At 68.6% G+C, this 224,971-nt stretch carries 206 protein-coding genes, 1 tRNA gene, 1 pseudogene and 1 riboswitch (2 of these 209 only partly in view); of the genes and pseudogenes, 104 read left to right on the plus strand and 104 right to left on the minus strand.

From position 1 onward, the window contains the following. The 5 genes from MEU52_RS03830 to MEU52_RS03850 form a co-directional block, all read right to left on the minus strand. On the minus strand, positions 1-50 hold the start of the coding sequence (locus MEU52_RS03830; protein ID WP_238119934.1) for an efflux RND transporter periplasmic adaptor subunit. The gene continues 1,189 nt to the left of window position 1, outside the view; only the first 50 of its 1,239 coding nucleotides appear in the window; the start codon lies at positions 48-50; its stop codon lies off the left edge, out of view. Positions 51-197: 147 nt separating this feature from the next. Beyond that, positions 198-1,769, minus strand: a complete 1,572-nt coding sequence (gene murJ / locus MEU52_RS03835) for a murein biosynthesis integral membrane protein MurJ (protein WP_238119932.1) — start codon at positions 1,767-1,769, stop codon at positions 198-200. A gap of 34 nt (positions 1,770-1,803) precedes the next feature. Next, entirely contained in the window at positions 1,804-2,424 is a 621-nt protein-coding gene (locus tag MEU52_RS03840) for a Uma2 family endonuclease (RefSeq protein ID WP_238119930.1), read from the minus strand. A gap of 125 nt (positions 2,425-2,549) precedes the next feature. Next, positions 2,550-3,698 (minus strand): DegT/DnrJ/EryC1/StrS family aminotransferase, encoded by a 1,149-nt coding sequence (locus tag MEU52_RS03845; protein WP_238119928.1) that lies wholly within the window; start codon positions 3,696-3,698, stop codon positions 2,550-2,552. Between the two features lie 30 nt (positions 3,699-3,728). Then, a complete protein-coding gene (locus MEU52_RS03850; protein ID WP_238119926.1) occupies positions 3,729-4,712 on the minus strand; it encodes a Gfo/Idh/MocA family protein in 984 nt (327 codons plus the stop codon). 292 nt (positions 4,713-5,004) lie between these two features. On the opposite strand from MEU52_RS03850, the gene panD reads away from it, so the two are divergent. After that, positions 5,005-5,460, plus strand: coding sequence for an aspartate 1-decarboxylase (panD, locus tag MEU52_RS03855; RefSeq protein ID WP_238119925.1), 456 nt, complete (start codon positions 5,005-5,007; stop codon positions 5,458-5,460). A 63-nt stretch (positions 5,461-5,523) separates the two neighbouring features. On the opposite strand, the gene MEU52_RS03860 is transcribed toward panD, so the two are convergent. Both MEU52_RS03860 and MEU52_RS03865 read right to left on the minus strand, forming a co-directional pair. Beyond that, positions 5,524-6,174: an outer membrane protein gene (locus tag MEU52_RS03860; RefSeq protein WP_238119924.1), complete on the minus strand. Its 651-nt coding sequence runs from the start codon at positions 6,172-6,174 to the stop codon at positions 5,524-5,526. Between the two features lie 199 nt (positions 6,175-6,373). After that, positions 6,374-7,066, minus strand: coding sequence for an outer membrane protein (locus MEU52_RS03865; RefSeq protein ID WP_238119923.1), 693 nt, complete (start codon positions 7,064-7,066; stop codon positions 6,374-6,376). A 709-nt stretch (positions 7,067-7,775) separates the two neighbouring features. Here MEU52_RS03865 and uvrC point away from each other — a divergent pair. The 6 genes and pseudogenes from uvrC to MEU52_RS03895 all read left to right on the plus strand — a co-directional run bounded on the left by uvrC (position 7,776) and on the right by MEU52_RS03895 (position 14,029). Next, the gene (uvrC, locus tag MEU52_RS03870) at positions 7,776-9,950 is read left to right on the plus strand and encodes an excinuclease ABC subunit UvrC (RefSeq protein ID WP_337927084.1); all 2,175 of its coding nucleotides are present in this window, start codon (positions 7,776-7,778) and stop codon (positions 9,948-9,950) included. 94 nt (positions 9,951-10,044) lie between these two features. Then, on the plus strand, positions 10,045-10,671 hold the full coding sequence (gene pgsA / locus MEU52_RS03875; protein WP_238119922.1) for a CDP-diacylglycerol--glycerol-3-phosphate 3-phosphatidyltransferase: 627 nt from the start codon (positions 10,045-10,047) through the stop codon (positions 10,669-10,671). Continuing rightward, positions 10,668-10,919, plus strand: coding sequence for a molybdopterin converting factor subunit 1 (gene moaD, locus MEU52_RS03880; RefSeq protein WP_238119921.1), 252 nt, complete (start codon positions 10,668-10,670; stop codon positions 10,917-10,919). The genes pgsA and moaD overlap by 4 nt, the downstream gene beginning before the upstream one ends. A 3-nt stretch (positions 10,920-10,922) precedes the next feature. Then, a pseudogene (locus tag MEU52_RS03885) lies at positions 10,923-11,402 on the plus strand (molybdenum cofactor biosynthesis protein MoaE); the annotation flags it as partial. Positions 11,403-11,848: 446 nt separating this feature from the next. After that, positions 11,849-12,394: a hypothetical protein gene (locus MEU52_RS03890; protein WP_238119920.1), complete on the plus strand. Its 546-nt coding sequence runs from the start codon at positions 11,849-11,851 to the stop codon at positions 12,392-12,394. 198 nt (positions 12,395-12,592) lie between these two features. Beyond that, positions 12,593-14,029 (plus strand): MFS transporter, encoded by a 1,437-nt coding sequence (locus MEU52_RS03895; protein WP_238119919.1) that lies wholly within the window; start codon positions 12,593-12,595, stop codon positions 14,027-14,029. Positions 14,030-14,036: 7 nt separating this feature from the next. On the opposite strand, the gene MEU52_RS03900 is transcribed toward MEU52_RS03895, so the two are convergent. The 3 genes from MEU52_RS03900 to MEU52_RS03910 form a co-directional block, all read right to left on the minus strand. Further along, a complete protein-coding gene (locus MEU52_RS03900; RefSeq protein WP_238119918.1) occupies positions 14,037-14,759 on the minus strand; it encodes an RlmE family RNA methyltransferase in 723 nt (240 codons plus the stop codon). Further along, a complete protein-coding gene (locus MEU52_RS03905; RefSeq protein ID WP_238119917.1) occupies positions 14,756-16,096 on the minus strand; it encodes a Ppx/GppA phosphatase family protein in 1,341 nt (446 codons plus the stop codon). The genes MEU52_RS03900 and MEU52_RS03905 overlap by 4 nt, the downstream gene beginning before the upstream one ends. 155 nt (positions 16,097-16,251) lie before the next feature. After that, on the minus strand, positions 16,252-17,001 hold the full coding sequence (locus MEU52_RS03910; RefSeq protein ID WP_238119916.1) for a transaldolase: 750 nt from the start codon (positions 16,999-17,001) through the stop codon (positions 16,252-16,254). Between the two features lie 141 nt (positions 17,002-17,142). On the opposite strand from MEU52_RS03910, the gene MEU52_RS03915 reads away from it, so the two are divergent. Then, entirely contained in the window at positions 17,143-17,502 is a 360-nt protein-coding gene (locus tag MEU52_RS03915) for a hypothetical protein (protein WP_238119915.1), read from the plus strand. Between the two features lie 33 nt (positions 17,503-17,535). On the opposite strand, the gene MEU52_RS03920 is transcribed toward MEU52_RS03915, so the two are convergent. The 5 genes from MEU52_RS03920 to MEU52_RS03940 all read right to left on the minus strand — a co-directional run bounded on the left by MEU52_RS03920 (position 17,536) and on the right by MEU52_RS03940 (position 22,437). Continuing rightward, complete coding sequence (locus MEU52_RS03920; protein ID WP_238119914.1) at positions 17,536-17,925, minus strand: DUF2023 family protein; 390 nt, start codon at positions 17,923-17,925, stop codon at positions 17,536-17,538. Positions 17,926-17,957: 32 nt separating this feature from the next. Beyond that, positions 17,958-18,440: a flavodoxin FldA gene (gene fldA, locus MEU52_RS03925; RefSeq protein WP_238119913.1), complete on the minus strand. Its 483-nt coding sequence runs from the start codon at positions 18,438-18,440 to the stop codon at positions 17,958-17,960. Between the two features lie 434 nt (positions 18,441-18,874). Then, positions 18,875-19,894 carry a ketol-acid reductoisomerase gene (gene ilvC, locus MEU52_RS03930; RefSeq protein WP_238119912.1) on the minus strand — a complete coding sequence of 340 codons (1,020 nt, stop codon included), beginning with the start codon at positions 19,892-19,894 and terminating at the stop codon, positions 18,875-18,877. Positions 19,895-20,039: 145 nt separating this feature from the next. Continuing rightward, complete coding sequence (ilvN, locus tag MEU52_RS03935; RefSeq protein ID WP_238119911.1) at positions 20,040-20,555, minus strand: acetolactate synthase small subunit; 516 nt, start codon at positions 20,553-20,555, stop codon at positions 20,040-20,042. Between the two features lie 94 nt (positions 20,556-20,649). Next, the gene (locus tag MEU52_RS03940) at positions 20,650-22,437 is read right to left on the minus strand and encodes an acetolactate synthase 3 large subunit (protein ID WP_238119910.1); all 1,788 of its coding nucleotides are present in this window, start codon (positions 22,435-22,437) and stop codon (positions 20,650-20,652) included. 543 nt (positions 22,438-22,980) lie between these two features. Here MEU52_RS03940 and MEU52_RS03945 point away from each other — a divergent pair. The 7 genes from MEU52_RS03945 (at position 22,981) to lpxK (ending at position 28,964) form a co-directional block, all read left to right on the plus strand. Continuing rightward, positions 22,981-23,457 (plus strand): hypothetical protein, encoded by a 477-nt coding sequence (locus MEU52_RS03945; protein WP_238119909.1) that lies wholly within the window; start codon positions 22,981-22,983, stop codon positions 23,455-23,457. 8 nt (positions 23,458-23,465) lie between these two features. Continuing rightward, complete coding sequence (gene ubiA, locus MEU52_RS03950; protein ID WP_238119908.1) at positions 23,466-24,431, plus strand: 4-hydroxybenzoate octaprenyltransferase; 966 nt, start codon at positions 23,466-23,468, stop codon at positions 24,429-24,431. Between the two features lie 180 nt (positions 24,432-24,611). Continuing rightward, positions 24,612-25,505 carry a 3'(2'),5'-bisphosphate nucleotidase CysQ gene (locus tag MEU52_RS03955; protein ID WP_238119907.1) on the plus strand — a complete coding sequence of 298 codons (894 nt, stop codon included), beginning with the start codon at positions 24,612-24,614 and terminating at the stop codon, positions 25,503-25,505. Beyond that, positions 25,502-25,753 carry a DUF4170 domain-containing protein gene (locus tag MEU52_RS03960; protein ID WP_238119906.1) on the plus strand — a complete coding sequence of 84 codons (252 nt, stop codon included), beginning with the start codon at positions 25,502-25,504 and terminating at the stop codon, positions 25,751-25,753. Before MEU52_RS03955 ends, MEU52_RS03960 begins: the two co-directional genes overlap by 4 nt. Positions 25,754-26,017: 264 nt before the next feature. Beyond that, positions 26,018-26,638, plus strand: a complete 621-nt coding sequence (locus MEU52_RS03965; RefSeq protein WP_238119905.1) for a lysophospholipid acyltransferase family protein — start codon at positions 26,018-26,020, stop codon at positions 26,636-26,638. Continuing rightward, on the plus strand, positions 26,635-27,933 hold the full coding sequence (locus tag MEU52_RS03970; RefSeq protein ID WP_238119904.1) for a 3-deoxy-D-manno-octulosonic acid transferase: 1,299 nt from the start codon (positions 26,635-26,637) through the stop codon (positions 27,931-27,933). The genes MEU52_RS03965 and MEU52_RS03970 overlap by 4 nt, the downstream gene beginning before the upstream one ends. Beyond that, entirely contained in the window at positions 27,930-28,964 is a 1,035-nt protein-coding gene (gene lpxK / locus MEU52_RS03975; protein WP_238119903.1) for a tetraacyldisaccharide 4'-kinase, read from the plus strand. The genes MEU52_RS03970 and lpxK overlap by 4 nt, the downstream gene beginning before the upstream one ends. Positions 28,965-29,039: 75 nt before the next feature. On the opposite strand, the gene MEU52_RS03980 is transcribed toward lpxK, so the two are convergent. After that, positions 29,040-29,267, minus strand: a complete 228-nt coding sequence (locus MEU52_RS03980) for a DUF2093 domain-containing protein (RefSeq protein WP_238119902.1) — start codon at positions 29,265-29,267, stop codon at positions 29,040-29,042. A gap of 95 nt (positions 29,268-29,362) precedes the next feature. Next, on the minus strand, positions 29,363-30,958 hold the full coding sequence (gene xseA, locus MEU52_RS03985; protein ID WP_238119901.1) for an exodeoxyribonuclease VII large subunit: 1,596 nt from the start codon (positions 30,956-30,958) through the stop codon (positions 29,363-29,365). A 181-nt stretch (positions 30,959-31,139) separates the two neighbouring features. On the opposite strand from xseA, the gene purD reads away from it, so the two are divergent. The 4 genes from purD to MEU52_RS04005 all read left to right on the plus strand — a co-directional run bounded on the left by purD (position 31,140) and on the right by MEU52_RS04005 (position 34,153). Then, positions 31,140-32,402 (plus strand): phosphoribosylamine--glycine ligase, encoded by a 1,263-nt coding sequence (purD, locus tag MEU52_RS03990; RefSeq protein WP_238119900.1) that lies wholly within the window; start codon positions 31,140-31,142, stop codon positions 32,400-32,402. Positions 32,403-32,411: 9 nt separating this feature from the next. After that, positions 32,412-32,840, plus strand: a complete 429-nt coding sequence (locus MEU52_RS03995) for an acyl-CoA thioesterase (RefSeq protein ID WP_238119899.1) — start codon at positions 32,412-32,414, stop codon at positions 32,838-32,840. 87 nt (positions 32,841-32,927) lie between these two features. After that, complete coding sequence (locus MEU52_RS04000) at positions 32,928-33,506, plus strand: DUF1214 domain-containing protein (RefSeq protein WP_238119898.1); 579 nt, start codon at positions 32,928-32,930, stop codon at positions 33,504-33,506. After that, positions 33,503-34,153, plus strand: coding sequence for a DUF1254 domain-containing protein (locus tag MEU52_RS04005; protein ID WP_238119897.1), 651 nt, complete (start codon positions 33,503-33,505; stop codon positions 34,151-34,153). Before MEU52_RS04000 ends, MEU52_RS04005 begins: the two co-directional genes overlap by 4 nt. A 35-nt stretch (positions 34,154-34,188) precedes the next feature. Here MEU52_RS04005 and MEU52_RS04010 read toward each other — a convergent pair whose 3' ends face one another. The 4 genes from MEU52_RS04010 to MEU52_RS04025 form a co-directional block, all read right to left on the minus strand. Then, a complete protein-coding gene (locus MEU52_RS04010) occupies positions 34,189-34,404 on the minus strand; it encodes a hypothetical protein (protein ID WP_238119896.1) in 216 nt (71 codons plus the stop codon). 113 nt (positions 34,405-34,517) lie between these two features. Next, entirely contained in the window at positions 34,518-34,865 is a 348-nt protein-coding gene (locus MEU52_RS04015; protein WP_238119895.1) for a DUF1491 family protein, read from the minus strand. A 12-nt stretch (positions 34,866-34,877) separates the two neighbouring features. Then, positions 34,878-35,615 (minus strand): peptidoglycan-binding domain-containing protein, encoded by a 738-nt coding sequence (locus tag MEU52_RS04020; RefSeq protein ID WP_238119894.1) that lies wholly within the window; start codon positions 35,613-35,615, stop codon positions 34,878-34,880. Continuing rightward, positions 35,612-37,093 (minus strand): sensor histidine kinase, encoded by a 1,482-nt coding sequence (locus MEU52_RS04025; RefSeq protein ID WP_238119893.1) that lies wholly within the window; start codon positions 37,091-37,093, stop codon positions 35,612-35,614. Before MEU52_RS04025 ends, MEU52_RS04020 begins: the two co-directional genes overlap by 4 nt. A 227-nt stretch (positions 37,094-37,320) precedes the next feature. On the opposite strand from MEU52_RS04025, the gene MEU52_RS04030 reads away from it, so the two are divergent. The 4 genes from MEU52_RS04030 (at position 37,321) to MEU52_RS04045 (ending at position 40,253) form a co-directional block, all read left to right on the plus strand. Continuing rightward, positions 37,321-37,752 (plus strand): DUF5330 domain-containing protein, encoded by a 432-nt coding sequence (locus MEU52_RS04030; protein ID WP_238119892.1) that lies wholly within the window; start codon positions 37,321-37,323, stop codon positions 37,750-37,752. Between the two features lie 192 nt (positions 37,753-37,944). Continuing rightward, a complete protein-coding gene (locus tag MEU52_RS04035) occupies positions 37,945-38,367 on the plus strand; it encodes a SufE family protein (RefSeq protein WP_238119891.1) in 423 nt (140 codons plus the stop codon). Between the two features lie 93 nt (positions 38,368-38,460). After that, the gene (locus tag MEU52_RS04040; protein ID WP_238119890.1) at positions 38,461-39,645 is read left to right on the plus strand and encodes a pyridoxal phosphate-dependent aminotransferase; all 1,185 of its coding nucleotides are present in this window, start codon (positions 38,461-38,463) and stop codon (positions 39,643-39,645) included. After that, on the plus strand, positions 39,642-40,253 hold the full coding sequence (locus MEU52_RS04045) for a lysozyme inhibitor LprI family protein (protein ID WP_238119889.1): 612 nt from the start codon (positions 39,642-39,644) through the stop codon (positions 40,251-40,253). The genes MEU52_RS04040 and MEU52_RS04045 overlap by 4 nt, the downstream gene beginning before the upstream one ends. Before the next feature lie 102 nt (positions 40,254-40,355). On the opposite strand, the gene MEU52_RS04050 is transcribed toward MEU52_RS04045, so the two are convergent. From MEU52_RS04050 to MEU52_RS04075, 6 genes are all read right to left on the minus strand, one after another. Continuing rightward, on the minus strand, positions 40,356-40,979 hold the full coding sequence (locus MEU52_RS04050; RefSeq protein ID WP_238119888.1) for a 2,3-bisphosphoglycerate-dependent phosphoglycerate mutase: 624 nt from the start codon (positions 40,977-40,979) through the stop codon (positions 40,356-40,358). A 19-nt stretch (positions 40,980-40,998) separates the two neighbouring features. Beyond that, complete coding sequence (dapB, locus tag MEU52_RS04055) at positions 40,999-41,814, minus strand: 4-hydroxy-tetrahydrodipicolinate reductase (protein ID WP_238119887.1); 816 nt, start codon at positions 41,812-41,814, stop codon at positions 40,999-41,001. Between the two features lie 52 nt (positions 41,815-41,866). Continuing rightward, positions 41,867-42,508, minus strand: coding sequence for a DUF1330 domain-containing protein (locus tag MEU52_RS04060; protein WP_238119886.1), 642 nt, complete (start codon positions 42,506-42,508; stop codon positions 41,867-41,869). 20 nt (positions 42,509-42,528) lie between these two features. Next, positions 42,529-43,254: an orotidine-5'-phosphate decarboxylase gene (gene pyrF / locus MEU52_RS04065; RefSeq protein WP_238119885.1), complete on the minus strand. Its 726-nt coding sequence runs from the start codon at positions 43,252-43,254 to the stop codon at positions 42,529-42,531. 136 nt (positions 43,255-43,390) lie between these two features. After that, positions 43,391-43,993, minus strand: a complete 603-nt coding sequence (locus tag MEU52_RS04070) for a class I SAM-dependent methyltransferase (protein WP_238119884.1) — start codon at positions 43,991-43,993, stop codon at positions 43,391-43,393. Between the two features lie 66 nt (positions 43,994-44,059). Further along, a complete protein-coding gene (locus tag MEU52_RS04075; protein ID WP_238119883.1) occupies positions 44,060-44,677 on the minus strand; it encodes a TetR/AcrR family transcriptional regulator in 618 nt (205 codons plus the stop codon). A gap of 79 nt (positions 44,678-44,756) precedes the next feature. On the opposite strand from MEU52_RS04075, the gene MEU52_RS04080 reads away from it, so the two are divergent. Next, a complete protein-coding gene (locus tag MEU52_RS04080) occupies positions 44,757-45,740 on the plus strand; it encodes an NAD-dependent epimerase/dehydratase family protein (protein WP_238119882.1) in 984 nt (327 codons plus the stop codon). A gap of 62 nt (positions 45,741-45,802) precedes the next feature. Here MEU52_RS04080 and dnaJ read toward each other — a convergent pair whose 3' ends face one another. Then, positions 45,803-46,945 (minus strand): molecular chaperone DnaJ, encoded by a 1,143-nt coding sequence (gene dnaJ / locus MEU52_RS04085; RefSeq protein ID WP_238119881.1) that lies wholly within the window; start codon positions 46,943-46,945, stop codon positions 45,803-45,805. 244 nt (positions 46,946-47,189) lie between these two features. Then, complete coding sequence (gene dnaK, locus MEU52_RS04090) at positions 47,190-49,085, minus strand: molecular chaperone DnaK (RefSeq protein ID WP_238119880.1); 1,896 nt, start codon at positions 49,083-49,085, stop codon at positions 47,190-47,192. 215 nt (positions 49,086-49,300) lie between these two features. Here dnaK and pncA point away from each other — a divergent pair, with 215 nt between their 5' ends. Then, positions 49,301-49,972 carry a bifunctional nicotinamidase/pyrazinamidase gene (pncA, locus tag MEU52_RS04095; RefSeq protein WP_238119879.1) on the plus strand — a complete coding sequence of 224 codons (672 nt, stop codon included), beginning with the start codon at positions 49,301-49,303 and terminating at the stop codon, positions 49,970-49,972. A gap of 18 nt (positions 49,973-49,990) precedes the next feature. On the opposite strand, the gene MEU52_RS04100 is transcribed toward pncA, so the two are convergent. Next, positions 49,991-50,371, minus strand: a complete 381-nt coding sequence (locus tag MEU52_RS04100; RefSeq protein WP_238119878.1) for a VOC family protein — start codon at positions 50,369-50,371, stop codon at positions 49,991-49,993. Positions 50,372-50,505: 134 nt separating this feature from the next. On the opposite strand from MEU52_RS04100, the gene MEU52_RS04105 reads away from it, so the two are divergent. Both MEU52_RS04105 and MEU52_RS04110 read left to right on the plus strand, forming a co-directional pair. After that, positions 50,506-51,126, plus strand: coding sequence for an alpha-ketoglutarate-dependent dioxygenase AlkB (locus MEU52_RS04105; RefSeq protein ID WP_238119877.1), 621 nt, complete (start codon positions 50,506-50,508; stop codon positions 51,124-51,126). A 130-nt stretch (positions 51,127-51,256) separates the two neighbouring features. Then, positions 51,257-52,363, plus strand: coding sequence for a hypothetical protein (locus tag MEU52_RS04110; protein ID WP_238119876.1), 1,107 nt, complete (start codon positions 51,257-51,259; stop codon positions 52,361-52,363). A 36-nt stretch (positions 52,364-52,399) separates the two neighbouring features. Here the strand turns inward: MEU52_RS04110 and hypF are convergent, their stop codons facing one another. The 4 genes from hypF to MEU52_RS04130 are packed head-to-tail and all read right to left on the minus strand — an operon-like array spanning position 52,400 to position 58,810. Beyond that, positions 52,400-54,964: a carbamoyltransferase HypF gene (gene hypF, locus MEU52_RS04115; RefSeq protein ID WP_238119875.1), complete on the minus strand. Its 2,565-nt coding sequence runs from the start codon at positions 54,962-54,964 to the stop codon at positions 52,400-52,402. Beyond that, positions 54,964-56,412: a nickel-dependent hydrogenase large subunit gene (locus MEU52_RS04120; RefSeq protein WP_238119874.1), complete on the minus strand. Its 1,449-nt coding sequence runs from the start codon at positions 56,410-56,412 to the stop codon at positions 54,964-54,966. The genes hypF and MEU52_RS04120 overlap by 1 nt, the downstream gene beginning before the upstream one ends. Further along, positions 56,409-57,428 (minus strand): HupU protein, encoded by a 1,020-nt coding sequence (locus MEU52_RS04125; protein WP_238119873.1) that lies wholly within the window; start codon positions 57,426-57,428, stop codon positions 56,409-56,411. Before MEU52_RS04125 ends, MEU52_RS04120 begins: the two co-directional genes overlap by 4 nt. Further along, positions 57,425-58,810, minus strand: a complete 1,386-nt coding sequence (locus MEU52_RS04130) for a sensor histidine kinase (RefSeq protein WP_238125000.1) — start codon at positions 58,808-58,810, stop codon at positions 57,425-57,427. Before MEU52_RS04130 ends, MEU52_RS04125 begins: the two co-directional genes overlap by 4 nt. 139 nt (positions 58,811-58,949) lie before the next feature. Between MEU52_RS04130 and rsmI the strand changes: the two genes are divergently transcribed. From rsmI to MEU52_RS04155, 5 genes are all read left to right on the plus strand, one after another. Further along, positions 58,950-59,918, plus strand: a complete 969-nt coding sequence (gene rsmI, locus MEU52_RS04135) for a 16S rRNA (cytidine(1402)-2'-O)-methyltransferase (protein WP_238119871.1) — start codon at positions 58,950-58,952, stop codon at positions 59,916-59,918. Further along, on the plus strand, positions 59,896-60,312 hold the full coding sequence (locus MEU52_RS04140) for a YraN family protein (protein WP_238119870.1): 417 nt from the start codon (positions 59,896-59,898) through the stop codon (positions 60,310-60,312). The genes rsmI and MEU52_RS04140 overlap by 23 nt, the downstream gene beginning before the upstream one ends. A gap of 104 nt (positions 60,313-60,416) precedes the next feature. After that, the gene (gene gshB / locus MEU52_RS04145; protein WP_238119869.1) at positions 60,417-61,361 is read left to right on the plus strand and encodes a glutathione synthase; all 945 of its coding nucleotides are present in this window, start codon (positions 60,417-60,419) and stop codon (positions 61,359-61,361) included. A gap of 11 nt (positions 61,362-61,372) precedes the next feature. Continuing rightward, positions 61,373-61,858: a PepSY domain-containing protein gene (locus MEU52_RS04150; protein ID WP_238119868.1), complete on the plus strand. Its 486-nt coding sequence runs from the start codon at positions 61,373-61,375 to the stop codon at positions 61,856-61,858. A 24-nt stretch (positions 61,859-61,882) separates the two neighbouring features. Beyond that, positions 61,883-62,194 carry a polyhydroxyalkanoic acid system family protein gene (locus tag MEU52_RS04155; protein ID WP_238119867.1) on the plus strand — a complete coding sequence of 104 codons (312 nt, stop codon included), beginning with the start codon at positions 61,883-61,885 and terminating at the stop codon, positions 62,192-62,194. 3 nt (positions 62,195-62,197) lie between these two features. On the opposite strand, the gene MEU52_RS04160 is transcribed toward MEU52_RS04155, so the two are convergent. Both MEU52_RS04160 and MEU52_RS04165 read right to left on the minus strand, forming a co-directional pair. Continuing rightward, complete coding sequence (locus MEU52_RS04160; protein ID WP_238119866.1) at positions 62,198-62,980, minus strand: class I SAM-dependent methyltransferase; 783 nt, start codon at positions 62,978-62,980, stop codon at positions 62,198-62,200. 67 nt (positions 62,981-63,047) lie between these two features. Continuing rightward, on the minus strand, positions 63,048-64,313 hold the full coding sequence (locus MEU52_RS04165) for an MFS transporter (protein WP_238119865.1): 1,266 nt from the start codon (positions 64,311-64,313) through the stop codon (positions 63,048-63,050). Between the two features lie 204 nt (positions 64,314-64,517). On the opposite strand from MEU52_RS04165, the gene MEU52_RS04170 reads away from it, so the two are divergent. Continuing rightward, positions 64,518-66,050 (plus strand): YifB family Mg chelatase-like AAA ATPase, encoded by a 1,533-nt coding sequence (locus MEU52_RS04170; RefSeq protein WP_238119864.1) that lies wholly within the window; start codon positions 64,518-64,520, stop codon positions 66,048-66,050. 106 nt (positions 66,051-66,156) lie between these two features. Here the strand turns inward: MEU52_RS04170 and MEU52_RS04175 are convergent, their stop codons facing one another. Further along, the gene (locus MEU52_RS04175) at positions 66,157-66,747 is read right to left on the minus strand and encodes a hypothetical protein (RefSeq protein WP_238119863.1); all 591 of its coding nucleotides are present in this window, start codon (positions 66,745-66,747) and stop codon (positions 66,157-66,159) included. 348 nt (positions 66,748-67,095) lie between these two features. Here MEU52_RS04175 and MEU52_RS04180 point away from each other — a divergent pair, with 348 nt between their 5' ends. Beyond that, complete coding sequence (locus MEU52_RS04180) at positions 67,096-68,214, plus strand: GNAT family N-acetyltransferase (RefSeq protein WP_238119862.1); 1,119 nt, start codon at positions 67,096-67,098, stop codon at positions 68,212-68,214. Between the two features lie 79 nt (positions 68,215-68,293). Beyond that, complete coding sequence (gene arfB / locus MEU52_RS04185) at positions 68,294-68,716, plus strand: alternative ribosome rescue aminoacyl-tRNA hydrolase ArfB (protein ID WP_238119861.1); 423 nt, start codon at positions 68,294-68,296, stop codon at positions 68,714-68,716. A gap of 20 nt (positions 68,717-68,736) precedes the next feature. On the opposite strand, the gene recN is transcribed toward arfB, so the two are convergent. The 5 genes from recN to def all read right to left on the minus strand — a co-directional run bounded on the left by recN (position 68,737) and on the right by def (position 73,938). Then, the gene (gene recN / locus MEU52_RS04190) at positions 68,737-70,431 is read right to left on the minus strand and encodes a DNA repair protein RecN (protein WP_238119860.1); all 1,695 of its coding nucleotides are present in this window, start codon (positions 70,429-70,431) and stop codon (positions 68,737-68,739) included. Positions 70,432-70,437: 6 nt separating this feature from the next. After that, on the minus strand, positions 70,438-71,304 hold the full coding sequence (locus MEU52_RS04195) for an outer membrane protein assembly factor BamD (protein WP_443265941.1): 867 nt from the start codon (positions 71,302-71,304) through the stop codon (positions 70,438-70,440). A 408-nt stretch (positions 71,305-71,712) separates the two neighbouring features. Further along, on the minus strand, positions 71,713-72,450 hold the full coding sequence (gene truA / locus MEU52_RS04200; RefSeq protein WP_238119859.1) for a tRNA pseudouridine(38-40) synthase TruA: 738 nt from the start codon (positions 72,448-72,450) through the stop codon (positions 71,713-71,715). Positions 72,451-72,471: 21 nt separating this feature from the next. Beyond that, positions 72,472-73,395: a methionyl-tRNA formyltransferase gene (fmt, locus tag MEU52_RS04205; RefSeq protein WP_238119858.1), complete on the minus strand. Its 924-nt coding sequence runs from the start codon at positions 73,393-73,395 to the stop codon at positions 72,472-72,474. A gap of 24 nt (positions 73,396-73,419) precedes the next feature. After that, entirely contained in the window at positions 73,420-73,938 is a 519-nt protein-coding gene (gene def / locus MEU52_RS04210; protein WP_238119857.1) for a peptide deformylase, read from the minus strand. Positions 73,939-74,018: 80 nt separating this feature from the next. Here def and MEU52_RS04215 point away from each other — a divergent pair, with 80 nt between their 5' ends. The 4 genes from MEU52_RS04215 (at position 74,019) to MEU52_RS04230 (ending at position 77,271) form a co-directional block, all read left to right on the plus strand. Beyond that, a complete protein-coding gene (locus MEU52_RS04215; RefSeq protein WP_238119856.1) occupies positions 74,019-75,158 on the plus strand; it encodes a DNA recombination protein RmuC in 1,140 nt (379 codons plus the stop codon). 128 nt (positions 75,159-75,286) lie between these two features. Continuing rightward, complete coding sequence (mutM, locus tag MEU52_RS04220; RefSeq protein WP_238119855.1) at positions 75,287-76,168, plus strand: bifunctional DNA-formamidopyrimidine glycosylase/DNA-(apurinic or apyrimidinic site) lyase; 882 nt, start codon at positions 75,287-75,289, stop codon at positions 76,166-76,168. Between the two features lie 108 nt (positions 76,169-76,276). Then, positions 76,277-77,047, plus strand: coding sequence for an enoyl-CoA hydratase (locus MEU52_RS04225; protein WP_238119854.1), 771 nt, complete (start codon positions 76,277-76,279; stop codon positions 77,045-77,047). Positions 77,048-77,184: 137 nt separating this feature from the next. Then, positions 77,185-77,271, plus strand: a tRNA-Leu gene (locus MEU52_RS04230). A 106-nt stretch (positions 77,272-77,377) separates the two neighbouring features. On the opposite strand, the gene MEU52_RS04235 is transcribed toward MEU52_RS04230, so the two are convergent. Then, positions 77,378-77,962 carry a TetR/AcrR family transcriptional regulator gene (locus MEU52_RS04235; protein ID WP_238119853.1) on the minus strand — a complete coding sequence of 195 codons (585 nt, stop codon included), beginning with the start codon at positions 77,960-77,962 and terminating at the stop codon, positions 77,378-77,380. A 316-nt stretch (positions 77,963-78,278) separates the two neighbouring features. On the opposite strand from MEU52_RS04235, the gene MEU52_RS04240 reads away from it, so the two are divergent. The 3 genes from MEU52_RS04240 to MEU52_RS04250 all read left to right on the plus strand — a co-directional run bounded on the left by MEU52_RS04240 (position 78,279) and on the right by MEU52_RS04250 (position 80,163). Continuing rightward, on the plus strand, positions 78,279-79,034 hold the full coding sequence (locus MEU52_RS04240) for an SDR family oxidoreductase (RefSeq protein ID WP_238119852.1): 756 nt from the start codon (positions 78,279-78,281) through the stop codon (positions 79,032-79,034). 257 nt (positions 79,035-79,291) lie between these two features. Continuing rightward, positions 79,292-79,768 carry a hypothetical protein gene (locus MEU52_RS04245; RefSeq protein WP_238119851.1) on the plus strand — a complete coding sequence of 159 codons (477 nt, stop codon included), beginning with the start codon at positions 79,292-79,294 and terminating at the stop codon, positions 79,766-79,768. 218 nt (positions 79,769-79,986) lie between these two features. Continuing rightward, the gene (locus tag MEU52_RS04250) at positions 79,987-80,163 is read left to right on the plus strand and encodes a hypothetical protein (protein ID WP_238119850.1); all 177 of its coding nucleotides are present in this window, start codon (positions 79,987-79,989) and stop codon (positions 80,161-80,163) included. 129 nt (positions 80,164-80,292) lie between these two features. Here MEU52_RS04250 and MEU52_RS04255 read toward each other — a convergent pair whose 3' ends face one another. Beyond that, positions 80,293-80,568 carry a metal-sensitive transcriptional regulator gene (locus tag MEU52_RS04255; RefSeq protein WP_238119849.1) on the minus strand — a complete coding sequence of 92 codons (276 nt, stop codon included), beginning with the start codon at positions 80,566-80,568 and terminating at the stop codon, positions 80,293-80,295. A 146-nt stretch (positions 80,569-80,714) separates the two neighbouring features. On the opposite strand from MEU52_RS04255, the gene MEU52_RS04260 reads away from it, so the two are divergent. The 5 genes from MEU52_RS04260 to MEU52_RS04280 all read left to right on the plus strand — a co-directional run bounded on the left by MEU52_RS04260 (position 80,715) and on the right by MEU52_RS04280 (position 86,357). Next, positions 80,715-83,531: a heavy metal translocating P-type ATPase gene (locus MEU52_RS04260; protein WP_238119848.1), complete on the plus strand. Its 2,817-nt coding sequence runs from the start codon at positions 80,715-80,717 to the stop codon at positions 83,529-83,531. Positions 83,532-83,691: 160 nt separating this feature from the next. Continuing rightward, positions 83,692-84,489, plus strand: coding sequence for a ComF family protein (locus MEU52_RS04265; RefSeq protein ID WP_238119847.1), 798 nt, complete (start codon positions 83,692-83,694; stop codon positions 84,487-84,489). Positions 84,490-84,557: 68 nt separating this feature from the next. Beyond that, a complete protein-coding gene (gene grxC, locus MEU52_RS04270; RefSeq protein WP_238119846.1) occupies positions 84,558-84,812 on the plus strand; it encodes a glutaredoxin 3 in 255 nt (84 codons plus the stop codon). 181 nt (positions 84,813-84,993) lie between these two features. Beyond that, complete coding sequence (locus tag MEU52_RS04275) at positions 84,994-85,875, plus strand: carbon-nitrogen hydrolase family protein (protein ID WP_238119845.1); 882 nt, start codon at positions 84,994-84,996, stop codon at positions 85,873-85,875. Then, positions 85,875-86,357: a DUF1178 family protein gene (locus MEU52_RS04280; protein WP_238119844.1), complete on the plus strand. Its 483-nt coding sequence runs from the start codon at positions 85,875-85,877 to the stop codon at positions 86,355-86,357. Before MEU52_RS04275 ends, MEU52_RS04280 begins: the two co-directional genes overlap by 1 nt. Before the next feature lie 69 nt (positions 86,358-86,426). Here MEU52_RS04280 and rpoH read toward each other — a convergent pair whose 3' ends face one another. Beyond that, complete coding sequence (gene rpoH, locus MEU52_RS04285) at positions 86,427-87,380, minus strand: RNA polymerase sigma factor RpoH (RefSeq protein WP_238119843.1); 954 nt, start codon at positions 87,378-87,380, stop codon at positions 86,427-86,429. Positions 87,381-87,489: 109 nt separating this feature from the next. Further along, positions 87,490-88,551, minus strand: a complete 1,062-nt coding sequence (locus tag MEU52_RS04290; RefSeq protein ID WP_443265946.1) for an RluA family pseudouridine synthase — start codon at positions 88,549-88,551, stop codon at positions 87,490-87,492. 41 nt (positions 88,552-88,592) lie between these two features. Between MEU52_RS04290 and MEU52_RS04295 the strand changes: the two genes are divergently transcribed. Beyond that, complete coding sequence (locus MEU52_RS04295) at positions 88,593-88,940, plus strand: DUF6476 family protein (RefSeq protein ID WP_238119842.1); 348 nt, start codon at positions 88,593-88,595, stop codon at positions 88,938-88,940. Between the two features lie 28 nt (positions 88,941-88,968). Here MEU52_RS04295 and MEU52_RS04300 read toward each other — a convergent pair whose 3' ends face one another. Both MEU52_RS04300 and MEU52_RS04305 read right to left on the minus strand, forming a co-directional pair. Then, positions 88,969-89,637: an LON peptidase substrate-binding domain-containing protein gene (locus tag MEU52_RS04300; protein ID WP_238119841.1), complete on the minus strand. Its 669-nt coding sequence runs from the start codon at positions 89,635-89,637 to the stop codon at positions 88,969-88,971. A gap of 10 nt (positions 89,638-89,647) precedes the next feature. After that, complete coding sequence (locus MEU52_RS04305; protein ID WP_238119840.1) at positions 89,648-90,604, minus strand: thioredoxin family protein; 957 nt, start codon at positions 90,602-90,604, stop codon at positions 89,648-89,650. 256 nt (positions 90,605-90,860) lie between these two features. Between MEU52_RS04305 and smc the strand changes: the two genes are divergently transcribed. The 10 genes from smc to MEU52_RS04355 all read left to right on the plus strand — a co-directional run bounded on the left by smc (position 90,861) and on the right by MEU52_RS04355 (position 101,315). Further along, positions 90,861-94,313 (plus strand): chromosome segregation protein SMC, encoded by a 3,453-nt coding sequence (smc, locus tag MEU52_RS04310; RefSeq protein ID WP_238119839.1) that lies wholly within the window; start codon positions 90,861-90,863, stop codon positions 94,311-94,313. Between the two features lie 158 nt (positions 94,314-94,471). Beyond that, complete coding sequence (locus MEU52_RS04315) at positions 94,472-94,909, plus strand: AtpZ/AtpI family protein (RefSeq protein ID WP_238119838.1); 438 nt, start codon at positions 94,472-94,474, stop codon at positions 94,907-94,909. 200 nt (positions 94,910-95,109) lie between these two features. Then, a complete protein-coding gene (locus MEU52_RS04320; protein WP_238119837.1) occupies positions 95,110-95,862 on the plus strand; it encodes a F0F1 ATP synthase subunit A in 753 nt (250 codons plus the stop codon). An 81-nt stretch (positions 95,863-95,943) separates the two neighbouring features. Then, positions 95,944-96,171, plus strand: a complete 228-nt coding sequence (locus MEU52_RS04325; protein ID WP_238119836.1) for a F0F1 ATP synthase subunit C — start codon at positions 95,944-95,946, stop codon at positions 96,169-96,171. 127 nt (positions 96,172-96,298) lie between these two features. Beyond that, the gene (locus tag MEU52_RS04330; RefSeq protein WP_238120290.1) at positions 96,299-96,940 is read left to right on the plus strand and encodes a F0F1 ATP synthase subunit B; all 642 of its coding nucleotides are present in this window, start codon (positions 96,299-96,301) and stop codon (positions 96,938-96,940) included. A gap of 145 nt (positions 96,941-97,085) precedes the next feature. Continuing rightward, a complete protein-coding gene (locus tag MEU52_RS04335; protein ID WP_238119835.1) occupies positions 97,086-97,577 on the plus strand; it encodes a F0F1 ATP synthase subunit B family protein in 492 nt (163 codons plus the stop codon). A 502-nt stretch (positions 97,578-98,079) separates the two neighbouring features. Continuing rightward, positions 98,080-99,282 carry an SGNH/GDSL hydrolase family protein gene (locus MEU52_RS04340; RefSeq protein WP_238119834.1) on the plus strand — a complete coding sequence of 401 codons (1,203 nt, stop codon included), beginning with the start codon at positions 98,080-98,082 and terminating at the stop codon, positions 99,280-99,282. Between the two features lie 126 nt (positions 99,283-99,408). Next, positions 99,409-100,287 (plus strand): HpcH/HpaI aldolase/citrate lyase family protein, encoded by an 879-nt coding sequence (locus tag MEU52_RS04345; RefSeq protein WP_238119833.1) that lies wholly within the window; start codon positions 99,409-99,411, stop codon positions 100,285-100,287. Between the two features lie 4 nt (positions 100,288-100,291). Then, the gene (locus MEU52_RS04350; RefSeq protein WP_238119832.1) at positions 100,292-101,002 is read left to right on the plus strand and encodes a DJ-1/PfpI family protein; all 711 of its coding nucleotides are present in this window, start codon (positions 100,292-100,294) and stop codon (positions 101,000-101,002) included. Positions 101,003-101,111: 109 nt separating this feature from the next. Beyond that, complete coding sequence (locus tag MEU52_RS04355) at positions 101,112-101,315, plus strand: DUF1737 domain-containing protein (RefSeq protein WP_238119831.1); 204 nt, start codon at positions 101,112-101,114, stop codon at positions 101,313-101,315. Between the two features lie 9 nt (positions 101,316-101,324). On the opposite strand, the gene MEU52_RS04360 is transcribed toward MEU52_RS04355, so the two are convergent. After that, positions 101,325-102,224 (minus strand): cation diffusion facilitator family transporter, encoded by a 900-nt coding sequence (locus tag MEU52_RS04360; RefSeq protein WP_238119830.1) that lies wholly within the window; start codon positions 102,222-102,224, stop codon positions 101,325-101,327. A gap of 180 nt (positions 102,225-102,404) precedes the next feature. Here MEU52_RS04360 and MEU52_RS04365 point away from each other — a divergent pair, with 180 nt between their 5' ends. Continuing rightward, on the plus strand, positions 102,405-103,454 hold the full coding sequence (locus MEU52_RS04365) for a MaoC family dehydratase (protein WP_238119829.1): 1,050 nt from the start codon (positions 102,405-102,407) through the stop codon (positions 103,452-103,454). Here the strand turns inward: MEU52_RS04365 and MEU52_RS04370 are convergent. Next, positions 103,430-104,551 (minus strand): alpha/beta hydrolase family esterase, encoded by a 1,122-nt coding sequence (locus tag MEU52_RS04370; protein WP_238119828.1) that lies wholly within the window; start codon positions 104,549-104,551, stop codon positions 103,430-103,432. The two genes, MEU52_RS04365 and MEU52_RS04370, sit on opposite strands and share 25 nt — an antisense overlap. 321 nt (positions 104,552-104,872) lie before the next feature. Between MEU52_RS04370 and MEU52_RS04375 the strand changes: the two genes are divergently transcribed. From MEU52_RS04375 to MEU52_RS04400, 6 genes are all read left to right on the plus strand, one after another. Further along, positions 104,873-105,562, plus strand: coding sequence for an OmpW/AlkL family protein (locus tag MEU52_RS04375; protein ID WP_238119827.1), 690 nt, complete (start codon positions 104,873-104,875; stop codon positions 105,560-105,562). Between the two features lie 310 nt (positions 105,563-105,872). Next, a complete protein-coding gene (sdhC, locus tag MEU52_RS04380) occupies positions 105,873-106,274 on the plus strand; it encodes a succinate dehydrogenase, cytochrome b556 subunit (RefSeq protein ID WP_238119826.1) in 402 nt (133 codons plus the stop codon). 10 nt (positions 106,275-106,284) lie between these two features. Then, positions 106,285-106,683: a succinate dehydrogenase, hydrophobic membrane anchor protein gene (gene sdhD, locus MEU52_RS04385; protein WP_238119825.1), complete on the plus strand. Its 399-nt coding sequence runs from the start codon at positions 106,285-106,287 to the stop codon at positions 106,681-106,683. Between the two features lie 3 nt (positions 106,684-106,686). Further along, positions 106,687-108,522, plus strand: a complete 1,836-nt coding sequence (gene sdhA / locus MEU52_RS04390; protein WP_238119824.1) for a succinate dehydrogenase flavoprotein subunit — start codon at positions 106,687-106,689, stop codon at positions 108,520-108,522. Between the two features lie 93 nt (positions 108,523-108,615). Further along, the gene (locus MEU52_RS04395; protein WP_238119823.1) at positions 108,616-109,401 is read left to right on the plus strand and encodes a succinate dehydrogenase iron-sulfur subunit; all 786 of its coding nucleotides are present in this window, start codon (positions 108,616-108,618) and stop codon (positions 109,399-109,401) included. Between the two features lie 207 nt (positions 109,402-109,608). Then, positions 109,609-109,854 (plus strand): hypothetical protein, encoded by a 246-nt coding sequence (locus tag MEU52_RS04400; protein WP_238119822.1) that lies wholly within the window; start codon positions 109,609-109,611, stop codon positions 109,852-109,854. A 942-nt stretch (positions 109,855-110,796) separates the two neighbouring features. Here the strand turns inward: MEU52_RS04400 and MEU52_RS04405 are convergent. Further along, a complete protein-coding gene (locus tag MEU52_RS04405) occupies positions 110,797-111,153 on the minus strand; it encodes a hypothetical protein (RefSeq protein ID WP_238125001.1) in 357 nt (118 codons plus the stop codon). 295 nt (positions 111,154-111,448) lie between these two features. On the opposite strand from MEU52_RS04405, the gene MEU52_RS04410 reads away from it, so the two are divergent. The 6 genes from MEU52_RS04410 to MEU52_RS04435 all read left to right on the plus strand — a co-directional run bounded on the left by MEU52_RS04410 (position 111,449) and on the right by MEU52_RS04435 (position 119,540). Next, positions 111,449-112,750, plus strand: coding sequence for an oligosaccharide flippase family protein (locus MEU52_RS04410; RefSeq protein ID WP_238119820.1), 1,302 nt, complete (start codon positions 111,449-111,451; stop codon positions 112,748-112,750). A 187-nt stretch (positions 112,751-112,937) separates the two neighbouring features. Then, positions 112,938-115,061, plus strand: coding sequence for an exopolysaccharide transport family protein (locus MEU52_RS04415; RefSeq protein WP_238119819.1), 2,124 nt, complete (start codon positions 112,938-112,940; stop codon positions 115,059-115,061). Between the two features lie 423 nt (positions 115,062-115,484). Further along, a complete protein-coding gene (locus tag MEU52_RS04420; protein ID WP_238119818.1) occupies positions 115,485-116,321 on the plus strand; it encodes a polysaccharide biosynthesis/export family protein in 837 nt (278 codons plus the stop codon). Positions 116,322-116,416: 95 nt separating this feature from the next. Next, on the plus strand, positions 116,417-117,253 hold the full coding sequence (locus MEU52_RS04425; RefSeq protein WP_238119817.1) for a WecB/TagA/CpsF family glycosyltransferase: 837 nt from the start codon (positions 116,417-116,419) through the stop codon (positions 117,251-117,253). Positions 117,254-117,362: 109 nt separating this feature from the next. After that, complete coding sequence (locus MEU52_RS04430; RefSeq protein WP_238125005.1) at positions 117,363-118,661, plus strand: hypothetical protein; 1,299 nt, start codon at positions 117,363-117,365, stop codon at positions 118,659-118,661. Positions 118,662-118,697: 36 nt separating this feature from the next. Continuing rightward, on the plus strand, positions 118,698-119,540 hold the full coding sequence (locus MEU52_RS04435) for an FkbM family methyltransferase (protein WP_238119815.1): 843 nt from the start codon (positions 118,698-118,700) through the stop codon (positions 119,538-119,540). Positions 119,541-119,666: 126 nt separating this feature from the next. Here the strand turns inward: MEU52_RS04435 and MEU52_RS04440 are convergent, their stop codons facing one another. After that, positions 119,667-121,340, minus strand: coding sequence for an electron transfer flavoprotein-ubiquinone oxidoreductase (locus tag MEU52_RS04440; protein WP_238119814.1), 1,674 nt, complete (start codon positions 121,338-121,340; stop codon positions 119,667-119,669). A gap of 247 nt (positions 121,341-121,587) precedes the next feature. Between MEU52_RS04440 and MEU52_RS04445 the strand changes: the two genes are divergently transcribed. Beyond that, complete coding sequence (locus MEU52_RS04445; protein WP_238119813.1) at positions 121,588-122,487, plus strand: uracil-DNA glycosylase; 900 nt, start codon at positions 121,588-121,590, stop codon at positions 122,485-122,487. 61 nt (positions 122,488-122,548) lie between these two features. Here the strand turns inward: MEU52_RS04445 and MEU52_RS04450 are convergent, their stop codons facing one another. The 3 genes from MEU52_RS04450 to hyi form a co-directional block, all read right to left on the minus strand. Continuing rightward, positions 122,549-123,022 carry a CYTH domain-containing protein gene (locus MEU52_RS04450; RefSeq protein WP_238119812.1) on the minus strand — a complete coding sequence of 158 codons (474 nt, stop codon included), beginning with the start codon at positions 123,020-123,022 and terminating at the stop codon, positions 122,549-122,551. A 333-nt stretch (positions 123,023-123,355) separates the two neighbouring features. Continuing rightward, positions 123,356-124,870, minus strand: coding sequence for a pyruvate kinase (gene pyk / locus MEU52_RS04455; RefSeq protein ID WP_238119811.1), 1,515 nt, complete (start codon positions 124,868-124,870; stop codon positions 123,356-123,358). Between the two features lie 141 nt (positions 124,871-125,011). Next, the gene (gene hyi, locus MEU52_RS04460; protein WP_238119810.1) at positions 125,012-125,791 is read right to left on the minus strand and encodes a hydroxypyruvate isomerase; all 780 of its coding nucleotides are present in this window, start codon (positions 125,789-125,791) and stop codon (positions 125,012-125,014) included. A gap of 248 nt (positions 125,792-126,039) precedes the next feature. Here hyi and MEU52_RS04465 point away from each other — a divergent pair, with 248 nt between their 5' ends. The 7 genes from MEU52_RS04465 (at position 126,040) to MEU52_RS04495 (ending at position 133,831) form a co-directional block, all read left to right on the plus strand. Next, positions 126,040-126,261 (plus strand): YARHG domain-containing protein, encoded by a 222-nt coding sequence (locus MEU52_RS04465; protein ID WP_238119809.1) that lies wholly within the window; start codon positions 126,040-126,042, stop codon positions 126,259-126,261. Positions 126,262-126,628: 367 nt separating this feature from the next. Then, complete coding sequence (locus MEU52_RS04470; RefSeq protein ID WP_238120288.1) at positions 126,629-128,206, plus strand: cytochrome ubiquinol oxidase subunit I; 1,578 nt, start codon at positions 126,629-126,631, stop codon at positions 128,204-128,206. Between the two features lie 27 nt (positions 128,207-128,233). Then, entirely contained in the window at positions 128,234-129,385 is a 1,152-nt protein-coding gene (gene cydB, locus MEU52_RS04475; RefSeq protein ID WP_238119808.1) for a cytochrome d ubiquinol oxidase subunit II, read from the plus strand. A gap of 99 nt (positions 129,386-129,484) precedes the next feature. After that, positions 129,485-129,607, plus strand: a complete 123-nt coding sequence (cydX, locus tag MEU52_RS04480; protein WP_238119807.1) for a cytochrome bd-I oxidase subunit CydX — start codon at positions 129,485-129,487, stop codon at positions 129,605-129,607. 83 nt (positions 129,608-129,690) lie between these two features. Beyond that, a complete protein-coding gene (gene cydD / locus MEU52_RS04485; RefSeq protein ID WP_273546494.1) occupies positions 129,691-131,412 on the plus strand; it encodes a thiol reductant ABC exporter subunit CydD in 1,722 nt (573 codons plus the stop codon). Further along, positions 131,409-133,130, plus strand: coding sequence for a thiol reductant ABC exporter subunit CydC (cydC, locus tag MEU52_RS04490; RefSeq protein ID WP_238119805.1), 1,722 nt, complete (start codon positions 131,409-131,411; stop codon positions 133,128-133,130). The genes cydD and cydC overlap by 4 nt, the downstream gene beginning before the upstream one ends. Continuing rightward, positions 133,127-133,831, plus strand: a complete 705-nt coding sequence (locus tag MEU52_RS04495; RefSeq protein WP_238119804.1) for a Crp/Fnr family transcriptional regulator — start codon at positions 133,127-133,129, stop codon at positions 133,829-133,831. Before cydC ends, MEU52_RS04495 begins: the two co-directional genes overlap by 4 nt. Positions 133,832-133,834: 3 nt before the next feature. Here the strand turns inward: MEU52_RS04495 and MEU52_RS04500 are convergent, their stop codons facing one another. The 3 genes from MEU52_RS04500 to MEU52_RS04510 all read right to left on the minus strand — a co-directional run bounded on the left by MEU52_RS04500 (position 133,835) and on the right by MEU52_RS04510 (position 137,113). Further along, on the minus strand, positions 133,835-134,623 hold the full coding sequence (locus MEU52_RS04500; protein ID WP_238119803.1) for a sulfite exporter TauE/SafE family protein: 789 nt from the start codon (positions 134,621-134,623) through the stop codon (positions 133,835-133,837). 57 nt (positions 134,624-134,680) lie between these two features. Next, on the minus strand, positions 134,681-135,559 hold the full coding sequence (locus MEU52_RS04505; RefSeq protein WP_238119802.1) for an MBL fold metallo-hydrolase: 879 nt from the start codon (positions 135,557-135,559) through the stop codon (positions 134,681-134,683). A gap of 330 nt (positions 135,560-135,889) precedes the next feature. Further along, positions 135,890-137,113, minus strand: a complete 1,224-nt coding sequence (locus MEU52_RS04510; RefSeq protein ID WP_238119801.1) for a CobW family GTP-binding protein — start codon at positions 137,111-137,113, stop codon at positions 135,890-135,892. Between the two features lie 479 nt (positions 137,114-137,592). Here MEU52_RS04510 and MEU52_RS04515 point away from each other — a divergent pair, with 479 nt between their 5' ends. The 7 genes from MEU52_RS04515 to MEU52_RS04545 all read left to right on the plus strand — a co-directional run bounded on the left by MEU52_RS04515 (position 137,593) and on the right by MEU52_RS04545 (position 148,939). Beyond that, positions 137,593-139,623, plus strand: a complete 2,031-nt coding sequence (locus MEU52_RS04515; protein ID WP_238119800.1) for a sigma-54-dependent Fis family transcriptional regulator — start codon at positions 137,593-137,595, stop codon at positions 139,621-139,623. A gap of 495 nt (positions 139,624-140,118) precedes the next feature. After that, the gene (locus tag MEU52_RS04520; RefSeq protein ID WP_238119799.1) at positions 140,119-142,050 is read left to right on the plus strand and encodes a hydantoinase/oxoprolinase family protein; all 1,932 of its coding nucleotides are present in this window, start codon (positions 140,119-140,121) and stop codon (positions 142,048-142,050) included. 5 nt (positions 142,051-142,055) lie between these two features. After that, positions 142,056-142,454 (plus strand): acetone carboxylase subunit gamma, encoded by a 399-nt coding sequence (locus tag MEU52_RS04525; protein WP_238119798.1) that lies wholly within the window; start codon positions 142,056-142,058, stop codon positions 142,452-142,454. Positions 142,455-142,567: 113 nt separating this feature from the next. Further along, the gene (locus MEU52_RS04530; protein ID WP_238119797.1) at positions 142,568-144,724 is read left to right on the plus strand and encodes a hydantoinase/oxoprolinase family protein; all 2,157 of its coding nucleotides are present in this window, start codon (positions 142,568-142,570) and stop codon (positions 144,722-144,724) included. Between the two features lie 78 nt (positions 144,725-144,802). Further along, positions 144,803-147,079 carry a hydantoinase B/oxoprolinase family protein gene (locus MEU52_RS04535; protein WP_238119796.1) on the plus strand — a complete coding sequence of 759 codons (2,277 nt, stop codon included), beginning with the start codon at positions 144,803-144,805 and terminating at the stop codon, positions 147,077-147,079. Continuing rightward, entirely contained in the window at positions 147,076-147,927 is an 852-nt protein-coding gene (locus tag MEU52_RS04540) for a hypothetical protein (protein ID WP_238119795.1), read from the plus strand. Before MEU52_RS04535 ends, MEU52_RS04540 begins: the two co-directional genes overlap by 4 nt. 124 nt (positions 147,928-148,051) lie before the next feature. Next, entirely contained in the window at positions 148,052-148,939 is an 888-nt protein-coding gene (locus MEU52_RS04545) for a transporter (RefSeq protein WP_238119794.1), read from the plus strand. Positions 148,940-148,948: 9 nt separating this feature from the next. Here the strand turns inward: MEU52_RS04545 and MEU52_RS04550 are convergent, their stop codons facing one another. After that, the gene (locus MEU52_RS04550; RefSeq protein ID WP_238119793.1) at positions 148,949-150,154 is read right to left on the minus strand and encodes a GGDEF domain-containing protein; all 1,206 of its coding nucleotides are present in this window, start codon (positions 150,152-150,154) and stop codon (positions 148,949-148,951) included. Positions 150,155-150,309: 155 nt separating this feature from the next. Then, complete coding sequence (locus MEU52_RS04555; RefSeq protein WP_238119792.1) at positions 150,310-150,711, minus strand: hypothetical protein; 402 nt, start codon at positions 150,709-150,711, stop codon at positions 150,310-150,312. Between the two features lie 77 nt (positions 150,712-150,788). Between MEU52_RS04555 and MEU52_RS04560 the strand changes: the two genes are divergently transcribed. The 5 genes from MEU52_RS04560 (at position 150,789) to radC (ending at position 154,762) form a co-directional block, all read left to right on the plus strand. After that, positions 150,789-151,703 carry a diacylglycerol/lipid kinase family protein gene (locus MEU52_RS04560; protein ID WP_238119791.1) on the plus strand — a complete coding sequence of 305 codons (915 nt, stop codon included), beginning with the start codon at positions 150,789-150,791 and terminating at the stop codon, positions 151,701-151,703. Between the two features lie 82 nt (positions 151,704-151,785). Next, positions 151,786-152,253, plus strand: coding sequence for a PaaI family thioesterase (locus MEU52_RS04565; protein WP_238119790.1), 468 nt, complete (start codon positions 151,786-151,788; stop codon positions 152,251-152,253). After that, positions 152,253-152,966 carry a DNA/RNA nuclease SfsA gene (sfsA, locus tag MEU52_RS04570; protein ID WP_238119789.1) on the plus strand — a complete coding sequence of 238 codons (714 nt, stop codon included), beginning with the start codon at positions 152,253-152,255 and terminating at the stop codon, positions 152,964-152,966. Before MEU52_RS04565 ends, sfsA begins: the two co-directional genes overlap by 1 nt. A gap of 106 nt (positions 152,967-153,072) precedes the next feature. Next, positions 153,073-153,900 (plus strand): type I methionyl aminopeptidase, encoded by an 828-nt coding sequence (map, locus tag MEU52_RS04575; RefSeq protein WP_238119788.1) that lies wholly within the window; start codon positions 153,073-153,075, stop codon positions 153,898-153,900. Positions 153,901-154,057: 157 nt separating this feature from the next. Continuing rightward, on the plus strand, positions 154,058-154,762 hold the full coding sequence (gene radC / locus MEU52_RS04580) for a RadC family protein (protein ID WP_238120286.1): 705 nt from the start codon (positions 154,058-154,060) through the stop codon (positions 154,760-154,762). Between the two features lie 389 nt (positions 154,763-155,151). Here radC and MEU52_RS04585 read toward each other — a convergent pair whose 3' ends face one another. The 3 genes from MEU52_RS04585 to MEU52_RS04595 form a co-directional block, all read right to left on the minus strand. Beyond that, positions 155,152-155,979, minus strand: coding sequence for a TorF family putative porin (locus MEU52_RS04585; protein WP_238119787.1), 828 nt, complete (start codon positions 155,977-155,979; stop codon positions 155,152-155,154). A 199-nt stretch (positions 155,980-156,178) separates the two neighbouring features. Further along, a complete protein-coding gene (locus tag MEU52_RS04590) occupies positions 156,179-156,844 on the minus strand; it encodes a protease inhibitor Inh/omp19 family protein (protein WP_238119786.1) in 666 nt (221 codons plus the stop codon). 233 nt (positions 156,845-157,077) lie between these two features. Then, complete coding sequence (locus MEU52_RS04595) at positions 157,078-158,070, minus strand: 2-hydroxyacid dehydrogenase (protein ID WP_238119785.1); 993 nt, start codon at positions 158,068-158,070, stop codon at positions 157,078-157,080. Positions 158,071-158,334: 264 nt separating this feature from the next. Between MEU52_RS04595 and MEU52_RS04600 the strand changes: the two genes are divergently transcribed. Both MEU52_RS04600 and MEU52_RS04605 read left to right on the plus strand, forming a co-directional pair. After that, positions 158,335-158,835, plus strand: a complete 501-nt coding sequence (locus MEU52_RS04600; RefSeq protein ID WP_238119784.1) for a TIGR00645 family protein — start codon at positions 158,335-158,337, stop codon at positions 158,833-158,835. Between the two features lie 114 nt (positions 158,836-158,949). Continuing rightward, positions 158,950-160,728, plus strand: coding sequence for a mechanosensitive ion channel family protein (locus MEU52_RS04605; RefSeq protein WP_238119783.1), 1,779 nt, complete (start codon positions 158,950-158,952; stop codon positions 160,726-160,728). Here MEU52_RS04605 and MEU52_RS04610 read toward each other — a convergent pair. Beyond that, positions 160,725-161,612 carry an MBL fold metallo-hydrolase gene (locus MEU52_RS04610; protein ID WP_238119782.1) on the minus strand — a complete coding sequence of 296 codons (888 nt, stop codon included), beginning with the start codon at positions 161,610-161,612 and terminating at the stop codon, positions 160,725-160,727. The two genes, MEU52_RS04605 and MEU52_RS04610, sit on opposite strands and share 4 nt — an antisense overlap. A 213-nt stretch (positions 161,613-161,825) precedes the next feature. On the opposite strand from MEU52_RS04610, the gene MEU52_RS04615 reads away from it, so the two are divergent. From MEU52_RS04615 to MEU52_RS04625, 3 genes are all read left to right on the plus strand, one after another. Beyond that, the gene (locus MEU52_RS04615) at positions 161,826-161,966 is read left to right on the plus strand and encodes a DUF3096 domain-containing protein (protein ID WP_238119781.1); all 141 of its coding nucleotides are present in this window, start codon (positions 161,826-161,828) and stop codon (positions 161,964-161,966) included. 129 nt (positions 161,967-162,095) lie between these two features. Then, a complete protein-coding gene (gene ppdK, locus MEU52_RS04620) occupies positions 162,096-164,765 on the plus strand; it encodes a pyruvate, phosphate dikinase (protein ID WP_238119780.1) in 2,670 nt (889 codons plus the stop codon). Between the two features lie 70 nt (positions 164,766-164,835). Then, the gene (locus tag MEU52_RS04625; protein WP_238119779.1) at positions 164,836-165,426 is read left to right on the plus strand and encodes a hypothetical protein; all 591 of its coding nucleotides are present in this window, start codon (positions 164,836-164,838) and stop codon (positions 165,424-165,426) included. 233 nt (positions 165,427-165,659) lie between these two features. Here MEU52_RS04625 and MEU52_RS21755 read toward each other — a convergent pair whose 3' ends face one another. The 8 genes from MEU52_RS21755 to leuS form a co-directional block, all read right to left on the minus strand. Further along, positions 165,660-165,785, minus strand: coding sequence for a hypothetical protein (locus tag MEU52_RS21755; protein WP_273546037.1), 126 nt, complete (start codon positions 165,783-165,785; stop codon positions 165,660-165,662). Positions 165,786-165,933: 148 nt separating this feature from the next. Next, on the minus strand, positions 165,934-166,515 hold the full coding sequence (gene rplI, locus MEU52_RS04630) for a 50S ribosomal protein L9 (protein ID WP_238119778.1): 582 nt from the start codon (positions 166,513-166,515) through the stop codon (positions 165,934-165,936). Positions 166,516-166,561: 46 nt separating this feature from the next. Further along, on the minus strand, positions 166,562-167,509 hold the full coding sequence (locus tag MEU52_RS04635) for a DUF2232 domain-containing protein (protein WP_238119777.1): 948 nt from the start codon (positions 167,507-167,509) through the stop codon (positions 166,562-166,564). Positions 167,510-167,648: 139 nt separating this feature from the next. After that, positions 167,649-167,900 (minus strand): 30S ribosomal protein S18, encoded by a 252-nt coding sequence (gene rpsR / locus MEU52_RS04640; protein ID WP_238119776.1) that lies wholly within the window; start codon positions 167,898-167,900, stop codon positions 167,649-167,651. Further along, positions 167,900-168,343, minus strand: coding sequence for a 30S ribosomal protein S6 (gene rpsF / locus MEU52_RS04645; RefSeq protein ID WP_238119775.1), 444 nt, complete (start codon positions 168,341-168,343; stop codon positions 167,900-167,902). Before rpsF ends, rpsR begins: the two co-directional genes overlap by 1 nt. A gap of 250 nt (positions 168,344-168,593) precedes the next feature. Next, the gene (gene holA / locus MEU52_RS04650) at positions 168,594-169,619 is read right to left on the minus strand and encodes a DNA polymerase III subunit delta (protein WP_238119774.1); all 1,026 of its coding nucleotides are present in this window, start codon (positions 169,617-169,619) and stop codon (positions 168,594-168,596) included. A 4-nt stretch (positions 169,620-169,623) separates the two neighbouring features. Beyond that, entirely contained in the window at positions 169,624-170,259 is a 636-nt protein-coding gene (gene lptE, locus MEU52_RS04655) for an LPS assembly lipoprotein LptE (protein WP_238119773.1), read from the minus strand. Beyond that, on the minus strand, positions 170,246-172,894 hold the full coding sequence (gene leuS / locus MEU52_RS04660; RefSeq protein WP_238119772.1) for a leucine--tRNA ligase: 2,649 nt from the start codon (positions 172,892-172,894) through the stop codon (positions 170,246-170,248). The genes lptE and leuS overlap by 14 nt, the downstream gene beginning before the upstream one ends. Positions 172,895-173,081: 187 nt before the next feature. Between leuS and MEU52_RS04665 the strand changes: the two genes are divergently transcribed. Continuing rightward, positions 173,082-174,551, plus strand: coding sequence for a sodium:proton antiporter (locus tag MEU52_RS04665; RefSeq protein ID WP_238119771.1), 1,470 nt, complete (start codon positions 173,082-173,084; stop codon positions 174,549-174,551). 111 nt (positions 174,552-174,662) lie between these two features. Here the strand turns inward: MEU52_RS04665 and MEU52_RS04670 are convergent, their stop codons facing one another. Then, positions 174,663-175,928, minus strand: a complete 1,266-nt coding sequence (locus MEU52_RS04670; protein ID WP_238119770.1) for an SAM-dependent methyltransferase — start codon at positions 175,926-175,928, stop codon at positions 174,663-174,665. Positions 175,929-176,443: 515 nt separating this feature from the next. Between MEU52_RS04670 and MEU52_RS04675 the strand changes: the two genes are divergently transcribed. Beyond that, positions 176,444-177,025 carry a YqaA family protein gene (locus MEU52_RS04675; protein ID WP_238119769.1) on the plus strand — a complete coding sequence of 194 codons (582 nt, stop codon included), beginning with the start codon at positions 176,444-176,446 and terminating at the stop codon, positions 177,023-177,025. A gap of 12 nt (positions 177,026-177,037) precedes the next feature. Here MEU52_RS04675 and MEU52_RS04680 read toward each other — a convergent pair whose 3' ends face one another. Continuing rightward, positions 177,038-177,904: a hypothetical protein gene (locus MEU52_RS04680; RefSeq protein ID WP_238119768.1), complete on the minus strand. Its 867-nt coding sequence runs from the start codon at positions 177,902-177,904 to the stop codon at positions 177,038-177,040. A gap of 598 nt (positions 177,905-178,502) precedes the next feature. On the opposite strand from MEU52_RS04680, the gene gltB reads away from it, so the two are divergent. Next, positions 178,503-183,206, plus strand: coding sequence for a glutamate synthase large subunit (gene gltB, locus MEU52_RS04685; RefSeq protein ID WP_238119767.1), 4,704 nt, complete (start codon positions 178,503-178,505; stop codon positions 183,204-183,206). 277 nt (positions 183,207-183,483) lie between these two features. Beyond that, positions 183,484-184,905: a glutamate synthase subunit beta gene (locus MEU52_RS04690; RefSeq protein WP_238119766.1), complete on the plus strand. Its 1,422-nt coding sequence runs from the start codon at positions 183,484-183,486 to the stop codon at positions 184,903-184,905. 36 nt (positions 184,906-184,941) lie between these two features. Here MEU52_RS04690 and MEU52_RS04695 read toward each other — a convergent pair whose 3' ends face one another. From MEU52_RS04695 to MEU52_RS04705, 3 genes are all read right to left on the minus strand, one after another. Beyond that, the gene (locus MEU52_RS04695; RefSeq protein WP_443265970.1) at positions 184,942-185,565 is read right to left on the minus strand and encodes a superoxide dismutase family protein; all 624 of its coding nucleotides are present in this window, start codon (positions 185,563-185,565) and stop codon (positions 184,942-184,944) included. A gap of 146 nt (positions 185,566-185,711) precedes the next feature. Continuing rightward, entirely contained in the window at positions 185,712-186,899 is a 1,188-nt protein-coding gene (gene zapE / locus MEU52_RS04700) for a cell division protein ZapE (protein WP_238119764.1), read from the minus strand. Between the two features lie 131 nt (positions 186,900-187,030). Continuing rightward, a complete protein-coding gene (locus tag MEU52_RS04705; RefSeq protein ID WP_238119763.1) occupies positions 187,031-187,672 on the minus strand; it encodes a glutathione S-transferase family protein in 642 nt (213 codons plus the stop codon). 149 nt (positions 187,673-187,821) lie between these two features. Here MEU52_RS04705 and MEU52_RS04710 point away from each other — a divergent pair, with 149 nt between their 5' ends. After that, complete coding sequence (locus tag MEU52_RS04710) at positions 187,822-190,050, plus strand: FUSC family protein (RefSeq protein ID WP_238119762.1); 2,229 nt, start codon at positions 187,822-187,824, stop codon at positions 190,048-190,050. An 11-nt stretch (positions 190,051-190,061) separates the two neighbouring features. Here the strand turns inward: MEU52_RS04710 and MEU52_RS04715 are convergent, their stop codons facing one another. Next, positions 190,062-191,180, minus strand: a complete 1,119-nt coding sequence (locus tag MEU52_RS04715) for a 2'-deoxycytidine 5'-triphosphate deaminase (protein WP_238119761.1) — start codon at positions 191,178-191,180, stop codon at positions 190,062-190,064. Positions 191,181-191,265: 85 nt separating this feature from the next. Beyond that, positions 191,266-191,347: riboswitch (SAM riboswitch) on the plus strand. A gap of 79 nt (positions 191,348-191,426) precedes the next feature. On the opposite strand from MEU52_RS04715, the gene MEU52_RS04720 reads away from it, so the two are divergent. From MEU52_RS04720 to MEU52_RS04730, 3 genes are all read left to right on the plus strand, one after another. Continuing rightward, a complete protein-coding gene (locus MEU52_RS04720; RefSeq protein ID WP_238119760.1) occupies positions 191,427-192,653 on the plus strand; it encodes an O-succinylhomoserine sulfhydrylase in 1,227 nt (408 codons plus the stop codon). Positions 192,654-192,784: 131 nt separating this feature from the next. Further along, positions 192,785-193,177: a Co2+/Mg2+ efflux protein ApaG gene (apaG, locus tag MEU52_RS04725; RefSeq protein ID WP_238119759.1), complete on the plus strand. Its 393-nt coding sequence runs from the start codon at positions 192,785-192,787 to the stop codon at positions 193,175-193,177. 201 nt (positions 193,178-193,378) lie between these two features. Next, entirely contained in the window at positions 193,379-194,875 is a 1,497-nt protein-coding gene (locus MEU52_RS04730; protein ID WP_238119758.1) for a TrkH family potassium uptake protein, read from the plus strand. A 6-nt stretch (positions 194,876-194,881) separates the two neighbouring features. On the opposite strand, the gene MEU52_RS04735 is transcribed toward MEU52_RS04730, so the two are convergent. The 26 genes from MEU52_RS04735 to MEU52_RS04860 form a co-directional block, all read right to left on the minus strand. Further along, positions 194,882-195,637, minus strand: a complete 756-nt coding sequence (locus MEU52_RS04735) for an SDR family oxidoreductase (RefSeq protein WP_238119757.1) — start codon at positions 195,635-195,637, stop codon at positions 194,882-194,884. A gap of 113 nt (positions 195,638-195,750) precedes the next feature. Next, complete coding sequence (locus tag MEU52_RS04740; RefSeq protein WP_238119756.1) at positions 195,751-196,875, minus strand: MFS transporter; 1,125 nt, start codon at positions 196,873-196,875, stop codon at positions 195,751-195,753. Next, a complete protein-coding gene (ccoS, locus tag MEU52_RS04745; RefSeq protein ID WP_238119755.1) occupies positions 196,872-197,021 on the minus strand; it encodes a cbb3-type cytochrome oxidase assembly protein CcoS in 150 nt (49 codons plus the stop codon). The genes MEU52_RS04740 and ccoS overlap by 4 nt, the downstream gene beginning before the upstream one ends. Then, the gene (locus MEU52_RS04750) at positions 197,018-199,225 is read right to left on the minus strand and encodes a heavy metal translocating P-type ATPase (protein ID WP_238119754.1); all 2,208 of its coding nucleotides are present in this window, start codon (positions 199,223-199,225) and stop codon (positions 197,018-197,020) included. Before MEU52_RS04750 ends, ccoS begins: the two co-directional genes overlap by 4 nt. 394 nt (positions 199,226-199,619) lie before the next feature. Beyond that, complete coding sequence (locus MEU52_RS04755; RefSeq protein ID WP_238119753.1) at positions 199,620-200,126, minus strand: FixH family protein; 507 nt, start codon at positions 200,124-200,126, stop codon at positions 199,620-199,622. Between the two features lie 59 nt (positions 200,127-200,185). Next, positions 200,186-201,664, minus strand: coding sequence for a cytochrome c oxidase accessory protein CcoG (ccoG, locus tag MEU52_RS04760; RefSeq protein ID WP_238119752.1), 1,479 nt, complete (start codon positions 201,662-201,664; stop codon positions 200,186-200,188). A 1,108-nt stretch (positions 201,665-202,772) separates the two neighbouring features. Then, on the minus strand, positions 202,773-203,657 hold the full coding sequence (gene ccoP, locus MEU52_RS04765; protein WP_238119751.1) for a cytochrome-c oxidase, cbb3-type subunit III: 885 nt from the start codon (positions 203,655-203,657) through the stop codon (positions 202,773-202,775). 4 nt (positions 203,658-203,661) lie between these two features. Next, positions 203,662-203,826, minus strand: a complete 165-nt coding sequence (locus MEU52_RS04770) for a cbb3-type cytochrome c oxidase subunit 3 (protein ID WP_238119750.1) — start codon at positions 203,824-203,826, stop codon at positions 203,662-203,664. Positions 203,827-203,829: 3 nt separating this feature from the next. Further along, a complete protein-coding gene (gene ccoO, locus MEU52_RS04775; protein ID WP_238119749.1) occupies positions 203,830-204,576 on the minus strand; it encodes a cytochrome-c oxidase, cbb3-type subunit II in 747 nt (248 codons plus the stop codon). A 12-nt stretch (positions 204,577-204,588) separates the two neighbouring features. Continuing rightward, positions 204,589-206,253, minus strand: coding sequence for a cytochrome-c oxidase, cbb3-type subunit I (gene ccoN, locus MEU52_RS04780; protein WP_443265978.1), 1,665 nt, complete (start codon positions 206,251-206,253; stop codon positions 204,589-204,591). 398 nt (positions 206,254-206,651) lie between these two features. Further along, positions 206,652-207,689: a tryptophan--tRNA ligase gene (gene trpS, locus MEU52_RS04785; protein ID WP_238119747.1), complete on the minus strand. Its 1,038-nt coding sequence runs from the start codon at positions 207,687-207,689 to the stop codon at positions 206,652-206,654. A gap of 423 nt (positions 207,690-208,112) precedes the next feature. After that, positions 208,113-209,822 carry a murein biosynthesis integral membrane protein MurJ gene (gene murJ, locus MEU52_RS04790; RefSeq protein WP_238119746.1) on the minus strand — a complete coding sequence of 570 codons (1,710 nt, stop codon included), beginning with the start codon at positions 209,820-209,822 and terminating at the stop codon, positions 208,113-208,115. Positions 209,823-210,669: 847 nt separating this feature from the next. After that, positions 210,670-212,592, minus strand: coding sequence for an ATP-dependent zinc metalloprotease FtsH (ftsH, locus tag MEU52_RS04795; protein WP_238119745.1), 1,923 nt, complete (start codon positions 212,590-212,592; stop codon positions 210,670-210,672). 188 nt (positions 212,593-212,780) lie between these two features. Then, a complete protein-coding gene (gene tilS / locus MEU52_RS04800) occupies positions 212,781-213,797 on the minus strand; it encodes a tRNA lysidine(34) synthetase TilS (RefSeq protein WP_238119744.1) in 1,017 nt (338 codons plus the stop codon). Beyond that, positions 213,784-214,707 (minus strand): tol-pal system protein YbgF, encoded by a 924-nt coding sequence (gene ybgF, locus MEU52_RS04805; RefSeq protein WP_238119743.1) that lies wholly within the window; start codon positions 214,705-214,707, stop codon positions 213,784-213,786. Before ybgF ends, tilS begins: the two co-directional genes overlap by 14 nt. 374 nt (positions 214,708-215,081) lie before the next feature. Then, positions 215,082-215,579: a peptidoglycan-associated lipoprotein Pal gene (gene pal, locus MEU52_RS04810; RefSeq protein WP_238119742.1), complete on the minus strand. Its 498-nt coding sequence runs from the start codon at positions 215,577-215,579 to the stop codon at positions 215,082-215,084. A gap of 377 nt (positions 215,580-215,956) precedes the next feature. Continuing rightward, a complete protein-coding gene (gene tolB, locus MEU52_RS04815; protein ID WP_238120285.1) occupies positions 215,957-217,294 on the minus strand; it encodes a Tol-Pal system beta propeller repeat protein TolB in 1,338 nt (445 codons plus the stop codon). A 137-nt stretch (positions 217,295-217,431) separates the two neighbouring features. Next, positions 217,432-218,418, minus strand: a complete 987-nt coding sequence (locus MEU52_RS04820; RefSeq protein WP_238119741.1) for a cell envelope biogenesis protein TolA — start codon at positions 218,416-218,418, stop codon at positions 217,432-217,434. 8 nt (positions 218,419-218,426) lie between these two features. Beyond that, positions 218,427-218,885, minus strand: coding sequence for a protein TolR (tolR, locus tag MEU52_RS04825; protein WP_238119740.1), 459 nt, complete (start codon positions 218,883-218,885; stop codon positions 218,427-218,429). A 4-nt stretch (positions 218,886-218,889) separates the two neighbouring features. Next, positions 218,890-219,708 (minus strand): protein TolQ, encoded by an 819-nt coding sequence (gene tolQ / locus MEU52_RS04830; protein ID WP_238119739.1) that lies wholly within the window; start codon positions 219,706-219,708, stop codon positions 218,890-218,892. A 273-nt stretch (positions 219,709-219,981) separates the two neighbouring features. Then, on the minus strand, positions 219,982-220,503 hold the full coding sequence (gene ybgC / locus MEU52_RS04835; RefSeq protein WP_238119738.1) for a tol-pal system-associated acyl-CoA thioesterase: 522 nt from the start codon (positions 220,501-220,503) through the stop codon (positions 219,982-219,984). Positions 220,504-220,544: 41 nt separating this feature from the next. Beyond that, a complete protein-coding gene (gene ruvB / locus MEU52_RS04840; RefSeq protein ID WP_238119737.1) occupies positions 220,545-221,588 on the minus strand; it encodes a Holliday junction branch migration DNA helicase RuvB in 1,044 nt (347 codons plus the stop codon). A 107-nt stretch (positions 221,589-221,695) separates the two neighbouring features. Further along, the gene (gene ruvA, locus MEU52_RS04845; RefSeq protein ID WP_238119736.1) at positions 221,696-222,313 is read right to left on the minus strand and encodes a Holliday junction branch migration protein RuvA; all 618 of its coding nucleotides are present in this window, start codon (positions 222,311-222,313) and stop codon (positions 221,696-221,698) included. A gap of 28 nt (positions 222,314-222,341) precedes the next feature. Beyond that, positions 222,342-222,767 (minus strand): DUF1772 domain-containing protein, encoded by a 426-nt coding sequence (locus MEU52_RS04850; RefSeq protein ID WP_238119735.1) that lies wholly within the window; start codon positions 222,765-222,767, stop codon positions 222,342-222,344. 62 nt (positions 222,768-222,829) lie between these two features. Further along, positions 222,830-223,357 (minus strand): crossover junction endodeoxyribonuclease RuvC, encoded by a 528-nt coding sequence (gene ruvC / locus MEU52_RS04855; RefSeq protein WP_238119734.1) that lies wholly within the window; start codon positions 223,355-223,357, stop codon positions 222,830-222,832. A gap of 221 nt (positions 223,358-223,578) precedes the next feature. Beyond that, positions 223,579-224,971 carry the final stretch of a tetratricopeptide repeat protein gene (locus tag MEU52_RS04860; protein ID WP_238119733.1) on the minus strand. 1,460 nt of this gene lie beyond the right edge of the window, so the window shows 1,393 of its 2,853 coding nt (coding positions 1,461-2,853); the start codon falls outside the window, past its right edge; its stop codon occupies positions 223,579-223,581.

The raw sequence follows: 224,971 nt of genomic DNA on the forward strand, positions 1-224,971 counted from the left end.
GCAAGCGAGGACAGAACGAGCGGGCGATAGCCCGTGGTGACGAGGGTCATCAAATCCGGCTCCTGGCGGATGGCTGGCATCCGCGAAATAACCTGGGGCGAAGGTTCGGCGCCTCCCGCAACCGACGAGCCGAAACCGGAAATAGCGCGTTCGGATAGCACAGGACGCTGCAATGCAAAACGCCTGAATCGAGAAAATCACGGATTTCCCTGCGGCACGCCCCCCGCAGGCGGCCCCAAGCGGCGCCCCATCACCCCAGCCAGGAAGGCGCGGCCCAACAGCCCGAACACTGCCAGGGCATAGACCAGCGCCCCGCCCGCCGCGACCAAGGCCAGCATCACTTCCTCGCGACCCGTGAAGCCGGCGGGCAGCAGCAGCGCCGCTGCCCGCTCGGCCCCGAACAGGGCGGCGCTCACCACCACCAGCACCGCCGCCAGACGCACCAGATGCCCGCCCAGCGCCGCATCTCCCAAGGGATAGCCGCGCTGGCGGGCAAACAGGATCAGCAGGCCCACATTGATCCAGCCGCCCACCGCCGTGGCGAAGGCAAGCCCCACCTGGGCGAACGTGCCCATCAGCGCGAACTTGAGCGCCACGTTCAGCGCCACCGCCGACAGCGAGGCGATCATTGGCGTGCGGGTGTCGCCGCGCGCATGGAACGGGGCGATGAAGGCCCGCACCACCAGGAAGGCGATGAGGCCGAAGCTGTAGGCCCGCAGGGTCGCCGCCGCATCGGCCGCATCGGCCACCGTGAACGCCCCGCGCGCGAACAGCGCCCGCATGGTGAGATCCGGCACCATGAGCGCCGCCGCCATGAAGGGAATGCCGAGCAGGGCGGCGAGCTCCACGCAGCGGGCCTGGGCATGGGCGGCGCCGGCGTCGTCGCCGGCCGCCAGCCGGCGGGCCATCTCCGGCAGCAGCACCGTGCCCACCGCGATGCCCACCACGCCGATGGGCAGCTGATTGATGCGGTCGGCATAATAAAGGGCGGACAGCGCGCCGATGGGCAGGAAGGTGGCGATGATGGTGTCGGCGAACAGGGCGATCTGCACCCCCGCCGAGCCGATGATGGCCGGCCCCAGCGCCCGCAGGAATTGGCGGGTGCCGGGATCCAGCCGGGGCCGCGCGAACCGAAGGCCGATGCCGTGGCGCTCCGCATCGAGCCCCACCACGAACAATTGCAGCACGCCGGAAATCAGCACGCCCCAGGCCGCCGCATCCCCGGCGGTGGGAAACAGCGCTGCCCCAAGCAGGGTGCTGACCATGCAGATGTTGAGCAGAATGGGCGCCGCCGCCGCCACCGCGAACCGCTCGGAGGCATTGAGCGCGCCGGAGACCAGCGTCGCCAGCGAGATCAGGGCGAGATAGGGGAAGGTGATGCGGGTCAGCGTCACGGCGAGGTCGAAGCGCGTCCCATCGGCGGCGAGGCCCGGCGCCAGCAGCGAGACGAATTCCCGCGTGAAGCCCAGCGCCAGCACCAGCAGCACCGCATGCACCACCACCATGCCGGCCAGAATCTCATCGGCGAAATGGCGCGCCGCCGGCACGCCATCCTGCTCCCGCAGCCGGGCATAGGTGGGCACGAAGGCGGCATTGAACGCCCCTTCCGCAAAGATGGCGCGGAAATGATTGGGCAGGCGGAACGCCACCAGGAAGGCATCGGCCACCGGCCCGGCGCCGAGCACGGCCGCCATCACCACATCGCGGATGAAGCCGGCAAGGCGCGAGAGCAGCGTGAAGCCGCCAACGGAAAGAATGGAACGGAACATCAGGGGTCGCGCCGTGAGGAATGCGGCGCGGAAGCTAGCCTGTCGCCGCCTCCGGCGCCATCCCCGCGCCGCCGGCTTGCGGCTCGAAGGTGACCCGCTCGTAAAGCTCGGCCAGGGTGAGGCGCGCCGCGATGGCCGGCAGATCGAAGGCGCCATCGAGACCGGCGGCCTCCTCCAGCACCCAGGGCCCCGCCGCTCCGCCCTCGCGCCGCCACAGCAGCGCCCGCGGCGCCTCCGGTTCGACGATAAGGATGTAAGCGAGCCCGGGCACCGACTTGTATTCCTCGAGCTTGCGCACGAGATCGAGGCCGCGGGTGGAGGGGGAGAGCACCTCCATGACGAGGCGGGGATCCACCGCGGTCATGTCACGATCATCGGCAGCGGCGCAATCGATCATGAGATCAGGACGGCGCACGTTGCCATTGGGGACGACGATGGCGATGTCGGAGGTGGATGGCTCACAGGGCCGGCCCTTGAGCGCCTGGCGCAGGCTGGCGATGGCGTTCACTACGATCCGATCATGCCGCCGGCTGGCACCGGTCATGGCACGCACGGGCACGCCGTCGATCAGCTCGTAGCGCACGCCTTCCTCGCCCTTGAGGGCGAAGAAGGCGGCGATGGTCATGCGGGGCAGACTGCGCGCGGTGTTGCCCATCGGTCCGTCCTCTCCCTCGGCGGCGGTCTCCTGGAGACGCCTAGAACGGAAGCATAGCACGGGTGCCGATCACGCAGCGAAGAACCGCGGTCGGAGCGCCGCCACCGGCGACGCCCCGAAAACGTTCAGTGGCCGAGGCCGCGGCGCACGGCGGCGACGATGCGATCCTGCGTCGCCTCGTCGAGATAGGCGTGCATGGGCAGGGAGATGACCTCTTCCGCCAGGGTCTCGCACACCGGCAGAATGGCCCCCGCCGCGGGGTACTGCTGATAGGCCGGCTGCAGGTGCATGGGCAGACGGTAATAAACGGCGGTGGGCACGCCCTCCGCCTTCAGCTTCTCCGCCAGTTCGTCGCGCACGCCGGGCTGCAGGCGCAGGGTGTACTGGGCCCACACCGAGGTGGCGCGGGGGTCCACGCTCGGCACAATGGCCACGTCCTTCAGCAGCTCATTATAACGGCGGGCCACCCTCTCGCGGGCGGCGATCTCGTCCTCGAAAATGGCGAGCTTTTCCAGCAGCACCGCCGCCTGCACCGTGTCGAGGCGCGCGGTCATGCCGATGCGCACGTTCTGGTACTTGTCCACCCCCTGGCCATGCTCGCGCAGGCTCTTGAGGATGGTCACCAATTCCTCGCTGTCGGTGAAGATGGCGCCGCCGTCGCCATAGGCGCCGAGGGGCTTGGCGGGGAAGAAGGAGGTGGCGGTGGCGTCACCGATGGAACCGGTGCGCCGGTTGTTCCAGGTGCCGCCGAAGCCCTGGGCGGTGTCGCACAGCACCTTCAGGCCATGCTTCTCAGCGATGGGCAGGATGGCGTCGTAATCGGCCGGCTGGCCGAACAGATCCACCGGAATCACCGCCTTGGGGGTCAGCCCCTGCTCGATGGCCACCGCAATGGCGGCCTCCAGGCTCTCGGGATCCATGTTGAAGGTGTCGGCCTTCACATCCACGAACACCGGGGTCGCGCCCACCCACGGCACCACCTCGGCGGTGGCGCAGAAGGTGAAGGCCGGGCAGAACACCGCATCGCCCGCCTTCAGGCCCCAGGCCATGAGGATGAGCGCCAGGGCATCGGTGCCCGAGGAGCAGGTGACCGCATATTTGCTGCCGGCGAAGGCGGCGAGCTTCTGTTCCAGCTCGGTCACCTGCGGTCCATTCACGAAGCGGCAGGAGGCGAGCACGGAAAGCACCGCATCATCGATCTTCTGGCCGATCCGCGCCCGCTGGGCGGCGAGATCGATGAAGGCGATGGGGGCGGCCGTCACGGGAGACGTCATGAAAAGGTCCTGCGAAAGAACAAAGAAGGGTCAGCCGACGGCGCGCCGCTTGGTGGCGGTGGCCGGACCATGCTCGGCAAGGCACGAGATGGCGATATCGAGGCTCGCCACCCCCTGCTCGCCGGTCACCTCCGGCGGGCGGCCGGTGCGCACGGCGGTGAGGAAGTTCTCAAGCTCGCTGCGCAGCGGCTCCGCATAGGCCACCGGCAGGTGGCGGGTGGAATAGGACCCGTCCGGCCGATAGTCGAAATGCTCAGTCACCTGGCGGGTGAGCAGATCGCCGATCACGTATTTCTTGGCGGTGGCCACATGCACCGTGCGCGCCTTGAAGGGCGTGAGCCAGTTGGTGTTGATGTGGGCGAGCACACCGGAAGCGGTGCGGAACTGCAGCAGCGCGATATCCTCGCGCGCCGCCAGCGCCGCCGCAGTCTGCGGCTGCACCTCGATGATCTCGGAATCGGTCAGCCAGCGGATCAGGTCGATGTCGTGCACCGCAAGGTCGATCACCACGCCCACATTGGACATGCGCGGCGGGAACGGCCCCACCCGGGTGAACGCCACCGAGAGGATGTGCTCACCGCGGATCGCTTCCTTCACCGCGCGGACCGCGGGATTGAAGCGCTCCACATGGCCGACCATGAGGGTCACGCCCTTGTCGCGGGCGGCGGCGACGATCTCGCGGCCTTCCTCGGCGGTGGAGGCGATGGGCTTTTCCACCAGCACCGAGCAGCCGGCGCCGATGACGTCGAGGGCGACCTGGTGATGCAGATGGGTGGGCGCGGCCACCACCACCGCGTCGAGCCCGAGATCCAGCAGCGCGCGATGATCACCGACCGCCTTGCAGCCGAGGAAATTGGCGACCCGCTCCGCCTGGGCCTGGTCGGGATCCGCCACCGCCACCAGCTCGGCGCCGGGCAGTTCCGACAGCACGCGGGCGTGGTTGGATCCCATGATGCCGATGCCCGTGACACCGACGCGAAGGGCGCGCGCGTCCGGCGCTGCCACATGAGCCATGAGAGCCCTCACTCCTTGTTCACGAGTGCGGCTCCTAGCACGACAATGAAGGAAGAAGCGAGGCGGCGGGCCGAACAGACCCGGCGGCGACGTTCAAGAATTGCGTCCCCATGTTACCGATGCACGCCCCCGCGACGGGCCTAACGCAGCGACATCGGCGTCCTGAAATCGTTCTCCGGGGTCGGCGCCGGAACAGGGAAAGTCTTCCCTCCGGCGGTCGAGGCGATTAAGGGACCACCCCAACCAAACCCGGGCTACCCTCAAGCCACCACCACGATTGGGCCAGAGCCTCATGCGCAAGATCGTCGCCGGCAAGCTGCACGGCATCACCGTGACAGGAGCCGATCTCAACTATCACGGCTCCATCACCCTCGACCCCGACCACTGCGAGGAGGCGGGCATTCTGCCGCTGGAGTTCGTGGAGATCTGGAACCGCAATTCCGGTGCCCGCATCTCCACTTACGTGATCCTGGGCGAGCGCGGCTCGCGCTGCTGCATCCTGAATGGCGCCGCCGCCCGCACCTGCCAGCCGGGCGACGAAGTCATCATCTGCAACTCGGTCTATGTGGACGAGGCGGAGATCCCGGCGCTGCGCCCGCGCGTTCTCACCTTCGACAAGGACAACAAGGTCACCGGCAAGCTGGTCTATGAGGTGGAGCGGGACGCGGAAGGCGGCTACCGCTTCTCCATCCGCGACGAGACCGGCGCCGCCCAGCCCATTCCGCTGAAGGCCAAACCCCGCGGATGAGACCCCGCGCGGCCGGACAGCCGCGCGGTTGGCGCAGGGCAGACGTGCGCCGGCGGGGCGCGATCAGAACTTGTAGTTCACACCGACCCGCACGGTCTGGTTGTTACCCCCCGAATCGGCGCCGGCGATATCGTAATATTTGGAGCTGAGATCGGTATAGAGATACTCGGTCTTGGCGGTCCAATGATCGGTGAGGGCATATTCGAGCCCGGCGCCAGCGGTCCAGCCGGTGTGAGTCTGGGATTGGCTCAGCGCGCCGTAATCCAGGGTATTGTTACCCCAGGCGAAGCCGCCGGTGACATAGGGCAGCACCCGGCCGAAGGCATAGCCGAGCCGGGCCCGCACCGTGCCGAAGGCGTTGAGCTTGCTGGACATGCCGAGGCCGCTGTCGGAGATGTCGCCACCATCCACATCGGCTTCGAGGCCGGCGACGACATTGTTCTGGAACTGGTAGTTCACGCCCAGCTGGCCGCCGCCGAACCAGCCCTTGGGAGAGAGCCCATAGGCATCGGCGAGGCCGGTGCCGCTGCTCCAACCGTAGCCGGCGTTGGCGCCGATATAAAAACCGGTCCAGGAAAAGGCCGGCGCCGGCATCGCCACCGGGGCCTTGGCCACCGTTGCCGGTCGGGACAGGTCGGCGGCAAGCGCCGGCGCTGCCGCGCCTCCCAGCGCCGCCATTGCGACAATCGCCCCCGCGAAAGATCCGCGCGTCATGGAAGCTCCTTCCGCTCACTGTGAGCGGGAAAAGCCTCGGCGCCGGCGGCGGCCGCCTCGTGGCGCCGCGACAGCGCCGGCGTGACCATAATTGGGCCCGGCGCACGAGCGCGTGAGCTGCCGGAAAGTCATGTGCTGCAACGAAAAAGAGCTCCCCGGCCATGGCCGGGGAGCCCCAAGACGCATCCGATGCGGTCGATCAGAACTTGTAGTTCACGCCGGCCTTGACGGTGTTCATGCTGAAGCCCGAAGAGGCCACGTCGCCGCCGGGATACACGATCTTCTGGCCGTCGAAGTCGGCGTACAGATACTCGGCCTTGACGGTCCAGTTGTTGGTGACGGCGTATTCGAGGCCACCACCGATGGTCCAGCCCCAGCTGGTGCTGTCGGCGGAGGCGCCGAGCGGGCCGGTGAAGTTGGTGTTGGCCCAGGCCGCGCCGCCGGTGAAGTACGGCAGGAAGCGGTCCATGGCATAGCCGAGACGGCCGCGGATGGTGCCGAAGTAGTCAAGGCTCTGCGAGGTGAAGCGGCCAGCCATGGGCCCGCCGATCAGCACGTTGTCCTTGCCCATGTCGGCGAACTCGAGGTCGGCCTCAAGGCCCACCACGACGTTGTTGGCGAACTGGAAGTTATAGCCGCCCTGCAGACCGCCGAACATGCCGTTGGCATCGCCGACGTTGTAGCTGTAGTTGATGCCGCCGGTGGCATAGTCGAACGAGTTCGACCCCCAGCCATAACCGACGTTGCCGCCGATGTAGAAGCCGGTCCAGGAGAACATCTGCACGGGCACCACCGCAGCCTTCACAGGATAGCGGGTCGACAGATCGGCGGCGGAGGCCGAACCAGCCAGGAGAGCGAGGGCAGAGACGCCCAGGAGGGCACGCTTCAACATGATGGATACCTTCTTCGTAACTCTCGGTCCGCCCTAGGGGCCGCGACCGACGATGGATGACTTCATACCGACTGGCGCCGCGAACGTCTGTAGCGAACTCGCCACACCAGAAAAATCAAAAGCGGCAGGGATGTGGCAAATCGTTTCCAACTTCCTAACACATCCAGGCCGACTCAACGTCAAACAAGGCGAGATCGGGATTGACCACAGTTGCGCCTTATTTTCCAAGAGCCAACATGGCTCCGAAAACTGCATCGATAGTTGAACCGCAGAAAGTGAATATTTCTTCTCCGATTCAACAATCACATTCCATATCAACACGAGCGTTCGGACGAAGAAGCTTTACGTACGGACACTCGATTTTTGCGATGCGTCTTCGCGCGCCACAACCTCCTCAACACCTGGACCCAGAAGGCATGGTGGCGTCGGCATCCTCGGCCCCACGCGCCGCGGCGGGGCACCCGGTCACCGCGCTTCGAGCCTGTGCCGCACTATCACAGCCGAAGCTTGCCCGGCTCTGACCTCACCGCATCTCCTAGCGACGTGCTGAACGCCAGGTAAATCAGACAACACATTGAAAAGTATTTGTGATTTTGACACCGACGCGGATGAGGCCGCCGCCACATCCCCCACCGCGCGCGATCGTGGTTGAGGAAAGGTTGCCAAGCGCCCTCTGGCTCTTCCCGGTCCCACTGCCTAAGTTGCCGGCATGAACGGCAAACGCCCCAATGAGTCCCACCGCGCACCACCGGAAGCGCCGCTGGCGGCCCCCTTCGCCGCAGCCGAAGCCACGGCCCCGGAGACCGGCGCCGCCCTGCCCGAGGCGGGCGCCTCCCCGCTCTTGCGCGAAACGCCGGAGGACGTGCCGGAAGCCTCCGAACTCGCCATCGGCCGCGCCGCCATCATCCATGCGGTGAAGCACGCGCCCACCGGCCCCGGCGTCTACCGCATGCTGTCGGTGGATGGCACGGTGCTCTATGTGGGCAAGGCCAAGAGCATCAAGAAGCGGGTGCTGAGCTATACCCGCCCGGTGGGCCACACCAACCGCATCGCCCGCATGATCGCGGCCACCGCGCGCATGGAGTTCGTCTCCACCCGCACCGAGCCGGAAGCGCTGCTGCTGGAAGCCAACCTCATCAAGCAGCTGAAGCCGCGCTTCAACGTGCTGCTGCGCGACGACAAGTCCTTTCCCTACATCCTCATCACCGCCGACCACGCGGCGCCGCAGATCCTCAAGCATCGCGGTGCCCGCAACCGGCCGGGGGATTATTACGGGCCGTTCGCCAGCGTCTGGGCGGTGGATCGCACCATCAACGCCCTGGAGCGGGCGTTCCTGCTGCGCTCCTGCTCGGACAGCTATTTCGAGAACCGCTCCCGGCCCTGCCTGCTCTACCAGATCAAGCGCTGCGCCGGCCCCTGCACGGGCGAGATCGAGGAGCGGGATTACGCTCAGCTGGTGCGCGAGGCGAAAGCCTTCCTCTCCGGCCGCTCCCGCGCCATCAAGGAAGAGCTGGCCCAGGAGATGGAGCAGGCCGCCGAGGCGCTGGAGTTCGAGCGCGCGGCGCGGCTGCGCGATCGTCTGGCGGCCCTCTCCGCCGTGCAGGGCACCCAGGGCATCAATCCCCATTCGGTGGAGGAGGCGGATGTGTTCGCCTGCCACCAGGAGGGCGGGGCCACCTGCATCGAGGTGTTCTTCTTCCGCACCGGCCAGAACTGGGGCAACCGCGCCTATTACCCGCGCGCCGACCGCTCGCTGGATGAAGCGGAGGTGCTGGGCGCCTTCCTCTCGCAATTCTACGAGGACAAACCGGCGCCCCACCTCATCCTCCTGTCCCACAAGGTGGAGGAGCAGGCGCTGCTGGCCGAGGCCCTCTCGGAGAAGGCGGGCTTCAAGGTGGAGATCGCCGCGCCCCAGCGGGGCGAGAAGCGCGATCTCGTCAACCACGCCCTGCAGAACGCCCGCGAGGCGCTCGGCCGCACCCTGGCGGAAACCGCCACCCAGGCGCGGCTGCTGGAGGGCGTCGCCCAGGCCTTCCACCTGCCGCACCCGCCCCAGCGCATCGAGGTCTATGACAATTCCCACATCATGGGCACCAATGCGGTGGGCGGCATGATCGTGGCCGGGCCGGAAGGCTTCCGCAAATCGCAATATCGCAAGTTCAACATCAAGTCGGCTGACCTCGTGCCCGGCGACGACTTCGGCATGATGCGCGAGGTGCTGCGCCGCAGATTCTCCCGACTGCTGAAGGAAGCCCCGCTGGGGGAAGAGGAGGCGGAAGCCCCACCGCCGGAGGAACAGGCGGACGCACCCACCCTGGAGAATGCTCCGCAGGCGCCACGGGACACCGATCTGCCCGAGGCCACCGACGGCGAGACGGAGGCCGACGAGCAGGATGGCCCGCTGCCCGATGCGGATGCCGCCTCGCCCTGGCCTGATCTGGTGCTCATCGACGGCGGCCTCGGCCAGCTCAATGTGGCGCGGGAGGTGCTGTCCGAGCTCGGCATCACCACTGTGCCCCTGGTGGGCATCGCCAAGGGGCTCGACCGCGAGGCCGGGCGCGAGCAATTCTTCATTCCCGGCCAGAAGCCGTTCCGCATGGAGCCGCGCGACCCGGTGCTCTATTTCATCCAGCGCCTGCGCGATGAAGCCCACCGCTTCGCCATCGGCTCCCACCGGGCGCGGCGCAAGAAGGACATCACCGAGGCGGGGCTGCAGGCCATTCCCGGCGTCGGCCCCACCCGGAAGCGGGCGCTGCTGCGTCACTTCGGCACCCTCAAGGCCATCGAACGCGCAGCGCTCGCCGATCTTGAACAAGTATCTGGAATCAATGCCACAACCGCGAAAGCGGTCTATGATTATTTCCACGAGCGCCCGGCTTCGTGAGGCGCCCTCCCCCCGGCGCGGGTTTCCCCGGTCCGCGTCGCGCATTAAACAGGGGATCGCAAGCTACCTGATCTGCATCCGCGAAGTGACGAGCATGGCTGAGGCCGCAACGCGCACCACTCCTTCACCCGGCCGGGGCCACGCCCTCTCCGTGCCCAATCTCCTGACCTATGCGCGCTGCATCGCGGTGCCGCTGGTGGCCGCCTGCCTGTTCTGGTCGGACATCCTGCACGGCGGCCTGTGGCTGCGCTGGGTGGCGCTGGCCATCTACATCGCCGCTGCGGTGACCGACTTCTTCGACGGCTACCTCGCCCGCGCCTGGCAGCAGCAATCGGCCATCGGCCGCATGCTCGACCCCATCGCCGACAAGCTGCTGGTCTCCACCTCGCTGCTGATGCTGGCCTCCGACGGCACCATTCGCGGCTGGTCCCTGTGGGCGGCCATCGTCATCCTGTGCCGCGAGATCCTGGTCTCGGGCCTGCGGGAGTTCCTGGCGGAGCTGCGGGTCTCGGTGCCGGTGTCCCGTCTCGCCAAGTGGAAAACCACCGTGCAACTGGTGGCAGTCGGCGTGCTCATCACCGGCCAGGCCGGCGAGCGGGTGCTGCCGGGGGTGACCCTCGCCGGCCTGAGCCTGCTGTGGATCGCCGCCGTGCTGACCCTCTATACCGGCTACGACTACTTCCGCGCCGGCGCCCGCCACCTGGTGGAGGACGAGGCATGAGGGTGCTCTATTTCGCCTGGCTGCGCGAACGGGTGGGCCTGGGCGAGGAAGAGGTGAGCCCGCCGGCCACGGTGGTCACCGTGGCGGATCTGGCCCGCTGGCTGGCGGCGCGCGACGACGCCCACGCCCACGCCTTCACCGACCCCGCCGTGGTGCGTGCCGCCCTCGACCGGCGCCATGTGAAGCCCGACACCCCCTTGGGCGCGGCCCGCGAGGTGGCCTTCTTCCCGCCCATGACCGGGGGCTGAGGGATGACGCCCGCGGCCGCCCCGGAAGCGATCTTTCATGTCGCCGTTCAGGCGGCTCCGTTCGACACGGCGACGCAGATCGCGCGCCTCGCCCGGGGTCGCACCAACATGGGCGCGGTGGTGACCTTCACCGGCCTGTGCCGGGCCGACGCCGGCGACGCGCCACTCACCGCCCTGGTGCTGGAGCATTATCCGGGCATGGCGGAGGAAGAGATCACCCGTCACCTGGACACCGCCCGCGCCCGCTGGCCACTGCAGGGCGCGATCATCATCCATCGCCACGGGCGGATCGTGCCGGGCGAGCCCATCGTCCTGGTGGTCACCGCCTCCGCCCATCGGGCGGCAGCCTTCGCGGCGGCGGAATTCCTGATGGATTGGCTGAAGACCAGCGCCCCCTTCTGGAAGAAAGAGGAGCGGGCCGCCCATCACGGAGGCTGGGTCGCGGCCAAGGCCGCCGATGATCAGGCCGCCGCCCGCTGGAGCCCGCCCGCCCAACAAGGGCAGAAGGATGGGCCCGAAGATGGGCCGAAGGCGGCGCCCGAAAGCGAATCGAAGGACGGTAGCCGTTAACCATACACGGAATCACCCCTCCCCCCGCAAGCCCCCCGGGGCGGGCCTCGCGGCGGTCGTATCGCCTGTGATTTTTCTACCGTGGGACGCAGCGCCGCCGGCCGTAATGCGAGCCACAGCGCGACTGATTCCCTCTGCGTGCGTCAGATCCGCTTTTCTCACAAGCACTTGTGGACAGGCCGCCAAGCCCTGCGGCGACAGGATCGGGCACCCCCCGCCGGTGGGCCGCCGGGAGGTTCTCTTTGAAAACCGGCGAGAACTGGCTAAAAGAAATGTGATGAGACCCAGTCGTTTCCCGTGCCCCCGGGATCAAGCGGACACGCTCGGGTTGATAATGTCCTGATGGGTGGAGCTGAGCGATGGAGAGCCCCCGCGTTTATGTGTACCAGTTCGCCACCGGCGCCCAATGGGCCGCGGGTGACAGCGTGGAGACCTATCTCCGTCGCCTGCTGGATGTGGACTTCATTCAGAACCTGCGTGCTGACCGGCTCGCCGCTCTGACCAGCTTCCTGGACGAGGCGTTCCAGCTGGCCCATTCGCTGGGCTGGACCGGCACCGCCCGCGAGGCGCCGCAGATGTTCTCCCTGCCGGGCATGCCGGTGGACGAGGAGGTCTATATGGTGGCCTGGGAGCAGGAGGACGGCATCGCCTTCATCGCCTCTCCCTTCCCGCTGCCCTGGCTTGATGCCAAGGCCTCGCGCACCACGGATTCGAGCCGCGCCGTTCCGGTGTCGGACGCCCGTCCCGCCCCGGCCACCAGCCGGCCGCAACCCCTGGAAGTGGCTCCGGCCAGCGCCCGGGAGGACGCCCGCGACCCTTTTTCGGATTTCGTGCGCCGCGATGAGGCGGCGCGCCTGACCCGCGAGCCGGGTCAGGAAGAAGAAGCGGGACGTCGCTTCTTCTGAGCCGGGGGCGGCCCTGCCGCCTTCCGCAAGAGATGGCCGGTGAGCCCTGCTCGCCGGCCTTTTTGTTTGCTGGCACGGCCTGCCGGGATCTCCCCGCCCAAGGGAAGAGCACCCGACGCTCACGACGATGTGGCGCCCGCCCCCTTCATCCTGCGGCGAAACTGACCTAAAGAGGCGATCCGCCGTCAGGATTGCCCCGTGTCCCGCCTTGCTCTGCCTCCGCAGGTCCTCATTCCCCTCATCGTCGCGTGCGCCCTGTTCATGGAGCAGGTGGACGCCACGGTCATCGCCACCTCCCTGCCCGCCATCGCCGCCGACCTCCACGAGGATCCGGTGGCGCTCAAGCTGGCGTTGACCTCCTATCTGCTGTCCCTGGCGGTGTTCATTCCCGCCAGCGGCTGGGCGGCCGATCGCTATGGCGCGCGCACGGTCTTCCGCTCCGCCATCGTCATCTTCACCATTGGCTCGGTGCTCTGCGGTCTGTCCACGTCGCTTGGCGACTTCGTGCTCTATCGCATCATCCAGGGGCTGGGCGGGGCCATGATGGTGCCGGTGGGCCGGCTGGTCATCCTGCGCTCAGTGCCCAAGACCGAGCTGGTCTCGGCGCTCGCCTGGCTGACCATTCCGGCCCTGCTGGGGCCGGTGTTCGGGCCGCCCCTGGGTGGCTTCATCACCACCTATTTCAACTGGCGGCTCATCTTCTTCATCAACGTGCCCATGGGCATCCTGGGCGTGTTCCTCGCCACCCGCTTCATCGAGAATGTGCGGGAAGAGGACGTGCCGCCGCTTGATCTCAAGGGGCTCGTGCTCTCGGGCGTCGGCCTGGCCGGCGTGGTGTTCGGCTTCGCGGTGCTGGGCCAGGAGCTGGTGCCGCTGTGGGTGGCGCTGCTGGTGGGCGGCATCGGCCTCATCGCGCTCGCCGCCTATGTGCACCACGCCCACCACACGCCGCACGCGGTCATCGACCTCCGGCTCCTGCGCTATCCCACCTTCCGTGCCGGCGTGGTGGGCGGCTCGCTGTTCCGGGTGGGCATCGGCGCCCTGCCCTTCCTGCTGCCGCTGATGCTGCAGCTCTCCTTCGGCCTGTCGGCCTTCGCCTCGGGCCTGCTCACCTTCGCCGCCTCCGCCGGCGCCATGATCATGAAGTTCACCGCAGCGCCACTGCTGCGCCGGCTCGGCTACAAGCGAGTGCTGGTGATCAACGCTCTGGTGTCGGCCGGCTTCGTGGCCATCAACGCCCTGTTCACGCCCTTCACCCCGCACTGGATCATCACCATGCTGCTGCTGGCGGGCGGCTTCCTGCGCTCGCTGCAGTTCACCGCCCTCAATGCGCTGAGCTATGCCGAGGTGGAGGCGGAGGAAATGAGCCGCGCCACCTCCTTCGCCAGCGTCGCGCAGCAGGTGTCCCTGTCCATGGGGGTGGCGCTGGCAGGATTCGTGCTGGAGTTCATGCGGGGCGAGCGGGGCGAAACCCACGTCACCCAGAACGACTTCACGGTGGCCTTCGTGGCGGTGGCGCTGGTGAGCGCCCTCTCCTTCTTCTACTTCATCCGCCTGCCGAAGAATGCCGGCGCCCAGCTCTCCGGCTCCAAGCCCGAGCTGGCCGACCCGCGCGGCGAGGTGGAGCACCCCTGAGGGCGGCTCACTCGGCCTCGGCGTCGTCCATCTGATCGCGCGACTGGCCGCGAAAACCGGTGGCCAGAACGTAGAGCTCGGCGGAATCGGCGCGGCTCGCCGCCGGCTTCACATGCTTCACCTGGGCGAAATCGCGCTTCAGGTCCGCCAGCAGCGTGCCTTCCGTGCCGCCCTGCAGCACCTTGGCGAGGAAGGCACCACCCGGCGCCAGCACCTGGCGGGCGAAATCCACCGCCAGCTCCACCAGCGCCACGATCTTGAGATGATCGGTCTTCTTGTGGCCGGTGGCGTTGGCCGCCATGTCCGACATCACCAGATCCGCCGGGCCATCCAGCAACGCGAGCAGCTTTTCCGGCGCGTCGGGGGCCAGGAAGTCCATCTGCGCGAAGATGACGCCAGGAATGGGCTCCATCTCCAGAAGGTCGATGCCCACGATCTTGCCGTGGCCGCCCTCGAGCCCGATCTTCTGCGCCGCCACCTGGCTCCAGCCGCCGGGGGCGGCGCCGAGATCGACGATGCGCATGCCCTTGCGCAGCAGCTTCGCCTTCTCGTCCATCTCGATCAGCTTGAAGGCGGCGCGGGAGCGCCAGCCCTCGCGCCTGGCGCGGGCCACATAGGGATCGTTGAGCTGGCGCTGCAGCCAGCGCTGGGACGAGGTGGTGCGATTGCGGGAGGTCTTCACCCGCACCTTCAGCGGCCGACCGTCGGGACCGTGAGTCGGCGCGGTCATGGGCGCCCGCCCTTCTTCGACTTGCGCCGCCCGCCCGCCTTGAAACCCTTCATGTCACCACTCTTCATGCCCGCTGAATATCCAAGCCGGGGCGCGAACTCGCCCCGGGGTGCCTCCGGCGGCCGCGGCCCGCCGTCGACGCTGCACGTCTTGACCACGCCGCACGTTTTGACCATGCCGTTGGCCGCGCCACCACCCACCGGCGGCTCCAGGCCTGGAGCAGGCTCCTGCGGCCGCGCCCGGCGCCAGACGCCGTCCGAGCGCATGAGCTGCACCAGCATCCCCTCCCTCAGGCCACGATCCGCCACCCGCAGGCGGTCGGCCGGGAACACCTCGCGCACCGCTTCCATGATGGCGCAGCCGGCCAGCACCAGATCGGCCCGCTGGGCGCCGATGCAGGGATTGGCCACGCGCTCCTCGAACGACATGGTGGCGAGACGGTCCACCACGCCGGAAATGCTCTGGGCATGGAGCCAGGTGCCGTCGACCCGCGTGCGGTCATAGCGCTTCAGGCCGAGATGAATGCCGGCGACGGTGGTGACCGTGCCGGAAGTGCCGAGCAGGTGCATGCGCAGCGGCGGCTTGAGGCCCCAGCTCTCCCGCACGCCTTCCAGCATGGCGCGGACCTCGGCCACCATCTCGCGGAACACCTGCGGCGAGACCCGCACGCCGCCATGGCGCTCGGACAGGGAAACCACGCCGACCGGCAGCGAGATCCAGGAGCGGATGCGGGCCCGCGGCGGGCCGTCATCGCCGGCCGAGCGGCGGCCCAGCCACACCACCTCGGTGGAGCCGCCGCCGATGTCGAACAGAATGGCGCCATCGCAATTGGGATCCACCAGCGGCGCACAGCCGGCGGCGGCCAAGCCGGCCTCGGTGCGGCGGTCCACCACCTCGAGCTGCAGGCCGGTGCGCGCCCGCACATCGGCGCAGAAATCACTGCCGTTGGCGGCGGCGCGGCAGGCCTCGGTGGCGATCACCCGGGCGCGGGACACCCCGCGGGCGGCCATCTTGGCGGCGCAGACCTCGAGCGCCGCGGCGGCGCGCTCCATGGCCGGCTCACCCAGGCGCCCGGAGGCGGTGAGCCCTTCGCCCAGGCGGACGATTCGCGAGAACGCGTCGACGACGCGAAAGCCACGGGAGGTGGGGCGCGCCACCAGCAGGCGGCAATTGTTGGTACCGAGATCGATGGCGGCATAGACCGGATCGGCGGGCGCGGCGCCCTGCTCCCGCTCCGGCGTCGCCAGCGCCGCGTGGTCCCTGTCGCGGGATTTCTCGCCCCTGGAAGGGGAAGACAGCCCCGAGCCCGACGCGGACCCGTGCGTCTCGTCCCTCATATCGATTCCCTCGCCGCAAGGCGGAACATGCGCTCGAACCGGGGGTGCGCGTCACACCCCGGTTGCGCCTTGGAATCAATGTAACAGCGCATCCGGGCGGCGCAATGGCATCCGCCGCCCTTCTCTTGATCTTGCCCGAGTTTTGGGCGCCGCCCCTACTCCGCGGCGGTGCGACCGTCGAGATCCAGGGTGAGGCCCGCCGCCAGAGCGTCCACGCGGAACGCCTTCACCGCCTCCAGCGCCAGCTCGGCGGCGGTGCGGCTGCCAAGCGCCGGCAGCTTCTTCAGCACATCCGCCGGCGCGGTGATGATGTGGCAGCCCATGCGATCGGCCTCCACCACGTTCCACACCTCGCGGGTGGACGCCCAGATGACTTCCACATTGGCGGTGGCGCGGGCCAGCTCCACCGCCCGCGACACCGCCGGCACATAATCAATGCCGGTGTCGGCGAGGCGGCCGGCGAACACCGAGATGCAGGCGGGTGCGCCACCGGCCAGCGCCGCCACGCCGGCTTCCACCTGCGGTAGGTCGAACACGGCGGTGAAATTCACCTTCACCCCATCATGGGCGAGATCGCGCGCCAGATCGTAGAGCGGCTCGTCGCGCGTGGTGGAGACGGGGATCTTCACATAGACATTGGGGCCCCAGCCGGCGATCAGCCGCGCCTGCGCCCGCATCTCGGCGATCTCGTCGGAGAACACCTCGAAGGAAATGTGCCGGTCGGGCACCGCCGCCACCAGATCCCGGGCGAACGCCTCGTAATGGGTCACGCCGGCCTTGCGCAGCAGCGACGGATTAGTGGTGAAGCCGGCGATGTGGCCATGGCGGGCCATCTCGACGATCTGAGCCTTGTCCGCGCCATCGGTGAACAGCTTCACCTTGAGATCGGCGAGGGTGACGGACATGGGAATTCCTCCTGCAGCGGCAGCCATGGGTTGCTTAATGTTTCATACACCATGGAACAAGGATGTCCCGTGCGGCAACCATCGCGAAACCGCTTCCCGCCACATTGGGCGAACGAGTAGTGAAGGCGTAGCGAGGCTCGGATGATCGCGGCGGACATGGTGGAGCGTATGGCGCGCGCGATGCACGCCTTTTCCCGCAATCGATACCCGCTGCTGGAGGCATGGGAAGACCTGTCGCCGGAGCGCCGCGCCTATCAGCGCCAATTGGCCGCCCACGCCCTGCAGGCGCTCACCGCCCACGACATCATCGAGATCACCTCCCACAACGCGCCGGAAATCGTCGCGCTGCCGGTGGAGCCCGGCCCTTGGGCGCTGGCGGAACTCCAGGAAGCCGCCATTTCCGACAACGGCACCGCCATGGATGCCCGGCGGCGCTATCGCTCCTTCCTCGCCACCGCCTCGCTGCCGCTGGCGACGCGCTATTCCGACGCCGCCACCTGAGCGGCGGCACATGAGGCTGGCCGGCGCGGCGCCCTATTCCGCCGCCAGCGGGCAGCAGCCGACGGCGACCTTGCCGAGAAAGCGCCGGCACTGCTGCTCTTTGTCGTAGCCGAGCAGGGTGCCGAGCATGAAATCCTCCTCCGGCGAGAGGAGGTTGAGCGGCTTGGTGACGAAGCTGCGCACCACCGCCACGAACGCCTCGCGCCCGAAGAAGACGTTCACCTTGTTGGCGCTGACCTGCTGCACGAAATGATCGATCCCATCGCCGCGAAGTTTCGCGACGACGGGGAACGACTGCTGCAGGCTGACGGTCATCAGGAACAGGCCGCGCACGCCCCGCCCATATTCATAGAGGTGGTGATGGAACAGCTTCAGCACCGCCGCATCGGCGGCGCGATCGGCAAGAGCTTGCGCGCGATCCATGCGAACCAACCCCCAGCTGGCGGAAGCGGGCCTCAAAGCAGCTTGCTGAGCCATGCCGTCACCCGCTTCTCGGTCATGCCCGACTGGCCGTCCTGATCGAGGGCAAGGCCCACGAACTGGCCATCCCGTTCGGCGGTGGAGTTGAGATAGTCGTAGCCTTCGGTGGCGGTGAAGCCGACCACCACGGCGCCCAGCTCCGTCACTTCGTCATAAAGGATGCCCATGGCATCCACGAAGCTGTCGGGATAGGTGGCCTGGTCGCCGGTGCCGAACAGGGCCACCTTCTTGCCCTGCAGCTTGGCCGCGCGCAGCTTGTCGATATGCTCTTCCCAATCGGTCTGCAGGGTGCCGTCCCCATAGGTGGGCGAGCCGAGGATCAAAAGATCGCAGTTCTCGAAATCCGCCGGGCTCGCACTCTTGATGTCGACGCTGCGGCCCTGGCACTTCTTGGAAATCTTGGAGGCGACACCCTTGGTCGCGCCGCCGTCCGATCCGAAGATCACGGTCACATTCATAGCTCGATCTCTTTATTGAATTCTTCAAAATCAAATAAACGGCCTCGCAGAGAAGCGAGGCCTGAACACTCAGCACGCTCAGGCTAAAAAACACCTGAGGAACTGACAATATAGCGCAACACCGAATTGCAAGAAAGAAGAAGTTGATATAACAGATGAAGCATCCGGAAACAGACGTTTCTCGGAACGATTTTCGAGCTTTAGGTTCTTTGTTGTTTTTCTAATTTTAGTATGGAGACCGCAAGCCCCGCGCATACAGCAAAGCGATTCTTGAGAGCGGGTCGTGAGACGCGCGAAAGCCCATGAGCCGGAGCTAGAAAGCAAGAAAGGCAGGTCGCGGGATCGCGGCCTGCCTTTCTTTTTCATCCATCCGGTGCGGCTCCCGAGCAAAGATGCAGGAGCCGCACCGAAGAGAGCCCGGCGCGATAGACGCCTCAGTTCTTGCTCTTGTCCACCAGGGCCTTGGCCTTGATCCAGGGCATCATGCCGCGCAGCTTCTCGCCCACTTCCTCGATGGGATGGGCGTTCACGCGGGCGCGGGTGGCCTTGAACGAGGTCTGGTTCACCTTGTTCTCCAGCATCCAGTCGCGGGTGAACTTGCCGGACTGGATGTCGGTGAGCACCCGCTTCATCTCCGCCTTGGTCTCGGGGGTGATGATGCGCGGGCCGGTGACGTATTCGCCGTATTCCGCGGTGTTGGAGATGGAGTAGTTCATGTTGGCGATGCCGCCCTCATAGATGAGGTCGACGATCAGCTTCATCTCGTGCAGACATTCGAAATACGCCATCTCGGGGGCGTAGCCGGCCTCCACCAGGGTCTCGAAGCCGGCGCGGATCAGCTCCACCGTGCCGCCGCACAGCACCGCCTGCTCGCCAAACAGGTCGGTCTCGCACTCTTCCTTGAAGGTGGTCTCGATGATGCCGGCGCGGCCGCCGCCGATGGCGGAAGCATAGGACAGCGCCAGGTCATGGGCGTTGCCGGTGGCGTCCTGGGCGATGGCAATGAGGGTCGGCACACCGCCGCCCTTGAGATACTCGCCGCGCACGGTGTGGCCCGGGCCCTTGGGGGCGGCCATCAGCACATCGAGATCCTTGCGGGCCTCGATCAGGTTGAAGTGGATGTTGAGGCCGTGGGCGAAGAACAGCGCCGCGCCTTCCTTCATGTTGTCGGCGAGGCTCTCGCGATAGATGTCGCCCTGCAGCTCGTCGGGGGTGAGCATCATCACCACGTCGGCCCACTTGGCGGCCTCGGCGGGGGAGAGCACCTTGAAGCCCTCGGCCTCGGCCTTCTTGGCGGTGGCGGAGCCGGGACGCAGGGCGATCACGACATCCTTCACGCCGCTGTCGCGCATGTTGAGCGCGTGGGCATGGCCCTGGCTGCCATAGCCGATGACAGCGACCTTCTTGCCCTTGATCAGGTTCAGGTCGGCGTCGCGATCGTAATAAACGCGCATCAGTGTCTCCTTGTGGGCGTCTTGAATTGGCGGTGCCTCGATGAGGCGGGGTCTTGAACCGCCACCGCTCCCGCGGGCGCTGTTTGCACCGGAACGGGAGCGATGGAAACAGGGACTTTTCAGCTGGCGGCGCGGAACGGCCGGATCACAGGGCCTGGGGCCCGCGCGAAATGGCCACCACGCCGGTGCGCGCCACCTCGACGAGACCGAGGGGCTCCATCAGATAGGCGAACTGGTCGATCTTGTCGGTCTTGCCGGTGATCTCGAACACGAAGCTCTCACGGGTGGCGTCGATGACCCGGGCGCGGAACGCCTCGGCCAGGCGCAGCGCCTCCGAGCGCGCTTCGCCGGTGCCGCGCACCTTCACCATGGCCAGCTCGCGCTCCAGCCCGATGCCCTCGGTGGTGAGATCCTCCACCCGGTGCACCGGCACCAGCCGGTCGAGCTGGTTGCGGATCTGCACAATCACCATGGGGGTGCCGGTGGTGACGATGGTGATGCGGGAGAGATGGCTCTCCTGGCTCACCTCGGACACGGTGAGGCTGTCGATATTGTAGCCGCGGCCGGAGAACAGGCCGATGACGCGGGCGAGAACGCCGGGCTCATTGTCCACCAGGACAGAGAGGGTGTGGCGCTCGATGGGCTCAGGGGAAGAAGTCATGGAAAAGCTCTGGGCATGACGATCGACGGGGCCCTCCCCCGGCTGGGGGAGGGAGCTGGACGGCAAAGGGGTGCACAAGGCGGCGCGGGCCGCCTCACACCAGCATCTTGCCCTCGTCGGTGATGGCGGCATCGAGATCCACGGCCATATCGCCCAGGATCATCTCGTTGTGGGCGCGGCCCGAGGGGATCATGGGGAAGCAGTTTTCCTGCTGGTCGACGACGCAGTCGAAGATCACCGGCCGCTTGATGGAGATCATCTCGGCAATGGCCGCATCGAGATCCGCCGGCTTGTCGCAGCGGATGCCGACGCCGCCATAGGCTTCCGCCAGCTTCACGAAATCGGGCAGCGCCTCCGAATAGGAGTGAGAGTAACGCCCGCCGTGCAGCAGCTCCTGCCACTGGCGCACCATGCCCATGTATTTGTTGTTCAGGATGAACACCTTGACCGGCAGGTTGAACTGCATGGCGGTGGACATTTCCTGCATGTTCATCTGGATCGAGGCTTCGCCGGCGATGTCCACCACCAGCGCATCCGGGTGCGCCTTCTGGGCGCCGATGGCGGCCGGCAGGCCATAGCCCATGGTGCCGAGACCGCCGGAGGTGAGCCAGCGGTTCGGCTCATCGAAATGGCAGAACTGGGCCGCCCACATCTGGTGCTGGCCGACCTCGGTGGTGATGTAGACATCCTTGCCCTTCACCGCCGCCATCAGCCGCTCGATGGCGTACTGCGGCTTGATGATCTCGTCGGAGGCGCGATAGGCGAGGCACTGGCGGGCCCGCCAGCGGTCGATCTGCGTCCACCAGGCGGCCAGGGCCTCCTTGTCGAGCTTCAGGCCCTTGCCGGCCCAGGCGATGGCCATGGCGCCCAGCACCTTGGCCACGTCGCCGACGATGGGCAGGTCCACCTTGACGTTCTTGTTGATGGACGAGGGGTCGATGTCGATGTGGATCTTCTTGGAGCCGGGCGAAAAGGCGTCCAGCCGGCCGGTGATGCGGTCGTCGAAGCGCGCGCCGATGCACACCATGACGTCGCAATCGTGCATGGCGAGATTGGCTTCATAGGTGCCGTGCATGCCCAGCATGCCCAGCCACTGCGGGTCGCTTGCCGGGAAGGCGCCCAGCCCCATCAGGGTGGAGGTGACCGGAACGCCGGTGGTGTGGGCGAACTCGCGCAGCAGCCGGCTCGCCTCCGGGCCGGAATTGATGACGCCGCCGCCGGTGTAGAAGATCGGCTTCTTGGCGGAAGCAAGCAGCTCCACCGCGGCATTGATCTGCGCATCCTCGGCGACGAGCTTCGGGCGGTAGGTCTTATGCTGGATGTTGTCGCGGCCGATATAGGTGCCGGTGGCGAACTGGACATCCTTGGGAATGTCCACCACCACCGGGCCGGGACGGCCGTTCTGCGCCACGTAGAAGGCCTCGTGCAGCACGCGGGCGAGATCGTTCACGTCGCGCACCAGGTAATTGTGCTTGGTGCACGGGCGGGTGATGCCCACCGTGTCGCATTCCTGGAAGGCGTCGTTGCCGATGAGGTGGCTCGCCACCTGGCCGGAGATGCAGACGACCGGGATCGAATCCATCATGGCGTCGGCGAGGCCGGTGACCGCGTTGGTGGCGCCGGGGCCGGAGGTGACGAGCACCACGCCCACCTTGCCGGAAGAGCGGGCATAGCCCTCGGCGGCATGCACCGCCGCCTGCTCGTGCCGCACCAGGATGTGCTCGATGGCGTTGGTGTGGAACAGGGCATCATAGATGGGCAGGACCGCGCCACCCGGATAGCCGAAGATGTGCTCGACCCCCTGGTCGGCGAAGGCCTGGATCACCATCTCGGCGCCGGTCATCCGGGCGCCGGTCGTGTTGCCGCTCGTTGCATTCGTCATGGCCTGGAACTCCCGCGGCGCCGCGGCGCCGAACCTTCAACTGATCGCTTCAAGCCGCGAACAGGATCGGACGCGGCGGTTCAGAAACGACGAAGGGGCCCCAAGGGCCCCATCGTCACGCGCCACGTCTCTTCGCACAGCCGCTCAGGCTGAGCCGATCGTGGCGCCCCCGCATACGAGAAGAATAACGAAATTGCGCATGGTCACGCAGTCCCTTCCAAAAGTTGCGCGAAAGTACCGACCGCGCGGGAGCCCGTCAAGCACCGATCGCAGCGCCCTCGCCCGCCGGCCGGGCCGGCGCGGCGCGCACCCGCCGCGCGCCTTGAAAAGGCCTTTCACACCAGATACCTGCCGTGGCCATGCCGGGTGACCGAGGCGCCGGCCCGGCCGCCGGTAATCAGCGGCGGTGCCGATCGCAGGGCACCCATGCGACCCCTTGGCAACAGTTCCGCAAGGTTCGCCGCGATATTGCCCCATGTGGATGCTGTGTATATCAAGAAGCCCGCTGGGGGCGGATAAGAGAAGGGCAGCCAGATGCGGACAATGACGCTCAAGATTGCGGCGGCCGTCGTCGTGAGCGCCGTTTCGGCTTCCGCCGCGTGGGCGGACTGCCAGAGCGATGTGACCTCCCTGCGCTCGGAGCTGGAAGCCAAGGGCGCGGCCTTGCAGGCGGCGGGCAAGAAGAAGGCGGACCCGCAGACCCTGTGCCCGCTGTTCCGCTCGTTCGCGACGGCCGAGGCCAATTGGGTGAAGTTCCTGCAATCCAACAAGGATTGGTGCCAGATCCCGGACGAGGCCATCAAGCAGGCCATCGCCAGCAACAAGAAGACCAATCAGGTGCGTGACCAGGTCTGCAAGGTGGCCGCCACCGGCATGGCGCCGGGCGGTCCGGCCACGCCGCCGCCGCAGGGCTCCATGTCCAGCGCCCTGGGCATCACCACCGGCTACAGCATCAGCAAGACGCCCAACGGCCGCAGCGGGGTGTTCGACACACTCAGCGGCAACGCGCTTCAGAAATAGGCGCTGCATTGACATCTCAGGAAGGCTCCCTCGGCCCGACCGTCGCCGACGCCCCGCCGAACAATTGGGTTGATCGGTACGCCCCGGTGGGGGTGAGGCCCTATCTGCACCTGGCGCGACTCGACCGCCCCATCGGCTCCTGGCTGCTGCTGCTGCCGTGCTGGTGGTCGACGGCGCTGGCCGCGGTGGCCGCCGATGCGCCCTACCCCGACCCGGTGCTGCTGATCCTGTTCGCCATCGGCGCGGTGGCCATGCGCGGCGCCGGCTGCACCTGGAACGACATCCTCGACCGCAAGATCGACCGCGCGGTGGCGCGCACCCGCAGCCGGCCCATCGCCAGTGGCGCGGTGAGCGTGCCCGCCGCCTTCGCGTTCCTGCTGTTTCAGGCGCTGGTGGGCCTCGCCGTGCTGCTCAGCCTGCCGCGCTTCGCGGTCATCACCGGCATCGCCTCCCTCGGCGTGGTGGCGGTCTATCCGCTCATGAAGCGCATCACCTCCGTGCCCCAGCTCACCCTCGGCATCGCCTTTTCCTGGGGCGCGCTGATGGGCTGGGCGGCGGTGTTCAGCACCATTGCCGACCCGGCGCTGCTGCTGTTCGCCGGCGCTGTGGTGTGGGTGTTCGCCTACGACACCATCTATGCGCACCAGGATCGCGAGGACGACGCCATCGTCGGCGTGCGCTCCACCGCCCTGCTGTTCGGCCGCGGCACCGGCCTTGCGGTGGCCCTGTGCTACACGCTGGTGGTGATCCTGTTCGCGCTCGCCTTCCTGTCCGTGCCCACCGGCCTGTTCTCCATGCTGGGGCTGGTCGGCTTCGCGCTGCATCTGCGTTGGCAGGTGGCCAAGCTCGACATCGACAATCCGGCCCTGTGCCTGCGCATTTTCAAGTCGAACCGCGACGCCGGGCTGATCCTGTTCGCCGGCCTCTGCCTCGACACGCTGGCGCCGACCGTGCTCCGCCTGCTGCTCCCCTAGGCATTGCACTATAGTTAGGCAAGCCACCCAGCGCCCCGCGACAAAAAAATTTCGCGCTTTAAAATCAGCGCATTATGCGATTTCGCGAGCGATTTGCATCGCATTTTGGAGACATTTCATCGGCCGGCGCGACGCAAGGCGCATTGCCATCGCGGCCGCCTCCTCCTATGTGGCGAAGCCATGAGCGCAGACCCCAACAAAGCCGCGCCTGGCCACGGCTCGCCCGGACCGGCCGACGACCACCGCGACGATGCCCTTTTGGCCCGCCAGCTGAGCGATGCGGTGGCCGAGGCTGGCGCGCTGGCGCTCTCCATGTTCCGCTCGGGCGTGAAGGCCTGGAGCAAGGACGATCGCTCGCCGGTGACCGAGGCGGATCTCGCGGTCGACCGTTATCTGCATCAGCGCCTCACCGCCCTCGCCCCCGATTACGGCTGGCTGTCCGAGGAGACCGCCGACGCCGCGGCCCGGCTGACGCGCCGCCGGGTCTGGGTGGTGGATCCCATCGACGGCACCCGCGGCTTCATGAACGGCGCGCCCGATTGGGCGGTGTCGGTGGCGCTGGTGGAGGATGGCCGGCCGCTGCTGGCGGCGCTGTTCGCCCCCATGCTCGAAGAAATGTTCACCGCCCGTCGCGGCGCCGGCGCTCATCGCAACGGCTCGGCGCTCACCGCCGGCCAGCGCGCCGATCTGGCGGGCGCGCGGGCCGCTGGCCCCAGCGAGGCCCTCGACCGGCTGGCCGCCGCGGCCGCCATCACCCGCATGCCGCGCGGCCATTCCCTGGCCCTGCGCCTCGCCCGGGTGGCCACCGACGAGGTGGACGTGGCGGTCTCGCGCGCCGACAGCCACGACTGGGACCTGGCGGCCGCCGATCTGGTGGTGGAGGAGGCCCGCGGCCGCCTCACCACCCTGGACGATGCGCCCCTCATCTATAACCGGGCCACTCCGCGTCACGCCGCCTTGGTATGCGCGGGTATCCGGCTTCACGGCCCTGCCATGGCCGCGGCCCGCAGCGGCACGGCGCCCGACGCCGCGCCACCCCTCTCTCCCGTGACCACCCATTCGGACACGCCATGACCACCTCAACACCCTCGAAACAGCTGCCTCACCTCGTGTTCGGCGGCGAGCTGACGGACATTCACGGCACCGACTTCAAGGACCTGTCGAAGATCGACATCGTCGGCATCTTCCCGGACTACGCCAGCGCCGCGGCGGCCTGGAAGGCGAAGTCGCAGCAGACCGTGGACAATGCCATGATGCGGTATTTCGTCGTCCACCTGCATCGCCTGCTCGATCCCGAGACCGGCAAGGCGCACGGCGAGTGATCGGGCGCCGCGACGCGCCCCTCCGGCCCGCGTGATCTCCACAGCACGGGTGGTGAAAGCCCCGCCCGTGCTGTTGTGCTTTGACTGCCGCGCACAAGCGGCTATGGATGGCGCGGTGCATCGCCCTCCCTGGCGGTGTGCGTCTCACGACAGCGAGCAAAAAGAACAATGTGGCGGCGATTGAGGACCAACCGCGCGTTCCAGGTCGCGGCTGGGACTACCTTTGCGCAATATTTCAAGTTTGTGGCGCACACGACGCGGTTCGTGATCGAGCCGCCCGACATCTTCGAGACCATCGACGAGCGCATGCCGGTCATCATGACCTTCTGGCATGGACAGCACTTCCTCACGCCCTTCGCCATGAAGCCGCATCACCAGGCGAAGGTGCTCATCTCCCGCCATGCCGATGCGCAGATCAATGCCATCGCCGCCGAAAAGCTGGGCGTAGGCACCATCCGCGGCTCCGGCGCCACCTCCAGGCGCGACTTCCACCGCAAGGGTGGCGTGTCCGCCACCTATGAGATCCTGGCGACGCTGGAAGCCGGCATCAATGTGGCGATGACCGCCGATGTCCCCAAGATTGCCCGCAAGGTGGGGATGGGTGTCGTTACTATTGCACGGTATTCAGGACGGCCTATCATCCCGCTCGCCATGGCCACCGGAAACCGTATCACCTTGAAAAGCTGGGATCGGGCCAGCCTCAACCTGCCGTTCAGCCGGGGTGCGGCGGTGGTGGGCGAGCCTGTGTTCGTCGCCCGCGATGCGGATGATGCGGCGCTCGCCGCGGCGCGCGATCTGCTGCAGTCGCGGCTCGAGGCCATCACCGCGCGGGCCGAGGCGCTGGCCCGGGGCACCGCGAAGCCGGAGGGGGCTCCGCGCGTATGAAGCGATCCCGCGCGCTGCCTGTCCCCCTCCGCCTCTACCGCGGCGCCAGCTCGGCCGCCGCGCTGCTGACCCCGGCCTGGCTGAGCTACCGCGTGCGCAAGGGCAAGGAAGATCCCGAGCGGCTCTCCGAGCGCCGGGGCTATCCCAGCGCCGAACGACCCGAAGGCCCGCTGATCTGGGTGCACGGCGCCAGCGTCGGCGAAGTCAATTGCGTGCTGCCGCTGATCGAGCGCCTGCGGCAGCGGGGATTCGAGGTGCTGCTGACCTCGGGCACCCTCACCTCCAGCCGGGTGGCCGCCCATCGGGCGCCGGACGGCGTCATCCACCAGTTCGTGCCACTGGATGCGGCCGGCTTCGTGCGCCGCTTTCTCGACCACTGGCAGCCCGACCTGGTGCTGCTGGCGGAATCCGAATTGTGGCCGAACCTGTTGTCGGAACTCAGCCGCCGCGACACCCCCACGGTGCTCGTCAACGGCCGGCTGTCGCCGCGCTCGGCCCGCCGCTGGAGCCGCCTGAAGGGCAGCGCCCGCGCCCTGCTCCGCCGGGTCGACCTGTGCCTCGCCCAGAGCGAGGAGGACGGCGGGCGCTTCCGCGCGCTCGGCGCCGAGCGGGTGGAAGTGTGCGGCAACCTCAAGTTCGATGTCCCACCGCCGGCGGTGGACGGCGCCGATTTCGACGAATTCGCCCGCGCCCTCGGCCCCCGGCCCCTGCTGCTGGCGGCCTCCACCCATCCGGGCGAGGATGAGGTGGTGATGGCCGCGCACGGCCTGCTGCGCCAGCAGATGCCGGATCTGCTCACGGTGATCGTACCGCGCCATCCCGAGCGGGGCGATTCCATCGTCGGCCTGGCCGACGCCGCCGGCTGGGCCGCCGCGCAGCGCAGCCGTGACGAACTGCCCGCCCCCGACGCCGACCTTTATGTGGCCGATACCCTCGGCGAGCTCGGTCTGTTCTACCGTCTGGCACCGGTGTCGTTCGTCGGTGGTTCGCTGGTGCCGCGCGGCGGCCAGAACCCCATCGAGGCCATCAAGCTCGGCAGCGTGGTGTTGCACGGCCCCCACGTGGGCAATTTCGCCGACACCTATGGCCAGCTGGATGCCCAATACGGCGCCCTGCCGGTCAGCGACGCGGATTCCCTGGCACGCACGGCCTTTGCCCTGATGCATGATCCCGAACTGCGTGCCCAGGCGGCGAGCCAGGGTCAGAAGACGCTCGAAGCCCTCGGCGGCGCGCTGGAGCACACGCTGCACGCCATCGAGCCCTATCTCATCCAGATCCGCCTGCAGCACCGATGACCGCGCGGGCGCCAGCCTTCTGGTGGCGCGCGCCGGGCTGGGCGGCGCACCTGCTGGCGCCCATCGGCGCGGTGATCGGCGCCTTCACCCTGCGCCGCATGGCCCGACCGGGCGGCGCGGCGCCGCTGCCGGTCATCTGCATCGGCAACCCCACCGTCGGCGGCGCCGGCAAGACGCCCACCGCTCTGTGGTGCCTCGAGCGCCTCACCACCGCGGGCGCCCGGCCGTTCGCCCTGCTGCGCGGCCATGGCGGCGCCATCACCACGCCCACCGAGGTGGATCCCGCCCACCACGATGCCAACGCAGTGGGCGACGAGGCGCTGCTGCTGGCCGCCCATGCGCCGACCATCGTCGCCGGCGGCGATCGGCTCGGCGGCGCCCAACTGGCCGCCGCCCGCGGCGCCACCCATGTGGTGATGGACGACGGCTTTCAGAATCCCAGCCTCGCCAAGGACGTGAGCGTGCTGGTGGTGGATGGGGAAGTGGGCGTCGGCAACGGTTACGTGCTGCCCGCCGGCCCCCTCAGGGCGCCCCTCGCCCCGCAGATCGCGCGGGCTGACGCGGTGCTGCTGATCGGCGGCGGCGCGGCGGGAGAGGCGGTCGCGGACTGTGCCCTCGGCCTCGGCAAGACGGTGCTGCGCGGGCGGTTGGCGCCGGCGCCGGACAGCATCGACGCGTTGCGGGGCATGCCGCTCCATGCGGTCGCCGGCATCGGCCGGCCGGACAAATTCTTTGCCACCCTGGAGCGGGCCGGATTGAACGTGGTGGCGCGCACCGCCTTCGCCGATCACCACCGCTTCACGCGGGCGGAGATCGAAGCGCTGATCGCTGGCGCCCAAGGCGCCCGGCTCGTAACCACAACCAAGGATATGGCCCGGCTGGCGACACCGGAACTGCGGGATATGCGGGCGCACTTCACCGCCGTGCCGGTGACCCTGGAACTGGGCCAGCCCGCCGCCTTCGATGCGCTGTTGCGCCTCGCCGCCCGCCGCTTCGAGGCCCGGATCGCGTCACCTGCCACCGAAGACTGACCCGCCGCCGACAGCCCCGCGCTTTTGCGCTCCGGGTCGGCCGAAGACCTCAAGCCTCGGGCCGGCCGCTGGATTTCAGGCCTCGGGCCGGCCGGCCTCGCGCATGCGGGCGAGCACCGCCTCGGGGCCGGAATAGGCCTCCTGCAGATCGACGCTCCAATAGCGCAGGTCGTCGAGGGGGATGATCTGCCCGGTCACCGCGCAGCGCACGAAGCTGCCGGGACGCACGATGCGGAATTCACCATCGAGATAGCGCAGCTCCGCCTCGCCGTTGGGATCGGGGAAGCGTTCAAATCGGTTCATCACGTCACGCAAGATCCTGAAGAGGATATTTAACATAGTGCTTTGCCCACGCGGGCGAAAGAGGCCCGGCAAATGTCTCGCCCGCCAGAGTTGTCTCAGCGGTCGAACAAGGTCGGCCCGGGATCGGGCTTGCGGGCCCGTCGCGCCGGCGCCTTGCGGGCCGGCACCGGGGCCACCGCCGGCGTGCCGTCGGCGGTGAGGGTGTCCGCCGCCACATGACCATCGGCGAACTGAAGGTCGATGCGGGCGCCCGGCGCCAGCGCCGCCGCTCGGCGCACCGGCCGGCCCTCCCCATCGCGCACCAGCGCGAAGCCGCGATCCAGCACCCCGTGGTAGGACAGCGCCGACAAGAGCTGGGCGAGGCTGCCCAGGTGGCGACGCCGCTCGCGCACCCCCGCCGAAACCAGAAAGCGCGCCCGGCCGATCAATTCGTCGAGCCGCCGATCATGCCGGGACAGGGCATCGCGCTGCACCGCGCCCACGGCCTGCAGACGGCCCATGGCGCTGTCGAGCCGGTCGCGCGCGCGACGCAGGCCGATCGCCGAGGCCCGCGCCAGCCGCCCCTCCAGATCGCGCAGCCCCATTCCCGCCTGGCGGCAGCGCTGGCGCAGGGTCGCTGGCGACAGGCGGGCGGACGCCGCGGTCAATCGCAGCCGGTGGGCGTCGGCATTGGCCTTGAGCGCCCGCGGCAGGCGATCGCCCACCCCGTCCAGCCGCTGACGGGGAATGGCGAACAGATCCTCCGCCGTCGGCAGCAGCCGCGCCAGGGCCCGCAGATCCGCGCGCCGGCGCTCCAGAAGGCGGATCGGGCTTGCCGCCAGGCGTGCGCCCAGTCCTTCCACCGCCGCGATCAGATCGGACCGCACCGGCACCACCATCTCCGCCGCGGCGGTGGGGGTGGGCGCGCGCACGTCGGCGGCGAAATCGATGAGGGTGACATCGGTCTCATGGCCGACGGCCGAAACCAGGGGAATGCGACTGTCGGCCGCCGCGCGCACCACCGCTTCCTCGGAGAAGCCCAGAAGGTCCTCCAGCGAGCCGCCGCCGCGCGCCACCACGATCACATCGGGGCGCGGCACCGGGCCGTGCTCCGGCAGCGCGTTGAAGCCGCGGATGGCGGCGGCCACCTCGGCGCCGGAGGTGTCGCCCTGTACCCGCACCGGCCACACCAGGACCCGGCGCGGAAAGCGATCGGCCAGACGGTGGAGAATGTCGCGGATCACCGCCCCGGTGGGCGAGGTGACGACGCCGATCACCCGCGGCAGATAGGGCAGCTCCTGCTTGCGGGCGGCATCGAACAGGCCTTCGGCGGCGAGCCGGCGCTTGCGCTCCTCCAGCATGGCCATGATGGCGCCGGCGCCGGCGAACTCCATCTGCTCGATGACGATCTGGTAGCCCGACTTGCCCGGATAGGTGGTGAGGCGGCCGATGGCCACCACCTCCAGCCCCTCCTCCGGCCGCACCCGAAGGCGGGAGAAGCTGCCCTTCCACACCACCGCGTCGAGCCGGGCGCCGACGTCCTTGAGGCTGAAATAAGCGTGGCCCGAGGAATGGGGCCCGCGATAGCCGGAGATTTCGCCGCGCACCCGCACATAGCCGAACGCCTCCTCCACCGTCCGCTTGAGGGCGGCGGAGAGCTCGGAAACACTCCATTCGGGCGCATTGGCGCGCGGCTCGGCAGTCTCGACCATCGAATCAGTCTACAGGATCACGAAAGGTCTTGAGCATAACGCGGTGCTCCCCTATGCGGCGAGCGCAGAGCCGAAGCTCTTGTTTGCTCCGGCGTGAGCCGATAGCGAAGAGCCGACAACCTGACATCAGACCGGCCGCACCGCACGGCCGATCCAACAACAAGCATGGAGTGGAGGGCGGATGAACATTCTGCTGCTCGGTTCGGGGGGCCGCGAGCATGCCCTCGCCTGGAAGCTGGCGCAGAGCCCTGAGCTCGGCCAATTCTACGCGCTGCCTGGGAATCCCGGCATCGCCGAGCATGCGGATCTCGTGGAAGGCATCCCCCTCTCGGCCCACGACACGCTGGTGACCTGGTGCCAGGATCACGGCATCGAGTTCGTGGTGGTCGGCCCGGAGGCGCCGCTGGTGGCCGGGCTGGTGGACCGGCTGGAAGCCGCCGGCATTCCGGCGTTCGGCCCCACCGCCGCCGCCGCGCGGCTGGAAGGCTCCAAGCTCTTCACCAAGGAATTGTGCCGGGCCAACGGCATTCCCACCGCCGCCTTCGCCCGCTTCGACACCGCCGCCGAGGCCGCCGCCTATGTGAAGGCGGAAGGCGCCCCCATCGTCATCAAGGCCGATGGCCTGATGGCCGGCAAGGGCGTGGTCGTCGCCCTCACCGTGGATGACGCGGTGGAGGCGGTGGAGCAGGTGTTCGCCAGCGGCGGGACCGAAGTGCTCATCGAAGAATTCATGGAGGGCGAGGAAGCGAGCCTGTTCGCTTTGGTGGACGGCGAGACCGTGGTGCCGTTCGGCAGCGCCCAGGACCATAAGCGCGCCTTCGACGGTGATCTCGGCCCCAACACCGGCGGCATGGGCGCCTATTCGCCGGCCCCGGTGCTCACCGCCGAGCTGGAGCGCCGCGCCCTCGACGAGATCATCCGCCCCACCGCCCGCGCCATGGTGGCCGCCGGCACGCCCTATCGCGGCGTGCTCTATGCCGGACTCATGCTCACCAAGGACGGCCCCAAGCTGGTGGAATACAACTGCCGCTTCGGCGATCCCGAATGCCAGGTGCTGATGCCGCGCTTCACCGGTGACCTGGTGAAGACCCTTCATGCCACCGCCACCGGCCACCTGGCCGAGATCGAGCCCATTTGGTCCGCCGACAGCGCCATGACCGTGGTCTATGCCAGCCGCGGCTATCCCGGTCCGCACCAGACCGGCACCGTCATCACCGGCCTCGATGCCGCCGCCCAGGCCGGCGCCCTGGTGTTCCAGGCCGGCACCCGGCGCAAGGGCGGCGACCTCGTCTCCAACGGCGGGCGCGTGCTGAACGTCACCGCCACCGGCCCCAGCCTCGCCGAGGCGCGGGACCGGGCCTATGCCGCCATCGGCGCGATCGACTGGCCGGATGGCTTCTACCGCACCGACATCGGCTGGCGGGCCCTCGGCCCGAACGGCTGAGGCCCTGTCATGAGCACCGAGAAGCCGCCGCTGCCGCGCCTCGATGCGTTCCCGGTGCGCACCCGCGACACGGTGCGCTTCGCCGACACGGACAAGCTCGGGCACGTCAACAACGCGGTCTTCTCCACCTTCCTGGAGACCGGCCGCGCCTCCATGCTGCTCGGCCCGGGGGTGGAGGTGGCGCCGGCCGGCACCTCGTTCGTGATCGTGCGGCTGGAGCTGGATTTTCGCGCCGAGCTCATGTGGCCCGGCGAGGTGGAGATCGGCACGCGGATCGCCACCGTGGGCCGCAGCTCCATCGGCCTGTCGCAGGCGCTGTTCCAGAACGGCGTGTGCGCGGCCACCGCGCAGACCGTGCTGGTGCTGTTCGACACCCGCGCCCGCGCCGCCACGCCGCTGCCGCCCGAGAGCCGCGCCCTGCTGGAACGCTACATGTAGCCACCCGGCGGCAGGCTTGGCCTCGCCCCCCTTGTGTTCTACTTAAGGACGTCGCCGCCCGCTGGGGGGCCGAGCCCGGATCGACCCGTGCGCCTGCTCACTCTCGCCTTCTCCTTCCTGGTCGCCATCGCCCTGGGGCTCGGGGTGACGCTTTATGCGGTGACCCATTCGCGCGGGCTCGACACCGTGCGGGCCGGCGCCTGGGAAGGCTGGCCCCGCTCCGGCACCATTAAGGCCGATCCCTATGCGCGAGCGGCGGTGGCGCGTTCCGGCGAGCTGCCGCTGGAGCTGGCGGACGGGCTGCTGTTCCTCGCCACCACCGACGATGCCGGCCGCCCCATCGACGGACGCTGCGAAACCCGCATCACCGGAACCCTGCCCCAGGCCCGGCTCTGGACTCTCGCGGTGATGGATGAAGATGGCCGCTTCATTCCCAATGACGCGGAACGCTATGGTCTCACCAGCGCCGAGGCGGTCTATGCGGCCACCGGCGGCATCGATGTGCGCCTGGCGCCGCGGGCACGGCCGGGCAACTGGATCCCCACCGGGGCCCGCAGCCGCCTCAAGGTGGCGCTCCGGCTCTATGATGCCCCCTTCTCCTTCGCCTCCGGGGCCGGCGACGCCTCCACCGTGCTGCCGCACATCACCCAGGAGGCTTGCCCGTGAGCCTCTTCGACACCTTCACCCTGCGTCCGTCCCACCCAAACGCGCCGCGCGCCGGGCTGGGCCACCGCTTCGGCGCGCTGCTGGGCCGCGTTCCCTGGCTGTGGCCGCTGCGGCTCATGGTGCCACTGGCCATGGTGCTGGTGCTGGCGGCCATCGCCCATATCGTGTCGATCCTCGCCATGCCGGCGCTGGCGGAGCGCAATGCCTTCGCCCGCCTGTCCGAGATCACCGATGCCAATGTGATGACGCTGCTGCCGGAACCGACGCCGCAGCAGGCGGCGTTGCCGATGATGGACCCGGCCTTCGTCTCGGCGGTGTGCCTGTTCGACCTCACCGAGCATCCGCTCAAGGTGCGCGTGCCCGCCACCGCCGACTACACGTCGGTGTCCTTTTATACGGACGAGATCCTGCCCTTCTACGCGCTGTCCGATCAGGCCGCGGGCAAGGTGATCGAGCTCGATCTCATGAATGCCGACCAGAAGGCGGCGTTGCCGGAGGATGAAGAGATCACCGCTGCCGACCGGCTGGTGATCGAGGCGCCCTCGCAGGAAGGCATCGTGCTGGTGCGCGCCTTCGTGCGCGACCGCAGCCTCAGGGCCAAGGTGCGTCGCGAGCTGGCGGCGGCCACCTGCGCCCGCGCCGAATAGCGACCGGACGAACACTCAATCCCGACGATTGCGCCTCAGTGCCGGCAACCCGTGCCCCGCTGGGCGGTGAGCTGTTCCTGCGCCAGGGTGGAGACCGGATCCGCGTGACGCTCGATGCGCACCACCGGCAGGATCACGATCCTGGGCCCCGCGAGATCAGGCCGGGGCCCATCCGCCCTGGGCCGGCGCGCGGCCGAGGTCGCCCGGGCGGCGCGCTCGTGTTTGGTCGGAAATGCAATGACCGTGTTCATGCCTCTGGTCCTCCAGTGCGACCATGACCACAACGTCCATTGCCTTCTTATGGTTTCGCGGGGCTTAACACGTCGTTAACGATGCCGGTGGGGCAGCCCTCCCGACCCGTGCCTCATGGCTCCACCAGATCGAGGAAGCAGCGCCCCTGGCGGTCTTCGATCTCCACCACGTAAAGATCGGGATCGAAACGGATTTCCTTGGCGAGGCGCTGGTCGCTCTCGGCCTCGGGACGGCCGGGGGGCACCAGCACGCTGAAGCGCCGGGCGCCGGTGTCGTCGGCTTCGAACACGCTCTGCGGCGCCGGCCCATAGAGGGCGGCGGTGCCATCGAGCGCCGCCACCTTCACGAATACCGCGCCGGCCTCCTCGGAGCCGCGCCGCGCCACCACCGCGAACGCGCCCTCCACCTGGGCCTGGCGAATCACCGCCGACACGAAGATATCGCTTCTCAGACGGACCACCGCGCGCTCCGCTCAGTTGACCGCGAGGCCGGAAACCACACCAAGCTCACGCACCAGCCGATCGGAGATCTCGCCATCCACCGGCAGCTTGCGATCGCGCTCGAAGCGCTGGATGGCGAGCCGGGTCTCGGTGCCGAAGGTGCCGTCCACCTTCAGCGGCCCATAGCCCAGCTTGGCCAGGGCCCGCTGCACCGAAAGCACCCGGGGCGAGGCGGGAATGTTGGCGGGCGGGCGCATGCCGCCCAGATCTCCCGTCACGGCCCCCATGGCCAGCGGCGGGCGCTGGCCGGCCACCGGGCGCGGCGCGGCGATGGCGCCGGCCGCCGCCTCTTCCGCGCTCACCGGCTTGAGCGGCGTGGAGAGGCCCGTGACCGAGGTCTTGGAGGCGAGATAGCCGAGGGTCCCGTTGGGCTCGCCCAGTTGCACGCTGGTTCCGCCCTGATGGTTCGGATTGACCGGCGGCAGCGGAATGGAGGTGCTCCGCACCGTGGCCTTGCCCTTGTCGCCCAGCCCGTCGGCCGCGCCGGCCACCGCCGGCGCCGGCAGTTGGGCCACCGGATGACGGCCCTGCAGAGCCAGGGCATTGGCCAGAATGCCGAGCCCCGCCGCCGCCACCACCGCGGTCATCAGAAAATCCAGCACCTTCAACCGGCGCCCGCCGCGCGGGCCGGGACCCGGCGCGCCGTCCAGGCCCAGATCCGGGGCCACCAGCTCCGGTGCGTGGTCGAGTGCCGCCTGATCGAGACTCATGCCATCCTCCGTGCCGGCGCTGCGGCCCCGCGCCGCTGGGGAAAGGCCGCCACCACCTCGGCCCCACCCTCGCGCGCGGCACTGGCCGCGGCCTTCAGGGGCAGGCTCACGGTTACGGTGGTGCCGCGACCAATGGCGCTTTCCACGCTAAAATTACCCTCGTGCAGGGTCACGAGCCCCTTCACCACCGCCAGCCCGAGGCCGCTGCCCCGCGCCTTCTGCGTGCGGTCACCCGCCTGGAAGAAGGGTTCGCCCATCCGCGCCACATCCTCCGGCCGCATGCCGGGGCCGGTATCACGCACCCGCAGCACCAGCCGGTCGGCCTGCCGGCGCACGGTGATCTGCACCCGCCCGCCGGCGGGCGTGAACTTCACGGCGTTGGACAGGAGATTGAGCACGATCTGCCGCAGGGCGCGCTTGTCGGCATCGAGGCGCGGCAGGCCGGAGGCGATGACCTTGCGCACCTCCACACCGCTGCGCGCCGCCTCCAGCGCCACCATCTCGGCGCAGCCCGCCACCAGCTCGGCGGTGTCCACGGTCTCCGGCTCCAGCGCATAGGCGCCGGCCTCCACCCGCGACAGGTCCAGGATATCGTTGACGAGGCCGAGCAGATGCTGGCCGCTTTCGTGGATGATGCGGGCGTAGTCCGCCTTGCGGGCATCGTCCATCTGGGCACCGGTCTCGGTGGCCAGCAGCTCGGAAAAGCCCAGAATGGCATTGAGCGGGGTCCGCAGCTCGTGGCTCATGGCGGCCAGGAAGCGGCTCTTGGCGGCGTTGGCCTGCTCGGCATCAGCGCGGGCGCGGGCCTCCTCGTCCGCCTGCTGCTTGGGCACCGAGGGTTCGCGCCACACCAGCCGGGCGCCGCCCTGGCGGGCCGGCAGGCCCCGCACCTCGAAGGCCTGAAACGAACTGTCGTCGGCGCCGCCGCGCAGCCGCAGGTCGCAGCTCACCGAATTGCGGCCATGCGCCGCCACCCGAACCGCCGCCAGGAACGCCGGCCGGTCGGCCACCTGCACGCGGTTGAACAGAGCCTGGCCCAGCAGGGCCTCGCGCGCGGCGCCGGTGAACGCACCATCCGCATGTTCCACGGCGCGCACCTCGCCCATGGGACCGTGCACGGTCACCAATACGGCGCCGGCGCACAGCCCGGCATCGGACACCCCACGGGCGGCGCGGCTGAGGCGGGCGGCGATGGCGGCCAGCGCGCCGCACAGCAGGCCGGCGGCGAACAGGAACAGCGCATCCAGCGGCTCGCCCACCAGCAGGCCCGAGGCCTGCCCCACCAGCACCGATCCGGCGCTGACCAGAGCGACGACGCCCAATGCTCCCAGCACCGCGGCGACGATGCGCCCCAGCACCGCGAGGCGCGGCAGCCCGTCATCGGCGGCGCCCGCCACGCGGGACATGGAGGCCCGCGCCAGGCCACCGAAGCCGTCACGGCCGCTGGGCGGCGCCATGTTGCGTTGTGTCACCGGCATTGAAGGTCTTGTCGTGGTTCCGTTCCGTGCAGTGGCGCCACTGTGCCATGAAGGCTTTAAACGAACGCTAAGCCGGCCACGGGGCCGCTCCAGCGTTAACGATGCCTTGAAAAGTCCTGCGCCCCCGCCCCCCGCTCACACCCCCCGGGGCCACCGCTCTGGTATGATGGCCCTGTTCGACGTGTCGCACACCCAGCGACCGGTGCGAGATGGGGTGAGAGGGAGCGATGTTCTTCCTGCTGCGCGTGATGTTCTGGATCGGACTGGTGCTGCTGCTGCTGCCGCTTGGCCTGAAGGGCAACGACGGCACGAACGTCAGCGTGTTCGACGCCTTCGGCGCGGCGCAGGCGGTGGTGGCCGATGTGCGGGGCTTCTGCAGCCGCCAACCGGAGGCCTGCGCCGTGGGCGGCCAGATGGTCACGCACCTCACCCAGAAGGCCCAGGCCGGCGCCAAGTGGGTGGCCGACGCCATCGGCACGCAGAACGCGCCGACGCCGGCCGCGCCCACAGCCCCCGCCGACGCCACCGTGGCGAGCGGCGGCGCGCCCGAAGCCACCGGCGCCCTCGGCCTCACGCCGCAGGACCTCGCCCCCGCCTGGGGCAAGGGCGACAAGGTGCAGCCCGCCGCCCCCGCCACCAGCGGCAAGCATTCCGGCTGACCCACGCCGTTCGCGCGCCGGATCCACCCCTTGCCGCCAAGCGGTCGGGGACAGGTGGCGCGGCAAGGTTCCTTTTGCCGCCGCAGCGCTCTCGCGGTATGCTCATGGTGCATTGCACAGCCTGCCGCCACATTGCGGCACCCTATTGCGCATCATGGATAGCAAGCGGCTTTCCGCGAAGGGACCGGTTTCATGAACAAGGACACGCTGATCGAGGATTTCGAGTTCCTGGACAATTGGGAAGACCGCTACCGGCACGTCATCGAGCTCGGCAAGGCGCTTCCCCCGTTCCCGGAAGCCGAGCGCAACGAGCACAACAAGGTGCAGGGCTGCGCGAGCCAGGTGTGGCTCATCTGCGAGCAGAAGAGCACGCCGAAGGGCACCGTTCTCGAATTCCAGGGCGATTCTGACGCCCATATCGTCAAGGGCTTGGTGGCGGTGCTGCTGACGCTGGTGTCCGGCCACAGCCCCAAGGAGATCCTGGAGACCGATATTCTCGGCATCTTCCGGCAGATCGGCCTGGAGGGGCACCTGACGCCGCAGCGCTCCAACGGCCTGCGGTCCATGGTGGAGCGCATCCGCACCCACGCCCGCGCGGCCCTGGCCGCCGCCTGATCCCGCCCGCGGGGGTCGCCGCGGCTGGTGGGATGATGCTATCTCATCATCCCACAGCCGCGATCCCAGGCGGCCCCGCGCGGGAGACGCCTTATGCTCACCACCGTCGCCGCCTTCGACCGGATCGGCGAAGAAAATGCCTTTGCGGTGCTGGCCCGGGCCACCGCCTTGGCCGCCAGCGGACGTGACATCATCAATCTCGGTATCGGCCAGCCGGATTTCCGCACCCCCGAGCACATCGTCGACGCGGCGGTGAAGGCGCTGCGGGACGGCGCTCATGGCTACACCCCCTCCACCGGCATCCTGCCCCTGCGCGAGGCGGTGGCGCGCGACCTGCTTCACCGCTACCAGGTGGAGGTCGACCCCGACCTGGTGATGATCATGCCCGGCGGAAAGATGACCATGTATGCGGCCATCCGCCTGTTTGGCGAGCCGGGGGCGGAGATCCTCTATCCGGACCCGGGCTTCCCCATCTACCGTTCCATGATCGAGCACACCGGTGCCACGGCGGTGCCGGTCCCCATCCGCGAAGCGGACGGGTTCGCCTTCTCGGCGGCGGAAACCCTGGCGCGCATCACCCCGCGCACCCGGCTGCTGATCATCAATTCCCCGGCCAATCCCACCGGCGGCGTCACCCCGCCCCAGGAGATCGACGCCCTGGTGGCCGGCCTTGCCGCGCATCCGCAGGTGGCGCTGCTCTCCGACGAGATCTATGACCACTTCCTGTTCGATGGCGCCACCCACCGCACCCTGCTGGCCTATCCGGACATCCGCGACCGGCTGATCCTGCTCAACGGCTGGTCCAAGACCTATGCCATGACCGGCTGGCGGCTCGGCTATTCAGTGTGGCCCCGGCCGCTGTTCGACCAAGTGCGCAAGCTGGCGGTGAATGCGTGGTCCTGCGTCAATGCCCCCACCCAATATGCCGGCATCGCCGCGCTGGAGGGTCCACAGGATGCCGTCGCGGCCATGGTGGCCGAATTCGACGCCCGCCGCCGGCTGGTGGTGGAGGCGCTGAATGCCCTGCCCGGCGTCTCCTGCACCACCCCCAAGGGGGCGTTCTACGCCTTCCCGAACATCACCGGCACCGGCTGGACCTCGGCCAAGGCGCTGGCATCGGCGCTGCTGGAGGAGGCGGGCGTCGCCCTGATCGGCGGCCCGGATTTCGGCGTCCACGGGGAAGGCTATCTGCGCCTCTCCTATGCCGCCTCGCGGGACAGCATCGCCACCGCCATGGAGCGGATCGGCGCCTTTCTGGCCCGGCGGGCAGCGGCTTGAGGTCTGCTCCCGGAACCGGCCTGCGCCGGGTGGCGCTGGGCTTGATAGCGCCAGGCTTGGCGGCGCTGGCGCTCGCCGGCGGGGCCCAAGCCGCGCCCGTCGACCCGGACGGCGGCTTCTGGCAGCCGGTGGAGATCTGCCCGCGGGGCACCGGAGCCCCGCGGGACTATGCCCAGTGCCTCGCGGCCACCATCCGCACCAGCGAGCAGGCGCTGGAAGCGGAACTGGCCAATGCCGTGCTGGTGATCGCCACGCGCGCCGATCTCTCGCCGGCCCAGCGGGGCCGCTGGAAGACCCTGCTGGAGGAGGCGCAGAGCCGTTTCCTTCTGTATCGCAATTTCGACTGCCAGAGCGTGGCGCCGTTTGAAGGCCCCCGCGGCATCGGCAATTTCGAGCAGCGTGCCCTATGTCTCATCGGCGCCAACAGTCGCCGCGCCGCGGAATTGCACGCCCGCTACACGGATGCGCCGCTTGCGGTCGCCTCCGGGCCGCAGAGCCCGCCAAGGCGCGGCGCCGCCGCCTCTGCCGATAGTGCGGCGACGGTCCCCCAGGGTCCGCAGCCCCGCCGCAGCGTCTGGATCTACGCAGTGCCGCCGACGCTCGACTAGAGCCCTTCATCGTTTCAATGAAAGGCTCTGATCCACTGACGTCACGCACCGTCCTGACGCGAGCCGGGACCCGTTTCGCCCGAAGATGCGCGCGGCGCGGCCTCAACCGATGAGTTCGCGCTTCTCCGCCACCGTGGAATCGGCGGCCAGGCGATAGATGATGGGCGCGCCGGTGGCGAGCTCGCGCTTCACGATGGTTTCCGGCGTGTGCTTCTCCAGCACCATGATGAGCGCCCGCAGGGAATTGCCGTGGGCGGCCACCAGCGTGCGCTGGCCGCGCAGCACGCAGGGCAGGATCTCCTGCACATAATAGGGCAGCGTGCGGGCCACCGTATCCTTCAGGCTCTCGCCGGCGGGCGGCGGCACGTCATAGGAGCGGCGCCACACCAGGACCTGCTCCTCGCCCCACTTGGCGCGGGCGTCGTCCTTGTTCAGGCCGGAGAGGTCACCGTAATCGCGCTCGTTGAGGGCGAGGTTGGTCACCGGCTTGAGATCGGCCTGGCCCATCTCCGAAAGGATCAGCGCGCACGTGTTCTGGGCGCGGGTGAGGCCGGAGGTGAAGGCGGTGTCGAAGGTGAGCCCTTCCGCCTTCAGCCGCGCACCGGCCCGCTTGGCCTCGGCCACACCCTGCTCGGTGAGGGCGGGATCGCGCCAGCCGGTGAACAGGTTCTTGAGATTCCACTCGCTCTGGCCGTGGCGCACGAGCACGAGGATACGATCGGACATCAGAGGCTCCGCAACATCTTTAGAAATTGGACAGGCCCAGCACGTCGGTCATGGAGTAGAGGCCCGGCTCGCGCCCCTTGACCCAGCGTGCCGCCACCAGGGCGCCATGGGCGAAGATCATGCGATCCTCCGCCTTGTGCACCAGTTCGATCCGCTCGGCGGGACCGGCGAAGATCACCGCGTGCTCGCCCACCACCGAGCCGCCGCGCAGGGAGGCGAAACCGATGGCGCCCGGCTTGCGCGGACCGGTCAGGCCATCGCGGCCGCGCTCGGACCATTCATCGAGCGGGCGGCCCCGGCCATCGGCCGCCGCCTCGCCCAGCAGCAAAGCGGTGCCCGAGGGGGCATCCACCTTGCGGTTGTGATGCATCTCGAGAATTTCGATGTCGAAGCTCTCGTCCAGGGTGGCTGCCACCCGCCGGGTCAGCGCGGCCAGCAGGTTGACGCCGAGGCTCATGTTGCCGGACTTCACCACCGCCGTGCGCCGCGCGGCGGCGGCGACGGCGGCATTGTCCTGGGGCGAGAAACCGGTGGTGCCGATCACATGGGCGATGCCCGCCTCGGCCAGCCGCTCGGCCAGCCGCACGCTGGCGGCGGGCGAGGAGAAATCGATCACCACATCGGCGCCCGAGACGCTGGCCGCCGCGTCGCTCTCCACCGTGATGCCGCAGGCCGGCAGCCCCGCCATCACCCCCGCATCCTCGCCCAGATGGCTGCTGCCGGCGTGCTCCAGGGCGCCGGCCAGCACCAGCCCCGGCTGCTCAGCGACGGCCTTGATGAGGGCACGGCCCATGCGGCCGCCGGCTCCGGCAATGACGATACGCAGCTCCGACACAGGGTCTCTCCTTGAGATTGCCGGCCCGCGCGTGCGCCGGCCGGAGGCCGGCTCAGCTGGCGGCCGGCTTGCCGGCATAGCCGGAAATGATGATGAGGTCGCCCTCTGCGGCCAGCTTGCGATGGGCGAGCGCCTGCTGATACTCGAACGACTGGTAGCAGGCCCGCGCCGTGGCGAGGTCGGCGAAGGCCACCACCACGTAACGGGAGCGCCCCTTGCCCTCCATCACCTGGGCGCGGCCGCCGCGCACCAGGAACCAGCCCTTGTAGGCGCTGAGCGCCTGGGCGTTGGCCGCCTTGTAGGCCTCGTAGCGCTGCGGATCGGTCACATCCATCCGCACCATCCAGTAGGCCAGGGGGAATTCCGGGCCGACCGCCTGCGGCGGCGCGGCGCTGGCCTGCGGGCCGTCATAGCCTTCCACTACCGCGAGATCAGTGATGGCGCTGTCCCGGCGCAGCCGCACCACCTTCTGATATTCCGGCAGCTGATAGGCGGCGAGGGCCGCCTCATAGGAAGGCCATTCGACCAGCACGTTGCGATGGCGCTTGATGCCTTCGTGATGGTCGAAATCGCCCCCGGCCACCAGGAAATGGGCCCCCTGCTCGCGCAGGAAGCGGATATTGGCCTCCGCATAGGTGATGAACTCAACCGGGTCGACCACGTCGACATTGACGAACCAATAGCCCTTCGCCATGACCACCCCCCTCTCGCGCCTCAGGCGCCGGCAAGCTCCGACAGGATCTGAAGGGCCGCCGCATGCGGGTCGGCCGCGGCCGTGATGGGCCGGCCCACCACCACCATGTTGGCGCCGGCGGCGATGGCTTCCGCGGGCGTCGCCACCCGCTTCTGATCACCCACGGCGGCCCCGGCGGGCCGCACGCCCGGCGTCACCACCAGGCCATCCGGCCCGAGCACGCCGCGCACCATGGCGGCATCGGTCGGCGCGCAGATCACCCCGGCAACACCGGCGGCGCGCGCGTCGCCGGCCCGGCGGCGCACGGTCTGCGTCACGCCGGCGGCATAGCCGGCGGCCGCGAGGTCGGCATCGTCATAGGAGGTGAGCACGGTGACACCGAGCACCTTCAGCCCGCTGCCCGCGGCGCCACGGGCGGCGGCGGCAAGCGTCTGGGGATAGGCGTGGACCGTCAGCAGGCTGACGCCGCGCGCGGCGGCCGCGGCGGTGGCCCGCTCCACGGTGTTGCCGATGTCGTGCAGCTTGAGATCGAGAAACACCCGCTTGCCGGCGCTGATGAGGTCGGCCGCCAGATCAAGGCCGCCGGCGATGGTGAGCTCGAGGCCGATCTTATAGAATGTGACGTCGTCGCCGAGCTGCCATACCAGCGCTTCGGCGGCGGCCACCGTGGGGTAATCCAGAGCGACGATGAGGCGATCGCGCGCCGCCTCCAACCCATGCTCCCCGCCCAGATACTCCCCGGACATAACCCCTCCTGTCTCACGCCACCGCGCCCGAAACGCGGCCTGGCGCGTCTTCAACCACCGGATGGCCTAGCCCGCCGAGGTGGACCGAGGCAAGGTGAAGAACGCGAAAAGCCTGTCGCGCTCCCGTTCGGCCCCCTCACGGCCGGTGATAGACCCACACCCGGGCCGGCGGCAGGTTCATCCATACCCGCGGCGACACCTTGCCCTCGATCTTGCCCGGCAACAGCGGCACCGGCGAGACCACCGCATAGGTGAACTGAACGAACGGCGCGCCGGGGATCGACATGTCGAACGCCTCGTTGACCATGCGATGGCGCTCGGGCTGGGGCATGGTGAACAGCGGCAGCGACGAGATGGTGCCCACCGCCTTGCCCGGCAGCTTGTCGCCCAGGGTCTTGCGCATGGCGTAGGCGTCGCCGTGAATCACCGTCACGCCCGGATAGCGGCGGCGCAGCAGCGCGCAGAATTCCGGATTGTACTCGATGAGGAACAGCCGCTCGGGCGCGAAGCCGCGGGCGAGCAGCGCCTTGGTCACCGGGCCGGTGCCCGGCCCGAGCTCGATCACCGGGCCGTCCTGGCGCGGATCGAGATAGCTCGCCATCATCTTGGCGAGGCCCGGACTGGAGGGAGAGACTGCGCCGGTCTTGAGCGGATTGCGGAACCACGACTGCAGGAAGCGCACTTCGTCGTTGAGGCCCGGCTTGTGGCTGGATCTGCGCGGCTCTCGGGAATGTAGCATCAGCGGCACCTCTGGCGCCCGGTCATCGGAAGGATGCGAGGCGATTAGACGGGAAACGAGGGATGGTCAAGATTCGGCGCCGGCCTCCAGCATGCCGTGGACCAGCGGATCCAGGGCGGCGGAGAACAGGTCTTCGGCAGGTGCCGAAAGGAAAGCCGAGCACGTCATCTTGAGGCTGACGATGCCGTGCAGGCAGACCCAAAGGGTGGTGGCGAGGGTCGCCGGATCGCTGCCGGCGCGCAGCTTTCCGGCCGCGTCGAGCGCGGCGAAAGGCGCGGTGAGAAGGGCAAAGGCGGTGGCGCCCATCTCGTCCTTGCCACCCAGCGCGCTCTGGGCGAAGCCGGCTTCCATGAAAATGAGCCGGTAGCTTTCGGGCTCCGCCCGGGCGAAGGCGATATAGGCCTGCCCCAGGGCGCGGATGCGGGCCAGCGGCGCGACCACCTGCGCGGCCTCGGCCAACCTGTCATGAAGGGCGCGCATGCCTGCGCCACCCAGCTCGCGGGCAATGGCCTCGCGATTCTCGAAATGCAGATAGAGCGCCGCCGGGGAATAGGCCACCTCCTGGGCGATGCGCCGCATGGTCAGGGCATCATAGCCCTCATCCAGCACAATGCGCCGCGCCGCCGCCAGGATGCGCTGCCGGGCATCCTCCTTGCGTCTGGCGCGCAGGGTCGCACCCTCCACGGAGGTCTCCTTCGGCAATTGACATGAACATTGTTTAGTTTATGAACATCGTTCAGTGAACGCTGTTCAGGGTTCTTCTATGACTGATGTGCCCGCATCACAAGCCGCAATTCCCGCGCGCCTCGCCCTGGTGGGCGGCACCGGGGCCATCGGCGCCAGCGTCGGTGCGGCTTTGGCCGCGACCGGCGAACCCTTTGCGGTGATCGGCCGCAGCGCTGGCGCCATCCACAGCCATTTTCCGGCTTCGGTCGAGGCCCGGCCCTGGGACCCGGCCGATGCCGCCTCCATGCGCGCCGCCATGCGCGGGCTCGACACCCTCATCTACACGGTCGGCGTGCCCTATGACGCCTTTCACCTGCACCCCGAGCTGATGGCCCGCACCCTGGCGGCGGCGGAAGCGGAAGGGGTGCGGCGCCTGCTCCTGATCGGCACCGCCTACGGGTTCGGCCGGCCAAAGGCCGCGCGGGTGGACGAGAGCCATCCGCGCGCGCCGCACACCTTCAAGGGCCGCATGCGCAAGGACCAGGAGGACCTGGTGCTGGAGGCCCACGCCCGGGGCCGCATCGCCACGAACATCCTGCGCCTGCCCGATTTCTATGGTCCGGGCGTGGAGCGCAGCTATCTCGCCGACATCTTCACTGCCGCAGCCACCGGGCGCCGGGCCAAGGTCATCGGTCCCATCGACCGGCCCCATGAGTTCGTGTTCGTGCCCGATGTGGGCCCGGTGGTGCTGCGGCTGCTGCAGCTGGACGCCGCCTTCGGCACCACCTTCAACCTGGCGGGAGCCGGCACCATCACCGTGCGGGAGGTGGCCGAGCAGGCGTTCGCGCTGGCCCGCCGGCAGCCCCGCCTGCTGGTGGCGAACCGGCTCATGCTCCGCCTCGCCGGCCTGTTCGATCCGATGATGCGGGAGCTGGTGGAGATGCACTATCTGATGACCGATCCGGTGATCTTCGACGACAGCGCCCTCGCCCGCCTCATCGGCCCCATCCCCAAGACGCCCTATGCCCAGGGCATCGCCCTGAGCCTGGACGCGGCGCGCAAGGCTGCCCGCGACCGCTGACCCAAACGAAAACGGCCCGGCGACATCCCTGTCGCCGGGCCGTTTCACGACATCATCCCGCCTCAGGCGCTCTCGCCAGCGGCGCCCTGGAAGAATTCCTTCACCTTGGCGAAGAAGCCGGTGGATTCAGGATGGGTCTCGCCGGAGCATTCCTTGTCGAACTCGGCCAGCAATTCCTTCTGCCGCTTGGTGAGCTTCTGCGGGGTTTCCACCACCACCTGCACATACATGTCGCCGAAATTGCGGGTGCGCAGAATGGGCATGCCCTTGCCGGCCAGCCGGAAGCGCTTCTGCGACTGGGTGCCCTCGGGCACCTTCACCTTGGACTGGTCGCCGTCGATGGTCGGCACCTCCACCTGGCCGCCCAGGGCCGCCGTCACCATGGAGATGGGCACGCGGCAATAGAGGTCCGCCCCTTCCCGCTGGAAGAAGGGGTGCGGCTCGATGGACAGGAAGATGTAGAGATCGCCAGCCGCGCCACCGCGCACGCCGGCTTCACCCTCGCCACCGAGACGGATGCGGGTGCCATCCTCCACCCCCGCCGGGATCTGCACCGACAAGGTGCGCTCGCGGGTCACCCGGCCGGCGCCGCCACAGGCGCCGCACGGATCCTCGATCACCGAGCCGCGGCCCTGGCAGCTCGGGCAGGTGCGTTCCAGGGTGAAGAAGCCCTGGGCGTGGCGGATCTTGCCGGCGCCGCCGCAGGTGCGGCAGGGCTTCGGGCTGGTGCCCGCCTTGGCGCCGGTGCCGTTGCAGGCTTCGCAGCTGACCGAGGTAGGAATCTTGATCTGCGCGGTCTTGCCGGAGAACGCCTCTTCCAGCGTGATTTCCATGTTGTAGCGCAGGTCCGCGCCCCGGCCGCGGCCACCACCGCCGCCACCGCCACGGCCGCGGCCCATGGCGCCGCCGAACAGATCGTCGAAAATATCAGCGAAAGAGGAGGCGAAGTCATTGCCGAAGCCGGCTCCGCCGCCGCCATTCTCGAAGGCGGAATGGCCGAAGCGGTCGTAGGCGGCGCGCTTCTGCGGGTCCTTCAGGACCTCATAGGCTTCGTTGACTTCCTTGAACTTGATCTCGGCTTCCCCGTCGCCCTGGTTGCGATCGGGATGCCATTTCATGGCGAGCTTGCGGTAGGAGGCCTTCAGCACCGTTTCGTCGGCGCCCCGGTCCACGCCGAGAACTTCATAAAAATCGCGCTTGGCCATGCTCGTCCATCACCCGCCGCAACGGGCCTCTGCCCCGCCGTCCGGGCCTGAGGCACGCCGGACAGTGTCCCCGGTTCCTATGAAACGCCGCCCTGTCCGGAGCCTGCCGCCGGCATCGCAGGGGGCCGATGCCCCCACCTCCCGCCACGGCACGCCCGGCGGATCCAGACGCGACGATTGAAACAACATGCGTCCCGCCGGAAGCGGGACGCCGGCGGGCCCTGGGGCCCACCGGCGCTTTTGATCAGGCCGACTTCTTCTTGTCGTCGTCCACTTCGGTGAACTCGGCGTCCACCACGTCTTCCTGAGGCTTGGAGGCCCCTTCCTCGCCGCCCTGCTGGGCCGCATACATGGCTTCGCCGAGCTTGAGCGACACCTGCGCCAGGGTCTGGGTCTTGGCCTCGATGGCCTCCACATCCTCGCCCGAGAGCACGCCCTTGAGGTCGGCGATGGCGCTCTCGATGGCGCCCTTGTCGGCATCGCCGATCTTCGAGCCATGCTCGGAGAGGGCCTTCTCCGTGGAGTGGACCAGAGCCTCGCCGTGGTTCTTGGCTTCCGCCAGAGCCTTGCGCTTCTTGTCGTCGGCCGCGTGGGCCTCGGCGTCCTTCACCATCTTCTCGATATCGGACTCATTGAGACCGCCGGACGCCTGGATCCGGATCTGCTGCTCCTTGCCGGTGCCCTTGTCCTTGGCGGAAACCTGCACGATGCCGTTGGCGTCGATGTCGAAGGTCACTTCCACCTGCGGCACGCCGCGGGGCGCCGGCGGGATGCCGACGAGGTCGAACTGGCCGAGGATCTTGTTGTCCGCCGCCATTTCGCGCTCACCCTGGAACACGCGGATGGTCACCGCGGTCTGCCCGTCCTCGGCCGTGGAGAACACCTGGCTCTTCTTGGTCGGGATGGTGGTGTTGCGATCGATCAGGCGGGTGAACACGCCACCCAGGGTCTCGATGCCCAGCGACAGCGGGGTCACGTCGAGCAGCAGCACGTCCTTCACGTCGCCCTGGAGCACGCCGGCCTGGATGGCGGCGCCGATGGCGACCACTTCATCCGGGTTGACGCCCTTGTGGGGCTCCTTGCCGAAGAACTGCTTCACCACTTCCTGGACCTTGGGCATGCGGGTCATGCCGCCCACCAGCACCACCTCGTCGATCTGCCCGGCGGAGAGCCCGGCATCCTTGAGAGCGAGCCGGCAGGGCTCGATGGTGCGCTGGATCAGGTCTTCCACCAGCGCCTCGAACTTGGCGCGGGTGAGCTTCATGGTGAGATGCTTCGGGCCGGAGGCATCGGCGGTGATGAACGGCAGGTTGATCTCGGTCTGCGTGGCGGACGAGAGCTCGATCTTGGCCTTCTCGGCAGCTTCCTTCAGCCGCTGGAGGGCGAGCTTGTCGTTGCGCAGGTCGATGCCCTGCTCCTTCTTGAACTCGTCAGCCAGATAGTTGACGAGCCGCATGTCGAAGTCTTCGCCACCCAGGAAGGTGTCGCCATTGGTGGACTTCACCTCGAACACGCCGTCGCCGATCTCCAGCACCGACACGTCGAAGGTGCCGCCGCCGAGGTCATAGACCACGATGGTGCCCGCCGACTTCTTGTCGAGGCCATAGGCGAGCGCGGCCGCGGTCGGCTCGTTGATGATGCGCAGCACCTCGAGACCGGCGATCTTGCCGGCGTCCTTGGTGGCCTGGCGCTGGGCGTCGTTAAAGTAAGCGGGAACGGTGATGACCGCCTTCTCGACCTTCTCACCGAGATAGGACTCGGCGGTCTCCTTCATCTTCTGCAGAATGAAGGCGGAGATCTGCGAGGGCGAATATTTCTTGCCGTCGGCCTCCACCCACGCGTCGCCATTGTCGGCGCGCACGATCTGGTAGGGCACCAGGCTCTTGTCCTTGGTGACGGTGGGATCATCGAACCGGCGGCCGATGAGGCGCTTGACCGCGAAGAACGTGCGCTCCGGATTGGTCACGCCCTGCCGCTTGGCGGGCTGGCCGACCAGACGTTCGCCATCCTCGCTGAAGGCGACGATGGACGGCGTGGTGCGCGCGCCCTCGGCGTTTTCAATGACTTTCGGGCTGGAACCCTCCATCACCGCAACGCACGAATTGGTGGTGCCGAGGTCGATACCGATGATCTTGGCCATATAGTTTCTCCTTGTCGGCAGACCGACCGGGCCCTTTCGGCACCCGCAGGGAACGATCGCGGGCCCCTCCCCCGACCAGTCCGCCGGCCCCCTTCACTTGAAATTGGGGTTCGTCGCGAAACGACGATCGAGGCGGATATAGGGGGGGTGATTTGGCGCCGCAAGGCATGCTAACTGGCCGACGCGCCCTTTTTCACGCGCCGTGAGGATGCCCAATGCCCGCCCAGCAGGTTGCGCCCGTAACTGCGAGGTCGGGGCGCGCCCCGAATGCCCGCTCTGCCCTGGTTGTGATCGACGTGCAGGTGGACTTTCTGCCGGGCGGTGCCCTGGCGGTGCCCCACGGCGACGAAGTCGTGCCAATCGCCAATTATCTGGCCCAGAGCTTTGACAATGTGGTGTTGACCCAGGATTGGCATCCCGCGGGCCACATCTCGTTCGCCTCCAGCCACCCCGGCCGGGTCGCCCACGAGACCATATCGCTGCCCTATGGCGAGCAGATTTTGTGGCCAGACCACTGCATCCAGGACAGCGTCGGGGCGCGGCTGGCCTCCCGGCTCGACATTCCCCACGCGCAGCTGATCGTGCGCAAGGGCCACCACAGCAACATCGACAGCTATTCCGCCTTCTACGAGGCCGATCGCGCCACGCCCACCGGCCTCGCCGGCTACCTGCGCGACCGCAGCATCGACACGGTTTATGTGATGGGGCTCGCCACCGATTTCTGCGTGTCCTGGTCGGCGGTCGATGCGGCGCGGCATGGCTTCGCCACCCATGTGATCGAGGACGGATGCCGCGGCCTCGACCTCAATGGTTCCCTCGCCCGGGCCTGGGCCGACATGACTGCGGCGGGTGTCCACCGGGTCACGCTCGACGAGTTCGCGGCCTGAGCCCAGCCGCCCGCGTCGTCAGGCGTCGTTGGCGGTCATCCAGCCCATGGGCGCGCCGGTGGCGTCGGCGACGATGGCGATGCGGCCGATGCCGGGCACCTCGAACGCCGACCGCAGCACCTGGCCGCCATTGGCCTCCAGCAGCTTCAGCCGGGCGTCGATGTCGTCCACATTGATGTAGGGGAACCAATGGGGCGGCACCTCCGGCGGCAGGATGTCGGTCTTATCCATCATCCCGGCCACCGGCTCGCCGCCCAGATGCGCCACGTAATACGCGTGGCCGTCGCCGGAAGGCATGGCGTCGAAGGTCCAGCCCAGCGTCGCGCCGTAAAACGCCCTGGCCTTTTCCACGTCGTCGGTCAGAAGCTCGTTCCAGTAGAATTTGCCGTGCTGGGCCATGGGCCTGCTTCCTTCCGGGCGGTGACGGGGCGCACCGCCTCATTGCATGTTGGGGCATGTGCCTGCCCACAGGCTTGGACTAAGTTCGACGTGACCGCAAGGCCGTCCCGGCCCGGTCCCACCGGAGGCTGCCCGTGACCTCGTCTCTCGCGCTCGCCCCCGGGGCACGATGGTATCCTGAAGCCTTCGATCCGCAGGCGCAGGCCGCGCTCCTGGCCGAGGTGCGCGCCGTGCTGGCGCAGGCACCCCTGTTCACCCCCACCATGCCGCGTTCCGGCAAGCCGTTCACCGTGCGCATGAGTGATTGCGGGCCACTCGGCTGGGTCTCCGATGCCGCCGGTTACCGTTACCAGGCCTTCCACCCGGACACGCGCGCGCCCTGGCCGCCCCTGCCGCCCCGGATCGCCGATGCCTGGAGCCGGTTCGGCCGCGCCGACGTGCCGGCGGAGGCCTGCCTGATCAATTATTACGGCCCCGACGCCCGCATGAGCCTGCACCAGGACCGGGATGAAGCGGACCTGACGGCGCCGGTGGTCTCCATCTCGCTGGGGGATACGGCGGTGTTCCGCCTCGGCACCGAGGTCCGCTCCGGCCCCACCCGCTCCATCCGCCTCGGCTCCGGCGACGTGTTCGTGCTCTCGGGGGCGAGCCGGCTCGCCTTCCACGGGGTCGATCGCATCATTCCCGGTTCATCGCGCCTGTTGGCGGAAGGCGGGCGGTTCAACCTGACCTTGCGGCGGGTCACCGCTGCGTGAAGCCGGTGACGCCGGCGCGGCATTCGTGCCACGGTGCGGGCCGGATCCATTCGGGCGATTCGTCCGGCACCCCCCGGCCCGGCGGGTTTGCCAAGCGGCCGGGCGCGCTGGAGGCTGAGGAGCGACGTTCATGATCCACGCAATTGCGCGCCTTCGGGTGAACGCCCGCTCCACCCTCGCCCCCCTTGCCGTGGCCGCCGTGACGCTGGCCCCCCTGGCCGCCCCGCAGGCCCAGGCTCAGACGGCCCAAGCCGAACCGGCCCAGACTGCGCCGGCCCAGACTGCGCCAGCCTCCGCGCCGGCCCCGTCCACCCAATCCGCCCCTGCCCAATCCGCCCCGGCGCCGCAGGCCCAGCAGGCCGCGCCGAGCCGCGAGGTGGTGTTTCCACCGGGCGCGGTGATCGGCCTTGTGCCACCCCCGGGCATGGTGCCGAGCGACAAGTTCGCCGGCTTCGAGGACCGGGGCCGCAATGCCTCCATCCTGATGGTGGACATGCCGCCGGAGGCCTATGGCCAGCTGGTGGAGGGCTTCACCGATGCCGCCCTCGCCTCCAAGGGCATCACCGTGGAGTCCCGCGCGCCCTTCCCCATTCCCGGCGCCAAGGCGGAGCTGGTGACCGGCACCCAGACCGCCGGGCCGTTCCGGGTGCGCAAGTGGATCCTCCTGGCCGGCACCGACATGACCACTGCGCTCATCACCGCCCAGGTTTCGGAGAGCGACGCCGCCGCGTTTCCCGATGCCGACATGAAGGCGGCGCTGGCCACCCTCGCCTTCCGCTCCGTGCAGGACCAGGTGGCGGCGCTGCCCTTCACCGTCACCGAACTGTCCGATTTCCACGTGGTGCGCACCTTCGGCGGCAACACCGTGATCCTCACCCGGGGCCCCAAGAACAGCATTGAGGGGCCGGAGCAGCCCTATATGGTGGTGACGGTGGCCAACGGCTCCCCCCGCGAGGACGAGCGGCGGCAGTTCGCCCTGCGCGCCCTCAGCACCCTCAACGGCCTGCGCGACATGAAGGTGGAGCGCGCCGAGCCCCTGCGCATCAACCAGACGCCGGGCTTCGAGGTGATGGCCCAGGCGGTGGACGCCAAGACCGGCGAGCCGGTGAAAATCGTGCAATGGCTGCGCTTCGGCCCCACCGGCCACATGCGCATGGTGGCGGTTTCCAAGCTCGATGCCTTCCCCGATGTCTACGCCCGCCTGCGCGCCATTCGCGACGGCATCGACGCCCGCTGAGGCGCCGACCGTGGCACCCATCGTGGCGCCGGGCGCTCAAATGTGGCGGGCCGCCGCCACCACCGCCTGGCCCAGGGCGAGGCCGCCGTCATTGGCCGGCACGTTCGCGGGCACCAGCGGCCGCAGGCCGGCATCGGCCAGCCGGGCGACCACCACCTCCAGAAGCATCCGGTTCTGAAACACCCCGCCGGCCAGGGCCACGGCGCCGATGCCTTCGCTCCGGGCGATGAGGATCGCCGTCTCGGCGAAGGCGGCCGCGAGCCCGGCATGGAAGGCCCCGGCCATGGCGGAGAGCGGCCGGCCGGCCGCCTGGTCGGCCCGGAGCGCGCGCCACAGGGGGGCCGGGTCGAGCGCCCAGAGCCCGTCCCGTTCGGTCACGGCGAGCGGATAGGGCGCGGCGCTGGCTGCCACCGCTTCCAGCGCCATGGCCGCTTCGCCCTCATGGCTCAGCCGGTCGGGCGCCAGACCCAGCAGCGCCGCCACCGCATCGAACAGCCGCCCGGCGGAGCTGGCGTGGGGGGCATTGAGGCCCTTGTCCGCCATGGCCCGCAGGGTCGCCAGCGGCTTGCCCGCGAACAGCGCCGCCAGCTGCGGGTCACCATCCACCGCCGTGCGGCCCAGCGCCTGGTCGAGATGGGCCAGCAGCACCCGCCAGGGCTCCCGGCTCGCCTGATCGCCACCCATCAGCGCAATGGGCGCCAGCCGCGCCGTCCGGCGGGCGGACCGGTAATCACCCATGAAGATCTCCGCGCCCCAGAGGGTGCCGTCCTCCCCCAGGCCTAAGCCATCCAGCAGGATCGCCACCACCGGCCCGTCGGCCCGTCGCCAGCCGGCCTCCGCCATGGCCGCGGCCATATGGGCGTGATGGTGCTGCACCACCTCCAGTGGTACCCCCCGCTGCGCCGCCCAGGCGGTGCCGAAGCGGGTGGCGTGGTAGCCGGGGTGGGCATCCACCGCCACCCGGGCGGGAACATGGGCGAACATGGCGGCATAATCGGCGAGCGCTGCCTCGAAAGCATCGATCGTGCCGGGCTCGTCCAGATCGCCCAGATGGTGGGACAGCAGCGCCTTGGCGCCATGGGTGAGGCAGATGGCGCTTTTCAGCTCGGCGCCCAGCGCCAGCACCGGCGGCGCTCCGGCGAAATCCTCCGGCAGGGTGAGCGGCAGGGGCGCGAGGCCCCGGCCCCGCCGCATCACCCGCGGCGCACCGGCGGCGAGGCGCACCACGCTATCGTCGAGGCGGCGGGCGATGGGCCGGTCATGCATGAGAAACCCATCGACGATGTGGGCGAGCGCCGCGCGCGCCTCCTCATTGGCGATCACCTGCGGCACGCCGGAGCTGTTGCCCGAGGTCATCACCAGGGGCCGCCCCACCGCCTCCATCAGCAGATGGTGCAGCGGCGTATAGGGCAGCATGACGCCCACCTGCCGCTGGCCGGGGGCGATCTCCGGCGCCAGCCCGTGGCCTTCCTTGAGGGGCAGCAGCACGATGGGTGCCGACGGCGCCTCCAGCGCCGCCGCCTCTGCCGGGCCGATCTCGCACAGCCGCTCAGCCTGCGCCCGATCGGCCATCACCGCCAACGGCTTGCTGGGTCGCCGCTTGCGCTGCCGCAAAGTGGCGACGGCGGCGGCATCGGTGGCATCGCAGGCGATGTGAAACCCGCCGATCCCCTTCACCGCCACGATCCGCCCCGCCCGCAACAGCGCGGCGGCCGCACCGATGGCATCCGCCATCCCGACGCGAACGCCTTCTCCCGCCGGCAGCGCCACAGCGCTTTCGGAGTGCTCGCCCTCATCTCCGGCGAGCCCCCTCCCCGGCCCTCCCCCGCAAGCGGGAGAGGGAGAAGCGCCACCCGGGGAGGCCGGAGCGGACACCACCGCCCCACTGCCCCGCCCGGAGCCAGCACCCGCGCCGCCGCAAAAGCCCTCTCCCGCTTGCGGGGGAGGGTTGGGAGGGGGAACACCGCCATCGACGATCGCCCCCGCGCCACCACGATCATCCACCCGCTCCAGCCACACCCGAGGACCGCAGGTGGGGCAGGCGATGGGCTGGGCGTGGAAGCGGCGATCGGCGGGGTCGGCATATTCGGCGGCGCAGGCGGGGCACAAGGGAAAGCCGGCCATGGTGGTGGCGGGCCGGTCGTAGGGCAGCCCGGTGACAATGGAGAAGCGCGGCCCGCAATCGGTGCAATTGGTGAAGGCGTAGCGGAACCGTCGCGCCCGGGGATCGGCGATCTCCGCGCGGCAGGCGGGACAGGTGGCCACATCGGGCACCACCCCGACGGAAACCGCGCCGGCGCCGCTCTCGGCGATGCAAAAGCCGGCCTCGCCCTGCCACAGGGACAGTTCCTGCGCCGTCAGCGACCGCCGGGAAAACGCCTCGATCCGCGCCAATGGCGGCGCCTCGTCCCGCACCCCCTGCACGAAGGCATCGAGGGCCGCCGCTGGCCCCACCGCGACGACCACCACCGCATCGCCGGCATTGCGCACCGTGCCGCGCAGGCCCAGGCGCAGGGCGAGGCGATAGACGAAGGGGCGAAAGCCCACCCCCTGGACGATGCCGCCGAGGCGGATCTCGGCGCCGGCCTCCGCGCCCGCCATCAATGCACCGTGCAGACCATGCAGGGATCGAACGAGCGCACGATATGCTGCACGCTCAGCGGCGTCGTTTCCCCCGGCCGCACCGGGGCGCCCACCAGCGCCGCTTCCAGCGGCCCAGCCACCCCGGCGCCGTCGCGGGGCGAGAAATTCCAGGTGGTCGGGGCGATGATCTGGTAGCGGGCGATGCGCCCCTTTTCCACCTGAACCCAATGGCCGAGCGCCCCGCGGGCGGCTTCCGTCAGGCCAAAGGCGCGGCCGGTGGCGGGCAGGCGCCCCTGGGCGCACCAGGGAGCCGTGGGGGAGAGGTCGCGCACCCACTGGCTCATGGCGGTCAGGGTCAGCGCCAGTTCCAGGAGGCGGCCCACCACCCGGGCCCGCACGCTCGCCCCCTCCCGCGCCACCAGGTCGCGGGCCAGCGGGTGGCCCGCCACCACCTGGCGGGCCAGGGCCCCGGTCTCGAACGGCTGGCCGGCAAGGCGCGGCGCCTTGCACCAGGTGTAGCCGGTCTCGTCATCCGCATCGGGAAAGGTGGAGCCCTCGAACGGAGGATGGGGCGCCTCCCGCCCCTCCATACGGGCGAAGGTGTGATCCTCGGCGATGGCGGCCACATCCACCGCGCCGGCCTGCCCACCGGCAAAGGTGCCCGCCCCGTAAAGGCGCCCCTCCGCCTGCGGATAGGCGCCATAGGACAGGAAGCGGTCATAGGCCCGGCCCAGGCGATCGAGCCCGAGGTCCTCGGCGATCTCCAGGAACAAAGCGAGGTCGCCGCGCCGCCCGCGCACGAACGCCTCGAGCTCGGCAACGCTGGTGAGCGCCGCCACCTCGTCGAGCGCGCCGCCAAACAGATGCTCCTCCAGCGCCGCACGCACGGCGGCCAGCGTCGCCACAAGGCGCATCTGGTCGCGGGCATCGGCGCTGCGGCTCACCCCGCCCGGCTGCAGTGCCAGGGTATGGGGCCAGCGGCCGGCCAGAAGGCCCATCACATGCAGCAGGGTGGCGCGGGTGGCGAGGGCGCGGGTGACGCTCTCCCCCTTGGCCGCCTTGAACCGCCGTTCCGCCATGCCGAACCAGGGCCGGTCCGCATAAGCGGCGCGGGCGAAATCCGGCATGAAGAAAACGTGGAAATGGGTGAGGTGGTCGGCGAGATTCTCAGTGGCCACCAGGAGGTTGGTGGCGATGCGCCCGTTCGGCGTCGGCGCCACCCCTTCGAGCGCCGCCAGGGCCAGCGCCGCCGCGTGGGATTGGGAGACCGAGCAGATGCCACAGATGCGCGGGGCGATCACCAGGGCGTCGCGCGGGTCGCGCCCCTCCAGGATGCGCTCGAAGCCACGGAACAGGGGCGAGGAGACATAGGCCGCCCGCACCGCCCCGTCGGCGATGTCGAGGCGCACCTCAAGGTCCCCCTCCACCCGGTTGAAGGGACCGACGATCAGGCGGGTCTCGCTCATCTTTTCCGAATATCCCGCACCTGGGGCGGCGTCAGCACGTGGTCGGCGGTGGCATTGCGGCGCAGCCGCTCCGGGGTGGCCGCCTTGGCGAGGGACGACAGCGCGATGAACCACGCCTTGGGCATGTCGGTGGGCAGGCCCACGGGAATGCCGCCGATCTTCGGCGTTTCCAGGAAGGCGTGGCCCGGCTCCTCGAACTCCGGCGCGGTGCAGTTGATGCAGGCATAGCCGCCGCGGGTGCACGAGCCCTCGCCATTCCACAGGCGGGTGTTGCAATCCGCATGGGCCTGGGTGCCCAGGCACCCCAGATGCTCCATCATGCAGCCGAGATCGCTCATCTTCTCGGCGCTGGCCTTGTATTCATAATATTCGTTGCGCGGGCAGCCGTGGTGCACCAGGTGGTCGGCGTAAAAGCGCGGCCGGCCATAGAGGTCGAGATCATCCGGCCCCATCAGGCCCGCCGCCAGCAGCATCAGGGTTTCCGTCACCCAATTGGGATGGGTGGGGCAGCCGGCGACATTGACCACCGGCAGGCCACCGGCGGCGCGGAAATCGGCGCCCAGCGCCCCGCCCTTCTGCCGCCCGTCATATTGCAGGCCGCAGGCATCGGCGGGATTGACCCCGGCGGCGGTGACGCCGCCATAGGCCGCGCAGGTGCCCACCGCCACCACATGCCGCGCCCTGGCCGCCAGCCGTCGCACCCAGTCCAGGGTCGCAATGCCGGTGCCGGCGAGAATGTGGAAGCGCCCGGTGCCGTTGGGCCCGCGCAGCAGCGCCCCCTCCATGCACAGGGCATCGAGCACGATCTCGCCCGCCAGCACCGCCTCGAACAGCGCCACCGCCTCCGCCCCGGTCTCCTCCGACAAGGTGGGATGCCACAGCATGTGGATGCCGGCGCTGCCGAGGGTGGTGGCGAGATCCGGCGCCTCGGCGCACAGCAGCGACATGGTGCAGCCGCCGCAGCCGCCCGATTGCAGCCAGAGCACGTTGAAGGCGGGAGAAGCGGCGCGGCTCATGGGCGTCCTCCAGCGGCGGGCAGGGCGAGGGTGGCGACGGCGCCGCCGCCGGCGGCATTTTCCACCGTCAGCCGGCCTTCATGCTCGGCAACGATGCGATAGCAGATGGAGAGGCCGAGCCCGGTGCCCTTGCCCACCGGCTTGGTGGTGAAGAAGGGGTCGAACACCCGGTCCACCACCTCCGTCGGAATGCCCGTGCCGCTGTCGCGCACCTCCAGCACCAGCCTATCGGCGGTGCGCGAGCCGGAAATGTCGAGCCGTGGCGCGCTCTGGCCCTCCATGGCGTCCACCGCGTTCTGCACCAGATTCATCACCACCTGATGGATGTGGCCGGGATGGCCGATGGTCTCGAAATCGTCGGGCAGCGCCACCTGAACCTCAAGGTCCGGCATCTGGGATTTTGCCACCCAGTCCACCGCCGAGCGCACCACAGCGGCGAGGTCGAACGGCTCGCGGGCGCCGCGCTGGTCGGAGGAGAAGCGCCGCAGGTCGGCAACGATGTCGCGCACCCGCTCCGCCCCTTCCAGCATGCCGGCCAGCGCCGAGGGAATGTCCGCCAGCGCCCGGTCCACCCGCAATTCCGCCCGCGCGGCGGTGGCCGCCGCCCCCTCCGCCGGGACCGCATCGAGATAGCGCATGAGGCGATCCACATAGCGCTTCAAGGCGTGGGCGTTGCCATAGACGAAGGAGATGGGGTTGTTGAGCTCATGGGCCACCCCGGCCACCAGCCGGCCGAGGGAGGCCATCTTTTCCGCATGCACCAATGGCTGCTGGGTGCGCTTCAGATGCTCATGGGCGCTGGCGAGGTCCGAATAGGCCTGCTTCAGTTCGCCGATGGGGCGGCCCACCAGCACGATGCCCACCGCCCGCCCGCGCGGATCGAACCGCAGCGCGCCGTTCACCGCCACCGGCAGGGGGCCTTCCGGGGTGGCGAGGCTGAATTCCCGATCGGCGATGCGGGCGCGGCTCGCCATGGTGTCGAGCACGTCGGCGGCGCTGGTGGGGGAGGCGCCATGGATGAGCTCCGCCAGCGGCCGGCCCACCAGGGCCTCGGCCCGCTGGCCGAAGGCGCGCTCGGCGGCCAGGTTTACCTGCTCCACCCGGCCGGAGAGGTCGCAGGCCACCAGCACATCGGTCATGGCGCCGAGCAGGCCGGCGATGAAGCCCTGGGCCTCTTCCAGCGCGGCGTTCTTGGCCTCCAGCTCCACCTGCTGGCTCACCAGCTCCGCATAGGCCTCGTCCATCTTCTGGATCACCGCGATCCAGGCCTGGTCGGTCTCCGCGCTTCCCATTTCAGAGGGCGCGAGATCAGGCGCAGCAAGACCACCCCGCGCGGTGCCGGCGCGCGGGGGCGTCAGATGAATGTCCTCCCCCATGGGCATGGCATGATCCTGCCGCTCAATCCCGGCGCCGTCTTTGGCCCGGCGCAAAGAGAGGCATGCTAATCCCGCCCCTCCCCCAGGCGCAACGGCGCCGCCGGAAGCCGTTCCGTCGGCGCCCGCGCGGCGCTATGGTCCGCCCATGAGCAGCTCCATCAGTCCTCACGCCCACGCGCCGGCCGCCGGCCGCGGCGATCATCCGCGCACCTTCCTCCTCGGCGGCACAACCGTGACCGCCCCGAGCCTCGCCGGCGGGCTGCACGTGGTGGCCACCCCCATCGGCAATCTCGGCGACATCACCATTCGCGCCCTGGAAACCCTGGCGGCGGCGGACGTGATCGCCTGCGAGGACACGCGGGTCTCGCGCCGGCTCACGGAGCGCTACGGCATCTCCACGCCACTGGTCGCCTATCACGACCACAATGGCGCCAGCGCCCGTCCCAAGCTGCTGGCCCGGCTCGCCGCCGGTGATCGGGTGGCGCTGATCTCCGATGCCGGCACGCCGCTGGTGTCCGATCCCGGCTTCAAGCTGGTGGTGGAAGCGGCGCAGGAGGGGCATCGCGTGCATCCCCTGCCCGGTGCCTCCGCGCTGCTGGCGGCGCTGGTGGCGGCCGGCCTGCCCACCGACTGCTTCCTGTTCGACGGCTTCCTGCCGCCCAAGGCCGGGCAGCGCAAGAACCGCATCACCGCCCTCGCCCAGGTGCCCGCCACCCTGGTGTTCTACGAGAGCGGGCCGCGGCTTGCGGAAAGCCTCGCGGATCTGGCCGCGACCCTCGGCCCGCGCCCGGCGGCGGTGTGCCGCGAGCTGACCAAGACCTTCGAAGAGGTGCGGCGCGGCGATCTGGCGGCCCTTGCCGCCCATTATGCCCCGCTGGATCCGCCCAAGGGCGAGATCGTGCTGGTGGTGGGCCCGCCCCTGGAGGAAGCCGCCGGCGACGATGCGGTGGATTCCGCTCTCGCCCGCGCCCTAGACGAAGCCTCCCTCAAGGATGCGGTGGCGGCGGTGGCCAGCATGACCGGCCGGCCGAAGCGCGAGGTCTATGCCCGCGCCCTCGCTCTGGTGGAAGCCCGCAACGCCGGCAGCCGCGATGACCCGGAAGACGACGCCTGAGGGCGCCGGCAGCCAGCCCGCGCGCACCAAGGCGGCCCACGCCAAGGCCACCTATGAGCGCGGGCTGGCTGCCGAGGCACGGGCGGCGCGGCTCCTGGAGGCGCAGGGCTTCACCATCCTCGCCCGCCGGGTGCGCACGCCCGCCGGCGAGATCGACCTCATCGCCCGGCGCGACACGCTGCTGGTGTTCTGCGAGGTGAAGGCGCGGGCGCGGCTGGAGCAGGCGGCCGAATCCCTGCTGCGCCGCCAGCAGCGGCGCATCGCCGCCGCCGCGGAGGCCTATCTCGCCGACCATCCCGAGTGTGCCGGCCTCGACATGCGCTTCGACGCCATCCTGGTCACCCCCTCCGGCGCGCCCACGCATCTGGAAGGCGCGTTCGAGATGGAGGGATGATCGAAACTGCTCCGTCACTTGCCCTTGATCCTGCGTGAACTGGCGGGGGCGGCCGCCACGCTATAGATAAGGCCACAAGCCCGAGCCGGGCGCTGGAGATCCCCATGACCCTTCAGGTCGCGGTCCAGATGGACCACATCGCCACCATCAACATCGCCGGCGATTCCACCTTCGCCCTTCTGCTGGAAGCCCAGCGGCGCGGCCACACCCTCTACCACTACACGCCGGACCGCATGGCGCTGGCGGGCAGCACGCTCTATGCCACGGTGGAGCCGCTGACGGTAAAGGACGAGGCCGGCGCCCATTTCACCTTGGGCGAAAAGCGGCGCGTGCCCCTCGGCGAGATGGATGTGGTGCTGATGCGCCAGGATCCCCCGTTCGACCTTGCTTATGTCACCGCCACCCATTTCCTGGAGCGCATCCACCCCAAGACCCTGGTGGTGAACGATCCGGCCCATGTGCGCAACGCGCCGGAGAAGATCTTCGTCACCCACTTCCCCGAATTGATGCCGCCCACGCTCATCACCCGCGACCTCGATGAGATCAAGGCGTTCCGCGCCGAGCATGGCGACGTGGTGATGAAGCCGCTCTATGGCAATGGCGGCGCCGCCGTGTTCCGCCTCACCGCCGACGACCTCAATTTCGGCTCTCTTTACGACCTGTTCTCGGTCACCTTCCGCGAGCCCTGGGTGGTGCAGCGCTTCCTGCCGGCGGTGAAGCATGGCGACAAGCGCATCATCCTGGTGGATGGCGAGGCCGCCGGCGCCGTGAACCGGGTGCCCAATGAGGGCGACCTGCGCTCCAACATGGTGCGCGGCGGCGCCGCCCGTCCCACCGATCTCACCGACCGCGAGCTGGAGATCTGCGCCCGCATCGGTCCCTCGCTGAAGGCCATGGGCCTCATCTTCGTGGGCATCGACGTGATCGACGGCAACCTCACCGAGATCAACGTGACCTCGCCCACCGGCCTGCGCGCCATCAAGCGCCTGGGCGGCCCTGATATCGCCGCGCAGATCTGGGACAAGATCGAGGACAAGCGCCGCGCCTGAGGAGGCCGCCCATGACACGCCATCGACATGCCTGTTGGCGCGCGCCCACCGTGCGCGCCTTCGCCGTCGCGCTCGCCCTGACAGCTCCGCTGACGCTGCCGGCATGGGCGCAGACGCCAGCGCCCGGCCGCTCCACCGCGGCGATCGCCACCCATATCGCCGAAAATGGCTTTCACGTGCTGAAGCTGGAGCGCGAGGCCACGGTCTATGAAGCCGAGCTGGTGAGCCCACAGGGCAACCTGGTGGAAGCGCGCATCGATCCGGTGAGCGCCGCCTTCCTCTCCACCAAGATGGACGGCCGCGCCGGCCCCCTGCCCGACCAGTGGCTGACGGTGGCGCAGATTGCCCGCCATCTGGAGGGCCAAGGCTATACGGTGCGCAAGATCGAGGCGGAGGCCACCGGCTATGAGGTGGAGCTCACCGACCGCGCCGGCGCCCGCACCGAGGCCGACATCGACCCCATGACCGGCGCCATCCGCCACAGCAAGCCGGACTGACCCACCAGCTCCGCGGAGACTTGAATGGCCCAGCCTTTCACCGCCTCGGTGCCCCACCGCCTCGGCCGCGCCGAGGCGACCCGCCGACTGCAGGCGGGGCTCTCCACCGTGCGCACCCGCTTCGCCCGCCACGTCACGTTGGTGGAGGAGACCTGGACCGGCGACCATCTGGAGTTCCAGATCGTCGTTCTGGGCCAGAAGGCCGCCGGCACCCTCGATGTGGCGGAAGAGGCGGTGCACCTGTCGGTGGAACTGCCGTTCCTCCTGAACCTCATGGCGCAGAAGGCCAAAGCCCTGATCCACAAGGAAGGTCAGCTGCTGCTGGAGAAGAAATAGGGCTCAGGCGGCCTGCGCCACCACCGTCAGCGTGTCGAAGGTGAAGGTGCCGTCGGGCTCGATCTCGAAATGCCGGGCCACATCCGCGCTCGCCCCCTGCTGCAGGGCGCGGATGGCCGACACATAAAGCTCCGGCGTGCGGATGCGCGCCACCCAGGAGGCAAACTCCAGCCGGAGCCGCCGCGGCGTCACCGCCTCCAGCGCGAAGCCGGCCGCCCGCAGGCGCTGCTCCCATTCAGCCCGGGAGAAATCCCGGCCGTGGGAGGGATCGCGCAGCAATTCGACGGTCTGCAGAAAGCTGTCGGCCGCTGGCCAGTCCGGCGCCGTCACATCCATGAACACCGCCCGTCCGCCCTCTTTCAGCACCCGCCGCGCCTCGGCGAGGCCTGCCTCCAGGCTGCGCCAATGGTGGGCACTGTAGCGCGAGGCCACGGCATCGAAGGCGGCATCGGGAAACGGCAGGCTCTCGGCCACACCCTGGGTGGTGGTGATGTTGGCAAGGCCCCGCCGCGCGGCCTCGCCCCGCACCGCCGCCAGCATGGCGTCGGACAGGTCATAGGCCACCACCTCGCCCACGAAAGGCGCGGCGGTGAAGCTCACATGGCCGCCGCCGCAGCCCAGATCCAGCAGGCGGGCCGGCTGCTCGCGCTGCATCAGCGCGGCGAAGGCCTCGAGATCAGCACCCTGGGCGTGCACGGCGCTCGCCACATAAGCCGCGGCCTGCGGCCCGAACTGCTGCGCCACCAGATCCTGCACGTTGACGCTGCGTTTGGCTTCGGCGGTCATGGCGTCCTCCCTGTGGTTCGTGCCCCTGGGTGGCAGATCCACCGGCGCGGAGCAAGATCACGATCGGTCAGGACGCGGCGCGATCGCGGTCGGGATGGTGGAAGAGGAGCACCAGCACCACCGAGGAGGCCCCCAGCGCCGCCATCAGCAGGAAGCCGTCGGCAAACGAGCCGCGCAGATGCAGCACCCAGCCGGTGAGCGCCGGCGCCAGGAAGCCGGCCAGCGCGAAGCCGAAATCCATGATGCCGAGGGCGGTGGCCGCCCGCTGCGGCACGATATCCACATTCACCGCATAATAGGCCGCGTTGGCCCCCATGGAGGCCGCCACCGCCACGGTGATGCAGGCCACCGCCACCGGCAGGCTCACCCCGAACGCCACCGGCAGCACCGCCAGCGCGGCGATGAACTGGGTGCCGGCAATGAGGTAGGAGCGCGCCACACGCAGCCGCCCCGTCGTCTTCAACAGGTGATCGGACCAATGGCCCAGCGCCCACAGCACCACCGCCGCCGCCAGCCACGGCAGCACGGTGAAGGCGCCCACGGTGGTGAGATCCAGCCCATAGGCCTGGTGCAGGTAGCTCGGCAGCCAGGTCATGAAGAAGAACAGGAAATAGCCGAACACGAAGAAGGCCCAATAATTCACCACCAGGGTCGGATTGGTGAGCAGCACTCGCACCATCCCGCCCCCGCCCGCATGCGCGGCGGGGGCCGCCAGCGCGCCGGTGCGGATGCGGGCCAGTTCCTCCGCATTCACATGGCGCGACTGGGCCGGATCATTGCGGAACAGCAGCACCCAGAGGGGCACCCAGGCCACCGAGATGAGGAACAGCACGCCGAAGGTCCAGCGCCAGTCGAGCACCGCCAGCAGCTGGGTGACGATGGGCCCGCCGATGGCCAGCGCCAGCGGCACCGAGACCAGCGCATAAGCCAGCGCGCGCGCCTGCTCCTGGGGCGGCAGCCAGCGGCTCACCGCGCCGGTGAGGGCGGGAAAGTTCGGCCCCTCGGCCACCCCCAGCAGCACCCGCGCCGCATAAAGGGCGGCAAAGCCGGTGGCCGCCCCCGTGAGGCCGATGGAGAGGCTCCACAGCACCGCCGCCACCGCCAGCACGATGCGCGCGCCCCAGCGGTCTACGGCAAAGCCGCTGAGCAGGGTGGTGATGGCATAGCCGAGGCCGAAGGCGCCGAGGATGGTGCCGGCATCGAACTTCGACAGGCCGAGGGATTGCTCCATCAGCGGAATGGCATAGGCGATGGCCGCCCGGTCGATATAGTTCACCACCGTGATGGCGAACAGCAACAGCACCACCACGAACCGGAACCGCGTCGCCGCCATTGTCCGCCCTCCTCGTCCCGCGCGCCTCCAGGTCGCCTCCAGGTCTGGCAGCCCGGCGCGGCGGCTTCAAGCGCCAATTGCCGAATATCGGCGACGGCCACGCCGGTGCGGCGGGGGGGACGCCAACGTTCCCATTTCGTTCTTGCGCGCAACGGGACCCTCGGCTAGGCTTTTTGCAATCCACGGCTGAACAGGGGGCCAGCGGTGATCCAGCGGGTGGCGACGGTGGCGTTCGCGGGGGTGGAGGCGCGCCCGGTGGATGTGCAGGTGCACGTGGCCTCTGGCCTGCCTGCCTTCACCATCGTCGGCCTGCCCGACAAGGCGGTGAGCGAGGCCCGGGAACGGGTGCGCGCGGCCCTGATCGCCTCAGGGCTCGCGCTGCCGGCGCGGCGCATCACTATCAACCTCGCCCCCGCCGACCTGCCCAAGGAAGGCTCCCATTATGACCTGCCCATCGCCTTGGGGCTGATGGCCGCCATCGGCGCCATTCCGGCCGATGCGCTGCTGGGCTTCACGGTGGTGGGGGAGCTTGCCCTCGATGGCACCATCGCCGCGGTGGCGGGGGTGCTGCCCGCCGCCATCGGCGCCAACGCCCGTGGCCATGGCCTCATCTGCCCCGCGCCCTGCGGCGCCGAGGCCGCCTGGGCCAGCCCCGAGATGGAGATCCTGGCCCCCGACTCCCTGATCCAGCTTGCCAACCATATGAGCGGACGCCAGCTGATGACCCGCCCCGAGCCGCGCATGAAAGAAGCGGGCGCCATCGCCCTCGACCTCAGGGACGTGAAGGGCCAGGAGACCGCCAAGCGGGCGCTGGAGGTGGCCGCCGCCGGCGGGCACAATCTCCTGTTCATCGGCCCGCCGGGTGCCGGCAAGTCCATGCTGGCGCAGCGTCTGCCCTCCATTCTGCCAGCCCTGTCGCCGGCGGAGATGCTGGATGTCTCCATGATCGCCTCGGTGGCGGGCGCCATCGACGACGGGGCCCTGGTGAGCCGGCGGCCGTTCCGCGCGCCCCATCACTCCGCCAGCATGGCCGCCATGGTGGGCGGCGGCGCCAAGGCGCGGCCGGGGGAGGTCTCGCTGGCCCACAACGGCGTGCTGTTCCTCGACGAACTGCCGGAATTCTCGCCCCAGGTGCTCGATTCCCTGCGCCAGCCGCTGGAGAGCGGCGAAGTGCTCATCGCCCGCGCCAACCATCGGGTGACCTATCCCGCCCGCTTCCAACTGATCGCCGCCATGAACCCGTGCCGCTGCGGGCGGGCGGGGGAACCCGGCTACACCTGCAAGCGGGGCCCGCGCTGCGCCGATGAATATCAGGCCCGCCTGTCCGGCCCCTTCCTCGACCGCATCGACCTTCATCTGGAGGTGCCGGCGGTGAGCGCCTCCGACCTGGTGCTGCCCACCCCCACCGAAGGCTCGCGGGAGGTGGCGGCGCGGGTGGCCATGGCCCGGGAGATCCAGCGCGAGCGCTACATCGCTTTGGGTCGGCCGGACGTGCGCACCAATGCGGAAGCCTCCGGCCCCCTGCTGGAAGAGGTGGCGACGCCCGATGCCGCCGGCGCGACCCTGCTGCGCGACGCGGCGGACGCCATGCGCCTCACCGCCCGTGGCTATCACCGCGTGCTGAAGGTGGCCCGCACCCTGGCCGATCTCGACGGCGCCGATGGCGTGGGGCGCCGCCATCTGGCGGAGGCCCTCGCCTATCGCGCGGCGGCTGAACGCCCGCGCGCCGCTGCATAGTGCGGGCGCCCTGAAGGTGTCGGGCACCGCCCGCAGACCACCGCTGCCTCCGGGCGCCGAGCGTGCGCCGGAGGCAGGGATGACACGGCTGAGCGGGTGCGCCGGCTCACTCGGCGTTGATGGCGATGCCTTCCAGATAGCTGATCTGGGAGAGGTCGCCCGGCTCCACCTGCTGCAGATCCGCCAGAACCTTGGGGTCCACCGCGCGCATGGTCCGCACGCCGCCTTCCGGCCCCTCGAAGGTCACGGTGCCAGCCTGCTTGTTCACGTCCACGAAGATGGTGGTCAGCGTCACGGCGCGCACGCCGAAGCCTTCCGGCCAGCCCGGCAGGCCGTCGTTGATGGCCACCTCGCTCAGAACCTCGCCGGGCGTGCCCTGGCGGGCCTTGCCAAGGCCGGTGACCACGCCGGGCACCACGCGGATGAGCAGGCGCTGGCCGTTCTGGAAGGCGCTCAGGTCGCCGACGATCAGCGGCGCGATCACCGCCCAGCGCCGGCCATTGGGCAGTTCCAGCACCACCCGCCGGGTGGCGGGATCGGCGGAGACGAACTGCGTCCGGAACACCCGCACCGGCACCGTGCCCACGCCGGCGATGGTCACCTGCTCCACCGCCGTGGGCTGCGGCTGGGCGCTCGCCTCATGGACGCCCGTGACCACCAGCGCGGCCAGTGCCGCCGCGACAAGACGTGCCTTCATCTCTTCCCCCAATGCCGCGAGCGCGGAGGCGCAGCGCCTGCCGTCGCGGTCGCAGCCGATAAAGCCAGATTTGACGGCCTGCTCACATCCGCGCCATGGCGAAATCTCGACCTATCCTTAAGAAAGCCTGTTATCACAGATGGCTGTCTGGCAGGTGACGCCATTGTCACATCGGCGTTGGAAAACTATGGTGAATGTGACGTTCACATTCGCACCGTCACAAAACTCGTGCGGGAGACGTGAAGGCCGCCAGCGCATGGGGTCTTCGCGCATCGAAGGTCGATGGGTGAGCGGCCCGCAAGATGACAGGCTCATCACCAGCGGCGTCTCGGGGGGGAGGCTCGTTGTATGAAGCGCATCGGAGACATGGAGCCCGGCTTCAATCTGCCGGCCCTGGTGGGCCGCAGCCTGGATGTGGCGCGCGGCGGCCTTGACCTGGCGAAGGAAAGCTTCGCCCGCTGGCCCGGCCTGCGCCCGGCCGACGGTGTGACCAATCAGGGCGGGCCCCTGTTCGACCATGCGACGGCGGCGCCCCTCCTGTTCGGCGCGCCCGAGCCGGGCCGGCCCGCCTGGCCCGCGCCGCAGAAGCTCGTCGCCGACCTGCGCGCCTATTCCGGCATCCGCCACCGCGAGGCGTTGCCGCCGGGCGATGATTCCCTCGCCCTCGGCCGCCTCGGCGCGCTGGAGGTGCGCCTCGCCCGCACCGCGCGGGATGTGCGCCGCGCCCAGCGCCTGCGCTACAAGGTGTTCTACGAGGAAATGTCGGCGGTCCCCGATGCCGCCGCGCGGATCGCGCGCCGCGACATGGACAGTTTCGACGCTATCTGCGAGCACCTGCTGGTGCTGGACCATGATGCCGGCAAGGTGGTGTTCGGCCGCCGCCAGCCCAAGGTCGTGGGCACCTACCGCCTGCTGCGGCAGGACGTGGCGGCCCGGCACGGCGGCTTCTACACCCAGAGCGAGTTCGATGTGACGCGCATGATCGCCGCCCATCCCCAGCTCCGCTTCCTGGAGCTGGGCCGCTCCTGCGTGCTGAAGCCCTATCGAAACAAGCGCACGGTGGAGCTGCTGTGGCACGGGGTGTGGACCTACATCCTGCGCAACAAGATCGACGTGCTGTTCGGCTGCGCCAGCCTGGAGGGCACCGACCCGGACGCCCTCGCCCTGCCCCTGTCCTTCCTCCACCACAATGCGCTGGCACCGGCGGAATGGCGGGCCAGCGCCCTGCCGGGCCGCCGGGTGGACATGAACCGCATGGCCAAGGCGCAGATCTCCCCCAAGGCGGCGCTGCAGGCCCTGCCCCCCATGATCAAGGGCTACCTGCGGCTCGGCGGCTTCGTCGGCGACGGGGCGGTGGTGGATCACCAGTTCGGCACCACCGACGTGCTGATCGTGCTGCCGGTCTCGGTCATCAGCGCCCGCTATGTGGAGCATTTCGGCCCCACCGCAAACCGCCACGCCATCTGAGGCCGCCGGCGGCGCACGGCGCGGCGTTTCCTTCGCCGCCGCGCCGCAGTATCGTGCGCCACCACGCGCCGGATGTGTCATGATCGAGATTACCGCCCGCCTTTCCATTTCCGAGGACGACATCGAGTTCGCCTTCGTGCGTGCCTCGGGCCCCGGCGGGCAGAATGTGAACAAGGTGTCGAGCGCGGTGCAGCTGCGCTTTCACATGGCCCGCTCCGCCCACCTGCCCGAGCGGGTGAAGGAGCGCCTCGCCCGCCTTGCCGGCCGCCGGCTTACCCAGGATGGCGACATTCTCATCCAGGCCCAGCGCTTCCGAACCCAGGAACGCAACCGCGAGGACGCCATCGGCCGTCTGGTTGAGCTCATCCGCAGCGCCACCGAAGTGGCGCCGGTGCGCCGCGCCACCCGCCCTACCCTCGGCTCCAAGCAGCGCCGCCTGGCCGCCAAGGCGCGCCGGGGCGAGGTGAAAAGCCTGCGGCAGGGCAAGCCCTCGTTCGATTGATTCGCCCACCCGGCGCCCGCTCAGCGCGGGGTCTTCAGCAGCCTCTCGGCCGCCGCGCGGGCCTCACTGGTCACCGTGGCGCCGGCCAGCATGCGGGCAATCTCCTCGCGCCGCGAGGCCGGGTTCAACGCGGCGACGCGGGTGGTCACCGGCGCCTCGGCGGCGGCATCCTCGCCCACCTCCGCCGGTGCCGGCGCCTTGGCGATCAGCAGATGATGGTGCGCACGCGCCGCCACCTGCGGGGCGTGGGTCACGCACAAGACCTGGACCCGCGCGGAGAGCCGGGCCAGCCGCTGGCCGATGGCATCGGCCACCGCCCCGCCCACGCCGGTGTCGATCTCGTCGAAAATCAGCGTCGGGGCGGAGCCGCGATCCGCCAGCACCACCTTGAGCGCCAGCAGGAAGCGGGCAAGCTCGCCGCCGGAGGCCACCTTCATCAGCGGTCCCGGCCGGCTGCCCGGATTGGTGCGCACCCAGAATTCCACCGCGTCATAGCCCTCGGGCCCGGCGGTCTGCGCGTCCCCGCTCACCTTGGTGAGGAATTCCGCGCGCTCCAGCTTGAGCGGCGGCAGTTCGGCGCCCACGGCGGCGTCGAGGGCCGCGGCGGCCGCATGTCGCGCCGCCGAAAGCCCCGTCGCGGCCTGGTGATAGGTCGCCTCCGCCTCGGCCGCCGCCGCGTCGAGGCGCGCCAGCCGGGCCTCCGACTGGTCGAGATGCTCCAGCTGCGCCACAAAGCGCGCCGCCACCTCCGGCAGCGCATCGGGCACCACCGCATATTTGCGGCCCGCCGCCCGCAGGGCGAACAGCCGCTCTTCGATCCGCTCCAGCTCCCGCGGCTCGAAATCCGCCTCGGCCAGCGCGCTTTCCAGATGGCCCCGCGCCTGCTCCAGCGCATCAAGCGCCTGGTCGATGGCCTCCACCGCCGGGCGGATGACGTCCTGCGCCTCGCCGGCCCGGCGTTCCAGGCGGCGCACCGCCGCCGAAAGGGAGGGAATGGGCGAACTGCCGCCGCCCACCGCGTCCAGCGCCTCGGACAGGTCGGCGGCGATCTTCTCCGCCCGCATCATGGCGGTGCGCCGCTCCGACAAAGCCGCTTCCTCGCCCGCCTCCGGCCCCAGCGCCTGCAGCTCCTCCACCGCATGGCGGACGAAATCGGCTTCCTTTTCCGCCTCCGCGAGCCGGCCCCGCTCCTCGCGGGCGGCCTCCCGCGCGGCGCGCCACACCCGCCAACGCTGCCCCACCTCCGCCACATCCGCGCCGACGCCGCCAAAGGCATCGAGCAGCGTGCGGTGCAGGGTCGGGTCCACCAGCGCCCGGTCGGCATGCTGACCGTGCAGCTCCACCAGGCTGGCGCCCAGGGTACGCAGGGTCTGCACGCTCACGGCTTCACCATTGACGGTGGCGCGGGTGCGCCCGTCCGCCATCTGAATGCGGCGGATCACCAGTTGATCCTCGTCGGGCAGCTCGGCCGCCGCCAGCACCGCATGGGCGGGATGTTCCGGCGTCAAATCGAAGGCGAGCGTCACCTGGCCCTTGGACTGGCCGTGACGCACCAAGGCGCCGTCGCCCCGCCCGCCCAGGGCGAGCGAGACCGAATCGAGCAGAATGGATTTGCCCGCCCCCGTCTCACCGGTGAGGACGGTCATCCCGTCCGACAAGGTGAGATCGAGCTTCTCGATAAGGACGATGTCCCGGATCGAGAGCGATGCCAGCATGGAGGATCAGCCGAGTCCCATCTTCTTGAACGCCTGGCTGATCCAGGACGCCTTGTTTTCCTGCGGCTCCAGCCCCTTGGACTGAACCAGCTTGTAGGCGTCCTTATACCACCGGCTATCGGGGAAATTGTAGCCCAGAACCGCGGCCGCCGTCTGCGCCTCGTTCACCACGCCGAGCGCCATATAGGCCTCGGTGAGGCGGAACAGCGCCTCTTCCACCTGGCGGGTCGTCTGGTACTGCGTCACCACCACCTTGAAGCGATTGATGGCACCGGTGTAGTTGCGCTGCTCCAGATAATAACGGCCGATCATCATTTCCTTGCCGGCCAGCTGGTCGCGCGCCACCTCGATCTTCTTCTTGGCGGTGGCCGCATATTCCGTATTGGGATACTTGCGGATCACCTCTTCCAAGGCATCGAGGGCCTGGCGGGTCTTCTGCTGGTCGCGGGTGATGTCGGGGATGTTCTCATAAAGCGAGGACGCCACCAGATACTGCGCATAGGCGGCATCGGGCGAGCCGGGATAGAGCGAGACATAGCGCCGGCCGGCGGCGATGGCCTCGTCGTACTTGCCCGCTTCGAAATAGGAATAGGTTGTCATGATCAAGGACTTACGTGCCCATTCCGAATAGGGATGGGTACGATCCACGTCCTCGAAGCGCTTGGCGGCCTTGTCCGGCTGCTGACGCCGCAGCAGGGTCAGGCCCTCGTTGTAGATCTTCTCCGCCGGCTCGTCGGGGGCGATCACGTCATCCTTGTCGCTGGCGCAGCCGGCCAGCAGGGTGCCGCTGACCAGCATCAGGGCGAGGCCCATCGCCCAACCCTTGGCCTTGACGATCGCGTACATGCGCCGCGCTTCGTTGATGAGTGTCATCACGATCAGGTTCCGTCCCGCGCCGATGGCGCCGTTCTTCTAGGCATTTTCACGGCTCAAGGAAACGCGAAAATCGCCAAGTCTCTGTGTGAACCCCGCCTTCCACACCCGCCGCCGGAGCCACGTAGCGTAGAGACCCGCTCAAGGCGACCCCTCGGCGCCACGCGCCGCCGAGACCTTCGCCCCCTTCACCGCCGTCCGCACGGCGTCTCCCTCCAGGCGCGGACCAAGGGCCCTGGCGCCCCTCGCGCGGGCGCTTCGCCCTCCTCGACCCGCTCGCGCCATGCCCGCCGCCCGCGGCACGCCTCAAGGATCTGACCGCGGTATCGGTCTTTTCCGTCGGCAATATGGCGGAGGTCACCGCCGCGCCACTATCCCACCGGACCTGTGGCATCGCCACCACGCTCATCAATAGCCTACCGCCGCCAGATAGAGGCCGCAGGCCGGCGCCATGGGGCCGCAGCGCGCCCGATCCGCTGCCAGCAGCGCAGCCTCGAGATTGTCCGCGCTCCAGCGCCCCTCCCCCACCCGCATCAGCGACCCCACCATGGAACGCACCTGATGATGCAGGAAGGACCGGGCCGAGGTGACGATGCGAATCTCGTCACCCTGCTGCGTCACGTCCAGCTGGTCCAGCGTCTTCACCGGCGATGCGGCCTGGCATTCGGCGGCACGGAAGGTGGTGAAGTCATGCTTGCCCAGCAGGCGCTGCGCCGCCACGTGCATGGCCCGCGCATCCAGCCGCTGCGGCACACGCCAGGCCCGGTTGCGATCGAGCGCCAGATCGGGCCGGCGGTTGACGATGCGATAAAGATAGTGCCGCCGCACGGCGGAAAAGCGCGCATCGAAACTGTCCGCCACCTGCTCGGCATGAAGCACGGCCACGGGGTGGGGCCGCAATTGCGCGGTCATGGCATCGCGCACCGTGTCGGCGCGCCAGTGGCGCGTCAGATCCACATGGGCCACCTGGCCGGTGGCGTGAACCCCCGCATCGGTGCGCCCCGCCCCGGCCACGTGCACGCTCTCGCCGCAGAAGCGCGCGAACGCCTCCGCCAGCACCCCCTGCACGGTGGGCTGGCCGGCCTGGATCTGCCAGCCGCAGAACGAGGTGCCGTCATATTCGATGAGGAGCTTGTAGCGCGGCATCAGCGGCGGCGAGGCCCGCCCTTAGGCGAGCCGGCTCCCCACCGGCACGGCATTGCCGCGCAGGAACACGTCCGCCGACATGGGTTGCTTGCCCGCCTTCTGCAGCTCGCCGAGCCGCACCGCGCCACTCCCGCAGGCAATGGTGAGCCGGTCATCCAGAACCTCACCCGGTGCGCCGGCACCGGCGTGTATGGCGGACCGCAGCACCTTGACCCGCGCTTCCGCCGCACCGAGCGGGAACCAAGCGCCGGGGAACGGCGCCAGCCCACGGATATGGTCGTGCACCTCCGATGCGGGGCGCGACCAGTCGATGCGCGTCTCGCCCTTGCCGATCTTGGCCGCATAGGTCACCCCATCGGCCGGCTGCGGGGTGAAGACGAGACCGCCGCGCTCCAGCGCAGCCAGGGCCCGGGCCATCAGATCCGCGCCGAGAACCATCATGCGATCATGCAGGTCGCCGGCGGTCATCTCGGGTGTGATGGCGATGCGCTCCACCAGACCCACCGGCCCGGTATCCAGCCCCTCCTCCATCCGCATCACCGCCACGCCGGTCTCCGCATCGCCGGCCATGATGGCGCGCTGGATCGGCGCCGCACCGCGCCAGCGCGGCAGCAGCGAGCCATGCAGATTGACGCAGCCCAGGCGCGGCGCCGCCAGGATGGCCGCCGGCAGGATCATGCCATAGGCCACCACCACGGCCACATCGGCCTCATGGGCGCGGAAGGTCTCGGCCGCCGCCTCGCTGCGCAGGGTCTTGGGGGTGAGCACCGGCAGGCCCAGGCGCACCGCCACCTGATGCACCGGCGAGGGCGTGAGATCGAGCCCGCGGCGCCCGGCCGGCGCCGGCTCGCGCGTGTAGACGGCCACCACCTCGTGGCCCCGCCCGACGATTTCGGTAAGGGTGGGCACGGCGAAATCCGGCGTGCCCATGAAAACGATGCGCATGGAATGATCCGGGGCCGGCGGCGGTCAGATCGCGGCCGTGTGCCGCGCCGCCTTGGTGAATTTCTTGATGACCCGATCGCGCTTCAGCTTCGAGATATGGTCGATGAAGAGCACGCCATTGAGATGGTCGATCTCGTGCTGCACGCAGGTGGCGAACAGGCCCTCCGCCTCCACCTCCCGAACCGCGCCGTCCAGATCCTGAAACCGCACCGCCACCCGGGCCGGACGCTCCACCTCCTCGTAATAATCGGGGATGGAAAGACAGCCCTCGCTATAGACCGAGGTCTCGTCGGAGGCGGCGATGATCTCCGGATTGATCAAGGCAATCGGCTTCTTGTCCTCGCCCTCGCGGGCCACGTCGATGGTGATGACCCGCTTCTGCACGCCCACCTGAATCGCCGCGAGGCCGATGCCCGGCGCGTCGTACATGGTCTCGAACATATCCTCCACCAGCTTGCGAATCTCGGAATCGATCTTGCCCACCGGCGCCGATGTGGTCCGCAGTTGATGGTCGGGAATGATGAGGATGGGTCGCGTGGTCATTCCAGGGAAATAAGCGATAGCGCGGCCACGGTCAATATGTTCATATTTTGTTCTGATATCGAATCGCGTAATGCAGACCCATGTCCGATGTGCTTTTCACCCTTGGCGGCACGGCCATCACCCTGGGCGCCGCGCTCGTGGCGCTGGGCGCGGCGGTGCTGGTGCTGCTGGCCCTGAGCCTGTGGCGGGGCGCTTCCGTTCGCGCCCTGCAGGCGGAACTGCTCCAGGCCGAAGTGCTGCGGGCGGAAGAGATGGACCGGCGCATGCGCGAGCTCGCGCACGGGCAGAGCGAAACCGCCGGGCGGGTGCAGAGCCTGGCGGAGGTCTTGTCCCAGCGCCAGAGCGAGCTGGCGCGGGCGGTGTCCGAGCGGCTCGACGCCACCTCTTTCCGCCTTGGCCAGAGCATGACCCAGGCGGCCCGGGCCACCCATGAGAGCCTCACCCGCATCGCCGAGCGCCTGGTGATGGTGGAGACCGCCGAGCGCAGCCTGTCGGAGCTGTCGGCCCAGGTGGTGTCCCTGCGCGACACGCTCGCCAACAAGCAGGCCCGCGGCGCCTTCGGCCAGGCCCGCATGGAAGCGCTCATCGCCGACGGCCTGCCCAAGGAGGCCTACGCCTTCCAATATACCTTGAGCAGCGGCCGGCGGCCCGATTGCGCCATCTTCCTGCCCGGGGATCCGCGGCCGCTGCTGATCGACGCCAAATTCCCCCTGGAATCGGTGACCCTGTTCCGCGAGGCCCCCACCATCGAGGCCCGCAAGGCGGCGGCGGCGCGGCTCAAGGCCGACCTGATGAAGCATGTGACCGATGTGGCGGAGCGTTATCTGGTGCCCGGAGAGACCCAGGACATCGCCTTGATCTTTGTGCCCTCCGAATCGGTCTATGCGGAGATCCACGAGCATTTCGACGCCGTGATTCAGGCCGCCTTCCGCGCCCGGATCGTCCTCGTCTCCCCCTCTCTCCTCATGCTGGCGGTGCAATTGGTGCAGGCCATCGCCAAGGATGCGCGCATGCGCGCCGAGGCCGACCGCATCCGCGCCGAGGTGGGAGCGCTGGTGGCGGACGTGGCCCGCCTGCGCGAACGGGTCGGCGAATTGTCGCGCCATTTCGGCCAGGTCGGCGACGACGTGGCGAAGGTGCTCATCTCCGCCGACAAGATCGCCAAACGGGGCATCCGCCTGGAGAGTCTGGAGTTCGACGCGGCCGATCCGCCCCGCTGATACCTCTCCCTCCTCCGCGGCGCCCGTTCCGCAAGAGCCCCCATCTTGCGCGAAGCCGGCCGTAGCGTAATTCTGGGTTGCCGTGACCGAATCTGAGCGCCCGCGCTGCGTGGCTGAGCCAAAGACGAATGCCTGAACTGCCCGAGGTGGAGACAGTCCGCCGCGGCCTCTTGCCCGTGTTGCAGGGCGCCGTCATCGAGAGTGCCGAGGCCCGACGGCCGGATCTGCGCTGGCCGCTGCCCGAGAATTTCGCGGAGCGCCTCGCCGGCCGGCGCGTGGAGGCGGTGGGGCGGCGCGCCAAATACCTGTTGGCGGACCTCTCCGGCGGCGAGGTCATGCTGCTACACCTGGGCATGTCCGGCTCCATCCGCATCGATGGCGCTCGCGTGAAGGGCCAGCCGGGCCTGTTCCACCATCCCAAGGCGGCCGGCGGCGCCCATGACCACGTGGTGCTGCACCTCGCCGGCGGCGCCACCGTCACCTATAACGATCCGCGCCGGTTCGGGGCGATCCTGATCGTGCCCTATGACCGGCTCGACACCCACCCGCTGCTGCAGGGCCTTGGGCCCGAGCCGTTGGGCAACAGCTTCAATGCCGCCTACCTCGCCCACGCGTGCGCCCATCGCAACACCTGCCTGAAATCGGCGCTGCTGGATCAGAAGCTGGTGGCCGGGCTCGGCAACATCTATGTGTGCGAGGCTCTGCACCGGGCCGGGCTCTCGCCGCGTCGCGCCGCCCACACCCTGGCCAATCGCGATGGCAGCCCCAATCTGCGGGCCGAGCGGCTGGTCACCGCCATCCGCGACGTCCTGCGCGAGGCCATCCAGGCCGGCGGCTCCTCCCTGCGCGACCACCGCCAGGTGGATGGAGCACTCGGCTATTTCCAGCACAATTTCCGCGTCTACGACCGCGAGGGGAAGCCCTGCCCCACCCTGCACTGCAAGGGCACGGTCCAGCGCATCGTGCAGGGTGGTCGCTCCACCTTCTTCTGCCCGCACTGCCAGCGTTGAAGCCTTGGCCATTTGCGAAACGGCCAAGTCGGGTTAGAGCAGCCGGGTCTTAAGTGGAAACGACACATGGACCGCCTGACGATCAGGCGGCGACGAGGAGGCATTGGGATGGCATACGAAACGATCCTGGTGGAAACCCACGAGCGGGTGGGGCTGATCCGGCTCAACCGGCCGAAGGCGCTCAACGCCCTCAACGGGCAGATCATCAGCGAGATCAACGCGGCGCTGGATGCGTTCGAGGCCGACAGGGGGATCGGCTGCATCGTGATCACCGGTTCGGAAAAGGCATTCGCGGCCGGGGCCGACATCAAGGAGATGCACGACCTCACCTATCCCGAGAGCTACGACAGCGATTTCATCACCTCGTGGGAGCGCGTGTCGCGCGCGCGCAAGCCGGTGATCGCGGCGGTTGCCGGCTTCGCCCTGGGCGGCGGCTGCGAGCTGGCGATGATGTGCGATTTCATCCTCGCCGCCGACACTGCCAAGTTCGGCCAGCCCGAGATCAAACTGGGCGTCATGCCCGGCGCCGGCGGCACCCAGCGGCTCACCCGCTTCGTCGGCAAGTCGAAGGCCATGGAAATGTGCCTGACCGGCCGCTTCATGGATGCGCAGGAGGCGGAGCGGGCCGGCCTCGTGTCGCGGATCGTGCCGGCCGCCGAGCTGGTGGACGAGGCCCTGAAGGTGGCGAAGACCATCGCCGACATGTCGATCACCGTCGCCATGCAGACCAAGGAGAGCGTCAACCGCGCCTATGAGACCACCCTCGCCGAAGGCGTCCGCTTCGAGCGCCGGGTGTTCCAGGCGCTGTTCGCGGTGCCCGCGCAGAAGGAAGGCATGACCGCCTTCATCGAGAAGCGGCCGGCGAAGTTCCACGACTGAGCCCGGCTCCACAGGTCTCTGCGCGCAGGGACCTGTGGACAATTCATTTTCTGCAGCAACGGGCTGGAGGCGCGATTGACAAGCCCCCGCCTCCTCCTTAGTGGTGTCGCTCCCGACGACGCGCTGCAGTCGTCCGGGCCCAGGTGGCGGAATTGGTAGACGCGCTGGCTTCAGGTGCCAGTGGCTTAACGGCCGTGGAGGTTCGAGTCCTCTCCTGGGCACCATCTACCCTAATAGGGTGGTGCCAAAAACTCCCCAACATCATTGTAACCGCTGAACTCTTTGGCCCAATGCGGTCCAAGGTGGCTGAGGGGACCGTCGGCAGAGGTGTCAGCCTTGATCCGAAAGCCTCCTGAGCCAGGCGTCGGTGACCATTTCGAATACCCGGGCATCGCCCTCGGCGCGGGCGGAGAGCATGGCGCCGTGGACTGTCGCCATGAGGACTTCCGCTTCGATCTTCGGCGTATCCAACAGTCGCAACACGCCGCTTGCAGCACCCTGGGCCAGCGTCGTCTCCAGCCATCCCGAGAGGACGGTGAAATACTTGCGGACCTCGGCGGCAACCTCGAGGGGCAGGACGGGCAGTTCGCTGGCGAGCATGGCGCACAGGCAATAGGGCCTCGCCCCCTCCTGGATGCACTTCGCCCAGTAGTCCGTGTAGGCGCGCAACTGCTCCACCGGCCCCATTCCGCTGGCGGCGAACGCGCCGGCGCTGGCTTCGGCGGCTTTGCGATACCCCTCGACCAGCACCCGCACCAGGTCGGCCTTGGCCGGGAAATGATAATGGATGCTGGCCTTGCGGATGCCGACCGTGGCGGCAATGTCGGCATAGCTGAAGCCGTTGTATCCCCCGCGTTCGATCAGCGATTGCGCGCAGGCGAGGATCTGGTCCTGGGTCGGGATGCTGTCGCTCATGGACCGCAGCTACCTTCTGATGGGTCGGCGTTCAAGCTGCGCGATGCCATTTCAGCTTGATATCTGGCGCCATCATCGCCACCTTCCGCGCGTAGCCCCGGCAACGGGGCTGTCGTAGGCGTTACCGTCATCCAACGCGTCCTTGGTCGAGAGGGTCCCAGCCGGGAGAACTCGATGTCAAAGGCGCGTGGCAGGTTGCCTCCTTATCGCCCGGACGGTTCCATCACGACGACCGCAAGGTCGGGCGTCGAGGACATGCTCCGGCGGACAGCTATGCCGCAGCCTTTCCTGAAGCAGCTTTGGAAAGGTTTCATCCATGAAGATGACCGGCAACACCCTTCTCATCACCGGTGGCAGCAGCGGGATCGGCCGTGGGCTGGCGGAAGCGTTCCACGATCTCGGCAACCGCGTCATCGTGACCGGGCGCCAGACCACTTTGCTTGAGGCGATCGCGGCCGAACGTCCCGGCATCACCGGCCTGCACCTCGACCTGGACGACCCACGATCCGTCGCCGCCCTGGCGGAGCAACTGCGCGACAGGTTCCCGGCGCTCAATGTCCTGATCGCCAACGCCGGCATCTCGCGCCCGGAGGACATGCGCTCCGACAGCTGGACGGCCAGGACGGCCGAGGCGATGGTCGAGACCAACATCCTGGGGGTTCTCCGGGTGACCGCTGCGGTGCTGCCGATCATCAAGGCGCAGCCGCATGCGACGATCATGGCAACCGGTTCGGCTCTGGCTTTCGTTCCGCGCGCCGATTTCCCGACCTATTGCGCCACAAAAGCCTTCCTGCATTCCTGGCTGGTGTCCCTGCGCCACCAGTTGCGCGACGTGCCCGTGGAGGTGCTTGAGCTCTCGCTGCCCTATGTGCGGACCGGGCTGACGGGGCCCGCGCAGGCGCAAGACCCCCGTGCCATGCCCCTGGAAGCCTATGTGGCCGAAGTCCTGGCCATGCTCTGCCGCGGCGACCACCCGCAAGGTGAGTTGCTGCTGGAACGGGATCGGGCGCGCCGATGGGCCGAACGCGACGGCACCTATGCGGAGATCTTTTCCGCGATGAACCCCGCCTGATCACCCGGGATCGTCGTTCCCGGTTCCCGGGGCACGCTCCCCCGCCGCTTATGCGCTGCCTTTCCGCCTGGCCAGCCCGGGTCAGGCGGCCGTGCGGGCAGCGCAGACCCCAGATCGCGCAGACCCCAGATCGCGCAGGCCTCAGGTCCGCCGACGACGTGTCGGCGGGCTTGCCGCGATATCTACCTTCTGATAGGTAGATTGACATTCGGGCAACACGCGCATGTGCGCCCCGGTCCAAGGTCAAGGACAGACAGATGTTCGGCATTTCCCCCATCGGCTGGGTTCACACCCTCGGCAGCCTGCCGGCCATTCCCCTCGCAGCCTGGATGCTTGCGCGCCACGGGCGGATCGTGCCGCAGTCCCGCGCTGGGAGCGGCTACCTCGTCGCGATGACCATCGGGGCGCTCAGCGCCTATGCCGTCGCCAAGGCTCCGGTCAGTGCCGCGATCGCGACGCTGACGCTGCTGGCGCTGGCCGTTGGCTACGGCATCTCACGGCTCGAAAGCCCGGGACGGCTCCTGAGCGCCCTGCAAACCTTCAGCCTCAGCTTTTCGGTCCTGCTTTTGATGGTGCCCACGGTCACCGAAACCCTGACCCGCGTGCCGGACGGTCATCCCTGGGCGGCGAGCCCGGCCGCGCCGCTGGTCCTTGGCGCTCAAGGCACCGTGCTCGCGCTCTTTCTCATCGGCGTAGCGGCTCAGATGGTTTCGCTGTTCCGACGCGCCACGTGACAACGGCCGAAGGCGCGGCCGCACCACGGGACCGAGCCGTGGCGCAAGCGCCGGCCCATGGGCCGCCTCCCGCCAGCCGCGCCTGCGCGACACGCTGCCGCAAGCGTGCGGTGCCTCCGGAGATTGACGACGCGGACGAACGCCATACCTTCCGCCGGCGATGGCCCGATGACGCCCCTGATGGCCTTCACCTTGCCTTCCGGAAAGGAACACAGCTCATGGCGGAAGCCACAGCCGCTCGCGGCAACCCCTTGTTTGCCCTTCTTGTTTTCATTGTCGTCGTGGCCGCGTTCGTGGTCGGCTGGCTGGCCATCGGCCCCGCCATCCTGTGGACCATCGGCCTCGCCTCCACCTTCCTGATGTTCATTGCCCTGATTGTCGTGACCATGTCGTGACGGCGCGGCAGCTCAACTGCCGCATGGTCACATCACGTTCGACAGGAAACCAACGCCCGGAGCCGGCCGCCCGTCTCCGGGCGTTTTTTTGCGCGGGTATCGAAGGGTGGCGCGGCACCGGCGCCGCATTCAGCGCTCGCTGCGGACGATCACATCCATCAGCTCGGCCACCTTGCGCCGCTGGTCTTCCGCATCGCCCGAGCGGATCGCGTGCTCCACGCAGTGCGCCACGTGATCGCGCAGCACCTCCTGCTCCGCCCGCTTCAGGGCCGCGCGCACGGCGGAAATCTGGGTGATCACATCAATGCAGTAGCGATCCTCCTCCACCATGCGGGAGAGGCCACGCACCTGGCCTTCGATACGGCTCAGGCGCTTGAGGACTTGTTCCTTCGTCGGGCTGCGCATGGCTTGTCATATACCCCCCATGGGTATATTTAACAAGCCAGATACCCCCCAGGGGTTTGGAATTCTTCCGGGCGTGAGCCAGCTCAAGGCCGAGGGGGCCGAAGGAGTGGAGGCTCAAGCCCGAGTGCAGGCCGAAAGGGCGCCGCATGGCCCAGGATCATCCCTCGCATCCCTCGCAGAACACCCCGGCCCGCGCCACGGCCAAGGACCCGGTGTGCGGCATGGACGTGGACACCTCCCCCGAAGCGGGCAAGCCCACCGCCAGCTATAACGGCAAGACCTTCTATTTCTGCTGCAACGGCTGCAAGACCAAGTTCGAGGCCCATCCGGAACAGTATCTCGCCAACGCCGAGCCTGCGGGCGCCTGCTGTGGTGGCACCCAGGGCAACGACGCGGCGCATGGCCAAGCCGCGCCCGCCGCGACTGAAGCGTCCGGCGCCTGCTGTGGCGGCGCCCATGGCGCGCATGCCGGGCATGACCATGCGAACCATGACCATGCGAACCATGACCATGGACCTGCCGCCACCAAGGCCAAGGACCCGGTGTGCGGCATGGATGTGGACACCTCCCCCGAGGCGGCCAAGCCCACCGCCACCTATAACGGCAAGACCTTCTATTTCTGCTGCAACGGCTGCAAGACCAAGTTCGAGGCCAATCCGGAACAGTATCTCGCGCCGGTGATCGACCCGGTGTGTGGCATGAGCGTGGAGCCGGGCAGCGCGAAATACGCCGCCCGCCATTCCGGCAAGACCTATTTCTTCTGCTCCTCCGCCTGCGAGACCAAGTTCAAGGCCGACCCCGGCGTCTATACCGGCGAGAAGGCGGCGCCGCCGCCCGCCGAAGTGCCCGAAGGCACCATCTATACCTGCCCCATGGATCCCGAGATCCGGCAGATCGGCCCGGGCATCTGCCCCATTTGCGGCATGGCGCTGGAGCCGGAGCTGGTGACCCTCGACGAGGGCCCCAACCATGAGCTGAAGGACATGACGCGCCGGTTCTGGATCGGCCTTGTCCTCACCCTGCCGGTGTTCGTGCTGGAGATGGGCCAGCATCTGGCCGGCCTGCACCTGCTGCCGCAGCAGATCTCCAATTATGTGCAGTTCCTGCTGGCGACCCCGGTGGTGCTGTGGGTGGGCTGGCCCTTCCTGGAACGCGCCGTGCTTTCGCTGAAGAGCCGGCATTTCAACATGTTCACCCTCATCGGCATGGGCACCAGCGTGGCCTATGTCTATTCGCTGGTGGCCACCTTCCTACCCGGCCTGTTCCCGGCCACCTTCCAGACCCATGATGGGGCGGTGCCGGTCTATTTCGAGGCGGCGGCGGTCATCACCGTGCTGGTGGCGCTCGGCCAGGTGTTGGAATTGCGCGCCCGCGACCAGACCTCCGGCGCCATCAAGGCGCTGCTCTCCCTCGCCCCCAAGACCGCCTTGCGCATCGCCGCCGACGGCACCGACGAGGAGATCGCCCTGGAGCTGGTGGCCCCCGGCAACATGCTGCGGGTGCGCCCGGGCGAAAAGGTGCCGGTGGATGGCCTCGTCACCGAGGGCCGCGCGGTGGTGGATGAAAGCCTCGTCACCGGCGAATCCATGCCGGTCACCAAGGAGGCGGGCGAGCGGGTCATCGGCGGCACGGTGAATTCCGCCGGCGTGTTCGTGATGCGCGCCGACAAGGTGGGCCGCGACACCGTGCTCTCCCAGATCGTGCAGATGGTGGCTCAGGCCCAGCGCTCGCGCGCGCCCATCCAGCGCCTGGCCGATCAGGTTTCCGGCTGGTTCGTGCCGGCGGTGGTGGCCGCGGCCGCGGTGGCTTTCGCCGTTTGGCTGGCGGTGGGGCCGGAACCGAGCCTCACCTTTGCGCTGATGGCCGCCGTTTCCGTGCTCATCATCGCCTGCCCCTGCGCCCTCGGCCTTGCCACTCCCATGTCGATCATGGTGGGCGTCGGGCGCGGCGCCCAGCTCGGCGTTCTGGTGAAGAATGCCGAGGCGCTGGAGCGCATGGAAAAGGTGGACGTGGTGGTGGTGGACAAGACCGGCACCCTCACCGTGGGTAAGCCCAAGGTGGTGGCGGTGCATCCCTTGCGCGGCGCCAATGAAGCGGATGTGCTGCGCCTCGCCGCCAGCCTGGAGCGCTCCAGCGAGCACCCCCTCGCCACCGCCATGCTGGCCGAGGCCAAGGCCCGCGAGCTTCCCCTCTCCGAGCCCTCCCAGGTGGAAAGCCCGGCCGGCAAGGGCATCGTCGGCCTGGTGGACGGGCACCAGGTGGTGGTGGGCCATGCCGCCTTCCTCGGCGAGCACAATATCCACACCGATCACCTCACCGCCGCCGCTGAGCGTTACCAGAAGGAGGGTGCCACCGCGGCCCTGGTGGCGGTGGACGGCCACGCGGCCGGCGTCATCGCCATCGCCGATCCCATCAAGGACACCACCGACGCGGCGCTGAAGCGGCTCACCCGCGATGGCGTGCGGGTGGTGATGCTCACCGGCGACAATCGCACCACCGCGTTGGCGGTGGCCAAGCGCCTCGGCATCGACGAGGTGGAAGCCGAGGTGCTGCCCGACCATAAGGCCGAGGTGGTGGAGCGCCTGCGCAAGGAAGGCCATGTGGTGGCCATGGCCGGCGATGGCGTCAACGACGCCCCCGCTCTGGCGGTGGCCGACGTGGGCATCGCCATGGGCACCGGCACGGACATCGCCATGGAGAGCGCCGGCATCACCCTGTTGAAGGGGGATCTCGCCGGCATCTCCCATGCCCGTTCCCTCTCCAAGGCCACCATGGCCAACATCCGCCGCAACCTGTTGTTCGCCTTCATCTATAATGCGGCCGGTGTGCCCATCGCCGCGGGCATCCTCTACCCGGTCATCGGGCTGCTGCTGTCGCCCATGGTGGCGGCGGCGGCCATGGCCCTGTCGTCCGTGAGCGTGATCACCAACGCCTTGCTGCTGCGCACTTGGCGGCCTGAGTAGGACCGAAGGCCCTGAGCTTGCCTCAGGGCCTTTCGCTCGAGGCCGCGCGACGCCTGAGCGGACCCGACAGGCTCCGGCCGAAGGGCGAAGCCCCGCCGCCGGCTTTACTTCGCCGCCGGCGGCGCGATCATGGCCCTCAGGCGGTTGTGGGGAGCGGGAGATGGCGGGCGTCGCGGGTCACCTCAGAGCGGCGGGGCTGAGCCTGAAGGGCTGGGGCGCGGGCCTCGGCCGGGGTGTGCTCGGCTTCGCGCTGCCGCCCACCTGCAGCGCCTGCGGCACCGTGGTGGGCGAGGCCGCCGGCCTATGCGGCCCGTGCTGGAGCGGCCTGGCCTTCATCACCCGCCCTTATTGCGAGCGCACCGGCGTGCCGATGGCCGATGCCCTGCCCGACCCCACCCGGCCCGGCGCGCCACTCATCAGCGCCGCGGCCCTGGCCGATCCCCCCGCCTTCGACCGGGCGCGGGCGGCGGTGGAATTCACCGATGTGGCCCGCGGCATGGTCCACAATCTCAAATATGCCGACCGCCTGGAGCTTGCCGGCCCCATGGCGCGGCTGATGGCCCAGGCCGGGCGGGAGCTGATCGCCGAGGCGGACATCATCGTGCCGGTGCCGCTGCATCCGCTGCGGCTGTGGCGGCGGCGCTTCAATCAGGCGGCGCTGCTGGCGCGGCGGCTGGCACCGGCGGAAAGCGTGAAGGTGCGGACCGACCTGCTGCGACGCCGACGCGTCACGACGTCACAGACGCGCCTCAGCCGCACCGAACGCCACGCCAACGTCGCCAGTGCCTTTGCATCGTGCGGCGATGCAGCATCGGTGCTGCCGGGACAGCGGGTGCTGCTGGTGGATGACGTCGCCACCACTGGCGCCACCCTCGATGCCTGCGCCCGCGCCCTGCGCCGGGCGGGCGCCGCCCATGTGGACGCGCTCACCTTCGCGCGGGTTGTCGACTTCGGCTGAAGCCTTATGATACGTCACTTTCGTGACGGTGCTCCCGCCGTCGCGCAGCCCCCTTTCTGTGACGCCCCATGAAGCCCATCGTCATCTACACCAAGAGCTGGTGCCCCTATTGCCATTCCGCCAAGGAATTGCTGCGGCGCAAAGGCTGGACCTTCACCGAGGTGGACGTGACCACCGATCCGGAAGGCCAGCAGGAGATGTCCCGCAAGGCCAACGGACGTACCACAGTGCCCCAGATCTTCATCGGCGACACCCATGTGGGCGGCTGCGACGACCTCTACGCCCTCGACCGCGAGGGGCGGCTGGACACGCTGGCGGCCTGAGCGAGGCCGCTGTGGGCTGTGACAGCCCGCGCCGCTGCGCATAAAATGCCGGTGAAGGAGCGGGCAATTGCCTTGCTCCCCCTGCAAATGGCGCCGGCGCTCTCTATCTCTGGAAAGACAGGGCATCGCGCGCGGTTCACATCACCGCCGCCGGTGGCCCGCCCGAGATGAGAGATGCTGAATGACCTCTCCTGAAACCGCCCAGACCCTGCGCATCGGCCTCGTTCAGATGCGGAGTGGCCGAGACGTCGCCGCCAATCGCGATGCCGCCGCCGCGCTGATCCGCGAGGCGGCGCGCGAGGGCGCGCGCTATGTGCAGACCCCCGAGACCACCAACATCATGGAGCTGGACCGGCCCCGCCTGTTCGAGCAGCTGAAGGAGGAGGCGGACGACGAGACCCTGGCGGCCCTGCGCGAGCTGGCCCGGGACCTGTCCATCCACCTGCACATCGGCTCCCTCGCCCTCAAGGTGGCCGAGGCCAAGGCGGTCAACCGCGGCTTCCTGATCGACCCGGAAGGCGACATCACCGCTCGCTACGACAAGATCCACATGTTCGACGTGGATCTCGGCAATGGCGAGAGCTACCGCGAATCCAGCGCCTACCGTCCCGGCGAGCGGGCGGTGGCGGCGGAGGTGGACCAGATCCCGTTCGGCCTCACCATCTGCTACGACCTGCGCTTCCCCTCGCTCTATCGCGCGCTGGCGGAAGCCGGCGCCAAGGTGCTGACGGTGCCGGCCGCCTTCACCCGCCCCACCGGCGAAGCCCATTGGCATGTCCTGCTGCGCGCCCGCGCCATCGAGAACGGCGCCTATGTGCTGGCCGCCGCCCAGGGCGGCAAGCATGAGAACGGCCGCGAGACCTATGGCCACTCCCTGGTGGTAGACCCATGGGGCCGCGTCATCGCCGAGGGCGGCAGCGATCCCGGCGTGGTGCTGGCGGAAATCGACCTGAAGGAAGTGGCCTCCGCCCGCGCCCGCATCCCCTCCCTCACCAACGGCCGGCGGTTCGAGGTGGCGGAGAGCGTGCCGGTGGGCCGGCTGCATGTGGTCGGGGGCGTGTGATGATCCGCTACACCCTGCAATGCGCAGCGGGGCACCGGTTCGAGAGCTGGTTCCCCTCCTCCTCCAGCTATGAGAGCCAGCGCGAGCGGGGGTTCGTGACCTGCCCGGAATGCGGATCGAGCGCCGTGGACAAGGCCATCATGGCCCCTTCCGTCGCCCGCACCGACCGCCCGCGCGCGCCAGTGCCGACCGAACCGGCCCCCGCGCCGGTGGCCGAGGCCCCGGCTCCGGAGACGCCGCTGCCCGTCATGTCCCAGCCGGAGGCGGAGCTGCGCAGCCTCATGCGCAAGCTCCGCGAGCATGTGGTGAAGACATCGGATTATGTGGGCACCGAGTTCGCCGATCTCGCCCGCAAGATGCACGAGGGCGAGGTGGAGCACCGCGCCATCTATGGGGAAGCCAGCGCCGATGAGGTGAAGGCCCTGCACGAGGACGACATCGAAGTCTTCCCCCTGCCCCTCCTGCCCGAAGACCGCAACTGAGCGACCAGACGCGCGCCGGCACCCTGCCGCAGAACGACCTGCGTTAGCCCCACCGCGGCATGGTGCGCCTCAGAGCGCCGCAGCCGCGGCGGGCTTGCCGGAGCGGCCGCCCTCCGCCTTGCCGCCGGGCAGCGCCGGCGGCTCGCCTTCGGTCTGGCGCATGCGCTCCATCACCGCCTTCTGCACCTTCTCGAAGGCGCGCACCTCGATCTGCCGCACCCGCTCGCGGGAGACGCCGAACTCGGCCGCCAGTTCCTCCAGGGTGATGGGGTCTTCCGACAAGCGGCGCGCCTCGAAGATGCGGCGCTCGCGCTCGTTCAGCACCGAGAGGGCGCCGGCCAGCGCGGTGCGCCGGTTGTCCAGCTCCTCGCTTTCGGCGAGTTGCTCCTCCTGGTCGAGGCGCTCGTCCACCAGCCAGTCCTGCCACTCGCCGCCACCGTCCGCATCCTCGCGGATGGGGGCGTTGAGGGAGGCGTCGCCGGACAGGCGGCGGTTCATGTCCACCACGTCCTGCTCGGAGACGCCGAGCTTGGTGGCGATCTGCTGCACCTGGTCGGGCCGCAGATCCCCATCCTCAAGGGCGGAGATCTGGCTCTTGGCCTTGCGCAGGTTGAAGAACAGCTTCTTCTGCGCCGCCGTGGTGCCCATCTTCACGAGGCTCCACGACCGCAGGATATATTCTTGAATGGAGGCGCGGATCCACCACATGGCATAGGTGGCGAGGCGGAAGCCCTTCTCGGGCTCGAACCTTTTCACCGCCTGCATGAGGCCCACATTGCCTTCGGAGATGACTTCGGAAATGGGCAGGCCATAGCCGCGATAGCCCATGGCGATCTTCGCCACGAGGCGCAGATGGCTCGTCACCAGCTGGTGGGCGGCGTCCCGGTCGCCGTGCTCGCGCCAGCTCTTGGCAAGCATGTATTCCTGCTGCGGCTCCAGCATGGGGAACCGGCGGATTTCCTCGAGATACCGCGTCAGCCCGCCCTCTGCAGAGGGAATGGGCATGCTCTTGGCCTGGGCCATGGATGACGCCTCCTGTTCCAGCAGCCCCCGATCCGGGCGACCGCATGCGGCTGCCTGATGCCCGCCGCAACTCATCATCATACAGAACACAAGACCGGTGGAATAGGTTTCATCCCCTCACGTCGCCGCGAGTGCGCTGCAGCAGCTGAAGCGCGGCCCTGAGCGCCGCGAGGTCCTCCGGCAGCTCGCTCTCAAACGAGAGGTGTTCCCCCGTCACCGGATGGGCAAACCCCAGCCGCGCCGCGTGCAGCGCCTGCCGGCCGAGCCCGGCCAGCAGCTCGCGCGCTTCCGGCGCCAGCCGCGACGCCTTGGTGCGGAAGCCGAGGCCATAGACCTCGTCCCCCATCAGCGGATGGCCCACATGTGCCATATGGACGCGGATCTGATGGGTGCGCCCGGTCTCCAGCCGGCATTCCAGAAGGCTCGCCACCGGCGTGCCGTCGTTGCCCGCATAGGTCTCCAGCACGTGCCAGTGGGTGATGGCGTGCCGCCCACTGGCGCGCACCGCCATCTTCTGGCGATGGGTGGCATGCCGGTCGATGGGCGCATCCACGGTGCCGCGCAGATCGGGCACGCCCCACACGAAGGCGAGATAGGCCCGTTCCAGCGGGCCGGTGCGGCCATGGTCGGCGAACTGGGCGGCCAGGCCCTGGTGCGCCTTGTCGGACTTTGCCACCACCAGCAGGCCGGAGGTGTCCTTGTCGATACGGTGCACGATGCCGGGGCGCTTCACCCCGCCGATGCCGGAGAGGCTGTCGCCGCAATGGTACAGCAGCGCATTCGCCAGCGTGCCGGTGGCATGGCCGGGCGCGGGGTGCACCACTAGGCCAGCCGGCTTGTCGATGACGATGAGGTGGTCATCCTCATAAGCCACATTGAGGGGCAGGTCTTCCGCCACCGGCTCGGCCGGCTCGGGCGCCGGCAGCAGCACGGTAAAGACGTCGCCGGCATTGACCCGTGTCGCTGCGTCGCCTACCACACGCCCGCCGAGCAGCACCCGCCCTTCGCCCACCAGGCGCTGGATGCGGGTGCGGCTGAGATCCGGGGCAAGGCGGGCCAGCACGCGGTCGAGCCGTGCGCCGGCATCCTCCGGCGCCGCCGCCAAAGTGAGCATAGGCTCTTCGGCAGAACTCTCCTCGAGGCTGTCGTCAGCGCTGTCCCGGGCCGTCATAATCGTGTCCGTCTCCTTCGTCCGCCAGCACCAGGTGCGCCATGTTCCACCAGCCGCCCCCGTCCGACACCACCGACCAGCCTCTGACGCCGGATCAGGAGCGGGTGCTCGCCAAGTTCCGCCGCTTCTCCAGCATCTCCATCCTGGTGATGGTGCTGGGGGTGGCCGCCGTGCTGGGCGTGATCGGCTATCGCATGATGCGCACCGCGCCCTTGGCCACCGGCGAGGTCACCGCTTTGTTGCCCAAGGGTGCCAAGATCGCTTCCACCACCGTCTCCGGCGATGTGGTGGTGGTGGTGCTGGATGTGAATGGCGCCACCGAGATCCGCACCTTCGATCTGCGCACCCTGGCGCCCGCCGGCAAGCTGCGCTTCGCCGTGGAGCCGTGAGCGGGGCGCGCCCCGCCCGCTCTCCGGCCTATTGCAGCGAGCCTTCGCCGTCGCCCGGCATGCGCGCCAGCATCATCTGGGTGATGGCCACCAGCATGTCGGCCCGCGCCTTCAGCGTCTCCGCCTCCAGCAGAGCCTGCTTTTCCAGCGAGCCGTAAGGCGACATCACCGACAGGGCGTTGACCAGCGTCTCGGTGCCCGCCTCGCGGATGCCTTCCCAATCGGCTTCCAGCTTGTTGGCGTCGAGGAAGGCGGCCAGCGCATCGAGCAGCGCGGAGCGGTCCACCTCCTTCTCGCCGGCCGGCTGGAAGTCCTGGGTGAAGGCGCCGGGGTCGATCTGCACCTGCCGATAGGGGGTGGTCACCACCAGCTCCTCAGCGATGCGGAACCGGCAGATACCGGTGAGGCTGATGTGATAGCGCCCGTCGCCGGTCTCGCTGAACTCGGTCAGCCGACCGATGCAGCCCACCTTGTACAGGCCCGGCCCCTGCGGCACCGAGGGCAGGGTCTCGTCCGGCTGCACCATGCCGATCAGGCGCGGTCCAGCCAGCACGGCATCCACCATGGCGAGATAGCGGGGCTCGAAGATGTTGAGCGGCAGCTCGGCGCGCGGCAGCAGCAGCGCCCCGGTCAGCGGAAACACGGGAATCACCGGCGGCAGATCCGCCGGTGTCAGATAGGTCTTGTTGGACGCCACAGATCTTTCCTCAGGCGAACATGATCGCCGACAGTTTCTTGCGCCCCTTGAGGGTCAGCGGATCGGCCGGCCCCCAGGCCTCGAAGAATTGCAGCAGCTGCTTGCGGGCGGCATCCTCGTTCCAGGCGCGGTCGCGCTTGACGATGTCGAGCAGGTGGATGAGCGCCTCCTCGCGCCGGCCCCGGCCATTGAGGGCGAGGGCCAGATCGAAGCGGGACTGATGATCGGCCGGGTCCACGTCCACCTTGGCTTCCAGGGTGGCGAGATCGCCCAGGGCCGCCGCCTGCTCGGCCAGGTCCACCGCCGCCCGCGCGGCGGAGATGGCCGGATCGTTCTGCTTCTCGGCCGGCACCGAGGCGAGAATGGCCTTCGCCTGCTCCAGCGCGCCCGCCGCCACCTGGCTGCGCACGAGGCCCGACAGGGCCGGCAGGTTCTCGGGATCCTGGCCCAGCACTGCGGCGAACACTTCCGCCGCGCCGGTCAGGTTCTTTTCCGCCAGCGCCGCCTCGCCCATGGCCAGCATCTCGCCGAGATCGGGGCCCGCGGCGGCGCCGCCGGCGCCGGCCAGCAGCCGGTCCACGAAACCCTTCACCTGGCTCTCCGGGAGCGCGCCCATGAAGCCGTCCACCGGCTGGCCGCCGACGAAGGCATAGACCGTGGGCACCGACTGGATGCCGAGCTTGCCGGGAATGACCGGGTGGTCGTCAATGTTCAGCTTGGCGAGGCGCACCTTGCCCTTGGCCGCGGCCACCACCTTTTCCAGCACCGGGCCGAGGCTCTTGCACGGCCCGCACCAAGGCGCCCAGAAATCCACCAGCACCGGGCGGCGCTTGGATTCCTCCATGACGTCCGTCATGAAGCTCTCGGTGGTGACGTCGATGATGTCGCCACTCGGTGCGGCCGCGGCCTGGCCCGCCGCCCCATTGCCCAGAGGGACGCCCGCGGCGCCCGGCTGATTGAACAGCATATGTCGGTTCCTCGATCCCTGCCCGTGGCCGCGCGGCCCAGCTTCGCCCCCATAGATGGGGCCCTGCCCGCCGCATGCAATCGTTGTCCGTGCCTTCTACCCTTTTCCCCGCGCCAGCGTAAGGCGTCCGCCCCGCAAACCCGGCGGCGATGCCTTCGTCTCGCCACCATTTGACGGGAGCCGCCGCCACTGGCACACCTCTTGCCATGATCCGTTCCATGATCTGCCTCAGGAGACGCGCCGGCGCGCGACGGGCATGAAGTTCGACCGCCTCCGGCTCGTCGGCTTCAAGACCTTCGTCGAGCCCACCGAACTCGTCATCGAACCCGGCCTGACAGGGGTGGTGGGACCGAACGGCTGTGGCAAGTCGAACCTGGTGGAAGCGCTGCGCTGGGTGATGGGGGAAAGCTCCCATAAGGCCATGCGCGCCCAGGACATGGACGACGTCATCTTCTCCGGCACCACCGGCCGGCCCTCGCGGAACACCGCCGAGGTGGCGCTGCACCTCGACAATGCCGATCGCACCGCCCCCGCCGCCTTCAACGAGTGGGAACAGCTGGAGGTGGTGCGGCGAATCGAGCGCGGCTCCGGCTCCGCCTACCGCATCAATGGTCGCGACGTGCGCGCGCGCGACGTCCATCTGCTGTTCGCCGATGCCTCCACCGGCTCGCGCTCGCCGGCGCTGGTGCGCCAGGGGCAGATCGGCGAGATCGTCGGCGCCAAGCCCAACGCCCGCCGCCGCATCCTGGAGGAAGCCGCCGGCGTCGCCGGCCTGCACGCCCGCCGCCACGAGGCGGAAATCCGGCTGAAGGGAGCCGAGCAGAATCTCGCCCGGGTGGAGGATGTCATCATCCAGATGGCCGCCCAGGTGGAGAGCCTGCGCCGCCAGTCGCGACAGACCACCCGCTACAAGGCGCTGGCCGCCGACATCCGGCGCTGCGAGGCCACCTTGCTGTGGCTGCGCTGGGGCGAGGTCACCAGGGCCCTGGCGGAGGCTGAGCAGGCCCTTGCCGCCTCCCAGCGCGACGATGCCGAGCTCACCCGGGTGCAGGCCGAATCGGCCCGGCTCCAGGCGCTGGCAGCCCATGCCTTGCCGCCCTTGCGGCAGGCGGAGGCGGAAGCCGCTGCGACCCTGCAGCGCCTCACCCTCGCCCGCAATGAGCTGGACAAGGAGGAGGCCCGCCTCGCCACCCGCCGCCAGGAGCTGGAGCGCCGCCTGGTGCAGCTGGCCCAGGACCTGGAGCGCGAGCGCGCCCTCTCCGCCGATGCCGAAGGGGTATTGGCGCGGCTCGATGCCGAGGCGGACACCCTGCTGGCCGAGCAGGAGAACGCCGCCGAGGACGAGGCGATTGCCACCGAGCGGCGCGAGGAAGCCGCCGCTCTGCTGGAGGACGCCGAGCGCATCCTGGAGGAGAAGACCGCCCATTTCGCCGATCTCGGCGCCCGCCGCTCCAGCCTTGACCAGAGCGTGCGCGAGATCCGCGACCGGCTGCTGCGCAACGCCGCCGAGCGTGCCTCGGTGGAGGCCGAGGAAGGCCGCCTGAAGCGGGAGGCCGGCACCGACAGTCTGGAGCGGGTGCGGCTCGAGGCGGAGATCGCCCGCGATGCCCTGGCCGAGGCGGAGGAGGCGACCCTTGCCGCCGAGGCCGAGCATGCCGCCACCCGCCACGCGGTGGAGGAGTTGCGCCCGGCCATGGGGGAGGCCGAGAAGCGGTTCGGCCGCCTCGACGCCGAGGTGCGCACCCTCACCAAGCTTCTGCAGGCCTCCGACCACCGCTTCCCGCCCGTCGTCGACCTCCTCACGGTGGACAAGGGCTATGAGACCGCGCTGGGCGCCGCCCTCGGCGACGACCTCGATCTGCCAGTGGACCCCGCCGCCACCGCCCGCTGGGCCGGCAGCGCCTCGCTCCCCGCCGATCCGCTGCTGCCCTTGGGCGCCGAACCCTTGGCGGCGCACGTTTCCGGCGCCCCAGCCCTGGCCCGGCGCCTGGCCCAGGTGGGGATCGTTGCGGCCGAAGACGGCCCGCACATCGCCGGCGAGCTCAAACCCGGCCAGCGCCTCGTCTCCCGCGCCGGCGACCTGTGGCGCTGGGACGGCATGGTCGCCGCCGCCGACGCCCCCACCGCCGCCGCCCGCCGCCTGGCGGAGCGCAACCGGCTCGCCGATCTCGCCGAAGAGGCCGAGCAAGCACTTGCGGTCGTTGAGGAAATGCGGGCCACCCTGGCGGAGCGGGAAGCCGGCCTCAGGGTCGCCGGCGCTGCAGAAACCCAGGCCCGCGAGGCCCGCCGCACCGCCCAGCGCGCCGCCGAAACCGCCCGTTCGGTGCTGGACGCCGCCGAGCGCAAAGCGGCCCAGCACATGGCGCGCCTCGCCGCCATCGCCGAAGCCCGCACCCGCCTGGCCGCGGTGCGGGAAGAGGCGGAGGAACACTTGGCCGAAGCCCAGGCGAGCCTCGCCGCCCTGGACACGCCGCAGATCCTGGAAGCCGAGCTCTCCCGCGCCCGCGCTGAGACCGGCGAGCGCCGCGCCGCACTAGCGGAAGCGCGCGCCGCGGCGGAGGCTTTACGTCGCGATTCGGCCCAGCGCATCAAGCGGTTGGAGGCGATCGCCGGGGAGCGCCGCTCGTGGCAGCAGCGGGCCGGCGGCGCCGGGGAGCGCCTCGCCGCCATCGAGGCACGCGCCGAGGAAGCCCATGCCGAGCTCGCCGACATTGAGGATGCCCCGTCCGAACTGATCCGCCAACGCCGCGCCCTGATGACCGGCCTGGAAGAGGCCGAGGCCGCCCGCCGCACCGCCGCCGACCGCCTGGCCGAAGGCGAGGCGGCCCAGGCCGCCGCCGACAAGGCCGCCCGTGCGGCGATCGAGGCCATGTCCAACTCCCGCGCCGAAGCCGCCCGCGCCGAAGCCCGCCTGGAGGCCGCCCGCCAGCGCCGCGACGACCTGCAGCGCGAGATTTTCGAGGCCCTCGACGGCCCCCCGCAGACCGCCCGCGAGCAGGCCGGTCTAGGGGACGACGCAGCGCTGCCGGATGTCGCCGCCATCGAGGCGGTACTGGACCGGGCCAAGCGCGACCGGGACCGGCTTGGGGCGGTGAATCTGCGCGCCGACGTGGAACTGGAGGAGGCGGACGCCCGCCACACCGGCCTCGTCACCGAACGGGACGACCTGATCGAGGCCATCAAGCGCCTGCGCGGCGCCATCCAGAGCCTCAATCGCGAGGCGCGCGAACGGCTTCAGGCCTCCTTCGTGGTGGTGAACGCGCACTTCAAATCGCTGTTCGACACCCTGTTCGGCGGTGGCGAGGCGGATCTGGTGCTGACCGACGCCGAAGACCCGCTGGAAGCCGGCCTCGACATCATCGCCCGCCCCCCGGGCAAGAAGCCGCAGACCCTCTCCCTGCTGTCCGGCGGCGAGCAGGCGCTGACCGCCATGGCGCTGATCTTCGCCGTGTTCCTCACCAACCCGGCCCCCATCTGCGTGCTGGACGAGGTGGACGCGCCCCTCGACGACGCCAATGTGGAGCGCTTTTGCCTGATGCTGGAGGAGATGACGCGGCGCACCGACACCCGTTTCCTCACCATCACCCACAACCCCATCACCATGGCGCACCAGAACCGGTTGTTCGGCGTCACCATGGCCGAACGCGGTATCTCGCGACTGGTGTCCGTTGACCTTCAGGGAGCCGAGCGCATGCGCGAGGCGGGATAGCCCCCATTCCACGTTGTCGCAGCCACATTTTTTCGATTTTATTTCATAGACTTAAGTAAAATCACCTCCGCCTTGACACCCAATTTTGACACAACTATGGTGCGCCCCGGTTTCATGGGGTAGGGCCTGTGTCCTGCTCCAGAGCCGAGGTCTGTGCCATGTCCGAGCCTGAACATTCTCCAGAAGGAGAGCGCCACCGGGCCGCGGACGCGACGCAGGCGCCCCGGCCGACCGATTCCGAGCTCGGCGCTCGACTGGAGCAGCTCAACTCGTCGTTGAGCCAGGCTCGATCCAAGGGAGCAGCACCCGCGGCCGCACGGCCCGCCGGTGACACCTCCTCCCGGTCGGGCGTCGCTCTCGCCTTCCGCCTGGGCGCGGAGTTCGTGTCGGGCGTGCTGGTGGGGGCGCTCCTCGGCTACGGTTTGGACCGATTGCTGGCGATCACGCCCTGGGGGCTGATCGTCTTCACCTTGGTGGGCTTCGGCGCCGGGGTGCTGAACATGATGCGTGCCGCCGGCGAAGGCCCCAAGCGCGCGTCTCCCGGAACGGCTTCGGCGCCGCCCGCCAAGGGTCGCGACGGCCAGACCGGGAACTGACGCCGCCGCGCGGCAGGGCTGTGGCGGCACGGCATTTGGGCCTTCGGGCCAGAGGGTTTCCTGGCGGCTTTGGCCGCATCAGCTTCACGCGGCTCCGGCCGCACGAGTTTCACGCGGCTCCGGCCGCTCAGTTTGGCGCGGCCTCGGCCGCAATGCATTGACCGCGGCGTCAGCGCCGCATGGCAGGGGGCGCGTTTCGGATGACCGTCGATCCGATCCATCAATTCCAGATCAAGCGCTTTGCGGACCTGCTGAATGTCAGCGGCGTGCAGTTCTCGTTCACGAACTCCGCGATCTTCATGTTCGCCATCGTGGCCATCGTCTTCTTCTTCCTCACCTATGCCACCCGCGGCCGTACCCTGGTGCCGGGCCGGGCGCAGTCGGTGGCGGAGATGGGGTACGAATTCATCGCCAAGATGGTGCGCGATTCGGCGGGCAACGAAGGCATGGTCTTCTTTCCCTTCGTGTTCTCGCTGTTCACCTTCGTGCTGGTGGCGAACATCGTCGGCCTCATCCCCTACACCTTCACGGTGACCGCCCACCTGATCGTCACCGCTGCCCTGGCGCTGCTGGTGATCGGCACGGTCATCGTCTACGGCTTCCTGAAGCACGGCTCGCACTTCCTGCACCTGTTCGTGCCGTCGGGCGTGCCGGCCTTCCTGCTGCCGTTCCTGGTGGTGATCGAGGTCATCTCCTTCCTCTCCCGCCCCATCAGCCTCTCGCTGCGTCTGTTCGCCAACATGCTGGCGGGCCATATCGCCCTGAAGGTGTTCGCCTTCTTCGTGGTGGGCCTGGCTTCGGCCGGCGTGGTCGGGTGGTTCGGCGCGACGCTGCCGTTCTTCATGATCGTGGCGCTCACCGCGCTCGAGCTGCTGGTGGCGGTGCTGCAGGCCTATGTGTTCGCGGTGCTCACCTCGATCTACCTCAACGACGCCATCCACCCCGGCCACTGACGGCCGGGCGCGGTGACGCGCTGATCCGTTCAAGTTTCACCCGTCTCACCAATCCAAACGGTTTTCTCAAGGAGCAGTCCAATGGAAGCGGAAGCTGGAAAGTTCATCGGTGCCGGCCTCGCCTGCCTCGGTATGGGTCTCGCCGGCGTCGGCGTCGGTAACATCTTCGGCAACTTCCTGTCCGGCGCGCTGCGCAACCCGTCGGCCGCCGATGGCCAGTTCGCCCGGGCCTTCATCGGCGCGGCGCTCGCCGAAGGTCTCGGCATCTTCTCGCTCGTCGTGGCGCTCGTTCTGCTGTTCGTGGCCTGATTCAGGCAGGGGCAGGGAGCCTCGCGCCACGGGGCGCGGGGCTTTGGTCTAGTTCAAGTCAGGCGGGCGAGCCATGATGAAGCCGTGGAAGTTTTCTGTCGCGTTGGCGGTGACGGGCGTGTGCCTCCTGGCTGCGCCGCTCGCCGTCGCACCGAAAGCCGCATATGCCGAGCCGGTCCGTGTGGCCGAGGCGGCGCCCGCGCAAACTGCCCCCGGCGGCCATGCCGTCGCCGGTGGCCACGAGAATGTGGTGGACGAGCATGCGGTGACGTTTCCGCCGTTCGACGCCACCACCTTCCCCTCCCAGCTTTTGTGGCTGGCCATCTCCTTCGGCCTGCTCTACCTGCTGATGAGCCGCGTGGCGCTGCCGCGCATCGGCCGCATCCTGGAAGAGCGCCACGACCGCATCGCCGACGACCTCGAGGAAGCGGTGAAGCACCGCACCGAGAGCGAAGCCGCCCAGGCCGCCTATGAAAAGGCGCTCAACGAGGCACGCACCAAGGCCAATACCATCGCCGGCGAAACCCGCGACCGGTTGGCCGCCGATTCCGACACCAACCGCAAGTCGCTCGAGGCGGATCTCGCCGCGAAGCTGACCGCCGCCGAGCAGCGCATCGCCAGCACCAAGAGCGATGCCATGAGCCACGTGCGCGGCATTGCGGTGGATACCACGCAGGCGATCGTCAACACGCTCATCGGCTCCACCCCGGCCTCCGCCGACGTGGAGCGCGCGGTGGACGCGGCGCTGACCGCCAAGGATGCCGCCTGAGCGCAGCGTCCGCCCACACCGCCGATGGTTCGGCGGCCCTGTTCAGCCCCCGGGCGCCGCGCGCAGCGCCCACCGGGATGACCCATAGATTGCCTCCCGCCTCGCCACCCGGGGCCGGCGGGCCGACGGATCTGAGGACCGTGTCATGAGCGAGATGGAACTGGCGGAACTCTGGGTCGCCATCGCCTTCCTGGTATTCGTGGGCATTCTGCTCTACGCCGGCGCCCATCGCGCCATCACCTCCGCCCTCGACAAGCGCGGCTCGCGCATCGCCGCCGAGCTGGAAGAGGCGCGCCGGCTGAAGGAAGAGGCGCAGAAGCTGGTCGCCGAATTCAAGCGCAAACAGCGCGAGGCCGAGGCGGAAGCCGAATCCATCGTCACCGCGGCCAAGGCCGAGGCCGAGCGGCTGGCCGCCGAAGCCAAGACCAAGATGGAAGATTTCGTCGCCCGCCGCACCAAGATGGCGGAAGAGAAGATCGCCCAGGCTGAGAAGCAGGCCATCGACGACGTCAAGGCGATTGCCGCCGACGCCGCCGCCCGCGCCGCGGAAGGCCTGCTCGGCGCCGCCGCTGTCGGCAGCGTGGCTGACCGGCTGATCACCGGCGCCATTTCGGAAGTGAAGTCCAAGCTCAACTGAGCCGGACGGACGCCCATCAAAGCCGCCCGGGAGGGCGGCTTTTTTTGCGCCTGAACGGCCGGCTCCTCCTCCACTACGCCGGCTGCTCCGGAGCGTCCGCCCTATCGGCCCACCCCTGCGCGTGTGTCGGCTCCCGCCACATAGCGCCAGCAGCGGTCCAAGACGGAGGCATTGACTGCGGAGCCGGCACCTCGCCGCGCCGTTGCCCCGTTGGAGCGGATGCGCGGCCCGCGCCGCGACGGCCGGTGGCCCCGCCCCTCGCGCCGCTCACGCAGCGGCTTGCCCGCCCGATGAACAGTGGGAGCGCTCACGGACACGGCATCCGTCCCACGGTCCGCGCGCTCGCAGGCCCCCCTCGGCTGAGAGCCGCACGGCATCCCGCCGCCGGCAGCGCCAATCGGCGCCAGCGCGGAAGCGTGCACCGGCGATGGTGACGGCGGGGAGACACGGCCCCCCGCGGCGGGGCCTTGAAATCCGGGGCAGGCCAGCGCAATGCTGGCGCATGATCTCGGCTCCCGCCATCTTTCGCTCCCTCGCGTGCATCGGCCATAGCGCCAAGCGGAGGGTCGCGGCCGGGCTGCTGCTCGCGGCCGTGGCCCTGGGCCTGCCCGGTGCGGGGCCAGCGGCGGCGCAGGACGATTTCTTCTTCTTCCTGCGCCCGCCCGCCTCGGTTCCCCAGGCCCCCAGGGAGCGGAACAACGGCTGGTGGCCGGGCAATATCTTCCAGCCCGCGCAGCCCCGGCGCGCAGCTTCGCCGCCGGCCGCCCCGGCCCCGCCCGTCGCCCGCAAGCCCGCCGAACCGGAAGGCACGGTCTACCCCAGTGCCGAGGCGGCGAGCCGGGGACGGCGTCAGCCGCCGTCGCAATTCGTGCTGGTGCTCGGCGATCGCATGGCCGGGCAACTGGCCCAGGGCCTGGCGGACGCCTATCTGCCCGAGCGGGACCGTGTCGCCATCGTCGAATACACCGTGGACGACAGTGGGTTCCTGGCCCCGCCGGTGGATTGGATCAGTAAGGCGCCCGGCGCCATCGCCTCCGGGCGACCGAATGTGACCGTGCTCGGCCTCGGCGCCGAGGACCTGAAGCCCATCACCGAGAACGGCCTCGTGCTGGAGCCGCTGACCGACCGCTGGACCGAGGCCTACAGCCGGCGCGTGGACGACGTGCTTGCCGCACTGCGGGAGAAGGCGGGCCGGGTGATCGTGGTGGGCCTCGCGCCGGTCTCGAACACCGGCGTTTCGGAAGCCTATGCCCGTCTCAACGAGATCCTGCGCGCCCGCGCGGCGCGCGCCGGACTGCCATTCGTGAATGTCTGGGATGGCTTCGTGGATGAGGACGGCAAGTATCTGGCCACCGGGCCGGCGGTGGACGGCCAACGCCGCCGCCTGCGCTACAATGACGGCATCCGCTTTACGCGGGCCGGCGGGCGCAAGCTGGCGTTCTTCGTGGAGAAGGACCTGAACCGCCTGCTGGAGGACCCCGCCAAGCCCAGCACCTCGGTGGAGGGCGCGCGTGCCCCCCTCACCCTGATCGGCGGGCCGGTCCGCGACAAGGACCTGAAGCCGGAACCGGCGAGCCTCTCCGCCGACCCCGCGCGGGCCGCCACCGAGGCGCTGCGGCAAGGCGTGCCGCCCCCGGCCCTGCGCGGCCGCACCGATGACTTTTCCTGGCCGCCCCCCGGCCTGGAGGCGCCGGCCGCCAATTGACGTCCGCGCGGCGAGACACTCCGCCGCGTGGCGGTGCGCCGACCGCCTCCCCCTCCGCCCACAGTCGCGCTTCCCGCGACGGCGCCGACGCCTTAAGTTCCGCTCGGGACATTAGGGGAGTTTTCCATGAGCATTCGCCCGCGCCGCAGCGTTCTCTACATGCCGGGTTCCAACGCCCGCGCCCTCGAGAAGGCGCGGACCCTGCCGGCCGACGGCGTGATTCTCGACCTGGAGGACGCGGTGGCGCCCGACGCCAAGGTGGAAGCGCGCGGCCGCATCGTGGAGACGGTGAAGGCCGGCGGCTTCGGCCCCCGCGAGGTGGTCATCCGCATCAACGGCCTCGACACCCCCTGGGGCTCCGATGATCTGGATGCCGCCGCCAGCGCCGCGCCCGATGCCATTCTGCTGCCGAAGGTGCAGAGCGTGGAGCAGCTGGTGACCGTGGGCCGCCGGCTGGAGGCGCTGGGTGTTTCGCCGGCCACCCGGGTGTGGGCGATGATCGAAACGCCGCTCGCCATCCTCGACATCAAGGCCATCGCCGCCGCGGCCAAGGACCCGGTCACCCGCCTTTCGGTGTTCGTGCTGGGCACCAACGACCTGGCCAAGGAAACCCGCGCGGCGCTGCTGCCCGGCCGCGCGCCCATGGTGGCCTGGCTGACCCTGGTGGTGGCCGCCGCCCGCGCCTATGGCGTGGAGGTGCTCGATGGCGTGTGGAACGCCTATCAGGACACCGAGGGTTTCGACGCGGAATGCCTGCAGGGCGCGCAGTTCGGCATGGATGGCAAGACCCTCATTCATCCGAGCCAGATCGAGCCGTGCAACCGCGCCTTCTCTCCGCCGGAGGCGGAGGTGGCCCGCGCCCGCGCCATCATCGCCGCCTTCGCGCTGCCGGAGAATGCCGGCAAGGGCGTCATCACCCTCGACGGACGGATGGTGGAGCTGCTGCACGCGGACATGGCCAAGCGCACCGTCGCCGTGGCCGACGCCATCGCCGCCCGGGGCTGATGCCATGACGCTGCGTGTGGTCATGCTGCTCTATCCGGGCCTGACCCAGCTCGATCTCACCGGCCCCTTCGAGGTGCTCTCGCGGCTGCCGGATGTCCAGATCGAGCTTGCCTGGAAGAAGTGGCGCAAGCCGGTGGAGGATGCCTCCGGCCTCAAGATCATGCCCACCGCCGCGTTCGGCGGGCTCGCCGGTTGCGATCTTCTGTTCGTGCCCGGCGGCCCCGGCCAGCTCGACCTGATGGAGGATGTGGAGACGATCGACTTCCTGCGTCGCATGGCGCAGGAGGCCCGCCTCATCACCTCGGTGTGCACCGGCTCGCTGCTGCTGGGCACGGCCGGCCTGCTGAAGGGCTACCGCGCCACCTGCCACTGGCTCTCCCTGCCGCAGCTGGCCCTGCTGGGCGCCGTGCCGGTGGCGGAACGGGTGGTGGTGGACCGCAATCGCATCACTGGCGCGGGAGTCACCTCCGGCATCGATTTCGGTCTTGCCCTGGCGGGGCAGCTCGCCGGAGAGGACGAGGCCCGGCGCATCGCCCTGGCGCTCGAATACGATCCCGATCCACCCTTTCCGCCCGCCACCACCGATGCGCGCCTGGTGGACGAGGTGCGCGCGCGCACGGCCCCGTTCCAGGCGCGCCGCATTGCCGCCGCCCGCGCCGCCGGCGCCCGGCTCGGCATCACGCCGCCGGATGGGGACGCCGCCACCCCCGCGTGACGAGGCGGGGCGGCGCGCCTGCGCCATGCCCAGCGGCGGGGAAATACTCTATGGTTGGGTGGCCAGGCGCCCACGGGGCGCGCCATCGAAACGCTGAGCCCGCTCGTCCATGAAGCTCTATCGCTACCTCACCGGTCCCGACGACACCTCGTTCTGCAACCGCGTCACCGCGGCCCTCAACAAGGGCTGGCAGCTGCATGGCGCCCCCACCCTCACCTTCGACCCCGTCAAGGGCCGGGTCATCTGCGGGCAGGCATTGGTCAAGGACGTGCCGGGCGAGTGGAGCGAGGATGTGAAGCTGTCCGACTATTGAGCCGGGCGATCACACCGCGGCACCGGTGCCGGGAATGAGCACCACCGCCACCTCCACATCGTCGCCGGCCGCCGCGAACTCCTTGCGCACCGCCTCCACCAGCTCGGCGACGACGCCGCGGGTGTGGGCCATGGTCCAGCCATCCTCGAAGCCGAGGTGCAGTTCCACGAACATCTTGCCCCCGAACTGTCGGGTGCGGATCTCGCCCAGCTCGGCGAAATCGTCGAAATGGGAGGTGAGCACCCGCAGGATGCGCAGCTGGCCGGCCTCGTCGATCGCCTGATCGAGCAGGGAGGCGACGGAATTCGAGAGCATGGCCAGGATGTTGTAGATCATGAAGCCGATCACCACGAACGACGCCATGGGATCGAGATAGAAGATCCAATAGACATCGTTGAAAATCGAGGTGACGACGGTAACGATGAACACCGCGCCCGAGGAAATGGCCGAGACCAGATGCACCCGCGCCTGCGCCGCCAGCACCGGCGAGCGGGTCTCCGCCGCCAGCCGCAGCGCCTTGCGATTGAGGATGACGTTGCCGATCACCGCCGCGGCGGTGACGAACAGGCCCAGTTCCGCCCCGCTCACGCCCTCGGGCTGAATGATGCGGGAAATGGCCCGCGTGCCGGCGATGATGACCAGCACGCTCTGCAGCACGGCGATCATCAGCTCGGCCAGGTTTTCGAGCTTGCCCAGGCCATAGGCGTATTTGCCGGTGTTCGCCCCGTGGGCCAGCCGCAGCACCAGCCAGCAGGCGGTCAGCGCCGTCAGATCGAACGACGTGGCCAGAAGGTCGGTGAGGATCGCCGCCGAATTGGTGAGCGTCGCGGCCAGGATGTAGAATGGAAACAGGCAGGCCGTGAAGACCATGGCCTGAAACGAGAGCTTCTGGCTTTCCGACTGGGACACCGCATTTCCCCCCATTGCCCGCGTGCCATGAGCACCGGCCGACGCCGTGACGTCAAGCATCCTCAGCGGGTATTGCCGCAGCGCGAAAAGCCTTGGGATACCCGCATTGCTGGTTGGCGCGCCCGGTTGCCAGCCGCGCGCTCCCTCTGCCAACATGCGACACCACCGTGGGGGAGAGCGATGAGCAAGACCAACAAGGGCAATTTCTTCGAGGATTTCACCATCGGCCAGGTGATCCGCCACGCCACGCCGCGCACGGTGACGGTGGGTGATGCGAGCCTCTACAGCGCCCTTTACGGCACCCGCTTCGCGGTTCAGTCCGCCGACAGCTTCGCCCAGGCCCTCGGCTATCCCCGCGCCCCCATCGACGATCTGCTCACCTTCCATGTGGTGTTCGGCAAGACCGTGCCCGACATCTCACTGAACGCCGTGGCCAACCTCGGCTATGCGGGCGGGCGCTTCCTCGCTCCCGTGTTCCCCGGCGATTCGCTCACCGCCGTTTCCGAGGTGATCGGCCTCAAGGAGAATTCCAACGGCCAGAGCGGCGTCGTCTATGTGCGCTCCACGGGCTTCAACCAGGACGGCGTGGAAGTGCTGGACTATGTGCGCTGGGTGATGGTGCGCAAGGCCGACCCCGCGGCCCCCGCGCCGGAAGCCGTGGTGCCCAAGCTGCCCGCCGCCCTCGCCCCGGACTCCCTCGGCAGTGCCGTGCCGGTGCTGGACCTGGAGGGCTGGCGCGATGATCTGTCCGGCTCCTCCGCCCGGTTCGGGGATTATGAGGTGGGCGAGCGCATCGACCACGTGGACGGCATGACCGTGGAAGAGGCCGAGCACATGCTCGCCACCCGCCTCTACCAGAACACGGCCAAGGTGCATTTCAACCAGTTCACCGAGGGCCAGGGCCGTTTCGGCCGCCGGCTCATCTACGGCGGGCATGTAATCTCGCTGGCGCGGGCTCTGTCGTTCAACGGCCTCGCCAACGCGTTCCATGTGGCCGCCATCAATGGCGGACGCCATGTGGCGCCGCTGTTCGCCGGCCTCACCGTGTTCGCCTGGAGCGAGATCCTCGATGCTCAGCCCCTGCCCGGCCGCGACGATGTTGGCGCGCTCCGCGTCCGCACCATCGCCACCAAGGACCGCCCGACCGGCGACTTCCCCTACAAGGACGGCGAGACTTATGATCCCAGCGTCATTCTCGACCTCGATTACTGGGTGCTGATTCCCCGCTGACTCCACGGCCCGCCCTCGCGCTCGAGGGAGGAGCGCTGCCCGGCGGGCGGCGCTGATCGCGCCCGCAGCGGCGAGGGGACCGGCAGCGGCACCACCCCCCGACCCGAGAGGACACCGTTCGTCTGGGCCGGAAGCTGGCCGCCCATCGGGCCGGCGGCCGGGGCGACGCCCGCCGGCCCGGACAGGACCGGCGCGGCGAGGGTAAAGGCGGACATGAACGCCCACACTTCCTCGCCCGCGTCGATGTCATGGTTGCGCAGCCCCAGGAACGGGGTGGCGAGATCCGGCTTGGTCTCCACCCGGGCCGGGGACTGGTGGCCGCCGCGCTCGACGCTGAGCAGCCGCACCACGCTGCCATCGCGGCAACTGTCCCAGCTCCGCTCGGTCACGGAGGTGCCGTCGAGAGGATCAAGATCGGGCAGATTGCGGGTCGATGCCGGGCCACAGTCATTGAGCCGGGCGAACAGCGCGGCGCTGTCGGGCGCCGAAAGGGTGGCGCCCATGGGGGTCCAGAAGCCGCTGTAGGCGATGACCGCATCGGCCGTGCCGTGGATGAAGAGAATCGGCACCGCCCGGCTCGGCCGGCACTCTTCCCGCGCATTGGCCGGCGCCGTGGCCATGATGACGGAGAAGGCGGCGAACAGCTGCGCCTGCTCGCAGGCCATGCGCTCCACCATGAAGCCGCCGTTGGAAATGCCGGTGAGATAGATTCGCGCGGGATCTGCGATGCCCTCGGCCACCAGCCGGTGCACCAGCGCCACCAGGAACGCCACGTCATCGCCGGGGCGCAGCACTGCCTTCAGCCGCATGGCCGCCGGCCGGCTGTCGTTCCACACGCGCCCCTCCCCCTGCGGGTAGACGGCGACGAAGCCGTGGGCCGCGGCGGCGGCATCGAGACCGAAATAATCCCGGAAGCCTTGGGCGCTCTGCGCCGCGCCATGCAGCGCGATCACCACCGGCAACGGCCCGCTGCTCCCCTCCGGCCGCAGCAGCAGATAGGTCCGCGCCTCGCCCCCCGCCATCAGGCGGCCCCGGGTGAGTTCCAGCGCCTGCGCGCCACTTGTCCCCAAGGCCATCAGCCAAAGGGCGAACACCATGTGGCTTGCACGCCACAATCGGCAAGAAAGGTGCTGCGCACCGCGCCGACTGCTCCCTCGAATGTCAACTCCGGCGCCCGTCAAACCCACCTTCATATCGTTCTAATGTCCTTGATCTGACGGGAAAAATGCGGCGTCCGCCCGCATCGAACGACCATCGTTAGCCTGTGCTGCAGAATAAGGCGGGGCGACGGCAGCGCTGTGGCACGCACGCCACAGATCGGGCATGATCCGATTAACGCTTGATTCAGATCAAACGCATTCCTCCGCGGCGGGCCGATGTCTTGCCGCAGACACATCACAGGTTCGGGAGTTCGGGGCATGAAGAAGTTCGGTTTGGGCGTGGCGCTGGCGGCGGGGCTTGGCGCACTGGTGGCCGGTGAAGCGGTCGCGGCCGACCTCTCCGAGAGCTACAAGGCGGCCTACAAGGCGCCGGTGGAAGCTCCCCTCAGCCCCTGGATGATCCGTGTGCGCGCCCTCGGCGTGCTGCCCACCGATGGCGGCTCGGTGAACGGCATCATGGGTTCGGACCTCAACTATTCGAACTCGATCACGCCCGAACTCGACATCTCCTACTTCTTCACGGAGAATTTCGCGGCCGAGCTCATCCTGGGCACCACCAAGTCCAACGTCTATGGCGCGGGCACCATCAACGGCCTCGGCAAGATCGGCTCCACCTGGATCCTGCCCCCCACGCTGACCCTGCAGTATCACTTCACCAACTTCGGCGCCTTCAAGCCGTATATCGGCGCCGGTGTGAACTACACCATCTTCTACAGCCAGAGCGCGGACCTGCCGACCACCGACCTTTCGGTGAAGAACGCCTGGGGCTTCGCCCTGCAGGCCGGCTTCGACTACATGTTCGACCGCCACTGGGGTATCAACGTCGACGTGAAGAAGATCTTCCTCGAGCCGTCCTTCGATGCCACCGTGTCGGGCGTCGGCGCGGTCAGCGGCTCGGCCGACCTCAATCCCTGGCTGATCGGCGCCGGTGTCACCTACCGCTTCTGATCCCATCTGCCTTTCATGATGCGCGCGGCGCCGACCCCTGGTCGGCGCCGTTCGTTTTTGTGCGTCCGGCCGTGCCACCCAACAAGATGACGCTGCGTCATGCAAAAAAAGCGGCGAGCGGCCATGATGCTGCGCACCATTCCCCCGCGGCCGGCAGTAGAGTGGAATCAAGCCCTAAGGGCCCATGCGACCTAGTGTGAATTGCCGAACATCGGTGCCTGGCGCATTAAACCGACGCTTTTCCGCTTTGGAATCGTTGCGAACAGGCCACGATTGGGATACCTGATCGGTCAATTTTTGGAGGAGGCCCATGGCCGATAGTCCTTCGCGCGTCGCGCGCCCCCTTTCGCCTCACCTGCAGATCTACCGCCCCCTGTTCACGATGATGATGTCCATCGTGCACCGCATCACGGGCATCGGGCTGTATTTCGGCATGGTGCTTTTCGTGTGGTGGCTGCTGGCCGCCGCCTCCACGGCATCCGCCTATGCCACCTTCAGCTGGCTGGCCGGCTCGTTCATCGGCATGCTGGTGCTGTTCGGCCTGACCTGGGCCCTGCTGCATCACGCCCTGGGCGGCATCCGCCATTTTCTCTGGGATTTCATCCACGGCTTCGGGCCCAATGAGCGCGTGCTGCTCGCCAAGGCGACGCTGGCCGGCTCCGTGGTGCTCACCATCGTGCTGTGGGCCATCGGCCTCGCGCTGAAGGCCTGAGGACACTGCCATGAGCGATTCCACTCACACCCCCATGCGCACTCCCCTGGGCCGCGTGCGCGGCCTCGGCGCCTCCCGGTCCGGCACCGAGCATTTCTTTCTGCAGCGGGTCACGGCCCTCGCCAACCTGCTGCTGATGATCGCCTTCATCTGCATCGTCATCCGCCTCGCCGGCGCCGGCTACGCGGAAGCCCGCGCGGTGCTCGGACAGCCGCTGGTGGCGATCATCATTCTCCTCACCCTGCTCTCGGTGTGTACCCACATGCGCCTCGGCATGCAGGTGGTCATCGAGGACTACGTGCACACCGAAGGCCTGAAGGTGCTGCTGATCATCGGCAACACCTTCTTCACGACCGCGATCGCTCTCGCCGGCGCCTTCGCCGTGCTCAAGATCAGCCTGGGAGGCTGACACATGGCCGATACCGCAACCAACGGAGCCGCCGCGCCCTCGAAGCTGGGCGCCGCCTATCCGATCGAAGACCACACCTATGACGTGCTGGTGGTGGGCGCCGGTGGCGCCGGCCTGCGGGCCGTGGTGGGCTGTTCCGAAGCCGGCCTGCGCACCGCCTGCATCACCAAGGTGTTCCCCACCCGCTCCCACACCGTCGCCGCCCAGGGTGGCGTCGCCGCGTCCCTCGGCAACATGGGCGAGGACAAGTGGGAATGGCACATGTACGACACCGTCAAGGGGTCGGACTGGCTGGGCGACCAGGACGCCATCGAGTACCTCGTGCGCAACGCGCCGGCCGCCGTCTACGAGCTGGAGCATTGGGGCGTGCCCTTCTCCCGCACCGAGGACGGCAAGATCTACCAGCGCCCGTTCGGCGGCATGACCACCCATTTCGGCCAGGGCACCGCCCAGCGCACCTGCGCCGCCGCCGACCGTACCGGCCATGCCATGCTGCACACGCTCTATGGCGCGGCACTGAAGCACAAGGCGGAGTTCTTCGTCGAATACTTCGCCATCGACCTCATCATGGATGAGGATGGCAAGTGCCGCGGCGTGGTGGCCCTCAAGCTGGACGACGGCACCCTGCACCGCTTCCGCGCGCACCTCACCGTGCTCGCCACCGGCGGCTATGGCCGCGCCTATTTCTCTGCGACCTCGGCCCATACCTGCACCGGCGACGGCGGCGGCATGGTGCTGCGCGCCGGCCTGCCCCTGCAGGACATGGAATTCGTGCAGTTCCACCCCACCGGCATCTATGGCTCGGGCTGCCTCATCACCGAGGGCGCCCGCGGCGAAGGCGGCTACCTGACCAACTCCGAAGGCGAGCGCTTCATGGAGCGCTATGCCCCCTCGGCCAAGGACCTTGCCTCCCGCGACGTGGTCTCGCGCTCCATCACCATGGAGATCCGCGAAGGCCGGGGCGTGGGCAAGAACAAGGACCACGCCTTCCTGCACCTCGACCATCTCGACCCCGCCATCCTCCACGAGCGCCTGCCCGGCATCTCGGAGAGCGCGAAGATCTTCGCCGGCGTGGACGTGACCCGCGAGCCGATCCCGATCATCCCGACCGTGCACTACAACATGGGCGGCATCCCCACGAACTATTACGGTGAGGTGCTGGACAAGCGCGGCGGCGATCCGGACAAGGTGGTGCCCGGCCTTATGGCCATCGGCGAAGCGGCCTGCGTGTCGGTGCACGGCGCCAACCGTCTCGGCTCCAACTCGCTGATCGACCTCGTGGTGTTCGGCCGCGCCGCCGGCCTGCGCGCCGCCGAGCTGGTGAAGCCCGGTGAGAAGCATACCCCCCTGCCGGCGGACAGCGCCGAGCTCGCCCTGTCGCGGCTCGACAAGTTCCGTTACGCCAAGGGCGGCACCCCCACCGCCGAGCTGCGCCTCAGCATGCAGAAGGTGATGCAGAACAATTGCGCCGTGTTCCGCACCGGCGAGGTTCTGGAAGAAGGCAAGACCCTCATCCACGAGGTGTTCGACCACGCGAGCGACATCGGCGTGACCGACCGCGGCCTGGTGTGGAACTCCGATCTCATGGAGACCATGGAGTTCGACAACCTCATCGGCCAGGCGGTGGTCACCATGGAAAGCGCGGCCAACCGCAAGGAAAGCCGTGGCGCCCACGCCCGCGAGGACTTCCCGGATCGCGACGACGTGAACTGGATGAAGCACACCCTCGCCTATCTGGACACCAAGACCGGCGCGGTGCGGCTCGACGATCGTCCCGTGCACACCTACACGCTGTCCAGCGACATCCAGTACATCGAGCCCAAGAAGCGCGTGTACTGATCCATTTCTCGACCGCGCGCCCCGGCATCGGAGCGCGCGGCCATGGCCAGAATTCCTGCGGGCGGCTCCCGCTCCAGCGATCCAGGACCTCCCATGGTTGAGCTCACCCTTCCCAAGAATTCCCAGATGACGCCGGGCAAGGTGTGGCCGAAGCCCGCCAATGCCAAGAAGGTGACCGAGTTCCGCATCTATCGCTGGAACCCGGACGATGGGCGCAACCCGCGCATCGACACCTATTATGTGGACCGCGACGATTGCGGCCCCATGGTTCTCGATGGCCTCATCTACATCAAGAACAAGATCGACCCGACCCTGACCTTCCGGCGCTCCTGCCGTGAAGGCGTGTGCGGTTCGTGCGCCATGAACATCGGCGGCACCAACACCCTGGCCTGCACCAAGGGCATGGACGAGGTGCTGGTGAAGGGCATCATCAACGTCTACCCGCTGCCGCATATGCCGGTGGTGAAGGACCTTGTGCCCGACCTCACCCGTTTCTATGCGCAGCACGCCTCCATCGAGCCCTGGCTGCAGACCGACAGCGCCGCCCCCGAGAAGGAGTGGCGCCAGTCGAAGGATGACCGCGAGAAGCTTGACGGCCTCTATGAGTGCATCCTGTGCGCCTGCTGCTCCACCTCCTGCCCCAGCTATTGGTGGAATGGCGACCGTTATCTCGGCCCGGCGGCCCTGCTGCAGGCCACCCGGTGGTTGAAGGACAGCCGCGACGAGCGCACCGGCGCCCGGCTCGACAATCTGGAAGATCCCTTCCGGCTCTATCGCTGCCACACCATCATGAACTGCGCTCAGGCGTGCCCGAAGAGCCTGAACCCGGCCAAGGCCATCGCCGAAGTGAAGAAGATGATGGTGGAACGCCGCATCTGAGCGCGCAGGCCAGTACAGAATTTCAAGGCGCGGACCCCGGTCCGCGCCTTTTGTTTTTCGCGTCCCGCTCCCACCGCAGCCGGGCGGTGCTGCGCGCGGGCGTTGTGGCGCCGCAGCTGACAGCTTGCGGAATTCCCGGCGCATGGTAAAAAGGACGGTAACGGTTCTTCCGCTGGGGGATGCTTCCGGCCGCACAGGGGAAGTGCGATGTTTCGTCGTCTCATCATTTTCGCCGTGGCCATCGCCGCCCTGGTGCCGCTGCTGCTGAAATATCCGGAAGGCAGCTTTGAGTTGGCGGCCGGCATGCTGCTGATCTTCAGCACCGCCAGCACGCTGATCTTCTTCGCTTTCGCCATCACCGCCCTGGTCATCGGCTTCGATCACGCCAGCCGCCGCCAGGTGGCCCAAGCGGAGCCGGCCCATCGCTCGCTCGGCGATCAGTTCGTCGCCTGAGGCTGTCGCCGCAGCGCACTTGTCCGCCGCGGGCGACGTGATCGGGTCAAGCGGCGGAATGCTGTGCCGGTGACTGCACGGGCGTCGCTCACGCGAGGCGCCGACGTGCAGTGTGATGGCTTTCGCTGCCACGACAGCCGTGTCGTCTCCCTGCCCTGAATTCTCCCTGCTGCGAGTTCTCCCGGCCGTGAATTCTCGTGGCGGGGTCTATGGCGCCGACCGCCTGTCCAACACACGCAACTTCCCCGGCATCCCGCAGCACCGGCACAGCCGGTCCCACTGGCCGGCCACACCGGCTGACGCCGGCCTTCGGGTAGGCAGTCTCGGCATCCTTCGGGGCGCCCACAGCGAAAGACGCTGCAGCGCCAGAATGGGTGATCCCGCCGAGGACCGAGTTCCGGCCCCGGTCGTCGGCTCTCGCCTGTGGTCCGCAGACAGGCCTCGGCACCCGCGCACGGCTGTGCCGGCCCCACACCCCGCATGCGGCTCAACGGGCCTGCGGTAGCCCCCTGCGCCCGGTCGCGATGTGGACACCTCCCCTCCCCCGGCCTGCCCGCCCCGCCACCGCACGCATCCGCCTCCAAAGGCGCCGGCGACATCGGGCTCCGTCCGTCGGCGCAGAGTCCGAGTGGTCATGCGGTGCAAGTGAAGTGTGGCCGAGTGAGGTGTGGTCGAGTGGGATCTTGCCGAATGAGATCTTGCGGCGCGGCTCACGGCTCGTCCGATGGGCCCCCTCGCACGCCTTGGCGGGAATCGTCCCGTATTCGCAGCCAAGATGAGGGCCCCTGGCCCTTCCAACACGTCGGGCCCTCCGCGCCGGGCGCCATCTGTCGCGCAAGCGCTTGTGCCCGGGCGCCCACACGACCGGTGTCCCGTCACGCTGCGACGATGATAGCCGCACGGCGAGCGGGGCAACTGCCGGCCGCGTCCTTGAGCGCGCGCTCAGCCGCGACAGGTGTAGCTCGGCCACAACTTCTTGTCGTAATAGGGCTTGAGCTCGATCTCACGGAAGATGCGCCACAGATTGTCGTTGGGCGGCGGGCAGAGATTCATCATGGCGGAGGTGGGGTTGCCCTGCCAGCCGGTGGGAATGTGCACCTCGGCTGCGATGCGGCCCGGGCTGTAGCTGAACTCGCGGCCCCACCACATGCTCGGCAGCCGATCGCGCAGAAAGGCGCGGATCACCACATGGGGATCGGTCGGCAACAGGCGGTTCATGGGCGTGAGGGTGCGCTGGCCCGGCAGATCATTGAGATCCTGGATCGCCATCTGCGCGGCGGCGGGGCTTGCGAGGGCCACCAACATCAGGGGAAGCGCGCGCCAAAGCCCCCTGCCGCGCCACGGCGCCAAACATTGTCGCCGGTCCAGCCGAAACCAGCCCGGCCCCGAGAGCTGCGTGGCAACCTCACCAGCGGCAACCTCACCAGCGGCCCTTGCGGCCGCATGCTGCGCATGCTTCATGAAGGCGGTATCCTTGCTGTCCCGCGAACACCCTGCGCATTCGGCCTGTGACTCCAAGTGGATCCCCGGGTCACAGCGATGACCAGGGCCCCTCCTTCCTGCGCTTCTACATGAGCCCGCACAGGCTTCCAATATGCCCATGAAGCTGACCGGTCACACCCTCCTGAGCCTGCTCAAGGCCCATTGGGCCTTTGGCGCCGCCCTGGTGGTGCGGGGATTGGAGGTGGTCGGCAAGCTCGGCCTCTACATGCTGGCGGCGCGCATTCTCGGTGTGTTCGAGGCCGGCCTGTTCTTCCTGTGCAACACCTGGGTCAGCGCCAGCTCCACCATCGCCCGCGCCGGGTTTGAGAAGGCGGTGATGCGCCATATCGCGGCCGAGCTGGCGGTGGGCCGGGGCATCGAGGCCCGCCGGGCGCTGCTGGGCGGCGCCTTATGGGTCACCGTCGGCGGCATTCTCATCAGCCTGCTGACCGTGCTGTTCGCCGAGCCCCTCGCCACATTGGTGTTCCACGAGCACGAGCTGACCGTCCCGCTGATGATCTCGGCGGCGTCCATTCTGCCGCAGACCCTGTGCATCTTCACCGCCCACGCGCTCACCGGTTTCAATCGCGGGGTCGCCGGCCAGTTCGTGCAGAACGGCCTGTGGCCCATCATCACCTTCGCTGCCCTGGCGGTCGGCATTCATTCCCTCAGCGGCATCCTTTATGCGTTCGCCTTCGCCAATCTCGTGGGCGCCGTATGGGGCGTGGTGCTGCTCCTCCACGAACGCCGGCGCTTGCATGACACCGCGCCGCCGGCCGGGGGCCATGTGGAGAACCTGCCGGCCCTGTGGCGCACCGCCTGGCCGCTCGCCATCGTCGAATATGTCCAGGCGGCGCTGAACTCCATTCCCACCATGGTGCTGGCCGCCTTCGCCGCCGCCTCGGCGGTGGGCGCCTTCAGCGTGGCCAACCGCATCACGGTGCTGATCTGGGTGGTCATCATCGCCATCTCCACCATCGCCGCGCCCTCGTTCGCCGCCGCCCACCGGGTGGGTGATTTCGACCAGCTGCGCGCGCTCAACCGCAAGGCGCGCCTCGCCATCGCGGCCTGCGGCGTACCGGCCATCGCCATCATGCTGATCGCCCCGACGCCGCTCCTGCACCTCATCGGCCCCGGCTTCGAAATGGCGGCACCGGCGCTGATGATCATGGCGCTCGGGCAATTGGTGAACTGCCTGCTGCCCACCCAGGATGTGATGCTGGCCATGACCGGCCATGGCCGGGTGCTGCGCTGGCTGAATGCCGCGCAGCTGGTCAGCTGCTGCGTGCTGTGCTTCGCGCTCATTCCCCCGTTCGGCATGATGGGCGCCGCCATCGCCACCGCCCTGTTCATCGCCCAAGGCGGCATCGGCACCACTTTGGCGGTGCTGAAGCTGATGCCCCGGGCCTATTGAGGCGCAACCCTCGCTTAACCGTAAAGTAATGGGGCTGCGCCATGATTCTGCGGCACGGATGCTGCGGCATGCGTCGGCGCCCTCATGCGGGCCGGCGCCGGCGGGTTTGGCGCATCGCGGCACACGCCGCACCAGTGGGGCGCGGGCACGGGTCGGCGCATGGACACGAAGGGCCTGAGGGGGAAGCATGTCGATGGCGCAACCGGCCGGCCTGGCGGATGAAGTCCCGCTCGTTCCGTCCAGCCGAGAGGCCACCCCGGGGTTCACCCTGCGCGACTTCCTGATCGCCACCTTCTTCCACATCCGGGTCGTGCTGCTGGCAGCGCTGGTGCCGCTCGTCATCGGCACTGCGGCGGCGCTGGTGATGAAGACGGAATACACCGCCAGCTCCATGCTGCTCGCCATCGTCAGCCGCGAGGTGTCGACTGCCAGCAGCGTCACCGATTCCGGCCCGGCGGTGCTCTCCGTGGAGGGCCTCAAGCAGGTGGAGTCGGAGGTGCAGATCATCGAAAGCGCCGACGTCATCCGCACCACCATCGAGCAGATCGGCATGGACCGGCTGTTCCCGCCGGGTCCGCTCACCACCCTGTCGCGCTGGCTCAGCTCCAGCAACGACGTGATGGATCAGGCCATTGAGCGCTTCCGGCGCAATCTGAAAGCCGGGGTGCTGTCCGGCTCGAATGTCATCGAGGTCTCGTTCACCAATCCTGACCGCGAGCTCGCCGTCGAGACCACCAACGCGCTGGTGCAGAATTATCTCGCCACCCGCCGCAAGGTGTTCGAGAACCCCACCGCCAAGATCCTGATGCTCGAGGTGGAACGCTTCAAGCGCGACCTCACCTCGGTGGATGAAGACATCGCCAAGCTCAAGGCCAAGGTTGGCGTGGTGGACTTCAACCAGGAGGCCATCCTCGCCTCCAACCAGCTCGACAATATCGTGCAGCGCATCCGCCAGGTGGACGAGCGTGACGCCACCCTCACGGCGCAGTTGGCCGAGGCCCAGCGCCAGCGCAAGGCCATGCCGGATTCGGTGTTCGACTTCTCCGAGAAGACCGATGCCCTGCAGGGCGACGAGGCCGGTAATCTTCTGACCCAGCTGCTGCTCGAGCGCGACCGCCTCGCCGCCCAGTACGCGCCCGGCAGCCCGCTGCTGCGGGAAGTACAGAAGAAGATCGACACGGTGCGCAAGCGCATCACCCAGCGCGGCGAGACCCCCTATTATACCGACCGCGCCTCGCGCAATCCCTCGCTCAACTATGTCGACAACCTGATCTTGAACCTCACCGTGGAGAAGGACTCCATCGATCGGCAGCGCGGCGAGCTGGAGCAGCAGAAGAAGGCGGCGGAAGCGCGCATCGCCACCCTGCGGGACGCCGAGACCCAGCTGATCGAGTTCAACCGCCAGCGCGACACCCTCAGCGAGGGCTATCGCGAATATCTGCGGCGCGCCGTGGCCGCCAATATCGAGGAAACCGCCGCCCGCACCCGCCAATCCAACGTGCGGCTGGTGCAGGAGGCCGGCGCCGACGTTACCAAGCGCTCCCTCGCCCTGCCACTGCTGGCCGGCGGCGTGTTCGCCGGGCTACTGTTTGGCGCGGCGGCGGGCGCCATCGCCTCGGTGCTGCGCACCACCTTCATCATGCCCAGCGAGGCCGAGCGGCTGCTCGAGCTGCCGAACATCGCCACCCTGGATGCCGGGGCCGAGGAGCACGCCGGATTGAATGTGGACCAGGCCATCGGCAGCTGCGCCACCCTGCTGCTCGATACGCGGGTCGACGGGCGGCCACTGCGCACCATCCACATCCAGTCCGCCGAAGCCGACGAGACCCTGCCCTGGTTCGGCCGGCGGCTGGCCGAGGAATTCGCCGTGCAGCGCGGCCGGCGCACCCTGCTGGTGGACCTGTGCTCGGAGAACCCCTACCCGCTCCACACCGGGCACGGTCGCATGGTGGGCGGGCTGGCGGTGACCACCACGCCGGCGCCGCTGTTGTGGATGGCCGACGACACCGCCCATTCGCCCCTGCTCAGCGTGCGCCTGCCGGAGCAGGAGGGGGAACTGATGCTGCGCGAGCTCAAGGCCGAGTTCGAGTGCATCATCATCTGTTCCAACCTGAAGGGCACGGCACTGATCCGCCAGCGACTCAGCCAGCTGGCCGATGGCAACATTCTCGCCGTGCATGCGGAGGAAACCCGCAAGCCCGCCGCCCTGCATCTGCGCGACAGCGTAGTGGAGGCCGATGGCGCCCTGCTCGGCCTCGTCTTCTTCGGCCGCCGCTACTACCTGCCGTCCTGGCTCTACCGCATCGCCTGAGCCCCGGTCCGCGCTTCGCCCCGTGCCGGTCGCCGGGCGGCAAGGCTTGTCCACAGGATGTCGACGCCGATCAGGCGACCGCCCCGCGCTGCGGTGCGGTCGTCGTGGCGCGGGCCGCGGCCCTGCCCTCTGCGGCTGCCGGGCAGGCGGCCGCCTCACCACAACCATTTGACAGACAAGGCGAGAGCGTTCCCGCGGGGGGCGCGCGATGGCGCGTGGGCGGCACCGGGGTGGGATGAGCCCGCAACCGGCACTAGGTGCAGCGCATAAGGAGTTCTTAACCGTAACCCTTTAGCGTGCCTTTACCATGATTTGCGGTTGATGCGCCGCTGCCGGGTTTGCTTGACCGGAGGACTCCGGTTTGAGCACCCTGGTCCGGCTGCGCGTTAACTGATTCTTAGCGCGTGACCCTGGGAGTCTTCGATGGTCTTGCCCAAGTGCGGTTGGATCACATCCGCTCGCGAATTGGTGCGAGACCTGCGCACGGCGCTGCTGCTCGGCGTGAGCGTGATGGGCCTTGCGGCCTGCACCACCACCGGCACCTCCCAGGATACCAACACGCCCGCCCTCTCCACCGGCCAGGAATACCGCTTCACCGAGGTCAATGCCGATCGCTTCCGGCCCTGGAGCAATGCGCCCGCCCTCTACCGGGTGGGCCCCGGCGACAAGCTCAAGGTGAAGTACTTCATCACCCGCGACATGGACGAGGACCTCACCGTCAGTCCGGATGGCACCATCGCGCCCCGCGCCATCGGCCAGATCCGGGTGGAGGGCTCCACCCTCGCCGGCGTGGAAGACTATATCCGCAAGGCCTCACGCAAGGAGCTGGTGGACCAGAAGGTGGTGGTGGCGCTGGAAAGCGCATCCGCGCCGAAGGTCTATGTGGGCGGCATGGTGCAGCAGCCCGGCGTGGTGAAGCTCGACAATGTGGGCACCAGCGTGCTGCAGGCCATCATGATCGCCGGCGGCTTCTCCGAAAACGCCCGCACCGGCCAGGTGGCGCTGATCCGCCGCGGCCCGCACAACGAGCCGATGCTGCGGCTGATCGACGTGCGCGAGATCATCGAGACCGGCGCCACCGATCTCGACGTGCCACTGATGACCGGCGACGTCATCTTCGTGCCGCGCACCAACATCGCCGAGCTCAACCTCTGGATCGACCAGTTCATCAACCGGGTGGTGCCGTTCCAGCGTCAGTTCAGCTATACCGTCGGGACCTACACGCAGTATGGCGGCGGCTCCACGTCCGTCCTCCCCTGACGACGCCATTCCGCCGCCGGCTGGTGCGAGCCGGCCGCGCGCCGCAGACGGAGGGCCAACCGCACGGTGCGAACCGGGGCGGTGGAGCCTCCGGCATGACACGGGCAAAGATCATGTCTCACGCCACCTCCCCGGCCATCACGCCGGCGCCGCCGAAGACCATCACCTTCCTCAATGTCCCGTTCGCGTGCCTGGACGTGAAGGGTGCGGCGGCGCAGATCGCGGCGCGCCCGGTGGGGGCGCCGTTTGAATATGTGGTGACCCCCAACGCCTCCAACCTGACGCGGCTCAACGAGCTCAAGGATCCGATCTTCATCGAGATCTACCAGAACGCCTGGCTGCACACGCTGGATGGCGCGGTGCCCCGGGCACTGGCACGCAAGGTGTTCGGCCTGCAGATTCCGCTCGCGCCCGGCAGCGACATCACCGCCGAGCTGTTCGAGACCTTTATCCAGCCCGATGACGCCATCACCATCATCGGCGGCTCCGATGAGATGCTGGAGCGCCTCAAGGCGCGCTACCACCTCACCAACGTGGCCATGCATGTGCCGCCCATGGGCTTCATCAACAAGCCGGAGGAAGTGGAGAAGTGCGTGGCCTTCGTGCTGGCCCACCCGGCCCGCTACGTGTTCTTCGTCACGGGCTCGCCGCGCTCGGAATATGTCACGCGCCGCGTCTACCAGACCGGCGCGGCGGTGGGCACCGGCCTGTGCGTGGGCAATTCCCTGAACTTCCTGGTCGGCCTTTCCAAGCGCGCACCGATCTCCTATCGCAGCCGCGGCATGGAGTGGCTGCACCGCCTGCTGCAGGATCCCAAGGTTCAGGTGAAGCGCATCTTCATCGATTCCATGCCGATCTTCCTCACCGTGGCCAAGGCGAAGCTGAACCCGGCGGCCTACGGCATGGCCAAAACCCCGGACCGGGCGCCATGAGGCCCGTCCGGCCATGACCGGCATCTGGCAACCCGGCGGCGGGTCACCGCGCGGGCGGGTTCCGCGCGGCGCCCTGCGACGCGGGCCGCCACGGGTACATCAGGTGGAGATGCCGCTGCGCATGGCGGCGCGCCGCGCCGCGCCGGCCGCCGCCACGGTATCGCGCATCGCCAGCCTCGCCCTGATCCTGGCGCTGCCGTTCTTCGCGCAGGTCTTCCATTATCTCAACGAGCTGCCGCCGCCCTATTTCCTGTCCAAGGCGTGGCCGATCCTGGTGTTTCCGCTCACGCTGTACGGGCTGATCCGGATGAAGCTGCCGGGACACAACCTGTTCCTGCTGCTTCTGGCCTATCTGCTCGGCTTCACGCCGCTGGTGTCCATCATCCAGCTGGGCAACGGGCTGTTCGATGCGCTGACGACAACGGTGAAGGCGTGGCCCTTCACCTATTATTTCGGCCTGTCGGCGCTCCTGTCGCTGCTGGCGCTGCCAGCCGAGCGGGTGCGGGCCATCTGCCTGGGCTACGGAGCCGGCACCTTCGCGCTGCTGGTGCTGATCTGGATTGCGGCGCCCACGTCCTGGTATGTGACCAATCCCGAGGATGGCAAGCTGCTGCAATACGACGTGGACCGCGGCTACCGCGTCTATTTGTCCATGTTCTTCGGTATGCTCTTCATCTTCTATCTCGGCCGCAGCTTCGTGATCGAGCGCAAGGTGTGGCGGCTCATCGCCATTCCGATCGCCTTCCTCATCCTGATGGTCATCTACAAGCAGCGCACGGCGATCCTCATGGCCATGATGGTCACCGGCTACGGCATCGTCATGGCGCTGCCACGGCGGATGCGGCAGCTCGCCATCGGGCTCGGCCTGCTCCTGGCGGTGCCGGCCGTGGCGGTCGCGGCCTGGGTGCTGCTGGGGGGCGGGTTGGACAACCTGCAGCAGAGCCTCGGCGGCTCGCTGTCGGTGCGGCAGAACTCCGCCGCGCTGGCCAGCCATTATCTCGGCGACCATACCTTGCGCTGGACCTTCGGCGTGGGCGCCACCACGCGCTTCGGCTCGGTCACGCTGGCGGACATCTTCGGCTATGATCAATTCTTCATCGCCGACCTGGGATGGCTGGGAGTGGTGTTTGAGTACGGCCTCATCGGCGCTCTGCTGATCTTCGCGGTGCATGCCTGGGGCTTTTTCATCACGGCGCGGCTCGGCGGCAAGCACCATGACCCGTTCATCCTGGCCTTATCCGACTACTTGCTCTACTTGTTGTTGACGTCTGCCGTCTATTCTCTCGTCTTCCTGCCGGGCGAATTCGGTGTCGCCCTGGCCCTCGCCATCTATCTGGGGACCCGACCGTCTCCAGGCCCACCCGTTGCCAACGTGCCATCCGGAGCTGCAAGGCCCAAACCCGAATAGGCGCCTTTTCAGCCGCATAGGACTGCAGGAACCAGAATGCTCAAGCGGATCAAGAAGCTTCTGAATGAACCCGCGTTCCAGGAAGCCCCCATCACGGTGCTGGGGCGCGTCGCCTCTCTCGCGATGCTGGTGGGTCTCGGCCGCAAGCCGCTATTCCATCTGGTGCCGGGCGTGAAGATGGAGGCCCCCGCCAATCTGCGTTACACGACGGTTTCCACATACCTTCTGCGAGATGAGGTGGAGCCGGAGCTGAAGTATATCGACAAGTTCGTGCACACCGGCGACATCTTCGTCGACGTGGGCGCGAACATCGGCCTGTTCACCCTCAAGATGGCGCCCCGCGCCGGTCGCATCGTCGCGGTGGAGCCCGGCAAGGAAGCCGGCGACCTGCTGGTGCAGAACGTGGGCCTCAACGGCTTCAAGAATGTCACCCTGGTCCGCAAGGGCCTGGCGGATGCCGCCGGCCGCGCGAGCCTGTTCCACAACCCGGTGGGGGATGACCCGCAGGCCTTCTCCCTGGTCAACGACGGCGCCGCCACCGAGGCCGAAGAGGTGGAGATCACCACCCTCGACCAGCTGGTGGCCGATCTTTCCCTGCCGCGGGTGGACGTCATCAAGATCGACGTGGAGGGTGCCGAGCAGCGCGTCCTGGCCGGGGGCATGGCCACCATCTCCACCCACCATCCGCTGATCATCTTCGAGATGAACTGTCCCGCGCTGCTGTCCAGCGGTGGCGATCCGGCGGCGCCGTGGAACACCCTGGCGGAGCTGGGCTACACCTTCGCGCGCCTGCAGTGGGACGGCACCCTGCAGCCCCTCCCCACCCGGCCCACCGACTTCTGCAACATCGTCGCCCGCCACCCCTCGCGGGCGGCCTGAGCCGCCTCGGAGCTTTCCAGCGAAAAGGGGCCGGCGCGAAACCCGCGCCGGCCCCTTTTGTTCAGGCTGTTCGCGCCCACCGTTGGCCAAGCACAGCGGCCCGCCGACAGTGGGCGCAGAGCCCGCTCACATATTGGGATAGTTCGGGCCGCCACCGCCTTCGGGGGCGGTCCAGGTGATGTTCTGGTTGGGGTCCTTGATGTCGCAGGTCTTGCAGTGCACGCAGTTCTGCGCGTTGATCTGGAAACGGGGTGCATCGGCCCCCTCCTCCACCCACTCATAGACGCCGGCCGGGCAGTAGCGGTTCGAGGGGCCGGCAAAGATGTCGTGCTCGGATGCCTTCTGCAGCGCCATGTCCGCCACCTTGAGGTGCACCGGCTGGTCTTCCTCGTGGTTGGTGTTGGAGATGAACACCGACGACAGCTTGTCGAAGGTGAGCACGCCATCCGGCTTGGGATAGACGATCTTCTTGCACTGGGCCGCCGGCTTCAGGGACGCATAATCCGGCTTGCCGTGCTTGAGGGTGCCGAACAGCGAGAAGCCCAGGGTGTTGGCCCACATGTCGAGGCCGCCCAACGGAATGCCGATGAAGGTGCCGAGCTTGGACCACAGCGGCTTCACGTTGCGGACCCTCTTCAGGTCGTCGCCCACCGGCGATGTGCGCCAGGCGTCCTCGTAGCTCGCCAGCTCATCCTGGCTGCGACCAGCGGCCAGCGCCTCGGCCAGATGATCGGCGGCGAGGATGCCCGAGAGCACCGCATTGTGGCTGCCCTTGATGCGCGGCACATTCACAAAGCCCGCCGCGCAACCCACCAGAACGCCACCGGGGAAGGACAGCTTCGGCACGCTCTGCCAGCCGCCCTCGGTGATGGCGCGGGCGCCGTAGGAGATGCGCGTGGCGCCCTCGAACGTGTCCTTGAAGATGGGGTGGGTCTTGAAGCGCTGGAATTCGTCGAACGGCGAGAGCCAGGGGTTCTGGTAGTTCAGGTGGACCACGAAGCCCACCATCACCTGCTCATCTTCCATATGGTAGAGGAAGGCGCCGCCGCCGGTCTTGGAATCGAGCGGCCAGCCGAAGGCATGCTGCACCAGGCCGGGCTTGTGCTTTTCCGGCTTGACCTTCCACAGCTCCTTCAGACCGATGCCGAACTTCTGCGGCTCGCGGCCGGCATCCAGGCCGAACTTGGCGATGAGCTGCTTGGAGAGCTGGCCCCGGGCGCCCTCGGCAAACACCGTGTAGCGGCCGCGCAGCTCCATGCCGCGGGTGAATTCCGGCTTGGGCTCGCCATCCTTGCCGATGCCCATATCACCGGTGGCGATGCCCTTCACCGCGCCATTCTCGTCGTACAGCACCTCGTTGGCGGCGAAGCCGGGGTAGATCTCCACCCCCAGCTCCTCGGCCTTGCGGGCCAGGTAGCGCGCCACATTGCCCAGGGAGCCGATGAAGTTGCCGTGGTTGTTCATCAGCGGCGGCATGGCGAAATTGGGCAGCTTCACGCCGCCGGCCGGGCCGAGCAGATAAAAGTGGTCGTCATTGACCTCGGTCACCAGCGGACGGTCGTCCTCGGTGCGCCATTCGGGCAGCAGTTGGTCGAGCCCCACCGGATCCACCACCGCGCCGGACAGGATGTGCGCACCGACCTCGGACCCTTTTTCGACCACCACGACGGAAATGTCCGCGCCGCTCTCCGCTGCCTTCTGCTTCAAGCGGATGGCCGTGGCCAGGCCGGCGGGACCACCACCCACCACCACCACGTCGTAATCCATGCCTTCGCGTTCAGGCAGCTCAGCCGCGCTCATCCCCACAACTCCCGTTTACGTCATCGTGCTTTCGTTGGAGTTCTTCCACGGTTGAGCCGTTCTGACAATTCAGGAGATGGGCCACAGCTGCGACGACTTGACCAGGAATGGCGCTTTTCCCCATATCCATGGGTGCCGCGCCGCCCTTCTGCGGCTTCACCCGCACGGCTGATCGTGCCATAGGTTTGCACTGCAGAACGCGGCACGCTCCGGTGCCGACACCAAGCGCGAATCTTATATCAACACCATGACCGATCTGCCGCAGCTCGATTGGGCCGACATCCTCGCCTTCCACTGGGACGCAGGCGTCGACCTGGCCGTGGGCGAGGCGCCGGTGGATCGGTTTGCCGAAAGCGCCGCCGAAGCGGTGGCGCGGGGCAGCCGCGCGCCGCGGCAGGAGGATGAGCCCGCGGCCCCCCAGCGCCAGGGGCTCGCCCAACATCCGAGCCAACATCCGAGCCAAGAACCGGCGCGCGCGCGCCAGGCGCCCGCGAAGGCGGCGACCGGGAGCGCCTCCGGGCACCCGCTGGTGTCCCACACCCCCGACGAGGCGGCGATGGCCGCCCGCGATGCCGCGCGCGGGGCCGCCAGCCTCGATGAGCTGCGGGCACTGCTGGAGCAGTTCGAGGGCTGTGCGCTCAAGCGCACCGCCAGCCGGCTGGTGTTCGCCGATGGCAATCCGCAGGCGCGGGTGATGCTGGTGGGCGAAGCTCCGGGGCGGGATGAGGACCAGCAGGGCGTGCCGTTCGTCGGTCGCGCCGGCCGGCTTCTCGATCTCATGCTCGGCGCCATCGGCCTCGACCGCTCGAGCGCCTATATCGCCAACATCATCCCCTGGCGCCCGCCCGGCAACCGTACGCCGACGCCGCAGGAAACGGCCATCTGCCTGCCCTTCATCACCCGCCAGATCGAGCTCGCCAATCCGGACATCCTGGTGTGCCTCGGCGGCCAGTCGGCCCAGGCGCTGCTGGCCACCACCGAGGGCATCACCAAGCTGAGGGGCCGCTTCATGCCCTATGAGACGGGCACGCGCACCATCCGCGCCATCGCCACCTTCCATCCGGCGTATCTGCTGCGCACCCCCATCGGCAAGCGGCTGGCGTGGCGCGATCTTCTGGCCATCGAAGCCGCCCTGGCCGGCGGCTGACTTTCACGGGCTGACCTGTTCAGCCTGACCTGTCCGGCCTGGCTTGCCCCCCGCGGGTGGCTCAGGCGCCGCAGAGGGCGCCCAATGGCGCGCGCACCAGAGCGGAATTGCGGTAGCGCGGATCCTCGGTGACTTCCTCGCCAACCCAGGGCGGCAGCGTCACCGCATCCTCCGGATCGCCCAGCTCCACCTCGGCCAGCACCAGCCCGGCATTGTCGGCGCCGAACACGTCCACCGTCCACAGCCGGCCCGCATGGGGCACAGCATAGCGGATCTTCTCGATCAGCGGCCGGGCACACAGGTCCCGCAGCATGGCCTCGGCATCGATGAGGGGGATGGGGTATTCATACTCGTCCCGCGAGATGCCGCGGGTGGTGCCCTTCACGGTGATGAAGGCGGTGGCATCGGCGATACGCACCCGCACGGTGGCACCCGAGCCCAGGCACAGATAGCCCTGGCGAATGACACAAGCCTGCGCACCGGCCCGCCAGGCATCGGACGTCACGAGGAATTTGCGCTCGACTTCGACAGCCATGATCCAGCCGTAGCCATGAGAAAGGCGGCCGAAGTAAAGCGGCTGGGCGCGCATCCGTCCAGACTCAGAAATGCCGCTTTCAGTGGCATTCCGCAGTAGAAAACGTTTTCGACCTAAAAAATCATCACACAATCAATGCCATGCATTTACGTATATCTCGCATGCCGTCGCGAAAGCGTGGCAACAATGGCGCCATCGCGGGCACAATACAACCTATGCGCGCCAATAAGCGACAATGATCATTTTTCGAACCGGAAGACCTTCCGCACAATTGCCTGCCTGAAGGGCATGCGCGCGTGGCGGAACCGGCACTCCGCCAGTTCCGCCCGGCGGTCAGCTGCGGGCCGCGCGGCGGGCCGGGCGCGGGGTGTGCACATCCACATCGTAGCGCGAGGGCGGATCGTCGGCACCGATGATGGTGATGCGCATGATGTTGGTGGTGCCGGGCTGCGCGAACGGCACGCCGGCGCAGATGGCCAGCCGGTCGCCCGGCCGCCCCAGTCCCTGCACCACGGTGGTGCGCACCGCGGTGTCCACCATGTCGCCGAAGGAGTGGATGTCCTCCTTCATGTGCACCGCATGCACGCCATAGGAGAGCGCCAGGCGCCGCGCGGTTTCGAGCTGGGGGGTGAGGCCGAGAATGGCGATCTCCGGCCGTTCGCGGGCGGCCCGCAGGGCGGTGGTGCCCGAAAGGGTGAAGGCCACCAGCGCCGCCGCATCCACCGCCACCGCCGCCTGGTAGCTGGCCTTGATCACGGCATCGCCGATGGTCTCGCCCCAGTCCGCCGCCGAAGCGCCCAGAACCTTGCGATAGCCGGGGTCACGCTCCACGTGGCGGATGATGTCGTCCATCACGCTCACCGCCTCCACCGGATACTGGCCGGCGGCGGTTTCCGCCGAGAGCATCACGCAATCGGTGCCCTCATAGACGGCGGTGGCCACGTCCGACACCTCGGCGCGGGTGGGCACCGGCGCCTGGATCATGGATTCCAGCATCTGGGTGGCGACGATGACCGGCCGCCCATATTTACGCGCCTCGGCGATCATGCGCCGCTGCAGCGCCGGCACCTCCGCCAGGGAGATCTCCACGCCGAGGTCGCCGCGCGCCACCATGATGGCGTCGGCCAGTTCCACCAGCTCGGTGAGATGCTCCACCGCAGAGGGCTTCTCGATCTTCAGCATCACCGCGGCGCGGCCCTGGATCAGCTCGCGCGCCTCGTGAATGTCCGCCGGCCGCTGGACGAACGACAGGGCGATCCATTCCACCCCGGCGGCGCAGGCGAACTCGAGATCGGACCGATCCTTCTCGGTCAAAGGCGACATGGGCAGCACCACGTCGGGAATGTTGAAGCCCTTGTTGTTGGACAGGCGCGTGCCCGCCACCACCTGAGCCTCCAGATGCCCGGCGCTCTTGCCCACCACCTTCAGCCGCACCTTGCCGTCGTCGCACAGCACCGTGGCGCCGAGGGGCAGGGCTTCCAGAATGTCGGGGTGGGGAATGGGTACTCTCTTGCCTTCCCCCAGACGCTCGGTCTCGGCATCGAAGCTGAGCACGTCCCCGGGGGCGATGGTGATGGCGCCATCCTTGAAGCGGCCGATGCGCAGCTTGGGGCCCTGCACGTCGGCGATCACCCCGATGGGGCGATTGACCGTCTTCTCCAACCGCCGGATGCGGTCGAGCACGCCCCCGTGGTCAGCCTGGGTGCCGTGGCTGAAATTGAGCCGGAACACATCCACGCCGGCGCGGAACAGGGCCTCCAGCTTCTCCTCGCTGTTGGAGGCCGGGCCGACCGTGGCCACGATCTTGGTGGCCCGCTCGCGGCGGGTGAGAGGGCGCTTGTGGGGCATGGCTGGGCTTCCTCCGGCGCCGCGACGTCGCGCGCGGCTTGCTCTCGCTTAACGGCATCATGCCCTTAGAGCGTCTCCGCATAAAGTCGCACAAGGGTCAGGAAGACTGTCGCACCAAGGCTTTGCGCAGCCCACCCCGCATCACGGCCGGTAGGGGTCGAACCAAGCGAGGCCCGCTCCGGTGGTGGTGCGCGGCAGATATTCGCAGCCGATCCAGCCGGTGTAGCCAGCCGCATCGATGGCGGCGAGCAGGAAGGGAAAATGGATCTCCCCGGTGCCGGGCTCCCCCCGCCCGGGATTGTCGGCGATCTGGATATGGCCGATGCGCAGCATCTCCCGCTGCAGGGTGCGCGTCAGGTCCCCTTCCATCACCTGCATATGATAGACGTCATACTGCAACCGCACATTGTCGGCACCCACCTGGTCCAGCAGTTCCAACGTCTGGCGCGAGCCATGGAGGTGGAAGCCCGGCACATCGCGGGTGTTGAGGGGCTCCACGGTCAGCGTGCGGCCCACGGCGGCGAGGGCGGCGGCGGCGAAGCGCAGGTTCTCCACCAGGGTCTCGCGGACCCGTTCGGCCGGCACCCCCGGCGGCGTCAGTCCGGCAAGGCAGTTGAGCGTCGGTACGTCGAGCGCCTGCGCATAGGTCAGGGCAAGCCCCACCCCATCCCGAAACTCCGCCTCGCGGCCGGGAATGCAGGCGATGCCTCGCTCGCCCGCCGCCCAATCCCCCGCCGGCAGATTGTGCAGGACCTGCACCAGGCCATGGTCAGCCAGCCGCTCGGCCAGCTCGGACGCGCTGAAGGCGTAGGGAAACTGGCATTCCACCGCCTGAAAGCCGGCCGCGGACGCCTGCGCGATGCGCTCGGGAAACCCCAGCTCCGGCCACAGCAGGCTGATATTGGCGGCAAATCTCGGCATCTAAACTACAACCTTTGCGAGAGCTGCTCCCCGAGGTATCCTGAGGCCCCGCATGGGGCTTTCGGGATCGGGAGGCTGAAATGGCAGGGTATCGCAAAGCCTGGCGGCTTCAATCACGCGCCGGATGCCGCAGCGCCCTCCCCTGGCGCCCTGCCCGCTCACGGCCCACCGTCCGCGCGGCCGCGTGCGCAACCTCCTTCGCCCCGGCACTGGCCCTCGTCCTCTGCGCCGGCCTCGCCGCGCCCGGCATGGCGCGGGCGCAGCAGACGTCTCTCAGCCAGTTGTCGTGCCGGGCGCTCTGGGTTCAGCGCAACGCGGCCTATGCCGAACAGGGCTATTGCTTCAAGACCGCGGATGCCCTCGCCACGTTCGGCCCCCGCTGCTATCCGCCCTATGGCCAGCTCACGCCCGAGCAGCAGCGCTATGTGGATCAGGTGAAGTATTGGGAGAGCCGGAAGGGCTGCCGCTGAGGTCATCGTCGGCGACGGGCCGCGGCCCGCTGCGCCCGGCACAGTTCATTCCACCAATGCGCGGAGTTGTCTCAGCGGCCTCATGTCCCGGCCACCTCGGGCACATCGGGGTTGCCGCGGGTCGGTAAGGGATTAACGTGGCGCCGGTCACGGGCCGGCCCCCTCACGTCTGCACGCCGGTCCGGCACGACCAGATTGCGCCGTCGCGAATGTGGGCCGATGCGCGGCTGTAGGCCGCACGTTCCCATTGCGACATCGCAATGTGGCACGGGAATGGCCCGTGCATGAGAAGCAGGAGACCTGTGCGCCCGGCCGTACGCCCTGCGTGCCGGCGCGCGATGCCGATGAGGTGTCGAAGGAGACCCCAATGATCGACCCGCTGTTTGTCGAACTTTCGCGATGGCAGTTCGCTGCCGTCGCCATGTACCATTTCATTTTCGTGCCGCTCACCCTCGGTCTGATCTGGATCCTCTTCATCATGGAAGCGGTCTATGTGATGACGGGCCGCGAGATTTACCGCGACATGTCGCGGTTCTGGACCAAGCTGTTTGCCATCAATTTCGCGCTGGGCGTCACCACGGGTCTCACCATGGAGTTCCAGTTCGGCACGAACTGGTCCTATTACTCGCACTATGTGGGCGACGTGTTCGGCGCCCCGCTGGCCATCGAAGGGCTGATGGCCTTCTTCCTCGAATCCACCTTCGTCGGCCTCTTGCTGCTGGGTCGCGACCGCATGAGCAAGCAGGCGTACCTCGCTGTGGTGTTCCTCACCGCGGTGGGCACGAACCTTTCGGCGCTGTGGATCCTGGTCGCCAATGCCTGGATGCAGAATCCGGTGGGTGCCGAATTCTCCGCCGAGACCATGCGCATGGAGATGGTCGACTTCGCCGCCGTGGTGTTCAACCCGGTGGCGCAGGTGAAGTTCATCCACACGGTGGCGGCCGGCTATGTCACAGCCTCCATGTTCGTGATCGGCATTTCTGCCTGGTACATCCTGAAGGGGCGCGACCTCGCCTTCGCCAAGCGTTCGTTCGCGGTGGCGGCCGGCTTCGGCGTCGCCGCGGCGCTGGCGGTGATCGTGCTGGGTGACGAGAGCGGCTACGAGCTCGGCGACGTGCAGCGGGTGAAGCTCGCGGCCATCGAGGCCGAGTGGAAGACCGAACCGGCGCCCGCCGCCTTCACCGTGATCGGCATTCCCGACCAGAAGGACATGGAGACCGAATACGCCATCAAGATCCCCGGCGTCATGGGCCTGATCGCCACCCGCTCCCTCGACAAGCAGGTGACCGGCCTTGATGACCTCATCAAGCAGCACGAGACCCGCATCCGCTCGGGCATGATCGCCTATGGCGCCCTGGAAGCCCTGCGCAGCGGCGACAAGTCCGAAGCGACCCGCGCGACCTTCGAGCAGCACAAGCGCGACCTCGGCTATGGGCTGCTGCTGAAGCGCTATGTGGAGAACCCCGCCAGCGCCACCGATGCGCAGGTGCTGGAAGCCGCCAAGAGCTCCATTCCCGACGTGTTCTACGTGTTCTGGGGCTTCCGCATCATGGTCGGCCTCGGCTTCCTGCTGCTGGGCTACTTCCTGGCCTCGTTCTACTTCCTGGCCAAGGGCACGCTGGAGAACAAGCGCTGGCTGCTGCGCCTGCTGGTCTATTCCATCCCGCTGCCGTGGATCGCCGCGGAGATGGGGTGGTTCGTGGCCGAGTTCGGCCGCCAGCCCTGGGCCATCGGCGAGGTGCTGCCCACCTTCCTGGCCACGTCGGCCCTCACCGTGTCCGACCTCATCTTCTCCATCGCCGGCTATCTGATCTTCTACTCGGTGCTGCTGGTGATCGAGATTTTCCTGATGTTCCGCTTCGCCCGGCAGGGACCCAGCTCGCTGCACACCGGCCGCTACTACCACGAGCAGAAGGCGGCTCTTTCCGCCCAGCCCGCCGAATGAACCGGAACCCCTGAAAGGAACCGAGCCATGCTCGATTACGAAACCCTTCGCCTGATCTGGTGGGTCCTGGTCGGCACCCTCCTGATCGGCTTCGCCATCGCCGATGGCATGGATATGGGCGTGGGCACGCTCTTGCCCTTCCTTGGCAAGAATGACGCCGAGCGGCGGGTGATCATCAACACCGTCGGCCCGCACTGGGACGGCAACCAGGTGTGGCTGATCACCGCCGGCGGCGCCATCTTCGCCGCCTGGCCGGCGGTGTATGCCGCCGCCTTCTCCGGCTTCTATCTCGCCATGCTGGTGGTGCTCATGGCGCTGTTCCTGCGGCCGGTGGGCTTCGACTACCGCAGCAAGATCGCCGATCCGCGCTGGCGCAATGCCTGGGACTGGGGCCTGTGCGTGGGCGGCCTGGTGCCGGCCCTCATCTTCGGCGTGGCCATGGGCAATGTGCTGCAAGGGGTGCCATTTTACCTCGACAGCTTCCTGAAGCCCCATTACGGCGCTACCTTCATCTGGGCCCTGCTCGGCCTTCTGAACCCGTTCGCGCTCCTGGCCGGCATCATCTCCGTCGGCATGCTCACCATGCACGGGGCGGTGTGGCTGCAGCTGCGCACGGAAGGGGAGATCCAGGCCCGCGCCCGCGGCGTGCTCGGCTGGCTGCCGCTGGTGGTCACCGCTTTGTTCGCCCTCGCCGGCGTGTGGGTGGCGTTCGGCATCGATGGCTATCGCATCGTCTCCCAGCCGCCGCTCACCGGCCTGCCCAACCCGCTGGCCAAGGAAGTGGTGCGCGAGCCGGGCGCCTGGCTCACCGTCTACCGCACCCTGCCCATCGCCATGGTGGTGCCGGCCCTCGGCCTCATCGGGCCGCTGCTGGTGGCGCTGCTGGCCCGGGCCGGCCGGCCGGGCTTCGCCTTCGTGGCGAGCGGCCTCGCCCTGGCGGGCATCATCGGCACCGCGGGCGTGTCCATGTTCCCGTTCGTGATGCCCTCCACCATGAGCCTCAACTCGTCGCTGACCCTGTGGGACGCCGCCTCCTCGGCGCTCACCCTCAAGGTGATGCTGGGCGCCGTGGTGATCTTCCTGCCCCTCGTCCTGCTCTACACCCTGTGGTGCTACCGCACCATGTGGGGCAAGGTGACGGTGGCCGACATCGAAGAGCGCAAGCACCAGGCCTATTGAGGCCCGCGATCAGCACACGCCCCGGCCCGATGGGCGCGGGGCGTGCGAATTCCCATCAACCGCGATCGGTCTTTTGATCGCAGTGAAGGAGAGGCGGACATGTGGTATTTCGCATGGGTCCTCGGCGTCGCGGCCGCGCTGGCCATGGGCGTCATCAATGTCATGTGGTTCGAGTTCCAGAACGAGTTCGACGAGACCAAGGGTGACCAGAAGGCCCCGTGATCTCGCGCTGATCACGGGGAGAAGGCGTCATCACCGACCGCGAGTTAGAGCAGAGGCCTGACCGCAAGAAGCTGTCCGCCTTCCTGTCCCGTTTCCGCCCCTCGGCGCGCCGTGAGCTCAACCTCACCATGACGCTGTCGCTGGTGACGGGTCTCCTCATCATCCTCCAGGCGTTCCTGGTGGCGCGGATCCTCAACGGGGTGCTGTTCCAAAAGCTCCCCGTTGCCGCCTTTCCGGTGGAGATCGCCGCCCTTCTCGGCGCCATCGCCGCCCGCTTTCTCACCGTCTGGGCCACCGAGCGCTTCGGCTTCGCCGCCGCTGGCAAGGTGATGCGGGCGCTGCGCGCCGAGCTGCTGGACCGGGTGGAGAAGATCGGCCCGGTGGGCCTTGCCGAGACCCGCACCGGCGAGATGGTGGCCGCCCTCGCCGACGGGGTGCGGGCGGTGGAGCCCTATTATTCCCGCTACATTCCCGCCTCCGTCCTGGCGGTGGTGCTGCCGCTGGCCATTATCGTGGTGGTGTTTCCCCTCGACTGGCTGTCGGGGCTGGTGTTCCTCGTCACCGCGCCGCTGATCCCGGTGTTCATGATCCTGATCGGCAAGGGGGCCGAGGCGCTGAACCAGAAGCAGTGGCGGCGCCTTGCGCGCATGTCCGGCCACCTGCTCGACGCGGTGCAGGGCCTTGCCACCCTGAAGGCCTTCAATGCCGCCGGCCGCATGGCGCGGCAGGTGGCGAGCGTCGCCGATGCCTATCGCCGCGACACCATGGCGGTGCTGCGGGTGGCCTTCCTCTCCTCCCTGGTGCTGGAATTCTTCGCCACCGTCTCCATCGCCCTGGTGGCGGTGTTCATCGGCTTCCGCCTGCTGTGGGGCGAAATGGCCTTTTTCGAGGGCCTGTTCATCCTGCTGCTGGCGCCGGAATTCTATGCCCCGCTGCGGGCCATGGGCACCGCCTACCACGCCCGCATGGAGGCCATCGGCGCCGCCGAGCGCATGGTCGCCCCCGACGACCTGCCGGCGCTGGCGGAAACCGGCGGCAGCACGCCTCTGCCCCATCCCGAGCGCATCGAGATCCGCTTCGAGGATGTGCACTTGACCTTCCCCGATGGCCGCCGCGCCCTCGACGGGGTCAGCTTCACCGTGGCGCCGGGCGAGACGGTGGCGCTGGTGGGCCCCTCCGGCGCCGGCAAGTCGTCCCTGCTGCATCTGCTGCTGGGCTTCGTGAAACCCACGTCCGGCCGCGTGCTGGTGAATGGCGTGCCGCTGGCCGAGCTGGACCTCGCCCAATGGCGCAGCCGCATCGGCTATGTGCCGCAGCGCCCGCGCCTTTTCGCCGGCACCCTCGCCTCCAACATCGCCCCCGGCGAGGCCGCGCCCGATGGCGAGCGCCTTCGGCAGGCGGTGGCCCAGGCCGGCCTTGCCGATGTGGTGGCGGCCGTGCCCGGCGGCCTCGACGGCACCCTCGGCGAGGGTGGGACCGGCCTGTCGGGCGGCGAGGCCCATCGCCTTGCGGTTGCCCGCGCCTTCTATCGCGATGCGCCCATGATCGTGCTCGACGAGCCCACCGCCCACCTCGACCATGAGAGCGAGGCGCAGGTGGAAGCCGCCCTCGCCCGCCTGCTGCCGGGCCGCAGCGGCCTCATCGCCGCCCATCGCCTCGCCAGCATCTCCAGCGCCCGGCGCATCGTCGTGCTGAACCACGGCCGCATCGCCGAGGAAGGCGCGGCCACAGCCCTCCTCGCCAAGGGCGGCCTGTTCGCCCGGCTGGCCTCCGGCGACACCGAGCTGTGGGAGGCCGCCCAATGAGCGATCTCAAGCGCCTTCTCAGTCTCATGCGGCCGCAGGCGGGGTGGATGGCCCTGGCTGTGCTGCTCTCGGCCCTCGCCACCTTGTCCCACATTGCGCTGATGGCCACCTCCGGCTGGTTCATCACCGCCATGGCGCTGGCCGGGGCGGCCGGCGTCTCCATGAATTATTTCACCCCCGCCGCCTATATCCGCGGCTTCGCCATCTCCCGCACCGCCGGGCGCTATGTGGAGCGGCTGGTGGGGCACGAGGCGACGCTGAAATTCGTGGCGCGGCTGCGGCCCTGGTTCTTCATCCGCCTCACCCCGCTCGCCCCCGCCGCCCTGGAAGACCAGCGCAGCGGCGATCTCCTGGCCCGCCTCAAGGGCGACATCGACCGGCTGGAATTCGCCTTCCTGCGCATCCTCTCGCCGCTGCTGGCGGGGGTGCTGGTGCTCATCGTCGGCATCTGGGTGGTGGCGCGGTATGACGCGGCCATCGCCGGCGTGCTGCTGGTGGCGGCGCTCATCGCCGGCTTCGGCCTGCCCGCCCTGCTGCAGCGCCTCGCGGCGCCGGCAGCGCAGCAGGTGACGGCCCGCACCGCCGAGCTGAACGCCCAATTGGTGGATCACCTGGAGGGGCGCGCGGAGCTCGATATCTATGATCCGCAGCGCCGCCACCGCGCCGCCCTCGACGCCACCAGCGATGCCCTCATCACGGACGAAAAGCGCCTCGCCGGCATCGCCGGCTTCGGTGGCGCGGGGGTGGGCCTTGCCGCCCAGCTGAGCCTGCTGGCGGTGATCCTGATCGGCGCGCCGCAGGTGCTGGCCGGGACCCTGCCCGGCGCCGACCTGCCCATGCTGGCCCTGCTCTCCCTCGCTTTGTTCGAGGCGGTGGCGCCCTTCCCCCTCGCCTTCCAGACCCTGCCGGGCACCCTCGCCTCGGCCCGCCGGATTTTCTCTTTGGTGGACCGTCCCGCCCCGGTGGCCGAGCCGGCGACGCCGCGCCACGTGCCGGCAGCGGGCGCCCTCGCCTTCTCCCATACCGGCCTTACCTACCCCGGCGCCGGCAGCGCGGCGGTGACGGATGTGAGCCTTTCCCTGGAGCCCGGCCGGCGGATCGGCCTCATCGGCGCCAGCGGCTCGGGCAAGTCGAGCCTGGTGGCGCTGGCCCTGCGCTTCCGGGCGCCCAGCGCCGGCACGGTGAGCTTCGCCGGCACGGACCTTGACGCCTATGGGGCCGATGCCTGGCGCCAGCGCCTCGCGGTGCTGTCCCAGCACGATCACCTGTTCTCGGCCACCCTGCGCGACAACCTGCGCATCGCCGCCCCCGAGGCCACCGACGCCCAGCTGGCGGCGGTGCTGGAGCGGGCCGGGCTGACCGCCTTCGTCGCCGCCCAGCCGGCCGGGCTCGACACCTTCGTGGGGGCCCATGGCGCCAAGATCTCCGGCGGCGAGGCCCGCCGCCTGGGCCTCGCCCGCACCCTGTTGAAGGATGCACCCATCCTGATCCTCGACGAACCCACCGAAGGCCTCGATGGCGAGACCGAGCGGCGGGTGATGGACGGGGTGATGGGTGCCCTCGCCGCCGATCAGGCCCTGCTGCTCATCACCCATCGCCGTGCCCGTCTGGAGGCGATGGACGAGGTGCTGCTGATGGAGGAGGGCCGCATCACCGCCCGTGGTGCGCCGGCCGAGATGCTGCGCCACATGGAGCGGGCCCCGGGAGGCGCCGGGTGAAGCACGTCGCCCTTGCCGAAGCCTGGACCGGCGTTGCGGACTGCAGGCACTGCACCATCCGCAACGCGGTGCTGTTCGCCGGGCTGAAGGAGGCGGATTTCGACCAGTTGCACCGGCCGATCGACCAACTGGTCTATGCACCGGGGACGGAGATCTACAGCGCCGGCGGCCCGGCCCACACCCTGTATACGGTGCGCAGCGGGCTGGTGAAGCTCACCCAATACCTGCCCGACGGCACCCAGCGCATCGTCCGGCTGCTGCGCAAGACTGATCTGTTCGGGCTGGAGGCGCTGATCGACGACAGCTATCCGCACACCGCCACGGCCCTGCACGCCACCGAGCTATGCCGGCTGCCCGTGGACGTGGTGCGCGCGCTTTCCCACGGCAACAGCGGGCTCTATCACGAGCTGATGGCGCGCTGGCACAAGGCCCTGTCCAGCGCCGACCGCTGGATCACCGAGTTCTCCACCGGCGCGGCGCGCGAACGGGTGGTGCGCTTCCTCATCTGGCTCGCCGAGCCGGAGGAGGGCGCCCGCTGCGAGCTGTTCAGCCGCGAGGACCTGGGCGCCCTGCTGGGGCTCACCACCGAGACTGCCAGCCGCACCATGGCGGAGTTGAAGCGGCAGGGCTTCATCCGGGAGCCGAAGCCCAATCAGATTGTCTGCGACCTGCCGCGCCTGCGCCAATTGGTGGAGCCCTGAGGCTCAGGCGCCATAGCCCAGCAGCGCCCTGCCCGAGCGGTACAGCACATAGACGGCCACCGAGGCCACCACCACGGCGAAGATGCGGTTCAGCGTGTTCTTGTTGGCCCCCAGCCGGGTGGCGAGCGCCATGCCCGCCACGCCACCGATGAGGCCACCGCCGAGGAATTCCGCCGCCACGCGCCAATCCACGAGGCCGGACGCGGCATAATTCACCGCTGTGGCAAGGCCGAACGTGCCCACCGCCAGGAGCGAGGTGCCCACCGCATAGATGGTGGCCATGCCGGTGGAGAAGATGAGCGCCGGCACGATCAGAAAGCCGCCGCCGATGCCGAACAGGCCGGACGCCATGCCGGTGGCGAGCGCCGCCACCCCCGCGTTCACGCACAGCCTCCGGGTGATGACCGGCATGTCGGCGGAGGTGACCGCGCGCGGCCGCAGCATCAAAGCGGCGATCAGCGCCATGACGAGGCCGAACAGGAACAGCAGCACCTGGCCATTGGTGAGCTTACCGATGGTGGAACCGATGAGCGCGCCAAGGGTGCCCACCGCCGTGAACACCACCGCGCAGCGCCACATCACATGGCCCTTGAGGGCATGGCCGATGAGATTGGCATAGGCATTCACCGACACCGCCAAAGCGCCGGTGCCGAAGGCGATATGGGGTTCGCCCACCCCCACCACATAGAGCAGCAGCGGCGTCGCCAGCACCGACCCGCCACCGCCGATGAGGCCGAGGATGAAGCCGGAAAGGGCGCCGGACAGGACGGCGGAAACGGTCTGGAACAGCACGGGCAAACCTGAACGGAAAGCCCCGGCGCGGGCCGGGGGAAGCGGCCGCCTGCGCGGTCAGAGGGTATCGAGGGGAACCTTGAGGAAGCGCTTGCCATTGGCTTCCGGCTCCGGCAGCTGGCCGGCCTTCATGTTCACCTGGAGCGAGGGCAGGATCAGCCGCGGCATGCCGAGCGTGGCATCGCGGGCGGTGCGCAAAGCGACGAACGCCGCCTCGCTCACCCCTTCGTGCACGTGGATGTTGTGCGCGCGCTCCTCCGCCACCGTGGTCTCATAGCGCACCTCCCGCCCGCCGGGCGCGTAATCGTGGCACATGAAGAGCCGGGTCTCGTCGGGCAGCGACAGCACCTTCTGGATGGAGCGATAGAGCACATGGGCGTCGCCACCCGGGAAATCCGCCCGCGCGGTGCCGCCATCGGGCATGAACAGGGTGTCGCCCACAAAGGCCGCGTCGCCGATCACATGGGTCATGCAGGCGGGGGTGTGGCCGGGCGTATGCAGCGCCTGGCCCTCGAGCCGTCCGATGGTGTAGCGGTCCCCGTCCTCGAACAGATGGTCGAACTGGCTGCCGTCGCGGCGGAACTCGGTGCCCTCGTTGAACACCTTGCCGAAGGTGTCCTGCACCACGGTGATCTGCGCACCAATGCCGATCCTGCCACCCAGTTCCCGCTGGAGATAGGGCGCGGCGGAGAGGTGATCGGCGTGCACGTGCGTTTCGATCAGCCATTCCACGGTCAGGCCATGGCCGCGCACGAAGGCGATGATGCGGTCAGCGGAGGAGGTGGCGAGGCGGCCGGCCGCGTAATCGAGATCGAGCACACTGTCGATGACGGCGCAGGCGGACGAGGCCGGATCCTTCACCACATAACTGATGGTGTTGGTGTCGGGATCGAAGAAGCCCGTCACCTCGGGGCGCAACGGAGCGGAAGGGGACATGAACACGCCATCCTGGAGGCCGGCCAGCAGCCTGGCCCGGGGGAATGAATGGTGCGCGAGCCGTCACTCCATTCATTCATGACTATGAATGTTTGACCGATATAGCCGCGCCAGCGGCAAACTCAAGTCCCCTGCAGCCGCAGTCTCCGCCCGCCGCCCCAGCAATGCCGGCAGACCGTCGCGAAAACGACCGCGCATCCACCATTTTGGGGATGTCGGCGCGACCACTTTCGTAGGATGAAGGTGTCACGCGAGTTCGTCCGGTCCTCCCGGGTCGCGTTCAGCCTGACGACCTTCCCCCGCAGGTCGTCAGGCTGACTTTTTTTTTGCTCAGGCCCGCACCGCGCCCCGGCCGGGCCGAAAGGCAGAAATCTGCCAGCCCTCCGTTTCCATCGTTCCGCCAGCCCCCGGCATGCGCGCGCTCAGCCAGCAGCGGGTGGGCAAAAGCGGCAGGCGCGCCGCCTGCCGCAGGGCGGCGGCATCGGTGGGCAGATCGGCCAGGCGGGCGCGCATGTCGTCCTCCTGCGCCTGCGCCAGCCCCTCGGCGATGACCACCAGCCGGCCGCGCATGTCGAAGCGCCCGCGATGGCTGGGCCAGCGCGGCAGGCGCACCGGGGCATAGGCCACCTCTCCCACCGCCTGCACCACCACCGGCCCGGCAAGGCCGGCAATGTTCATGACCCCCTTCACCCGCAGCAGCGCAGCACCATAGCTGGCCAGGATCTCACCCAGGGCCACCGCGAACCCCCGCCAGGGCAGCGGCCGATCGAATGTCATGCTGAAGCTGGAAACATGGGCGCCGTGGCGCGCCACGGGCGCGTCCTGTTGCGGATCATCGCCCCCCAGCCACTGGGCGAGCGCCGCCCCGCCGGGCGGCACCGCATAGACGCCGGCGCCGGCCAGCAGCGTGGCGTCGAGCACCCCATGGCAGGCTTCCACCCGGAGGGCGCTGGGGTTCAGCGCCGCCAGCCGCGCATCCAACGCCTCGCGAGTGGAGCGATCCGCACAGTCGGCTTTGGAGATCACCAGCCGATCGGCCAGGGCCACCTGCCGGCGCGCTTCCTCATGGGTGTCGAGCTGGGCCGCGCCCCGGCCGGCGTCCACCACCGTCACCACCCCATCGCAGCGGAAGCGGGTGCTGACAAAGCGCTCCTGCATCAAGGTCCACACCACCGGCACCGGATCGGCAAGGCCGGTGGTTTCGATCACCACCCGGCGCACATCTGGAATCTGCCGGCGCGCCAGCCGATCGTGCAGATCGCGCAGCGCCGCCACGAGATCGCCGCGCACGGCGCAGCAGACACAGCCGGACTCGAGCAGCACCATGGTCTCCCCCAGGTGCTGCACCAGGTGATGATCAATACCGATACTGCCGAACTCATTGATGAGAAGCGCCGTGCCCGCGAATGCGGGCTGGCGGACCAGGTGGTTCAGCAAGGTGGTCTTGCCGGCGCCGAGAAAGCCGGTGAGCAGCAGCACGGGAATGCGGCCGTCGCCTTCCGATGCGAGCGGCATCTGCACCTGCGGGCCAGCCGCATCGACGTCATGGTCCATGGCGTTCCTCCGGATCTTGTGTGTTCTGAGGTTGGCTTGCCGCAGCAACCGCCATGCCAGCGTCGCAGCCATAGACCATGCGCCTCACAGTCGGCCTGATCCGTTCGATTTTCAGCCGCCCGATCGACCGAAAATCGAACGGCCCCGCCCGTGGCGCCGACCACACCAGCAGAAAGTTACCTCCCCGCACACCGCGACCCGGCCGCAGGGACCCGGCCGCAGGCGGCGCGCTGCACCACCGCGCCTATTGGCACGAACGATGCTACAGTGCGCTCTTCAGCATGGCACGCACGTCCCAACGGCGGCGGGCCATGTCATCGCCAGCGCCGCGGCCTGGGAACGCATGCTTGGAACCGTGCGGCCGCGCCCTGCGATGCCGAAACAACATCACCGCCGCCTGCCCGCAGAGCCAGACGTCAGATCTGTCCGGGGAAAGGCTCGGTCGGCCCAGCCGGCCCGGTGAAGGGGAGGACGACCGCATGCCTTTCTCAAGGCCCGGACAGAAATTCTCGGTCCCCGAGAATGACGAGAAGATCATGGCCTCGTGGGAGCGCTTCCTGCACGGCAACGAGCCGGGCTCCGACGCGCTGCGCCGCCTGGTGGACGATTCCTGGCGCCGCTGCGCGAGCGGCAGCGTGGATCCCCGCCGCGATCAGGCGCCGCCGCCCATGCGGGAGGATTCCCTGTTCTCCCTGCGGGACGACTGCAGCGACCTCCTGGAAGCCAGCGCCCCGGTGATGGCCTCGGCCCGCGAGCTGCTCTCGGAAACCGGCACGGTGATGGTGCTGACCAACGAGGCCGGGGTCATCCTCAACCTCGAAGGGGATTCCCGCCTGCGCGACGCGGCGGAGAACATCCACCTGTTGTCCGGCGCCACTTGGAGCGAAATGACCTGCGGCACCAATGCCATCGGCACCGCCATCGAGGTGGGCCAGCCGGTGCAGATCCATTCCGCCGAGCATTTCTGTTCCGGTATCAAGCGCTGGTCCTGCTCCGCCGACGTGATCCGCGACCCGTTCGATGGCACCATCCTCGGCGTGGTGGACGTCTCCGGCCTCTCCGACACATTCAACCGGCACAGCCTGGCGCTGGTGGTGGCCACCGCCGGCCGCATCGAGAACCGGCTGGCGCAGATCGAGATGGATGCGCGCTTCCGCCTGCTGGAACGCTGCATGGACCGCCTCGGCGCCGGCACCACCGATGGGGTCATCGTGTTCGATCGCCACGGCCGGGCGGTGAAGACCAATGCCACCGCCACCGATGCGCTGATGGAGCTGCGCCGTCGCCACCCCGACCTGCCGGCGCCCGACGATGTCGGCGCCCTGCGCTTCCACTGGCGCAAGGGCGACAGCCTGCCCCGCGAGCTGCCGGCCTGGGTCCGCCGGGAATGGCTGGAACCGGTGGAGGTGGACGGCGAACGGCTGGGTGCGGTGCTCTCCCTGCCCATCCGCCGTGCGCCCGCCCCCATCGCCCGCGCCACCCCCGAGCCGCCGCCGGCCACGCAGACCGCCGCCTTCTCGCGCCTCGTGGGTGATGCGCCGGCCCTGCGCCAGTCCATCGCCCGCGCCCGCCAGCTGGCCAAAAGCCGCGCTCCGGTGCTGCTGCTGGGCGAGACCGGCGTCGGCAAGGATGTGTTCGCCCAGAGCCTGCACGCCGCCAGCACCACCCCCGAGGGTCCGTTCGTGGCCCTGAACTGCGGCGGCCTTTCCCGCGAGCTGCTCTCCAGCGAGCTGTTCGGCTATGCGGAAGGCGCCTTCACCGGCGCCCGGCGCGGCGGCATGACCGGCAAGATCGAGGCGGCCGACGGCGGCACCTTGTTCCTCGACGAGATCGGTGAGATGCCGAAGGACCTGCAGCCCCATTTCCTCAGGGTGCTGGAATCCGGCGAGGTCTACCGCATCGGCGAGACCCGGCCGCGCAAGGTGAACTTCCGCCTTGTCGCCGCCACCAACCGCGACCTGCGGCAGGAGGTGCGCGCCGGCCGGTTCCGCATGGATCTGTTCTACCGGGTGGCGGTCACCTCCATCACCATTCCGCCGCTGCGCGAACGGGCCGAGGATATTCCCCTCATCGCCCGCCACCTGGTGGCGGAGCTGGCCCGCCGCCAGGGGGTGCCGGCGCTGCCCCTGTCGCCCCGGGTACTGGACCTGTTCGCCGCCTATGGCTGGCCCGGCAATGTGCGGGAGCTGCGCAACGTGATCGAGAGCATGCTTCTGACCACCGAAGGCAGCGTGCTGACCGAAGCGGACGTGCCGGACGAAATCTGGACGGCCGGCGACGGCATCGTTGCGCCAGCGGACGATGCCACAGGCCCGACGCCGACCGTGAGCGGCCTTACCGGCATGGAAGCCGCCGAGCGGGTGGCGCTGGTGCGGGCCATGCAGGCGCATCGGGGCAATGTCACCGCGGTGGCCCGCGGCCTCGGCATCGCCAAGAGCACCGTCTACGCCAAGCTGCGCCGCTATGGCCTGGAAGGCGCCGTGGACGAAGTGCGGCGCACCTCGGCTTAGAAAATTCCGCCAGTCTTTCGGACTCATCCGCCGAACTGGCCAACACTTTCAATTTTAAACGATAGAAAAATCCCACTACAGTATAGGCCTCACGCAATCGGCACGGCTTTTGCAAAAATCCCAACGGCTTTCGACTCCCCCGAAAGACCTCCTCCACGCCGCAGGCCTTGGTCTGCGGCGTTCTTTTTTGCCTTCATACGTTTTGCATCGCAACACTCTCTCGCCTGCGTCGCAGCATGCCGACCGAAATCCGAACGTGTATTCGCAAAGACGTCGCCTGAAATGAGGCGCCACAGAGCGAATCTTTTTCAGTCGATGCGGATTCCTTGAAAATATTCGTTTTGCGCTGGGCGCCGTCACTTGGCACATCGCTTGCGATCGTCCCCCTGCAATCCGTTTCACATGCTCCAGCCCGGCCGCGCGCCGACCGGGTGCCCGAAGGGGCGGGGCAGACATCCGGCGGGCATGGAAAAGAAAAGGGAGGACTGTTCTCGCATGGCCCTGCAGATCAATATCGATAATGGCGGCACCCTCACCGACATCTGCATCATGGCGGATGACGCGGTGAAGAAGACCAAGGTGCTCACCACTCCCTATGATTTGAGCAAATGCTTCTTCGAGGGTCTCACCAAAGCCTCCGGCGTGCTCTATGGCGCCCCGGATGTGAAGCGGCTGCTCGAGGAAGTGGACCTCATCCGCTATTCCACCACCCAGGGCACCAACGCCATCTGCGAGCGCAAGGGGCCGCGTCTCGGCCTCATCCTCGATGCCGCCGCCCATGATCTGCCGAGCCGGCTCGCCGCCCATGACGCGGACGTGTTCGAGGCCCTGGTGGGCGATCGCATCGTGTTCCTCGATGCCGCCGCCGTCACCGGCGAGAACGCCGACGTGGACGTGGTGAAGGCCATCAACGCGCTCACCGCCGCCGGCGCCAACCGCCTGGTGGTGAGCTTCGCCGGCGCCGATTTCCAGGCACTGGAGGATCGCTTCCGCCTCGTCGCCCTGCGCAAATATCCCCGCCACCTGCTGGGCGCGGTGCCGATCCTCTACGGCTCCGACATCACCACCGATGCCGATGGCGAGCGCCGCACCTGGACCGCCCTCATCAACTCCTTCCTCCACCCGTCCATGGAGGCCTTTCTCTTCAACGCCGAAAACCGGCTGCGGGCCTATCGCACCAAGAATCCGCTGCTCATCTTCCGCAATGACGGGGACGCTTCCCGCGTTGCCAAGACCATCGCCATCAAGACCTACTCCTCCGGCCCCCGGGGCGGCATGGAAGGGGTGAAGGCCTTCTCCCGCCGCTACGGCTTCACCGACAGCGTCTCCATCGACGTGGGCGGCACCACCACCGACATCGGCCAGTACAAGGATGGCACGGTGGCCGAGGTGCGGCGCGGCCATGTGGAAGGCATCTCCGTCTCCTTCCCCCTGTGCGAGATCCTCAGCGCCGGCGCCGGCGGCTCCTCCATCTTCAAGGCGGTGGAAGGGCGCATCGTCATCGGCCCGGAGAGCGTGGGCGCGGTGCCGGGGCCGGCCTGCTTCGGCCGTGGCGGCCAGCAGGCGACCATCACCGACGCGAGCCTGCTCAGCGGCCTGTTCGATCCCACCTCCTATTTCGGTGGCGGCATGGGGCTCGATGTGGACCGCGCGGCGGCGGCGGTGACCGCCAACATCGCCACGCCGCTGGGCATCAGCCTCGACGAGGCGCTGATGCGCATGGAATTCGCCTATGAGGAGAAGATTGCGGCGGAGCTGCACCGCTTCACCCACATCAGCCCGGACACGGTCATGCTCGCCTTTGGCGGCGCCGGCCCGCTCAATGCCTGCGGGGTCGCCGACAAGGCCGGCATCCGCCGCGTCGCCATCCCGCAGATGGCCGCCGTGTTCTCCGCCTATGGCATCGGCGCCTGCGACATCTCCCAGCGCTACCAGGTGAGCCTTGCCGATCCGGCGGCGCTGGAGGAGACGCTGCGCACGCTGAAGGTGAAGGCCGCCCGCGACATGTTCGCGGAAGGCTGCGCCGAAGGCACCTACACGGTGGAGGCCCGCCTGGTCGCCGATTTCGGTGAAGGCCGCACGGAAGCCTTGCCGCTGGGCGACCAGCCGGTGGTGCCCGCCGCCTTCGCGGCGGCGCGCAGCCTCGATCTCGAACTGAAGGCGGTGAAGGCGCTGCGCTCGGCGGCGGAAACCGCGGCCAGCTTTGCCCGCAAGGCCCCCGCTACCGCCCATGGCAAGCGCAACGTGCTGGTGCGCGAGCAAGGCCGCATGGACGTGCCGGTCTATCGCCTCGCGGACCTTGCCGCCGGCGACTTCGCCGCCGGCCCCGCCATCCTGGAAGAAGACTATTTCACCTGCCGCGTCCCCCAGGGCTGGCAGTTCGTCATCAGCGACGCAGGCGACATCCTGCTGAGCCGGGAGGATTGAAAAACATGAAAATCGCCATGACCGAATATCTGCGCATCGATACGCAGTCGGAAAAGTGGGAATGCCGGGTGTGCGACCATGAGATCGCCTCGGCCCGCGGGAACTACAAGGAAGGCCTCCTCGTCTATAATCGCGACCCCACCGAGATCCACCCGCCCATCATCGATCCGCAGAAGTATCGCTTCACCTTCAGCCCGGATCCGGAATGGGTGCGCATCCTGGAATTCTGCTGCCCCCACTGCGGCACCCAGGTGGAGACCGAATACGCCATTCCCGGCCATCCGCCCCTGCACGACATGGACGTGGACCTCGACGCCCTGAAGGCCCAGTGGGCCGCCCGCGGTGAGGCGGCCGCGCCCTATGCCGGCCCGGCGGTGACCCGCGACGACGGCCACAGCCACTGACGCCAACCGCGCGGGTGCCGGGACACGCGCCCTTGAGCGCCCGCGCGGCCCGCAGCACCGACAACGGCGCCCGAGACACCAACGCCCGGCGCCACACGCCTCAGGGAGGACACATGAAACGCGTTTCCGTGGACATCGGCGGCACCTTCACCGACTGCTTCGTGGTTTGGGACAAGCAATATATCGAGGCCAAGGCCCTCACCACCCACCACAACCTCGCCATGGGCTTCAACGAGGCGCTGGGCAAGGCCTGCGGCGTGCTGGGCCTCGAGCTGGAAGAGATCCTCGGCGCGGTGGACAGCGTGCGCTACGCCACCACGCTGGGCACCAACGCCCTCATCGAACACAAGGGCCCCAAGATCGGCATGCTGGTGACCGCCGGCTATGAGGCCACGGTGCCGCTCAGCCGCGCCCGCGGCTATGGCGAGGGGCTGGACAATCTCGGCCAGCAGGACATGCCCAACGCCCAGCGGCCCGACCCGCTGGTGGAAGCCCACATGATCCGCGGCATCCGCGAGCGGGTGGATTTCCAGGGCAAGCTTGTCATGCCGCTGGACGAAGAGGACGTGCGCACCCAGATCCGCGAGCTGGTGAACCGCGGCGCGCAGATCATCGTGGTGGCGCTGGTGAATGCGGTGGTGAACCCGGCCCACGAGCAGCGCATCGAGGAGATCCTGCTGGAGGAATATCCCTCGCACCTGCTCGGCGCCATTCCGGTCATCCTCTCCCACCAGGTGGCGGGGCGCAAAGGCGAATATGTGCGGGCGACCTCGGCCATCGTCGACGGCTACCTGCACTCCACCATGTATCACGCCCTCTCGGCGCTGGAGCAGAACCTGCGGGCCCATCGTTACGAGAAGCCCATGCTGGTGATCCACAATTCCGGCGGCATGGCGCAGCTCAATTCCACCGATGCGCTGCAGACCATCCATTCCGGCCCGGTCTCCGGCATCGGCGCCTCCGAGCATCTCGCCATGCTCACCGGCCTCGGCAATGTGGTGGCCACCGACATGGGCGGCACCAGCTACGACATCGGCATCGTGGTGGAAGGCGGGGTGAAGCATTACGACTTCAACCCGGTCATCGACCGCTGGCTGGTCTCGGTGCCCATGGTGCATCTGGTGACGCTGGGCGCCGGCGGCGGCTCCATCGCCTCCTACGACCGCATGTACAAGACCGTGAAGTGCGGCCCGGAAAGCGCCGGCTCCGATCCGGGACCGGCCTGCTACGACCGCGGCGGCATGCGGCCCACGGTGACCGACGCCGATCTGCTGCTCGGCTATCTCGATGCGGAAAATTATGCGGGCGGCTCCATCCCGCTCAACCCGCGCCGCGCCAAGGCGGCCATCGAGGATGCGCTGTGCGATGACCTCGACTGCTCGGTGATCGAAGCGGCCCTGCTGATCCGCGAGAAGGTGGACGACAACATGGCCAACGGGCTCTTCACCGAGCTGCGGGCCCGGGGCTACGACCCCAAGGACTTCACCATGCTCGCCTATGGCGGCAACGGCCCGCTGCACTGCTGCGGCATCGCCCAGAACCTCAATATCGACCGCATCCTCGCCCCGCCGCTCTCCTCCGTCTTCTCGGCGGTGGGCGCGGGCAACATGCACCAGCTCCATATCCACGAGCAGTCGCTCTACATGGTGCTGTATGACAGCAACACCCGGGCCCTGTTCGACGACTATGACCGCTTTAACGCCATCGTCGCCGATCTGAAGGAGCGCGGCACCCAGGACCTGCTGCGCCAGGGCGTGCCGCTGGCGGACATCCGCCACAACCTCGAACTGGACATGCGCTACGGCAACCAGCTGGTGCAGACCACGGCGGTGATCGGCAAGCACGAGGTGCATGGGGCGGGTGACGTGCTGGCCATCATCTCCCAGTTCTCGAACGACTACGGCAAGCGCTTCGGCGAGGGGTCGCAGGCGCCGGAAGCGGGCATCCGCATCAACACCATCCGCGTCGCCGCTTATGTGCACCACGAGACGGTGCAGTTCGACGACATCAAGCCGGTGCCGGAAGCGGAGCGCAAGGCACCGCCCGCCCCCGCCTCGGTCCGCGTGTGCCACTTCGTCGGCCAGGACGGGCCGGTGGAAACCCCGGTGTGGAGCCGCGCCGCCATCGCCCCCGGCGTCGCCATCGAGGGGCCGGCCATCGTCGCCTCGGAGGTGACCACCTTCCTGGTCAATCCGGGCTGGACCTTCGTCGCCGCCAAGCAGGGCGCCTCCTGGTTCCTGCGCGCCAAGACGCCGGACACCACCCACTGATGCCCTCCCCCCCGCCACGGCGGGGGGGACACGCGCCCTGGCGCGAGAAGCCACCAATATGGTCCGGGAGGACACCCCATGAACGACATGAGCAATACCGGTCGCGGCAAGCTGCCCAGCAGCGAAGACGTGGCCCTCATTCAGAAGTTCCTGAACGACACCACCTTGTTCCTCGGCCCCGATCCCGAGATCATGCAGAACCATGATCTCATGCCGCGCTCGGCGGATGAGGAAGCGGCCATCGCCACCTCCTGCGACGCCCACACCATCGCCAAGATCCGCGATCGCATCCAGTCGGGCTGTGACGAAGGCTATGAGATGGTGGAGCAGATGGGCGCCGCCCCCGGCGCCAAGTGGGGCGATGTCATCACCGGCGTCTATTCGGCGTCCGGCGACCTGGCCATTGCGTCCGCCGGCGGCGTGCTGATCTTCTCCGCGCTCGTGCACCACCCCATCAAGTTCATCATCAAGAACTGGATGAACGATCCCACCGTCGGCGTGCGCGAGGGTGATGGCTTCATCCATAACGACAGCCGTTACGGCAACGTGCACAACACCGACCAGTCCATGATCCTGCCCATCTTCCACGAGGGCCGGCTGGTGTGCTGGGTGGCCTCCACCGTGCACGAGGGCGAGAACGGCGCCATCGAGCCGGGCGGCATGCCCTCCATGGCCGAGAGCCCCTCGGACGAAGGCCTCAAGATGAGCCCGTTCAAGGTGGTCGAAAACTACCAGATCAAGCGCGACATTCTCACCTTCCTGCAGAATTCGGTGCGTGAGCCGAAGCTGCAGTATGAAGACATGAAGGTGAAGCTGTTCGCCTGCCTGCGCATCAAGCAGCGGCTGGAAGAGACGCTGAAGACCGATGGCGCCGACGCCCTCATCTCCACCCTGCGCCTGACCATGGAGAACGTGCGGGCCGAGGTGAAGCGCCGCATTTCCCAATGGCCGGACATGACGGTGCGCACCTACATCATCCAGGATTCGACCCTGCGCGAGAATTGCGTGGTCAAGATCAACTGCAAGCTCACCAAGACCGGTGACCGGCTGATCTTCGATTTCCGCGGTTCGGCGCCCGAATTCACCAATCGCGCCACCAACACCATCGTCGCCGGCCTCAAGGGCATGCTGGCCCAGGTGTTCCTGTGCTATGTGTGGCCGGACCTGCCGCGCGGCCAGGCGGCGTTCGCGCCCATCGAGGTCATCACCGACCCCCATTCCATCGTCAACTGCTCCTATGACGCGCCCAATTCTCAGTCGCTGATGTCCATCTTCACGGGCTTCACGGCGGGCCAGCACGCGGTGGCGAAGTTCCTCTACTCGTGCCCGGAGAAGTTCACGAAGGTGCATGCGCCCACCTTCAACATGATCAACACCTTCATCTGGGGCGGCGTCTCCCAGCATGGCGAGACGCTGGGCAATCTCTGCGCCGATTTGAACGGCATGGGCGCCGGCGCCACCATCGATCGGGACGGCGAGCATGCGCTGGCGCCCATCTTCGCCACCATGGCCGACATCGGCGAGCAGGAGCTGAACGAAGAGGAAGTGCCCTTCTTGCAGCTCGTGTCCAAGAAGATGACGCGCGATGCCATCGCCCCCGGCAAGTATCGCGGCGGCCAGGGCTACACCATGATGGTGGCCACCAAGGACAGCGAGCAGTGGGGCTTCATGACCACCGCACAGGGCGCCAAGATCCCCCCGCTGCAGGGCCTGTTCGGCGGCTATGCCTGCGGCACCTATCCGCTCTCCAAGGTTCAGGGCGTGGACGTCTACGACGTGCTCATGAACACGCCGGAGAAGTTCAAGCACTCCATCGAGGAGATCATGAACGAGCAGCCGTTCGAGGGGGCGAGCTACACCACCCACCACATGGGCATGGGCTTCGAGATCTCCAAGCGCGGTGAATTGTTCATGATTTCCCAGGGGGCCGGCGCCGGCTATGGCGACCTTCTGGAGCGCGACCCCACGAGCGTCATCAAGGACATCGAGGACGGGCTGATGTCGCCGGAGGTGGCGGCGCGACTCTACAAGGTGGTGTTCGATCCCGTGACCCTCGCCATCGATGAGACCGCCACCGCCGAGGCCCGCGCCGCCGAGCGCAAGGCCCGCATCGCCCGCTCCACGCCTTATTCGGAGTTCGTGAAGAGCTGGAGCAAGCCGACCCCGCCGTCCCACCTCCAGTATTTCGGCGCCTGGGGCGATGACGTGTCGGTGCTCTACATGGGTTCACCCGAGACAACGCGCGACGCCGCCACGCCCCGGCCCAATTACATGGCCCATCCCAAGGATGTGCGTATCGCCGAGCTGGAAGTGCGGCTGGCGGCGCTGGGCGGCATGGGAGGCGAGAAGCAATGAGCCCCCGCCTCGCCGATGACCTGCCCCGGCCATCCGGTGTGCCCGGCATCCGCGTGTGGCTGAAGTCGTCGGGCTATGCCCGGCGGCTTCTGCTGGGCGCCGCCGGCGACCCCTGGGAAAGCGCCGCCGGCTATCTCGCCTTCTTCAACCAGGCCCACGGCCTGCTGCGCCCCGATGTGGGGGAGGTCGACGTGGGCGATCTCTACCGCTCCTGGGCCACGCGCCACCCGGCGCTCACGGCGGAGATGGGATCGAAGAAGCGCGCCGCCTTTCCCCTGAAGCGTATGCTGGAGGAGGAGGGCCCGCGCAGGCTCCTGGCCGAGGTGGTGGAGGCGGTGGCCGCAAGCCTGCGCGGCCAGACGCCCCTGGTGCTGGCGGCGCCTGCCCCCCGCCGCTGGCTCACCGAGGCGGCGCAGATGGCCGGCCGCGACGGCATCGACGTGGACGCGGACATGGTGGAGGACGCCGCCATGTATATGGCCGACCTCATGCGCGCCGTCTCCGCTTTGCCCATCGGCGGCCTGCTGCTGGAAGAGGGCGCCGATACGCCCGCCGCCGACCACGCCGGCTATCGGCCACTGGTGAACGTGGCCCGCCACTACCGCTGGGGCCTCGCCCTGCGCGGCGGGGCGGGCGCCGCCACGGGGGATTTCGACACCCTCATCGCCCCGCGCCCGACCGACAGCGACGCCCACGGCGATCTCGCCCTCGGCCTCGACGTGAGCAACACGCTGTGGGACGGCGCGGAACTGGCGCCGCTGGCCGCGGGCCAGTTCTACTTCGCCGAGATCCCGGTGGGGGCGGAACCGGAAGCCGTGCTGCACCATCTCGCGCGGCTGCGCGGCTGAGCTGCACCCTCGCCGAGACTGGAGCACGCGACCCTCCGGCCTCGGGCCGCCCCCTGCCGCCGTATTCCCGGGCGGGAGGGGGCTATCGGACAAAACTCAAAATCAAAAGAGTCCCGGAGGAAACATGACCACCACCATCCAGCGCGCGCTGGCGGCGGGCCTGTGCGCCCTGCCCCTGATGCTCGGCAGCGCCCACGGCGCCGACGTGAATTCCACCGACTATCTGCCGGCGCTGGCCGGCACCAATCTTCTGGTCTTCTACAGCCAATACGCCACCCGCTCGGAATATGTGAGCACATCCGGCCAGACGATTTCCAGCAAGACCGGCCTTGATTCCTACGTCGATATTCTGCGTTACGTCCATTACATGGACATCGGCGGCATCCTCATCGCGCCGCAGGTGCTCCTGCCCGCCGGCACCCTCTATAACGGGCGCATCGCCGGCACCGATCTCAATGCCGCAGCGGGCCTTGGCGATCCCATCCTCGCCACCACCGTGTGGGTGGTGAACAACAAAGCCACCGAGACCTATGTGGGCCTCATGCCTTACCTGTTCGTGCCGCTCGGCCAATATTCCTCCGGCGAGGCACTCAACCTGGGCGAAAACCGTTGGAAGCTGGATCTCCAGGCGGGCTGGTACCAGGGCCTCGGCCAGGGCTTTGCCCTGCAGCTCACCGGCGACGTCATCTGGTATGGGGACAATACATCCGCCGGCAACGGAACCCAGACCCTGAACCAGGACAACACCTACCAGGTCCAGGCCTGGTTCTCCTATGGCTTTGCCGAGACCTGGCGGGCGGCGGTGGGCTACTCCCGCTTCTGGGGCGGCACCGAATATCTGGGCGGCGTCGCCACCGGCAACGCCACCGAGCGCGACCAGGTGCGGCTGGAACTGTCGAAATTCATCACCCCCACCTTCCAGGTGCTGGGTCTGGTACAGCGCGACTTCAACACCTCCGGCGGCTTCCCGGAAGACTTCCGCGGCACGGTGCGACTGCTGCAGGTGTTCTAGAGCCGCGGCTCAGGGCGCGGGGGTGTCCGGGTCCAGAAGACTGCGATTGCGGCCGGACCTCTTGGCCTCATAGACCATGAGGTCGGCGCGATGGATCACCTCGGCGAGAGTTTCCGTCGCGCCCGCCTCCGCCACACCGAAACTCGCGGTCACCTTCCGTCCATCGCCGAGAACGTCGAACGTGGTCGCCTGCAGCAGTGTGCGGATGCGCTCCGCGAGGCCCAGCGCACTCTCGCCGGACGCGCGCGGCAGCAGCAGCACGAACTCCTCGCCCCCAAACCGGGCCGCCACGTCCCAATGGCGCAGCTCGCCGGAGAGCAGCTCGCCGACCCCGTGCAGCACCACGTCTCCGGCGGGATGACCAAAGCTGTCGTTGATGGCCTTGAAGTGGTCGATGTCGCAATAAACAAGGCTCAGCGGCCGCATGGCGGCATCGCGCCAGAGCGGCTCCGCCTTCAGCTGAAAGCCGCGGCGGTTGAGAAGGCCGGTGAGCGGGTCGACACTGCTTTCCTGGCGGAAATCCTCGATCACATCGAGGGCCACGGCCACGAACAGCAGGAGGCCGATCAGCAATCCGCTGATGAAGATGGTGAAGTTCAGCACCTGCCAGAAGGGCGAGGTGCGGAACACCTCCAGCAGCTGGCGCCGCTCCACCCCGGTCTGCAGCAGTTGCTCATATTGGGCAAGCTCACCGGTCAGCGGCACCGTCAGCGCGGTGCGCACGAAGAACTGCAGGCCGAACGCCAGGAAGATCCAGAAGAAGGCGCGATCCAGGGGGGTGCGTACCTGGCCGTGGAACCGCAGGCGCAGCGCCGCCACCGTGCAGATCAGCCCATAGCCGAAATTCTGCGCATAGATACGGGAGATGAGGCTGCGGTCGACGTAATAGAAATGGACGGTGAGCAGCATCACGGTGATGGCCATGGCGAGGCTGAAGACCTCGCGCCGCGTTTCACCGAATCGCCCCTCGATGCCCTTCACCAGCAGGAGGATGCACAAGGTATAGCCCGCCCCGGAGAGCACCGCATTCAGCCCGGCATCGGCCGGCACATGGGCCATCTGCGTGAGCGCTGCCACGGTGTAGCAGAAGAAGGCCAGCGCGAGGATCAGCAGGTAGAGGCGGACGCGGCGATAGAGCCAGGCGGAGAGATATAGCAGCGCGAAGAACAGCGCGATGATCGGCCCCGTGTACATGTACAGGCCGCTCGACGTCATCGCCCGCTCCACCTCCGCGCTACATCCAGCGCCCTCAGATGACCGACACCTCAGACATCACCGCCTGCAAGAAACCGTACCGCCATCCCGGCGTGCCACGCGCAAAGCGAGGCTCCACCTAGACGAGTGCGGCCCAAAGTCAAGGCGCCGCGCGCTCAGCGGCGGTAGATCCAGCGCCGAAGCTCCTGTTTCAGGCGCAGAAAATCATAGAAGGTGAAGGCCAACAGCGCCGTCGCGGCCAAAGCGAGGATCGCCGAGATCGTCGCCGGCCATTCCAGGGCCGAGGCGCAGAAATCATAGACCAGATAGGCGAGCAGCGCGGTGACCGCCGCCGCCACGGCGAAATAGATGCGCGCATCGAGCCGCGCGAGGGTGATGCCCACGCCCACCCAGATGATGACGGCGATGAGGATCACCCACCCCCAGCCCAGGCCGAACTGCCGCGCCACGAAATGTCCGCCAACGGCGCACAGGAGCACGAAACCGACAAGCAGCAACAGCCCGGCGCGCAGACGCAGGATGCCGACCTTGGACGTCGCGGGCGATGGACTGGACATGAAACCCTTCCTCACGTGAGATGGCGCGGCGCGACAGTTCCCGCGCCGGCCGAACAAGGATGCCCACGATGCGGCGAATGCTCGTCGTACTCAATGCCAAAGCCGGCCGTGTCACCGACTTCGGCGCCGAGCCGCTTCGCCGGCAGGTGGACTCCAGCCTGACGCGAGCCGATCTCGACGTTCAGGTGGCGGTCGCCGCCGGCGCCGAGCTGGCGGCCCTCATCCGCCGCGCGCCCCTCGATGGCTATGACACGGTTGTGGTGGGCGCCGGCGACGGCACCTTGTCCCTCGCCGCCGCCACTTACGCCAATTCCGATACCGTGCTCGGCGTGCTGCCGTTCGGCACCATGAATCTGCTCGCCCATGACATCGGCATCCCGCGCGATCTGGCCGGAGCCCTCGCCGCCCTGGCGCAGGCGGCGCCCATGAAGGTGGACCTGGGGCTGGTCAACGGGCGGCCGTTCCACGGCGTCTCCGGGGTCGGCTTCTTCAGCCAGATGGCCCTCGCCCGCGAGCAGGAGCGCGAGCGGCACGGCCGGGTGCTCGGCTGGCTCATCGCCCTGGGCAAGGCCGCCTTCCGCGCCGGCCGCATGTCGCTGGAGGTGGAGCTGGCGGGCGCCCGGCAGCCGATCGAAGCCTATGCGGCGCTGGTGACCGTCAATGCCTTCGACGCGCCAGGCCTGCACCGCTCGCGCCTCGACGGTGGGCTGCTGGAGGTGCTGGTGGCGGAGGATCGCGGCGCCTTCGCCCGGCTCAAGGCCGGGGCCGACGTGCTGGTGGGGGCCTGGCGCGACAATCCCGGCATCCACCTGTTCTCCACCCCGCGCGTCACCATCCACGCGCGACGCCACCGGGCGTGGGTGGCCACCGATGGCGAGGTCACCCGGGAGAGCCTGCCCCTGCGCTATGCCATCGCCCCGCGCGCCCTGAACCTGCTGGTGCCACGCGGCTCGCCCCACTGGCAGGCGGCCCAGGCCACCGACATCACCTGACCGGCTCGCGGGCGCACCGCTTCCCGGCTATGCTGCCTCACCCGCCCCCGAGAAACACACGCCCGAAGAAACACACGCCCCCATGAGCCTCCCCTTCGATCCCAGCGATCCCGCCTATGAAGCGCGCGTGCGCGAGAGCTTCGCCCGCCAGCCCTTCATGGCCACCCTGGGGGCGGCGCTGGGCGCGGTGGAGCCCGGGCGGGTCGAGGTGGTGCTGCCCTATCAGGACAGCATCACCCAGCAGCACGGCTTCTTCCACGGCGGCGCCATCGGCGCCATCGCCGATACCGCCGGCGGCTATGCCGCCTTCACCCTGTTCCCTGCCGATTCCACAGTGCTGACGGTGGAGTACAAAATCAACATCATGGCACCCGGCCGCGGCGCGCGGCTGGTGGCGGTGGGCGAGGTGACCCGGTCCGGCCGCACGCTCACTGTCACGCGGGTGGATGTCTATGCCGAGGCGGACGGCGCGCGCACCCATTGCGCGACCGCCACCCAGACCCTGATCTGCCTGATGGGCCGCAGCGATGCCCCGACGGCGGCCTCCTGATGCGCTTTCCCACGCCACTGGTTCCCGCGCGGCTGGTCCGCCGCTACAAGCGCTTTCTGGCGGATGTGGTGCTGGAGGATGGCTCTGAAACCACCGTGCACGTGGCCAATTCCGGCGCCATGACCGGGCTTGCCGCCCCCGGCAGCCGCGTCTGGCTGTCGCTCAGCCCCAACCCCGCCCGCAAGCTCGCCTATAGCTGGGAGCTGGTGGAAGCGGATTTCGGCAGCGGCCCGGAGCTGGTGGGGGTCAACACCATGCACCCCAACGCCCTGGTGGCGGAGGCCATCACGGCCGGCCAGGTGCCGGCCCTGGCCGGCTATGACCGGCTGCGCCGCGAGGTGAAATACGGCGTCAACAGCCGCATCGACATCCAGCTCGAAGCCGACCATCGCCCCCTCTGCCTGGTGGAGGTGAAGAACGTGCACCTCATGCGCGCGCCCGGCGCCGCGGAGTTTCCCGATTGTGTCACCGCCCGCGGCGCCAAGCATCTGGTGGAACTGGCGGCGCAGGCCCGCGCGGGGGTGCGCGCGGTGATGGTCTATATCAGCCAGATCGGCTCGGCCCGCAGCATCGCCCTCGCGCGCGATCTCGATCCGGCCTACGGCCTCGCCTTCGATGCCGCCCGTGCGGCCGGTGTGGAGGCCATCGCCCTCACCTGTGCGCTATCGCCAGAAGGGATCCAGGTGATTGGTGACATCCCGATGATCGGCTGACGCGGGAGCTCCATGCCCGCGCCCGCGCTTGCGTTGACGGCAAGTTGGCCTAAATCTGGAGACAGACATCGGGGCGCCACGGGCGCGCCCGGCAGAAGGCGACATCATGAGCTATGTGGAAGCGGCGGACGCGCCGCTGCGAAAGACCGGACATATCAAGCTGTATGGGCCAGAGGGCTTCGAGGGCATGCGCCGCGCCGGCCGGCTGGCGGCGGAGATTCTCGACGCCATCGCCGAGATGATCGGCCCCGGGGTGACCACCGCCGCTGTCGACAAGCTGGTCTATGACTATGCCGTGGACCACGGCGCCTATCCGGCGACGCTGATGTATCGCGGCTATCGTTACTCGGTGTGCACCTCCATCAATCACGTGGTGTGCCACGGCATGCCCAATTCCCGGCCCCTGCGGGAAGGCGACATCGTCAATGCCGACGTCACCATCGTGCTGGACGGCTGGTATGGCGATTCCAGCCGCATGTTCGCCATCGGCGCCATTCCGCGCCGGGCCGAGCGGCTGCTGGACGCCACCTATGACTCCATGATGCGCGGCATCGCCGCCATCAAGCCCGGCGGCCATGTGGGCGATATCGGCGCCGCCATCCAGGAGTTCGTCGAGCCCCAGCACATGAGCGTGGTGCGCGACTTCTGTGGCCACGGCGTGGGCCGGGTGTTCCATGACGAGCCGAACATCGTCCACGTGGGCGAGCGCGGCCAGGGGCCGGAGCTGGTGCCGGGCATGATCTTCACCGTGGAGCCGATGATCAACCTCGGCCGCCCCCACGTGAAGGTGCTCTCCGACGGCTGGACCGCCGTCACCCGCGACCGCTCCCTGTCCGCCCAGTTCGAGCATGCGGTCGGGGTCACCGAGACCGGGGTGGAGATCTTCACCATCAGCCCGAAGGGCTACCACAAGCCGCCCTACAACATTCCATGACCCGCAAAACGGCACGCTCAGCCATGGCCGAACGTGCCGAAAGTGCGCACCATGGACCTGGAATGACCTTGGAATGATTCGCCTCATCACCGCGCCCCCGACCGGGGGTGGCGCGGTGATGACGGCCTTGTGGCAGCCCACCGGCGGAAACGGCGTCATGGCGGACGAGCCTGAAGACGGCCTCAACGATGCTCCCCATTTCCACGGCCATCGCGACCGGCTGCGGGCGCGGTTCCGTGAGGTGGGCGCGGCCGCCCTGGCCGATTACGAGTTGCTGGAACTGCTCTTGTTCCGCGCCGTGCCGCGCCGCGATGTGAAGCCCCTCGCCAAGGCCCTGCTGGACCGGTTCGGCTCGTTCGCCGAGGTGATCACCGCGCCGGTGCCGCGCCTCGCCGAGGTGCCGGGGGTGAAGGATGCCATCATCACCGAGCTGAAGGTGGCCGAAGCCGCCGCCCAGCGGCTGGCCAAGGGCCAGGTGAAGCGGCGCCCGGCCCTCTCCTCATGGAGCGCCGTCATCGATTATTGCCGCACCGCCATGGCCTATGCCGATCGCGAGCAGGTGCGGGTGCTGTTCCTCGACAAGCGCAACCAGCTGATCACCGACGAGGTGCTGCAGACCGGCACCGTGGACCATGCCCCCGTCTACCCGCGCGAGGTGGTGAAGCGGGCGCTGGAGGTCTCCGCCTCCGCCCTCATCCTGTGCCACAATCACCCCTCCGGCGACCCGACACCGTCGCGGGCCGACATCGACATGACCCGCAAGATCATCGACGTGGCCAAGCCCCTGGGCATCGAGGTGCACGACCACATCATCGTCGGCAAGGACGGCCACGCCAGCCTCAAGGGCCTGCGCCTCATCTGAGCCGCCGGCCGCGGAGAACGGGCCTCGGGCCAAACTCCCAGGCCGTGGCCGGCCCGGACCGGCCGCGACGACGGCCGCCATGCCCCAAGCACGCTCAGCTATCGCCCGTCCCCCGGCAACGTCCAGGGGATCACCCCGTGCCGGCCTGAGGCAGAGGCCTGACGGAGGGCCGCGCTCAGCCGGCGGGCAGCGTCCGCGGGTAACACCGACAGCGCTGGCAGGGTTTCGCACGCGGCATGGGATGGGTGGGCACGGGATGGGTGGGCACAGGATGGGTGCATGGGTGGACGACGCCCCCGCCTCGCGATTGGGCCCGCCACCGACGGCAGAACACAAAAAAGGCGCCGCGCGGGAGCGCGGCGCCGGATTGTCAGTCGTGGTGCTTCAGATCACTTCAGCTTGTTGAGGCTGGTGTCGAAGGAGAGCGAGGCCACGTAGCGATCGCCGCAGGCGGTCGACGCGCCACTGATGAGGGCGCACTGGGCACCGTCGAGATCGCTGTCGTAGTAGCGCAGGTCGAGGGTCATCGCCTTGTAGGTGAAGCCGACGCCGACGTTCCAGGTGGTGTAATCGGACATGGCATAGTTCGGGAAGAACTTGGTGGTGGTGCCGAGCCACTGATAGCCGAGCTCACCGGAGGCGTAGACGCCCACGTCCTTCACCACGCTCCACTTGCTGAAGTCGAGCTTCAGGGTACCGGAGAGGTAGGTCTCATCGGCGCCCGAGCCGGCATAGCTGTCGCCGTAGTAGAGGTTGGCGCCCACCGTGACCACGTCATTGAAGGCGTAGGTCGGCTTGAAATAGATTTCCCAGTAATTGTAGTCGGTGTCGTCCCACAGGGTCACCGGGTTGGTGCCGCCCGGATACGCATAATAGACGAAGCCGAGGTCCAGGGTCAGGCCACCCCAGGTGTGACGCAAGCCGCCGTACAGGTCGATTTCGGCGGAACCGTCATAGAGGAAGCTGACGTTCGACGCCCAGATGCCCGCATAGACCCAGTCGAACAGCTGCAGCTCGGCATAGCCCTGCACGGCCGCGTTGCCGTTGGTCTGCGTGATGCCGCGGAACACGTAATCGGTGGTCAGCTTGGTGCCGAAGGCGACATCCCACGCCGGAGCCGGCGGCTCGACCGCGGCCTTGGTGGGATAGGACAGGTCGGCAGCCGAAGCGGCGCCGGAGATGAGCATGGACGCGGCAACCAGAGCGATCTTTTTCATAAGTGTGACCCCCGAAGAGCTTTGAACCGATAAAAAGGGGGAGAGGGCTTCAAGTCTACTGAGAAAAATGAGGCACAACCTGCCTAAAAATTATACAAACCGTTGTAAACCCTCATTTTCAATGTTGCCATTTCGCAACGCATCGCCCTCAAGTTGAAGCAAGCATCCTTCTTCACGAGAAAACTCGCCGGTTTCGGGCTCACGGACGGGTCATGTGCAAGGGCCGGCTGCGCTCCGGAATCCGCGCCCAGGTGCCGTCTTCCTCGCGGGCGAAGCGAATCGTGGAACCATCGGTTGCACCCTTCACCAGGACGTTGCCGCCGACGATCTGCCAGCTGGAGGGCGCGAAACGCACGAGAAATACGTCACACTCGGGCGCAACCAAGACCTGGCTACCACCTCCCGCCGCAGGCTGATCGGTGAGGCGCCAGCGACACACCGGCTCTGGGCCCTCGCGCCACAGCACCCAGTCCCCCACCACCTCGGCGGGATCGGCGATCTCGGCCCGGGCGGCCACCGGTGGGCCGAGAAAATAGACTCCGTCGCCCTCCCGCAGCGCCTCGAAGCTCCCTTCCGAGGCCCCGGTGAATTCCGCCACCACGTGGCCTTTGGCATCCACCAGACGGATCGCCCCGGACTCGTCGGGAACCCAGGCCACCAAATGGCCGGTGAAGGCGATGGGCGCACAGGCCGCACGGTCCAGTGCGAGCGCGAAGCCGCTCGCCGTAGGAGACGCGGAAAGGGTGATCTCACAGCGCCGCGCGCCGTCGGCGCTGGTGAGCCAGTAGGCCCGCGCCAGCGCCTCCACGGAGGCCCGCGACGGCCCGGAGGGGACCGCAGATGCCCCCTCATCGGGCTGTTGCATTTGCGCCACAGCCCGTTCCGCCGAATTCAACTCCTGGGCGTGACACCAGGGGACCCCGGCGGCCACCACCAGAAGTAGGGTTGCAGTCCATCGGCGGCGGCACATGGTCTGATCTCCGGACCTCATCGGCGGCGGGCCCGAGGCGAGCCGGCGCCATCCTGCCCGCGCCCTCGAGACAAGTCCCGGCGCGGCGACGCAGTGTGCCACCGCAGCGGCGGGACGGGAAATGGGCCTCAGGCGATGGGCGCAGGCGCGCGGGGCCAGGGGGTCTCGGGCACCGGGGTCAGCGGTCCACGCCCGTCGAACCAGGCCAGCAAATTGTCCACCACCAGCTGGCCCATGGCCTGCCGGGTGAAGCCGGTGGCCGAACCCACGTGCGGCAGCAGCACCACATTGTCGAGGGCGAAGAAGGCTTCAGGAACGTGGGGCTCGCGCGCGAACACATCGAGCCCGGCGCCGCGGATCCGGCGCTCCAGGAGCGCCGCCAGCAGCGCCGCCTCGTCCACCACCGACCCGCGCGCCACGTTCACCACGATGCCATCGGCCCCGAGCGCGGCCAGCACCTCCCCATTGATCAGGTTGCGGGTGGCCGCGCCCCCGGGCACGATGACGATCAGCGTGTCGACCGCGCGGGCCATGGCCATGAGGTCGGCGTAATAGGCATAGGCCAGATCCGGCTGCGGGTGCCGGGCGTGATAGGCGATGGCCACCCCGAAGCCCTCCAGGCGGTGGGCGATGGCCCGCCCGATGCGGCCCATGCCCACCATGCCGATGGTGCGGCCCCGTAGGGTGCCGGTCAGCGGGAACGGCCCGGCCGGCCAGCGCCCGGCGCGCACGAAGGCATCCGCCTGGGGAATCTGGCGGATGGTGGCCAGCAGCAGCCCGAGGGTGAGGTCGGCCACCTCCTCGTTCAGCACATCGGGCGTATGGGTGACGATCACCCCCTGGCGCGCGGCGGCGGCGGCATCGACCGTGTCGTAGCCGACGCCGAAATTGGCGACGATCTCCAGCGCCGGCAGCCGCGCCATCAAGGCGGCATCCACCTTCTGCCCGCCACGGGTGGCGATGGCGCGCACGGCGGGCGCCGTTTCGGCGTCGAGCGCGGTGAGCCCCAGCAGGCGGCAGCGCGGCGCGAGCTGCGCCTCCACGACCGTGGGCATCACATCGCCGGTGAGCAGCACCAGGGGACGGGACGAAGGATCGGAAACCGGAGCGGGGTGCGGCATCGGCCTGTGGGGGCTGCGCCGACAGCCACGGGGGCCAACGGCTGGGTTGGGGACAGGTCAGGCTGTTTAGGCCGCGCCCCGCGCCCGCTCAAGGCGCCCGCCCTGGCGCGGCCCCCCACCCGCGGGCCCCTCCGGGCGGGGCCTGCGGGGCTTTGACCGCTTGCCCGACGCTCACGGCCGTGGCACCCCTTGCTGGATTTGGCCCCGCCCGGCGCCGTGCCGGGGGCGTGGCCGCCCCACGGGACGAGGCGAAGGAACGACACCATGGTCGAACGGCTGATCGAATCAATCCTGTTTCGCAGCCGCTGGATCATGGCCCCCTTCTATCTGGGGCTGGCGGTGGCGCTGCTGGTGCTGCTGTTCAAGTTCGGCGCCGAGCTGGTGCATTTCATCGGCCATGCGGTGTCCGCCTCCGAGAGCGACATCATCCTCGGCATCCTGGCCCTGGTGGATCTCACCTTGACGGGCAACCTGGTGCTGATCGTCATTTTCTCCGGCTACGAGAATTTCGTGTCGAAGATCGATCCCGCCGGCCACCCCGACTGGCCGGAGTGGATGACACGGGTGGACTTCACCGGCCTCAAGCAGAAGCTCCTGGCGTCCATCGTCGCCATCTCCGCGATCCAGCTGTTGAAGGCGTTCATGAACCTGCCGAAGGGCTACAGCCAGGACACGCTGACCTGGCTGGTGGTGATCCATGTGGTGTTCGTCGGCTCCAGCCTGCTGCTCGCCTGGAGCGACAAACTCTCCAGCGACAAGCACTAAGGCACGGCGGCCCCGCTTGCCGCAGATGACATCGCCGGCCGCGCCGTCTACCTCTTGACGGCAGCCGTGCGAACGCGGCCGCGAATGCCCGGCCCCGAGGAGGCCCCGCCGTCGATGTCCGACGTTTTGCGTGCACTGGTTCTCGTCGCCGGGCTGCTGCTGGCGTGCCTCGCCCCCGCTGGAGCCGACACCGCGCCTGATCCGCTGGCCCCGGAAGCGCCGGCCGACGCGGCGCCGGTCAATCCGCTCCAGCCCATGGACACCTCAAGCCCCAGCGCCACCTATCAGAGCCTGATGAGCGGCAGCCGGGCGCTGGGCATCGCCTTCAAGGCCTATCTCGGGCACAAGACCCTGGACGGCGCGGAAACGCTGCTGGCGGACATGAACCGGCTGCGCCAGCTGCTGGATCTCGATCCCCTGCCCCGCGCCACCCGCTTCAAGGTGAGCGCCCTGGCCATCGGCTATCTGGCCGACATCCTGGAGCGGCTGCCACAGGTGCCCGCCGCGCAGATCCCCGGCGCCACCGGCCGCGACTGGGGCACGCTGCCGGACAAATGGCGCATCCCCGGCACCGAGATCACCATCGCCAAGGTCAAGGAGGGTCCGCGGGCTGGCGAATATCTGTTTTCGGCCGACACTGTGGAGCAACTGGAAGACTTTCACAGCCGCATCATCGGCCAGCCGCCCCTGCGGCCGGTGCTGTTCGCCAATTGGCACATGGAGCAGGTGAATTTCACCGGGCCGGTGTTCTCCGACTACTGGCTGCGGCGGCTGCCGGCACCGCTGCTGCGCAATGTGCTCGACACCCCGCTCTGGAAGGTGCTGCTGAGCTTCGCCCTGGTGGTCGCGGTCTTCACCGTGGTGCGGCTGTGGGCCGGCCTCGCCCGCCGCCTCGCCCGGCGCGCCGGCGCCGCCGGCCGGCTGGGCTGGCGCCTGTCGGTGCCGGTGCTGTTCCTCATCACCTATTTCGCGGCGGTGGTCTTCATCCGCAGCCAGGTGAACCTGTCCGGTGCCTTCGCCATTGGCGAAGGCTATTTCACCGCCATCGTGCTCTATTGCGCCGGCGCCTGGACCGCCTGGCTCGGCTGCTTCTTCCTCGCGGAAGCCGTGATCGCCTCGCCGCGCATTCCCGACCACAGCTATGATGCCCACCTGCTGCGCCTTGCCGCGCGGCTGGCGGCGGCGATCTCCGCCGCCATCATCCTGGTCTATGGCGCCAATGCCATCGGCATCCCCGCCCTCGGCCTGGTGGCCGGCCTCGGCATCGGCGGCTTCGCCGTGGCGCTGGCCTCCAAATCCAGCGTCGAGAATCTGTTCGGCGGCATCGCCATCTTCGCCGACCGGCCATTTAGGGTGGGTGACTATATCGACTATGGCCCCGTGGGCGGCGGCTGGGTGGAAGCCATCGGCTCACGCTCCTGCCGCATCCGCGCCCTGGACGGCACCTTGATCACCGTGCCCAACGGCGAACTGGCCAACATGCCGCTACGGAATATCACCCGGCGCACCCGCAGCCTGTTCGATCACGACATCGGCCTGCGCTACGAAACCTCGCCGGCGCAGGTCGAGGCGCTGATCGGCGCCATCCGCGACCGGCTCGCCGCCCACCCCATGGTGGAGCAGGCGCCCGGCTTCCCGCGGGTGGTGGTGACCGATTTCGCCAGCTCGGCGATCAACGTGCATGTGCGCGTCTATGTGCTGACGGCGGAGCTGTCGGTGTTCCTAGCGGTGCAACACGAGCTGCTGCTGGAGATCATGCGGCTGGTGGGCGCGGCGGGAACCGGCTTCGCCTTCCCCAGCCAGACCACCTATCTCGCCCGCGACCCGGGCATCGACACGACCCTGCGCGAACGGTTCGATGCCGCCGTACCGGCGCCGGACGGGCCCGGCTAGCGCCCGGGCAGCACCAGCACCGTCGGGCGTTTTGGCAGCTCGGTCCGGCTGAGGCGCACCATGGGTTCCGATGCAGAAGTGATGGCGTAGCGGGTTCCGAGCCGGTCGAGGAACCGCTCCAGCCCCCAGCGGCTGAAATAATGCATGGGAATCACCAGCGGCGCGCCGATCTGCGCCAGGGTCTGCGCCATGCCGTCGAGGTCGAGGGTATAGGAGCCGTCCACCGGTGCCAGGACCACGTCGATGCGGCCGAGCGCGGCCAGATGCTCGGGCGTCAGCAGATGGTGCAGATGGCCGAGATGGGCGATGCACAGCCCGGCCACCTCGAACACGAAGATGGAATTGCCGTCATATTCGGTGCCGGCCCCATCCCGCAGGTTGGTGGGCACGTTGCGAATCCACACGTCATCCAGGGTCAGCTCGTGGCGCACCGGCCCGCCGTCCGGATTCCAGCCGCGCAGCACGTGGGCAATGCGCGGGTCGGGCGCGAAACTGTAATGGGTGTCGTGGGCGTGGTTCATGGTGACCACATCCGGCACCCGCGGCACCGGCACGTAGTCATTGTAGTCAGTGGCGATGCTCACCCCGCCGGGGCTCTCGATGAGGAAGCTCGCATGGCCGAGAAAAGTCACGGCCACCTGACCCGCAGCCGCATCAGCCTGCACATCCGCCTGCGTTTGGCGCAGCCGGTCCAGGGGACGCCCCGCATCCGCCGGGCTCCAGGCGGCCAGTCGGGGCCGCGCCATTGCCAGCAGAGTGGGGATGGGCGCGCCCGCCACCAGGCGCGGACACTTCTCCGGTACCGCCCAGGCGGGGACGGAAAAGAGTATCGCGGCGAAGAGGAACAGGGCCGCGAGCCCCCGGCATCCGCGTCTTCTCGTCATGGCGCCTCCGCGCGGCGGTCAAGCCACCACCAGACCAAAGAACAGGCACGCCTCAATCTTCAGCAAATACACCCATTCCGCAATGCAGTGGCGACTCACACCGGCGTGAGATGGGCATGCCCCACAAAGACCAAGATTGGCTCCGGCATCTGACCTTGAGAAATCATGCGCAAGGGTGCAGAACGAAGCCCGCGCAGGGGCGGAGCGTTCACGATGCATTTCAATATGGTCATCATTCAGCCGGCGGTGGCGCTGATCGCAGGTGTGCTGATCCTCGTTTTTCCGCGCCTGCTCAACGTTCTGGTCGCCCTCTATCTGATCATCGTCGGGCTCACGGGCCTGCTGGCCCAATAGGCGATTCTCGAAAGAAAAGACGAAAGGAGCGCCTTGGAACGTGCCGCTGCGGTTGATGCTTTGTGCACTGCGAGCTAAAGCATCCGCCCATCCCGCATGTCCCGCGCCCCTCCACAAGGGATCTCTTAGATGACGAAATGGGTCTACACCTTCGGCGACGGCAAGGCCGAGGGCAAAGCCGATATGAAGAACCTGCTCGGTGGCAAGGGCGCCAACCTCGCCGAGATGTCCAACCTCGGCCTGCCCGTCCCGCCCGGCTTCACCATCACCACGGAAGTGTGCACCTATTACTACGCCCACGGCGAGACCTATCCGGCCGAGCTGAAGGGTGATGTGGAGAAGGCCCTCGCCCAGGTGGGCGAACTGACCGGCAAGTCGTTCGGCGACGCCACCAACCCGCTGCTGGTCTCGGTGCGCTCCGGCGCCCGCGCCTCCATGCCGGGCATGATGGACACCGTGCTCAACCTCGGCCTCAACGACGAGACTGTGGAGGCCGTGGCCAAGCTCGCCGGCGACCGGCGCTTCGCCTACGACAGCTACCGCCGCTTCATCACCATGTATTCCGACGTGGTGATGGGGGTGGCCCACCACCATTACGAAGAGATCCTTGAGGACTACAAGTCCGAGAAGGGCTTCACCCTCGACACCGAGCTCACCGCCGATGATTGGGCGTTCCTGATCACCAAGTACAAGGCCAAGTACGAGGCTGAGCTGGGCAAGCCCTTCCCGCAGGACCCGGGCGAGCAGCTGTGGGGCGCCATCGGCGCCGTGTTCGGCTCGTGGATGAACAATCGCGCCATCACCTACCGCCGGCTGCACGCCATTCCGGAGAGCTGGGGCACCGCGGTGAACGTGCAGTCCATGGTGTTCGGCAACATGGGCGAGACCTCGGCCACCGGCGTCGCCTTCACCCGCAACCCGTCCACCGGCGAGAACGCGCTCTATGGCGAGTTCCTGGTGAACGCCCAGGGCGAGGACGTGGTGGCGGGCATCCGCACCCCGCAGGACCTCACCGAGCGCGCCCGCATTGCCTCCGGCTCCGACAAGCCCTCCATGGAAAGCGCCCTGCCCGAGGCCTTCAAGGAGTTCGAGCGCATCTCGCACATCCTCGAGAACCACTACCGTGACATGCAGGACATGGAATTCACGGTGGAAAAGGGCAAGCTGTGGATGCTGCAGACCCGCTCCGGCAAGCGCACCGGCAAGGCCGCGCTGCGCATCGCCGTCGAGCTCGCCAATGAGGGCCTGATCACCCAGGAGGAAGCGGTGGGCCGCGTCGAGGCCGGCGCCCTCGACCAGCTGCTGCATCCCGCCATCGACCCCAAGGCCCCGCGCACGGTGCTCACCACCGGCCTGCCGGCCTCCCCCGGCGCCGCCGCCGGCGCCATCGTGTTCTCCGCCGACGAGGCCGAAGCCTGGAAGGAAAAGGGCCGCAAGGTCATCCTGGTGCGCGCCGAGACCTCGCCTGAGGACATCAACGGCATGCACGCCGCCGAAGGCATCCTCACCTCGCGGGGCGGCATGACCTCCCACGCGGCGGTGGTGGCCCGCGGCATGGGCAAGCCCTGCGTCTCCGGCGCCGGCGCCCTGCGCATCGACTATGCCGCGCAGACCATGACGGTGGGCGGAGAGACCTTCAAGAAGGGCGATCTCCTCACCATCGACGGCGGCACCGGCCAGGTGCTGAAGGGCGAGGTGGCCATGCAGCAGCCGGAGCTCTCCGGCGAGTTCGCCACCCTCATGAGCTGGGCCGACAAGGTGCGCCGCCTGAAGGTGCGCGCCAATGCCGAGACCCCGGCCGACGCCCGCGTCGCCCGTTCGTTCGGCGCCGAAGGCATCGGCCTGTGCCGCACCGAGCACATGTTCTTCGATGCCGGCCGCATCCTGGCCGTGCGCGAGATGATCCTGGCCGATGACGAGGCCGGCCGCCGCGCCGCGCTCGCCAAGCTGCTGCCCATGCAGCGGGCCGACTTCGTCGAGCTGTTCGAGATCATGAAGGGCCTGCCGGTCACCATCCGCCTGCTCGACCCGCCGCTGCATGAGTTCCTGCCTCACACCGAGGCGGAAACCCTGGAGGTGGCCAAGAGCCTGGGCGTGGACGTGGAGCGCATCGAGCGGCGCAACAAGGAGCTGCACGAGATGAACCCGATGCTCGGGTTCCGCGGCTGCCGCATCGCCATCGCCTTCCCCGAAATCGCCGAGATGCAGGCGCGCGCCATCTTCGAGGCGGCGGTCATCGCCGCCAAGCAGACCGGCGAGACCGTGGTGCCGGAAATCATGGTACCGCTCATCGCCACCAAGGCCGAGCTGGACATCGTCGGCGCGGTGATCCGCAAGGCTGCGGCCGATGTGGAAGCCGAGACCGGCGCCAAGCTCACCTTCCAGGTGGGCACCATGATCGAATTGCCGCGCGCCGCGCTGCAGGCCGACAAGATCGCCGAGAGCGCCGAATTCTTCTCGTTCGGCACCAACGATCTGACCCAGACCACCTTCGGCGTCTCCCGTGACGACGCCGGCACCTTCCTTGGCACCTATGTGCAGAAGGGCATCGTGGAGACCGATCCGTTCGTCTCCATCGACGTGGAAGGCGTGGGCCAGCTGGTGAAGCTCGGCGCCGAGCGCGGCCGGGCCACCCGGCCGAACCTCAAGCTCGGCATCTGCGGCGAGCACGGCGGTGATCCGGCCTCGGTGAAGTTCTGCGACAGCATCGGCCTCGACTATGTGTCGTGCTCGCCGTTCCGGGTTCCGATCGCCCGCCTGGCCGCCGCCCAGGCCGCCCTGACCCACAAGAAGGGCTGAGGCGCCCCGTCTCCCCATTGGCCCGCCGCTGATGCCGACGTATCATCGGCGGGCCCTGGAGGGGACACCCATGCTGTTCAACGCTCAGTCCAGATTGAACACTCATTCCATGGCGGCGCGGCTTCTGGCCGGCGCCGCCATTTTTATGTCCGCTCTCCTTCCGGTCACCGCGGCGCACGCGGCCGGCCTCGACGGCTTCCTCTCCGGCTTCCGCGCCTGCGACTATGCCGATGAAGGCGACCCCTTCGAGCGCTTCGTCCACTCCCTGGCGGAGCGCTATGGCAACCCCTTCACCGATGCCCCGGCCCGCGCCGCCGAGCGCGCCGAGGTGGCGATCGTGGTGCCACCAGAGCTCGCCAGCGCCATCGGCCGCCCCAAGAGCCAGAACCAGGGCGACCACACCCTCGTCACAGTGCCCCTCAAGGGCAGTTTTGGCGGTCTGGCGGTGAGCCGTCTGGAATTCGCCTTCGGGAATGAAAACGGCATCAATGCCGCCACCCTGGTGTTCAGCGCCAGCCGGGCGGATGTGGTGAAGGCCTTCGGCGCCTCGGTGGCGCGCGGCAACAAGAAGGGCGAAGAGCAGGGCCAGGACGGTGCCGGCTATTCCGCCGAGATCCCCACCGAGGAGCCCGGCCGCATTCTCTGCGACTGGTCCACCTGAGGGCCCCCTCCTCCCGCCGCGCCCCGGCGATGGCACGGCCTTGGCGCGGCCTTGGCATCGTGCGCACTTCGTTAACCCTGTTCGCGCAATGTGAGGGAGAAAGCGGCACCGCCGGCGGGACACTGGCGTTGAAAACGCAAACCGCCCGCCGGGCGGTCCCGACGGGCGGTTTGAAGATCAAGCGTTCAAAGGAACATGGCGGGCCCGCAGCGGGCGGCCCTCACTCCACGCCCTCACTCCACGATCGCGTCAGCGGCCACCGGAGCCCCGGCGTTCTCCGGCTGGCTGGCGTTGAGCGCCATGCCGGTCAGAACGTAGCCGAGCACCAGAACCGCGAACACGGCAATGCGCTTATACATCGTGTCACCCCGACCCAAACGTCTCGTCCGGGTCGCGGCCCCCTCGCCGAATCCCGAACCGAAGCGTTTTCTAATCCCCCAAACCCAAATGGACGATGAACGTCGCACAGAAATCTGCGCGACGCTCCGTCGCGGGGGAAGGCGCTGATCAGCCTTCGACGGCCTCTTCCGCCTCGAGCTCGGCGACCACTTCCGCGCGGGCTTCCGCCAGCTCGGCCTCGATCTCCGCATCCTCATCGCGCGCGGTGCGCACGTCCTCGCCGCGGGCCTGACGCTCGGCCTCGTCGGCGTTGCGGGCCACGTTGACCGACACGGTCACGGCCACCTCGGGGTGCAGATGCACCGGCACCTCATGCAGACCCAGGGTCTTGATGGGGTGGTTGAGGTCGAGCTGGGCGCGGTCCACGGCGAAGCCGGCGGCCGTCAGGCCCTCGGCGATGTCGCGGGTCGACACCGAGCCGTAGAGCTGGCCGCTCTCGCCCGCCTGGCGCAGCATGGTGACGATCTGGCCGTTGAGCTTCTCGGCCACCGCCTCGGCGTCCTTGCGGCGCTCCAGGTTGCGCGCCTCGAGCTCGATCTTCATGGAATCAAAGCGCGCCTTGTTGGCCTTGGTGGCGCGCAGGGCCTTGCCCTTGGGCAGCAGGAAGTTGCGGGCGAAACCGTCGCGCACGCTCACCACTGCGCCCATCTGGCCGAGCTTGGCGACGCGCTCAAGAAGAATGACGTCCATTTTTGTCTCCTGGAATTGGAATCTGAATGAGGGGAAGAGGCTCCGTTCACCGGTCGTTGGCCGCCGGCGGGCCGAGCCCTGTGGCGAACCGGGAGCGGAAATCGAACAGCGCATCGGCGATGCCGAGCACCGCCATGGCGATCATCGGCCAGCCCAGCACCAGAGCGGTGATCCACAGGCCGGCGAGGATGAGGAAACGGGCGCCGTGGCCCAGAGTCACGGCGTGCACCACCGCGAAGCCGGCGAGGGCGTAGGCGAGCAGCAGCGTCGCCGCCAGCACCGAGGCGCACAGGCCCAGCATGCCCGGCACCAGGCTGACCGCGAGGGCGCCGACCAGCGCAAAGCCGGCCAGCGGCGGGAGACGGAAGGCGGAGAGCTGCGGCCACGGCCGCGCCAGCCGCTGCGACACCAACGCCGCGCGGCCCGCCAGATACAGGCACAGCAGCTGCGAGACCATGGAGATGGTGCCGGCCATGGGCGGCATGACATGGGCGACGAAGGTGCCCATTGCCTGCCCATCATGCCCGGCGCCGGCGGCAGCGCCGCCGGTCATGGCCTCGAACGCCTCGGTCACCGCCGCGCGATAGGTCTCATAGTCGGTAGCCATGGCGAACAGGGCCACCCACACGCCGAGCGAGGCGAAGCCGGCGGCCAGCAGCACCAGGCGCCCCACGGGGAACCAGGCGAGCCCGCCCTGTGCCTCGGCGAGGGGGCGACCCAGCAGCGCCGCATAGGAAAGGGCGAAGGCCGGCAGCCCCATGCCCACCGCATAGGCCAGCAGGAAGGAGCCGCTGTAGAAGAAGCCGAGCGCGGCGCTGGCCAGCACCACGGCGACGAGAGCAGCAAGGGGAGAGAAGGCGACGCCCGCGATCATCACCGGCAGCGGCGCGAGATAGAACAAGGGGACAGCCAGCATCGACCCGGCCGCGACACCGGCGGCGAGCAGAGCGGACGCCGCAGCGGCGGCGATGGCGATGAGGAGAAGCAGTCCCATTGCGACGAGCTGTCCCGCGATCTGCGGTTAGAGGCGGCCCGCGGCCGGCTCAGCCAAGCGCCCCGGGGACCATTCCCCGCGACGTGTCGTTTGAAGAAACGGGCCGCCCGCGGGCGGCCCGGTCAAACGTGGATCGTGATCAGCGAATCACGAACGGCAGCAGGCCCAGGAAGCGGGCGCGCTTGATGGCCGCGGCCAGCTCGCGCTGCTTCTTGGCCGAAACGGCGGTGATGCGCGAGGGCACGATCTTGCCGCGCTCGGAGATGTAGCGCTGCAGCAGCCGCACGTCCTTGTAATCGATCTTCGGCGCGTTGGGGCCGGAGAACGGGCAGGTCTTACGACGACGGAAGAAGGGGCGGCGCGCGCCGCCACCAGCCGGAGCGAAAGCCATCAGTTCTCCTCCCCGGCTTCGGCCTGGGTCTCTTCAGTGGGACGCGGACGGCGCGGGCGGTCCTCGCGACCACCGAAGCCGCGGTCACCACGCTCGCCACGCTCGCCGCGATCCTCACGGTCGCGCTTCTGCAGCATGGCGGAGGGACCCTCCTCATGCGCCTCGACGCGCAGGGTGAGCACGCGCAGCACGTCTTCGTCGATGCGCTGCTGACGCTCCAGCTCCTGAACCGCCGCCGCCGGGGCGTCGATGTTCATGAGCGTGAAGTGCGCCTTGCGGTTCTTGTTCATGCGATAGGTGAGGGACTTCACGCCCCAATACTCGGTCTTGCCGACCGAGCCGCCATTCGCCTCGATGACACCCTTGAAACGGGTGGTGAGTTCCTCGACCTGCTGCGCCGTGACGTCCTGGCGCGCGAGGAACACGTGCTCGTAAAGCGGCATGTGTTCGTCTGCCTTTCAGTTTCATTTTCCGCCCACCGGCGCCAAGCCCTTCTTGCCTTTCGGAAAGGCGCGAAGCTCGGAAGGCGGGGACACGGGACGACGGGCTCTCGCCCTGCCCGCCCTTTCGGACCCTGAGGTCCGGCAAAGACGAGCCGTCCGTTCAGCCCCCGGCCGGGTGCGACGGAAGCGGGGCATATAGCAGGTCTGTCGGGAAAGGCAAGGTTGCGGGCGCGGCGCCACGGGTGGGGCGTCAGCGCCGCCGGCCGGCCAGCTGGGCCACCTGCAGCACCGCCCGCTCGCAGATGGCCGGGGCAAGCGGCGCATGGCGGCGGGCGGCCAGCACGGCCTCATCCACCGCCAGCAGCGCCTTCAGGCAGCGATCGGGGCTGAAACCGTTGAGCGCCCGCTGCAATTTCGGCTTGCGGGAGAAGTGCACCGTCGGGCGCGCCTGATCGATGACCCGGTCCGGGCTGGAGCCCGCCGCCACCTGCAGGGTCATGGCATGCAGGCTGGAAAGGCCACGCAGCAGCGCGCCGAGCACCGCATCGGGCCGGGTGGCGGCACCGAACGCCTTGCCGAGGGCCTCCACCGCATCGCCGGTGGCGCCGCTCAGGGCCGCGTCCACCACGTCGTCCAGGGCCAACGCCGAGGCATCGCCCACGATGGCCCGCACATCCTCGCTGGTCACCCGCCCCTGCCCCTGGGCATAGAGCGCCAGCTTCGCCACCTCGCCGCGCGAGGCGAGGCGATCGCCGCCGATGAGCGAGACCAGCAGCTCGCGGGCATCGCGATCAATGGCAAGGCCGGCCTCGGCCATCATGGTATCCACCAGCCGCGCGAGGTCCCGCTCGGTATCCGCATAGCAGGCGATGGCGAGGGCATTGGGGGAGGATTCGCACAGATTGCGCAGCGGCGCCCCGCGCTTGAGGTCGCCCGCCTCCACCACCACCAGGGTGGAGCTGCCGCTCTCCAGCACCGGCTGCAGGGCCGGCACGATGTTGCGGCTGCCGGCGCGCACCCACACCACCCGTTCACCACCGAACAGGCCGATGGTGGAGGTTTCGTCGATCAGCCGGCGCGGGTCGGAGGAGAGCTCATCGCCCTCCAGCCGCACCAAGGCGAACGGATCGTGGGCATCGGGAATGGCGCGCTTCACCAGGGCGGCGGCGCGCTCGCGCACCAGCCCCACGTCGGGTCCGAAGATCAGCACCACATTCCGCTTGGGGTCGCGCTTGGCGAGGGCCGCCTCGGCGTCCCCCGGGCGCACCGCCACCATGGGATCAGCTGCCCGGGGTCTTGGTGGGCTCCTTGCCGCCGGCCGGCACCCCATTGGGATTGCGGATGAAATAGTCGGCGAGCTGCACCTTGATCTGGGCGGCCACCTCGCTGCCGGCACGCTCTTCCGCATTCTTGCGGGCGGCGTAGTTGGCGTAGCGCTGGTCGCTCACGTCGATGGTGGTGGTGCCGGAGGCCTGCCCCTGGGCCAGCGGCTTCTTCTTCTCGTCGCCCGCTTTCACCAGGCGCCAGTTGGCTCCCACCCGGATGACCTGATTCTCCGGCAGGCCCGAGGACGAGTTCACCAACGCCGTGGAGCTCGAGGTCTCCACCGAGATCAGCAGCTGCAGCGGCGCACCCTTGGGATTGCCGGCGCCGCCGGTGAGGTCATAGATCAGGGCGTTGCGCAGGTCATTGCCGAGCCGGCCCTGGATCATCACCACTTCCACGTCCTGCAGCTTTTCCTGCAGGGCGGGGCCGCCGACGGTGGAATTCTCCGCATACATCGGCTGGAAGCAGCCGGCGAGGCCGCTGGACAACAGCCCCACCACCGCCAAGCGCGCCAGAAGCGCGGCGCGGCGGGAACGGAGCGCGGGGGAGACCGGAGCGGTCCCGGAAGACGGGGTGTCAGGCAACGACATTCACGATCCTCTGCGGCACCACGATGATACGCTTTGGCGCGCGGCCGTCGAGAGCCCGCTGCACGCTGTCGAGGGCGAGCACCGCCTGTTCCACCTCGGCCGGGGTGGCGCCAAGGGACACTTCGATGTCGCCGCGCTTCTTGCCGTTGATCTGGATGGGCAGGGTCACCGTGTCCTGGCGCAGCAGCGCCGGCTCAGTCGCCGGCCAGCGCGCCTCCGCCACCAGCGTGTCGTGGCCCAGCGCCGCCCAGCACTCCTCGGCCAGATGCGGGGTCATGGGCGCCACCACGGCCACCACCATCTCCGCCGCCTCGCGCAACGCGAAGGCGAGATCAGCCGGCACGCCATCCGTGGCAGCGCGGGCCGCAGCCACGGCGCCGCCATAGACGTTGGCGAACTCGTGCACATGGGCGACGCCCACGTTGAAGCGCAGCCGCTCGATGTCCTCGGCCACTGCCGCCACCAATCCGTGGGCGGCCCGGCGCAGGCCGAGCGCCGCCGCGCCGAAGGTCTCCGGCTTCGGTGCGCCGGGGGCAGCGCCGAGCTCGATGCTCTCGCCCACCAGGCGCCACACCCGCTGCACGAAGCGCCAGGCGCCCTCGATGCCACCCTGCGTCCACTCGCTGTCGCGCTCGGGCGGGGTATCGGAGAGCATGAACCAGCGGGCGCAATCCACGCCGTAGGTATCCGCCACCACTTCCGGCGCCACCACGTTGCGCTTGGATTTGGACATCTTCTCCGGCGGCGCCACCGTCACCGGCGAGCCATCGGAGAGCTTCACCGCCTTGCCGGGGCCGGTCAGCTTCACCTCTTCGGGGTAAAGCCACTTGCCGTCCTGATCCTTGTAGGTCTCATGGACGATCATGCCCTGGGTGAAGAGGCCGGCGAACGGCTCCTCCACGTCCACCCGCCCGCAGCGCTTCAGCGCCCGGGTGAAGAAGCGGGAATAGAGCAGGTGCAGAATGGCATGCTCGATACCGCCGATATACTGGTCCACCGGCAGCCAATGGGCCACCGCGGCCTTGTCCAGCGGGACCTCCACATTGTCCGAGGCATAGCGCAGGTAATACCAGGACGAATCCACGAAGGTGTCCATGGTGTCGGTTTCGCGCCGGGCCGGCTTGCCGCACTTGGGGCACGGCACATCGCGCCACGCCGTGGCGCGGTCCAGCGGATTGCCGGGCTTGTCGAAGCTCACATCCTCCGGCAGACGCACCGGCAGCTGGTCGCGCGGCACGCCCACCGGGCCGCAGCTGTCGCAATGGATGATCGGGATGGGGCAGCCCCAATAGCGCTGGCGGGAAATGCCCCAGTCGCGCAGGCGGAAGTTCACCTTGCGGGTGCCCTGGGGAACCTCCCCCACCCGGAAGCGCTCCAGCTGGCGCGCCACCGCCTCCTTGGCCTGGGCGATGCCCATGCCATCGAGGAAGCCGGAATTGAACAGGGTGCCGTCGCCGTCATAGGCCACGTCGTCGATGGCGAAGGCGCCGGCGTCAGTATCCGGCGGCAGCACCACCGGCACCACCGGCAGGTGATACTTGCGGGCGAAATCAAGGTCGCGCTGGTCGTGGGCCGGACAGCCGAAAATGGCGCCGGTGCCATAGTCCATGAGCACGAAATTGGCCACATAGACCGGCACGGTGCGCTTGGGATCCAGCGGATGCACCACCTTGAGGCCGGTATCGAAGCCCTTCTTTTCCTGGGTCTCGATGGCCTCGGCGGAGGTGCCGCCGGTCTTGCAGTCGGCCACGAACGCCGTGAGCGCCGGGTTCTGGGCGGCCAGGGCCTGGGTCAGCGGATGGTCGGGCGAAAGCGCCAGGAAGGCGGCGCCGAACAGGGTATCGGGCCGGGTGGTGTAGACCTTCACGGCGCTGGTGTCGGCCGGAGCGAAACCCTTGGCGAACTCGAACAGCACTTCGAGCCCTTCCGAGCGGCCGATCCAGTTGCGCTGCATGAGGCGCACCTTCTCCGGCCAGCGGTCGAGGGTCTCGAGGGCGTCCAGCAGCTCCTGGGCGAAATCGGTGATGCGCAGGAACCACTGGGAGAGCTTGCGGCGCTCGACGATGGCCCCGGAGCGCCAGCCGCGGCCGTCGATCACCTGCTCATTGGCGAGCACGGTGTGGTCCACCGGGTCCCAATTGACCTCGCTCTCCTTGCGATAGGCGAGGCCGTTGTCGAGGAAATCCAGGAAGATGCGCTGCTGCTCGACATAATAAGAGGGATCGCAGGTGGCGATCTCCCGATTCCAGTCGAGGGAGAGGCCGAGCAGCTGCAGCTGCTCACGCATGGCGGCGATGTTCTCGTAGGTCCAGCTCTTGGGATGGATGCCGCGTTCGATTGCCGCATTCTCCGCCGGCAGGCCAAACGCATCCCAGCCCATCGGGTGCAGCACGTTGAAGCCCTGCATGCGCTTGTAGCGCGCCAGCACGTCGCCCATCACGTAATTGCGACCGTGGCCGATGTGGATGCGCCCTGACGGATAGGGGAACATCTCCATCACGAAGAATTTTGGGCGCGGGTCGTCATTGCGGGTGCGGAAGATGCCGCGCTCAGCCCAGGTCTTCTGCCAACGGGGTTCAGCCTCGCGGGCGTTGTAGCGGTCGGAGGCGCGCTCCGCAGTGCGATCTTGGGTCATAGTGCCGTTTAGGGATCGGAAAGCGGCGGGACTAGGACAGAAACCGGCGTCCCGGTCAACCATCGCAGCGCAACGCAGGCCGCCGGATGCCGCAGGGGCGCCCAAGGCGGCCATCAAGCCGGCCATCAAGGCTTGCCTCACGGCGCCCCATCGTCCATCAAGCTGCATACAAAAGAGGGGATGCAGAATGGGATTTGTGCGCCGCGCCATGGTGCTCCGACTCGTCGCCACGACCTCAGCGGTCTTCACCAGCGTCCTCGCAGCCGTGGCACTCTCCACATCGGCGGCGCTGGCGGCCGATGGCGCACCGGTGCTGAACGGCGCCACCCTGTCTCCGCTGTGGAGCCTCCCGTTCGCCGGCATGCTCCTGTCCATCGCCCTGTTTCCGCTGCTGGCCGGCCACTTCTGGCATCACCACTATGGCAAGGTGGCGCTGTTCTGGGCGGCGGCCTTCGTCATCCCCTTCGCCGCCACATACGGGCCGGGGGCCACCACCCACGAGGTGGTGCACACCGCGTTGCTGGAATACATCCCCTTCATCATCCTGCTGTTCGCGCTGTTCACCGTGTCCGGGGGCATCCTGATCACCGGCAATCTGCACGGCAGCCCGGCCATGAACACGGCGATCCTGGCCTTCGGCACGCTGATCGCCAGCCTCATCGGCACCACCGGCGCCTCCATGGTGCTGATCCGCCCGCTGCTGCGCGCCAATGACAACCGCCGCTATAACGTGCACACGGTGGTGTTCTTCATCTTCCTGGTGTCCAACATCGGCGGCTCGCTGACGCCGCTGGGTGATCCGCCCCTGTTCCTGGGCTTCTTGAAGGGCGTGAGCTTCTTCTGGACCACCACCCACCTCCTGCACGACACCGTGGTGATCGCGGTGCTGCTGCTGATCGCCTTCTACCTGCTCGACCGCTATTTCTACGCCAAGGAAGAAGGCCGGAAGCTGAAGCTCGACCCGACGCCCGACACCGAGGGCCTGGGCCTGCGCGGCGCCCAGAACCTGCCGCTGCTAGGCGGCATCATCGGCGCCATCCTTCTTTCCGCGCTGTGGAAGCCCGGCATCGTGTTCGACGTGCTCGGCACCCATGTGGAGCTGCAGTGGATCGTGCGCGACGTGCTGCTGGTGGTCATCTCCCTGATCTCGCTGGCCATCACCCCCAAGATCCTGCGGGAGCGCAACGGCTTCGATTGGGAGCCGATCCTGGAGGTGGCCAAGCTGTTCGCCGCCATCTTCCTCACCATTATCCCGGTCATCGCCATCCTGAAGGCGGGGCTCAACGGCGCCTTCTCGCCGCTGGTGCAGCTGGTCACCTCACCCACCGGCGAGCCGGTGAACGTGTGGTACTTCTGGCTCACCGGCGCCCTGTCGTCGTTCCTCGACAACGCCCCGACCTATCTGGTGTTCTTCAACCTGGCCGGCGGCAACCCGCACCAGCTGATGGGCCCGCTGGCGGTGACGCTGGAGGCGATCTCGGCCGGCGCGGTGTTCATGGGCGCCATGACCTATATCGGCAACGCGCCCAACTTCATGGTGCTGTCCATCGCCCGCCACCGCGGCGTGAAGATGCCGAGCTTCTTCGGCTACATGGCGTGGTCCGTGGTGTTCCTGGTGCCCTGCTTCGTGCTGCTCACCTTCCTCTATTTCCTGTGAGCGCTGGCCGTGGCGCCGCCTCCGGCGCCACGGCGATGTCCCCAAAGCAAAGCCCGCCGCGCAGGCCTGCGCGGCGGGCTGTGTCGTCTTGGCGGGACCGCGGACCGCCGGCTATTCCCCCGCCAGCCGCAGCGGCGAGCGCTGGGCGGCTTCGACCTTCCGGAGCTTTTCTTCCGCGACCTCGATATAGCTGCGGGTCAGCGGCACCGATTCCTGGCGCCGCGCCAGCTGGATATGGAACACATCGAGGCCCTGGTGGCGGAAGCCCATCTCGCTGCCGGCGAGATAGAATTCCCACATGCGGCAGAACCGCTCGTCGGTCAGGCGCACCGCCTCATCCCAGCGGGCGACGAAACGCTCGCGCCACGCCTTGAGCGTTTCCGCATAATGCAGGCGCAGCAGCTCGATGTCCGTCACCACCAGCCCGGCCCGCTCGATGTGCGGCAGCACCTCCGACAGGGCGGGAATGTAGCCGCCGGGGAAGATGTACTTGGCGATGAAGGGATTGGTGATGCCCGGCGGGTCCGAGCGGCCGATGGAGTGCAGCAGCATCACCCCGTCATCCTTCAGCAGCCCATGCACCTTGCGGAAGAACTCCGCATAATGGTCCACCCCCACATGCTCGAACATGCCCACCGAGACAATGCGATCGAAGGTCTCCGGCACGTCCCGGTAGTCCTGCATGCGGAACTCGACCCGGCCGGCGAGGCCGGCCTCGTTGGCCCGTTCCCGCGACAGGGCGAGCTGCTCCTTGGACAGGGTGACGCCGGTGACCTTCGCCTGCGCCATCTGCGCCAGATACAGACCAAGCCCGCCCCAGCCCGAGCCGATGTCGAGCACGCTCAGATCATCACGATCGAGAATGAGCTTGGCCGCGATATGCCGCTTCTTGGCCAGTTGCGCATCATCCAGACACTGGCCCGGATACTCGAAATAGGCGCAGGAATACTGCCGGTCGGCGTCGAGGAAGAGCGAGTAGAGACGCCCGTCGATGTCGTAGTGATGGGCGACGTTGCGCTGCGAGCGGCCCCGTGGGTTGAACTGGGCGACCCGTCGCAGCATGCGGCGCACCGCATAGAACAGCTTGGACGCCGCCGTCGTGTTGTTGACCATGGGCTGAGCCATCAGCAGGTCCAGCAGGTCGGCGATCGACCCCTGCTCCAGCACCAAGGTGCCGTCCATGAAGGCCTCACCCAGCTTCAGCTCGGGATCGAGCAGCAGGTCCCGCTCCGTCGCGGCCGTGGTGAAGCGCACAGCAATCTCGGGCTTGTCCGGCCGCGGATGGCCAACCACGAAACTGCGGCCCGAGGCCGTCGTCACCCTCAAGCCACCGTCGATCACCAAGCGACGCAAAACATTCTCAAGCAACCGCTCCATAGGCCGGCTCCACGCTCTGGTTCCGGGGCTCCTCACCTATCCTTCCCACGTTGCGACCCGGCGCAAAGGCTCTGCCGACCCCCATACGGCAGCGACGAGAGAGCCCCCACTTCTCGTGCGACCGGATCGGTATCGTCAGCGCTTGATTGGCCTCGAACCTGCCCACTCAGCCCGCCCTCCCGGGTGAAGCCCTGCGACACGTTCGCCCAATCTCGGCCCAAAAGGCCGCAACCGGTTGCATGAAACCACTAAGAATTCGGGCCGGCAAGATTCCTGGCACGCCCATCGCATAAAAAAGCAGCTTCCGGGCCGGTCGCCCAAGCCAAAGGCACTCCACCACCCACGCGCGGCCCTTCACGCAGACGGCAATCCGGGCGCGACACGACGGGCATTTCGGGGGCCACGCCGTTCAAGTAACAGGGGATCCGGTGGCGCCGTGCGGCCATGCGCCGGCTCTGCCTTTACTCCGCCGCGTCTGCCCCTTAAGCGGGGGCCACCTCCGCAGAGAACCCTTCATGCTCCGCAAACTCTACGATTGGGTGCTCGCCTATTCGGCGAAGCCCTCCGCTCCCTGGGCCCTGGCCGTGGTCTCGTTCGCGGAAAGCTCGGTGTTCCCGATTCCGCCGGACGTGCTCCAGGTGCCCATGACGCTGGCGCGCCCCGACAAGGCCTGGCGTTACGCGCTGATCGCCACCATCGCCTCGGTGCTGGGCGGGCTGGTGGGCTATGCCATCGGCGCCCTGCTCTATGAAAGCGTCGGCAAGTTCCTGATCAATCTCTATGGCTATGGCGACAAGGTGGATGCGTTCCGCGCCGCCTATGCCCATTACGGCCACTGGGTGATCCTGCTGAAGGGCCTCACGCCCATTCCCTTCAAGCTCGTCACCATCACCTCGGGCTTCGCCGACTACAATCTGTTCTGGTTCGTCGTGCTGTCGCTGATCACCCGCGGCGCGCGCTTCTTCCTGCTGGCAGCGGTGCTGCACCATTTCGGGCCCATGGCGCGCGAGTTCATCGAGAAGCGCCTCGGCCTCGTCACCCTCGGCCTGCTGGCGGTGGTGGTGCTGGGCCTGCTGGCGGCGGCCTACGTGGTGTAGGCCGCCCCTCGCTCAGTTGCCGGTGCCGCGCGACAGCACCGACGCCGAGCCGGCCGCCTCCGAGCCCGGCGTCGCCGTTCCGGCGGCCGGCAAGGCCGGCGCCACGGCAGGTACCGGCGTCACAGGCGCCGGCGACGCACCCGCTGCGACAGGCGCCGCCGAGGGGGCCGGCGCAACGCGCGCAGATGCGGAAGGCGCAGATGCGGAAGGCGCGGGTGCGGAAGGCGCGGGTGCGGAAGGCGCCGGCTGGAGCGCTGCGGACGCAGCGGGCTCACGCGATGCCGATGCCGAAGCCGCCGGCGCTGCGGATGGTGGTGCGGCCGGCGCGGCAATGGCCGGTGCGGGTGCGGCCGGACTGGTAAGCGCCAGATCCGCTTCGGCGGGCCGGCGCGGCGGCAGTGGCACCACCGGTGGCGGGCTCGCCGGGCGCGGCAGCGCGCCGTAGGCCGGCGGGGCGGGACGTGGTGCGGCAGAATCCACCGTCACGACCCGGCCGGTAAACGCATCCACCCGCAGACTCACCGGACCCTCCTCGTCGGTCGCCCGCAGCACATAGATGCGCCCCGCGAGGCGCGGCACCGAGACATCCCAATAGCCCAGATTGCGCACCAGCCGGCGCACCTCGCCGGGCGGCAGCATGCTGTAGGAGCGGATCGGCGGCGGCTCCTCATAGACGTAGGGCCGCTCATAGATAAAGGGCCGCTCGTAGGTGAGATACTGCGCCCGCGCCGCGCCGGAGCTGGCCACCGTAGCCGCCGCCACGCACAGGCCCATGCCGGCCGCGATGCCGCGCCATGGGGGCGACGCCGCAGGTCGCCGGGCCGGGTCCGCGCGATCACCGGAAAAGACGCCGCGCGCGGATGAAGAATAAGACGCCATGGACAAGATCACCTGCCTCAACGGGTTTGACGGCCGGAGAGGACATCATTCCATTGCGGCAGACGTGGGACTGGCGTGCGCGCCCCGCACGCCAGCGTGCTTCGGGCGATGCAGCGGCCGCAGAAACGGTCAACGGCCCCGCAATGAGCAGCCAATGTGCACGCCCCAGGCATCTTGAAACGCCATTGCGCCGCACCCACTCCGCCCGTACCGTTCTTTCGTCTAAGGCCCATTATGCGCAACATTTGGTCAGAAAGTTGAAATCTCCGCCAATGCGCCGCTTGTGAAACGTCCATTTTTCTGGCATCGTCCAAGCGATAGGGAAGCCGTGCTTCCCTATCTCCCGCATCCCAAGCCTGACAGAACGCAACGGACGCACGTCCGATGCGGTGATGACGGCCGGGGTGGCGTGGAAGTTGCAAAGCACGGAGTTGCGGATAGACCCATTGCGCGGTAGGCGGCGTCGCGGCAGTTTGGCGACACCACCGGTGCGTGGGCCAAACATGACCGGTGCGGGCGGATAATGCCAAGGCAGGGTGGAATTGACCGGCAGCGCGCGGGCGCGCTTTCGGCTCGACAAATGAAAAGGGACGACACGATGGCAGGTTCAGATCGCAAGGATGGCTGGAACGGAAGCGTGGCTCAGGGTGCCGCCGCCGTGAAAGGCACGGCGATCGTCGGCCGCCCGGCGCCGTTCGGCCTGTTCGACCCGGCCCACGAGCGCGACGCCTGCGGCGTCGGCTTCGTCGCCGACATCAAGGGCCGCAAGTCCCACAAGATCGTCGAGGACGGCATCAAGATCGTGCTGAACCTCGAGCACCGCGGCGCCGTGGGCGCCGACCCGCGCGCCGGCGACGGCGCCGGCATGCTGGTGCAGATCCCCCACAAGTTCTTCGTGAAGGAGGCCACGCGCCTCGGCTTCACCCTGCCCGAGCCCGGCCAGTATGCGGTCGGCCACCTGTTCATGCCGCGCGACGCGGAAGGCCGCGAGTTCGTGCGCGCCACCTTCGAGCGGGCGGTGGCCGAGGAAGGCCTCTCCCTCATCGGCTGGCGCGAGGTGCCCACCGACAATTCGTCTTTGGGCGTGAGCGTGCTGCCCACCGAGCCCCTGCACAGCCAGGTGTTCATCGGCCGCGGTGACTTCGCCGGCGACGAGGACGGCTTCGAGCGGCGCCTGTTCATCCTGCGCAAGGTGGTGTCGAACATCGTGTTCGGCGCCAACGATCCGCGCACCGCCGGCTATTACACGGTCTCCCTGTCGTGCCGGACCCTGGTCTACAAGGGCATGTTCCTGGCCGACCAGCTGGGCGCCTATTATCCCGACCTGCATGATCCGGATTTCGAGAGCGCCCTCGCCCTCGTGCACCAGCGCTTCTCCACCAACACCTTCCCGGCCTGGCCTTTGGCCCACCCCTATCGCATGGTGGCCCACAATGGCGAGATCAACACCCTGCGCGGCAACGTCAACTGGATGGCGGCGCGGCAGGCCAGCGTGGATTCGGAGCTGTTCGGCGCCGACATCTCCAAGCTGTGGCCCATCAGCTATGAAGGCCAGTCGGACACCGCCTGCTTCGACAACGCGCTCGAATTCCTGGTGCAGGGCGGCTATTCGCTGCCCCACGCGGCCATGATGCTGGTGCCCGAAGCCTGGGCCGGCAACCCGCTGATGGATAACGAGCGGCGCGCGTTCTACGAGTATCACGCCTCGCTCATGGAGCCGTGGGACGGCCCCGCCGCCATCGTCGCCACCGACGGCCGGCAGATCGTCGCGACGCTGGACCGCAACGGCCTGCGCCCCGCCCGCTACATGGTGACCACCGACGACACCATCGTTCTCGCCTCGGAAATGGGCGTGCTGACGGTGCCGGAGGAGAAGATCGTCACCAAGTGGCGCCTGCAGCCGGGCAAGATGCTGCTGGTGGACCTGGAGGAAGGTCGCCTCATTCCCGATGAGGAGATCAAGACCGAGCTCGCCCGCGCCAACCCCTACAAGGAGTGGCTGAAGCACACCCAGCTGGTGCTGGAGGAGCTGCGCCCGGTGGAAGCGCGCGAGGTGCGCACCGACGTGTCGCTGCTCGATCGCCAGCAGGCGTTCGGCTACACCCAGGAAGACCTGAAGCTCCTCATGGCGCCCATGGCCATCACCGGCCAGGAAGCGGTGGGCTCCATGGGCACCGACACCCCCATTTCGGTGCTGTCCAACAAGTCGAAGTCGCTGTTCACCTATTTCCAGCAGAACTTCGCCCAGGTGACGAACCCGCCCATCGACCCGATCCGCGAGGAGCTGGTGATGAGCCTCGTCTCCTTCATCGGGCCGCGGCCGAACATCTTTGATCTGGAAGGCACCGCCCGCCGCAAGCGGCTGGAAGTGCGCCAGCCCATCCTCACCAATGAGGACCTGGAAAAGATCCGCTCCATCGGCATGATGGAGGAGCGGTTCGACACCCGCACCCTCGACATCACCTACAGCGCCGAGAAGGGCGCCGCGGGGATGGAGGAAGCGGTGGCGCACCTGTGCGACCGCGCCGAGGCGGCGGTGCACGGCGGCTACAACATCATCATCCTGTCCGACCGCATGACCGGCCCCGATCGCATCCCGATCCCGGCGCTGCTGGCCACCGCGGCGGTGCATCACCACCTCATCCGCAAGGGCCTGCGCACCTCCGTGGGCCTGGTGGTGGAGACCGGTGAAGCGCGCGAGGTGCACCACTTCGCCTGCCTCGCCGGCTATGGCGCCGAGGCCATCAACCCCTATCTCGCCTTCGAGACCCTGCTCGCCATGAAGGACGAGATCCCGGAGGAGGTGGACGACAAGGAAATCGTCAAGCGCTTCATCAAGTCGGTGGACAAGGGGCTCTTGAAGGTGATGTCCAAGATGGGCATCTCCACCTACCAGTCCTATTGCGGCGCGCAGATCTTCGATGCGGTGGGCCTCAACTCGGCGCTGGTGGAGAAGTATTTCTTCGGCACCGCCACCACGGTGGAAGGTATCGGCCTTCCCGAGATCGCCGAAGAGAGCGTGCTGCGGCACAAGCTCGCCTTCTCGGATGCCCCGGTCTATCGCATGGCGCTCGATGTGGGCGGCGAATATGCCTACCGCATGCGCGGCGAGGACCATGCCTGGACCCCGGACACGGTGGCGACCCTGCAGCATGCCGTGCGCGGCAATGCCCAGGACCAGTACCGCGCCTTCGCCAGCATGGTGAACGCCCATGACGAGAAGCTCCTGACCCTGCGCTCCCTGTTCCGCATCCGCGAGGCGCAGGAGATCGGCCACGAGCCCATCGACATTTCCGAGGTGGAACCCGCCGCGGAGATCGTGAAGCGCTTCGTCACCGGTGCCATGTCGTTCGGCTCCATCTCGCGGGAGGCGCACACCACCCTCGCCATCGCCATGAACCGGATCGGCGGCAAGTCGAACACCGGCGAGGGCGGCGAGGAGCCGGAGCGCTTCAAGCCCCTGCCCAATGGCGACAGCATGCGCTCGGCCATCAAGCAGGTGGCCTCGGGCCGGTTCGGCGTCACCGCCGAATATCTGGTCAATGCCGACGTGATGCAGATCAAGGTGGCCCAGGGCGCCAAGCCCGGCGAGGGCGGCCAGTTGCCCGGCCACAAGGTGGATGCGGTGATCGCCAAGGTGCGCCACTCCACCCCGGGCGTCGGCCTCATCTCCCCGCCGCCGCACCACGACATCTATTCCATCGAGGATCTGGCGCAGCTCATCTACGACCTCAAGAACGTGAACCCCGATGCGGATGTGTCGGTGAAGCTCGTCTCCGAGGTGGGCGTGGGCACGGTGGCCGCCGGCGTCGCCAAGGCGCGGGCCGACCACATCACCATCTCCGGCTTCGAGGGCGGCACCGGCGCTTCGCCGCTCACCTCCATCAAGCACGCCGGCTCGCCGTGGGAGCTGGGCCTCGCCGAGACCCAGCAGACCCTGGTGGCCAACCGCCTGCGCTCGCGGGTGGCGCTGCAGGTGGACGGCGGCTTCCGCACCGGCCGCGACGTGGTGATCGGCGCCTTGATGGGGGCGGACGAGTTCGCCTTCTCCACCGCGCCCTTGATCTCCGCCGGCTGCATCATGATGCGCAAGTGCCACCTCAACACCTGCCCGGTGGGCGTCGCCACCCAGGACCCGGTGCTGCGTAAGCGCTTCAAGGGCACGCCCGAGCACGTCATCAACTACTTCTTCTTCGTCGCCGAGGAAGTGCGCGAGTACATGGCGCAGCTGGGCTTCCGGAAGATCGAGGACATGGTGGGCCGGGTCGACGTGCTCGACCAGCAGACCGCCATAGACCATTGGAAGGCCAAGGGCCTCGATTTCTCCAAGCTGTTCGCCAAGCCGGACATGCCGGCCGACGTGGGCATCCGCCACACCGAGCGCCAGCACCACCCCATCGAGAAGGTGCTGGACCGCAGCCTGATCGAGAAGGCCATGCCGGCGCTGGAGCACGGCGAGAAGGTGGTGATCGAGACGCCGATCCGCTCGGTGGACCGCTCCGCCGGCGCCATGCTCTCCGGCCAGGTGGCCAAGCGCCATGGCGGTGCCGGCCTGCCGGATGACACCATCCACGTCACCCTCACCGGCACCGCGGGCCAGGCGTTCGGCGCCTTCCTCGCCACCGGCGTCACCTTCGACCTGGTGGGCGAGGCCAACGACTATGTGGGCAAGGGCCTCTCGGGCGGGCGCATCATCGTCCGGCCGCCGGCCAACACCGCCATCATTCCGGAGCAGTCCATCATCGTCGGCAATACGGTGATGTATGGCGCCACCGAGGGCGAGTGCTACTTCCGCGGCGTCGCCGGCGAGCGCTTCTCGGTGCGCAACTCCGGCGCCATCGCCGTGGTGGAAGGCACCGGCGACCACGGCTGCGAATACATGACCGGCGGCGTGGTGGTGGTGATCGGCCCCACCGGGCGCAACTTCGCGGCCGGCATGTCCGGCGGCGTCGCCTATGTGCTCGACGAGGACAAGACCTTCGCCAAGCGCTGCAACCTGTCCATGGTGGACCTCGAGCCGGTGGAAGAGGAGGAGGACCTGCTGGAGCGCCTCCACCACCACGGCGGCGACCTGGAGTTCAAGGGCCGCATCGACGTCCACTCGGACATGTCGCGCCATGACGAGGAACGCCTGCACCAGTTGATCGCCAAGCACCTGCACTACACGGGTTCGACGCGGGCGCAGACCATCCTCGACAATTGGGCGGAGTATCGCTCCAAGTTCGTGAAGGTGATGCCGGTGGAATACCGGCGTGCCCTGCGCGACATGGAGAAACTGCGCGGCCTCGCCGCCGCGGAATAGGCGGGTCCCCCTCCCTGCCGCTCCCACCCGGGAGACGGTGGGGCGGGGCTGCCGCCAACGGCGGCGGAACAGCTCCGGTCAGGTCACCGCGCGCCGCGCATGCCCCTCCCCTCCCCCGCCTCGGCAACGCTCGCGGGGGGCTTTTCCAGCCAGGGTTGGGGGGGCTCGCCCGCGCGAAATCAGCCTCCTCAAGCTGTTCTAATTCTTGTAATGGAGCACGAGGCGCGCAAAAGCGGCGCGCGGCGCTCCCGCCACGAGGTTCGCCAAAGAGGTTCTTATGGGCAAGGTCACGGGATTTCTGGAGATTGATCGGCGCGAGCAGAAGTATCAGCCCGCATCGGACCGGATTCGCCACTTCCACGAATTCACCCTGCCGCTGCCCGAATCCGAGGTGGTGAACCAGGCCTCGCGCTGCATGGATTGCGGCATTCCCTTCTGCCACGGCCCCACCGGCTGCCCGGTGCACAACCAGATCCCCGACTGGAACGACCTCGTCTATCGCGGCGAGTGGGAAGAGGCGGTCCGCAACCTCCATTCTACCAACAATTTCCCCGAGTTCACCGGCCGCATCTGCCCGGCCCCGTGCGAGGAAGCCTGCACCCTCAACCTCGAGGACATGCCGGTCACCATCAAGACGGTGGAGCAGTCCATCGCCGACATGGGCTGGAAGAAGGGCTGGATCAAGCCCGAGCCGGCGAAGGTGAAGACCGGCAAGAGCGTGGGCGTCATCGGCTCCGGCCCCGCCGGCCTTGCCGCCGCCCAGCAGCTGGCCCGCGCCGGCCACGACGTGCATCTGTATGAGCGCGAGCCCAAGGCCGGCGGCCTGCTGCGCTATGGCATTCCCGACTTCAAGATGGAAAAGAAGCACATCGACCGCCGCGTGCAGCAGCTGGAGGCCGAGGGCGTCACCTTCCATTATGGCGTCAACGTGGGCGTCTCCACCCCGCTGCAGGAGCTGCTGGACCGCCACGACGCGGTGCTGCTGGCTGGCGGCTCGGAAGCCCCGCGCGATCCCAAGCTCACGGGCCAGGAGTTCGAGGGCGTGCATTACGCCATGCCCTATCTGGTGCAGTCCAACCGCCGCGAAGGCGACGAAGAGGTGCAGGAGCTGCCGATCCTCGCCGGCGGTAAGCATGTGGTGGTGGTGGGCGGCGGCGATACCGCCTCCGACTGCGTCGGCACCGCCTTCCGCCAGGGCGCCCTCTCGGTGACCCAGCTGGACATCCGCCCGGTGCCCCCCATGAAGGAGGACAAGCTGGCGGTGTGGCCCTATTGGCCCACCAAGTTCCGCACCTCCTCCTCCCAGGCCGAGGGCGCCGAGCGCGAGTTCGCCTGCGCCACCTTGGGCATCGAGGGCCGCAACGGCCGCGTCACCGGCGTGAAGTGCGCCCGCGTGGATGCCAAGCGCGAGCCCATCCCCGGCACCGAATTCGTGCTGCGCGCCGATCTGGTGTTCCTGGCCATCGGCTTCGCCCATCCCATCCACGAAGGGATGCTGGCGGACACCGGCGTCGCCCTCGACAAGCGCGGCAACGTGGCTGCCAATGACGAGGACTATGCTACCTCGGTGCCGAAGCTCTATGCCGCCGGCGACATGCGCCGCGGCCAGTCGCTGGTGGTCTGGGCCATCCGCGAGGGTCGCCAGGCCGCCCACGCCATCGACAAGGCGCTGATGGGCGCCACCACCCTGCCGCGCTGAGCGCGGCAGGGGTTTTTGCTGAGCGCAATCAGACGGTCAGGACGCCTTGAAGGCGGCGCAGCCCACCCGGGCACCGGCGCCGCCGATGGGCTGGCTGGTGTGGTCATCGGGGCTGGCGTGGATCACCAGCGCGAAGCCGTCCGCATCGAGCAGCCCCTTCGGACCCACAAGGCCGGTGGGGCTCGTCACTTCCGCATTCACCGAGCCATCGGCGGCGGCGAACACGTTCGCCAGATCGCCCTCGTCCGGCCCGTTGGGGTTGAGCAGGCCATGGGCCTTGCCGCCATGGTTCACATGGGCCTTGGAAGCGGCGAACTTCTCCGGGTCCGAGCAATCCGCCACCGCATGGAAGTGAATCCCGTGCCAGCCCGGCTGCACCGCTCCGGGCGCGAGCATGAGCCGCACGATGGTGACCCGCTCGGTGCCGGTGGCGGTCACCGCGCCGATGGGCTTACCCGCATTGCCGATCACCTCGGCCTTGGCCACTGTCGGCGCCGGCGTAGCAGGCGCAGCGGATTGAGCAAAACCGGTCGATGAGCCGACGACCGCGAGCACAGCTGAGACAAGCAACGTTCTTGAACGCATGGCAAAGCTCCCCTTCCACCGCCGCGAAACAGCCGCCGGATGTCGACGCATTGCGCGGCGCGCATCGCCGTTCATCCCAGGTCAGACGCAGTTCGGCAGACTGGAGCCTGCGCGCGCCTCAAGGCCTTTTCGCGACGGCGGCGGGTGGCCCCGGCGACGCGCAGGGTAGACAAGCAAGGCAGGCCAGCAGGGCACCGAGGGGCATATCCGTCGGCGGCCGGTCAGGTCTCCACCAGACCGGTGGTGTCACCGGAAGCGGAGGAATCCGGGCGGCCATGGGGCTTGGCGAGATATTCGCCGGAGCGCATCTCGTGCAGGCGGGAGACGGTGCGGGCGAACTCGAACGCCTCCGTGCCCTCGCTCGCCACATAGAGCCCTTCCGGCGGCGCCGCTGCGGAGGCGATCAGCTTCACATTGGCGTCGTACAGGGTGTCGATGAGGGAGATGAAGCGCTTGGCCTCGTTGCGCTGGTCCGGCCCCATCACCGGAATATGTTCCACCACCAGGGTGTGGAACATGCGCGCCAGGCTCAGATAGTCCGGATTGGGGCCGAGCGGCGCCTCGCACAGATTGGCGAAGGAGAAGCGCGCCGCTCCATGGGCCATCACCGGCACTTCCAGGCGCCGGCCCTTCAGCTCGATCCAGGAGGGCTTGCCTCCGCTGGGCCCGGCGAGCCGCAGCCAGGCGGCATCGATGGCCGCATCCGCCTCCGGCCCCAGCGGGGTGTACCAGGTGGAGAGGCCTTCCAGCTTCTCCATGCGGTAGTCGGTCCGCGATTCGAGGGAGAGCACCTTCATGCGCTCTTCAATCATGCCGATGAAGGGCAGGAACAGGGCGCGGTTGAGCCCGCCCGCATAAAGGTTCTTGGGCGCCACGTTGGAGGTGGCCACCACCACCACCCCGTCGGCGAACAATTTCTCGAACAGGCGGCCGAGGATCATGGCATCGGCGATATCGGTGACATGGAACTCGTCGAAGCACAGCACCTTGGCCTCGCCCGCCAGCGCCGCAGCCACCGGGGCGATGGGATCGGCAGCCTTGCGGTCGCCCGCCTTCTGCGCCTGGCGCTCCTTGAAGATGCGCTCGTGTACATCGCCCATGAAGGCGTGGAAATGGGCGCGTCGCTTGCCGGCGGGCGGCAGGGCCTCATAGAAGAGGTCCATCAGCATGCTCTTGCCGCGGCCCACCTCGCCATAGATGTAGAGCCCCTTGGGCACCACCGGTGCGCGGCGCTGGAACAGCCAGCCGAGGGCAGAGGATTTCCGCGCCAGGGCGCGCTGCCGCAGCTCCAGTTCCAGGCGGGCGAACTCGGCCACCACCGCCGCCTGGGCCGGGTCCTCGGAGATGTCGCCAGCGGCGAGCCGTGCCGCATAGAGCTCCGAAACCCGCGCCGTCGTCTCGCTCACCATGGCCCCATCCCCGCTTGCCCCGATGCCGCGCCCCTGCGCGGCCCGGGCCTGCTGTCGCGGCCGCGTGCGGCCGAGCTGTTCGTTCGGAAATGGGCTCTACTGCACTTCCGCCGCCAGTTGAAGCCCGCGGCTCATGTCGACGCGCAGGAGGAGGTGCGGCCGGGCATCAGATCATAAGGATGCATCCAGCCGGGCAAGGCGGCGAGGCGCGCGGCCCAGCGGGCGATATGGGGAAACGCATCGAGCTCCACGCCGGCCCGCTCGGGATAATAGATGTAGCCGGCCAGCGAGATGTCGGCGATGGTCGGGGTTGAGCCCACCAGGAAATCGGAGCGGGACAGATGGCCATCGACGATGCCATAGGCGGCCAGCGCCCGGGCGCGCAGGAAGGCGGTCAATTCCCCCTCGTCATGGCCCGACAGCCCCACCAGAAACCGCAGGGTGGCGAAGTAGCTGGTGAACTTGTGGTTGTCGAACAGGATCCAGCGCAGCACCTCGCGTCGCTCGGCCTCCCCGTCGGGCTTGAAGCGGCCGGTCTTGTCGGCGAGATAATCGAGGATGACGCCGGACTGGGTGAGCTTCAGGCCGCCGTCGTCCAGCACCGGCACCTCGCCCATTTCGTTCACCTTGAGGCGATAGGCGGGGGAGCGGGTTTCCCCCTTGAAATAGTCGACGAACACCGGCTCCCAGGGCAGGTCGCACAATTGCAGCATCAGCGCCGCGCGATAGGCGTTTCCGGATTCGGCGAAGCAATAGAGTTTCAAGGGCTGCACGCGCACTCTCCCGCAAGATATCGCCAGGTTAGCCTCTTCGTGACCATCGCGCACTGGACAGCCGCGGCGAACCATGAAATTTGGCCGCCGTCCCCGAGCCCCTGTGCCGGACCCGCCCGCCGCGAGTGACCCGAGCCGGACCCGCCACCATGTCCTCCCCGCCGCCGCCTCCCCACCGCCCGAAGAGCCCCTGGCTGCAGCGGCTCGCCGGCTGGCTCGCCGATCATGATCCCGGCGGCATCGATGCCACGCGGGCGGCCCATCTCGGCCTCGCCTTCATCATCGTGATCTTCTGCGGCCTCGCCACCTCGCGGACGCTGCAGCTCGGCATGGAGATCACCTTTCCCATGATGGCGGGCGCCGGCGCCCTGGTGATGATCTCCTTCAACCCCGCCGCCAGCCGCCGCGCCGAGGCGCGCACCATGGGGCGGCTGTTCCTCGTCTCGGCCACCTTCCTGGTGGTGCTGACGCTGATCGGCCCGGGGGATGGGCCGTTGGCCGCCATGGCGCAGAAGCTACTGCTCATTCCCCTGTCCTTCACCGCCCTGGTGCTGCGGCGCTACGGCATGGACGGCCAGCGGCTCGGCCTGGCGCTGATCGTGGTGGCCACGGTGGGAACCATTCTCAACCCCACCCGGTTCCAGGCCGCCTGCCTGCTGCTCGCCTTCTGCCAGGGGGCGATGGTGGGGGCGCTGCTGCGGCTCTCGCCGTGGCGCCCCTCGGCGGTGGCCGCCTATGTCCGCTCCACCATCGACATCCAGGATGCGGTGGCGGCCTATCTGCGGGACATGTCCGATGCGGTCCGCGAAGCCCGCCCGTTTCCCGAGGAGGCCGCCACGCCGCTGGAAGGCCTGCGGAGCCGGGTGTGGAACGCGCTCGCCAACGCCACCGCGGAAGACCCCGGCGCCCGCGAGGATTTCGAGGCGCTGCGCGCCAAATTCTACCGGCTGCGGGTGGCGGTGGAGCTTCTGGCCAGCTGCATCCCCCAGCACGTGGCCAACCAACCGGATTGGCGCGGCCCGTTCGCGGCGGCGGTGGACCATATCGCCCGCCGGCTGGAGACCATCCACATCAGCGACATCCAGTCGGAGGAGCGGTTCGAGCGGGCGGTGGCGCTGCTGCGGGAGCGGGCGTTTTCCCCGGAGCTGCCGCCCGAAGGACGATTCGCCCTGCTGCGGGCGCTCACCGCGTTCGATCGCCTGTCGCTGGTCATCACCGGCATCGCCGCCGCTGAAACCGCGCCGTTCCCGCCGCCCCACCCGCATGAGACCGAGGTGCAGCTGCCGGCGCCCCGGCCGATCCCGCTCCTGGAGCGGGCGGCCGATGGCGCGGTGCGGCTCTCCGCGCCGCTGAAGGTGGCCTGCCAGGGGGCCATCGCCACCTCCATCACCACCAGCCTCGACCTGGGGTTCCACCTCAGCCACGCTTATTGGGCGACCATGACGGTGATGTTCGTCATCGGCAACAGCGTCGGGGAAACCTATATCCGGGTGCGCTATCGCGTGCTCGGCACACTGGTGGGCGTCATGATGGGCATCGGCGTGTTCCTGGCCCTTGGCCAGCGCATCTGGCTGCTGGCCGGCCTGTGCATGCTGGCGCAGCTGACCTCCATCGTCACCCAGAAGGACCGCTACGACGTGGCTTCCGCCGCCGTCGGCTTTTCCGTGGTGCTGGGCCTGCACATCATCGACGGCCTGGGGGCCCAGGGCATGCTGGCGCGCATCTACGAGACCGCCATCGGCGCCGGCATCGCCCTGCTGGTCTCCTATGTGGTGCTGCCGGTCTATCTGACCGACCAGCTGCGGCCGGAGGTGCGCGCCATCCTGGTCCGCTGCCGCGACGCCTTCGCCAGCTGGTGGCCCCGCCCCGGCACGCCGGTCAGTCTCGCCCCCCTGGCCCAGGCGGTCCGCCAGCTCGGCAATCGCGTGCCGCATCTGGGCGCCGAGCAGGTGTTCGGACATTCCGCCGGCGATGCCGCCAACATCGTCTCCACCCTCGACGTGCTCACCACCTATCTGGCGCTGCTGGAGGACATCTCCCACCGCCTCGCCGCCAGTGCCGCCAAGGACGAGGTGGTGGCGGTGGTGGAAGCGGCGCGCTCGCGCACCCTCACCGCCTTCGAGATCCTGCTGGGCCAGGGCGGCGCGGGGGGCATGGCGGCGGCGGCACCGGCGGTGGATGCCGCCATCTCCACCGCCCTCACCTTGGCCGATGACCCGCAGGTGAAGGGCACGCTGCCGCTGGTGGCGGACTATCTCGCCTATTCGGAAACCCTGCTGCGGCCGTTGCGCGAGCTGCGCACCGTGCTGTCCGACGACACCCCCTGGCGCAAGGAGCACACGCTGGCCGCCAGCACCGTGCAGATGACGCCGCCGTGACCGGCCAAGCCTCAGAGGCTCGGCACGAACGGCTTGAAATGCTTGGACAGCTTCAGCCCCTGCCCCTGGTAATGGGAGCGCATGTCGGCGCCATAGAGGGTCTGCGGCCGCCCGGCCATGCGCTCATAGACCAGCCGGCCCACGGTCTGGCCGTGCTCCAGGATGAACGGCACCTCGCGCGAGCGCACCTCGAGCACCGCCCGCGCGCCACGCCCGCCGGCGGCGGGATTGCCGAAGCCGGGGTCGAAGAAGCCGGCGTAATGCACCCGGAATTCCCCCACCAGCGGATCGAATGGCACCATCTCCGCCGCATAGTCCGGCGGCACGTGCACCGCCTCGCGGGAGGCGAGGATGTAGAAGGCGTCCGGATCGAGCACCAGATTGTGGCTCGGCCCCCGGGCCCGGATGGGCTCCCAGAAGTCCTCCACGTCCAGCACCCCGGCCCGGTCCACGTCGATGACGCCGGTGTGGCGCTTGGCGCGGAAGCCCTGCAGGCCGCCCAGGGCATCACCGGCCAGGTCGACGCCGAGGGCGATGCCGCCGGCGGCCACATCCGGCTGCGACGCATCCACCAGGCAGGCTTCGTTCTGCAGGTTCAGCAGTTCCAGGTCGTTGAGCCGGGCGACGCCACGGCGGAACCGCACCTGCGACAGCCGCGACCCGGTGCGCACCAGAATCGGGAAGGTGCGCGGCGACACCTCCAGATAGAGCGGGCCCTTGTAGCCGGCCGGAATGGTATCGAACGCGCGGGCGCCATCGGTGATGACGCGCACGAACACGTCGAGCCGCCCGGTGGAGCTCTTGGGATTGGCGGCGGCGGCCAGATCCAGCGGCAGCTTCAGCCGCTCGAACAGCTCCACCACATAGACGCAACCGGTTTCCAGCACCGCGCCATTGCTCAGATCGAGCTTGTGCAGCGCCAGTTCGGAGAGCCGCTCCTCGACGCCGACACCGGCGCCCGGCAGGAAGCTGGCACGCACCCGCCACGCCACCCGTCCCAGCCGGAGATCAAGGCTGGCGGGCTGGATCTGATCCACATCCAGCGCCTTGCGGCAGGCGATGGCCCCCTGGGCCTTGAGGGCCGAAATGGCCTCGGCGGGAAGGATCCCCGGCTTCAATAACTCCGCCACGCGCCGTCCTCACATCCGCTTCGCCGGCCCCCTTGTTCGATTTATCGAACGAATTCCTTGACGCCAAGGGGACACCGGCATTAGTGATCCTGCTCGTGGTCAATTTGAGCCGGCCGGCTTGCAGCCACGTTAAAGCGAACTTGCTAAAAGGCCGGGGATGAGCGGATCGACGCACCGCATGTGCCGTGAAGACGCGGCCAAATGCAAGGTGTCTCACGCAATATCCCCTCGGCCGTGGAGACTGCCATGTCGTCCGGTGCGCCCGCCAAGACCCCGACCACCTTCACCCCCGCCGACCCGCGGACCCTGCACCCCGAGACGCGGCTGGTGCATGGCGGTACCGCCCGTTCGCCGTTCGGCGAAACCTCCGAGGCCATCTTCCTCACCCAGGGCTTCGTCTATGACAGCGCCGCCTCCTGCGAGGCGCGCTTCACCGGCGACGAGCCCGGCTTCGTCTATTCCCGCTACGCCAACCCCACCACCTCCATGTTCGAGGAGCGCATGGCGCTGCTGGAAGGGGCCGAAGTGGCCCGGGCCACCGCCTCCGGCATGGCGGCGGTGAACGCGGCCATCCTGTGCCAGGTGAAGGCCGGCGACCACGTGCTCGCTTCCCGCGCCCTGTTCGGCTCCAGCCGCTGGATCCTGGAGGAGCTGCTGCCGCGCTTCGCGGTGGAGGTGACCCTGGTGGACGGCACCGACATCGAAGCCTGGCGCGCCGGCATCCGCCCCAACACCCGGGTGTGCCTGCTGGAGAGCCCCACCAACCCCACCCTCGACATCGTCGACATCGCCGCGGTGGCCGAGATCGCCCATGCGGTCGGTGCCCGCCTCGTGGTGGACAATGTGTTCGCCACCCCGCTGCTGCAGCACCCGCTGGAACTGGGCGCCGACGTGGTGGTCTATTCCACCACCAAGCATGTGGACGGACAGGGCCGCTGTCTGGGCGGCATGGTGCTGTGTTCCCGCAAGTTCATGGACGAGGAGCTGCAGGTGTTCCTGCGCCAGACCGGCCCTTCCCTCTCGCCCTTCAACGCCTGGGTGATGCTGAAGGGGCTGGAGACCCTGGCCATCCGCGTCGAGCGCATGCAGGCGAGCGCGGCCCGCATCGCCGATGTGCTGGCCGAAGACCCCCGCGTGGAAAAGGCGCTCTATCCGTTCCGGGCCGATCACCCTCAGGTGGCGCTGGCGCGGCGGCAGATGAGCGGCGGCGGCACCCTCGTGACCTTCACCATCGCCGGCGGCAAGGCGGCCGCCTTCCGCTTCATGGATGCGCTGAAGGTCATCCGCATCTCCAACAATCTGGGCGATGCCAAGAGCCTGATCACCCATCCGGCCACCACCACCCACCAGCGCTTCACCCCCGAGGCCCGCGCCGAGATGGGCATCAGCGATGGCCTGCTGCGCCTCTCCGTGGGGCTGGAGCATCCCGACGACCTCGTCACCGATCTCCTCCAGGCGCTCGACGCCATCTGAGGCCAACGGGAAGGGTGCGCGGCTCGGCGCCCCGCGATATGCTGCCCGCGTTTGATTGCACGCGAGCTGATCGCGAACTCATTTTTGGCTGCGGGGGCGCCAGCCCCCGCCTTGAGGGGAGCTGAGCGGGGATGTACCGCGCCATTACTCGGCAGATCCAGGTCACCGCCACGCCGCGCTACGTGGCGGAACGATCCGAGCCGGACCAGAGCCGCTATTTTTGGGCCTACACCATCGAAGTCGCCAACCTCGGCAACGAGACCGTGCAACTGAAGGGCCGCCACTGGATGATCACCGACGCCAACGGCCATGTGGAGGAAGTCCACGGCGCCGGCGTGGTGGGCGAAGAGCCGGTGCTGCCCCCGGGTGGCCGGTTTGAATATACGAGCGGCGTGCCGCTCACCACCGCTACCGGCATCATGAGCGGCAGCTATGACATGCTGACCGAGGGCGGCGAGCGCTTCTCCATCGAGGTGCCCGCCTTTTCCCTCGACGTGCCCGATGTCCGCCGCATCCTGAACTAGCCGCGCCACCGTGCGGGGCCGACGCTTCGGCCCCGCACCTTTGCCGTCGCACCCAGCGGCGTGTCGCAACCCGCCGCGCGAGGCTCCGGATCGCTTCAGGCTTCGCGCGCATGAGAAAATGCACTAATCCTTGCGCAGCGCCCGCGGCGCACCGGGCACGGCGCGGTGACGCAGCAGGCGGGGACAGGCAGGCGGGGGCACATGCACGCGGCGCGTATTCCGACGGTCGAGGCGCAGGCGCTTTCGGTCCTCAATCTGCGCCCAGTGGCGGCGACTCTCGGCATTCTCCTGGCGATTCTCGGCGCCGCCATGCTGCTGCCGGCGCTGGTGGACCTCGCCGCCGGCTCGGGCGGCCAGGGCGCATTCGTCGGCTCTGCCGCCGTCACCATTTTCGTGGGCGTGCTGCTGTGGATGTCCGGCCGCGGCTCCGGCATCCAGAAACTGGATCTGCGCCAGGCCTTCCTGCTCACCGCCTCGGTGTGGGTGGTGCTGACCACCTTCGCGGCGCTGCCGCTGATGTGGGGCCACGCGCAGCTGACCTTCACAAAGGCCATGTTCGAGGCCATGTCGGGGCTCACCACCACCGGCGCCAGCGTCATGTCGGGGCTGGATGCCCAGTATCCGGGAATCCTGCTGTGGCGCGCGCTGCTGCACTGGTTCGGCGGCATCGGAATCATCGCCATCGCCATCGCCGTGCTGCCGGTGCTGTCCATCGGCGGCATGCAGCTGTTCCGCACCGAATCGTCGGACAAATCGGAAAAGTTCCTGCCCCGCGCCGGGGCCATCGCCAAGGGGCTCATCACCGCCTATGTGCTGCTCACGGTGCTATGCGCCGTGAGCTTTGCTCTGGCCGGCATGGGCACCTTCGATGCCATCACCCTGGCCATGTCCACCCTTTCCAGCGGGGGCTTCGCCAATTCCGATTACTCATTGATGGTGTTCAAGACACCGGCGGTGGACTATGTCGCCATCGTGTTCATGCTGGTGGCCGCCCTGCCGTTCCCGCTCTATGTGCGGGCCCTCAATGGCGATGTGCGGCGGCTCGTCACCAATCCCGAGGTGCGGGTGTTCTTCACCATCGTGGCCCTGTTCACCGCCGCCTCGTTCCTGCAGCAGACCACCCAGGGCATCGCCAGCGGCGAGACCGCCTTCCGCGGCGCCCTGTTCACCGTCTCCTCCATCATCTCCACCACCGGCTTCATGTCGGTGGACTACACCAATTGGGGGGCGCTCTCGAACGCCATCTTCTTCGTGCTGATGTTCGCGGGCGGCTGCACCGGCTCCACCTCCGGCGGCCTGAAGGCCATGCGCATCGCCATCACCGGCAAGGCCATCCGCCAGCATTTCAAGCGCATCGCCTTTCGCCACGGCGTGTTTCCCATCCGCTACGGTGGCGCCTCGGTGAGCGATGACGTGGTGGCCTCGGTGCTGAGCTTCGTGTTTCTCTACTTCGCCACCTTCATCGTCGCGGCGCTGACGCTGAACCTGATGGGGCTCGACCTCATCACCTCATTCTCGGCGGCGGTCGCCTGCCTCGCCAATGTGGGTCCCGGCCTTGGCCCGGTGGTGGGCCCCTCCAGCAATTATGCCAGCCTGCCCGACCCCGCTTTGTGGGTGCTGGTGCTGGCCATGATGCTCGGACGGCTGGAAATCCTCACCGCCCTGGTGCTGCTGCTGCCGCGCTTCTGGGTGCGCTGACGCCGCTCAGAAATGGGCGAGATAGCCGCCGTCCACCGCCAGCACGGTGCCGGTGACGTAGGACGCCGCAGGCGAGGCCAGAAACACCGCCGCCCCCGCCACTTCCTCCGGCTTGCCCCAGCGGCCGAGCGCCGTACGGCGCGACAGCCACTCGCCCACCGCCTGGTCGTTGGCCAGCTCGGCGTTGGGCGCGGTGAGGAAATAGCCCGGTGCGATGGCGTTGACCGTGATGCCGTGCGGCCCGAGATCCGCCGCGAGCGCCCGCGTGAAGGCCGCAAGCCCGCCCTTTGCGGTGGTGTAGGCCGCATCCCCCGCCCGCGAGAGCGGCCCGGCGATGGAGGTGATGTTGATGATGCGGCCGCCCGCGCCACGCGCCACCATGCCCTTGGCCACCTCCCGCGTCACATGGGCCGGCGCCAGAAGGTCCAGCTCCACCATGCGGTGAAAATCCGCCGCCGGCATGTCGAGAAAGGCCCGCCGGTCACGCACCCCGGCGTTGTTCACCAGGATGTGGATGGGCCCGAGATCCGCCACCGCCGCGCTCACCGCCGCCGGATCGCACACATCCAGCACCAGCGGCGAGGCGTGGCCGCCGCGCTGGATGATGGCGGTGACGGCGGCCCCGAGCCGCGCCGCATCCCGCCCGTTCACCAGCACATGAGCGCCGGCCACCGCCAGGGCGGCGGCGATCTCGAAGCCGAGGCCGGCCGCCGAGCCGGTCACCAGGGCCGTGCGACCGGAGAGCGAAAACGGATGGGTCACGGCAGGGCCTCCGGCAAGGGCAGGAAAAGAATGGAAGACGCCGCCGCCCGCGACGCCCTGGCGCCGCCCGCGCGCAGGGCCTCAGCCGGCGCGGCGGCGCGCGCCGACGCGGTTCAGAACAAAACCCCGCCCGAGGCGGCACCGAGGATGGCGCAGGTGAACAGCACGCCATCGTGCAGCGCCAGGGCCAGCCGGCTGGGCCGGCCGGCGCGGTAGATCCAGGCGGTGGCCCCCACCGTCGCCACCGACCAGCCCGCCCCCACCGCGATGAGCGCGGCGGTGATGGTGGCCGGCGTATCCTGCCATTGCAGCGGCACCGCCGCCGCCACCAGCGCCAGGCCCAGCACCGTGAGCATAGCGGGCGGCACCCGGTCGCCCACCAGGGCCAGCGGCACCGCCGGCGCATACATGGCCGCCACGTGCAGCGCGATGAAGCCGAACACCGCCGCCTCGCCGATGCCGCAGCCCACCAGGGCCAGCGGCGCGCCGGACATCACCGCGTTCATGCCGAACCAGGTGAGCGCCCCGAGCAGGGTCGGCGCCACGATGGCCTTCAAGGGGGCGCTGGTCTTGGGCCGGAACACCGGCGGGGGATCCGGCGCCAGGGTCACCGCCACCCCGAGGGACAGCGCATGGGCGAGGGCGGCAAGGCCTGCCGCGCCCACCAGGAAGAAGGGCGCCACCAGATCCTCGGCGAGGCCCGCCAGGGTGGGACCGGCCAGGGCCGCCAGCACGCCGCCGGCCAGTACGCCGGCGGTGGCCGCCGCCGGCCGGCCGCTCGCGGCCGCCGCCTCATGGCGATAGAAGAAGGAAAAGCCCTGCGCCATGCCCAGCCACAGGGCGCCGAGACAGGCCCAGGCGAAATTCCTCTGCAGCAGCGCCATCACCAGCATGGCGCCGCCGGCGATGCCGAGGGAGGCGCCAAGGGCGAAGCCGGTGCGCCGGCCGAATGCATCCCGCAGGAACGAGGCGGGGAAGGAGGCCAAGGCCGCGCCCAGCAGCATGGCGGCGAACGGCCAGGTGGCGAATGCCGGCTGCGGCGCCAGCTGCGCACCGGCCAGCGGCAGCGCCGCCGAGGCCACGGTCTGCGCCAGCACGGCGAAGGCGAAGCCCAGGGCCAGCCCAAAGGTGGGAATGGCCCGCGGGCCATTGTCGTTCGCCGGCGGTTCGAGCTGCGGGTCGCAAATGCAGACCAGCATGCCCGCGCGGGGTTCGGCGATCTCGGCCTGGCGCCTCATGTCTTCAGATCATCATCCTGCAGGATGCGCACGGCGGCGCCATCCAGATCGTCATATTGGCCGCTCTTGAGGCTCCACAGGAACGCGAGCAGACCGATGAAGCCCAGCAGCAGCGCCGTGGGAATGAGAAAGACGAGGACGTTCATGCGAGCACCTCCTGCGCGGGTGTGGCGTCCGTCGCCTCATCCTTGCGCCCGCCCCGCGCGGCGCGCAAGGCATTCACCGTGACCAGGATGGACGAGCCGGACATGGCCAGCGCCGCGATCAGCGGCGTGACCACCCCGGCGATGGCCAGCGGCACCGCGATGATGTTGTAGACGACGGCGAGGCCGAGGTTCTGCCGCATCAGCCGCGCCGCCACGCCCGCCCCTTCCACCGCCGCCTGCACCGGCCGCAGCCGGCGGCCGAGGAAGACCGCATCCGCATGAGCCTGGGTGACTGCCGCGCCCGAGGCCGGCGACAGGGACACCGTGGCCGCCGCCAGCGCCGGCGCGTCGTTGAGCCCGTCTCCCACCATCAGCACCTTGTGGCCGGCCGCCTTCAGCGCCTCCAGGGCGGCAATCTTGTCCGCCGGCTTCATGCCCGCCTTGGCGTCGGCAATGCCGAGCTCGGCCGCCACCGGCGCCACCGCCTCGGCCCTGTCGCCGGAGAGGATGCGCAGCCCCAAGCCCCGCGCGCGCAGCGCCTCCACCACATCCTTGGCATCGGGCCGCAGCGCCTGTTCCACGCCGATCACAAAGCCGTGCATCCCGTAGCGGAAGGCGATGAGGGAGACGTCTGACGGCAGGTGATCGGGGGGCGCCACGGCGCAGAAGGCGAGCGAGCCCAGTCGCGCCTCCTGGCCATTCACCTGGGCCGTCACCCCCTGGCCGCTGACTTCCGTCACATCCGCCAGCGGGCCGCCCGTGGCGCGGGTCGCCACCACCCGCGCCAGCGGATGATGACTGGACAGGGCCAGTTGCCCGGCCAGCGCCACCAGCCCGGGCGCGACGCCCGGCGGCAGCCGCAGCCGCGGGTCCGGCAGGGTGAGGGTGCCGGTCTTGTCGAACACCACCGTATCCACTTCGGCGAGGCGCTCCAGCATATCGCCGGCATTGACCAGAAGGCCGGCGCGGAACAGCCGGCCGGTGGCCGTCACCTGCACCGCCGGCACCGCCAGCGCCAAGGCGCAGGGGCAGGTGATGATGAGCACCGCCACGGCGATCATCACCGCAGTGTGCAGGCTGGCGCCGGCGATCAGCCAGCCCACCAGGGACAGCAATGCGGTGAGGTGGACCATGGGCGCATAGAGGCGCGCCGCCCGATCGGCAAGGCGCATGTAGCCGCCACGCGCCGCCAGCGCACCGTCGAGCAGGCGCTGCACCTCGTCCACCAGGGTGTTCTGGCCGCCGGCGGTGACCTCCACCTGCAGCGCCCCCTCGCCATTGAGGCTGCCGGCGAACACCTCCGCCCCCGGCTTGAGCGCGCGCGGCAGGGTTTCGCCGGTGACAAGGCTTTCGTCGATGCTGGAGAGGCCGGCCACCACCCTCCCATCGGCACCCACCCGCTCGCCCGGGGCCACCAGGATCACGTCGCCGGGCACCAGCGCCTGCACCGGCACCCGCACCGGCGTGCCCGCGGCATCCAGCCGATGGGCCATCTCGCCGCGCAGCGCGGCGATGTTGCCGGCCATGGCCCGGGTGCGCCGGCGCGCCTCATGGTCGAGATAGCGGCCGGCCAGAAGGAAGAACAGCAGCATCAGCGCGCTGTCGAAATAGGCGTGAGGCTGGCTCATGGCGGTCTCGAACACGCTCATGGCCAGCGCCAGGGACACGCCGATGGTGATGGGCACATCCATGTTGAGCTTGCCCGAGCGCACCGCCCGCAAGGCGCTCTGGAAGAACGGCTGGCCGGCATAGGCGGCCGCCGGCAGCGCGATCAGCGCCGAGATCCAGTGGAAGAAATCCCGGGTCTCCGGGGTGATGTCGGTGACGTTGCCGGACCACACGGAGATGGACAGCAGCATCACATTCATGGTGGCGAAGCCCGCCACCCCCAGGCAGCGCAGCAGCCACTGGGCACGCCGGGCCTCCTCTTCCTCCACCCGCCCGGTGAAGGGATGGGCGCGATAGCCGAGCTGCTCCAGCTTGTCGACCACCTCCGCCGGCGAGCCCTCGGCGCTCCAGGCCACGGAGAGGCGATGGGTGGTGTAATTGAGGCGGGCCCGCACCACGCCGGGCAATGCCTTCACACCCTGCTCGATGTCGGCGATGCAGGCGGCGCAGTCGATGCCGTCGATGGCGAGGCTCATCTGCGAGAGCCCGTCGTCATCCTTGGCCACGAAGATGGAATAATCGACCGCTTCCGCCATGTCCCGTTCCAGCGCTGCTCCTCTTCCGCCGCCCGTTCGCCCGAGCGCGCCGCACCTTGAGCCGACGCACCTTGGCAGATGCAGTTTACCGAGCTGCGCCTGTCCTGATGTGCCTCGGCCCGGCCGACGGCGCATGCGCGTGAATCGCACCTCGGCGGCTGCGGCGCAAGGTGACGCGATGTCCCCCGGGTGCGACCATCGTGACCGCTGAGGAGAACGCCGCCGACCGCGACGGCCGGCGGCGAAAAGAGAATGAGTACGTCAGACCCGCCGGCGCGACAAACCCTTGGGCCGGATCGTACTCCAGGCAGGGATCGAGGCCCTGGAGCTTCGATCCGCAGTCTCGTCGCCCCCTCGGTCCCGGCGCAGGGCCGGGTTACGCGCGTGAGGCGGCTTACGGAAGCTGCACCCGATTCCTGGACCGGAACAGTCGCTCTCCGCCTTGCGCAAAATCAATGATCAGGTCCCACTGCCCGGGACCGGCCTCCGCCGAGGCCCGATAGCGCCCGTCACCGACCGGATTGAGCTCCAGCTTCACATCGCGGCGGGCATCGGTGGGGTGGGCGAAGCGGCCGTCCGCCACCAGATTGGACAGGGGCTTGCCCTCGGCGTCCACCACCCGCACGGTCACCTGGCGCCCCTCGCCACCCAGGGCGCCGAGGTCCACGTTCACCTGCCAGTTGCGCGCCTCCTGCTGGCGCGCGGCGCTCGCCTCCTTGGAGAACACCAGGCCGGCCTTGTAGGAGCTTTCCGTCTCAAGCCCCGCAAAGGTGGAGACGGCGAGCCGCGCCATGTTGAAGTCCACCAGCATGACGGTGCCGAAAAAGGCGATCAGCCCCGCCAGCACCATCCCTCCGGTGATCTGCCGCGGCTTCTTCTCGCCGCTGTCCACCCGCGTCATGCACTGCTCCGCTCTCGGCCCCGACGGGCGCGGGCCGGCGCTGAAGCCGGCCCCGGCCCTCAGGGGCCGATGAAGTGGTCGGACACCGATGCCGAGGCGCCCGTCGCCACATCCCGAATGCGGAAAGTGAGCGGAAGTGAGGCCGAAGGCGGCAGCTTGTCCTTGGTGGTCACCAGCACGCGGATTTCCCGCGTCTGGTCCGGGCCGATGACCAGCTTGCCGGCATCATCCCCCACCACGTCGAGCTTGGCTCCTGGCACACCGTCGATGGACAGGGAGAAAGCCCGCTCCTGCAGCATCTTGTTGCTGAGCCGCAGGGTGTAGGCATTGCGCACGGAACCGTCGGACAAAGCCACGAACAGCGGGTTGCGATCGTGGATGGCCGCCACCCCTTCGTTGGAACGCCCCACCAGGGCCGTCAGCATGAGGCCGCAGACAATGGCGATGAGCACCACATAGAGCACCGTGCGGGCGCGCACGATGCGCTGCACGAACGGCTTGCCGGCGATGCGGGCCTCCATGTTGGCCTCGCTCTCATAGGTGATCAGCTCGCGCGGGCGGCCGATCTTGTCCATCACCGTGTTGCAGGCATCGATGCACAGGCCGCACTGGATGCAGGAGAGCTGCGAGCCCTTGCGGATGTCGACGCCGGTGGGGCACACGTGCACGCACTGGCCGCAATCGATGCAGTCGCCGGCCGCCTGGCCCGCCGCCCGCGCCGCCGCCGCCTTCTTCACCGAGGCCCGCGGCTCGCCGCGATCGTAGCGATAGGTGACGTTCAGCGCGTATTCGTCGGTCAGCGCCGCCTGGATGCGCGGCCACGGGCACATGTAGGTGCACACCTGCTCGCGCATGTGGCCGGCCAGGGTATAGGTGGTGAAGGTGAGCACGGCGATGGCGATATAGGCCGCCATGGGAGCCTGGAAGGTCACCAGCTCCTTCACCAGGGTCGGCGCATCGGCGAAATAGAGCACCCAGGCGCCACCGGTCCACCAGGCGATCAAGAGCCAGATGCTGTGCTTCAGCGTCTTGCGCACCACCTTGTCGAGGCTCCACGGCGCCGCATCCAGGCGCATGCGCTCGCGCCGGTCGCCCTCGACCATGCGCTCCACCGCCATGAACAGGTCGGTCCACACCGTCTGCGGGCACATGTAGCCGCACCACACACGGCCGGCCACCGCCGTCATCAGGAACAGCACCAGGGCCGCCAGGATCAGCAGGCCGGCGACGTAATAGAATTCCTGAGGCCAGATCTCGAGGAAGAAGAAATAAAAGCGCCGGGCCGGGAAATCGATCAGCACCGCCTGACTGGGGGCATCCGGACCGCGGTCCCAGCGCACGAACGGCAGCAGGTAGTAGACGGCCAGAGCGACGATCAGCACCGCCCATTTGATGGTGCGGATGCGACCGTGCACCGACTGCGGATAGATCTGCTGACGGCTCTCGTAGAGCGGAATGTCGTCATCCGGGCCCACCACACGGGGGGCGTCGGCATCCTCATGAGGCTTGGCGTCGGTGTTCGTCGAAAGGGCAGTCATGATCACATCGCCGAATGTTGGTCCCAAACCGCACGCCGGTTGGCGCGTTCATCGGATGGGCGGCTCCGCGCGGTGGAGCCTGTCAGCGCCGGACCTCTTGCCCGGCACGGTCTAAACGTCGTCGCCCGCCCCCGCTCCAGACGGAGGCGGACGGCCTCACCCACTCCCGGACCTCGGCCCGCAGCGGCCATCCGAACGGCCCCTCTGCGCGTGGCTCGGTCACCGGCGCGGCACTGCAGAAGCTCTGCCAGCGGACCAACGTCCCGGATATCATCACCCCGGGTGGAAGGTCGGTACGGACAGCCACCTTGCAGCCACCTCGGACAGCCACCTTGCAGCCACCTTGGAGCTTCTCAATATTCATGCTCCAGAATGTAGATGGTCGTCAGGTGGTCTAAAGGCCACACTGACATTTCGCCGCGCGACGTTTCGCACCGCTCCGCCACCTCCGCGGGCCTGCGGGATCCCGCTCGGCGCGGGCCGTTATAACCCGCCGGCCACCCGCGCCCGGAAGCGACGCCGGGCCGCCGCACACCGGAGCGATACACCCCCACCACCGGAGCGTCCATGCCCGCCGCCGGGGCGGGGCCGCCGATTTTGCAACCATCCTGAGCGACGCCCCTTTGGCGACGCCCCTGGCCGCGCCGCCGCTGCCAAGCGGACCGAGCCGAGCTGCCACTGCCAAGCAGCTCCTGCCAAGCAGTTGCTGCCAACCGGTCTTTGCCAACCGGTCTTTGCCAAGCGGGCCTTCGCCAAGCGGTTCTGTCGCAAGCGGTTCTGTGGCAAGCCGTCGCGTCCCGAGGCGCTTGCTGCGTCCGTTATTGCGCCCGTTCACCCGCCCCGGACTGCGCCCGTCCTGGCGGCACGCCGCCGGCCCGTGGTGCCGAGCCCGCCGCACCCGGCCGCCCCCTGCGCGCACCGCCGATCGGTGCCGGCGGGTTCCCACCGGTGCGGGGCCCACCGGGACATCGCCATCACCGCGGGACCAACTCGCCCGCCGCACCGACGCGCGTCGACCGCAACGGCAACAAAAAACCCCGGAGCGCACGGCGCTCCGGGGTCGGTTCTGAACGTTGCGGACGTGGGCCGCAGACGCAACTCCCGAGGGTCAGCGACCGCCACCCAGCGAGTGCACATAGACCGTCAGCACCTTGATGGTGGTGGGGTCCAGACGGGTGTGCCACGCCGGCATCACGTTGCCGCGGCCATTGGTGACGCCGTACTCGATGGTCGCCTTCGACGAGCCATACAGCCAGATGCCGTCGGTGAGGTTCGGGGCGCCCAGCTCCTGGTTGCCCTTGCCCTCGTCGCCATGGCAGGCGGCGCAGTTGGCGAGGAACACTTCCTTGCCCTTCTCCGTCGTCGGCCCCGGCTTGTCGAGCCCGGCGAGCACCCGAACATAGCCCGCCACCGCCGAAATCTCCGGCCGGGTGAGGATGCCGTCGCGACCGAAGGCCGGCATGTTGCCGCTATGGGCCTTGTCGTCGCCAGAGCGCACACCATAGCTGATGGTCTGGTAGATCTGGTCGAGCGAGCCGCCCCACAGCCAATCGTCGTCATTGAGGTTGGGGAAGCCCACCGCGCCGCCACCGCCCTGGCCGTGGCAGGGCGCGCAATTGTCGGCGAAAGCGACGCGGCCCTGGGCCCGGGCGAGGGTCAGCAGCGCCGGGGTGTCCTCGATCTGCTGCAGCGAGGCGTTGGCCAGCTTGGCGGTGCTCTCGGCGCGCAGGGCCTGCAGTTGGTCGAGCTGCTCGGTCACCGCGGTGCGGGAGTTCCAGCCCATCACGCCGGGGGTCGCCTCGCGCAGCAGCGGCCACGAGGGATACATGACCCAGTAGCCGATGGACCAAACGATGCAGGCATACCACACCCACAGCCACCAGCGCGGCAGCGGGTTGTTCAGCTCTTCGATGCCGTCCCACTCGTGCCCGGTGGTGGTGACGCCCGTGACGGTGTCGAGGCGGCCGTGACTGGAATTCGGGTTCGTGCTCACGGGATCAGTCCTCTCTGAGCGGAATGTTGGCCGCGTCGTCCATTTCCTTCTTGCGCTTCTTGCCCGGCCAGAAGGCGTAGGCGATCACCAGAAGGAAACCGAGCACGAACAGCAGCAGGCCCCAGGTCTGCGCGAAGGCGGCGAGTGCGTTGTAGGTCGCGTCCTCCATCGCTCACCTCACGTTGGCTTTGTTGTCGTAGAGCTTGAAGTCCACGAGCGTGCCCAGCATCTGCAGGTAAGCAATGAGGGCGTCGGCCTCGGTGATCTGCGCGGCGTTGCCGTCGAAGTCCCGCACCTGCGCCTTGGGATAGCGCTTGTTGAAGGCCTCGGCGTCGGCATCGGTGGTGGCCTGGGTGTCCAGGTCGGCCTTGGCGTTGGCGATCATGTCGTCGGTGTAGGGCACGCCCTCCAGCCGCAGCACCCGCATGTCCTCGTCGATCCGCTTGCTGTCGAGCTTGGTCTTCGACAGCCAGGGGTAGGACGGCATGATGGAGGCCGGCACCACCGAACGCGGGTTGAACAGGTGCTCCTGGTGCCACACGTCCGAATACTTGCCGCCCACCCGGGCGAGATCCGGACCGGTGCGCTTGGAGCCCCACTGGAACGGGTGGTCATACATGCTCTCGGCTGCCAGCGAGTAGTGGCCGTAGCGCTCCACCTCGTCACGCAGCGGGCGGATCATCTGCGAGTGGCAGTTGTAGCAGCCCTCGCGGATGTAGATGTTGCGCCCGGCCAGTTCGAGGGGGGTGTAGGGCCGCATGCCCTGCACCGTCTCGATGGTGCCCTTCAGGTAGAAGAGCGGGGCGATTTCCACCAGACCGCCGATGGAGATCACCAACAGGATCCCCAGAGTGAGCCAGTAGCTGTGCTTCTCGAAAATCTGGTGCTTGGCCCAGATGGACGTGCCTTGGGACGCCATGGGTCGCTCTCCTCATTCCGCCGGAGCAAGGGCGAGCTCGCGCTCGGCCTCGGTCAGGGGCGTTCTGATGGTCATCCACACGTTCCAAGCCATGATCAGGCCGCCTATCAGGAAGAGAATGCCGCCAACGGCGCGGATCACGTAGAGCGGGTGCACCGCCTCGACGGTCTCGATGAAGGAATATTCAAGGAAGCCAAGGCTGGTGTAGGCGCGCCACATGAGGCCCTGCAGAATGCCGGCGACCCACATGGACGAGATGTAGAGCACGATGCCCAGGGTCGACACCCAGAAGTGCCAGGACACGGCGCGCAGCGAATACATCTCCTTCTTGTGCCACAGCCAGGGCACCATGCAATAGATGGCGCCGAACGAGATGTAGGCCACCCAGCCCAGGGCTCCGGAGTGCACGTGGCCGATGGTCCACTCGGTGTAGTGGCTGAGCGAGTTCACCGCCTTCACCGCCATCATCGGCCCCTCGAAGGTCGACATGCCGTAGAACGCGACCGCCACCACCATCATGCGGATCACCGGATCGGTGCGCAGCTTGTCCCACGCGCCGGACAGGGTCATCAGGCCGTTGATCATGCCGCCCCACGAGGGCATCCACAGGATCACCGAGAAGGTCATGCCCAGGGTCTGCGCCCAGTCCGGCAGCGCCGTATAGTGCAGATGGTGCGGGCCGGCCCAGATGTAGATGAAGATCAGTGCCCAGAAGTGGACGATGGAGAGCCGGTACGAATAGACCGGACGCTCCGCCCGCTTGGGGATGTAATAGTACATGATGGCCAGGAAGCCGGCGGTCAGGAAGAAGCCCACCGCATTATGGCCATACCACCACTGGAACATGGCATCCTGCACGCCCGACCAATAGATGTAGGACTTGTGCGAGAACACCGACACCGGGATGGTCACATTGTTGCCGATGTGCAGCATCGCGATGGTGATGATGAAGGCGAAATAGAACCAGTTGGCCACATAGATGTGGGGTTCCTTGCGCTTCAGCACGGTGCCCAGGAAGACCAGGAAATAGGTCACCCACACGACGGTCAGCCACAGATCGGCATACCATTCCGGCTCGGCATATTCCTTCGACTGGGTGATGCCCAGCAGGTAGCCGGTGGCGGCGATGACGATGAAAAGGTTGTAGCCGAGCACCACGAACCAGGGCGCTAGGTCGCCGGCGAGGCGGGCGCGCGAGGTGCGCTGCACCACGTAGAACGAGGTGGCGATCAGCACGTTGCCGCCGAAGGCGAAGATCACCGCCGAGGTGTGCAGCGGACGCAGCCGGCCGAACGAGAACCACGAGGTGTCGAAATTGAACATGGGGAAGGCGAGCTGCAAGGCCGCCGTGACGCCCGCCGCGAAGCCGGCGATGCCCCAGAACACGGCGAGCACCGTACCCACCTTCACCACGTCGAAATTGTAGTTCGGCTTGCCGTTGATCTCCTGCGGCACGGGGCCAGCGGGTCGATCCATGTAGCGGTTGCCGATAGCGAACACGGCGGCGATGGACGCAGCCGCGAAGATATAAGCGTGGAAGGCGTAGGAGGCCGAATAGGCCTTCGCTGCCACGATGATCGAACAGAAAGCCAATATGGCGAAGACCACCAGCAGCCCGGCCTCACCAAACCGCATGGATTTCGCCGGGGCTGGGATCGGATCTTGGATTGTCGACATTACAAAACCCCTCGCGCCGAGGCGTGACAATGCACCCAGGGAGCCTCCAGCGCACCATGCGCAGCGGCCCCATTTTCTCCTTGATACAGGTCAAAGGTACGTGATGTCCCGGGGCTCTTGCGCACTGCGGCGGCGGGTCGCGCCAAAAGCGACCTTTTCCACCGTCCTTTCACGCCTATTTCCTAAGGTTTGACCCTAAGGAAATCCCCTTCGTCACCCTATTTTACCTCAACCTGCTCGACGGCGCGGCGAACCCCGATCGGGCCCCGTCGCACCAGGCCGTCCCTCGGCCCTCCTTCGGCCGGGCTGCGGGACGGAAAGCGGATGGCGTGGCGAGAAGGATCCGCCGTGCCACCGGGTGGAGCAGCCCGGGCACCGGGCCCGGAGCTCCGGAAAGCCTAAGCACGCACCATGCCGACGATGTCCTTGACGTCGCGGATGGTCTGATCGGCGATGACGCGGGCGCGGGCCGCCCCGTCGGCCAGGATGGCGTCGATGGCGGAAACGTCGGCCATCAGCCGCTGCATCTCGCCGCCGATGGGGCCGAGCTTGGCCACCGCCAGATCCACCAGCGCCGCCTTGAAGGCGGAGAACTGGGCGCCGCCGAAATCGTGCAGCACGCCGGCCTTGGTCCCGTCCGACAACGCCGCGTAGATCCCCACCAGATTGTCGGCCTCGGGCCGGCCCTTCAGCCCCTCCTCCTCGGACGGCAGCGGCTCGGGATCGGTCTTGGCCTTGCGCACCTTGCCGGCGATGGCATCGGCATCGTCGGTGAGGTTGATGCGGGAAAAGTCGGAGGCATCCGACTTCGACATCTTCTTTGCGCCGTCGCGCAGGCTCATGACGCGGGTCGCCGGGCCGGCGATCAGCGGCTCGGTGAGCGGGAAATAGCCTTCCCCATGGCCATAGGCGGCGATGGAGGGGGCGAAGTCCGTGTTGAACTTCTGGGCAATGTCGCGGGTCAGCTCCAGATGCTGCTTCTGGTCCTCGCCCACCGGCACGTGGGTGGCGCGATACAGCAGGATGTCGGCGGCCATGAGGGTGGGATAGGCGAACAGGCCCACCGAGACGTTCTCGCGGTCCTTGCCGGCCTTTTCCTTGAACTGCGTCATGCGGTTCAGCCAGCCCATGCGGGCGACGCAATTGAAGATCCAGGCCAGTTCCGCGTGGCCGGACACCTGGCTCTGGTTGAACACGATATGCGCCTTGGGATCGATGCCGCAGGCGATGAAGGCGGCGGTCACCTCGCGGGTGTGGCGCTTGAGCTCCTCGGGATCCTGCCACACGGTGATGGCGTGCAGATCCACCACGCAATAGATGCAGTCGTGGCTGTCCTGCAGCTGCACGAAGCGCTTGATGGCGCCGAGATAGTTGCCGAGGTGCAGATTGCCCGTGGGCTGCACGCCGGAAAAGACACGTTCCGCGACCGCCGCCATGGCGACCTCCCGAGGGGCGGTGCCGCCCCATTGTTCCTGAACCCAGGCCCCGTCCGCGCCCAGGGGCGCCGACCAGGCCATCCACGCATCCCGCCCCACCGCGCGTGCCGGCGCCTCGCGCCGGCGGTTCGAGCCATGGCCCCCACCCCTGCCGGCGTCCCTGGGACGGCGGCACCGGGCGCGCGGGACACCAGGCCGAAGACGGCAGAAGGGCGCGCGGCAACCCGGCGGGCTCCGTGCGAGATGCTGGGCGTCATGCCACCCTCGCCTGTGCGATGCAAGATGCGCGGTCCGCTCAAAGCGCCTGCACGGTGCGCAGAAAGACCTTGCGCGCAGCGCTGAACGGGCCATGGAGAGCCGGCATGGCGCCTGGCGCGGCTGCCGGCGGGGACCGGACCCGCCGCCTCCGGCCAGGGCGCCGTCTCAGTCCGATTCCGCCGGAGCGCGGGCGGGCCAACGGGCCTCCACGCCGCGCTTCACCAGCAGGCCGCAGGCGCCATAGACCAGCACGCCGCAGCCCACCAGGGCCGCGACCCGTCCCCAGGCCCCGACACCGACGCCGGGCGGGGCCGGCCAGGCCGCCTGCGCAGCGGCCACCACAAGCCCCATCACCAGGCTCGCACCGGCGAGGCCCAGCACGGTCGCGACCGCCCGCGGATGCAGGGCCAGGGCACGGTGGCGATGGAGCACGCCGGCGAACACCGCCATGGACCCAGCGGCTGACACCGTCACCCCCAGCGCCGCGCCCAGCGGGCCGATCAGCGCCACGCCAACGGCGCCGACGCCGAGGCACACCACCAGCGACCCCAGCGCGATTCGCTCGGCGCTGCGCACCAGGCCGGAAGTGGCGGCCGTGGCGGAGAGGATGCGCTCCAGCCCCTGGGCGGGCAGTGCCACCGCCAGCACCATGAGCAGGGCCGCGGTGCGGCTGGTATCGGCGGCGGTGAACGCGCCGCGCTCGAACAGCACGGCGACGATGGGCTCGGCCAGCACCCCCAGGCCCACCGCGGCCGGCAGGGCGAAGGCCAGGGCCCCGAGCACCCCGTTGGTGGCGGCGAGGGCGGCCGTCGACGGCCCGGCGTTCGCCCCCTGTTGCGCGCCCTGTTGCGCCCCTTGTTGCGCCCCTTGTTGCGCCCCCTGTTGCGCCCCTTGCCGCGCCAGCAGCGGCACCAGCACCGCGCCGGCGCTGGCGCCCACCAGTCCCAACGGCAGATCCATCAGCCGCTGGGCGTAATTCAGCGACGCGACCGCCCCTTCCACCTGTGAGGCGAGGGCCGCCGCGATGATGATGCGGAACTGGCTGAGGCCGGCGAACAGAAGCGCCGGCGAAGCGGCCCGGAGCACCCCCAGGCTGGCGACCCAGGCGGCCCGTCCGGCGCCGATGTCGGCCGCTGGGGCGGGGACGGGGGCGATGCGCCGCCGCAGCCAGCCCACCGCCGCCCCCAGGGCGCCCGCCAGGTCGTGGCGATCCGGGGCGGCGGCGCAGCCGCGCGCGGCTCGCAGCATCAGCAGCCACTGGCTGACACCGGCGGCCACCGTGGCCACCGCAATGGCCAGCGCCGCCTGATCGCTGGCGACGAGCCCGCGCAGCAGCAGCACGAGAATGACCGCCAGAATGGTGAGATTGGCGACCAGGGGCGCCAGCGCCGGCAGCAGCACCCGCTGCACCCCGTTGGCCACCCCGCCATAGATCGCCGCCCACCCCGCCAGCGGCAGATAGAGCACCGCCACGCGGCCACACAGCACCGCCACGTCGGCGCGGGCGCCATCGGGCGAGAAGCCGGGCGCCAGCAGCCGGATCAGCTGCGGCATGAACACCGCCCCGAGCAGCGCCAGCACCGCCAGGAGGCCGCCGAGGGCCAGCAGCGTGGCGCTGGCCAGCCGGCGCGCGCCGGCATGCCCCACCGCTCCCTCGCCCTCCGCCCGGGCGAGCGCGGGAATCAGCGCCAGATTGAACGCGCCCTCCGCCAGCAGACGGCGGGCCAGCAGCGGCAGGGACAGGGCCGCCACCAGCGCATCCGCCACCGGGCCGGCGCCGAGAATGGCGGCGGTGGCGGCATCGCGCGCAAAGCCCAGCACCCGCGAGGCGAGGGTGGCGGCGGAGACGATGGAGGTGCGACCGAGGATGGACATGGCGGGCCTCTCGCGCCGGCCGCGGCCCACCCGACCCCTGCCATCGACAGGTGGACCGGGCCCCGCAACCGACACCTTGGCAAGCGAACCGCAGCCCGCCGCGCCTGCTCTATGGCCCGCCGCCGCCCCGGTGTCGATGCTTCCGGCGGGAGGGCCCTGTATCGACGGCCCGGCGCGCTATGGTGCTGCGGCCGATGGCGGTGGCTCGATAGTTCAGGTGCCGTTGGCCAGGTGCCGTTGGCCAAAGTGTCTATGGCCCAGGTGTCTATGGCACAGGCGCCGACCATGCGGTCGCCGAGAATCCCAATGTGGTCGCCGCGACCGTCGATGGTTCAGCAGATGGCGGCAGGTCGGGCGAGGGCGCACCCCGGACCGAGCCAGCCGGTGCGACGAGCAGCAGGCCGCTGCCCCTGCGATGTCTCATCCGGGTTCGACACACGTGATGCGGCCCCGGCCCACGCAACCCGCCTCTCGCCGCTCCCCCTCTCCCGCGTGCGGGGGAGGGCTGGGGTGGGGGCAGAACGCCGGGACCATGGCGCCGCCCGTGCCGAAAGGCAGCGTCGCCACGCCCCAAAAGCGCGACCGCTCACGCCCCCGCCCAACGGAAACGCCCCTCCCCCACACGCGGAAAGGGACCAGGCCTCGGCGATCGGCCATACTGAAAGTCGATCGCATCGAGCACATGCCGATCTTCGCCAAAGCCTGCCGCGCGCGGCTCGGCGCGCCCCCGGCGTCACGGCCGACGCAGCCTCCAAACGAAAAACGCGCACCCAAGGGGCGCGCGTTTGACGGTGTGCGATGGGGGGCAAACCACCCGGCACCTCAGGCGCCGGGCAAGGTCGGCCACTCAGGCCTGGGGCTGGGGCTCGATGGAGCCGCCGGCGCCGCCAGGGCTCGGCCGGTTCTTCGGGTTGGGGATGGCCGAGCCACGCGGATTGGCTGGCTCGATCACGCTCTCGCGGGTCGGCTCCTTGCCATTCAGCAAGTCGACGATCTCGTCGCCCGAGAGGGTCTCGTATTCCAGCAGGCCCTTGGCCAGGGTTTCGAGATCCTGCTTCTTCTCGGTGAGGATGCGGGTGGCTTCCGCATAGCCCTCGTCCACCAGGCGCCGCACCTCGCGGTCGATGGTCTGGGCGGTGGCCTCCGACACGTTCTGCTGGCGCGACACCGACATGCCGAGGAACACCTCGTCCTGGTTGTCGCCATAGGCCACCGTGCCGAGATCGGAGGAGAAGCCCCAACGGGTCACCATCATGCGGGCCAGGCGGGTGGCCTGCTCGATGTCGGACGCCGCGCCCGAGGTGACCTTATCGTGGCCGAAGATCAGCTCTTCCGCCACGCGGCCACCCATCATGATGGCGAGGCGCGAGGTCATCTGCTCGTAGCTCATGGAGAGCTTGTCGCGCTCCGGCAGCTGCATGACCATGCCCAGCGCCCGCCCACGGGGGATGATGGTGGCCTTGTGCACCGGATCGGTGGCCGGAACGTTGAGGGCGACGATGGCATGCCCGCCTTCGTGATAGGCGGTCAGCATCTTCTCCTCTTCGGTCATGACCAGCGAGCGGCGCTCGGCGCCCATCATCACCTTGTCCTTGGCATCCTCGAACTCCGCCATGGTGACCATGCGCTTGTTGCGCCGGGCCGCCATCAGCGCCGCCTCGTTGCAGAGGTTGGCGAGGTCGGCGCCGGAGAAGCCGGGGGTGCCGCGGGCGATGGTCTTCAGGTTGACGTCGGGCGCCACCGGGATCTTGCGGGCATGCACCTTCAGGATCTGCTCGCGGCCCACCACGTCCGGGTTGGGCACGATCACCTGCCGGTCGAACCGGCCGGGACGCAGCAGCGCCGGGTCCAGCACGTCGGGACGGTTGGTGGCGGCGATGAGGATGATGCCCTCGTTCGCCTCGAAGCCGTCCATCTCCACCAGAAGCTGGTTGAGGGTCTGCTCGCGCTCGTCATTGCCACCGCCGAGGCCGGCGCCGCGGTGGCGGCCCACCGCGTCGATCTCGTCGATGAAGATGATGCACGGGGCGTTCTTCTTCGCCTGCTCAAACATGTCGCGCACGCGGCTGGCGCCGACACCCACGAACATCTCCACGAAGTCCGAGCCGGAGATGGTGAAGAAGGGCACGTTGGCTTCGCCGGCGATGGCGCGGGCCAAAAGCGTCTTACCGGTGCCGGGCGGGCCCACCAGCAGCACGCCGCGCGGGATACGCCCGCCGAGCCGCTGGAACTTCTGCGGATCGCGCAGGAACTCCACGATCTCGGTGAGGTCGCTCTTGGCCTCGTCGATGCCGGCCACGTCATCGAAGGTCACCCGGCCGTGCGCCTCGGTGAGCATCTTGGCGCGGCTCTTGCCGAAGCCCATGGCCTTGCCGCCGGCGCCCTGCATCTGCCGCGACATGAACACCCACACGCCGATCAGCAGCAGGAACGGCAGCCACGACACCAGCAGGCTCACGAACCACGGCACGCTGTCGGACGGCGGCCGGGCGGTGATCTGCACGCCCTTGCCATACAGACGCTGCACCAGCGACGGGTCGTTGGGCGCGTAGGTCTGGAACTGGCGGCCGTCGGTGAAGGTGCCGGAGATGTTCGGCCCCTCGATCACCACATCGCGCACCCGGCCGAGATCCACGTCGGACAGGAGCTGCGAGAAGGAAATATCGTTCGCGCTCGTGCGCTGGCCCGGGCTCTGGAACAGGGAGAACAGCGCGAGCAGCAGCAGAACGATGATCACCCAAAGGGCGAAATTGCGTAAGTTGGCGTTCATTGAACCCTCGTGGGGACAGCCGAAAGCGCGGCTTTAAGCGGCCTTGCCCCTAGGGAAGAGAGATCCCACGAGGACGCGCGCCGGCGACACCTCCCGTACCGTCTGATGCTAATTTAGGTGCGCACTCTGGCATTGCCAAGGCAAACGGGCGCGATTGGCCGGCAAATCGCCGGGAAATCGCGCCGCCCTTAACGGCGCTGCCGCCGCGGCGGTGCCGCGGTGACGGTCACGCGATCCGGACCGAGGGTCACCACCGCCCCCGCCAGGGTGCGGCGGAAGCGCGGCCCGCTGCCGGCGCTCATGCGCGCCCGCAGCGCGTCATGGAGCTGCTCGAGCTTGCCCAACTCCACCGGCCCCTCGGTGCCGATCCGCGCCAGCACCCGCCCCAGCAGGCGCAGGGCCACCTCCTCCGGCAGCGACGCCAGGGCAGCCGCGTTGAGCGCGATGGCCTCGCCCTGGGGCGTGCAAAGGGGTGCCGCGGCGTCGGTGGCGGCCTCCAGAGCAGCATCGGCGCGCGCCACCCGCGCCGCCAGTTGCGCCAGCCGGCGGGCATCGAGCCCCTCCTCCGCGAGGCGCGGTGCCAGCTGACGCAGGCGCGCGCGGGCGAACCGTGGATTGGTATTGGCGGGATCGCGCACGAACGGCACCCCGGCGGCCTCCAAGGTGGCCACAAGACGCGCCTTCGGCACATCGAGAAGCGGCCGCAGCAGGGTGAGCCCCCCGCGTGCGACCCGCGGCCGCATGGCGGCAAGGCCGGTGAGGCCGGACCCCCGCCCCAGCCGGAACAGCACGGTTTCGGCCTGGTCGTCACGGGTATGGGCCAGCGCCACGGCGGACGCGGCGAAGGCGGCGGCGGCCTCCCCCAGCAGTCCATAGCGGGCGTCCCGGGCCGCCGCCTGCAGCCCCTGGCGCGGCTTTTCCCCAGTCCAGACCAGAATGCGGTGGGCGATGCCGAGGCGCGCGCACAGCGCTCCGACCCCCTGGGCCTCGGCGGCGGAATCCGGGCGCAAGGCGTGGTCGACGGTGACGGCGATCAGCTCCGGCCCGTCCCCACGGCCGGCGCGCCATCGGGCGGCGAGCCACAGCAGGGCGGTGGAATCGGGGCCACCGGAAACGGCGATCACAAGGCGGGGAAAATCGAGAAAACCGGCGAACAGCCGCGCGGCCGCGGCCGCATCGAGAGGCGCGGCGTCAGCAGCCGACACGCTTCTGCTCGCGCTCCACCGCCTGGCGGATGGCGGAGGCAGCCCGGGGATATTTGCGATCCACCTCCAGGAAGGTGGCGCAGGCGGTCTCCTTCTCCCCCAGCCCGGCCAGCGACTGGCCGAGCCGCAGCAGCGCCTCCGGCGCCCGGGTGGAGTTGGGATACTTGGTGGAGACCTCCAGGAACTGGGCCGCCGCATCCCCGTAATTGTGACGCAGGAACAGGCTCTCCCCCAGCATGAAGGTGGCGTCGGGAATCAGGCGGTCCCCCGGGTTGGCCTGGATGATCTGGCGGAACGTCTGTTCGGCGGTGGTGAAATCCTGGCGCTGAATCTGCGCCTGGCCGGCGTCATAAAGCTCGCGCGCACTGCCCGAGGGCGGCAGCGCCGCCACCTGGGTGCCGCCGACATTGGGATGGGTAAGGCCGGCGGAGGCACTGGCCGGCGAGCCGAGCGGCTGCGGCACGCCCGGCGCAGTGGGATCACCCAGAGGATCGAACGCATCGGACCGCCGGCCAGGGCTGGCCGGCGCCGGTGCCACCCGCGGCGCCGCGGTGGGCACGGCGGGTGGCGCCGCGCCGGGGCGGCCACCGCCCTCCTCCGACAGGCGCTTCACCTGCGCCTCGAGCTGCTGATTGCGATATTGCAGCTCCTCCACCTGCCCGGTGAGCTGGCGCAGGGCGTTCTCCATGCGATCCAGCCGCATGGCGGCCTCAGCCGCAGCGTTGGTCTCGCTCTGGGCCGGCGCGCCCGGCGGCTTGAACAGATTGCCGAACAGGTTGTTGTCCTGGGCCGCCGCCGGCTGCCCGGCGAGAGGGCCCACCAAGGGGCTTGCGGCCAGCAGCGCCGCCGTCAGCATGAGACGGGTGAGGGAAGAGCTGGTCTTCGGACGCGAGGACAGAGACGACAACATGGGGCTCGCATGGGGCTGGAGCGGCTTGGGCCCGCCCATCGACGGGCGCGCGAAGGCGCAGGCACATGACGGTATAAGACACATCCGGGATCAGGCGAACCACCACACGCGGTCGGAGTGATGCGCAAGGACTCTCGGCCCCACCCCGGCGCGCCTGCGCCCCAGGATGCATCCCACAGGACGGATCCCACAGGATCAGCGGGAGGATAGCTGTCGGATCACGTCCAAAGTGTGACCCGCGGCCGGCAGCGGCCACAGGGGCCGGCAGGGCCGGCCGGCCCGGCGGACGCCACCGCAGACGCCATGGCCGGCGCCCCTGCGGACGCCGGCCATGATGAAAATCCGGTCGGAAGATCCGGTCCGCGCGGGTGCGGTCAGGAGGCGCGGCCGGTGTTCAGCACGGTCACCGCGCGCCGGTTCTGAGACCAGCAGGAGATGTCGTTGCAGATGGCCACCGGGCGCTCCTTGCCATAGGAAATGGTGCGCATGCGGGCCGGGTCGATACCACGGGAGGTCAGGTAGTCCCGCACCGCCTGAGCGCGGCGGGCGCCGAGGGCGATGTTGTACTCGCGGGTGCCGCGCTCGTCGGCATGGCCTTCGATGGTGAAGGTGTAGCGATTCCACTGCTGCAGCCACTGGGCCTGACGGTCGAGGGTGGCGCGCGCCTGGGGGGTGAGGTCGGTCTGATCGCTCTCGAAGAACACGCGATCACCCACCGCCACCACGAATTCCTGCGGCGAGCCGGGAGGGCCGCCCGCGCCACCATAGCCAGCGGCGTTCTGGTTGGGGTTGTTGGCGCACGCGGCCAGAGCGAGCGCGAAGCCAAACAGCGCCACGAACCGGAAACCGCGAACAATCTCAAGCAAACGCATCCCGGTAACTCCCTATCTCAACGCGGACCGGATGCTGCGATCTAGCCAGCCACCGGTTAAGCGAAGGTTCTTCAAACAGGAGCCTTCGAGCCCGCAGGATCAATCCAGATGAATACCGGGCGTCATGGTTTCCAAGCGGTTGCCGCCCCAGGTGGCACGCAGCAAAAACCAAGCCCCCGAACGGGTCGGGCGCGCGCTCCACTGCGACTCGGAAAAGGCGAGGACCCTCGGCCATGCCGCCCCGTCCTCAATGGGTTCTTCACTGATGCCGCGCCGTGGCGGCATCATGGCAAGGTTGTGCTGGTGGCGCGGCGAAGCCCTCCAGCGCCCTTGCGCGCTCCAACCTGTTGCCCATAAGCAACAGGCATCCCCGGGGATCAGGAGCGCAGCGGCGACCAGGCCGGGTCCGAGGCATAGCTCGGGGTCGGCACCCGCTGCTCGTTATAGCCGGTGACATCCACCGTATAGAGCGAGGGGCCCGAGGCACCGCCGGGATCGCGGAAGAACATGATGACCCGGCCGTTGGGGCAGAAGGTGGGGCCCTCGTTGTGGTAACCCTCAGTGAGCACACGCTCGCCGGAGCCGTCGGGCTTCATCACGCCGATGGCGAAACGCCCTTCGGCCTGGCGGGTATAGGCGATCCAGTCGCCGCGCGGCGACCACACGGGGGTGGAATAACGCGCCGTGCCGAACGAGATGCGGTGCTGGCTGGAGCCATCCGCATTCATCACATAGATCTGCGAGGAACCGCCGCGATCGCTCTCGAAACAGATCTGCCGGCCATCGGGCGAATAACACGGCGCGGTGTCGATGGCCGGCGTGTCGGTGAGGCGGGTGGTGGCCTTCGAGCGCAGGTCCATGACGAAAATGTTGGAGTTGCCGCCCTGCTGCAGGCTCATGATGACCCGCTGGCCATCGGGCGCGAATCGGGGCGCGAAGCTCATGCCCGGGAAATTGCCCACCATCTCCCGCTGGCCGGTCTCGATATTGAGCAGATACACCCGGGGCTCGCCCTGGGCGTAGGACATGTAGGTGATTTCCTGGCTGGTGGGCGAGAAGCGCGGCGTGAGCACCAGCGCATCACCACGGGTGAGATAGCTCACGTTGGCGCCGTCCCAGTCCATGATGGCAAGGCGCTTCACCCGCCGCTCCTTGGGGCCGCTCTCGTCCACGAAGACGATGCGGGTATCGAAATAGCCCCGCTCTCCGGTGAGCTTTTCATAGATCACGTCGGCGATGATATGGGCGATGCGCCGCCAGTTCTCCGCCTGGGCCACGAACTGCTGGCCCGCCAGCTGCTGGCCGGCCACCACATCCCACAGGCGGAACATCACCTGCAGCCGGCCATCGGCCTGGCGGGTGATGCGGCCGGTGACCAGGGCCTGGGCGTTGATGACGCGCCAGTCCTGAAACCGCGGCGTGTCGGGATTGGTGATCTGCTCCACGAACGCCTTCGGATCGATGGGCGCGAACAGGCCGCAGCGCTTGAGATCGGCGGCGATCACCCCGGAGATGGCGCGCCCCTGCTCGGTCTCGCCGAGCAGGTCGGTCACCGCGATCGGAATCGGCTGGGGTGTGCCCCCGGAAATTTCAAGCTTCGTGGCGGCCTGCGCCGGCAGGCCGCGCAGCGCGGCGCCGGCTGCGAGAAGACCACCGGCACCGACGACGAAGCGGCGGCGACTCAGCGCGGATCCGAAGCGGTCGAAGGGGGGCATCACGGGTCGGGGCCTCTGGGGTTCGGCCGCTCCGCTGCGATGGAACCCGCGCGGCGGCCTTCAAGGGATAAGTGGATTTAACGGGCGATGCGGAACCGCATCATAACAAAACGCTTAGGCTGAATCGGGCGAGGGTACTACCGCTCGAACTCCTGCGGCCGGAAGGTCAGATCCATGCTCTTCCATTGGGCATAGGTCTCCTTGCGGAACATGGTGAAGGGCTGGCAGCGCGTGAGCGCGGCAACGGCGGTGCGGCCCACGGCGGGTCCATAGGTGGAGGCGCTGCCCCCCAGCACCACCGGCTCGGCCCGCAGCATGCCATCCGGCTTGAGATCCACGCGGATATCCACGTACACCTTCTCGTCGGCCGGAATGCCCATGACATTCCAGCACTGGCGCACCCGGGCGCGGAAGGCGTCGATCTCGCTCATGCTCAAGGTCGCGGCCTGGCCCGAGGGCGCGCCCAGGGAGGAGGTGTTGGAGACCTGGCTGGCGCTCGCCACCTGGCGGGTCGGGGTGCGCTTGTCCAGGAGTTCCTTGATCTGATCCGTATTGAAGTCGCGCGCGGGGGTCTGCTGCGCCTCCACGGGGCGCGGCGGGGGCGGCGCCGGCTTCTTGGGCGGCAGCGGCGCCGGGGCCACCTTGGCCTCTTCCTTCGGCGGCTCGTCCTTCGGCTTCTCTTCCTTCTTGGGCTCGCTCTTCAGCGCGTCCTCGACCTTGGGCTCCACCTTGGGGGGGGCCTCGGCGGGCTTGGGCGGGGTCGCCGGCTTGGGCGGCGCCTCGGCAGCCTTCTGCGGCGCCGGGGGCTCCGCCACCTTCGGGGCGGGCGCCGGAGCCGGGGGCGGCGGCTGGGTCGCCTCCACCGGCGCATCCTTGCTCACCTTCAGCTTGGCATCCGCCACCGGGGTCGGCTCGCCCACCTGCTCGGCCACCTGTACCTGCTTCTCCATCTTGGGCGCGGTCTTCGAGCCCTTGGTGAGCTTGGTGAGGTCGGTGGCGGAAATCACGTCCACGGGCATGGATTCCGGCATGGGCTCAAACGGCTGCGCCCCGGTGAAGGACACCAGGGCCAGAACGAGGATGCTCGCGTGAGCGATCGTCGATGCCGTGAAGCCGACCTGCATGGCCGTCTTTAGCTCCCCTGTTCCACTTCGGTGACCAGCGCCACCTTCTTGAAGCCGGCGCCGGAGAGGCGGCCCATCACCCGCATCACCGTGCCGTAATCCACCTTCTTGTCGCCGCGCACGAAGATCCGCTCCTCCATGCCGCCGCGCGCCTGGGTCACCGCCTGCAATTTGGCGACCAGGTCCTCGTATTTGATCTCGCTGTCACCCAGGAAGATCTGGCCCTTGTCGTTCACCGAGACGATGAGCGGCTCCTTGTTGTCCTGGTTGACCGCGCTCGCCTGGCTCTGCGGCAGGTCCACCGGCACGCCCACGGTGAGCATCGGCGCCGCCACCATGAAGATGATGAGCAGCACCAGCATGACGTCCACCATGGGGGTCACGTTGATCTCCGCCATCACCGGGGCGCGGCGGCCGCGCGCGCGGCGGCTCTGCCACCCGGAAGCCCCTGCTCCTCCCATGCCCATGGCGTCAGCCCCGCTCGTCGATCTGCCGCGACAGGATGGCGGAAAACTCGTCCGCGAACCCTTCGAGGCGCTGAGCCTGGCGGCCCGCCTGGGAGATGAACTTGTTGTAGAAAATGGTCGCGGGAATGGCCGCAATGAGGCCCATGGCGGTCGCGAACAAGGCTTCCGCGATACCCGGCGCCACCACCGCCAGCGACGTGTTCTTCGAGGCGGCGATGGACTGGAACGAGGTCATGATGCCCCACACCGTGCCGAACAGGCCGATGAACGGGCCCGCCGAACCCACCGTCGCCAGCACCAGCAGGCGCGATTCCAGCCGCTCCACCTCGCGGGCGATGGTCACGTTCATCACCTTGTCGAGCCGCTGGTTGAGGCCGGCCAGCGAGCGCACGCCGCCTTCATAGGTGCGCTTCCACTCCCGCATGGCCGCCACGAAGATGGAGGCCATGCCGTGGTTGGGACGTCCCGACAGGGAGCGGTAGAGCTCTTCCAGGCTCTGGCCGGACCAGAACACCTGCTCGAACTGGTCCATCTCCCGTCGGTTGCGGGAGAACAGGAGCGTCTTGTCGATGATGATGGCCCACACCCAGATGGAGGCGACGATCAGGCCGATCATCACCAGCTTCACCACGAAATGGGCCTGCAGGAACAGGGAGAGGAAGGAGATGTCCGCCGCCGGCGCCGCCACCGGCGCGGCGCCCAGGTCCTGGGCCGCGGCGGGCAGCGCGCCCGCCAGCAGCAGGCCCAGCGTCAGGCAAAGAAGGGTGGGAAGGGGCGACTTCGGCGCAGGCGCCCCGCCATGCCTGCTCATCTGTTCGGTCATTCTCGGCTCCGCTGCGCGCGGCGCGCGGCCGCGCGGGACATCTCCGCCGGAGCTGTCCACAAGTCATCCGGTGTTTGACCGGTTGACTCTGTCCAAACTTTGGCGGGCGCCCCGATAAGTGCTGCGGCGCGAAGAAATCGCCGCAAGGCTTACCGCAAACCTAGCCATGATCAGGCTTAATGACACGTTAGCGCGGTCACGCAAGGCGGTGAAAACACCGGATTTCGCAAGGGAATATGGCGCTGCGGCAGAATCAGGGGCCGCGGCCGCCCGCTACCCCTCGCCCTGCCCGTCGAGGGCGCGGGCATCGGCGGCGGTGGCCTGGCGCAGAGCGTCGGGAATGCGCTTGGCCCGGCCCTGGGAGACGAACGCCACCCGCACGAGCGCCGACACCAGCACCTCTCCACCCCTTTTCACCTGCTGGGACAAGGTGATGGAGGCACCCGCCACGTCCTTGGAGAGGGTCACCACCTCCAGCACGTCGTCGATCTTGGCGGGCTTGAGGAAATCGAGCTGCATGGAGCGCACGACGAAATGGAAGCCCGGAGCTTCCGCCGCCGCCTCGGCGAACAATTCGCCCTGCACCACGCCCAGCAGGCGCATGTAATCGGAGCGGCCGCGCTCCATGAAGCGCAGATAGTTGGCGTGGTAGACGATGCCGGAGAAGTCGGTGTCTTCATAATAGACGCGCAGCGCCAGCACGTGGCCGCCGGGAATGAGACGCCCCGCCAGATGGGGGTGGGCCTCGCGCTCGCCTGGTGTCACCGCCCGCTCGCCCGAAAGATCCGTCTTCATGCCCTCATCCCGGTTTGCCGGTCCCCGCGTCGGCGGCACACCTACCCCTCATCGTCGAACAAAGGCAAGTTCGGCGGAAGAGTGGCAGGGTCCCGCTGGGGTTCCGGCAGGCCCAGGTGGCGGAAGGCCAGCGCGGTGAGTAGGCGGCCGCGCGGCGTGCGCTGGATGAAGCCCTGCTGCACCAGATAGGGCTCGACGATCTCCTCGATGGCGTCGCGCGGCTCCGAGAGAGCCGCCGCCAGCGTGTCCACCCCCACCGGCCCGCCGCCGTAGAATTCGGCGATGACGGTGAGATAGCGCCGGTCCATGGCATCGAGGCCGAGGCTGTCCACCTCCAGCGCCGACAACGCACGATCGGCGATGGCCCGGTCGATGGCCTCGGCCCCCGCCACCACGGCGAAGTCGCGCACCCGCCGCAGCAGCCGGCCGGCGATGCGCGGGGTGCCGCGGGCACGGCGGGCGATCTCGGTGGCGCCATCGGGCACGATGGCGATGCCCAGCACCTTGGCGCCGCGCACCACGATCTTCTCCAATTCCTCCACCGTATAAAACTGCAGCCGAACCGGAATGCCGAACCGGTCGCGCAAGGGCGTGGTGAGGAGGCCGGAGCGGGTGGTGGCGCCCACCAGGGTGAATTTCGGCAGGGAAATCTTGACCGAACGGGCCGCCGGCCCCTCGCCGATGACGAGATCGAGCTCGTAATCCTCCATGGCCGGATAGAGGATCTCCTCCACCGCCGGCGACAGGCGGTGGATCTCGTCGATGAAGAGCACGTCGCGCTCTTCCAGATTGGTGAGAATGGCGGCGAGGTCGCCCGCCTTGGCGATCACCGGGCCGGAGGTGGAGCGGAAGCCCACCCCCATCTCCCGCGACATGATCTGCGCGAGCGTGGTCTTGCCGAGGCCGGGCGGGCCCACGAACAGCACGTGGTCCAGCGCCTCGCCGCGGGCGCGGGCGGCCTTGATGAAGATGTCGAGGTTGGCGCGCGCCTGGGCCTGCCCCACGAACTCGCCCAGCATCTGGGGCCGCAGATGGAGCTCGGCGTCGTCGTCGCGCTTTTCGCCCGAAAGAAGGCGGGTGTTCATGTCCGAGCCCTGTCGCACCTGCGTCGCGCCGGATCAAGTGCGATCCCGCGCGACAATCACATTCGCCCCCAACGCGCCCCGGCGGGGGCCGCAGCAGATCCCTGCCGCTACTTCGCCAGTTCCCTGAGCCCGAGGCGGATCAGCGTCTCGGTGGTCGCGCCCTCCCCCGCATCGCGCAAGGCGGCGGCGATGGCGGTGTTGGCCTGGGGAGGACCATAGCCCAGATTGACCAGGGCCGAGATGGCATCGGCCACCGGCCCGCCATCCAGGGTCACGGCGCCCCCGGCCCCGGCCTGCGGCAGGCCCATGTCGGCGGCGAGGCCCCCGGGCACCTTGTCCTTCAGCTCGGTGACGATGCGGGTGGCAACCCGCGGCCCCACCCCCTGGGCGCGGGCGATCATGGTCTTGTCGGCCAGGGTCACCGCCTGCGCCAGCTCCGAGGGGCGCAAGGTGGAGAGCACCGCCAGCGCGATCTTGGTGCCGATGCCCTGCACCGTCAGCAGCAGCCGGAACCAGTCCCGCTCGCTGTCCGAGCCGAAGCCGAACAGGCGGATCTGGTCCTCGCGCACATGGGTTTCGATGACGAGGCTGGTGGCCTCCCCCATGCGCGGCAGGTCGCGCAGGGTGCGGGCGGAGCAGTGCACCAGATAGCCCACCCCATGCACATCGAGGATGAGGTGGTCCTCGGCCACCGTGTCCACCAGCCCCTTGAGCTTGCCGATCATGCGCCGGCCCCCGGCGTCGCGGCCGCGCTCACGCCAGCGCCGCCCACAGGAAGACGCCGCATGCGACGATGCCGAGCCCGGTGCGCACCATGTGCAACTGCCCCCAATTGACCAGCAGCCGCCGGGTCTCCGCCTCGGGCGCCGCGGTGCCCATCAGCCGGCGATTGGTGGGCATGATGCCGATATAGGTATAGGGCCAGTTGGCGAGCAGCAGCACGCCGCCCGCCAGCCACTGCCAGTTGCCGGTCTGGGCGAACGCCCCCGCGCCCAGCGCGAAGCCCGCGAGCGCCAGGCTCGCCTGCATGGCGAAGCCGCGCGCATAGGCGGGCTTCCATTGGCCCAGGGCCGCGCCGTCGGCCAGGCTGAGCCGCGCCGGCTGCTCCACCACGTTGATATAAAGTGCCGCCCCGGTGAACAGGGCCGCCACCAGCAGCGCCAGATGCCCCAGAACCATCCGCCGGTTCCCCTCGCCACGATCCATCGGCCATCTGTATCCGCCCCGGCCTTGTTGCCATCCTACAGCGCCGCGCGCGCCCGCGCAGCCGCGCCGCGATGGTGGGCGTGGGTGACGGCGATGGCCAGCGCATCTGCGGCATCCTCGGTTTCCGGCGTCGCCTGCGGCAGCAGGATGGAAATCATCATGCGGATCTGCGCCTTCTCCGCCCGTCCGGCGCCCACCACGCTCTTCTTCACCAGGGTGGGGGCATATTCGGCCACGTCCAGCCCCATCAGGGCCGGCGCCAGCAGCACCACACCACGCGCCTGGCCGAGCTTGAGGGTGGACGAGGGATTCATGTTGACGAAGGTCTCCTCCACCGCCGCCTCATCGGGCCGGTGCGCGTCCAGCACCGCCATCAGGCCATGGTGGAGCGCGGCGAGGCGCGCGCCCATGGGCGCCGTCTCCGGCGGCAGAATGGTGCCGCACGCCACATAGCGCAGGCGCGGCCCCTCAGCCTCGATCACCCCCCAGCCGGTCCGGCGCAGGCCGGGATCAAGACCAAGGATGCGAATGGCGCGGGTGGCGCGAATCGGTGCGGCAGTCATGGCCACAAACTGCCCCCTCACCTGCCGGGAGAAAAGTGCGAAAACGTACAAATGGTGAACAAATAGAACCCACCCCATCGCGGCGGTGGCCCCACGGCGATCGTCGCAAGGCCTCTCGACGCAGAATCTGCCGACACCGGATCTACCGACACCAGATCTGCCGACACATGCGCCCCGGCGCCCGGGCACCGCAGGTGGCGGCGCCATTCACCGCCGCCACGTCACTGCTTGGCGGCGATGCGGTTCTTGGAGAACAGCATGGCATTGGCGGCCATGTGCTCGCCGGCCTCGCTGGCGTTCCATTCCGGCAGCACCGCCACCTGGTTGGACCCTTCGCTCTGCGGCTTAGGCACGAAGGCGGCCGCGGCCCGCTTGGCCTTCGCCAGCACGGCGGCATCGGCCTCCTTCACCAGGGCATCGCGCTTGTCGGCACTGTCCTGGTCGCCCTGGGCCGCGGCGATCTCGAACCAGGTGAGCGCCTCGGTGAGGTCGCTGGTTCCCGCCATGCCGCGCGCGAAGATGATGCCAAGATTGTGCTGGCTGTCCTTCAGGCCGAGATTGGCCGCCTTGCGGAACCATTCGATGGCCCGGCCCCAATCGGGCGCGCCGTCGATGCCCTGGCTGTAGAGCACCGCCAGATTGTGCATGGCCCGCACATTGCCCTGCTCCGCCGCCCACTTATAGAAGCGATAGGCCTCATCCATGTTGCGCAGCGTGTTCTCATAAAGGCTGCCGAGCCGGTAGGCGGCCGGGGCGAAGCCGTTCGACACCGCATAGCCGAGCCATTTGATGCCGGCATCCAGGTCCACCGGCACGCCGACGCCATCGGCATATCGCACGCCCACTTCGTAGGCCGCCGCCAGGTTGCCTTCCAGCGCCGCCGTGCGCAGCGGCTGCGGGCCGGTGGGCACCGGCAGCTCGGCGGTGGTGCTGGTGGGCCCCTGCGTGAGCACCGCCGAGGGCACCGCGGCGGACTTGAGCCGCTCGAAGGTCTGGGTCGCCCGCGCCATCAGCGCATCGCGGCTGCTCCACGCCGCGGCGCCCGTCGCCGTAAGCAGGAGCACGAGACCGCTGGCGGCGATCAGCGCCGGCGACACCCGCCGGCGCGCCGGCCGCGACGTCGCCCGCGACATCTGCCGCTTGCGCCCCAGCGCATGGCGATCCACCCGTGGCCGGGCGGCCGCCTCCGCCTTGGTCGTCTCGGCGTCGCGGGCGTCCTTGCGCTCGCGACCGGAGCGCTCCACCCGCAGCGTCTTGCGCGGACGCGACCCGCCAGCCGGCTCACGGGGCTCCGCCCGCAGCTCGGCCCGGTTCATCTCTTGGGCAGCCGCCTGCTGTGGACCCGCGTCTGTCGGGCTCGCCTCCTGCGGATGCCCGTCGGCCGGCAGGCCGGCGAAGACATCGGCCCAGGCATCGGGCTCCGGCGCCCACGCCGCATCTCCGGCATCCCGGTCCCGCGCATCCGCAGCGATCGCGTCGAGATCCATCGCGTTCCGGTCCAGCGACCCCACATCCGGGGCCCCCGCATCCAGGCGTTCCGCATCCAGCGTCACGAAATTCAGGGTCGCCGGATCCTGGCCACCGGCATCCCTGCCCCCACGCGCCGGCGCCACA

The organism is Xanthobacter sp. NM-25, from assembly GCF_022138605.1.
Classification (GTDB): Bacteria; Pseudomonadota; Alphaproteobacteria; order Rhizobiales; family Xanthobacteraceae; genus Xanthobacter.

What these genes read in the sequence shown, in the direction of transcription:
- grxC (WP_238119846.1), top strand. Translation starts at nt 84,558, where the DNA reads ATGAAGCCCATCGTCATCTACACCAAGAGCTGGTGCCCCTATTGCCAT.
- MEU52_RS04280 (WP_238119844.1), top strand. Translation starts at nt 85,875, where the DNA reads ATGATCCGCTACACCCTGCAATGCGCAGCGGGGCACCGGTTCGAGAGC.
- lpxK (WP_238119903.1), top strand. Translation starts at nt 27,930, where the DNA reads ATGACCGCGCGGGCGCCAGCCTTCTGGTGGCGCGCGCCGGGCTGGGCG.
- sdhA (WP_238119824.1), top strand. Translation starts at nt 106,687, where the DNA reads ATGGCCGATACCGCAACCAACGGAGCCGCCGCGCCCTCGAAGCTGGGC.
- MEU52_RS04400 (WP_238119822.1), top strand. Translation starts at nt 109,609, where the DNA reads ATGTTTCGTCGTCTCATCATTTTCGCCGTGGCCATCGCCGCCCTGGTG.
- MEU52_RS04130 (WP_238125000.1), bottom strand. Translation starts at nt 58,810, where the DNA reads ATGCCCATGGGGGAGGACATTCATCTGACGCCCCCGCGCGCCGGCACC.
- MEU52_RS04565 (WP_238119790.1), top strand. Translation starts at nt 151,786, where the DNA reads ATGAGCCTCCCCTTCGATCCCAGCGATCCCGCCTATGAAGCGCGCGTG.
- MEU52_RS04585 (WP_238119787.1), bottom strand. Translation starts at nt 155,979, where the DNA reads ATGAAAAAGATCGCTCTGGTTGCCGCGTCCATGCTCATCTCCGGCGCC.
- MEU52_RS04340 (WP_238119834.1), top strand. Translation starts at nt 98,080, where the DNA reads ATGATCTCGGCTCCCGCCATCTTTCGCTCCCTCGCGTGCATCGGCCAT.
- MEU52_RS04740 (WP_238119756.1), bottom strand. Translation starts at nt 196,875, where the DNA reads ATGAGGCGCCAGGCCGAGATCGCCGAACCCCGCGCGGGCATGCTGGTC.
- MEU52_RS04675 (WP_238119769.1), top strand. Translation starts at nt 176,444, where the DNA reads ATGCTCCGCAAACTCTACGATTGGGTGCTCGCCTATTCGGCGAAGCCC.
- MEU52_RS04255 (WP_238119849.1), bottom strand. Translation starts at nt 80,568, where the DNA reads ATGCGCAGCCCGACGAAGGAACAAGTCCTCAAGCGCCTGAGCCGTATC.
- MEU52_RS03940 (WP_238119910.1), bottom strand. Translation starts at nt 22,437, where the DNA reads ATGACGAATGCAACGAGCGGCAACACGACCGGCGCCCGGATGACCGGC.
- MEU52_RS04525 (WP_238119798.1), top strand. Translation starts at nt 142,056, where the DNA reads ATGAAAATCGCCATGACCGAATATCTGCGCATCGATACGCAGTCGGAA.
- MEU52_RS04070 (WP_238119884.1), bottom strand. Translation starts at nt 43,993, where the DNA reads ATGCTACATTCCCGAGAGCCGCGCAGATCCAGCCACAAGCCGGGCCTC.
- MEU52_RS04635 (WP_238119777.1), bottom strand. Translation starts at nt 167,509, where the DNA reads ATGGGACTGCTTCTCCTCATCGCCATCGCCGCCGCTGCGGCGTCCGCT.
- MEU52_RS04750 (WP_238119754.1), bottom strand. Translation starts at nt 199,225, where the DNA reads ATGGCGGAAGCGGTCGATTATTCCATCTTCGTGGCCAAGGATGACGAC.
- MEU52_RS03840 (WP_238119930.1), bottom strand. Translation starts at nt 2,424, where the DNA reads ATGGGCAACACCGCGCGCAGTCTGCCCCGCATGACCATCGCCGCCTTC.
- tolB (WP_238120285.1), bottom strand. Translation starts at nt 217,294, where the DNA reads ATGCCCCCCTTCGACCGCTTCGGATCCGCGCTGAGTCGCCGCCGCTTC.
- ybgF (WP_238119743.1), bottom strand. Translation starts at nt 214,707, where the DNA reads ATGTTGTCGTCTCTGTCCTCGCGTCCGAAGACCAGCTCTTCCCTCACC.
- MEU52_RS04150 (WP_238119868.1), top strand. Translation starts at nt 61,373, where the DNA reads ATGACACGCCATCGACATGCCTGTTGGCGCGCGCCCACCGTGCGCGCC.
- sdhD (WP_238119825.1), top strand. Translation starts at nt 106,285, where the DNA reads ATGAGCGATTCCACTCACACCCCCATGCGCACTCCCCTGGGCCGCGTG.
- MEU52_RS04610 (WP_238119782.1), bottom strand. Translation starts at nt 161,612, where the DNA reads ATGACGAGAAGACGCGGATGCCGGGGGCTCGCGGCCCTGTTCCTCTTC.
- ruvB (WP_238119737.1), bottom strand. Translation starts at nt 221,588, where the DNA reads ATGAACACCCGCCTTCTTTCGGGCGAAAAGCGCGACGACGACGCCGAG.
- MEU52_RS04050 (WP_238119888.1), bottom strand. Translation starts at nt 40,979, where the DNA reads ATGTCCGATCGTATCCTCGTGCTCGTGCGCCACGGCCAGAGCGAGTGG.
- MEU52_RS04365 (WP_238119829.1), top strand. Translation starts at nt 102,405, where the DNA reads ATGAGCAAGACCAACAAGGGCAATTTCTTCGAGGATTTCACCATCGGC.
- rplI (WP_238119778.1), bottom strand. Translation starts at nt 166,515, where the DNA reads ATGGACGTCATTCTTCTTGAGCGCGTCGCCAAGCTCGGCCAGATGGGC.
- rpoH (WP_238119843.1), bottom strand. Translation starts at nt 87,380, where the DNA reads ATGGCCCAGGCCAAGAGCATGCCCATTCCCTCTGCAGAGGGCGGGCTG.
- MEU52_RS04440 (WP_238119814.1), bottom strand. Translation starts at nt 121,340, where the DNA reads ATGAGCGCGGCTGAGCTGCCTGAACGCGAAGGCATGGATTACGACGTG.
- MEU52_RS03890 (WP_238119920.1), top strand. Translation starts at nt 11,849, where the DNA reads ATGGAGAGCCCCCGCGTTTATGTGTACCAGTTCGCCACCGGCGCCCAA.
- hypF (WP_238119875.1), bottom strand. Translation starts at nt 54,964, where the DNA reads ATGGCGGGCGCGGAGGCCGGCGCCGAGATCCGCCTCGGCGGCATCGTC.
- MEU52_RS04730 (WP_238119758.1), top strand. Translation starts at nt 193,379, where the DNA reads ATGCACGCGGCGCGTATTCCGACGGTCGAGGCGCAGGCGCTTTCGGTC.
- MEU52_RS04265 (WP_238119847.1), top strand. Translation starts at nt 83,692, where the DNA reads ATGGCGGGCGTCGCGGGTCACCTCAGAGCGGCGGGGCTGAGCCTGAAG.
- MEU52_RS04710 (WP_238119762.1), top strand. Translation starts at nt 187,822, where the DNA reads ATGTCCTCCCCGCCGCCGCCTCCCCACCGCCCGAAGAGCCCCTGGCTG.
- recN (WP_238119860.1), bottom strand. Translation starts at nt 70,431, where the DNA reads ATGCTGGCATCGCTCTCGATCCGGGACATCGTCCTTATCGAGAAGCTC.
- ccoN (WP_443265978.1), bottom strand. Translation starts at nt 206,253, where the DNA reads ATGTCGACAATCCAAGATCCGATCCCAGCCCCGGCGAAATCCATGCGG.
- MEU52_RS04215 (WP_238119856.1), top strand. Translation starts at nt 74,019, where the DNA reads ATGTCCGATGTGCTTTTCACCCTTGGCGGCACGGCCATCACCCTGGGC.
- MEU52_RS04195 (WP_443265941.1), bottom strand. Translation starts at nt 71,304, where the DNA reads ATGACACTCATCAACGAAGCGCGGCGCATGTACGCGATCGTCAAGGCC.
- MEU52_RS04605 (WP_238119783.1), top strand. Translation starts at nt 158,950, where the DNA reads ATGTCCGACGTTTTGCGTGCACTGGTTCTCGTCGCCGGGCTGCTGCTG.
- MEU52_RS04450 (WP_238119812.1), bottom strand. Translation starts at nt 123,022, where the DNA reads ATGGCTGTCGAAGTCGAGCGCAAATTCCTCGTGACGTCCGATGCCTGG.
- MEU52_RS03900 (WP_238119918.1), bottom strand. Translation starts at nt 14,759, where the DNA reads ATGACCGCGCCGACTCACGGTCCCGACGGTCGGCCGCTGAAGGTGCGG.
- ilvN (WP_238119911.1), bottom strand. Translation starts at nt 20,555, where the DNA reads ATGACTTCTTCCCCTGAGCCCATCGAGCGCCACACCCTCTCTGTCCTG.
- pyrF (WP_238119885.1), bottom strand. Translation starts at nt 43,254, where the DNA reads ATGTCCGGGGAGTATCTGGGCGGGGAGCATGGGTTGGAGGCGGCGCGC.
- MEU52_RS03850 (WP_238119926.1), bottom strand. Translation starts at nt 4,712, where the DNA reads ATGGCTCATGTGGCAGCGCCGGACGCGCGCGCCCTTCGCGTCGGTGTC.
- pncA (WP_238119879.1), top strand. Translation starts at nt 49,301, where the DNA reads ATGCCCGCCCAGCAGGTTGCGCCCGTAACTGCGAGGTCGGGGCGCGCC.
- cydX (WP_238119807.1), top strand. Translation starts at nt 129,485, where the DNA reads ATGTGGTATTTCGCATGGGTCCTCGGCGTCGCGGCCGCGCTGGCCATG.
- hyi (WP_238119810.1), bottom strand. Translation starts at nt 125,791, where the DNA reads ATGCCGAGATTTGCCGCCAATATCAGCCTGCTGTGGCCGGAGCTGGGG.
- MEU52_RS04160 (WP_238119866.1), bottom strand. Translation starts at nt 62,980, where the DNA reads ATGACCGCCGAAGCCAAACGCAGCGTCAACGTGCAGGATCTGGTGGCG.
- MEU52_RS04325 (WP_238119836.1), top strand. Translation starts at nt 95,944, where the DNA reads ATGGAAGCGGAAGCTGGAAAGTTCATCGGTGCCGGCCTCGCCTGCCTC.
- ccoO (WP_238119749.1), bottom strand. Translation starts at nt 204,576, where the DNA reads ATGGCGTCCCAAGGCACGTCCATCTGGGCCAAGCACCAGATTTTCGAG.
- MEU52_RS04180 (WP_238119862.1), top strand. Translation starts at nt 67,096, where the DNA reads ATGAAGCGCATCGGAGACATGGAGCCCGGCTTCAATCTGCCGGCCCTG.
- MEU52_RS04020 (WP_238119894.1), bottom strand. Translation starts at nt 35,615, where the DNA reads ATGAGTCTCGATCAGGCGGCACTCGACCACGCACCGGAGCTGGTGGCC.
- MEU52_RS04445 (WP_238119813.1), top strand. Translation starts at nt 121,588, where the DNA reads ATGACCGATCTGCCGCAGCTCGATTGGGCCGACATCCTCGCCTTCCAC.
- ilvC (WP_238119912.1), bottom strand. Translation starts at nt 19,894, where the DNA reads ATGCGCGTTTATTACGATCGCGACGCCGACCTGAACCTGATCAAGGGC.
- ftsH (WP_238119745.1), bottom strand. Translation starts at nt 212,592, where the DNA reads ATGAACGCCAACTTACGCAATTTCGCCCTTTGGGTGATCATCGTTCTG.
- MEU52_RS04335 (WP_238119835.1), top strand. Translation starts at nt 97,086, where the DNA reads ATGAGCGAGATGGAACTGGCGGAACTCTGGGTCGCCATCGCCTTCCTG.
- fmt (WP_238119858.1), bottom strand. Translation starts at nt 73,395, where the DNA reads ATGCGCATCGTTTTCATGGGCACGCCGGATTTCGCCGTGCCCACCCTT.
- MEU52_RS04100 (WP_238119878.1), bottom strand. Translation starts at nt 50,371, where the DNA reads ATGGCCCAGCACGGCAAATTCTACTGGAACGAGCTTCTGACCGACGAC.
- leuS (WP_238119772.1), bottom strand. Translation starts at nt 172,894, where the DNA reads ATGACCCAAGATCGCACTGCGGAGCGCGCCTCCGACCGCTACAACGCC.
- MEU52_RS04425 (WP_238119817.1), top strand. Translation starts at nt 116,417, where the DNA reads ATGACACGGGCAAAGATCATGTCTCACGCCACCTCCCCGGCCATCACG.
- MEU52_RS04670 (WP_238119770.1), bottom strand. Translation starts at nt 175,928, where the DNA reads ATGGAGCGGTTGCTTGAGAATGTTTTGCGTCGCTTGGTGATCGACGGT.
- trpS (WP_238119747.1), bottom strand. Translation starts at nt 207,689, where the DNA reads ATGGCGGCGGTCGCGGAACGTGTCTTTTCCGGCGTGCAGCCCACGGGC.
- MEU52_RS03905 (WP_238119917.1), bottom strand. Translation starts at nt 16,096, where the DNA reads ATGAGGGACGAGACGCACGGGTCCGCGTCGGGCTCGGGGCTGTCTTCC.
- MEU52_RS04350 (WP_238119832.1), top strand. Translation starts at nt 100,292, where the DNA reads ATGACGCTGCGTGTGGTCATGCTGCTCTATCCGGGCCTGACCCAGCTC.
- apaG (WP_238119759.1), top strand. Translation starts at nt 192,785, where the DNA reads ATGTACCGCGCCATTACTCGGCAGATCCAGGTCACCGCCACGCCGCGC.
- MEU52_RS04165 (WP_238119865.1), bottom strand. Translation starts at nt 64,313, where the DNA reads ATGGCGGCGACGCGGTTCCGGTTCGTGGTGGTGCTGTTGCTGTTCGCC.
- MEU52_RS03980 (WP_238119902.1), bottom strand. Translation starts at nt 29,267, where the DNA reads ATGAACCGATTTGAACGCTTCCCCGATCCCAACGGCGAGGCGGAGCTG.
- MEU52_RS04680 (WP_238119768.1), bottom strand. Translation starts at nt 177,904, where the DNA reads ATGGCGTCTTATTCTTCATCCGCGCGCGGCGTCTTTTCCGGTGATCGC.
- MEU52_RS03960 (WP_238119906.1), top strand. Translation starts at nt 25,502, where the DNA reads ATGACCACCTCAACACCCTCGAAACAGCTGCCTCACCTCGTGTTCGGC.
- pgsA (WP_238119922.1), top strand. Translation starts at nt 10,045, where the DNA reads ATGGCTGAGGCCGCAACGCGCACCACTCCTTCACCCGGCCGGGGCCAC.
- MEU52_RS04290 (WP_443265946.1), bottom strand. Translation starts at nt 88,551, where the DNA reads ATGACGGCCCGGGACAGCGCTGACGACAGCCTCGAGGAGAGTTCTGCC.
- MEU52_RS04305 (WP_238119840.1), bottom strand. Translation starts at nt 90,604, where the DNA reads ATGCTGTTCAATCAGCCGGGCGCCGCGGGCGTCCCTCTGGGCAATGGG.
- lptE (WP_238119773.1), bottom strand. Translation starts at nt 170,259, where the DNA reads ATGTCGTTGCCTGACACCCCGTCTTCCGGGACCGCTCCGGTCTCCCCC.
- MEU52_RS04545 (WP_238119794.1), top strand. Translation starts at nt 148,052, where the DNA reads ATGACCACCACCATCCAGCGCGCGCTGGCGGCGGGCCTGTGCGCCCTG.
- MEU52_RS04690 (WP_238119766.1), top strand. Translation starts at nt 183,484, where the DNA reads ATGGGCAAGGTCACGGGATTTCTGGAGATTGATCGGCGCGAGCAGAAG.
- MEU52_RS04010 (WP_238119896.1), bottom strand. Translation starts at nt 34,404, where the DNA reads ATGAACACGGTCATTGCATTTCCGACCAAACACGAGCGCGCCGCCCGG.
- uvrC (WP_337927084.1), top strand. Translation starts at nt 7,776, where the DNA reads ATGAACGGCAAACGCCCCAATGAGTCCCACCGCGCACCACCGGAAGCG.
- ybgC (WP_238119738.1), bottom strand. Translation starts at nt 220,503, where the DNA reads ATGAAGACGGATCTTTCGGGCGAGCGGGCGGTGACACCAGGCGAGCGC.
- MEU52_RS04600 (WP_238119784.1), top strand. Translation starts at nt 158,335, where the DNA reads ATGGTCGAACGGCTGATCGAATCAATCCTGTTTCGCAGCCGCTGGATC.
- MEU52_RS04140 (WP_238119870.1), top strand. Translation starts at nt 59,896, where the DNA reads ATGACCCGGAAGACGACGCCTGAGGGCGCCGGCAGCCAGCCCGCGCGC.
- pal (WP_238119742.1), bottom strand. Translation starts at nt 215,579, where the DNA reads ATGCGTTTGCTTGAGATTGTTCGCGGTTTCCGGTTCGTGGCGCTGTTT.
- MEU52_RS04315 (WP_238119838.1), top strand. Translation starts at nt 94,472, where the DNA reads ATGTCCGAGCCTGAACATTCTCCAGAAGGAGAGCGCCACCGGGCCGCG.
- MEU52_RS04430 (WP_238125005.1), top strand. Translation starts at nt 117,363, where the DNA reads ATGCCGCTGCGCATGGCGGCGCGCCGCGCCGCGCCGGCCGCCGCCACG.
- rpsR (WP_238119776.1), bottom strand. Translation starts at nt 167,900, where the DNA reads ATGGCTTTCGCTCCGGCTGGTGGCGGCGCGCGCCGCCCCTTCTTCCGT.
- MEU52_RS03995 (WP_238119899.1), top strand. Translation starts at nt 32,412, where the DNA reads ATGAGCACCGAGAAGCCGCCGCTGCCGCGCCTCGATGCGTTCCCGGTG.
- MEU52_RS03865 (WP_238119923.1), bottom strand. Translation starts at nt 7,066, where the DNA reads ATGTTGAAGCGTGCCCTCCTGGGCGTCTCTGCCCTCGCTCTCCTGGCT.
- rpsF (WP_238119775.1), bottom strand. Translation starts at nt 168,343, where the DNA reads ATGCCGCTTTACGAGCACGTGTTCCTCGCGCGCCAGGACGTCACGGCG.
- MEU52_RS04615 (WP_238119781.1), top strand. Translation starts at nt 161,826, where the DNA reads ATGCATTTCAATATGGTCATCATTCAGCCGGCGGTGGCGCTGATCGCA.
- fldA (WP_238119913.1), bottom strand. Translation starts at nt 18,440, where the DNA reads ATGAATGTGACCGTGATCTTCGGATCGGACGGCGGCGCGACCAAGGGT.
- MEU52_RS04770 (WP_238119750.1), bottom strand. Translation starts at nt 203,826, where the DNA reads ATGGAGGACGCGACCTACAACGCACTCGCCGCCTTCGCGCAGACCTGG.
- MEU52_RS04530 (WP_238119797.1), top strand. Translation starts at nt 142,568, where the DNA reads ATGAAACGCGTTTCCGTGGACATCGGCGGCACCTTCACCGACTGCTTC.
- MEU52_RS03860 (WP_238119924.1), bottom strand. Translation starts at nt 6,174, where the DNA reads ATGACGCGCGGATCTTTCGCGGGGGCGATTGTCGCAATGGCGGCGCTG.
- MEU52_RS04035 (WP_238119891.1), top strand. Translation starts at nt 37,945, where the DNA reads ATGAACAAGGACACGCTGATCGAGGATTTCGAGTTCCTGGACAATTGG.
- ruvA (WP_238119736.1), bottom strand. Translation starts at nt 222,313, where the DNA reads ATGATCGGCAAGCTCAAGGGGCTGGTGGACACGGTGGCCGAGGACCAC.
- ruvC (WP_238119734.1), bottom strand. Translation starts at nt 223,357, where the DNA reads ATGACTGCCGCACCGATTCGCGCCACCCGCGCCATTCGCATCCTTGGT.
- MEU52_RS04250 (WP_238119850.1), top strand. Translation starts at nt 79,987, where the DNA reads ATGGCGGAAGCCACAGCCGCTCGCGGCAACCCCTTGTTTGCCCTTCTT.
- murJ (WP_238119932.1), bottom strand. Translation starts at nt 1,769, where the DNA reads ATGTTCCGTTCCATTCTTTCCGTTGGCGGCTTCACGCTGCTCTCGCGC.
- MEU52_RS04320 (WP_238119837.1), top strand. Translation starts at nt 95,110, where the DNA reads ATGACCGTCGATCCGATCCATCAATTCCAGATCAAGCGCTTTGCGGAC.
- MEU52_RS04515 (WP_238119800.1), top strand. Translation starts at nt 137,593, where the DNA reads ATGCCTTTCTCAAGGCCCGGACAGAAATTCTCGGTCCCCGAGAATGAC.
- MEU52_RS03910 (WP_238119916.1), bottom strand. Translation starts at nt 17,001, where the DNA reads ATGTCCGTCACCCTCGCCGATCTCAAGGTGAAGCTGTTCACCGATGGC.
- MEU52_RS04040 (WP_238119890.1), top strand. Translation starts at nt 38,461, where the DNA reads ATGCTCACCACCGTCGCCGCCTTCGACCGGATCGGCGAAGAAAATGCC.
- MEU52_RS04420 (WP_238119818.1), top strand. Translation starts at nt 115,485, where the DNA reads ATGGTCTTGCCCAAGTGCGGTTGGATCACATCCGCTCGCGAATTGGTG.
- MEU52_RS04225 (WP_238119854.1), top strand. Translation starts at nt 76,277, where the DNA reads ATGGCATACGAAACGATCCTGGTGGAAACCCACGAGCGGGTGGGGCTG.
- tolR (WP_238119740.1), bottom strand. Translation starts at nt 218,885, where the DNA reads ATGGGCATGGGAGGAGCAGGGGCTTCCGGGTGGCAGAGCCGCCGCGCG.
- MEU52_RS03845 (WP_238119928.1), bottom strand. Translation starts at nt 3,698, where the DNA reads ATGACGTCTCCCGTGACGGCCGCCCCCATCGCCTTCATCGATCTCGCC.
- MEU52_RS03970 (WP_238119904.1), top strand. Translation starts at nt 26,635, where the DNA reads ATGAAGCGATCCCGCGCGCTGCCTGTCCCCCTCCGCCTCTACCGCGGC.
- cydB (WP_238119808.1), top strand. Translation starts at nt 128,234, where the DNA reads ATGCTCGATTACGAAACCCTTCGCCTGATCTGGTGGGTCCTGGTCGGC.
- MEU52_RS03945 (WP_238119909.1), top strand. Translation starts at nt 22,981, where the DNA reads ATGACGCTCAAGATTGCGGCGGCCGTCGTCGTGAGCGCCGTTTCGGCT.
- ccoS (WP_238119755.1), bottom strand. Translation starts at nt 197,021, where the DNA reads ATGAACGTCCTCGTCTTTCTCATTCCCACGGCGCTGCTGCTGGGCTTC.
- MEU52_RS04275 (WP_238119845.1), top strand. Translation starts at nt 84,994, where the DNA reads ATGACCTCTCCTGAAACCGCCCAGACCCTGCGCATCGGCCTCGTTCAG.
- MEU52_RS04590 (WP_238119786.1), bottom strand. Translation starts at nt 156,844, where the DNA reads ATGCAACAGCCCGATGAGGGGGCATCTGCGGTCCCCTCCGGGCCGTCG.
- MEU52_RS04155 (WP_238119867.1), top strand. Translation starts at nt 61,883, where the DNA reads ATGGCCCAGCCTTTCACCGCCTCGGTGCCCCACCGCCTCGGCCGCGCC.
- mutM (WP_238119855.1), top strand. Translation starts at nt 75,287, where the DNA reads ATGCCTGAACTGCCCGAGGTGGAGACAGTCCGCCGCGGCCTCTTGCCC.
- MEU52_RS04465 (WP_238119809.1), top strand. Translation starts at nt 126,040, where the DNA reads ATGGCGCGGGCGCAGCAGACGTCTCTCAGCCAGTTGTCGTGCCGGGCG.
- MEU52_RS04395 (WP_238119823.1), top strand. Translation starts at nt 108,616, where the DNA reads ATGGTTGAGCTCACCCTTCCCAAGAATTCCCAGATGACGCCGGGCAAG.
- MEU52_RS04850 (WP_238119735.1), bottom strand. Translation starts at nt 222,767, where the DNA reads ATGGTTCTGGGGCATCTGGCGCTGCTGGTGGCGGCCCTGTTCACCGGG.
- zapE (WP_238119764.1), bottom strand. Translation starts at nt 186,899, where the DNA reads ATGGTGAGCGAGACGACGGCGCGGGTTTCGGAGCTCTATGCGGCACGG.
- MEU52_RS04595 (WP_238119785.1), bottom strand. Translation starts at nt 158,070, where the DNA reads ATGCCGCACCCCGCTCCGGTTTCCGATCCTTCGTCCCGTCCCCTGGTG.
- MEU52_RS04415 (WP_238119819.1), top strand. Translation starts at nt 112,938, where the DNA reads ATGTCGATGGCGCAACCGGCCGGCCTGGCGGATGAAGTCCCGCTCGTT.
- MEU52_RS04535 (WP_238119796.1), top strand. Translation starts at nt 144,803, where the DNA reads ATGAACGACATGAGCAATACCGGTCGCGGCAAGCTGCCCAGCAGCGAA.
- MEU52_RS04245 (WP_238119851.1), top strand. Translation starts at nt 79,292, where the DNA reads ATGTTCGGCATTTCCCCCATCGGCTGGGTTCACACCCTCGGCAGCCTG.
- def (WP_238119857.1), bottom strand. Translation starts at nt 73,938, where the DNA reads ATGACCACGCGACCCATCCTCATCATTCCCGACCATCAACTGCGGACC.
- MEU52_RS04665 (WP_238119771.1), top strand. Translation starts at nt 173,082, where the DNA reads ATGGGATTTGTGCGCCGCGCCATGGTGCTCCGACTCGTCGCCACGACC.
- MEU52_RS04435 (WP_238119815.1), top strand. Translation starts at nt 118,698, where the DNA reads ATGCTCAAGCGGATCAAGAAGCTTCTGAATGAACCCGCGTTCCAGGAA.
- MEU52_RS04235 (WP_238119853.1), bottom strand. Translation starts at nt 77,962, where the DNA reads ATGAGCGACAGCATCCCGACCCAGGACCAGATCCTCGCCTGCGCGCAA.
- MEU52_RS04505 (WP_238119802.1), bottom strand. Translation starts at nt 135,559, where the DNA reads ATGTCCCCTTCCGCTCCGTTGCGCCCCGAGGTGACGGGCTTCTTCGAT.
- MEU52_RS04510 (WP_238119801.1), bottom strand. Translation starts at nt 137,113, where the DNA reads ATGGACCATGACGTCGATGCGGCTGGCCCGCAGGTGCAGATGCCGCTC.
- MEU52_RS04355 (WP_238119831.1), top strand. Translation starts at nt 101,112, where the DNA reads ATGAAGCTCTATCGCTACCTCACCGGTCCCGACGACACCTCGTTCTGC.
- MEU52_RS04520 (WP_238119799.1), top strand. Translation starts at nt 140,119, where the DNA reads ATGGCCCTGCAGATCAATATCGATAATGGCGGCACCCTCACCGACATC.
- moaD (WP_238119921.1), top strand. Translation starts at nt 10,668, where the DNA reads ATGAGGGTGCTCTATTTCGCCTGGCTGCGCGAACGGGTGGGCCTGGGC.
- ppdK (WP_238119780.1), top strand. Translation starts at nt 162,096, where the DNA reads ATGACGAAATGGGTCTACACCTTCGGCGACGGCAAGGCCGAGGGCAAA.
- murJ (WP_238119746.1), bottom strand. Translation starts at nt 209,822, where the DNA reads ATGTCCATCCTCGGTCGCACCTCCATCGTCTCCGCCGCCACCCTCGCC.
- dnaJ (WP_238119881.1), bottom strand. Translation starts at nt 46,945, where the DNA reads ATGGCCAAGCGCGATTTTTATGAAGTTCTCGGCGTGGACCGGGGCGCC.
- MEU52_RS04560 (WP_238119791.1), top strand. Translation starts at nt 150,789, where the DNA reads ATGCTCGTCGTACTCAATGCCAAAGCCGGCCGTGTCACCGACTTCGGC.
- MEU52_RS04695 (WP_443265970.1), bottom strand. Translation starts at nt 185,565, where the DNA reads ATGAACGGCGATGCGCGCCGCGCAATGCGTCGACATCCGGCGGCTGTT.
- MEU52_RS04370 (WP_238119828.1), bottom strand. Translation starts at nt 104,551, where the DNA reads ATGGTGTTCGCCCTTTGGCTGATGGCCTTGGGGACAAGTGGCGCGCAG.
- MEU52_RS04025 (WP_238119893.1), bottom strand. Translation starts at nt 37,093, where the DNA reads ATGCCGGTGACACAACGCAACATGGCGCCGCCCAGCGGCCGTGACGGC.
- MEU52_RS04120 (WP_238119874.1), bottom strand. Translation starts at nt 56,412, where the DNA reads ATGAGCGAGACCCGCCTGATCGTCGGTCCCTTCAACCGGGTGGAGGGG.
- radC (WP_238120286.1), top strand. Translation starts at nt 154,058, where the DNA reads ATGGCGGACGAGCCTGAAGACGGCCTCAACGATGCTCCCCATTTCCAC.
- holA (WP_238119774.1), bottom strand. Translation starts at nt 169,619, where the DNA reads ATGGTGGCGGTGCGCCCGGGGGACGCCGAGGCGGCCCTCGCCAAGCGC.
- sdhC (WP_238119826.1), top strand. Translation starts at nt 105,873, where the DNA reads ATGGCCGATAGTCCTTCGCGCGTCGCGCGCCCCCTTTCGCCTCACCTG.
- MEU52_RS03920 (WP_238119914.1), bottom strand. Translation starts at nt 17,925, where the DNA reads ATGGATCGCGCGCAAGCTCTTGCCGATCGCGCCGCCGATGCGGCGGTG.
- MEU52_RS04110 (WP_238119876.1), top strand. Translation starts at nt 51,257, where the DNA reads ATGATCCACGCAATTGCGCGCCTTCGGGTGAACGCCCGCTCCACCCTC.
- purD (WP_238119900.1), top strand. Translation starts at nt 31,140, where the DNA reads ATGAACATTCTGCTGCTCGGTTCGGGGGGCCGCGAGCATGCCCTCGCC.
- MEU52_RS21755 (WP_273546037.1), bottom strand. Translation starts at nt 165,785, where the DNA reads ATGTATAAGCGCATTGCCGTGTTCGCGGTTCTGGTGCTCGGCTACGTT.
- MEU52_RS04345 (WP_238119833.1), top strand. Translation starts at nt 99,409, where the DNA reads ATGAGCATTCGCCCGCGCCGCAGCGTTCTCTACATGCCGGGTTCCAAC.
- MEU52_RS04240 (WP_238119852.1), top strand. Translation starts at nt 78,279, where the DNA reads ATGAAGATGACCGGCAACACCCTTCTCATCACCGGTGGCAGCAGCGGG.
- gshB (WP_238119869.1), top strand. Translation starts at nt 60,417, where the DNA reads ATGACCCTTCAGGTCGCGGTCCAGATGGACCACATCGCCACCATCAAC.
- cydC (WP_238119805.1), top strand. Translation starts at nt 131,409, where the DNA reads ATGAGCGATCTCAAGCGCCTTCTCAGTCTCATGCGGCCGCAGGCGGGG.
- tolQ (WP_238119739.1), bottom strand. Translation starts at nt 219,708, where the DNA reads ATGACCGAACAGATGAGCAGGCATGGCGGGGCGCCTGCGCCGAAGTCG.
- pyk (WP_238119811.1), bottom strand. Translation starts at nt 124,870, where the DNA reads ATGCCCCACAAGCGCCCTCTCACCCGCCGCGAGCGGGCCACCAAGATC.
- MEU52_RS04295 (WP_238119842.1), top strand. Translation starts at nt 88,593, where the DNA reads ATGTTCCACCAGCCGCCCCCGTCCGACACCACCGACCAGCCTCTGACG.
- smc (WP_238119839.1), top strand. Translation starts at nt 90,861, where the DNA reads ATGAAGTTCGACCGCCTCCGGCTCGTCGGCTTCAAGACCTTCGTCGAG.
- MEU52_RS03915 (WP_238119915.1), top strand. Translation starts at nt 17,143, where the DNA reads ATGATCGCGGCGGACATGGTGGAGCGTATGGCGCGCGCGATGCACGCC.
- MEU52_RS04030 (WP_238119892.1), top strand. Translation starts at nt 37,321, where the DNA reads ATGTTCTTCCTGCTGCGCGTGATGTTCTGGATCGGACTGGTGCTGCTG.
- MEU52_RS04625 (WP_238119779.1), top strand. Translation starts at nt 164,836, where the DNA reads ATGCTGTTCAACGCTCAGTCCAGATTGAACACTCATTCCATGGCGGCG.
- MEU52_RS04060 (WP_238119886.1), bottom strand. Translation starts at nt 42,508, where the DNA reads ATGGCGAAGGGCTATTGGTTCGTCAATGTCGACGTGGTCGACCCGGTT.
- ccoG (WP_238119752.1), bottom strand. Translation starts at nt 201,664, where the DNA reads ATGACTGCCCTTTCGACGAACACCGACGCCAAGCCTCATGAGGATGCC.
- MEU52_RS04555 (WP_238119792.1), bottom strand. Translation starts at nt 150,711, where the DNA reads ATGTCCAGTCCATCGCCCGCGACGTCCAAGGTCGGCATCCTGCGTCTG.
- MEU52_RS04755 (WP_238119753.1), bottom strand. Translation starts at nt 200,126, where the DNA reads ATGACGCGGGTGGACAGCGGCGAGAAGAAGCCGCGGCAGATCACCGGA.
- MEU52_RS04720 (WP_238119760.1), top strand. Translation starts at nt 191,427, where the DNA reads ATGTCGTCCGGTGCGCCCGCCAAGACCCCGACCACCTTCACCCCCGCC.
- MEU52_RS04080 (WP_238119882.1), top strand. Translation starts at nt 44,757, where the DNA reads ATGACTGATGTGCCCGCATCACAAGCCGCAATTCCCGCGCGCCTCGCC.
- MEU52_RS04410 (WP_238119820.1), top strand. Translation starts at nt 111,449, where the DNA reads ATGCCCATGAAGCTGACCGGTCACACCCTCCTGAGCCTGCTCAAGGCC.
- arfB (WP_238119861.1), top strand. Translation starts at nt 68,294, where the DNA reads ATGATCGAGATTACCGCCCGCCTTTCCATTTCCGAGGACGACATCGAG.
- MEU52_RS04260 (WP_238119848.1), top strand. Translation starts at nt 80,715, where the DNA reads ATGGCCCAGGATCATCCCTCGCATCCCTCGCAGAACACCCCGGCCCGC.
- rsmI (WP_238119871.1), top strand. Translation starts at nt 58,950, where the DNA reads ATGAGCAGCTCCATCAGTCCTCACGCCCACGCGCCGGCCGCCGGCCGC.
- MEU52_RS04375 (WP_238119827.1), top strand. Translation starts at nt 104,873, where the DNA reads ATGAAGAAGTTCGGTTTGGGCGTGGCGCTGGCGGCGGGGCTTGGCGCA.
- sfsA (WP_238119789.1), top strand. Translation starts at nt 152,253, where the DNA reads ATGCGCTTTCCCACGCCACTGGTTCCCGCGCGGCTGGTCCGCCGCTAC.
- xseA (WP_238119901.1), bottom strand. Translation starts at nt 30,958, where the DNA reads ATGGTCGAGACTGCCGAGCCGCGCGCCAATGCGCCCGAATGGAGTGTT.
- MEU52_RS04125 (WP_238119873.1), bottom strand. Translation starts at nt 57,428, where the DNA reads ATGAGCCGCGCCGCTTCTCCCGCCTTCAACGTGCTCTGGCTGCAATCG.
- MEU52_RS03955 (WP_238119907.1), top strand. Translation starts at nt 24,612, where the DNA reads ATGAGCGCAGACCCCAACAAAGCCGCGCCTGGCCACGGCTCGCCCGGA.
- MEU52_RS04540 (WP_238119795.1), top strand. Translation starts at nt 147,076, where the DNA reads ATGAGCCCCCGCCTCGCCGATGACCTGCCCCGGCCATCCGGTGTGCCC.
- gltB (WP_238119767.1), top strand. Translation starts at nt 178,503, where the DNA reads ATGGCAGGTTCAGATCGCAAGGATGGCTGGAACGGAAGCGTGGCTCAG.
- map (WP_238119788.1), top strand. Translation starts at nt 153,073, where the DNA reads ATGAGCTATGTGGAAGCGGCGGACGCGCCGCTGCGAAAGACCGGACAT.
- MEU52_RS04175 (WP_238119863.1), bottom strand. Translation starts at nt 66,747, where the DNA reads ATGAAGGCACGTCTTGTCGCGGCGGCACTGGCCGCGCTGGTGGTCACG.
- panD (WP_238119925.1), top strand. Translation starts at nt 5,005, where the DNA reads ATGCGCAAGATCGTCGCCGGCAAGCTGCACGGCATCACCGTGACAGGA.
- MEU52_RS04820 (WP_238119741.1), bottom strand. Translation starts at nt 218,418, where the DNA reads ATGCAGGTCGGCTTCACGGCATCGACGATCGCTCACGCGAGCATCCTC.
- dnaK (WP_238119880.1), bottom strand. Translation starts at nt 49,085, where the DNA reads ATGGCCAAGATCATCGGTATCGACCTCGGCACCACCAATTCGTGCGTT.
- MEU52_RS04550 (WP_238119793.1), bottom strand. Translation starts at nt 150,154, where the DNA reads ATGACGTCGAGCGGCCTGTACATGTACACGGGGCCGATCATCGCGCTG.
- MEU52_RS04470 (WP_238120288.1), top strand. Translation starts at nt 126,629, where the DNA reads ATGATCGACCCGCTGTTTGTCGAACTTTCGCGATGGCAGTTCGCTGCC.
- truA (WP_238119859.1), bottom strand. Translation starts at nt 72,450, where the DNA reads ATGCCGCGCTACAAGCTCCTCATCGAATATGACGGCACCTCGTTCTGC.